This is a genomic window from Methylomarinovum tepidoasis (genome assembly GCF_030294985.1).
Classification (GTDB): domain Bacteria; phylum Pseudomonadota; class Gammaproteobacteria; order Methylococcales; family Methylothermaceae; genus Methylohalobius; species Methylohalobius tepidoasis.
Window position 1 is genome coordinate 1057094 of the sequence record NZ_AP024718.1, and the last position, 222433, is coordinate 1279526.

225 protein-coding genes, 6 tRNA genes and 1 riboswitch (2 of these 232 cut by a window edge) are annotated in these 222433 nt (G+C 64.3%); of the genes, 127 read left to right on the forward strand and 104 right to left on the reverse strand.

Annotated features, from left to right (window positions below; translation table 11 throughout):
• Positions 1 to 292, forward strand: partial view of a helicase HerA-like domain-containing protein gene (locus MIN45_RS05355; protein ID WP_286293872.1) — the final stretch only. Its footprint begins 1277 nt before the window's first position; only the last 292 of its 1569 coding nucleotides appear in the window; its start codon lies off the left edge, out of view; it ends in the stop codon at positions 290 to 292.
• Here the strand turns inward: MIN45_RS05355 and MIN45_RS05360 are convergent.
• The 3 genes from MIN45_RS05360 to MIN45_RS05370 form a co-directional block, all read right to left on the reverse strand.
• Positions 286 to 1176, reverse strand: a complete 891-nt coding sequence (locus tag MIN45_RS05360; RefSeq protein WP_286293873.1) for a hydroxylamine oxidation protein HaoB — start codon at positions 1174 to 1176, stop codon at positions 286 to 288. The genes MIN45_RS05355 and MIN45_RS05360 overlap by 7 nt on opposite strands.
• Positions 1173 to 2744 (reverse strand): multiheme c-type cytochrome, encoded by a 1572-nt coding sequence (locus MIN45_RS05365; protein ID WP_286293874.1) that lies wholly within the window; start codon positions 2742 to 2744, stop codon positions 1173 to 1175. Before MIN45_RS05365 ends, MIN45_RS05360 begins: the two co-directional genes overlap by 4 nt.
• A gap of 80 nt (positions 2745 to 2824) precedes the next feature.
• Positions 2825 to 4462 carry an alpha-D-glucose phosphate-specific phosphoglucomutase gene (locus MIN45_RS05370; protein ID WP_286293875.1) on the reverse strand — a complete coding sequence of 546 codons (1638 nt, stop codon included), beginning with the start codon at positions 4460 to 4462 and terminating at the stop codon, positions 2825 to 2827.
• Positions 4463 to 4532: 70 nt separating this feature from the next.
• Here MIN45_RS05370 and MIN45_RS05375 point away from each other — a divergent pair, with 70 nt between their 5' ends.
• Together MIN45_RS05375 and MIN45_RS05380 are read left to right on the forward strand one after the other, a co-directional pair.
• Complete coding sequence (locus tag MIN45_RS05375; RefSeq protein ID WP_286293876.1) at positions 4533 to 5084, forward strand: L,D-transpeptidase family protein; 552 nt, start codon at positions 4533 to 4535, stop codon at positions 5082 to 5084.
• A gap of 76 nt (positions 5085 to 5160) precedes the next feature.
• On the forward strand, positions 5161 to 5448 hold the full coding sequence (locus MIN45_RS05380) for an Lpp/OprI family alanine-zipper lipoprotein (RefSeq protein ID WP_286293877.1): 288 nt from the start codon (positions 5161 to 5163) through the stop codon (positions 5446 to 5448).
• A gap of 48 nt (positions 5449 to 5496) precedes the next feature.
• Here MIN45_RS05380 and MIN45_RS05385 read toward each other — a convergent pair whose 3' ends face one another.
• Complete coding sequence (locus MIN45_RS05385; RefSeq protein ID WP_286293878.1) at positions 5497 to 6444, reverse strand: L,D-transpeptidase family protein; 948 nt, start codon at positions 6442 to 6444, stop codon at positions 5497 to 5499.
• Between the two features lie 66 nt (positions 6445 to 6510).
• Here MIN45_RS05385 and MIN45_RS05390 point away from each other — a divergent pair, with 66 nt between their 5' ends.
• Positions 6511 to 7227 (forward strand): BON domain-containing protein, encoded by a 717-nt coding sequence (locus MIN45_RS05390; RefSeq protein WP_286293879.1) that lies wholly within the window; start codon positions 6511 to 6513, stop codon positions 7225 to 7227.
• The gene (gene sfsA, locus MIN45_RS05395) at positions 7227 to 7934 is read left to right on the forward strand and encodes a DNA/RNA nuclease SfsA (RefSeq protein ID WP_286293880.1); all 708 of its coding nucleotides are present in this window, start codon (positions 7227 to 7229) and stop codon (positions 7932 to 7934) included. The genes MIN45_RS05390 and sfsA overlap by 1 nt, the downstream gene beginning before the upstream one ends.
• 14 nt (positions 7935 to 7948) lie before the next feature.
• Here sfsA and MIN45_RS05400 read toward each other — a convergent pair whose 3' ends face one another.
• The 3 genes from MIN45_RS05400 to MIN45_RS05410 all read right to left on the reverse strand — a co-directional run bounded on the left by MIN45_RS05400 (position 7949) and on the right by MIN45_RS05410 (position 9631).
• Positions 7949 to 8302, reverse strand: a complete 354-nt coding sequence (locus MIN45_RS05400) for a HopJ type III effector protein (protein ID WP_286293881.1) — start codon at positions 8300 to 8302, stop codon at positions 7949 to 7951.
• A gap of 2 nt (positions 8303 to 8304) precedes the next feature.
• On the reverse strand, positions 8305 to 8868 hold the full coding sequence (locus MIN45_RS05405) for an isochorismatase family protein (protein WP_286293882.1): 564 nt from the start codon (positions 8866 to 8868) through the stop codon (positions 8305 to 8307).
• 163 nt (positions 8869 to 9031) lie between these two features.
• Entirely contained in the window at positions 9032 to 9631 is a 600-nt protein-coding gene (locus tag MIN45_RS05410; RefSeq protein ID WP_286293884.1) for an arylesterase, read from the reverse strand.
• Here MIN45_RS05410 and MIN45_RS05415 point away from each other — a divergent pair.
• Positions 9630 to 10316, forward strand: a complete 687-nt coding sequence (locus MIN45_RS05415; protein WP_286293885.1) for an ABC transporter ATP-binding protein — start codon at positions 9630 to 9632, stop codon at positions 10314 to 10316. The genes MIN45_RS05410 and MIN45_RS05415 overlap by 2 nt on opposite strands.
• Positions 10313 to 12790, forward strand: coding sequence for an ABC transporter permease (locus MIN45_RS05420; RefSeq protein ID WP_286293888.1), 2478 nt, complete (start codon positions 10313 to 10315; stop codon positions 12788 to 12790). The genes MIN45_RS05415 and MIN45_RS05420 overlap by 4 nt, the downstream gene beginning before the upstream one ends.
• Positions 12791 to 12847: 57 nt before the next feature.
• Here the strand turns inward: MIN45_RS05420 and MIN45_RS05425 are convergent, their stop codons facing one another.
• The 3 genes from MIN45_RS05425 to MIN45_RS05435 form a co-directional block, all read right to left on the reverse strand.
• On the reverse strand, positions 12848 to 13387 hold the full coding sequence (locus MIN45_RS05425; protein ID WP_286293889.1) for a hypothetical protein: 540 nt from the start codon (positions 13385 to 13387) through the stop codon (positions 12848 to 12850).
• A gap of 71 nt (positions 13388 to 13458) precedes the next feature.
• Positions 13459 to 14364 (reverse strand): (2E,6E)-farnesyl diphosphate synthase, encoded by a 906-nt coding sequence (gene ispA / locus MIN45_RS05430; protein ID WP_286293890.1) that lies wholly within the window; start codon positions 14362 to 14364, stop codon positions 13459 to 13461.
• Positions 14354 to 14590: an exodeoxyribonuclease VII small subunit gene (locus MIN45_RS05435; RefSeq protein ID WP_286293891.1), complete on the reverse strand. Its 237-nt coding sequence runs from the start codon at positions 14588 to 14590 to the stop codon at positions 14354 to 14356. Before MIN45_RS05435 ends, ispA begins: the two co-directional genes overlap by 11 nt.
• Before the next feature lie 70 nt (positions 14591 to 14660).
• Here MIN45_RS05435 and MIN45_RS05440 point away from each other — a divergent pair, with 70 nt between their 5' ends.
• On the forward strand, positions 14661 to 14936 hold the full coding sequence (locus tag MIN45_RS05440) for a transcriptional regulator (protein WP_286293893.1): 276 nt from the start codon (positions 14661 to 14663) through the stop codon (positions 14934 to 14936).
• A complete protein-coding gene (locus MIN45_RS05445) occupies positions 14921 to 16246 on the forward strand; it encodes an MATE family efflux transporter (protein ID WP_286293894.1) in 1326 nt (441 codons plus the stop codon). Before MIN45_RS05440 ends, MIN45_RS05445 begins: the two co-directional genes overlap by 16 nt.
• A 135-nt stretch (positions 16247 to 16381) precedes the next feature.
• On the opposite strand, the gene MIN45_RS05450 is transcribed toward MIN45_RS05445, so the two are convergent.
• From MIN45_RS05450 to arsC, 5 genes are read right to left on the reverse strand one after another with little or no spacing between them, the layout of a single operon-like run.
• Positions 16382 to 16726, reverse strand: a complete 345-nt coding sequence (locus tag MIN45_RS05450; protein ID WP_286293895.1) for a hypothetical protein — start codon at positions 16724 to 16726, stop codon at positions 16382 to 16384.
• Complete coding sequence (locus MIN45_RS05455; RefSeq protein WP_286293897.1) at positions 16723 to 17649, reverse strand: ketopantoate reductase family protein; 927 nt, start codon at positions 17647 to 17649, stop codon at positions 16723 to 16725. The genes MIN45_RS05450 and MIN45_RS05455 overlap by 4 nt, the downstream gene beginning before the upstream one ends.
• Positions 17646 to 18338: a DnaA regulatory inactivator Hda gene (gene hda, locus MIN45_RS05460; protein WP_286293898.1), complete on the reverse strand. Its 693-nt coding sequence runs from the start codon at positions 18336 to 18338 to the stop codon at positions 17646 to 17648. Before hda ends, MIN45_RS05455 begins: the two co-directional genes overlap by 4 nt.
• Positions 18339 to 18340: 2 nt before the next feature.
• Positions 18341 to 18940: an NAD(P)H:quinone oxidoreductase gene (gene wrbA / locus MIN45_RS05465; RefSeq protein ID WP_286293899.1), complete on the reverse strand. Its 600-nt coding sequence runs from the start codon at positions 18938 to 18940 to the stop codon at positions 18341 to 18343.
• Positions 18937 to 19293, reverse strand: a complete 357-nt coding sequence (gene arsC, locus MIN45_RS05470) for an arsenate reductase (glutaredoxin) (protein WP_286293902.1) — start codon at positions 19291 to 19293, stop codon at positions 18937 to 18939. The genes wrbA and arsC overlap by 4 nt, the downstream gene beginning before the upstream one ends.
• Before the next feature lie 108 nt (positions 19294 to 19401).
• Here arsC and dnaB point away from each other — a divergent pair, with 108 nt between their 5' ends.
• Genes dnaB through radA form a run of 3 tightly spaced genes read left to right on the forward strand, consistent with a single transcriptional unit; the run spans position 19402 to position 25944 of the window.
• A complete protein-coding gene (dnaB, locus tag MIN45_RS05475) occupies positions 19402 to 23529 on the forward strand; it encodes a replicative DNA helicase (protein WP_337250359.1) in 4128 nt (1375 codons plus the stop codon).
• On the forward strand, positions 23526 to 24608 hold the full coding sequence (gene alr, locus MIN45_RS05480; RefSeq protein ID WP_286293904.1) for an alanine racemase: 1083 nt from the start codon (positions 23526 to 23528) through the stop codon (positions 24606 to 24608). The genes dnaB and alr overlap by 4 nt, the downstream gene beginning before the upstream one ends.
• Positions 24583 to 25944, forward strand: coding sequence for a DNA repair protein RadA (radA, locus tag MIN45_RS05485; RefSeq protein WP_286293905.1), 1362 nt, complete (start codon positions 24583 to 24585; stop codon positions 25942 to 25944). Before alr ends, radA begins: the two co-directional genes overlap by 26 nt.
• Positions 25945 to 25955: 11 nt before the next feature.
• Here radA and MIN45_RS05490 read toward each other — a convergent pair whose 3' ends face one another.
• The 4 genes from MIN45_RS05490 to MIN45_RS12430 are packed head-to-tail and all read right to left on the reverse strand — an operon-like array spanning position 25956 to position 28489.
• Complete coding sequence (locus MIN45_RS05490) at positions 25956 to 26450, reverse strand: Uma2 family endonuclease (protein ID WP_286293906.1); 495 nt, start codon at positions 26448 to 26450, stop codon at positions 25956 to 25958.
• Complete coding sequence (locus MIN45_RS05495) at positions 26447 to 27031, reverse strand: DJ-1/PfpI family protein (RefSeq protein WP_286293907.1); 585 nt, start codon at positions 27029 to 27031, stop codon at positions 26447 to 26449. Before MIN45_RS05495 ends, MIN45_RS05490 begins: the two co-directional genes overlap by 4 nt.
• Before the next feature lie 54 nt (positions 27032 to 27085).
• The gene (locus MIN45_RS05500; RefSeq protein ID WP_286293908.1) at positions 27086 to 28333 is read right to left on the reverse strand and encodes an RNA-guided endonuclease InsQ/TnpB family protein; all 1248 of its coding nucleotides are present in this window, start codon (positions 28331 to 28333) and stop codon (positions 27086 to 27088) included.
• Positions 28334 to 28369: 36 nt separating this feature from the next.
• Complete coding sequence (locus MIN45_RS12430) at positions 28370 to 28489, reverse strand: MerR family transcriptional regulator (RefSeq protein ID WP_422732685.1); 120 nt, start codon at positions 28487 to 28489, stop codon at positions 28370 to 28372.
• Positions 28490 to 28612: 123 nt separating this feature from the next.
• Between MIN45_RS12430 and MIN45_RS05505 the strand changes: the two genes are divergently transcribed.
• Together MIN45_RS05505 and MIN45_RS05510 are read left to right on the forward strand one after the other, a co-directional pair.
• Positions 28613 to 29041, forward strand: a complete 429-nt coding sequence (locus MIN45_RS05505; protein WP_286293909.1) for a DUF2267 domain-containing protein — start codon at positions 28613 to 28615, stop codon at positions 29039 to 29041.
• Positions 29042 to 29149: 108 nt separating this feature from the next.
• On the forward strand, positions 29150 to 30202 hold the full coding sequence (locus MIN45_RS05510) for an AI-2E family transporter (RefSeq protein WP_286293910.1): 1053 nt from the start codon (positions 29150 to 29152) through the stop codon (positions 30200 to 30202).
• Between the two features lie 9 nt (positions 30203 to 30211).
• On the opposite strand, the gene MIN45_RS05515 is transcribed toward MIN45_RS05510, so the two are convergent.
• The 4 genes from MIN45_RS05515 to MIN45_RS05530 all read right to left on the reverse strand — a co-directional run bounded on the left by MIN45_RS05515 (position 30212) and on the right by MIN45_RS05530 (position 35991).
• Positions 30212 to 31039 (reverse strand): hypothetical protein, encoded by an 828-nt coding sequence (locus tag MIN45_RS05515; RefSeq protein WP_286293911.1) that lies wholly within the window; start codon positions 31037 to 31039, stop codon positions 30212 to 30214.
• Positions 31040 to 31160: 121 nt separating this feature from the next.
• Positions 31161 to 32654, reverse strand: a complete 1494-nt coding sequence (locus MIN45_RS05520; protein WP_286293912.1) for a SpoVR family protein — start codon at positions 32652 to 32654, stop codon at positions 31161 to 31163.
• A 141-nt stretch (positions 32655 to 32795) separates the two neighbouring features.
• Positions 32796 to 34058 carry a YeaH/YhbH family protein gene (locus MIN45_RS05525; protein WP_286293914.1) on the reverse strand — a complete coding sequence of 421 codons (1263 nt, stop codon included), beginning with the start codon at positions 34056 to 34058 and terminating at the stop codon, positions 32796 to 32798.
• A gap of 10 nt (positions 34059 to 34068) precedes the next feature.
• Positions 34069 to 35991 (reverse strand): PrkA family serine protein kinase, encoded by a 1923-nt coding sequence (locus MIN45_RS05530; RefSeq protein WP_286293916.1) that lies wholly within the window; start codon positions 35989 to 35991, stop codon positions 34069 to 34071.
• A 142-nt stretch (positions 35992 to 36133) separates the two neighbouring features.
• Here MIN45_RS05530 and MIN45_RS05535 point away from each other — a divergent pair, with 142 nt between their 5' ends.
• Both MIN45_RS05535 and MIN45_RS05540 read left to right on the forward strand, forming a co-directional pair.
• On the forward strand, positions 36134 to 36943 hold the full coding sequence (locus MIN45_RS05535) for a DUF72 domain-containing protein (RefSeq protein WP_286293917.1): 810 nt from the start codon (positions 36134 to 36136) through the stop codon (positions 36941 to 36943).
• A gap of 14 nt (positions 36944 to 36957) precedes the next feature.
• A complete protein-coding gene (locus tag MIN45_RS05540) occupies positions 36958 to 37974 on the forward strand; it encodes a choice-of-anchor A family protein (protein ID WP_286293919.1) in 1017 nt (338 codons plus the stop codon).
• On the opposite strand, the gene MIN45_RS05545 is transcribed toward MIN45_RS05540, so the two are convergent.
• The 4 genes from MIN45_RS05545 to bcsA are packed head-to-tail and all read right to left on the reverse strand — an operon-like array spanning position 37931 to position 45696.
• Positions 37931 to 40279, reverse strand: coding sequence for a cellulose synthase subunit BcsC-related outer membrane protein (locus MIN45_RS05545; protein ID WP_286293920.1), 2349 nt, complete (start codon positions 40277 to 40279; stop codon positions 37931 to 37933). The two genes, MIN45_RS05540 and MIN45_RS05545, sit on opposite strands and share 44 nt — an antisense overlap.
• An 8-nt stretch (positions 40280 to 40287) precedes the next feature.
• Complete coding sequence (locus MIN45_RS05550) at positions 40288 to 41313, reverse strand: family 8 glycosyl hydrolase (RefSeq protein WP_286293921.1); 1026 nt, start codon at positions 41311 to 41313, stop codon at positions 40288 to 40290.
• Positions 41291 to 43504 (reverse strand): cellulose biosynthesis cyclic di-GMP-binding regulatory protein BcsB, encoded by a 2214-nt coding sequence (locus tag MIN45_RS05555; RefSeq protein ID WP_286293923.1) that lies wholly within the window; start codon positions 43502 to 43504, stop codon positions 41291 to 41293. The genes MIN45_RS05550 and MIN45_RS05555 overlap by 23 nt, the downstream gene beginning before the upstream one ends.
• A complete protein-coding gene (gene bcsA / locus MIN45_RS05560; RefSeq protein ID WP_286293927.1) occupies positions 43501 to 45696 on the reverse strand; it encodes a UDP-forming cellulose synthase catalytic subunit in 2196 nt (731 codons plus the stop codon). The genes MIN45_RS05555 and bcsA overlap by 4 nt, the downstream gene beginning before the upstream one ends.
• A gap of 129 nt (positions 45697 to 45825) precedes the next feature.
• Here bcsA and MIN45_RS05565 point away from each other — a divergent pair, with 129 nt between their 5' ends.
• The 5 genes from MIN45_RS05565 to ltrA all read left to right on the forward strand — a co-directional run bounded on the left by MIN45_RS05565 (position 45826) and on the right by ltrA (position 52366).
• On the forward strand, positions 45826 to 46263 hold the full coding sequence (locus tag MIN45_RS05565; RefSeq protein ID WP_286293928.1) for a hypothetical protein: 438 nt from the start codon (positions 45826 to 45828) through the stop codon (positions 46261 to 46263).
• Entirely contained in the window at positions 46260 to 48593 is a 2334-nt protein-coding gene (locus tag MIN45_RS05570; protein WP_286293934.1) for an efflux RND transporter permease subunit, read from the forward strand. Before MIN45_RS05565 ends, MIN45_RS05570 begins: the two co-directional genes overlap by 4 nt.
• Positions 48594 to 48615: 22 nt before the next feature.
• The gene (locus MIN45_RS05575; protein ID WP_286293935.1) at positions 48616 to 49404 is read left to right on the forward strand and encodes an outer membrane lipoprotein-sorting protein; all 789 of its coding nucleotides are present in this window, start codon (positions 48616 to 48618) and stop codon (positions 49402 to 49404) included.
• Positions 49405 to 49600: 196 nt separating this feature from the next.
• Complete coding sequence (locus tag MIN45_RS05580) at positions 49601 to 50560, forward strand: PEP-CTERM sorting domain-containing protein (protein ID WP_286293937.1); 960 nt, start codon at positions 49601 to 49603, stop codon at positions 50558 to 50560.
• 618 nt (positions 50561 to 51178) lie between these two features.
• Positions 51179 to 52366 (forward strand): group II intron reverse transcriptase/maturase, encoded by a 1188-nt coding sequence (ltrA, locus tag MIN45_RS05585; protein WP_286293938.1) that lies wholly within the window; start codon positions 51179 to 51181, stop codon positions 52364 to 52366.
• 107 nt (positions 52367 to 52473) lie between these two features.
• On the opposite strand, the gene MIN45_RS05590 is transcribed toward ltrA, so the two are convergent.
• From MIN45_RS05590 to prsT, 5 genes are all read right to left on the reverse strand, one after another.
• The gene (locus MIN45_RS05590; RefSeq protein WP_286293940.1) at positions 52474 to 53499 is read right to left on the reverse strand and encodes a methyltransferase; all 1026 of its coding nucleotides are present in this window, start codon (positions 53497 to 53499) and stop codon (positions 52474 to 52476) included.
• Between the two features lie 2 nt (positions 53500 to 53501).
• Positions 53502 to 54398, reverse strand: coding sequence for a ThiF family adenylyltransferase (locus MIN45_RS05595; protein ID WP_286293942.1), 897 nt, complete (start codon positions 54396 to 54398; stop codon positions 53502 to 53504).
• A 72-nt stretch (positions 54399 to 54470) separates the two neighbouring features.
• Entirely contained in the window at positions 54471 to 55514 is a 1044-nt protein-coding gene (locus MIN45_RS05600; RefSeq protein ID WP_286293944.1) for a nitroreductase family protein, read from the reverse strand.
• Entirely contained in the window at positions 55511 to 56182 is a 672-nt protein-coding gene (locus MIN45_RS05605; RefSeq protein ID WP_286293945.1) for a coiled-coil domain-containing protein, read from the reverse strand. Before MIN45_RS05605 ends, MIN45_RS05600 begins: the two co-directional genes overlap by 4 nt.
• Positions 56179 to 58974, reverse strand: a complete 2796-nt coding sequence (gene prsT, locus MIN45_RS05610; RefSeq protein ID WP_286293947.1) for an XrtA/PEP-CTERM system TPR-repeat protein PrsT — start codon at positions 58972 to 58974, stop codon at positions 56179 to 56181. Before prsT ends, MIN45_RS05605 begins: the two co-directional genes overlap by 4 nt.
• A 254-nt stretch (positions 58975 to 59228) precedes the next feature.
• Here prsT and MIN45_RS05615 point away from each other — a divergent pair, with 254 nt between their 5' ends.
• A complete protein-coding gene (locus MIN45_RS05615; protein ID WP_286293949.1) occupies positions 59229 to 60017 on the forward strand; it encodes a PEP-CTERM/exosortase system-associated acyltransferase in 789 nt (262 codons plus the stop codon).
• Here the strand turns inward: MIN45_RS05615 and MIN45_RS05620 are convergent.
• Positions 60014 to 60322 carry a hypothetical protein gene (locus MIN45_RS05620; RefSeq protein WP_286293951.1) on the reverse strand — a complete coding sequence of 103 codons (309 nt, stop codon included), beginning with the start codon at positions 60320 to 60322 and terminating at the stop codon, positions 60014 to 60016. The genes MIN45_RS05615 and MIN45_RS05620 overlap by 4 nt on opposite strands.
• Before the next feature lie 91 nt (positions 60323 to 60413).
• Here MIN45_RS05620 and hemC point away from each other — a divergent pair, with 91 nt between their 5' ends.
• From hemC to MIN45_RS05640, 4 genes are read left to right on the forward strand one after another with little or no spacing between them, the layout of a single operon-like run.
• Entirely contained in the window at positions 60414 to 61337 is a 924-nt protein-coding gene (gene hemC / locus MIN45_RS05625) for a hydroxymethylbilane synthase (protein WP_286293953.1), read from the forward strand.
• Positions 61330 to 62064 carry a uroporphyrinogen-III synthase gene (locus tag MIN45_RS05630; RefSeq protein WP_286293954.1) on the forward strand — a complete coding sequence of 245 codons (735 nt, stop codon included), beginning with the start codon at positions 61330 to 61332 and terminating at the stop codon, positions 62062 to 62064. The genes hemC and MIN45_RS05630 overlap by 8 nt, the downstream gene beginning before the upstream one ends.
• An 11-nt stretch (positions 62065 to 62075) precedes the next feature.
• The gene (locus tag MIN45_RS05635; RefSeq protein WP_286293955.1) at positions 62076 to 63215 is read left to right on the forward strand and encodes a uroporphyrinogen-III C-methyltransferase; all 1140 of its coding nucleotides are present in this window, start codon (positions 62076 to 62078) and stop codon (positions 63213 to 63215) included.
• Positions 63216 to 63230: 15 nt separating this feature from the next.
• The gene (locus tag MIN45_RS05640; protein WP_286293956.1) at positions 63231 to 64478 is read left to right on the forward strand and encodes a heme biosynthesis HemY N-terminal domain-containing protein; all 1248 of its coding nucleotides are present in this window, start codon (positions 63231 to 63233) and stop codon (positions 64476 to 64478) included.
• Here the strand turns inward: MIN45_RS05640 and ubiD are convergent, their stop codons facing one another.
• Genes ubiD through MIN45_RS05670 form a run of 6 tightly spaced genes read right to left on the reverse strand, consistent with a single transcriptional unit; the run spans position 64479 to position 72562 of the window.
• On the reverse strand, positions 64479 to 65945 hold the full coding sequence (ubiD, locus tag MIN45_RS05645; RefSeq protein ID WP_286293958.1) for a 4-hydroxy-3-polyprenylbenzoate decarboxylase: 1467 nt from the start codon (positions 65943 to 65945) through the stop codon (positions 64479 to 64481). It abuts the gene before it with no gap.
• Positions 65942 to 66706 (reverse strand): endonuclease/exonuclease/phosphatase family protein, encoded by a 765-nt coding sequence (locus MIN45_RS05650; protein WP_286293960.1) that lies wholly within the window; start codon positions 66704 to 66706, stop codon positions 65942 to 65944. Before MIN45_RS05650 ends, ubiD begins: the two co-directional genes overlap by 4 nt.
• Positions 66703 to 68358: an alkaline phosphatase family protein gene (locus MIN45_RS05655; RefSeq protein ID WP_286293961.1), complete on the reverse strand. Its 1656-nt coding sequence runs from the start codon at positions 68356 to 68358 to the stop codon at positions 66703 to 66705. The genes MIN45_RS05650 and MIN45_RS05655 overlap by 4 nt, the downstream gene beginning before the upstream one ends.
• Positions 68339 to 69631, reverse strand: a complete 1293-nt coding sequence (locus MIN45_RS05660) for a glycosyltransferase (protein WP_286293962.1) — start codon at positions 69629 to 69631, stop codon at positions 68339 to 68341. The genes MIN45_RS05655 and MIN45_RS05660 overlap by 20 nt, the downstream gene beginning before the upstream one ends.
• Positions 69628 to 71838: a glycoside hydrolase family 15 protein gene (locus MIN45_RS05665; RefSeq protein ID WP_286293963.1), complete on the reverse strand. Its 2211-nt coding sequence runs from the start codon at positions 71836 to 71838 to the stop codon at positions 69628 to 69630. Before MIN45_RS05665 ends, MIN45_RS05660 begins: the two co-directional genes overlap by 4 nt.
• 1 nt (position 71839) lies before the next feature.
• Positions 71840 to 72562: a TVP38/TMEM64 family protein gene (locus MIN45_RS05670; RefSeq protein WP_286293964.1), complete on the reverse strand. Its 723-nt coding sequence runs from the start codon at positions 72560 to 72562 to the stop codon at positions 71840 to 71842.
• Between the two features lie 18 nt (positions 72563 to 72580).
• Here MIN45_RS05670 and MIN45_RS05675 point away from each other — a divergent pair, with 18 nt between their 5' ends.
• A complete protein-coding gene (locus tag MIN45_RS05675) occupies positions 72581 to 73009 on the forward strand; it encodes a hypothetical protein (protein WP_286293965.1) in 429 nt (142 codons plus the stop codon).
• Here the strand turns inward: MIN45_RS05675 and MIN45_RS05680 are convergent.
• The 8 genes from MIN45_RS05680 to MIN45_RS05715 all read right to left on the reverse strand — a co-directional run bounded on the left by MIN45_RS05680 (position 72975) and on the right by MIN45_RS05715 (position 82484).
• Entirely contained in the window at positions 72975 to 74894 is a 1920-nt protein-coding gene (locus MIN45_RS05680; protein WP_286293967.1) for a DCC1-like thiol-disulfide oxidoreductase family protein, read from the reverse strand. The genes MIN45_RS05675 and MIN45_RS05680 overlap by 35 nt on opposite strands.
• Positions 74895 to 74997: 103 nt before the next feature.
• Positions 74998 to 75456 carry an Hsp20/alpha crystallin family protein gene (locus MIN45_RS05685; protein WP_286293968.1) on the reverse strand — a complete coding sequence of 153 codons (459 nt, stop codon included), beginning with the start codon at positions 75454 to 75456 and terminating at the stop codon, positions 74998 to 75000.
• Between the two features lie 365 nt (positions 75457 to 75821).
• A complete protein-coding gene (gene gloA / locus MIN45_RS05690) occupies positions 75822 to 76214 on the reverse strand; it encodes a lactoylglutathione lyase (RefSeq protein WP_286293969.1) in 393 nt (130 codons plus the stop codon).
• 10 nt (positions 76215 to 76224) lie between these two features.
• Positions 76225 to 76635 (reverse strand): hypothetical protein, encoded by a 411-nt coding sequence (locus tag MIN45_RS05695; protein ID WP_286293970.1) that lies wholly within the window; start codon positions 76633 to 76635, stop codon positions 76225 to 76227.
• Between the two features lie 34 nt (positions 76636 to 76669).
• Positions 76670 to 77473 (reverse strand): 16S rRNA (adenine(1518)-N(6)/adenine(1519)-N(6))-dimethyltransferase RsmA, encoded by an 804-nt coding sequence (gene rsmA / locus MIN45_RS05700; protein ID WP_286293971.1) that lies wholly within the window; start codon positions 77471 to 77473, stop codon positions 76670 to 76672.
• Positions 77457 to 78464, reverse strand: coding sequence for a 4-hydroxythreonine-4-phosphate dehydrogenase PdxA (gene pdxA / locus MIN45_RS05705; protein WP_422732686.1), 1008 nt, complete (start codon positions 78462 to 78464; stop codon positions 77457 to 77459). The genes rsmA and pdxA overlap by 17 nt, the downstream gene beginning before the upstream one ends.
• A gap of 206 nt (positions 78465 to 78670) precedes the next feature.
• A complete protein-coding gene (locus tag MIN45_RS05710; RefSeq protein ID WP_286293973.1) occupies positions 78671 to 79939 on the reverse strand; it encodes a peptidylprolyl isomerase in 1269 nt (422 codons plus the stop codon).
• A gap of 7 nt (positions 79940 to 79946) precedes the next feature.
• Entirely contained in the window at positions 79947 to 82484 is a 2538-nt protein-coding gene (locus MIN45_RS05715) for an LPS-assembly protein LptD (protein WP_286293974.1), read from the reverse strand.
• A 100-nt stretch (positions 82485 to 82584) separates the two neighbouring features.
• On the opposite strand from MIN45_RS05715, the gene MIN45_RS05720 reads away from it, so the two are divergent.
• The 4 genes from MIN45_RS05720 (at position 82585) to MIN45_RS05735 (ending at position 85199) form a co-directional block, all read left to right on the forward strand.
• On the forward strand, positions 82585 to 83604 hold the full coding sequence (locus tag MIN45_RS05720; protein ID WP_286293975.1) for an aminoglycoside phosphotransferase family protein: 1020 nt from the start codon (positions 82585 to 82587) through the stop codon (positions 83602 to 83604).
• On the forward strand, positions 83601 to 84284 hold the full coding sequence (gene murU / locus MIN45_RS05725) for an N-acetylmuramate alpha-1-phosphate uridylyltransferase MurU (protein WP_286293976.1): 684 nt from the start codon (positions 83601 to 83603) through the stop codon (positions 84282 to 84284). Before MIN45_RS05720 ends, murU begins: the two co-directional genes overlap by 4 nt.
• Positions 84281 to 84631: a DUF4870 family protein gene (locus MIN45_RS05730; protein WP_286293977.1), complete on the forward strand. Its 351-nt coding sequence runs from the start codon at positions 84281 to 84283 to the stop codon at positions 84629 to 84631. The genes murU and MIN45_RS05730 overlap by 4 nt, the downstream gene beginning before the upstream one ends.
• Before the next feature lie 223 nt (positions 84632 to 84854).
• Positions 84855 to 85199: a PilZ domain-containing protein gene (locus MIN45_RS05735; protein WP_286293979.1), complete on the forward strand. Its 345-nt coding sequence runs from the start codon at positions 84855 to 84857 to the stop codon at positions 85197 to 85199.
• Here MIN45_RS05735 and MIN45_RS05740 read toward each other — a convergent pair.
• From MIN45_RS05740 to MIN45_RS05750, 3 genes are all read right to left on the reverse strand, one after another.
• Positions 85196 to 87475 carry a DUF1631 domain-containing protein gene (locus MIN45_RS05740; RefSeq protein ID WP_286293980.1) on the reverse strand — a complete coding sequence of 760 codons (2280 nt, stop codon included), beginning with the start codon at positions 87473 to 87475 and terminating at the stop codon, positions 85196 to 85198. The genes MIN45_RS05735 and MIN45_RS05740 overlap by 4 nt on opposite strands.
• 97 nt (positions 87476 to 87572) lie before the next feature.
• Positions 87573 to 88211, reverse strand: a complete 639-nt coding sequence (gene can, locus MIN45_RS05745; protein WP_286293981.1) for a carbonate dehydratase — start codon at positions 88209 to 88211, stop codon at positions 87573 to 87575.
• A 10-nt stretch (positions 88212 to 88221) separates the two neighbouring features.
• Positions 88222 to 89802 carry a SulP family inorganic anion transporter gene (locus MIN45_RS05750; RefSeq protein ID WP_286293983.1) on the reverse strand — a complete coding sequence of 527 codons (1581 nt, stop codon included), beginning with the start codon at positions 89800 to 89802 and terminating at the stop codon, positions 88222 to 88224.
• A 100-nt stretch (positions 89803 to 89902) separates the two neighbouring features.
• Here MIN45_RS05750 and nhaR point away from each other — a divergent pair, with 100 nt between their 5' ends.
• Entirely contained in the window at positions 89903 to 90805 is a 903-nt protein-coding gene (gene nhaR, locus MIN45_RS05755) for a transcriptional activator NhaR (RefSeq protein WP_286293985.1), read from the forward strand.
• Positions 90806 to 90810: 5 nt separating this feature from the next.
• On the opposite strand, the gene oadA is transcribed toward nhaR, so the two are convergent.
• Together oadA and MIN45_RS05765 are read right to left on the reverse strand one after the other, a co-directional pair.
• On the reverse strand, positions 90811 to 92628 hold the full coding sequence (oadA, locus tag MIN45_RS05760; RefSeq protein ID WP_286293986.1) for a sodium-extruding oxaloacetate decarboxylase subunit alpha: 1818 nt from the start codon (positions 92626 to 92628) through the stop codon (positions 90811 to 90813).
• Between the two features lie 13 nt (positions 92629 to 92641).
• Positions 92642 to 94060, reverse strand: coding sequence for an acetyl-CoA carboxylase biotin carboxylase subunit (locus tag MIN45_RS05765; RefSeq protein WP_286293987.1), 1419 nt, complete (start codon positions 94058 to 94060; stop codon positions 92642 to 92644).
• A 170-nt stretch (positions 94061 to 94230) separates the two neighbouring features.
• Here MIN45_RS05765 and MIN45_RS05770 point away from each other — a divergent pair, with 170 nt between their 5' ends.
• Positions 94231 to 95049, forward strand: a complete 819-nt coding sequence (locus MIN45_RS05770; RefSeq protein WP_286293988.1) for an outer membrane protein assembly factor BamD — start codon at positions 94231 to 94233, stop codon at positions 95047 to 95049.
• A 10-nt stretch (positions 95050 to 95059) separates the two neighbouring features.
• The gene (locus MIN45_RS05775) at positions 95060 to 95947 is read left to right on the forward strand and encodes a carbohydrate kinase family protein (protein ID WP_286294131.1); all 888 of its coding nucleotides are present in this window, start codon (positions 95060 to 95062) and stop codon (positions 95945 to 95947) included.
• On the opposite strand, the gene MIN45_RS05780 is transcribed toward MIN45_RS05775, so the two are convergent.
• Positions 95939 to 98125 (reverse strand): primosomal protein N', encoded by a 2187-nt coding sequence (locus MIN45_RS05780; protein WP_286293989.1) that lies wholly within the window; start codon positions 98123 to 98125, stop codon positions 95939 to 95941. The genes MIN45_RS05775 and MIN45_RS05780 overlap by 9 nt on opposite strands.
• A 342-nt stretch (positions 98126 to 98467) precedes the next feature.
• Here MIN45_RS05780 and MIN45_RS05785 point away from each other — a divergent pair, with 342 nt between their 5' ends.
• Positions 98468 to 99061: an HNH endonuclease gene (locus tag MIN45_RS05785; RefSeq protein WP_286293991.1), complete on the forward strand. Its 594-nt coding sequence runs from the start codon at positions 98468 to 98470 to the stop codon at positions 99059 to 99061.
• Here MIN45_RS05785 and MIN45_RS05790 read toward each other — a convergent pair.
• The 4 genes from MIN45_RS05790 to MIN45_RS05805 are packed head-to-tail and all read right to left on the reverse strand — an operon-like array spanning position 99049 to position 101758.
• Positions 99049 to 99531: a disulfide bond formation protein B gene (locus MIN45_RS05790; protein WP_422732673.1), complete on the reverse strand. Its 483-nt coding sequence runs from the start codon at positions 99529 to 99531 to the stop codon at positions 99049 to 99051. The genes MIN45_RS05785 and MIN45_RS05790 overlap by 13 nt on opposite strands.
• A 9-nt stretch (positions 99532 to 99540) precedes the next feature.
• Positions 99541 to 99963, reverse strand: a complete 423-nt coding sequence (gene hemJ / locus MIN45_RS05795; RefSeq protein ID WP_286293992.1) for a protoporphyrinogen oxidase HemJ — start codon at positions 99961 to 99963, stop codon at positions 99541 to 99543.
• A 9-nt stretch (positions 99964 to 99972) separates the two neighbouring features.
• Positions 99973 to 100470: a TlpA family protein disulfide reductase gene (locus tag MIN45_RS05800; RefSeq protein ID WP_286293993.1), complete on the reverse strand. Its 498-nt coding sequence runs from the start codon at positions 100468 to 100470 to the stop codon at positions 99973 to 99975.
• The gene (locus tag MIN45_RS05805; protein ID WP_286293994.1) at positions 100442 to 101758 is read right to left on the reverse strand and encodes a chloride channel protein; all 1317 of its coding nucleotides are present in this window, start codon (positions 101756 to 101758) and stop codon (positions 100442 to 100444) included. The genes MIN45_RS05800 and MIN45_RS05805 overlap by 29 nt, the downstream gene beginning before the upstream one ends.
• A gap of 65 nt (positions 101759 to 101823) precedes the next feature.
• Here MIN45_RS05805 and argC point away from each other — a divergent pair, with 65 nt between their 5' ends.
• Entirely contained in the window at positions 101824 to 102852 is a 1029-nt protein-coding gene (argC, locus tag MIN45_RS05810) for an N-acetyl-gamma-glutamyl-phosphate reductase (RefSeq protein ID WP_286293997.1), read from the forward strand.
• A 119-nt stretch (positions 102853 to 102971) separates the two neighbouring features.
• Positions 102972 to 103313, forward strand: coding sequence for an iron-sulfur cluster insertion protein ErpA (gene erpA, locus MIN45_RS05815; protein WP_286294000.1), 342 nt, complete (start codon positions 102972 to 102974; stop codon positions 103311 to 103313).
• Here the strand turns inward: erpA and MIN45_RS05820 are convergent.
• From MIN45_RS05820 to MIN45_RS05830, 3 genes are read right to left on the reverse strand one after another with little or no spacing between them, the layout of a single operon-like run.
• Complete coding sequence (locus tag MIN45_RS05820) at positions 103310 to 104419, reverse strand: anhydro-N-acetylmuramic acid kinase (protein ID WP_286294001.1); 1110 nt, start codon at positions 104417 to 104419, stop codon at positions 103310 to 103312. The two genes, erpA and MIN45_RS05820, sit on opposite strands and share 4 nt — an antisense overlap.
• Positions 104416 to 105717, reverse strand: coding sequence for a peptidoglycan DD-metalloendopeptidase family protein (locus MIN45_RS05825; protein ID WP_286294002.1), 1302 nt, complete (start codon positions 105715 to 105717; stop codon positions 104416 to 104418). The genes MIN45_RS05820 and MIN45_RS05825 overlap by 4 nt, the downstream gene beginning before the upstream one ends.
• A gap of 21 nt (positions 105718 to 105738) precedes the next feature.
• Positions 105739 to 107184: a zinc ribbon domain-containing protein gene (locus tag MIN45_RS05830; protein WP_286294003.1), complete on the reverse strand. Its 1446-nt coding sequence runs from the start codon at positions 107182 to 107184 to the stop codon at positions 105739 to 105741.
• A 310-nt stretch (positions 107185 to 107494) separates the two neighbouring features.
• Here MIN45_RS05830 and tyrS point away from each other — a divergent pair, with 310 nt between their 5' ends.
• Together tyrS and MIN45_RS05840 are read left to right on the forward strand one after the other, a co-directional pair.
• Positions 107495 to 108691 carry a tyrosine--tRNA ligase gene (gene tyrS, locus MIN45_RS05835; RefSeq protein WP_422732687.1) on the forward strand — a complete coding sequence of 399 codons (1197 nt, stop codon included), beginning with the start codon at positions 107495 to 107497 and terminating at the stop codon, positions 108689 to 108691.
• Positions 108688 to 110394: a phosphohexomutase domain-containing protein gene (locus MIN45_RS05840; protein WP_286294005.1), complete on the forward strand. Its 1707-nt coding sequence runs from the start codon at positions 108688 to 108690 to the stop codon at positions 110392 to 110394. The genes tyrS and MIN45_RS05840 overlap by 4 nt, the downstream gene beginning before the upstream one ends.
• Here MIN45_RS05840 and MIN45_RS05845 read toward each other — a convergent pair.
• Positions 110391 to 111254 carry a hypothetical protein gene (locus MIN45_RS05845; RefSeq protein WP_286294006.1) on the reverse strand — a complete coding sequence of 288 codons (864 nt, stop codon included), beginning with the start codon at positions 111252 to 111254 and terminating at the stop codon, positions 110391 to 110393. The genes MIN45_RS05840 and MIN45_RS05845 overlap by 4 nt on opposite strands.
• A gap of 151 nt (positions 111255 to 111405) precedes the next feature.
• Here MIN45_RS05845 and MIN45_RS05850 point away from each other — a divergent pair, with 151 nt between their 5' ends.
• Both MIN45_RS05850 and metA read left to right on the forward strand, forming a co-directional pair.
• Positions 111406 to 112281: an ATPase gene (locus tag MIN45_RS05850; protein ID WP_286294007.1), complete on the forward strand. Its 876-nt coding sequence runs from the start codon at positions 111406 to 111408 to the stop codon at positions 112279 to 112281.
• Positions 112281 to 113351, forward strand: coding sequence for a homoserine O-succinyltransferase MetA (metA, locus tag MIN45_RS05855; protein WP_286294009.1), 1071 nt, complete (start codon positions 112281 to 112283; stop codon positions 113349 to 113351). Before MIN45_RS05850 ends, metA begins: the two co-directional genes overlap by 1 nt.
• 32 nt (positions 113352 to 113383) lie before the next feature.
• Here the strand turns inward: metA and MIN45_RS05860 are convergent, their stop codons facing one another.
• On the reverse strand, positions 113384 to 113767 hold the full coding sequence (locus tag MIN45_RS05860) for a CBS domain-containing protein (protein WP_286294010.1): 384 nt from the start codon (positions 113765 to 113767) through the stop codon (positions 113384 to 113386).
• 120 nt (positions 113768 to 113887) lie between these two features.
• Here MIN45_RS05860 and MIN45_RS05865 point away from each other — a divergent pair, with 120 nt between their 5' ends.
• Positions 113888 to 114724, forward strand: coding sequence for a quinoprotein dehydrogenase-associated putative ABC transporter substrate-binding protein (locus tag MIN45_RS05865; protein ID WP_286294012.1), 837 nt, complete (start codon positions 113888 to 113890; stop codon positions 114722 to 114724).
• A gap of 86 nt (positions 114725 to 114810) precedes the next feature.
• Here MIN45_RS05865 and dtd read toward each other — a convergent pair whose 3' ends face one another.
• From dtd to MIN45_RS05880, 3 genes are read right to left on the reverse strand one after another with little or no spacing between them, the layout of a single operon-like run.
• A complete protein-coding gene (dtd, locus tag MIN45_RS05870; RefSeq protein ID WP_286294013.1) occupies positions 114811 to 115254 on the reverse strand; it encodes a D-aminoacyl-tRNA deacylase in 444 nt (147 codons plus the stop codon).
• The gene (locus tag MIN45_RS05875; RefSeq protein ID WP_286294014.1) at positions 115226 to 115999 is read right to left on the reverse strand and encodes a slipin family protein; all 774 of its coding nucleotides are present in this window, start codon (positions 115997 to 115999) and stop codon (positions 115226 to 115228) included. The genes dtd and MIN45_RS05875 overlap by 29 nt, the downstream gene beginning before the upstream one ends.
• Positions 115996 to 117318 carry an NfeD family protein gene (locus tag MIN45_RS05880; protein WP_286294015.1) on the reverse strand — a complete coding sequence of 441 codons (1323 nt, stop codon included), beginning with the start codon at positions 117316 to 117318 and terminating at the stop codon, positions 115996 to 115998. Before MIN45_RS05880 ends, MIN45_RS05875 begins: the two co-directional genes overlap by 4 nt.
• Before the next feature lie 164 nt (positions 117319 to 117482).
• Here MIN45_RS05880 and MIN45_RS05885 point away from each other — a divergent pair, with 164 nt between their 5' ends.
• The 3 genes from MIN45_RS05885 to MIN45_RS05895 all read left to right on the forward strand — a co-directional run bounded on the left by MIN45_RS05885 (position 117483) and on the right by MIN45_RS05895 (position 120095).
• Positions 117483 to 117851 (forward strand): group I truncated hemoglobin, encoded by a 369-nt coding sequence (locus MIN45_RS05885; RefSeq protein ID WP_286294016.1) that lies wholly within the window; start codon positions 117483 to 117485, stop codon positions 117849 to 117851.
• A 1-nt stretch (position 117852) separates the two neighbouring features.
• Entirely contained in the window at positions 117853 to 118836 is a 984-nt protein-coding gene (locus tag MIN45_RS05890; protein ID WP_286294017.1) for an FAD-binding oxidoreductase, read from the forward strand.
• Between the two features lie 107 nt (positions 118837 to 118943).
• The gene (locus MIN45_RS05895; protein WP_286294018.1) at positions 118944 to 120095 is read left to right on the forward strand and encodes a hypothetical protein; all 1152 of its coding nucleotides are present in this window, start codon (positions 118944 to 118946) and stop codon (positions 120093 to 120095) included.
• Here MIN45_RS05895 and MIN45_RS05900 read toward each other — a convergent pair.
• Complete coding sequence (locus MIN45_RS05900; RefSeq protein ID WP_286294019.1) at positions 120089 to 120868, reverse strand: phosphocholine cytidylyltransferase family protein; 780 nt, start codon at positions 120866 to 120868, stop codon at positions 120089 to 120091. The two genes, MIN45_RS05895 and MIN45_RS05900, sit on opposite strands and share 7 nt — an antisense overlap.
• Positions 120869 to 121037: 169 nt before the next feature.
• On the opposite strand from MIN45_RS05900, the gene MIN45_RS05905 reads away from it, so the two are divergent.
• Positions 121038 to 122225 (forward strand): CDP-alcohol phosphatidyltransferase family protein, encoded by a 1188-nt coding sequence (locus MIN45_RS05905; protein ID WP_286294020.1) that lies wholly within the window; start codon positions 121038 to 121040, stop codon positions 122223 to 122225.
• Here MIN45_RS05905 and MIN45_RS05910 read toward each other — a convergent pair.
• The 8 genes from MIN45_RS05910 to MIN45_RS05940 all read right to left on the reverse strand — a co-directional run bounded on the left by MIN45_RS05910 (position 122185) and on the right by MIN45_RS05940 (position 128215).
• Positions 122185 to 123345 (reverse strand): glycosyltransferase, encoded by a 1161-nt coding sequence (locus tag MIN45_RS05910; protein WP_286294022.1) that lies wholly within the window; start codon positions 123343 to 123345, stop codon positions 122185 to 122187. The two genes, MIN45_RS05905 and MIN45_RS05910, sit on opposite strands and share 41 nt — an antisense overlap.
• A gap of 2 nt (positions 123346 to 123347) precedes the next feature.
• Complete coding sequence (locus tag MIN45_RS05915; RefSeq protein ID WP_286294023.1) at positions 123348 to 123617, reverse strand: hypothetical protein; 270 nt, start codon at positions 123615 to 123617, stop codon at positions 123348 to 123350.
• The gene (locus tag MIN45_RS05920) at positions 123614 to 125146 is read right to left on the reverse strand and encodes an alpha-isopropylmalate synthase regulatory domain-containing protein (RefSeq protein ID WP_286294025.1); all 1533 of its coding nucleotides are present in this window, start codon (positions 125144 to 125146) and stop codon (positions 123614 to 123616) included. The genes MIN45_RS05915 and MIN45_RS05920 overlap by 4 nt, the downstream gene beginning before the upstream one ends.
• Before the next feature lie 100 nt (positions 125147 to 125246).
• Positions 125247 to 126083 carry an SDR family oxidoreductase gene (locus MIN45_RS05925; RefSeq protein ID WP_286294027.1) on the reverse strand — a complete coding sequence of 279 codons (837 nt, stop codon included), beginning with the start codon at positions 126081 to 126083 and terminating at the stop codon, positions 125247 to 125249.
• 19 nt (positions 126084 to 126102) lie between these two features.
• Positions 126103 to 126669, reverse strand: coding sequence for a dCTP deaminase (gene dcd, locus MIN45_RS05930; protein WP_286294028.1), 567 nt, complete (start codon positions 126667 to 126669; stop codon positions 126103 to 126105).
• On the reverse strand, positions 126666 to 127760 hold the full coding sequence (gene apbC / locus MIN45_RS05935) for an iron-sulfur cluster carrier protein ApbC (protein ID WP_286294029.1): 1095 nt from the start codon (positions 127758 to 127760) through the stop codon (positions 126666 to 126668). Before apbC ends, dcd begins: the two co-directional genes overlap by 4 nt.
• 22 nt (positions 127761 to 127782) lie before the next feature.
• Entirely contained in the window at positions 127783 to 128013 is a 231-nt protein-coding gene (locus MIN45_RS12435; protein ID WP_422732675.1) for a type II toxin-antitoxin system HicA family toxin, read from the reverse strand.
• A complete protein-coding gene (locus MIN45_RS05940; RefSeq protein WP_286294030.1) occupies positions 127994 to 128215 on the reverse strand; it encodes a type II toxin-antitoxin system HicB family antitoxin in 222 nt (73 codons plus the stop codon). Before MIN45_RS05940 ends, MIN45_RS12435 begins: the two co-directional genes overlap by 20 nt.
• A gap of 76 nt (positions 128216 to 128291) precedes the next feature.
• Between MIN45_RS05940 and MIN45_RS05945 the strand changes: the two genes are divergently transcribed.
• Complete coding sequence (locus tag MIN45_RS05945; RefSeq protein WP_286294031.1) at positions 128292 to 129266, forward strand: ion transporter; 975 nt, start codon at positions 128292 to 128294, stop codon at positions 129264 to 129266.
• On the opposite strand, the gene MIN45_RS12440 is transcribed toward MIN45_RS05945, so the two are convergent.
• A complete protein-coding gene (locus tag MIN45_RS12440; RefSeq protein WP_422732688.1) occupies positions 129233 to 129805 on the reverse strand; it encodes an integrase core domain-containing protein in 573 nt (190 codons plus the stop codon). The genes MIN45_RS05945 and MIN45_RS12440 overlap by 34 nt on opposite strands.
• Positions 129806 to 130092: 287 nt before the next feature.
• Here MIN45_RS12440 and MIN45_RS05950 point away from each other — a divergent pair, with 287 nt between their 5' ends.
• The 6 genes from MIN45_RS05950 to MIN45_RS05975 all read left to right on the forward strand — a co-directional run bounded on the left by MIN45_RS05950 (position 130093) and on the right by MIN45_RS05975 (position 134787).
• Positions 130093 to 130926 (forward strand): class I SAM-dependent methyltransferase, encoded by an 834-nt coding sequence (locus MIN45_RS05950; RefSeq protein WP_286294032.1) that lies wholly within the window; start codon positions 130093 to 130095, stop codon positions 130924 to 130926.
• Positions 130927 to 130994: 68 nt separating this feature from the next.
• Positions 130995 to 131414 (forward strand): secondary thiamine-phosphate synthase enzyme YjbQ, encoded by a 420-nt coding sequence (locus MIN45_RS05955; protein WP_286294033.1) that lies wholly within the window; start codon positions 130995 to 130997, stop codon positions 131412 to 131414.
• The gene (gene glk, locus MIN45_RS05960) at positions 131411 to 132448 is read left to right on the forward strand and encodes a glucokinase (protein ID WP_286294034.1); all 1038 of its coding nucleotides are present in this window, start codon (positions 131411 to 131413) and stop codon (positions 132446 to 132448) included. Before MIN45_RS05955 ends, glk begins: the two co-directional genes overlap by 4 nt.
• A 22-nt stretch (positions 132449 to 132470) precedes the next feature.
• On the forward strand, positions 132471 to 132908 hold the full coding sequence (locus MIN45_RS05965) for a host attachment protein (RefSeq protein ID WP_286294037.1): 438 nt from the start codon (positions 132471 to 132473) through the stop codon (positions 132906 to 132908).
• A complete protein-coding gene (ald, locus tag MIN45_RS05970; RefSeq protein WP_286294039.1) occupies positions 132908 to 134029 on the forward strand; it encodes an alanine dehydrogenase in 1122 nt (373 codons plus the stop codon). Before MIN45_RS05965 ends, ald begins: the two co-directional genes overlap by 1 nt.
• Positions 134026 to 134787, forward strand: coding sequence for a ferredoxin--NADP reductase (locus MIN45_RS05975; RefSeq protein WP_286294042.1), 762 nt, complete (start codon positions 134026 to 134028; stop codon positions 134785 to 134787). The genes ald and MIN45_RS05975 overlap by 4 nt, the downstream gene beginning before the upstream one ends.
• Here the strand turns inward: MIN45_RS05975 and rtcA are convergent.
• From rtcA to hemA, 5 genes are read right to left on the reverse strand one after another with little or no spacing between them, the layout of a single operon-like run.
• Positions 134778 to 135800, reverse strand: coding sequence for an RNA 3'-terminal phosphate cyclase (rtcA, locus tag MIN45_RS05980; protein ID WP_286294043.1), 1023 nt, complete (start codon positions 135798 to 135800; stop codon positions 134778 to 134780). The two genes, MIN45_RS05975 and rtcA, sit on opposite strands and share 10 nt — an antisense overlap.
• Complete coding sequence (locus MIN45_RS05985) at positions 135797 to 136213, reverse strand: M67 family metallopeptidase (protein WP_286294045.1); 417 nt, start codon at positions 136211 to 136213, stop codon at positions 135797 to 135799. The genes rtcA and MIN45_RS05985 overlap by 4 nt, the downstream gene beginning before the upstream one ends.
• Positions 136214 to 137050, reverse strand: coding sequence for a peptide chain release factor N(5)-glutamine methyltransferase (gene prmC, locus MIN45_RS05990; protein ID WP_286294046.1), 837 nt, complete (start codon positions 137048 to 137050; stop codon positions 136214 to 136216).
• On the reverse strand, positions 137050 to 138132 hold the full coding sequence (prfA, locus tag MIN45_RS05995) for a peptide chain release factor 1 (RefSeq protein WP_286294048.1): 1083 nt from the start codon (positions 138130 to 138132) through the stop codon (positions 137050 to 137052). Before prfA ends, prmC begins: the two co-directional genes overlap by 1 nt.
• Complete coding sequence (gene hemA, locus MIN45_RS06000; protein ID WP_286294050.1) at positions 138132 to 139382, reverse strand: glutamyl-tRNA reductase; 1251 nt, start codon at positions 139380 to 139382, stop codon at positions 138132 to 138134. Before hemA ends, prfA begins: the two co-directional genes overlap by 1 nt.
• A gap of 118 nt (positions 139383 to 139500) precedes the next feature.
• Here hemA and MIN45_RS06005 point away from each other — a divergent pair, with 118 nt between their 5' ends.
• The 52 genes from MIN45_RS06005 to rplQ all read left to right on the forward strand — a co-directional run bounded on the left by MIN45_RS06005 (position 139501) and on the right by rplQ (position 176370).
• The gene (locus MIN45_RS06005) at positions 139501 to 141231 is read left to right on the forward strand and encodes a tetratricopeptide repeat protein (protein ID WP_286294051.1); all 1731 of its coding nucleotides are present in this window, start codon (positions 139501 to 139503) and stop codon (positions 141229 to 141231) included.
• Entirely contained in the window at positions 141228 to 141827 is a 600-nt protein-coding gene (gene lolB / locus MIN45_RS06010) for a lipoprotein insertase outer membrane protein LolB (protein WP_286294052.1), read from the forward strand. The genes MIN45_RS06005 and lolB overlap by 4 nt, the downstream gene beginning before the upstream one ends.
• Positions 141814 to 142662: a 4-(cytidine 5'-diphospho)-2-C-methyl-D-erythritol kinase gene (gene ispE / locus MIN45_RS06015; protein WP_286294054.1), complete on the forward strand. Its 849-nt coding sequence runs from the start codon at positions 141814 to 141816 to the stop codon at positions 142660 to 142662. The genes lolB and ispE overlap by 14 nt, the downstream gene beginning before the upstream one ends.
• Positions 142663 to 142671: 9 nt before the next feature.
• Positions 142672 to 142746, forward strand: a tRNA-Gln gene (locus MIN45_RS06020).
• A gap of 44 nt (positions 142747 to 142790) precedes the next feature.
• On the forward strand, positions 142791 to 143741 hold the full coding sequence (locus MIN45_RS06025; protein WP_286294056.1) for a ribose-phosphate diphosphokinase: 951 nt from the start codon (positions 142791 to 142793) through the stop codon (positions 143739 to 143741).
• A 19-nt stretch (positions 143742 to 143760) separates the two neighbouring features.
• The gene (locus MIN45_RS06030; RefSeq protein WP_286294059.1) at positions 143761 to 144390 is read left to right on the forward strand and encodes a 50S ribosomal protein L25/general stress protein Ctc; all 630 of its coding nucleotides are present in this window, start codon (positions 143761 to 143763) and stop codon (positions 144388 to 144390) included.
• A 2-nt stretch (positions 144391 to 144392) separates the two neighbouring features.
• Entirely contained in the window at positions 144393 to 144971 is a 579-nt protein-coding gene (gene pth, locus MIN45_RS06035; RefSeq protein WP_286294061.1) for an aminoacyl-tRNA hydrolase, read from the forward strand.
• A gap of 64 nt (positions 144972 to 145035) precedes the next feature.
• A tRNA-Tyr gene (locus MIN45_RS06040) sits at positions 145036 to 145120 on the forward strand.
• A 17-nt stretch (positions 145121 to 145137) separates the two neighbouring features.
• Positions 145138 to 145211 (forward strand) — tRNA-Gly (locus tag MIN45_RS06045).
• Positions 145212 to 145234: 23 nt separating this feature from the next.
• Positions 145235 to 145310, forward strand: a tRNA-Thr gene (locus tag MIN45_RS06050).
• Positions 145311 to 145358: 48 nt separating this feature from the next.
• On the forward strand, positions 145359 to 146552 hold the full coding sequence (tuf, locus tag MIN45_RS06055) for an elongation factor Tu (protein ID WP_286290982.1): 1194 nt from the start codon (positions 145359 to 145361) through the stop codon (positions 146550 to 146552).
• 57 nt (positions 146553 to 146609) lie between these two features.
• Positions 146610 to 146685, forward strand: a tRNA-Trp gene (locus tag MIN45_RS06060).
• A gap of 45 nt (positions 146686 to 146730) precedes the next feature.
• On the forward strand, positions 146731 to 147117 hold the full coding sequence (secE, locus tag MIN45_RS06065; protein WP_286294063.1) for a preprotein translocase subunit SecE: 387 nt from the start codon (positions 146731 to 146733) through the stop codon (positions 147115 to 147117).
• A 4-nt stretch (positions 147118 to 147121) separates the two neighbouring features.
• On the forward strand, positions 147122 to 147655 hold the full coding sequence (gene nusG, locus MIN45_RS06070; RefSeq protein ID WP_422732676.1) for a transcription termination/antitermination protein NusG: 534 nt from the start codon (positions 147122 to 147124) through the stop codon (positions 147653 to 147655).
• A 53-nt stretch (positions 147656 to 147708) separates the two neighbouring features.
• Positions 147709 to 148140, forward strand: coding sequence for a 50S ribosomal protein L11 (gene rplK / locus MIN45_RS06075; RefSeq protein WP_286294069.1), 432 nt, complete (start codon positions 147709 to 147711; stop codon positions 148138 to 148140).
• Between the two features lies 1 nt (position 148141).
• Positions 148142 to 148837, forward strand: a complete 696-nt coding sequence (gene rplA / locus MIN45_RS06080; RefSeq protein ID WP_286294071.1) for a 50S ribosomal protein L1 — start codon at positions 148142 to 148144, stop codon at positions 148835 to 148837.
• A 183-nt stretch (positions 148838 to 149020) separates the two neighbouring features.
• Positions 149021 to 149548 (forward strand): 50S ribosomal protein L10, encoded by a 528-nt coding sequence (rplJ, locus tag MIN45_RS06085; RefSeq protein WP_286294072.1) that lies wholly within the window; start codon positions 149021 to 149023, stop codon positions 149546 to 149548.
• 53 nt (positions 149549 to 149601) lie between these two features.
• The gene (rplL, locus tag MIN45_RS06090) at positions 149602 to 149982 is read left to right on the forward strand and encodes a 50S ribosomal protein L7/L12 (protein WP_286294075.1); all 381 of its coding nucleotides are present in this window, start codon (positions 149602 to 149604) and stop codon (positions 149980 to 149982) included.
• Between the two features lie 212 nt (positions 149983 to 150194).
• A complete protein-coding gene (rpoB, locus tag MIN45_RS06095; protein ID WP_286294077.1) occupies positions 150195 to 154274 on the forward strand; it encodes a DNA-directed RNA polymerase subunit beta in 4080 nt (1359 codons plus the stop codon).
• A 61-nt stretch (positions 154275 to 154335) separates the two neighbouring features.
• Positions 154336 to 158529 carry a DNA-directed RNA polymerase subunit beta' gene (rpoC, locus tag MIN45_RS06100; protein ID WP_286294135.1) on the forward strand — a complete coding sequence of 1398 codons (4194 nt, stop codon included), beginning with the start codon at positions 154336 to 154338 and terminating at the stop codon, positions 158527 to 158529.
• A 213-nt stretch (positions 158530 to 158742) separates the two neighbouring features.
• Positions 158743 to 159117 carry a 30S ribosomal protein S12 gene (rpsL, locus tag MIN45_RS06105; protein WP_286290979.1) on the forward strand — a complete coding sequence of 125 codons (375 nt, stop codon included), beginning with the start codon at positions 158743 to 158745 and terminating at the stop codon, positions 159115 to 159117.
• Between the two features lie 20 nt (positions 159118 to 159137).
• Positions 159138 to 159605 (forward strand): 30S ribosomal protein S7, encoded by a 468-nt coding sequence (rpsG, locus tag MIN45_RS06110; RefSeq protein WP_286290980.1) that lies wholly within the window; start codon positions 159138 to 159140, stop codon positions 159603 to 159605.
• Positions 159606 to 159635: 30 nt separating this feature from the next.
• Positions 159636 to 161732, forward strand: coding sequence for an elongation factor G (fusA, locus tag MIN45_RS06115; RefSeq protein WP_286290981.1), 2097 nt, complete (start codon positions 159636 to 159638; stop codon positions 161730 to 161732).
• A gap of 47 nt (positions 161733 to 161779) precedes the next feature.
• Positions 161780 to 162973, forward strand: coding sequence for an elongation factor Tu (gene tuf, locus MIN45_RS06120; protein WP_286290982.1), 1194 nt, complete (start codon positions 161780 to 161782; stop codon positions 162971 to 162973).
• A gap of 7 nt (positions 162974 to 162980) precedes the next feature.
• A complete protein-coding gene (gene rpsJ, locus MIN45_RS06125; RefSeq protein WP_286290983.1) occupies positions 162981 to 163295 on the forward strand; it encodes a 30S ribosomal protein S10 in 315 nt (104 codons plus the stop codon).
• Positions 163296 to 163306: 11 nt separating this feature from the next.
• Positions 163307 to 163954 (forward strand): 50S ribosomal protein L3, encoded by a 648-nt coding sequence (rplC, locus tag MIN45_RS06130; RefSeq protein ID WP_286290984.1) that lies wholly within the window; start codon positions 163307 to 163309, stop codon positions 163952 to 163954.
• Positions 163955 to 163960: 6 nt separating this feature from the next.
• The gene (gene rplD / locus MIN45_RS06135; RefSeq protein WP_286290985.1) at positions 163961 to 164584 is read left to right on the forward strand and encodes a 50S ribosomal protein L4; all 624 of its coding nucleotides are present in this window, start codon (positions 163961 to 163963) and stop codon (positions 164582 to 164584) included.
• Complete coding sequence (gene rplW / locus MIN45_RS06140; protein WP_286290986.1) at positions 164581 to 164874, forward strand: 50S ribosomal protein L23; 294 nt, start codon at positions 164581 to 164583, stop codon at positions 164872 to 164874. Before rplD ends, rplW begins: the two co-directional genes overlap by 4 nt.
• A 38-nt stretch (positions 164875 to 164912) precedes the next feature.
• Complete coding sequence (gene rplB / locus MIN45_RS06145) at positions 164913 to 165737, forward strand: 50S ribosomal protein L2 (protein ID WP_286290989.1); 825 nt, start codon at positions 164913 to 164915, stop codon at positions 165735 to 165737.
• 22 nt (positions 165738 to 165759) lie between these two features.
• Positions 165760 to 166032 carry a 30S ribosomal protein S19 gene (gene rpsS / locus MIN45_RS06150; RefSeq protein WP_286290990.1) on the forward strand — a complete coding sequence of 91 codons (273 nt, stop codon included), beginning with the start codon at positions 165760 to 165762 and terminating at the stop codon, positions 166030 to 166032.
• Positions 166033 to 166044: 12 nt separating this feature from the next.
• A complete protein-coding gene (gene rplV, locus MIN45_RS06155) occupies positions 166045 to 166380 on the forward strand; it encodes a 50S ribosomal protein L22 (protein ID WP_286290991.1) in 336 nt (111 codons plus the stop codon).
• Positions 166381 to 166382: 2 nt separating this feature from the next.
• Positions 166383 to 167036, forward strand: a complete 654-nt coding sequence (gene rpsC / locus MIN45_RS06160; protein ID WP_286290993.1) for a 30S ribosomal protein S3 — start codon at positions 166383 to 166385, stop codon at positions 167034 to 167036.
• An 18-nt stretch (positions 167037 to 167054) separates the two neighbouring features.
• Entirely contained in the window at positions 167055 to 167468 is a 414-nt protein-coding gene (rplP, locus tag MIN45_RS06165; protein ID WP_286290995.1) for a 50S ribosomal protein L16, read from the forward strand.
• Positions 167468 to 167665, forward strand: coding sequence for a 50S ribosomal protein L29 (gene rpmC / locus MIN45_RS06170; RefSeq protein WP_286290996.1), 198 nt, complete (start codon positions 167468 to 167470; stop codon positions 167663 to 167665). Before rplP ends, rpmC begins: the two co-directional genes overlap by 1 nt.
• Entirely contained in the window at positions 167662 to 167916 is a 255-nt protein-coding gene (gene rpsQ / locus MIN45_RS06175; protein WP_286290998.1) for a 30S ribosomal protein S17, read from the forward strand. The genes rpmC and rpsQ overlap by 4 nt, the downstream gene beginning before the upstream one ends.
• A gap of 12 nt (positions 167917 to 167928) precedes the next feature.
• A complete protein-coding gene (gene rplN, locus MIN45_RS06180; protein ID WP_286291000.1) occupies positions 167929 to 168297 on the forward strand; it encodes a 50S ribosomal protein L14 in 369 nt (122 codons plus the stop codon).
• A gap of 19 nt (positions 168298 to 168316) precedes the next feature.
• A complete protein-coding gene (gene rplX, locus MIN45_RS06185; RefSeq protein WP_286291002.1) occupies positions 168317 to 168634 on the forward strand; it encodes a 50S ribosomal protein L24 in 318 nt (105 codons plus the stop codon).
• 12 nt (positions 168635 to 168646) lie between these two features.
• Positions 168647 to 169192, forward strand: coding sequence for a 50S ribosomal protein L5 (gene rplE / locus MIN45_RS06190; protein ID WP_286291003.1), 546 nt, complete (start codon positions 168647 to 168649; stop codon positions 169190 to 169192).
• A gap of 8 nt (positions 169193 to 169200) precedes the next feature.
• Positions 169201 to 169506: a 30S ribosomal protein S14 gene (gene rpsN, locus MIN45_RS06195; protein ID WP_286291004.1), complete on the forward strand. Its 306-nt coding sequence runs from the start codon at positions 169201 to 169203 to the stop codon at positions 169504 to 169506.
• A gap of 11 nt (positions 169507 to 169517) precedes the next feature.
• Positions 169518 to 169913: a 30S ribosomal protein S8 gene (gene rpsH, locus MIN45_RS06200; RefSeq protein WP_286291006.1), complete on the forward strand. Its 396-nt coding sequence runs from the start codon at positions 169518 to 169520 to the stop codon at positions 169911 to 169913.
• Positions 169914 to 169931: 18 nt separating this feature from the next.
• Positions 169932 to 170465: a 50S ribosomal protein L6 gene (gene rplF, locus MIN45_RS06205; RefSeq protein WP_286291008.1), complete on the forward strand. Its 534-nt coding sequence runs from the start codon at positions 169932 to 169934 to the stop codon at positions 170463 to 170465.
• Between the two features lie 11 nt (positions 170466 to 170476).
• On the forward strand, positions 170477 to 170830 hold the full coding sequence (gene rplR, locus MIN45_RS06210) for a 50S ribosomal protein L18 (protein ID WP_286291010.1): 354 nt from the start codon (positions 170477 to 170479) through the stop codon (positions 170828 to 170830).
• A gap of 10 nt (positions 170831 to 170840) precedes the next feature.
• A complete protein-coding gene (gene rpsE, locus MIN45_RS06215) occupies positions 170841 to 171344 on the forward strand; it encodes a 30S ribosomal protein S5 (protein WP_286291011.1) in 504 nt (167 codons plus the stop codon).
• Positions 171345 to 171348: 4 nt separating this feature from the next.
• The gene (rpmD, locus tag MIN45_RS06220; protein ID WP_286291012.1) at positions 171349 to 171537 is read left to right on the forward strand and encodes a 50S ribosomal protein L30; all 189 of its coding nucleotides are present in this window, start codon (positions 171349 to 171351) and stop codon (positions 171535 to 171537) included.
• Entirely contained in the window at positions 171537 to 171974 is a 438-nt protein-coding gene (rplO, locus tag MIN45_RS06225) for a 50S ribosomal protein L15 (protein WP_286291013.1), read from the forward strand. Before rpmD ends, rplO begins: the two co-directional genes overlap by 1 nt.
• A gap of 17 nt (positions 171975 to 171991) precedes the next feature.
• A complete protein-coding gene (secY, locus tag MIN45_RS06230) occupies positions 171992 to 173329 on the forward strand; it encodes a preprotein translocase subunit SecY (RefSeq protein ID WP_286294137.1) in 1338 nt (445 codons plus the stop codon).
• A 20-nt stretch (positions 173330 to 173349) separates the two neighbouring features.
• A complete protein-coding gene (gene rpmJ / locus MIN45_RS06235; protein ID WP_286291016.1) occupies positions 173350 to 173463 on the forward strand; it encodes a 50S ribosomal protein L36 in 114 nt (37 codons plus the stop codon).
• A gap of 32 nt (positions 173464 to 173495) precedes the next feature.
• Positions 173496 to 173852 (forward strand): 30S ribosomal protein S13, encoded by a 357-nt coding sequence (rpsM, locus tag MIN45_RS06240; RefSeq protein ID WP_286291017.1) that lies wholly within the window; start codon positions 173496 to 173498, stop codon positions 173850 to 173852.
• 31 nt (positions 173853 to 173883) lie between these two features.
• A complete protein-coding gene (rpsK, locus tag MIN45_RS06245; RefSeq protein ID WP_286291018.1) occupies positions 173884 to 174270 on the forward strand; it encodes a 30S ribosomal protein S11 in 387 nt (128 codons plus the stop codon).
• 14 nt (positions 174271 to 174284) lie between these two features.
• Entirely contained in the window at positions 174285 to 174908 is a 624-nt protein-coding gene (gene rpsD / locus MIN45_RS06250; RefSeq protein ID WP_286291019.1) for a 30S ribosomal protein S4, read from the forward strand.
• Positions 174909 to 174932: 24 nt separating this feature from the next.
• Positions 174933 to 175955, forward strand: a complete 1023-nt coding sequence (locus MIN45_RS06255) for a DNA-directed RNA polymerase subunit alpha (RefSeq protein ID WP_286291020.1) — start codon at positions 174933 to 174935, stop codon at positions 175953 to 175955.
• 34 nt (positions 175956 to 175989) lie between these two features.
• Entirely contained in the window at positions 175990 to 176370 is a 381-nt protein-coding gene (rplQ, locus tag MIN45_RS06260) for a 50S ribosomal protein L17 (protein ID WP_286291021.1), read from the forward strand.
• Positions 176371 to 176427: 57 nt separating this feature from the next.
• Here the strand turns inward: rplQ and fdxA are convergent, their stop codons facing one another.
• Both fdxA and MIN45_RS06270 read right to left on the reverse strand, forming a co-directional pair.
• The gene (gene fdxA / locus MIN45_RS06265; RefSeq protein ID WP_286291022.1) at positions 176428 to 176757 is read right to left on the reverse strand and encodes a ferredoxin FdxA; all 330 of its coding nucleotides are present in this window, start codon (positions 176755 to 176757) and stop codon (positions 176428 to 176430) included.
• Positions 176758 to 176792: 35 nt separating this feature from the next.
• Positions 176793 to 177596, reverse strand: a complete 804-nt coding sequence (locus MIN45_RS06270) for a sulfite exporter TauE/SafE family protein (RefSeq protein WP_286291024.1) — start codon at positions 177594 to 177596, stop codon at positions 176793 to 176795.
• A 95-nt stretch (positions 177597 to 177691) separates the two neighbouring features.
• Between MIN45_RS06270 and cysB the strand changes: the two genes are divergently transcribed.
• On the forward strand, positions 177692 to 178666 hold the full coding sequence (cysB, locus tag MIN45_RS06275) for an HTH-type transcriptional regulator CysB (protein ID WP_286291025.1): 975 nt from the start codon (positions 177692 to 177694) through the stop codon (positions 178664 to 178666).
• On the opposite strand, the gene MIN45_RS06280 is transcribed toward cysB, so the two are convergent.
• The 4 genes from MIN45_RS06280 to epmB form a co-directional block, all read right to left on the reverse strand.
• Positions 178660 to 179382 (reverse strand): phosphoadenylyl-sulfate reductase, encoded by a 723-nt coding sequence (locus tag MIN45_RS06280; protein WP_286291026.1) that lies wholly within the window; start codon positions 179380 to 179382, stop codon positions 178660 to 178662. The two genes, cysB and MIN45_RS06280, sit on opposite strands and share 7 nt — an antisense overlap.
• A 41-nt stretch (positions 179383 to 179423) precedes the next feature.
• Positions 179424 to 181013, reverse strand: a complete 1590-nt coding sequence (gshA, locus tag MIN45_RS06285; protein WP_286291027.1) for a glutamate--cysteine ligase — start codon at positions 181011 to 181013, stop codon at positions 179424 to 179426.
• Between the two features lie 144 nt (positions 181014 to 181157).
• Positions 181158 to 181289 carry a hypothetical protein gene (locus MIN45_RS06290; protein ID WP_286291028.1) on the reverse strand — a complete coding sequence of 44 codons (132 nt, stop codon included), beginning with the start codon at positions 181287 to 181289 and terminating at the stop codon, positions 181158 to 181160.
• Positions 181290 to 181423: 134 nt separating this feature from the next.
• On the reverse strand, positions 181424 to 182422 hold the full coding sequence (epmB, locus tag MIN45_RS06295) for an EF-P beta-lysylation protein EpmB (RefSeq protein ID WP_286291029.1): 999 nt from the start codon (positions 182420 to 182422) through the stop codon (positions 181424 to 181426).
• Positions 182423 to 182450: 28 nt separating this feature from the next.
• Here epmB and efp point away from each other — a divergent pair, with 28 nt between their 5' ends.
• From efp to MIN45_RS06320, 5 genes are all read left to right on the forward strand, one after another.
• Positions 182451 to 183020 (forward strand): elongation factor P, encoded by a 570-nt coding sequence (gene efp, locus MIN45_RS06300; RefSeq protein WP_286291030.1) that lies wholly within the window; start codon positions 182451 to 182453, stop codon positions 183018 to 183020.
• The gene (epmA, locus tag MIN45_RS06305; RefSeq protein WP_286291032.1) at positions 182992 to 183966 is read left to right on the forward strand and encodes an EF-P lysine aminoacylase EpmA; all 975 of its coding nucleotides are present in this window, start codon (positions 182992 to 182994) and stop codon (positions 183964 to 183966) included. The genes efp and epmA overlap by 29 nt, the downstream gene beginning before the upstream one ends.
• Positions 183963 to 185405 carry a sensor histidine kinase gene (locus tag MIN45_RS06310; RefSeq protein WP_286291033.1) on the forward strand — a complete coding sequence of 481 codons (1443 nt, stop codon included), beginning with the start codon at positions 183963 to 183965 and terminating at the stop codon, positions 185403 to 185405. Before epmA ends, MIN45_RS06310 begins: the two co-directional genes overlap by 4 nt.
• 221 nt (positions 185406 to 185626) lie before the next feature.
• On the forward strand, positions 185627 to 185953 hold the full coding sequence (locus MIN45_RS06315; RefSeq protein ID WP_286291035.1) for a hypothetical protein: 327 nt from the start codon (positions 185627 to 185629) through the stop codon (positions 185951 to 185953).
• Complete coding sequence (locus MIN45_RS06320) at positions 185954 to 187315, forward strand: sigma 54-interacting transcriptional regulator (protein ID WP_286291036.1); 1362 nt, start codon at positions 185954 to 185956, stop codon at positions 187313 to 187315.
• On the opposite strand, the gene MIN45_RS06325 is transcribed toward MIN45_RS06320, so the two are convergent.
• Both MIN45_RS06325 and rnd read right to left on the reverse strand, forming a co-directional pair.
• Entirely contained in the window at positions 187285 to 188841 is a 1557-nt protein-coding gene (locus MIN45_RS06325; RefSeq protein WP_286291038.1) for a bifunctional aminoglycoside phosphotransferase/ATP-binding protein, read from the reverse strand. The genes MIN45_RS06320 and MIN45_RS06325 overlap by 31 nt on opposite strands.
• Complete coding sequence (gene rnd, locus MIN45_RS06330; protein WP_286291040.1) at positions 188838 to 190004, reverse strand: ribonuclease D; 1167 nt, start codon at positions 190002 to 190004, stop codon at positions 188838 to 188840. The genes MIN45_RS06325 and rnd overlap by 4 nt, the downstream gene beginning before the upstream one ends.
• Before the next feature lie 108 nt (positions 190005 to 190112).
• Here rnd and MIN45_RS06335 point away from each other — a divergent pair, with 108 nt between their 5' ends.
• Both MIN45_RS06335 and polA read left to right on the forward strand, forming a co-directional pair.
• Positions 190113 to 190673 (forward strand): rhodanese-like domain-containing protein, encoded by a 561-nt coding sequence (locus MIN45_RS06335; protein ID WP_286291041.1) that lies wholly within the window; start codon positions 190113 to 190115, stop codon positions 190671 to 190673.
• 39 nt (positions 190674 to 190712) lie between these two features.
• Entirely contained in the window at positions 190713 to 193412 is a 2700-nt protein-coding gene (polA, locus tag MIN45_RS06340; RefSeq protein ID WP_286291042.1) for a DNA polymerase I, read from the forward strand.
• A gap of 195 nt (positions 193413 to 193607) precedes the next feature.
• On the opposite strand, the gene yihA is transcribed toward polA, so the two are convergent.
• Complete coding sequence (gene yihA / locus MIN45_RS06345; RefSeq protein ID WP_286291044.1) at positions 193608 to 194309, reverse strand: ribosome biogenesis GTP-binding protein YihA/YsxC; 702 nt, start codon at positions 194307 to 194309, stop codon at positions 193608 to 193610.
• Positions 194310 to 194441: 132 nt separating this feature from the next.
• Between yihA and MIN45_RS06350 the strand changes: the two genes are divergently transcribed.
• From MIN45_RS06350 to MIN45_RS06365, 4 genes are read left to right on the forward strand one after another with little or no spacing between them, the layout of a single operon-like run.
• Positions 194442 to 194969 carry a c-type cytochrome gene (locus MIN45_RS06350; RefSeq protein WP_286291045.1) on the forward strand — a complete coding sequence of 176 codons (528 nt, stop codon included), beginning with the start codon at positions 194442 to 194444 and terminating at the stop codon, positions 194967 to 194969.
• A 10-nt stretch (positions 194970 to 194979) separates the two neighbouring features.
• Positions 194980 to 195606, forward strand: coding sequence for a thiol:disulfide interchange protein DsbA/DsbL (locus tag MIN45_RS06355; RefSeq protein ID WP_286291046.1), 627 nt, complete (start codon positions 194980 to 194982; stop codon positions 195604 to 195606).
• Positions 195606 to 196361, forward strand: a complete 756-nt coding sequence (locus tag MIN45_RS06360) for an endonuclease/exonuclease/phosphatase family protein (RefSeq protein ID WP_286291047.1) — start codon at positions 195606 to 195608, stop codon at positions 196359 to 196361. Before MIN45_RS06355 ends, MIN45_RS06360 begins: the two co-directional genes overlap by 1 nt.
• On the forward strand, positions 196358 to 197872 hold the full coding sequence (locus MIN45_RS06365) for a GGDEF domain-containing protein (RefSeq protein ID WP_286291048.1): 1515 nt from the start codon (positions 196358 to 196360) through the stop codon (positions 197870 to 197872). The genes MIN45_RS06360 and MIN45_RS06365 overlap by 4 nt, the downstream gene beginning before the upstream one ends.
• Here the strand turns inward: MIN45_RS06365 and MIN45_RS06370 are convergent.
• From MIN45_RS06370 to MIN45_RS06390, 5 genes are all read right to left on the reverse strand, one after another.
• Positions 197869 to 198507, reverse strand: coding sequence for a DUF4126 domain-containing protein (locus tag MIN45_RS06370; protein WP_286291049.1), 639 nt, complete (start codon positions 198505 to 198507; stop codon positions 197869 to 197871). The genes MIN45_RS06365 and MIN45_RS06370 overlap by 4 nt on opposite strands.
• A 103-nt stretch (positions 198508 to 198610) precedes the next feature.
• Positions 198611 to 199465 carry a PstS family phosphate ABC transporter substrate-binding protein gene (locus MIN45_RS06375; RefSeq protein WP_286291050.1) on the reverse strand — a complete coding sequence of 285 codons (855 nt, stop codon included), beginning with the start codon at positions 199463 to 199465 and terminating at the stop codon, positions 198611 to 198613.
• Positions 199462 to 200748, reverse strand: coding sequence for a phosphate regulon sensor histidine kinase PhoR (gene phoR / locus MIN45_RS06380; RefSeq protein WP_286291051.1), 1287 nt, complete (start codon positions 200746 to 200748; stop codon positions 199462 to 199464). The genes MIN45_RS06375 and phoR overlap by 4 nt, the downstream gene beginning before the upstream one ends.
• Positions 200749 to 200754: 6 nt before the next feature.
• Complete coding sequence (gene phoB, locus MIN45_RS06385; RefSeq protein WP_286291052.1) at positions 200755 to 201444, reverse strand: phosphate regulon transcriptional regulator PhoB; 690 nt, start codon at positions 201442 to 201444, stop codon at positions 200755 to 200757.
• 79 nt (positions 201445 to 201523) lie between these two features.
• Positions 201524 to 202180, reverse strand: coding sequence for a YiaD family glycine zipper/OmpA-like lipoprotein (locus tag MIN45_RS06390; protein WP_286291053.1), 657 nt, complete (start codon positions 202178 to 202180; stop codon positions 201524 to 201526).
• A gap of 204 nt (positions 202181 to 202384) precedes the next feature.
• Here MIN45_RS06390 and metK point away from each other — a divergent pair, with 204 nt between their 5' ends.
• The 5 genes from metK (at position 202385) to MIN45_RS06415 (ending at position 207849) form a co-directional block, all read left to right on the forward strand.
• Entirely contained in the window at positions 202385 to 203557 is a 1173-nt protein-coding gene (metK, locus tag MIN45_RS06395; RefSeq protein WP_286291055.1) for a methionine adenosyltransferase, read from the forward strand.
• Positions 203558 to 203580: 23 nt separating this feature from the next.
• Positions 203581 to 204891: an adenosylhomocysteinase gene (ahcY, locus tag MIN45_RS06400; RefSeq protein WP_286291056.1), complete on the forward strand. Its 1311-nt coding sequence runs from the start codon at positions 203581 to 203583 to the stop codon at positions 204889 to 204891.
• Between the two features lie 24 nt (positions 204892 to 204915).
• Complete coding sequence (metF, locus tag MIN45_RS06405) at positions 204916 to 205755, forward strand: methylenetetrahydrofolate reductase [NAD(P)H] (RefSeq protein WP_286291057.1); 840 nt, start codon at positions 204916 to 204918, stop codon at positions 205753 to 205755.
• Between the two features lie 4 nt (positions 205756 to 205759).
• Positions 205760 to 206476, forward strand: a complete 717-nt coding sequence (locus MIN45_RS06410) for a 16S rRNA (uracil(1498)-N(3))-methyltransferase (protein ID WP_286291059.1) — start codon at positions 205760 to 205762, stop codon at positions 206474 to 206476.
• 131 nt (positions 206477 to 206607) lie between these two features.
• Complete coding sequence (locus MIN45_RS06415) at positions 206608 to 207849, forward strand: cytochrome-c peroxidase (RefSeq protein WP_286291061.1); 1242 nt, start codon at positions 206608 to 206610, stop codon at positions 207847 to 207849.
• 67 nt (positions 207850 to 207916) lie between these two features.
• Here the strand turns inward: MIN45_RS06415 and thiC are convergent, their stop codons facing one another.
• From thiC to MIN45_RS06430, 3 genes are all read right to left on the reverse strand, one after another.
• On the reverse strand, positions 207917 to 209770 hold the full coding sequence (gene thiC / locus MIN45_RS06420; RefSeq protein WP_286291063.1) for a phosphomethylpyrimidine synthase ThiC: 1854 nt from the start codon (positions 209768 to 209770) through the stop codon (positions 207917 to 207919).
• 24 nt (positions 209771 to 209794) lie between these two features.
• Positions 209795 to 209900, reverse strand: a riboswitch (TPP riboswitch).
• Positions 209901 to 209951: 51 nt separating this feature from the next.
• The gene (locus MIN45_RS06425) at positions 209952 to 211091 is read right to left on the reverse strand and encodes an aminotransferase class V-fold PLP-dependent enzyme (RefSeq protein ID WP_286291064.1); all 1140 of its coding nucleotides are present in this window, start codon (positions 211089 to 211091) and stop codon (positions 209952 to 209954) included.
• A complete protein-coding gene (locus MIN45_RS06430; RefSeq protein ID WP_286291066.1) occupies positions 211088 to 212587 on the reverse strand; it encodes a sodium-dependent transporter in 1500 nt (499 codons plus the stop codon). The genes MIN45_RS06425 and MIN45_RS06430 overlap by 4 nt, the downstream gene beginning before the upstream one ends.
• A gap of 122 nt (positions 212588 to 212709) precedes the next feature.
• On the opposite strand from MIN45_RS06430, the gene MIN45_RS06435 reads away from it, so the two are divergent.
• The 5 genes from MIN45_RS06435 (at position 212710) to MIN45_RS06455 (ending at position 216234) form a co-directional block, all read left to right on the forward strand.
• The gene (locus tag MIN45_RS06435; RefSeq protein ID WP_286291067.1) at positions 212710 to 212937 is read left to right on the forward strand and encodes a hypothetical protein; all 228 of its coding nucleotides are present in this window, start codon (positions 212710 to 212712) and stop codon (positions 212935 to 212937) included.
• 83 nt (positions 212938 to 213020) lie between these two features.
• The gene (gene htpG, locus MIN45_RS06440) at positions 213021 to 214910 is read left to right on the forward strand and encodes a molecular chaperone HtpG (RefSeq protein WP_286291068.1); all 1890 of its coding nucleotides are present in this window, start codon (positions 213021 to 213023) and stop codon (positions 214908 to 214910) included.
• Positions 214911 to 214932: 22 nt separating this feature from the next.
• Positions 214933 to 215151 carry a YgaP family membrane protein gene (locus tag MIN45_RS06445; protein ID WP_286291069.1) on the forward strand — a complete coding sequence of 73 codons (219 nt, stop codon included), beginning with the start codon at positions 214933 to 214935 and terminating at the stop codon, positions 215149 to 215151.
• Positions 215152 to 215234: 83 nt separating this feature from the next.
• Positions 215235 to 215309 (forward strand) — tRNA-Val (locus MIN45_RS06450).
• Between the two features lie 40 nt (positions 215310 to 215349).
• A complete protein-coding gene (locus MIN45_RS06455) occupies positions 215350 to 216234 on the forward strand; it encodes a DUF3014 domain-containing protein (RefSeq protein ID WP_286291071.1) in 885 nt (294 codons plus the stop codon).
• Between the two features lie 54 nt (positions 216235 to 216288).
• Here MIN45_RS06455 and lon read toward each other — a convergent pair whose 3' ends face one another.
• The 7 genes from lon to ccmI all read right to left on the reverse strand — a co-directional run.
• Positions 216289 to 218664, reverse strand: coding sequence for an endopeptidase La (gene lon, locus MIN45_RS06460; protein ID WP_286291072.1), 2376 nt, complete (start codon positions 218662 to 218664; stop codon positions 216289 to 216291).
• 11 nt (positions 218665 to 218675) lie between these two features.
• Positions 218676 to 219083 carry an Hsp20/alpha crystallin family protein gene (locus tag MIN45_RS06465; RefSeq protein ID WP_286291073.1) on the reverse strand — a complete coding sequence of 136 codons (408 nt, stop codon included), beginning with the start codon at positions 219081 to 219083 and terminating at the stop codon, positions 218676 to 218678.
• A 93-nt stretch (positions 219084 to 219176) separates the two neighbouring features.
• Positions 219177 to 219752 (reverse strand): IMPACT family protein, encoded by a 576-nt coding sequence (locus MIN45_RS06470; RefSeq protein WP_286291074.1) that lies wholly within the window; start codon positions 219750 to 219752, stop codon positions 219177 to 219179.
• Positions 219749 to 221080 carry a nicotinate phosphoribosyltransferase gene (locus MIN45_RS06475; RefSeq protein WP_286291075.1) on the reverse strand — a complete coding sequence of 444 codons (1332 nt, stop codon included), beginning with the start codon at positions 221078 to 221080 and terminating at the stop codon, positions 219749 to 219751. Before MIN45_RS06475 ends, MIN45_RS06470 begins: the two co-directional genes overlap by 4 nt.
• Complete coding sequence (locus MIN45_RS06480) at positions 221077 to 221655, reverse strand: nicotinamidase (RefSeq protein WP_286291076.1); 579 nt, start codon at positions 221653 to 221655, stop codon at positions 221077 to 221079. Before MIN45_RS06480 ends, MIN45_RS06475 begins: the two co-directional genes overlap by 4 nt.
• A gap of 3 nt (positions 221656 to 221658) precedes the next feature.
• Positions 221659 to 222231 carry a Uma2 family endonuclease gene (locus tag MIN45_RS06485; protein ID WP_286291077.1) on the reverse strand — a complete coding sequence of 191 codons (573 nt, stop codon included), beginning with the start codon at positions 222229 to 222231 and terminating at the stop codon, positions 221659 to 221661.
• Between the two features lie 59 nt (positions 222232 to 222290).
• Positions 222291 to 222433, reverse strand: the 3' end of a protein-coding gene (gene ccmI / locus MIN45_RS06490; RefSeq protein ID WP_286291079.1) for a c-type cytochrome biogenesis protein CcmI. It continues 1066 nt past the right edge of the window; the window shows 143 of its 1209 coding nt (coding positions 1067-1209); the start codon falls outside the window, past its right edge; it ends in the stop codon at positions 222291 to 222293.

The following is a 222433-nucleotide window of genomic DNA, read 5'->3' on the forward strand; positions in this document are numbered from 1 at the left end:
GTGCAGCACCTTCATCTGCCTGCGCCTGACCAATCCGGACGACCAGGCCTATGTGCGCGACCTGGTGCCCGACGCCGAAAGCGATCTGGTGGACGTGCTCTCCACCCTCGGCCGTGGTGAGGCGATGGTGATGGGGGAGGCGGTGCCGCTGCCCACCCGGATCTGCATCCACCGTCCCGATCCTGCGCCCCACAGCCAGGACGTCAATTACCACGCCGCCTGGCGCGAGGGGCCGGAGGATCTCAATGTGGAAGCCATCGCCGAGCGCTGGCAGCGGCAGGGGCGTTACTGAAGCCGGAACAGCTGCAGCTGCCGCCCCGGCGTCTGGAAGACCGGCGTCAGTCCCGCAGGGGGTGGCGGGTTGGCGGTGAAGGGAAGCAGGTGCAGCAGCAGGACGTCGGCGGGGGCTGCCAGGCGCCAGGCGGCGATGCCGGCGGGAATCTTCCGGGGCAGGTAGCCGAGACCGGTTTCCCCGGCCCAGCGCTGGACCGCGGCGATCTGGGCATGGAGGCCGTCGCCCGGCGGGAAGATCCTCACTTCCAGAGGCAGTTTCACCCCCGCCAGCCGTTCGACTTCGTCCGCCCGGGTCAGCAGATCGGCGTTCACCAGCAGATAGCGGGGCCGCGGCGGCGTGTCGCGGTGCAGCGCGGCCAGCCCTTCCCCGGCCGGGGCGGTCAGCCAGCGGGCCAGTCGCCGCAGCCGGCCTTCATCGTCACTGAAACCGCCGCTGAGCCGGCGCCACAACGCCCGGTCCCTGGCGGCGAAGGCGTCCGCCGGCGGCTGTCTCACCCAGACCTTCCGCCCGCTGAGAAGATCGACCCGCTGGGCGTCGTCCCACCAGGCCAGGACCAGGGCGTCCGGTTCCAGTCGGTTCAGGGCTTCCCCGAGGGCCTGCCAGTGTTCCCAGGTGGGCGTGTCCGGCGCGGGCACGAGGGCCTGGCGGGATTGGTCGTCATCGTCCCGATAGCGGGCCACGTACAGGGTCAGGCGGCGCCCGTCGGGATGCTGCAGCCGCCAGCGGGTGAGTGCGTCGATGGGATGGCGGCCGTGGTAATCGGCCGGCACCGGGACCGGCTCGGTGGTCACCTGCCACGGTGACGGGCGGGGCCAGAAGAAGCTGGCGATGAGGGCGGCGCCCGCCAACAGCAGGGCGCCGCCCAGCCAGAGACGTCTCACTTGCGCCGGCCCAGCACCACCAGACCGCCCACCAGCAGCGCCGCGCCCAGAGGCAGGCGCAGGTCGGTGTCCGCCAGCCGCAGGGAGTCGGGCAGGAAGGCGAGCCGGGTCTTGGCCTCAGCCCGCAGGCGGGTGTTCTCATCCATGATCTCGGTATAGTCGCGCAGCAGCGGCGACCAGCCCTCGCTGTAGGTGTAACCGCCGGGGTTGGCGTGCACCAGCCCCTTGTAGAGCTTGATCAGGTCGTGCTCCCACATCTCGGCATAGACCCGCTCCACCCGCGAGGGGTTGTTGCCCTTGGCCCAGAACAGCTGGAAGAAGCCGCCCGGGGCGTCCTGCGCCGGGGCCGGCGGGGCCGGGCGGTTGGTCTTCTGTCCCGGCAGCAGGCCGTCGTCGTAGAGCTTCTGCACCACCTGTTTGGCTTCCTGCTCCACCTTCAGCCCGGCGAGGATGCCCTTGTCGGCGGTCTCCAGCCAGGTGCGGCCGAAGCGGGGCGAGTGGCACTGGCTGCAGGTGCCGACCCAGGCGTCCAGGCGCTTTTGGAACCAGGGATGGTCCAGGTTTTCCGCGATCGCCGGGGTGGGGTTGAAGCCCCAGCGCACCTTGCGCACCAGGTTGTGGCTGAACTGCCCCTGGTATTCGAAGTGGCACAGCTGGCAGGTGGGCGCGGTGTAGCCGCCCCGGGCGATGGCGTCCTTGAGGGGCGCCTCGAAGTTCCACTGCTGTTTGTGAGTCTGATAGACGGTGCCGTGTTTGGACAGCAGATAGTTCTCGAACTCGTTGTGGTCGACGCCGTTGTGGCAGGTGGCGCAGGCCTCCGGCTGCCTGGCCTCGGCAGCGGAGAAGCTGTGGCGGGTGTGGCAGCCGTCGCATTTGTTCTGCTGGTAGTGGCACTGGTCACAGCCCTGGGCGATCTCCCGCTCGGCCATGGCGGCCCAGACGGCGGTCTCCACGTTGGCCTTCCAGTCCACCGCGTGGGAGGGATGGCCCTTGGGCCACTGCCCCTGGGGCCAGGTCTGTTCCTTCTCGGATTCGGCCTCGGCGAACTGCTGCACGTGACAGGTGCCGCACACCGCCCGGTCCGGCAGACGCAGGTCCTTGTCGTGGCGGATCTTGTCCTTGCCGACGCCGCCGTGGCAGTCGATGCAGCCCACCTGCTGCAGGTGCTCGCCCTGCTTCAGCAGCCCCTGTTCGACCAGGTTGGCCTCTACTTCGGCCAGCAGCTTCTTCTTGTAGGCGCGCACGTCGGAATCGGGCAGGGTGCGAATGCGCCCGAGATGGGCGTGGGTGCTGTCCTGCCAGGCCTTGACGAAGCCCGGGGTGACCCCCTGATGGCAGGCGACGCACTGGTCGCGCCCGACTTTCCCCTGGACGGTCTTGGGAGGCTCGTAGAAATCCACCGGATTCCAGTAGCGCTGGATGGGAATGGGCTGCCAGTGGCCGGCGAACTTGCCCTTGCCGGGATGATCGCGGTGGTACTGTTCGATCAGGGCCTTGGGGTCGGTGGCGGCGACGACCGGCAGGGCGAGCGCCAGCAGCAGTGCCAGGCGCAGGAACGTGGCGAACATGGCTTCCTCCTCAGTGGCGTTATGGTTTTTTGTCGCTATCTTACCGCAGGACTTTGGTATGTCCCAGCGGGCCGCTCCGGTCAGGTGATGACCGTGGGTCCGTCGCGGCCGGTGCGCTGTTTCACCTGGCTCAGGGTTTCCGCCAGTTCGATCAACTCCGTCAGGGTTTCCTGGGTGTCGAGATCGAGGCGGGTTGGATCGGGCTCGTAGCGTTCCATGTAGATGCGCAGGGTCGCGCCCTCGGTGCCGGTGCCGGAGAGCCGGAAGATCAGTCGTGCCTCCGGTTCCAGCAAGATGCGGATGCCCTGGCCAGTGGTAACGCTGCCGTTCACCGGGTCGGTGTAGCTGAAGTCGTCGGCGGCCTCGACGGTGAAGCTGCCAAAATGCTGTCCGGGCAACTCGGGCAGCTTGCGGCGCAAGTCGTCCATAATGGCGTGGCCGGTCTCGGCAGCGATGGCTTCGTAGTCGTGACGGGTGTAGTAGTTGCGGCCGAAACGGCGCCAGTGGTCCCGGACCAGGGTTGCCACCTCCTGGCCGGAGGCGACCACGATGTTGAGCCAGAACAGCACCGCCCACAGGCCGTCCTTCTCGCGCACATGGTCGGAGCCGGTGCCGAAGCTTTCCTCGCCGCAGAGGGTGATCTTGCCGGCGTCGAGCAGATTGCCGAAGAACTTCCAGCCGGTGGGGGTTTCGTAGCAGGGAATGCCGAGGGCGTCGGCGACCCGGTCCACCGCCCGGCTGGTGGGCATGGAGCGGGCTACGCCGCGCAGGCCGTCGCGGTAACCGGGAGCGCGGTGGGCGTTGGCGGCCAGCAGCGCCAGGCTGTCGCTGGGGGTGACGAAGAAACCGCGGCCCAGGATCATGTTGCGGTCGCCGTCGCCGTCGGAGGCGGCGCCCAGGGTGGGGGCGTCGGGGCCGTACATCCTCTCCACCAGTTCCCGGGCGTAGGTGAGGTTGGGGTCGGGATGGCCACCGCCGAAGTCTTCCAGCGGCACGGCGTTGATGACCGAGCCTTCCGGGGCGCCGAGCTGGTCTTCGAGGATGCGTTTGGCGTAGGGGCCGGTGACCGCGTGCATGGCGTCGAAACAGATGGACACTTTGCCGCTGCCGAGCGCCTGGCGCATGCGGTCGAAGTCGAACAACTGCGCCATCAGTTCGGCGTAGTCGGTCACCGGATCGATGATGCGGAGGATGGCGCCGTCGATCTGGTGTTCGCCCTGGGTGTCGAGGTCGATGTCGTCCATGACCGCGATGCGGTATTCGTCGATTTCCCGGCTGCGGCGGTAGAACGCCTCGGTGTATTTCTCCGGCGCCGGGCCGCCGTTGTCGATGTTGTACTTGATGCCGAAGTCGCCGTCGGGGCCGCCGGGGTTGTGGCTGGCCGACAGGATGATGCCGCCGAGGGCGTGGTACTTGCGGATCAGGTGGGAGGCCGCCGGGGTCGAAAGCAGCCCGCCCTGGCCCACCAGCAGGGTGCCGAAGCCGTTGGCCAGCGCCATCTTGACGATGGTCTGCAGCGCCTTACGGTTGTGATACCGGCCGTCGCCGCCGAGAACTAGGGTCTTGCCCGCTTTGTCGGGCAGGCAGTCGAAGATGGATTGGACGAAGTTTTCCAGGTAGTTGGGATTTTCCAGAAATACCCGGGTCTTCTTGCGCAGGCCGGAAGTGCCGGGTTTCTGATCCGGATAGGGCCGGGTTTGGCGGACTTCGATTCGCATGGCGGTCTTCCCCCTGTTTGCCTATAGTATTTCGTGACCACGAGTTTACCACCGGGATGAGGGAGGAACCATGCGCAGTCAGTGGCTCTGGGGTATCGTGCTGCTGGGGCTCTCATGTCTGGCCTGGGGACAGGCGCAGGAACGTCCCTGGGTGCTGGTGGACACCCGGGCCCACCGCCTCAAGGTGATGCAGGGCGAGCGGGCGGTGGCGGTGTTCGACCACATCGCCATCGGCCGCGCCGGGGTGACGCTGGACAAGCACGCCGGAGACAACAAGACCCCGCTGGGGGTGTTCCACATCGGCTGGATCAACCGCAAGAGCAAGTATCATCTGTTCTTCGGTCTCGACTATCCCTCGCTGCCCCACGCCCGGCGCGGCTGGCGCGCCGGGCTGATCGACGATCACACCTTCCGCGACATGATTCTGGCCAGTTTCGAGAACACCGTCCCGCCCCAGGACACCCCGCTGGGCGGCTACATCGGCATCCACGGCTTGGGCCGGGCCGATCCCCGCATCCACCGTCGCTTCGACTGGACCCGCGGCTGCATCGCCCTGACTAACGAAGAGATCGAGCGGCTGGCCCGCTGGGTCGGCGTGGGCACGACGGTGGTGATCCGCTGAACTTTTGACTTTGGAGGGTTGACTGTGTGATGATCTCCATTGTATGGACTATCGATAACAAAGGGGGATGTTCATCATGAAAACGTTTGCCAGATTTTTTGTCGTTGCGGGTGCCGTCGTCCTGATGAGCGGTTGTGCGTCTCAAGTGTCCCGTGAGGAAATGGATCATATGCACCATAGCATCCATGAACTTGAAGCCAAACTCGCCCAGACCGATGCTCTTGCTCACAAGGCTCTGAGCGAAGCTACCACCGCTCACGAGCATGCCTCCGAAGCCGAAGAGTTGGCCAAGGAGTGCAAGCAGATGTGCGCCGCCCACGGGGCCCACATGGAAAAGATGTTCCAGAAATCGATGATGAAATAACGGCCATCTGCAGCCGATATCCGACCGGGCCCCGCCGTTTGGCGGGGCTCAGTTTTTTGTGGCGGTCAGCAACGGCAGGGATGGCCCATCACGGGAGATTCTGACCGGAATCCCCCTGCGCTCCTCCAGGGCGGTCCGCAGCGCCGAACCGTCGATCTGAACCTTCAAGCCCAGGGTTTTCCTGGCGATCAGCGCCAGCGCCTGTTCCAGCAGCGTGTCGTAGCCGTCATCGGTTTCCTCCAGCGGTGGATGCACCTCGATGTACAGCGCCCCGGCCAGCCAGCCCACCTTGACCGGCTGGTCGACCATAGTCACCGGCGTGCCCACCGGCACCTCCGGAAACAGCATTTCGATGTCTTCCGGGTACATGCGCACGCAGCCGTGGGTGACGCGCATGCCGATCCCCAGCGGCTTGTTGGTGCTGTGGATCAGGTAGCCGGGGATTCCGAGCCGCATCGCGTACCGCCCCAGGGGATTGTCCGGTCCTGCGGGAACCACGTCGGGCAGCGGGTCGCCCTTCTCGGCGTGTTCCTTCTTGATTGATGCCGGCGGGCGCCAGACCGGGTCCTTGACCTTGGCCACCACGCGGGTGGTGCCGAGGGGGGTGGACCAGTCCATGCGGCCGATGCTGACCGGATGGGTGACGACTTTCGGGGGGGCTCCGGGGCGGGGTCTGGGAAAATAGTACAGCCGCATTTCCGGGACGTTGAGCACGATGCCGCGCCGGGGGGCGTCGGGGAGAATGAAGCGTTTGGGGATGACCACCTCCGCCCCAGGCGGCGGCGCCCAGCGGCTCAGGCCCGGATTGGCGAGGCGGATCTCGTTCTGCCCCAGATCGAAGCGGCGGGCGATGTCGAGCAGGGTGTCGCCCTCTTCGACCTCGGTGACGGTGACCCGGCCCACCAAGTCCTCGTCGGGCGGTGGCAGGACGAACGTGTCGGCCCGGACGGCCAGTGACAGAAGCAGTCCTGCCAGAAGCGGTAATTTTTTCAGCATGGTGGCGTAAACCGGTGACATTACGATTAGAATAACACCGAAATCCATTCAACAACCGGAGGTACGATGAACAACGAACTGGCCAAGGCGGTTTATGCGGCATTCGAAGTGGATCCCTGGGTCAACCCGCACCGCGATCAGATCGCCATCGACTGTCAGGGCGGCGTCGTCACTTTGACCGGGGAAGTGGCGGAAATCTCCGCCAAGCGCCGCGCGCCCCTGGTGGCGAAGGAAGTGCCGGGGGTGACCGCCGTGGACGACCGGCTCACGGTCAAGCCGGCGGAAGCGATGGGCGACGACGAAATCCTCGTCCATCTGCGCAAGATGATTCTCGACGATTTGGCCTTGGCCCATTACGATCTCGTCACCCTCAATCGCAAGGGCGAGAAAGAACTCTGGCGGGAGAATCCCGAGCATCCGGGGCGGATCGTCCTGCACGTGGAGGACGGAACCGTCTATCTCGAGGGCCGGGCCCGTTCCCTCTGTGACCGCCGCCTGATCGAGGTGATGGCCTGGTGGGTGCCGGGCAGCCGCAACGTGGTCAACGACCTCGAAGTGGTGCCGCCGGAGGAGGACAACGACGACCAGCTCAAGGAAGCCATCGTTCTGGCGCTCGACATCGATCCCTTCGTGGACCACGAGGAAATCCTCTTCACCTGTAGGAACGGTGATGTGACCCTGAAAGGCCGGGTGCCGGTGCCGGAGCAGATCAAGCTGGCCGAGCACGACTGCTGGTACATCGACGGCGTCAGGAAGGTGGAGAACCAGCTCGAGCTGCCCTGATGCGGCTCGAGGGGCCCTGGCTGGAAGGGCGGTTGCTGCGGCGCTACAAGCGCTTTCTCGCCGACGTGGAACTGAGCGACGGCCGCCGTATCACTGCCCACACCCCCAACACCGGCTCCCTCAAGGGCTGCGCCGAGCCCGGCATGCGGGTGTGGCTGCGCGACACCGGCGATCCGAAGCGCAAATACCGCCATTCCTGGGAGCTGGTCGAGGTACGGCCGGACGTTCTCGTAGGGATTCACACCGGCCTGAGCAACCGGCTGGTGCGCGAAGCCATCGCCGCCGGTCGTGTCGCTTCCCTGCAGGGTTATGACAGCATCCGCGGCGAAGTCCGCTACGGGCGCGAGCGCAGCCGGATCGATCTGCTGCTGGAGGCCGAAGGGCGCCCGCCCTGCTACGTGGAGGTGAAGAACGTCACCCTGGTCGAGAACGGTATCGCCGCCTTTCCCGATGCGGTCAGCGCCCGAGGGCAGAAGCACCTGCGCGAGCTGGCGGAGATGGCGCGCCAGGGCCGGCGGGCGGTGATCTTCTTCTGCATCCAGCGCAGCGATGCCCGGGAAATGCGCCCGGCCGACGCCATCGACCCGGTCTATGGCCGGACGCTGCGGGAGGCGCTGGCCGCCGGGGTCGAGGCGGTGGCGATGACGGCGGCGGTTTCGCCAAAGTGCATCGAACTGCAGACCGAGGTGCCGGTCGTCTGTCCTTGAGCGTTCAGGCCGCGTCAGCGCCGCGGTCTGAACGCCTCGCCGAAGAATTCGATTCCCTTCCAGCCGTCCGCCATGAAAGTGCGGATGTTGCGGTGATCCGTGCCTGTCGGGGTGTCGAGGACGTGGCGGTAATGCTCGCCGAACAGCCGCAGGGTTTCCGCTTCCTCCAGGCCGTGCAGCCGGGCGAAGGCGAACACCTTGCAGGAACCTTCGTTCTCGCCGGCGGCGTTGACGAAGCGTCTCGCGCCGAGGCCGTTGGCGAAGGCGGTGGGGGTGTAATGGTAATGGGCGGCGATGGCTTCGAGCACGTCGGCGAAGGCCACCTCGTCACCCTGGCGGATGCGGTCGATGAGTCGTCGTGGCGTCATGGTCATCGGATCAGACGGGCCAGTTCCTTGAAGCGGGGATGCTTGGCGTCGCGCAGCCATTCGAACAGCACCGATTCCCCCGACACGACCACCACGCCGGCCTGGCGCATGCGTTCGAGGGCGTAGATTTTGTGTTCCGGGCGGCGCGAGCAGACCGCATCCTCCACCACAAACACCTGATACGGGCCCTGGAGGGCGAAGGCGGTCTGAAGCACGCACACGTGGGCTTCCTGGCCCGTGAGGATGATCTGGGAGCGGCTGTCGGCCGCCAGCGCCTGGCGGAACGGCGCGGCGCAGGTGCAGGAAAAGCCGGTCTTGGGGAAGGGAGTGACGGTCGGAGGGAGCACCGCGGCGATTTCCTCACAGGTGGCGCCCAGCCCTTCGGGGTACTGCTCGGTGACCTGCACCGGCACGTTCAAAGCCGCGGCGGCCTGGATCAGCATCGCCGTGGTGGCCAGCATCCGTTCCCGTTCGGCCTCCGGCATGGCTTCGAGCAGGCGCGGCTGGATGTCCACCACCACTAGCTGGCTTTGGTCGGCATCGCACAACATCGGCGACAAGAGCATGTGAAAGAATCCTCGCTGACGAACGGTCGATCAGTGGAAGGCTGCCGGCCGTCAATCCGGAGGGCGTACTCGGTCTGGATGGCCGAGTATCGAGCATCCAGGGATGGATTCATCGCGTCCCGGAGGATTGAGGCCGGCAGCCTTCGCTTTTGCTTTTAGCTTTTCAGTTTAACATGGCCGCGAGCGCCGGCCAGACCCGCGCCAGCATCTCGTCCTGGGCTTCGGCGTTGGGATGGATGCCGTCGGCCTGCATCAGCCCCGGGCGCAGGGCCACGTCCTGGAGGAAGAAGGGCACGAAGGCAACCTGCTTGTTCCTGGCCAGGCGCTGGAAAACCGCCTCGAACTGCCGCCGGTAGCGGGGGCCGTAGTTGGCCGGGATCTTCATCCCCAGCAGCAGCACCCTGGCGCCGGCCTGACGGGCCTGGTCGATCATCGCCGCCAGATTGGCCGCCATCCGCTGCGGCGGGATGCCGCGCAGGCCGTCGTTGCCGCCCAGTTCCAGGATGACGATGTCCGGCCGGTGACGGGCCAGCAGGGCGGGCAGGCGCCGGCGGCCGCCGGCGGTGGTCTCGCCACTGATGCTGGCGTTGACAACGCGCGCGCCTTTGTGTTCTTTTTGCAGGCGCTTTTCCAGCAGCGCAACCCAGCCCCGTTCCACGTCGATGCCGTAGCCGGCGCTGAGACTGTCGCCCAGCACCAGCACGGTGACCGCCCAGCCGGCCGGCGACAGCAGCCACAACAGCAGGATACCCGCGATACGCATGACCATTCCCTCTCCGATTCTCGTCGCTGAACGCGTGTGCAAATCCGTCCCTTACGGGGACGGTCGTCTCGACATTCTCTCCGACATCGATCTGACCGTCGAGGCCGGCGAAAGTGTCGCCATCGTCGGTGTCTCCGGTTCCGGCAAATCGACCCTGCTGGGGCTTCTGGCCGGGCTCGATCTGCCCACGGCCGGCCGTATCCACCTGGCCGGCGCCTGCCTCAACGACCTGGACGAGGACGGTCGGGCGGCGCTGCGGGGCGAGTGGGTGGGCTTCGTGTTCCAGAATTTCCAGCTGCTGCCCAGCCTGACCGCCCTGGAGAACGTGATGTTGCCGCTGGAGCTCAAGGGCGGCCGCCGACCGCGGCAGCGGGCCCAGGTGCTGCTGGAGCGGGTAGGGCTGGGCCACCGCCTCCATCACCTGCCGCGCCACCTCTCCGGCGGCGAGCAGCAGCGCGTCGCCCTGGCGCGGGCCTTCGTCACCGAGCCGGCACTGCTGTTCGCCGACGAACCCACCGGCAACCTGGACCGCCGCACCGGCGCCCAGGTGATCGAGCGGTTGTTCGAGCTCAACCGGGCCCACGGCACCACCCTGGTGCTGGTGACCCACGACGAGGCCCTGGCCGGCCGCTGCCGGCGCACCCTGGTGCTCGATGGCGGCCGTATCGTAGGGGGGACGCCATGAACGATCTGCGTCTGGCCTGGCGCCTGCTCAAACGCGACTGGCGCGGCGGCGAACTGGGGATACTGCTGCTGGCGTTGCTGATCGCGGTCACCGCCACCACCGCCATCGTGCTGGCCGGCGGCCGCCTGAGCCGGACCATGACCCTGCAGGCGGCCGATTTCCTCGCCGCCGATCTGGTGGTTTCCGGCCATCGCCCCCTGCCGCGGGCGTGGCTGGAACAGGGCCGGGCGTTGGGGCTGGAAACCGCCGAGACGGTGGCGTTCGCCACCATGCTGGTGGAGGGCGAGCGGTTGCTGCTGGCCGGGGTCAAAGCGGTCAGCGCCGGTTACCCCCTGCGCGGCTGGCTCAAGGTCCGCCGCGGCGGGATTGAGGCCGAGGTCCGACATCCGCCGCCGCCGGGCCGCGTCTGGGTGGCGCGCCGCATTCCCGGGGAACTGGGGCTCGAGGTGGGCGATGTCCTCCACGTGGGGGAGGCCGGATTGGCCATCGACGGCGTCTTGACCTTCGAGCCGGACGTGCGCGGCGGTTTCTCCCGTTTCGCGCCGCGGGTGCTGATGCGCCTGAAGGATCTTCCCGCCACCGGGGTGCTCGGCCCCGGAAGCCGGGCCCATTACGCCTATCTTTTCGCCGGTGACGAGGCCCGGATCCGCCGCTTGCGCGTCTGGCTCGAAAAGCACCTGCAGCCGGGGCAGCGCCTGCTCGACATCTATCAGGAGCGCCCCGACATCGGCCGCGCATTGCGCCGTGCCGAACGTTTCCTGGGGCTGGCGAGCGTGGTGGTGGTGGTGATCGCCGGAGTGGCGGTGGCGATGGCGGCCCGGCGCTACAGCGAGCGCCATTTCGACGCCGTGGCGGTGCTCAAGTGTCTGGGGGCGGATTCGATGCGGGTGTTGCGGCTCCATCTGTATCAGTTTCTGTTGTTGGGACTCGGCGCAGGTCTTGTGGGCAGCGGAACGGGTTGGGCGCTGCAGGAAGGATTGGTCCGGTTGCTGCGGGCGCTGCTGCCTCCCCATCTGGTCGCGCCCCGCTGGCAGGATTTCGGCTTTGGCCCCCTGGTGGCCGCAGTGCTGCTGCTGGGATTCGCCCTGCCGCCGCTGCTGCGGCTGCGCCGGGTGGCGCCGCTGCGGGTGCTGCGGCGCGACCTGCTGCCGATCCCGGTCGGTGCCTGGCTGGTCTATGGCGCGGCGCTGTTGGCGGTGGGCAGCCTACTGTGGCGTTTCAGCGGCGAGCCCCGCCTGATCGCCTGGATTCTGGGAGGCGGTTCGGCCGCGCTGCTGGTGCTGGCGCTCCTGACCATGGCGCTGTTGTGGGGACTGCGCCTTTGGGCCGATCGCTGGCCCCTCGCCGGCCGCCTGGCGCTGTTGGGGCTGACCCGCCATCCCGGCGCCGCCCTGGGGCAGATCCTCGCCTTCGCCGTCACCCTGGCGGCCATGGCGCTGGGGACGCGGGTACAGGGGGATCTGCTGGAAACCTGGCGGGCGCAGCTGCCGGCCGACGCCCCCAACTATTTCGTCATCAACCTGTTTCCCGGCGAGGTGGCGGATTTCGAGCGAAGCCTGCGGCAGATCGGCGCCAAGCCCAGCGCCTTCTATCCCGTGGTTCGCGGCCGCCTGCTGGCCATCGATGGTGAGGACGTCAAACGACGCGCCCGGCCCGACAGCGTCGGCGAGGCTGCGGTCAACCGGGAACTGAACCTGACCTGGGCCGTCCGCCTGCCCCGGGGCAACCGATTGTTGGCGGGGCGCTGGTGGCCCAGGCAGGCGGGCCCGCAGGTGTCGGTCGAGCGCGACCTGGCCCAAAGCCTGGGGATCGAACTGGGCAGCCGGCTGGCATTCCTCATCGAAGGGCGCCGTCTGGAGGCGGTGGTGACCAGCATCCGCCAGGTGCGGTGGGATTCCATGACCCCCAACTTTTACGTCATCTTCGCGCCCGGCGACCTCGACGGCTTCGCCGCCACCTACATGAGCAGCTTCTATCTGCCTCCCGACCGTCAGCCGCAGCTGGCCACGCTGCTGCGGGCCTTCCCCAACGCCACCCTGATCGACGTGGACATGATCCTGAAACACCTGCGCCGGATTTTGCGCCAGGTCAGTTTCGCGGTCCAGGCCATGCTTGGTTTCGCCCTCCTGGCCGGGGTGGTGGTGCTGGCGGCGGCGGTGCGCAGCGCCCTCGACGCCCGGATTCGGCAAGGGGCGCTGCTGAGGACCCTGGGAGCACGGCAGCGCTTGTTGCGCCGCAGCCAGGGGTTGGAATTTGCGCTGTTGGGAGGTATCGCCGGGGTGTTGGCGGTGGCGGTCAGCGAGGCGCTGGCCTGGGGCTTGTATACATGGGTGTTTCACCTGGATTTCCGCCCCCGGGCGGCGGTCTGGTGGGGGTTGCCCCTGATCGGGGCGGTCTTGACCTCGGTGGCGGGGATGTGGAGCTGCCGCGGGGTGTTGCGCGCCAGTCCCCTGACGTTGCTGCGGGATCTGTAAAAGCGAAAGGCGCAGCCTAAGCTGCGCCTTTCAGCAGATGAGGGCCGGGGTGGAACGTTACTGCTTCAGATTGATCACCGGCGTCCAGCCCTGTTTGCCGGCGCAGTCGCCTGCCTGAGGTTCGACCTTGGCGTACTTCACGTAGTTGACCACGGTCTGATCCACCAGTTTGGCCGGGGTGCCGGATTTGACCACGCAGACCTGTTCTTTGGCACGTAACTCGGGATCGGTGGCGCCCATGCGGCCGGGGGCCTGGAGCAGCAGCACGTCGCCGCCGCCGGTGACGTTGGGGTTGACCAGTTTGTAGGTCTGGCCGACCTGAAGCGCCGGCACCTGAACCTGCTGCACGCCACTGCCGCCGCCCAGCAGCAGCAACAGTAGGATGACGACGACCACGGCGCCGATGCCGCCATAGAAGATCAGCGGTTTCTCGGTGCGCAGCCTGGTCAGGGTTTCCACCAGCTTGCCGGCCTGCTCCTCGGCTTCCTCTTTGATTTCCTCGACTTTCTCTTCGACCTCTTCCTTGATTTCCTCGACCTTTTCCTTCAGGCCTTCCTCCTCGTTCGGTGGCGTGGTGTTTTCGTTTTCGTTGCTCATTCTGTTACCTCCTCGTTGTCGTCGGCCCGGGGTCGTTGCGATCCGAAATCTCATGCCCCCGGGCGATTATACTAATTGCGCCTCTGAATGATAAACAGCGACAGGGCCCGCAGCAAATCGGCCCGTTCCCCCAGCGGCTCCAGGGCGGCGACGGCCTGTTCGTGCATTTCCCGCGCCTTCTGCTTGGCGCCGGCCAGCCCCAGCAGGGCCGGGTAGGTGGGTTTGTTCTGGGCCCGGTCCTTGCCCTGGGTCTTGCCCAGGGTGGCGGTGTCGCTTTCCTCGTCGAGGATGTCGTCCTGAATCTGGAACGCCAGGCCGATGCACTTGGCGTAGTGGTCCAGGCGTTCGCCGATTTCAGGGTCGAGGCCGGCCCTGGCCAGCGCCGCCAGGCGCACGCTGGCGCGGATCAGCGCGCCGGTCTTGTGGATGTGCATCAGCTCCAGGGCCGGCAGGTCCAGCTGCAGCCCCACCGAGGCCAGATCGATGGCCTGTCCGCCCACCATGCCCCCGGCGCCGGCGGCCTTGGCCAGACAGTCGATCATCGCCACCCGCCGGGCCGGGGGGACATCCAGCTGGGGGTCGCTCGCCAGCACCTCGAAGGCCAGGGCCTGCAGGGCGTCGCCGGCGAGGATGGCGGTGGCCTCGTCGAACTGGACGTGACAAGTGGGTTTGCCGCGGCGCAGGTCGTCGTCGTCCATGGCTGGCAGGTCGTCGTGAATCAGGGAATAGACGTGGATGAACTCCACCGCACAGGCCGGGGCGTCGAGGGTGTCGAGGGATACGTCCAGCGCCTGGCCGGTGGCGTAGGTGAGCAGGGGGCGCAGACGTTTGCCGCCTTCCAGGGTGGCGTAGCGCATCGCCTGGTGCAGCCGGGCCGGCAGTTTGCCGGCCGGCGGCAGGCGGCGGTCGAGGGCCTGCTCCACCCGCGCCTGGCAGGCGGTCATGAAGTCCTTGAGTCGGTTCAGTTCAGTCGTCATCGGTTTGGAAGGGTTGCAGTTGAAAGTCGTCGTCATCGCCCCGGGTGAGGATCTGGACCTTCTGTTCGGCCTCCTGCAGCGCCTTCTGGCACTGGCGCGTCAGTTTGACGCCCCGTTCGAACAGTTTGAGGGACTCCTCGAGACTCACGTCACCCTGTTCCAGCTGGGCGACGATTTCCTCGAGCTGTTTGAGCTGGTCTTCGAAAGACGGTTTGCGTCGGGCCATCGCGGTCGGGCGGCAAAAGCCGTTACCATAAGGCGTTTGTTCCTGCCTGTCAAAACCGCCGGAGGTTCCCGTGTTCAGAAAGGAATTGGCCCGGTGGCTGCGCCAGCGGCCCTACACCCTGAGCGAGCTGGCGCAGCTGTGTGAATGCAAGCCCCGCGACGTGGAGGACGATCTGCGCCATCTGGAACGCAGCCTGGCCCGCGAGGGCCTGAAGCTGCGGGTCGAGCCGGCGCGCTGCCGCCACTGCGGTTTCGTTTTTTCCCGGGACAAGCTGCGCAAGCCGGGAAAGTGCCCCAAGTGCCGCCATACCTGGATCGAGGAACCGCGGGTGTGGATCGGGGATTGAACCACGCGCCGGTCACCGTCGGCCAGGTGTTCGCCCTGGCCTGGCCGGCGGCGGTGTCGGTGCTGCTCAACAACGCCTTCAAGGTCATCGACCAGTACGCGGTCCAGTGGCTCGGGGTGGCGGCCCAGGCGGCGGTGGGAGCCTGCACCTTCGTCCTCATCGCCCTCTATGCCCTCTACAGTCTCGTCGCCGCCGGCGCCGGCCCCCTGGCGGCGCGCGCCACCGGCGCCCGGGACGACCGCTGGCGCCGCCGGGTGGTGGGTAACGGCCTGACCGGTTCTCTGCTGATCGGCGCCCTGACGCTGGCGGGGCTGGGTTTGGGGAGCGAACGGATCGCCGCTCTGCTGGGGTTGGCCCCGGCGGTGCGGGCGCAAGCGGCCGAATACCTGTTCTGGCTCGCCTGCGCCGGGCTTCCCCTGACGCTGGCGCCCCTGATCGATTCGGTATTCATCGCCATGGGGCGGACGCGGCTGGTGATGGGGCTTCAGGCGATCGCCACCGTCCTCAATGCCGTTCTCAATCCGCTGTTCATCTATCGCCTCGATCTGGGCATCGGCGGGGCGGCTCTGGCCACCGGCCTGAGCCGGGGGGTGGCGGTGGCGCTGGGGCTGGCCTGGCTGGTGCGCCTGACCGGATTGCGTGGGGGCGATCTGATTCCCGACAACGTATTGCGCTGGATTCTGTCCATCGGCGCGCCGGTGGCCTGGGGCACCGCGCTGTATGCCCTGGCCTACTGGGGTCTTCTGGCGTGGGTGATTTCTCCCCTGGGGCCGGCGGTCAACGCCGCCCTCGGCATCGGCTATTCCGCTTTGGAGGGTTTTACCTGGCCGCTGTTCTGGGGGCTGGCGGCGGCCGCCGCCAGCCTCACCGGCCGCCACCTGGGGTCCGCCGACCTGGCTCGGGTGCGCCAGACCATTCGCAGCGCCGCGTGGCTGGCCTTGGGATTCGGCACCCTCGCCAGCCTGGTGTTCTGGTTCGGCGCGGAACGGTTCACCGCCTTTTTCAGCGACGATCCCGAAGTCCACCGCGAGGCAGTGCTTTACGCCCGCCTGCTGGCCTTCTCCCAATGGTGCGTGGCCTTCGAAGCGCTGGCCGGCGGGGTGCTGGAGGGGGGTGGGGCGACCCGTGCGGCCTTCTGGTGGAGCGCCCCCTTCAACCTGCTGCGGATTCCCTTGGCGGGGTATCTCACTTTCCGCCTCGGCTGGGACAGCGCCGGGGTGTGGTGGGCGATCAATCTCACCACCTATGCCAAGGCCGCCGGTCTCTGGTGGCAGTTGTGGCGGGTGCGCTGGCCCAGGTTGCGTTTTTGACGAGAGTTAAAAAAAGGATGGGGCGCGGTGCCGCCTGCGTTCGAAGGGCGTACTCGGCCTGGATGGCCGAGTTTCGAGCCTCCAGGGATGGATTCACGGCGTCCCTGAGAACGCGGGCGGCACCGCGCCCCCGCCTCATTTCGTTTTTACCAGCCCCAACCACCGCCCCCGAACCAGGCCGTAAAGCCCCAGGCCGGCGGCGTCCGCAGCCAGGTCGGCCAGGGAGGCGTCGCGGTAGCCGGTGGGGTACTGGACCGCCTCGATCAGCAGGCCGAGGGTGAACAGGGCCAGCAGGTTGGCCCAGTCGTAGCGCCGCCCCGGCAGGGCCAGGTCGGCCAGCAGGGCGAGGCCGAAGAAGGCGCCGGCGTGCAGCAGCTTGTCGTTGACACGGAAGCTGCCACTTGATCCCGCCGGCAGCAGGGCGCCGACAGGAAGCAGCAGCAGATAGGCCGTCAGCGCCAGCCGCCAGAGCCAGATCATGGGCGGCCGTACCTTTCCAGCTGCAGTTCCCGCAGTTTCATCAGCGCATAGACCGACTCCAGATGCGGCGCCGCCACTCCCTCGCGGCGGGCGGCGCGCACGGCGTTGCCGAGGATGGCCTCGGTTTCCATGGGGCGGCCGGCCTCGAAGTCCAGCAGCATGCTGGTCTTGTAGGGAGGCATCTTGTAGGTGTCGTCGATGTTACGGTCGATGACGTCGTCCGGCAGTGGGTGGCCGCAGGCGGCGGCGATGGCGCAGATCTCGGCCATCAGGGTGCGGACGAAGCCTTCCTGGGATTCGAGGATGTCGGCGGTGTAGAGACCGCCGGAGAGCACCGATAGGGGGTTGAACGGCGCGTTCCAGACGCACTTGCGCCAGCGTGCGGCGACCACGTCGGCCACCACCTTGGCGCGGATGCCGCTGCGGTTGAAGGCATCCGCCAGGGTCTCGACCCGGGGGCTGACGCCGCTGGGAAAATCTCCCAGCATCAGATTGCCGTAGGCCTGATGCCACACCTGGCCCGGCCCGGTGCGGCTGACGCAGACGAAGGCCAGGCCCGAGATCAGTTCGTTGTCGGGAAACGCGTTTGCCACCTCGGCCTCGATCTCCACGCCGTTCTGGATCAGGACGATGGCGGTGTCGGGGCCGACGGCGCCGCCGATCAATGCCGGGCGGTCGATGTCCGGCAGAACCTTGGTGCAGAGAATCACGTAATCGGGCGGGGTTTCGACCTCGTCGGCCCTGCGGTGCACCGCCGCCGGCCGGAAGGTCCATTCCCCCAGGGTGCTGCGGATGTGGATGCCGTTTGCGGCCACGGTGTCGTGATCGGAGCGGCTCACCACCGCCACCTCCCAGCCGGCCCTGGCCAGGAGGGCGCCGTAGAAGCCGCCGACGGCGCCGGTGCCGACGATCAGGGCTTTCATGACTGTTCCTCCAGAAATTGCTTCAGAAACGGGATGGTCAGTTTACGCTTGGCCGCCAGGGTGGCGTGGTCGAGCCGTTCCAGCAGCCGCCACAGGGAAGGCAGGTCGCGGGGGAAGCGGGTCAGCAGGAAGCGGCCCACCTGGGGAGTCAGCTCCAATCCCAGCTGACGGGCGCGCAGCTGCAGGGCGGTGAGCTTGTCGGCATCGCTGAGGGGCTTGAGCTGCAGGGTCAGTCCCCAGGCCAGGCGGGTCTGCAGATCGGGCAGGCGGATCGGCAGCCGGGCCGGCGGGCAGGCGGCGGTCACCAGCAGTTGCCGGTCCTGTTCGTGCAGGCGGTTGAAACAGTGAAACAGCGCCGTCTCCCAGTCCGGGTCGCCGCCGATGGCGTCGATGTCGTCGAGGCAGACCAGATCCACCCGCTCCAGGCCCTCGAGCAAAGCCGGGGAGCGGTCACGCAGTTGCCCCAGGGGCAGGTAGGCCACCCGCCTGCCGCCTTCGTGCGCCTCGCGGCAGGTGGCCTGGAGCAGATGGGTCTTGCCGCTGGCGGCCTCGCCCCAGAGATAAAGATACGCCTCCCCTTCGCCGCGGGCGAAGGCGCGCAGCGCGGCCACCGCCTCCCGGTTGGCGCCGTCGTGGTACTGGACGAAACTGCGTTGCTCGGGGAAACCGAGGGGCAACGGCAGTTGCACGCTCAGATCTGCGCCTCCTTCAGAGCGGCGGCGGCTTTGGCGAGACGGCGTCCCAGGCACAGGCACAGGCGTTTCTCCTCCTCGCTGAGGGTGGGATTGTCCTCGCCGGACAGGTGGCTGGGACCGTAGGGGGTGCCGCCGGTTCGGGTTTCCAGCAGGGCAGTTTCCTGGGAGGGGATGCCGACGATCACCATGCCATGGTGCAGCAACGGCATCATCATCGAGATCAGGGTGGTCTCGTGGCCGCCGTGCATGCTGGAGGTGGTGGTGAACACACCCGCCGGTTTGCCCGCCAGTCCGCCGGAGAACCAGATCGAACTGGTCTGGTCGATGAAGTGCTTGAGCGGGGCGGCCATGTTGCCGAAGTGGGTGGGGCTGCCCAGGGCGAGGCCGTCGCATTGGGCCAGGTCCTCCACGGTGGCGTAGGGCGGGCCGTTTTCGGGGATGACGTCTTCCACCGCCTCGCACACCGGCGATACCTCCGGCACCGTGCGCACCTTGGCGACCGCGCCCTCGACGCTTTCCACCCCGCGGGCGATCATGTCGGCCATGCGGGCGGTGGCCCCGTAGCGGCTGTAGTAGAGCACCAGGATTTCGGTCATGACGGCAGGATCTCCAGGACGTTTTCCGGCGGCCGGCCGATGGCGGCCTTCCGGCCCGCCACGACGATGGGGCGTTCGATCAGGATCGGATTGGCCAGCATGGCTTCGATCAGACGGTCGCGGTCCGCATCCGGCGCGTCCAGCCCCAATTCTTTGTAGACCTTTTCCTTGGTGCGCATCAGCCGGCGCGGGTCGTCAAAGCCGAGTTTGCCCAGGATGGCTTCCAGTTCCCCGCGCGACGGGGGCTGTTTCAGGTATTCGACGATGCGCGGCTCGATGCCGTGTTCGCGCAGCAGCGCCAGGGTGGCCCTGGATTTGCTGCAGCGGGGATTGTGATAGATGACGACGTCCATAAGGGTTTTCCCGGTCGCTGAAAAAGGGGATTATGGTAAACTGTTTTTCCCCGTTTGGACACCCGTCCATCACCTAATTCCTTGATTTTTCTGGGTTAAAGCCATCCCATGAGCCGGCCTGCCGAAGCTGTCCTGCCGCCCAAGGCGCCTCCCCATTCCCTCCAGGCCGAGCAGTCGGTCCTCGGCGGCCTGATGCTCGACGCCGACGCCTGGGAGAAGGTGGCCGACCGCCTCAATGAGGCCGATTTCTACCGCAAGGAGCACCGCCTCATCTTCCGCGCCATCCGCGACCTGGCCGAAGACGACAAACCCTGCGACGTGGTCACGGTGTCGGAGCTGCTGGAGCAGCGCGGCGAACTGCAGGACGCGGGAGGGCTGGCCTACCTCACCGCCCTGGCGGAGGCCACCCCCAGCGCCGCCAACATCACCGCCTACGCCGACATCGTCCGCGAACGCGCCATCCTGCGCCAGCTGGCCCACGTGGGCACCGAGATCGCCGACTCCGCCTTCAATCCCGAAGGCCGCAAGGTGGACGAACTGCTCGAGGTGGCCGAGCAGAAGGTGTTCCAGATCTCCGACCAGCGCCAGCGCGGCGACGGCGGCTTCAAGCCGATCAAGGGGGTGCTGGCCATGGCGGTGGACCGGATCCAGGAGCTGTACGAAAAGGGCGGCAGCGTCACCGGCGTCAGCACCGGTTTCACCGACCTGGATCAGATGACCGCAGGTTTGCAGCCGGCCGACCTCATCATTATCGCCGGGCGGCCGTCGATGGGCAAATGTGTGGTGGCCGGCACCCGCATTCCCGATCCGCGCACGGGCCGTCTGCGTCCCATCGAGGAAATGGTGCGCCATCGGGACGGTTCGCTGTTGGCCCTGGACGAAGCCTTGAGGATACGGAAGTCCCGTGCGGCGGAATTCGTCGATGACGGCCTGAAGCCGGTGTTCCGGGTCCGCACCCGCCTGGGGCGGACGGTGGTGACCACGGCCTCCCACCCGTTTCTGACGCCGACCGGTTGGCAGCCGCTGGCGGATCTGCAAGTCGGCGACGCCATCGGGGTGCCGCGTCGGCTGCCCCTGGAAGGAAACCGTCCTCTGCCGGTGCATCAGATCAAGTTGCTGGCCTATTGCTTAGGGGATGGTGGCACCACTGGCAGCTGCGTTCACTTCACCAACGGCGACCCCCGTCTGCGGGCCGATTTCCAGGCGGCCGTGGAAGCCTTTCCCGGCATGACCTGCCGCACGGTTTTCAGCAAACACAGGACGCCGGCGTTGCGGGTGGTGCAGGAAAAAACGTTTCGGGTCGTCTGGCGCCGTCGTTTCGCCGCCTGGCTGGAGACGCGCCTGCAGGCGTTACAGGTATCGGCCCGCTGGCTGGCGCGGCAACTGGCCTGCAGCCCGGCGACGGTACATTATTGGCGTCAGGGCAGGGCGTTGCCGAACGCCGTCACGCTGACCGCTCTGGAAGGGGTGCTGGGAGAATTGGATCCGGGGCTGAAGCCGTTGTTTTCCGGTGATGCCCATTACCATGCCGCCAATCCGGTGACGCGTTTTCTGGAGGAGATGGGGCTGCGTAACTGCCTGGCGCCGGAAAAACGGGTGCCGGAGGCGGTATTCACGTTGCCCAACCGGCAATTGGCTCTGTTCCTCAACCGCCTGTTCGCCTGCGACGGCAGTGCCTGGATACAGAACGGCCGCCAGCCGGTCGTCGCCTATGCGACCGCCAGTGAGGGGTTGGCCCAGGATCTGGTTCACTTGCTACTGCGCCTGGGAATCGTCGCCAAGCTGAGACGGCGCCGAATACGGTACCGGCATGGCCTGCGGCCGTTCTACGAACTGCGTATCACCCACCGCGCCAGTTTGCGGGCCTTCATCGACCAGATCGGCATCTTCGGCAAGGAGGAACGGTTGGCGGAGCTCGATGCCCTGCTGCAAACCGGAATCCCGGAGCGATGCAACGTGGACGGCGTACCGGCCGCCGTCTGGGATTTGGTGGATTCTGCCAAGGGCGAAAGAACCTGGCGGGAAATTTATGTGGCCGCCGGTCGCCGGCCACCGAGCAATTTCCATCGCCGGCGGGCCACTGTCGGACGGGAGCGGCTGCGGGAACTGGCCCGATTGCTGCGATCTGAGGCGCTGGCGGTTCAGGCTGACAACGATGTGCTCTGGGATCCCATCGAAACCATCGAACCGTTGGGCCGGCGGCAGGTTTACGATCTGTGCGTGCCGGACTATGCCAACTTCGTCGCCGACGACGTTTTCGTCCACAACACCAGTTTTGCGATGAATATCGCCGAGAACGTCGCCATCAAGGAGAAGAAGCCGGTGGCGGTGTTCAGCATGGAAATGCCGGCCGACCATCTGGCGATGCGGATGATGTCGTCCCTGGGACGCATCGACCAGCATCGCCTGCGCATCGGTCAACTGGAGGACGACGAGTGGCCGCGGATGACCTCGGCCATCAACATCCTGGCCGGCACCCAGCTGTTCATCGACGACACCCCGGCCCTGTCCCCCACCGAACTGAGGGCCCGCTGCCGCCGTCTGGTGCGCGAACACGGCGAACTGGGGCTGGTGGTGATCGACTATCTCCAGCTGATGCAGTGCCCCGGGGCGGGGGAGAACCGCACCGCCGAGATCTCGGAAATCTCCCGCGGCCTGAAAGCCCTGGCCAAGGAGCTCAACGTGCCGGTCATCGCCCTGTCCCAGCTCAACCGCAACCTGGAACAGCGCCCCAACAAGCGGCCGGTGATGTCGGATCTGCGCGAGTGCGTCACGGGGGACACCCGGGTGCTGCTGGCGGATGGCAGCTGTGTGCCGATACAGGACCTGGTGGGGAAGACGCCGGAAGTCATGACGGTTTCTCCCGCCGGCAGGCTCACGACCGCCCGTGCGAGCCAGGTCTGGCCTGTCGGGCGCAGGGAAACGGTGCGGGTTCACTTGGCCAGTGGACGGCTCATCCACTGTACCCGTGAACACCGCTTGAAGACCTTGTGGGATTGGAAGCCCGCCGGTGAGTTGGCCGCGGGCGAGCGGGTCGCGCTGGCGCGCCGGCTGCCGGAACCCGCGTTCCCCCGCTGCTGGGAGAATCACGAAGTCATCTTGTTGGCGCATTTGCTCGGAGACGGCAGCTATGTCCGCGGCCAGCCGCTGCGCTATACCACCTCAAGCGAAGCCAACAGCCGGATCGTGACCGCGGCGGCGAAGAAGTTCGGCGTGCGGGTGACCCGCTATCCGGGCAGGGGGAAATGGCATCAGCTGCTCCTCAGCGGCAATGGCAACCGCTGGCATCCCAAGGGAGTTGGCAAATGGCTGAAGGAATTGGGGATTTTCGGGCAGCGTTCCCATGAAAAGCGGTTGCCGGATGAGGTTTTTCAATTGCCAAACGCGCAATTGAAATTGTTTCTACGCCATCTGTGGGCGACGGACGGTTGTATTCATCCGGGTGGAAAGAACGGCATCCCGCGGGTTTATTTCACCAGCGCCAGCCGGGGGCTGGTAGACGATGTGGCGGTCCTGTTGCTGCGTTTCGGTATCGTGGCCAGAATCCGCAAGGTGACGACTGCGGACAGTCCGGGGGGATGGTTCACGCTGGATGTTTCCGGCACGGATCAGCAGCGCAGCTTCCTGCAGATCGTCGGTGCCTTTGGGCCCCGCCGTGAAGCGGCCCACCGCCTGCTGCAGCGCCTGGAGAAGAGAGCCGGCAATCCCAACGTAGACACGCTGCCCCGCGAGGTGTTCGATTATGTCCGGGCGCAAATGCGCCTGGCCGGTATTTCACAGCGGCACATGGCCCAGCTGCGGGGAACGGCTTATGGCGGCAGTTCCCATTTTCGTTTCGCCCCTTCGCGCCAGACCCTGCGGGATTATGCGGAAATCCTCGATGACGAGCGTCTGCGGGCTTTGGCCACGGCGGATCTGTTCTGGGACCGGGTGGTGGCGGTGGAATCCGGCGGCGAGCAGGCGGTGTTCGATCTGACGGTTCCTGAATCCGCCTGCTGGCTGGCGGACGGCATCGTCAGTCACAACTCCGGGTCCATCGAACAGGATGCAGACGTCATCGTCTTCATCTACCGCGACGAGGTGTACAACGAGGACAGTCCCGACAAGGGCACCGCCGAGATCATCATCGCCAAGCAGCGCAACGGCCCCATCGGCACCGTGCGCCTGACCTTCCTCGGGCAGTACACCCGCTTCGAGAATTTCGCCCCCGATCCTTACGCCGAGGACGATTATTGAGCGCCAATCCCCGTATTCTCCTCGATGCCGACGCCCTGCGGGCCAACCTGGCCCGGGTGTGGGCCTTGGCGCCGCAAGCCAAAGTACTGGCGGTGGTCAAGGCCGACGCTTACGGTCATGGACTTGTGCCGGTGGCGCGGGCGCTGGCGGGGGCCGACGGTTTCGCGGTGGCGCGGGTGGGGGAGGGAATCGAACTGCGCCGGGCCGGCATCGGCCACCCTGTCGTGGTGCTGGGCGGTTTCCTCGACCGCGGGGAGGCCGAGGCCTGTGGCCGTCACCGCCTGGATCCGGTGATCCACGATCCTGCCCAGTCGTCCTGGCTGCCGGAAGACGTCCGTCCCTGGATCAAGTTCGACAGCGGCATGCACCGCCTGGGACTGGACGAGGCGGCCTTCCGCCGAATCGTCTCCCGTCTGGCGCCGCGCCGTCCGGTGCTGATGACCCATCTGGCCTGTGCCGACGAGACCGACAATCCGGCCACGGCGGAACAACTGCGCCGTTTCGGCCGTCTCTGCGAGGGGACGGCCTTCGAGCAGAGCTGCGCCAATTCCGCCGCCATTCTTGCCTGGCCCCAGAGCCACGGGGACTGGGTGCGGCCGGGGCTGATGCTCTACGGCATTTCCCCGTTCCCCGGCCGCAGTGGTGCCGAGCTGGGGCTGCGGCCGGCGATGGCCTTCCGTGCCCGCCTGATCGGCGTGCGCGAGCTGCCGGCCGGCGAGGCGGTGGGCTACGGCGGCGCCTGGGTGGCCCGGCGGCCCACCCGCCTGGGGGTGGTGGCCGCCGGTTACGGGGACGGCTATCCGCGCGAGGTGAAGCCCGGAACCCCGGTGTGGATCGGCGGGCGGCGGGTGCCGGTCGTCGGCCGGGTGTCGATGGATCTGCTCACCGTGGACCTGACCGACCATCCTGGCATCGCCCCGGGGGCGGAGGTGGAATTGTGGGGGCCGAACTTGCCGGTCGAGGAGATCGCCGCCTGTGCCGGCACCATTCCCTACACCCTGGTCTGCGGCATTACCGCTAGGGTGGCGCGGATCGAAACCGAACGGAGCGAGGATGGCGCGCGCCAAGGTTGTCTATAGCTGCAGCGAATGCGGCCACACCCAGCCCAAGTGGGCCGGGCGCTGTCCCGCCTGCGGGGCCTGGAGCACGCTGATGGAGACGGTGGCCGAAGCCAAACCGGCCGCCGGCCGTTTCGCCGGCTATGCCGGTGCCGCCGGCGAGGGCCGCATCGTTCCCCTGGGTGAGGTGGAGGCCGCCGAGGTGGCGCGGATCGCCACCGGCCTCGGCGAGCTCGACCGGGTGCTGGGGGGCGGGTTGGTGAAAGGCTCGGCGGTGCTGATCGGCGGCGATCCCGGCATTGGCAAGTCCACCCTGTTGCTGCAGGCGGCGGCGGCGCTGAGCCGCAGTGTCAGGATTCTTTACACCACCGGCGAGGAGTCGGTGCAGCAGGTGGGACTGCGGGCCGAGCGCCTGGTCGCCGACTGCCGCCGGGTGCCGGTGCTGGCGGAGACCGCTTTGGAGCGGATCTCGGCCATCGCCGAACGCGAGCGGCCGGAAGTGCTGGTGATCGACTCGATCCAGACGGTCTACAGCGAACAGCTCAGCTCCGCCCCCGGCTCGGTGGCCCAGGTGCGTGAATGCGCCGCCCAGCTGGTGCGCCAGGCCAAGGCCCGGCAGATGGCCCTGTTTCTGGTGGGCCACGTCACCAAGGAGGGGGCGCTCGCCGGCCCGCGGGTGCTGGAACACATGGTGGACACGGTGCTGTATTTCGAGGGCGAGGCCGGCAGCCGCTTCCGGGTGCTGCGGGCGGTCAAGAACCGCTTCGGCGCCACCGGCGAACTGGGGGTGTTCGCCATGACCGAGGGTGGGCTGAAGGAGGTCAGGAACCCCTCGGCCATCTTCCTGTCGCGCCAGAGCGACGACGCCCCCGGCAGCGCCGTGTGCGTCATCCGCGAAGGCAGCCGGCCGCTGCTGATCGAGGTCCAGGCCCTGGTGGACGACAGCCCCCTGGGCAATCCCCGCCGCATCACCGTGGGGATGGAGCACAACCGTCTGGCGATGCTGCTGGCGGTGCTGCACCGCCATGGCGGCGTCCCCCTGGCGGGGCAGGACGTGTTCGTCAACGTGGTCGGCGGGGTGCGCCTGGCGGAGACCGCCGGCGACCTGGCGGTGGTGGCGGCGGTGCTGTCGAGCCTCAAGGACCGCCCCCTGCCGCGGGACTGGGTGATCTTCGGCGAGATCGGCCTCACCGGCGAGGTCCGTCCCGTGCCCCACGGCGAGGAACGCCTGCGCGAGGCCGCCAAGCACGGCTTCAAGCGCGCCATCGTCCCCAGGGCCAACGTGCCCAAGAAGGGCGTCGAAGGGATGGAGATCGCGGCGGTGCGGACTTTGCAGGAGGCGTTGGAAGCGCTGTGAACGTCGGCCGCTCACGCGGTCACCCGACAGCCGCATTCCAGGGTGATGTCCACCGGCGAGATCAAGCGTCGGGTTTTTTCCCGGCGCACGTGCAGCACCACCAGGGTGGTGGGATCGAACACCACCACGTCCTTGACCCCCTGGGACAGATAGAACGGCGGGCCAAGCTCCAGATCCTTGGCCTCGAAACCGCGGCTGACCACCTCGACCACCGCTTCGGGAACGACCGTCAGGGCGCGGTCCTGTTGTTCCTCCGGAGGCTCCTCGCAGAAGATGGCGATGTCCGGGCGCTTGAGGCCGTTGGGAAACTGGATGTACACGTCGAGGGCGTGGACGCAGCCGCACTTCCCGTCGCCCTTGCGGATGCTTTGGGCAATGCGCTCGACGTGCTTCTGATGCCGATAGACCGGTTGCGCCTCCCAGATGGGCAGGCCGGCGACGATCTCCAGGCGGATCCCAAGCTCGTCGGCGCGCAGCATCTGGGCCAGCTGTTCCTCGGGGGTCACGTCTCGATCCGCGTTCCCAAAAGCTCCAGAAAGGCGCGCATCCATGCCGGATGGGCCGGCCAGGCGGGGGCGGTGACGAAGTTGCGGTCCACGTGGGCGTTGCTGTAGTCGGCGTTGGGGCCGACGTATTGGGCGCCGGCCAGTTCCACCTCCGGGGCCACCGCCGGATAGCAGCTGATCTCACGGCCCTCGATCACCCGGGCGGCGCTGAGCAGCTGGGCGCCGTGGCAGATGGCGGCGATGGGCTTTTCGGCCTCGGCGAAGTGGCGCACCACCTCCAGCACCTTCGGCTCCAGGCGCAGGTATTCGGGGGCGCGGCCGCCGGGGATCACCAGGCCGTCGTAACCGGCCGGGTCGACGGCGTCGAAGTCGGCGTTGAGGGCGAAGCGGTGGCCGGGTTTTTCGGTGTAGGTCTGATCGCCCTCGAAATCGTGGACCGCGGTCTTGACCGTATCCCCCGCCTTCCTGCCGGGGCAGACCGCATCCACCCGGTGGCCGGCCATCGCCAGCATCTGGAACGGCGCCATGACCTCGTAGTCCTCCACGAAGTCGCCTGCCAATAACAGGATATTTTTCGACATGTCGTCCTCCTCGTCTGTTGACATCGTTGCGGGCATGTTACCGCTCCACGGAACTTACTCGAACCTGTTTGGAGTGATCCGAACCTGTTCGATGTCCGCTTCCTGCTTCACAGGGTGAGCCTCACTCGGAGGCGCTTCCGCGTCCGAGCCAGCGCTCATCCCTCCACAGGCGTTTACCCTGTCGGTGAAGCTCACCGCCAGCTTCTCAAGATTGATCGCTGCATTCAGGTCGCGATCAATCTCAAACTGACACGTGTCGCAGCGGAAAATCCGCTCCGACAACTTCAATTCCGCTTTGACCGCACCGCAATTCGAGCAGGTCTTGCTGGATGGGTAGAATCTGTCAGCAAGAACGATTTCACAGCCGTACAGCTTCGCCTTGTATTCAAGCTGTCTGCGCAGCTCGTAAAAGGACGCATCGGCAATGTGCCGGGACAAATGGCGGTTCTGCATCATGCCCGACACATTCAAATCCTCGATGACGATGATGTCGTGGTTGAGAACGAGCTGCGTGGTCAGCTTGTGCAGCGCATCCTTGCGGATGTTGCCGATTCTGCGGTGCAGTCGGGCCAGTGCCATCTGCGCCTTGCGCCGGTTGTGGGAACCTGTTTGCTTTCGGGAAAGTTGCTTGTTTAACCGGCGCAGTTTGCGCAAAAGACGATTAAGCGCCTTTGGCCCTTCAACGACTTCTCCCGTGGACAGGGTCGCAAGGGCTTTCACGCCCAAGTCCACGCCAACCGCTCCGCCGTGGTTCTTGCGCGGTTGGTTGGGGTGGTGTGGCGTATCCACCAGTATGGACACATACCAGCGATCCGCCTGGCGTGAGATGATCGCCTGCTTGCTCTGTCCACGAAAGCGAACCGGCTCCCGCATACGCACCCACCCCAGCTTGGGGATGCGTATCGCTGAGCCCTTCACCTTCACGGCATCAGCGCCCGGTCTGGCAGGCCCGTTGTCAATGCGGAAGCTGTCGTTGACGCCGCGCTTTTTGAAGCGCGGAAAACCGGGCTTTTCACCGTTTTTCACCCTACGGAAGAAGTGATCGAATGCCGAACCCAAATCCTTCACAGCCTGTTGGACAGCGGATTTGGGAACTTCCAGCATCCAGGGAAACTGCTCCCGCTTGATGGCGTTGAGTTCCTTGCGCAACAGTGCTTCATCGACTTTCTTTCCGTCCTTGTACCGCTGCTGCCACCGCTCCAACGCCCAGTTGTAGGCGAACCGGGCAACGCCACACCCTTTGGCGAAGAAGGTGGCTTGCCGATGGTTGGGTTTCAGCTCAATCCTGTGCGCCAGCAGCATTTTTCTGATAGTCGAGGCCAGAGCCCAAGTCTTCGATCACTTCATAGTGCCATCCGTTGGATGGGCAGTAAAGCGCAAGCAGCGCCCGCTACGCGCCCACCTGCGCAGCGTGCCGGTTGCCACCCCCAGCCGCTCCGCTGCTTGCCCCATAGCCATTACGAGCAATTATTCAAGAGCTGCTGTTAGCCCAGCCGGCGGCGGTTTGCAAACCCAGCTTGAAATCGGCGCGGCTGCTCCCCATAACTTTCACGATGGCAATCAAGTCAAGGGGGATGAATCATGACTGCAGGCACAGGTTTCGATCCCATCGACCGGACCGTTCAGAAGACTTTCGAATGGCTCAAGGAGATTGAACGGGAACTGGGCAGCGATGACCGTTACCGGGCCTATCACGCCCTGCGTTCGGTGCTCCATCATCTGCGCGACCGTCTGGCCGTGAACGAGGCGGCCGATCTGGCGGCGGAGCTGCCGCTGCTGATCCGCGGCATTTTCTACGAGGGCTGGAATCCGGCCAAGGTGCCGGTGAAGGTCCGCCATCGGGACGAGTTCCTGGGGTTGATCGCCAGGGATTTTCCCGAAGAGCCGGAGGAGAATGCGGAAAAGATCGCCCGCGCCGTGTTCAATGTGTTGCGCCGCCACGTGGCGGCGGGCGAGATCGAGGACGTGCTGAACGCTCTGCCGAAGGAACTTCGGGAACTGTTCGCCTAGACGCTTCCTGCCCCAGGTGAAACGCCCCGGCGGGACTTTCCACCGGGGCGTTTTGGTTGCGCCCCTGTCGCCGTGCCGTTACATTGACCGGAAAAACGGCGCCGATCCATGCAGAATACGTCATTTTCCTGTTGGTGGTTGGTGATACCGGCCGCAGTGGCCGGGCTGATCTATCTGCTCGCGCCGGTACTCATGCCCTTCGTCATCGGCGCGCTGCTGGCCTATCTGGCCGACCCGCTGGCCGACCGCCTGGAGGCGTGGAAACTGGGGCGCACCACCGCGGTGGTGATCGTGTTCGGCCTGCTGCTGTTGCTCCTGATCGTGGTTCTGCTGATTCTGATTCCCGCTCTGGAGCGCCAGGTTTCCCGGTTTCTCACCGATCTTCCCCGCTACCTGGGTTGGATTCGGGACACCCTGATTCCCTGGCTCGAGGCGCGGTTGGGGATCGATCTGGCCGAATACGATCCGCGGGCGGTGGTGGAGCTGCTGCAGCAGGACTGGCGGCGGGCCGGCGGTATCGCCGCCGCGGTCGCCGGCTCTCTCACCCGTTCGGGGGCGGTGATTCTCGGTTGGTTGATGAACGCGCTACTGATTCCGGTGGTGACCTTTTACCTGCTGCGGGACTGGGACCGGCTGGTGGCCGGGGTCGCCAATCTACTGCCCCGGCGCACGCTGCCGACGGCGGCCCGGCTGGCGCGGGAGGCCGACGAGGTGCTGGGGGCGTTTCTGCGCGGCCAGCTGTCGGTGATGGTGGCCCTGGGGGTGATCTACAGCACGGGGCTGGCGCTGGTGGGCCTGAACACGGCGATGGTGATCGGCATGATCGCCGGGATCATCAGTTTCATCCCCTATCTGGGGAGCTTCGTCGGCGTGGTGCTGGGGGTGCTGGCGGCTCTGGTGCAGTTCCACGACCTGTGGCACGTGGGGCTGGTGCTGGCGGTGTTCGGGGTGGGGCAGATGCTGGAGGGCATGATCCTGACGCCCCTGCTGGTGGGCGACCGCATCGGCCTGCATCCGGTGACGGTGATCTTCGCGGTGATGGCCGGCGGCCAGCTGTTCGGGTTCCTCGGGGTATTGCTGGCCCTGCCTACGGCCTCGGTGATCATGGTGCTGCTGCGCCACGTTCACGAGCTTTACAGGGCCAGCGCTTGGTATGCCTGAGGGGGCGGATCAGCGCCCGGTTTTCCGGTGGGATCTCCGCAGTCCTGGCAGCATCAAGGCGAAGCCGAGCAGGGCCGCCGGCGCAGGTTCTGGAATGCTGGACGCAAGCGGTGAGGGGGAGACCACGCCGACCAGATTGAATTCTCCATCCCACTTGTTAGGCCCGTTCATGGTCAGGCGCACGGCGCCGATGTCGTGCAAATCGAGCGATGGGTTGTCGGAGAGGAAGTCGCTGAATTGGAACACGTGGTCCGCCGCAGAGGTAAAGGTGTGGCTGGCACCGGCCCGCTCGCCGGTCGTGTCCCAAAGGTCCAGGGTCGCGATGACGTTCAGATCAATGCTCATAACCTCCAGCAGGATGCCATAGTTGCTGCTCGAGGAGAGAAAATCGATGCCCCCGAGGCCGTCGGTGTCGATATTGGCGTCAATGCCGGGATCGGCGGTGATCTGATGGGCGCCGTCCCATACCAAGGTGACTTCCCCCTGGACGGAGCTATCGTTGCTGATGGACATATAGTTACTACCAAGATTTCCTGGGCCGATGACCAGGGAACTTCTAAGGAGTGGGCTTGAAGTTCCGCTTTTTTCGATGTAAACGTCCCGATAGCCGCCCAGGATCCCGGTGCCGGAAACCTGGGTGCCAGGAGCTGTTACAACAGCGCATCCCGGGTTGGCCGCGTCGAAGGTGGTACAGCCGTTGTCCCCGGCGACTTCCTGATACTGATCGACGGAGAAGTCGTCGATCAGTATCGAGACGATTGGAGTCGCCTGACACAGGCTAACGCCAGAGCTAAGCAGCGCGACTCCCAAAAAAGACTGTAAACGTGTGGGTTTCATAGTGGACTCCTGTTTGTTGTTTTTGTCGTGATGAAAATCAACGTGTTACTGGCACAATACTGACAAGGATATCAGCGTAAGCCATAGTCTATCAAAAAATGACAAAAAACCAACAAATTTGTCAGCCGCACTCGTAGCACCGCTTGACCCGCCCGCGCTCGCCCACCGTCTCCAGGCGCACGGTGAAGCCCCACAGGCGGTGGACGTGCTTGAGCACTTCCTCGGCGCTGTCGGCCAGGGGGCGGCGGTTGTGCTGGAAGTGGCGCAGGGTGAGGGAGCGGTCGCCGCGGGTGTCCACCGACCAGACCTGGATGTCCGGCTCCAGGCTGCCCAGATTGTACTGTTCAGCCAGTTTCTCGCGGATGGCGCGATAACCTGCCTCGTCGTGGATGGCGCTGATCTCCAGTTCCTCCTCCTGGTCGTCGTCGAGAACGGCGAACAGATGGAAGTCGCGGATCACCCGGGGGGAGAGGTACTGGGCGATGAAGCTTTCGTCCTTGAAATTGCGCATGGCGAAGTCCAGGGTTTCCAGCCAGTCGCTGCCGGCGATCTCCGGGAACCAGCACCGGTCTTCTTCGCTGGGGTGCTCGCAGATGCGCCTGAGGTCGCGGAACATGGCGAACCCGAGGGCGTAGGGATTGATGCCGTTGTAGAAGTCGTGGTCGAAGGGGGGCTGGGCGATGACGGCGGTGTGGGTTTCGAGGAATTCGAGCATGAAGCCGTCGCTCACCAGCCCCTCGTCGTAAAGCCGGTTCAACAGGGTGTAGTGCCAGAAGGTGGCCCAGCCTTCGTTCATCACCTTGGTGTGGCGTTGGGGATAGAGGTACTGGGCGATCTTGCGGACGATGCGGACGATCTCCCGCTGCCAGGGTTCCAGCAGGGGGGCGTTCTTCTCGATGAAGTAGAGCAGGTTTTCCTCCGGCTCCGGCGGGAAGCGTTCCTCGCGGAACTCCCGCCGCCGCGGGCTTTCGGGGACGGTGAAGCGCCACAGGTCGTTGACCTGGCTCTGGAGGTAGGCCTCCCGTTCCTTCTGGCGCTGCTGTTCCTCCCGCAGCGACAGGGGCGGGGGCTTGCGGTAGCGGTCCACGCCGTAGTTCATCAGGGCGTGGCAGGCGTCGAGGATCTCCTCCACCGTCTCCTCGCCGTAGCGTTCCTCACACTCGGTGATGTAGTTCTTGGCGAACACCAGATAATCGACGATGGCGTCGGCGGCGGTGAAGGTGCGGAACAGGTAGTTGTTCTTGAAGAAGGAATTGTGGCCGTAGCAGGCGTGGGCGATCACCAGCGCCTGCATCGTCACGGTGTTCTCCTCCATGAGATAGGCGATGCAGGGATTGGAGTTGATCACCAGCTCGTAGGCCAGCCCCATCTGCCCGCGTTTGTAGTGCTTTTCGATGGAGAGAAACTGCTTGCCGAAGGACCAGTGGTGGTAATAGACCGGCAGGCCGCAGCTGGCGTAGGCGTCCATCATCTGTTCCGAGGAGATGACCTCGATCTGGTTGGGATAGGTGTCGAGGCCGAATTCCGCCGCCAGGCGGGCGATCTCGGCGTCGTATCTTTCCAGCAGTTCGAAGGTCCATTCGGAGCCGGTGGAGAGGGGGGTTCGCTCACTCATGCCAACTTCCAAAGGTCAGTGTGGGGAGGGTGGAGCCGGGTCCACAGGGCGTACCCGGCCTGGATGGCCGGGTCCGAGCCTCCAGGGAGGGATTCACGGCGTCCCTGTGGACCCGGCTCCACCCTCCCCGGCCGCCTACAGTCATCGATCAATCCCCTTCTTGCGGAACAGCTCCCGGAACACCGGGTAGATGTCCGCCGGCGAGTCGATGGCCTGCATGGCGAAGTTGGGCCAGCGCTGCGCCACCTTTTCGTACTCCTGCCACAGCCCCAGCGGGTAGTCGTTGTCGATCTCCACGTAGGCGTAATATTGCAGCCAGGGCATGATTTCCTCGTCCAGCAGGCGGCGGCAGTTGCCCGAATCCTCCGGCCAGTTGTCGCCGTCGGATGCTTGGGCGGCGTAGATGTTCCAGTCCTGGGTGGGGTAACGGGCGCGGATGATGTCGCGCATCAGCACCAGGGCGCTGGAGACCACGGTGCCGCCGGTCTCGCGCGAGTAGAAGAATTCCTCCTCGTCTACTTCCTTGGCGATGGTGTGGTGGCGGATGAAGACCACGTCGGTGCGCTCGTAGTTGCGCGACAGGAACAGGTACAGCAGCAGGAAGAAACGCTTGGCCAGATTCTTCTTGTACTGGTCCATGGAGCCGGAGACGTCCATGAGGCAGAACATCACCGCCTGGGTGGTGGGCTTGGGGATCTGGATGCGGTTGCGGTAGCGCAGATCGAGCGTGTCGATGAAGGGGACGGCGGCGATGCGCCGTTTGAGCAGGTCGATTTCCTGCGCCAGCGCTTCGATGTCCCTTTCCGGAGCGTCTTCGGCTTTGAGGGCGGCCAGTTCGGCCTCCAGTTCCCTAAGGCGGCGGCGCTTTCCCGCGGTCAACGCGATACGGCGGGCGTGGGCCTCGCGCAGGGATCTTATCACGTGCAGATTGGGGGGAATGCCGTCCTTGCTGAAGCCGGCCGGGACGGATTGGTGGGCCACCTCCTGGGCCAGCCTGGTCTTGACCAGATCCGGCAGTTCCAGATCCTCGAAGAAGAATTCCAGGAACTCGTCCCGCGACAGTTCGAAGACGAAATCGTCCATGCCCTCGCCCTGGTTACTGGCCCGGTTGCCGCGGCCGGCGCCGCCCTCGGGGCGGGGGATGCGGTCGCCGGTGACGAAATCCCGGTTGCCGGGGTGGACGATCTCGCGCCGCCCGCCGGGGCCGTGCTGGAACACCGGTTCGGACAGATCCTTGGCCGGGATGGTGACCCGTTCGCCGCTGTCGGTGTCGGTGACCGAGCGCCCATCCACCGCGTCGGAAACCGCCTTTCTGATCTGCCTGCGGAAGCGCTTGAGAAAGCGCTGGCGGTTGACGGCGCTCTTGTGCTTGGGATTGAGGCGGCGGTCGATGATCTGGGACATGGCCGCCTCCTCAAGTGGATTTTCTTACCCGTAGATACCATTCGCACAGCAGGCGCATCTGTTTGGGAGTGTAGCCCTTTTCCACCATGCGGTTGACGAAGTCCTCGTGCTTCTTTTTGTCCTCCGCCGAGGCCTTGGCGTTGAAAGAGATCACCGGCAGCAGTTCCTCGGTATTGGCGAACATCTTTTTCTCGATCACCCGCCGCAGCTTCTCGTAGCTGGTCCAGGAGGGGTTCTGGCCGCCGTTCTTGGCCCGGGCCCGCAGCACGAAGTTGACCACCTCGTTGCGGAAGTCCTTGGGGTTGGAGATGCCGGCGGGTTTCTCGATCTTCTCCAGCTCCTCGTTGAGGGCGCGGCGGTCGAAGATCTCGCCGGTGTCCGGATCGCGGTACTCCTGATCCTGGATCCAGTAGTCGGCGTAGGTGACGTAGCGGTCGAAGATGTTCTGGCCGTACTCGGCGTAGGATTCCAGATAGGCGGTCTGGATCTCCTTGCCGATGAAGTCGATGTAGCGCGGGATCAGATATTCCTTGATGTAGCGCAGGTATTTTTCCTCGGTCTCCGGCGGGAACTGTTCCTGGACGATCTGCTGTTCGAGGACGTAGAGCAGATGCACCGGGTTGGCGGCCACCTCGCTGTGGTCGAAGTTGAACACCTTGGAGAGGATCTTGAAGGCGAAGCGGGTGGAAAGTCCCTCCATGCCCTCGTCGACGCCGGCGAAATCCTTGTATTCCTGGTAGGACTTGGCGCGGGGATCGGTGTCCTTGAGGTTCTCGCCGTCGTAGACCCGCATCTTGGAGTAGATGCTGGAGTTCTCCGGCTCCTTCAGGCGCGAGAGGACGGCGAACTGGGCCAGCATCTCCAGGGTGTGGGGGGCGCAGGGGGCGTCCTTCAGGGAGCTGTGGCGCAGCAGCTTGTCGTAGATCTTGACCTCCTCGGACACCCGCAGGCAGTAGGGCACCTTGACCACGTAGATGCGGTCGAGGAAGGCTTCGTTGTTCTTGTTGTTCTTGAACTGCTGCCATTCGGATTCGTTGGAATGGGCCAGGATGATGCCCTCGAAGGGGATCGCCGGCAGACCCTCGGTGCCCTTGTAGTTGCCCTCCTGGGTGGCGGTCAGCAGGGGGTGGAGCACCTTGATCGGAGCTTTGAACATCTCCACGAATTCCATGATCCCGCGGTTGCCGCGGCACAGGCCGCCGGAGTAGCTGTAGGCATCCGGGTCGTCCTGGGCGTAGTGCTCCAGCTTGCGGATGTCCACCTTGCCCACCAGGGAGGAGATGTCCTGGTTGTTCTCGTCCCCCGGTTCGGTCTTGGCGATGGCGCGCTGGTCGAGGATGGAGGGATAAAGCTTGACGACCTTGAACCGGGTGATGTCGCCGCCGAACTCGTGCAGGCGCTTGCCGGCCCAAGGTGACAGGATGGGCTTGAGATAGCGGCGCGGGATCCCATATTCGTCTTCGAGGATGGGACCGTCCTCTTCGGGGTCGAACAGGCCGAGGGGGTTTTCGTGGATCGGCGAACCCTTGATGGCGTAGAAAGGCACTTTTTCCATCAGGGACTTGAGCTTTTCCGCCAGGGACGACTTGCCCCCGCCCACCGGTCCCAGCAGGTAGAGGATCTGCTTGGCCTCCTCCAGCCCCTGGGCGGCGTGGCGGAAGTAGGCGACGATCTGCTCGATGGTCTCCTCCATGCCGTAAAATTCGTCGAAAGCGGGGTAGCGTTTGATGACCTTGTTGGCGAAAATCCGTGACAGGCGCGGGTCGAGGCGGGTATCGATCAGCTCCGGCTCGCCGATGGCCTGCAGCATGCGCTCGGCGGGGGTGGCGTAGGCGGTCGGGTCGTCGCGGCAGATCTCCAGGTACTCCTGGAGGGTGTATTCTTCCTCCTGTGTGGCTTCGTAACGGTTGCGGTAATGGTCGAAGATCCCCATGAAATCCTCCTCAAGGCAAACGACAGGCAGACGTGACGCACGCGTTCCAGTTTTTCGGGATGCAGATTCCGTACCAGGGAAAGAGCGGGCAAAGATCCGGCGGGCACGAAGACATTCGTGTTCTACTGTGACGCGGAGAAAAGTGCGGAGGTTCCTCGAAATCGGCAAAAAAACCGACGGCGATCCGGCGCCCGAAGCCCCGGAGCACCGCAATGCCTTGAGAATCGGCACTTCCGGCTGGCATTATCCCCACTGGTGCGGGCGTTATTATCCGCAGGATCTGCCGGCTGCCAAATGGCTGGCCTGGTACGCCCGCGACTTCGACTGCGTCGAGGTCAACAACAGTTTCTACCGTCTGCCCTCACCGGAGACGGTACGGCGGTGGTGCGCCCAGGTGCCGGAGAACTTCCGGTTCGCCGTCAAGGCCAGCCGTCTCATCACCCACCTCAAAAAGCTGAAGCAGTGCGAGGCGGCGCTACAGGCCTTTCTGGACATGGCCGACGCCTTCGGTCCCAGGCTGGGCCCGATCCTGTTCCAGCTGCCGCCGCGCTGGCGTGTCAATCCCCGCCGTTTGGCCGAATTCCTCGCCCTGCTGCCGCCCTGGTACGAATACGCCTTCGAATTCCGCGATCCCAGCTGGCACTGTCAGGAAATTTATCAGCTGCTGGAAAGGTATCAGGCCGCCTTCTGCCTCTTCGACCTCGCCGGGCGTCAGTCCCCGGTGGTGGTCACCGCGCGGCTGATCTACGTCCGCCTGCACGGCCCGGCGCGGCAGGCCTATCACGGCTGCTATACCGAGGCGCACTTGGATGTGTGGGCGGGGCAGGTTCGTCGCTGGGTTCATGGAAAAAGGCATGAAGTTTGCCTGTTTTTTGACAACGACGCATGTTCCTGTGCGGTGGAAAATGCCCTGGCACTGAAACGCAAACTCGGGCTCAATTCGAACGTATAGAGGGTGATTGTGTTATGAATCGCATCGTCTGCCTGCTTTGGTTGTTCTTGCTGCCGTGGACGGTCCAGGCTATTTCCCTGGGTCTTGCCGGCCGTTACAACCTGGTGGTGCTCGGAGATATGACCGGGGAGTATTCCGATGTGGAGGGACGGTTGGCGGTCGGTGGCGATGCCACCTTGAGTCATTACGCCGTCGGACAATTGTTGTCCGATTCTGACGATTTTTCCGATACCCTGGTGGTCGGTGGCGATCTTACCTTCTACGACGGCCGCGTCTATCACGGCAACGCCTACTATGGCGGCTCCGCTGACATTCAGCGGGTCGGATTCTACGCCGATGATCCTGCCGTTCCCACCGGGCGGCCGCTGGCGGGTGTGCCGTTGAATTTTACCGCGTTGACCCAGGACCTATACGACCGTTCCAGCGCCTGGGCCGCGATGGCGGCCAACGGCACCGCCTGGCGGGATGGTTCCGGAACCGGTTGGGCGCTCCATCTTGCCGGTAGCGATCCCTGGCTCAACGTGTTCGATGTCGATGCCTCCTGGTTGGGGGGGGCCTATGGCCTGTGGCTGGATGTACCCCTGGCCTCCACGGTGTTGATCAATGTGGATGGGATCATGGCGGAACTGGACAATTTCGGCTTTTTCCGCAAAGTGGACGGTGGCTGGTTGCGGGTCCCCGACGATCCGGCCAGCCGACACGACGGCAGTCTTACCCGCAGGGTGTTGTTCAATTTCTTCGAGGCCCAGGACCTGAGCATCCACAATATCGGCGTCAAGGGGAGCATTCTGGCGCCGTGGGCGGATCTGTCCTTTTACGATGCCCACGTCGATGGCAATCTGATTGTCGGTTCGCTGCAAGCGCCGCCGAGTGGCGCCTGTGGCAACACCCAGGTGCCGCGATGCACCGGACAGGTCAACAACTATCTGTTCATTTCCGAGCCGGCGGTTTTGTGGCTGTTGGGGGCCGGTCTGATCGGGCTGGGTGTCATTCGATGGCGGCGAACAGGAACCTCGGCAGATCGCTGCTGAAGACGGCTTTGCGGGGTTCCAGGAACAGGCGCAGGAACAGGCCGGCACCGATTTCCCGGTAGTCTCCGGTCATGCGGGCGTAAAACCCGGCACCCAGTTGCAGATGGGGGTGGATCTGCCCCATGGCGCGAAGTTGCAGGTCCGGTGCGAAGTTGGTGTCGGTGTTGCCGGAATAGCGGCCATCCTCGCAACGGGAATGGGGGCAGCCGATGGGGAACCAGGGGGCGGAATCCTCGTGGAAATGCTGGAACCCCAATGCCAGCCGGCCCTCCATCAGAAAGGACCTTTCCTCGGCGGTGCGCAGATTGAGCTGCCAGCCGGCGGCGTAGTAGCGCTGGGGACTGAAATAGCCCCCGTGTCCCAGACGGAAGTGGTTCTGATTGTTGCCGTAGTGCTGGAAATCGAAGTAGGGGCCCGTGCTGAAATAGTCGAATCCCGGCAGCGGCAGGCTGTAGCTGGGGGCGATGGAATAGTGGATCTGCCAGTTGTCCTTGGTCCGGCGCCCGTCCAGAAAACCGATCTGCAACTGTTGGTACAGATAACCGCGTCCGGCGATATGGGTGAGCGCCCGGCCCTGAACGCCGCTGTGCAGTACCCGTCCCCAGCGCTTTCCCAGCACTTTCCAGCCGGTGTAGGACAACAATGTCTGCCGCACCGGAAGGGAGTAAACCTGCCAGGACCAGTCCGTCCCCTGCCAGTGCCGGGAAAGCTGGAGCCGGAAGGTGGGGCGCGGGCCGATCAGATCGTTGATCGGTGTCGTCCCGATCTCGAACCAGGGATTCCAGCCGCCTTCGCGTTGATAGGAAGCGTTGATCACGGCGGCCTCGAGCGCGTGCATCGGGCGGTCGAGGCGTAGCCGCTCCTGATAGACGGGGATGCCGGTCAGGCGGGAGACGTTATCGGTTTTGATCTGACCGCTCGTCAGCTGAAGATAGCCCAGGCTGAGACGAAGGCGCTGGGTTCCCCAGCTATGGCTTACAGTCAGAAGAGGAAGCAGTCTGCTTTCCAGCCGGTCCAGTCCTCGGGTGCCGGATTTGAAGCGGTAGAAACCGGCTGCCGTTGCGAAATCGCTGTCTATGTTGGCCAGTCCGGGAAAGCCGTCGGCATCGAGCCGGTAGGCGGTGAGAAACTGCTTGCGGACATAGGCTTTCCGGGCGTGGTAGCGGCGGGAGAGCCGGGCGAATGCCGCAGAGGATATCGGTACGGGAGGTGTTTCTCCGCTGCGAAGGTAGGTCGTGAGGAGTCCTTCGGCATAGCGGGTGTCTTCAGGGTGACGCCGGGTGAGCTGCTGGAAGCGTTTTCGGGCGCGGGCGGAACGACCGCTTTCCAGATCGATCCAGGCGAGCAGATAGTGGACTTCGTCCGGGTTTTCGGTCCAGACCAGGGCGCGTTGGGCCAGATGGCGGGCCCGGGAGAACTCCTTGCGGCGGTAGTGGAACCAGGCCCGGCTTGACAGGTAAGCGGCGGCGATCCTGCGTACCCTTTCGGAGCGGTCGGCGAAACGGGTGGCGATGCGCAGCAGGGTCTGTTCATCGTCCATGTCCTGGGCGGTAAGCAGCAGCCCGAAGGCCAGATTCTCGTCGTCCGGGGCCAGGGCCAGTCCCATCTCGAACCATTCCCTGGCGGTGGTCGGGTCGTTGCCGTCACGGGCCTGCCAGGCCAGCAGCCGGATCAGGTCGAGATCCCGATGCGCCAGGATTTCTGCATGCCGCTTCTGGGTCTGCTCCAGAAGCTCGGTGAAACGTTTCAGCCGGTACAATTGCAGCCATTGCCGCCGCCGGGCTTGATAGGCCAGATGTTCCCTGGTGGCATCCGGTACTATGCCTTGCAGTTGGTGCAACAGGGTGAGAAAGTCCGCAGAGTCGAGTTCCCACAGGGCGGATTCCAGGACCGTTCGCGGCTGGATGCCGTGGCAGTGCAGGAGGCGGCGATAGTGGCGGGCGGCCTCGGACAGACGCCCCGTCTTGGCATACGCCAGGGCCAGGGTCTGCAACAGCCCGGGATGCCGGCAGTTGAATCGGGCCGGGTGTTTGCGGGCGAGCCGGATCAATGTATGCCAGTCCTTTTGCCGCACGGCCTGGTTCCATTGTCGCCAAAAGCGTCTTTCGGATCGGCTGCGTTGCAGGCGCTGCATTTCACGTTGCAGGTCCGGAGGCGGTTCCCAGCCGGGATAGCGTTGCCGGTAGTCCTGGATCGCCTGCTGCAGCAGGGAGATCTGACGCGCGTGGAGCAGTTGCCACAAGACCCGCAGGTCCGGTTCTCCCGTCCATGCAGCCAATGGCAGCCATGTCAGGATAACGAGCACCGCGCGTTTCATCGCTCGTGAGCCAGGGCCAGATGTGCGAGCAGCGTCAGGCTGGCGGAATAGTAATCGTCATCGGCAGCGAGGGGAGACAACGCCGGCCATCGGTTCCGGCCGGCCGCATACAGGGTCAGGGACCGAACGTTGCGGATGCCGCGGGGAGCCTGGTAAGCCGCCAGACAGTCAGCTTCCAGATCCACCCAGGGAGGCAGGAACTTGTCGAACTGGTTCCAGAACCTGATGAAGGGGGTCAGGATTTCTGGATTGTCGTGGTTTCCCCAGATTAGATAGAGCGGAATCCGCACCGCATCGTAGCCGAAACGGGGCGGGTGATCCGGGTCCGGAGCGAGCGATTCGCCGGCGGCGATCCAGTCGCTGGGAAGCTGCCACGAACCGAAACGAGCGGCCTGCAACAGGTTGAGGCCGGAGTCGCTCAGGGCCGGCCACAGGGGATCGCCATCCTCCCTGTAGAAATCCCGCAGGGCGGGGAAAACCCAGTAGGAGAGGTTCAAGGTCAAATGATCCGGGTGCACGAAGCCTGCAGCGCCGGGAAGCATGACGGGGCGGTTTCGCCACTCGCGGATGCCTGTCTTTTTGAGATCCTGCAGGATGGCGAGGGCGTCGGTCCTCCAGGTGGGCCGATTCCACCGTTGTGCTGCCCTCAACAGAGCCCAGGCGATAAGCAGGTCGCCATCGGTCGCGTTGTTGTGATCCTCCTTCTCGACCGGCACCCCGGGGCGGCGGCGCCAGATGAAGAGATGATCGCCGCGTCGCTGGAGTTGATTCCGGGTCCAGGACCACAATCGTTCGAAGGTGCGGCGATCGTCCGCCGCCACCGCCAGCAGCATGGCGTAACCCTGGCCTTCCGAGTGGGAGATGCCGCCGTTGCCGGTATCCACTACCCGGCCGTCCTGGATGAAACGCTGCTTATAGGTCCGCCACTGACGGTCCAGGGCGGTGGACGGCGTGCAGGCTCCCAACGCAAATCCCAGCATCAGCAGGCAAAGCCAGATCTCAAGGGGCGATTTCTTCGGCATCGGGATGGTGCTTTTTCTTGAACCGGCTCAGGCGGCGGTGGGTCAGCCAGGTGAATAGTATCACCAGGGCGGCGATGGCGCCCAGCCAGCGCCAGGGATGGCGCTCGAAGTGGAAGGTCAGCCAAAGCCGGGGAGAAAATCCCGGGCCGACCTGTGTCTTCTCCCCCAACTGCTGCCAGTGCAGGCGCTTGGCGCCGGTCTTCCACAGCGCTGTATCCCCTTGCAGCTGGGACCACAGGCCGGGTTCGGTCAGCGAGCGCACGGCAGGGTAGAGACCCTGTTCCGCCGTCAGCACGGTCGTGAGGCGGCGGTCGGGGCGCGTGAATGACAGGGCCAGGGCTTCCTCCCCCAGCCCACCGCTTTGACGTACCCGGGCGTAGCGGGTTTGCGCCCTGGCAGGCGGCGTGTCAAGACCTTCCAGCCAGCGTTCCAAGCGTTTTCTCCAGCCGTTTTCCTGCAGGAAATGCCAGCCGCTTTGATAGGCCCAGTCCTTCCAGGTGGCCGTAGGATCGACCGGCGCCCCCTGCAGCCAGGCAGGTTTCAAGTGCGACAGCCGGGAGATGATCAGTTGGTGGCGCCGGGGGTCGGGCGTGAAGCCGATGCTGGCGGCGAAAAGCGGCAACCGATTGATCCGCGCCAGTTTTCCCAGCAGTTGCCAGGCAGCCAGGATTTCGTCCCTGTCGGAAGTGGCGACGACCACTTGGGTGTGGGCGCCGTTTTGCATCAGATAGGGATAGCCGGTCCGGGCCAGCAACGCCAGATCGGGCAGCTCGGTTTGGCGCCCGACGGCGGGGAAATGGATGCGGGAATCGTCATACAGGGTGATTTTCAGCTGATCGTAAGGGAAGAAACCGCACTGACCGGTGATCGCCGGCGCCGGATAGGCATGGAAGCTGATGCGGTTGTGTCCCGGTTGCAGGCTGCGCAGGGGAAAGCTCAGACGATAGTCGCGGTATTGCGCTCCGCTTTCCTCCGGCAGCTGGATCGCGCGTTCCAGCACGCCGTTGATCCGCATTTCCAGAAAGGAATCCCGGCGCAGGCCGGCGCTGTAGGCCAGATGGAGCCCCAGGGTGACCTGTGCCGATTCCGGCGCGAACCAGTCGCCCGGGACGAACAGGTCGACCGCTGCCGGTTCAGGACGTATTCCCTGGAAGGTATGGGTTTCGAAGCCGAAATGGCTGAACCGGAACGTGGTGTCGGGAAGCGTGGCGGGAATGGCCTGGTAATCCAGAAGCGTATCCAGTTCGACATCCTCGACCAGGGTTTCGGCGCTGTCCGGCAGGGGGAAGTTCAGCAAGGCGAAGGCGCGGCCGGCGCGTTCGACTTCCTCCGGTGTAGTGCCGGAGACGACCAGGACGAAATGTTCCGGGTGTTGCGGCAGGGGAAACAGGCCCAGATACGCATTGCGGATGCGGGCGTGAACCGTTTCGCCGAGCAGGGAACGCAGTTGTTCGCGGGTGCCGATGAGAATCGTGTCCTCGTTGCCCCGCAGTCTGACCGCCGTATCGGCTGGGAGATCCGTGGCGGGGACAGGGGAGGCGAGGGCCAGCCGGAAGGGGGCATAGTCACGCCGCAAAGCGATGCCCTCGGTCACCAGGGCGCCCCATGACAACTGCCGTTCCGACAGATCAGTGCCGGGCATGAGGAGGCGGATGGCATAGTCCTCTCCGACCGTGGGTGCGATCAGCGTGGGCAATTCCGCCAATGAGGGCCGAATGGATGCAGGTTCCTGTTCGAGCGTCAGATGGGATTTGACCGGATTGATCTCCAACCACAATTCGGGGCTGCTCGGATCTTCGCAATGGACGTCGGTGTAATGCAGCGCGGCCGCGAGGCGGATTTCGTTGTAGCCGGGAACCAGCAGTGTCGTCGGCAGGGAAAGCTCCACGATTCTGTGTGTCTCCTGAGGCTGAAGACGCCACTGTCCGACGGTCACGCCATTGATCTGGACCCGCAGCTGGGAACGCGAACCAACCAGAACGTTGGAGTGGGTGAAATCCAGGTGAAGGCGGGCCGCAAGCAGATGTCGTCTCGATGAAACTGGAAAATGCAACACGTAGTCGTCCGTCACCTGGCGCAGAACGATCGCCTCGGAACGGGTCATCATCGAAGCCAGCGGCAGTACGAGTGGCTTTGCGGTGGCAGTTTGGAGGAGGCAAAGAAGAAACATCAGCCGGATGAACGCTTTCATGCAACTTTCCTGATGTGGGGGGACGTTTCCTTGCGAGGCGTTGTCAAGGATGGGAAATGTTTGGATGGCGGGTGTGTTTCGAAGCGGCGCCGCAATGCGGCGGCGAAATGCTCACGTGCCTGCCTGAAACCGTTGCCGCTAAGGATGTAAACCGCTTTCAGAATGCCGATGTCCCGGTCCCGGCGGCGCAGAATTCTTTCCCAGCGCTCGCTGTCTCCATGTACCAGCAATACGATATCGCGGTATTCCGCCAATGACTGGATGGAGAATCGGATCCCCATGACGAATTGGGAGCTGCTTGAATGGCGGTTGACGATCTGCACCGGGATGGCGAGGCGTTTGTCGAGAACGGGGTGGCGCAGCGTCAGCACGGCGGAATCGCCGTCGGGAAAGGAGCTTGCTGCCTTGAGCGCCGCTCCGCCGACGGAAAAATCATGAATGCGGACCGGGATGTCCATGCCGCCCATGTGCAGGGTCGCGGGCAGGTCGTCGGCGGGCAGGCGGGGGTTGTGGCGTCGCTGGCGTCGTTCGTAGAGAGCGCCAAGAGCGGCGATCAGGATGACCAGGTTGAAGGCTACCCAGAACAGCGTGACCAGGGTCAGATCCCGCTTGTCGGGAAACATCTGCCAGCGCACGGCGCCGGCGACCGCGCCCAGCAGCATCAGGCCGAGCAATACGTAAAAGGGACGGGCCAGGGGGGAGATGAAATCCTGTTCCAGCCGCTCTCCCTTGGGGGTGACGTCGAATTTGGGGGCCCGTGGGTTGCGCAGGACCGCCAGTATGGCCTGAAGCGTGAACAGGGACTGCATGCTTTCGTAAATTTCGGAAATCATGAACCAGCGTACCCGCCCGAAAAGGTAGTTGGCCGTCAGGGTCAGGGCGATCAGGTAAGGGAGTGTGTAACTGGCGATTTCCCTGAGATTGGCATCGTAGATGCGCAGGCCGAAGAGCAGGTAGGCCAGGGGAGCCGTCAGAAAGACGACCCGGGCGAAAGGGAAAAACCAGAACAGCATGCAGTTGAGGTATCCCAGCCGCTGCCAGGGCTGCAGTCGTTTCCAGGGACGTTTCAGTAGCAGGATCTGCACCATTCCCTGGGCCCAGCGCATCCGCTGGCGGACGAAGCTGGTGAAGGTTTCCGGTTGCAGGCCGGAGATCATGGGTCTGAGCAGATACCGGGATCGCCACCGCCGGGCGTGGAGAGAGATGGCGGTTTCCGCATCCTCGGTGATGGTCATGCCGGAAAAACCGCCGACTTCCTCCAATGCCCTGCGCCGCAGTACCGCCGCCGAACCGCAGAAGAAGGAAGACTCCCAGAAGTCCAGGCCGGGTTGAATAGCCTCGTAGAACATGTCGTTCTCCGACGGCATGCGGTTGAAGAGATCCAGGTTCTTCTCGATGGGATCGGGAGAGACGAAGAAATGCGGGGTCTGTACCAGAAACAACCGGGGCTCGACGACGAAATGTCCGACGGTGGACCGAAGAAAATCCCGGGTGGGAATGTGGTCGCAATCGAGCACGGCGATCAGTTCTCCATCGCTACGTTTCAAGGCGGCGTTCAGGTTGCCGGCCTTGGCGTGGGCGTTGTTGCGCCGGGTCAGATACCGGGCGCCGGTTTGCCGGCAAAGGTGTTGCAGTGCCTGCCGGCGCCGTCGGGCACACCTGGCTTTGGCTAGGTCCGCCGCATGGCACTTTTCCCAGGTGCCGCCATCGTCGAGCAGATAGACCTGGAACCTTCCCTCATACGCCATGGCCGTGGCGGCCACCAGTGTGGCCTTCACCACCTCCACCGGTTCGTCGTAGGTGGGAATGAAAACATCTACGCTTGGCCAGATTCCATCCTTTGGCACCGGAACGTGGCGCCGGATCGGCCGGCTGTTGACGAACAGGCTGAATCCGAACATGACGATGCCGTAAACTTCCGCGCCGTACAGCAGCAGCGAAGCCGCGAAGCTGGCGGGATCGTCGTATCCCAGCGTGTTGAAAGTCCGCCAGAACAGATAGCGGGCCACCAGGAAAGCCGACGTGGCGAGAAAGAGAAGCCGCGCCAGCCCCAGACGGGGAAACCGGCGCAATCCCAGCAGCGTCGCCAGGGCGATCCCGGCGGCGGCGATCTGCAATTCCCCGGAAACGGGCAGGGCCGCCAACCCTAGGATGCCGGCGCCACCGAGCCACCAAAGTACAGTATTTGTCATCGATATCGTGTTTTTCCGTTTCCGGAACCGGCCCGATATGAATTCTGGGATGTGGAACCCCAGGTCCCAATCCGTGACCAAGTTTGCTACAGTTGAATCAATCTTCGCTGAACTTAAAGCATAGTCGATATGGCCCTGGCCCACGAAGACATCGAGGAAATCCGCCGCCTGATCCGCGAGGAGCTGGCGCAGCGCCAGCCGGAGGCGCTGGTGCGCTACGATCTGGAACTGCGTGAACGCCTGGTGCGGGTCGAGGAGGAGCTCAAGCATCAGCGGGAGCTGATGGAGCAGGGCTTCCAGCTCATGGAGAAGCGCTTTGAGCAGGTCGACAAGCGCCTGGAGTTGATGGAGAAGCGCTTCGAGCAGGTCGACAGGCATTTCGAAGCCATGCGCGAGGATATGAACCAGCGCTTCGAACAGGTCGACAAGCGCTTCGGGCATCTCGAAGCCGCCATGGACGCCCGCTTCTATGAACTCACCCGCCGTATCGACCGTTTCATGGTCTGGTCCTTCGCCACCACGCTCACGGTCGGCGGGCTGGTGGTGGCGGCGATCAAGTTGTTGTGAGCCGGGTGTTGCCGCGTTATTTCGAGTTTCTGTTCCGCTGGCGCTGGTGGATCGTCGCCCTTACGGTGATTCTGGTGACGGCGCTGGGCAGCGGGATGGTGCGTCTGCAGTTCACCACCGACTACCGGGTATTTTTCGCTGCCGGCGATCCCTTCCTCGAGCGCCTCAACCGCCTCCACAACACCTACACCAAGGACGACAACGTGCTGTTCGTCCTCACGCCCAGGGACGGCAAGGTCTTCACCCCCGCCACCCTGGCCAGCGTCGCCTGGCTGACGCGGCAGGCCTGGCGGATTCCCTACGCACAGCGGGTCGATTCGCTGCAGAACTTCCAGTACACCTACGCCCGCGGCGACGAGCTGGTGGTCCGCGACCTTTACGATCCGGAGAAACTGGACGGGACGGATCTGGAGCGGCTGCGGGAGATCGCCCTCGCCGAGCCGCTGTTGCGCAATCGGCTGATTTCCCCGGCGGCCGACGTCACCGGCGTCAACGTCAACGTGACCCTGCCGGGGGTGGACCAGGGGCGCGAGATTCCCGAGGTGGTGGCCCACGTGCGCCGGCTGGCCCGGGAGCTGGCGCGGCGCGATCCCAATCTGGAAGTGCGCCTTACCGGCGGGGTGATGATGAGCAACGCCTTCCCGGAGGCCTCCAACCATGACCTCGTCACCCTGATTCCGCTCATGTTCGCGCTGGTGTTCGCGGTGCTCTACCTGCTGCTGCGCTCCCTGGCCGCCACCTTCTGGGCGTTCCTGACCATCCTGTTCTCCATCGTCTCCGCCATGGGGCTGGCCGGCTGGCTGGGATTCACCCTGTCCCCGCCGTCGGCGGCCGCCCCCAACATCATCCTCACCGTGGCGGTGGCCGACTGCGTCCACGTGCTCACCGCCTTTCTCCTGGCGCTCCAGGCCGGCTGGCTCAGCCCCGCCGGGTGGGGGCACAACCGCCGTCAGGCGATGGGCCATGCCCTGACCCTCAACTGGGTGCCGGTGTTCCTCACCAGCCTCACCACCGCCCTGGGGTTCCTGACCCTCAATTTCAGCGAATCGCCGCCGTTCCGGGATCTGGGCAACCTCACGGCGATGGGCGTCGGTTTCGCCTTTCTCTACACCCTGACCTTCCTGCCGGCGCTGATGCTGACCCTGCCCCTGTCCGTCTCGCCCGTCGGCAGCCGGGGGCAGCGGGGCATGCGCGCTTTTGCCCGTTTTGTCATCGCCGGGAAGCGTCCCCTGCTGGCGGGCGGCGCTGTGGTGGTCGCGGGGCTGGCGGCCATGGCGCCGCAAAACGAACTCAACGACGATCTGATCAAATACTTTTCTGCCGACACCCCGTTCCGCCAGGACACCGAATACGCCACCCGCCGCCTGACCGGCATCTACGTGCTGGAATATTCCCTCCGCGCCGGGGCGGCGGGTGGGATCGCGGATCCGGCCTATCTGCGGCTGCTGGACGACTTTGCCGCCTGGTACCGCCGCCAGCCGGAGGTGATCCACGTCTACAGCGTCGCCGACATCTTCAAACGCCTCAACCGCAATCTCCACGGCGACGATCCGGCCTGGTACCGGATTCCGGAAAGCCGTGAGCTGGCGGCCCAGTATCTGCTGCTCTACGAGATGTCCCTGCCGGAGGGCCTGGAGCTCAACGACCGGATCAACGTGGACAAGTCCGCCTCGCGCTTCACCGTCACCCTGAAGAATCTGTCGAGCAACGAGACCCTGGCCCTGGAGGCCCGGGCCCACCGCTGGCTGCGGCAGCATGCCCCGCCGGCGATACGCGCCGAGGCCACCGGCCCCAGCCTCATCTTCGCCCACATCGGCCGCAGCAACATCCACGGCATGCTGCTGGGTACCGCGGTGGCCTTCGCGGTGATCGCCCTGGTGCTGGTGGCGGCGCTGCGTTCTCCAGGGCTGGGGCTGCTGAGCCTGATCCCCAATCTGATTCCCGCCCTCATGGCCTTCGGGATCTGGGCTTTGCTCAACGGCCAGGTGAACATGGGGCTGTCGGTGGTGGCGGCCATGACGATGGGCATCGTGGTGGACGACACCGTCCACTTCCTCAGCAAGTGGCTCCACGCCCGCCGCCGGCTGCGCCTGGATGCGGAAGCGGGCGTCGAGTACGCCTTCGCCGGAGTGGGGGTGGCGATGTGGATCACCTCCCTGGTGCTGGCGGCCGGTTTCGCCGTCCTGATCTTGTCGGACTTCGAGGTCAACGCCCAGATGGGCCTGATGACGGCGATCACCATCCTGTTCGCGCTGGCCGCCGACTTCCTGCTGCTGCCGCCGCTGCTGCTGGGTTGGCGGGAAAAGTGTCAGAAAATTTTACAAACCTGAGAGGTGGGTTTTGGAAATGAGGATGCCGATCGCAACCGTCTGTCTGCTCTGCTTGCTCCTCCTGGTCTGGTCCGCCCCGGCGCCGGCGCAGACCCCCGAGGAACGGGGCCTGGAGATCGCCCGCGAGGCCGACCGCCGCGACCAGGGGTGGCAGACCTTCAGTGCCGATCTGACCATGGTGCTCAGGAACCGGGAGGGGGAAACCAGCCAGCGCCGCATCAAGGCTTACAACCTGGAGGTGCCGGGGGACGGCGACCGGAGCCTTTTGGTCTTCCGCAGCCCCGCCGACGTGTCCGGCACCCGCTTCCTGACCTTCTCCCACAAGCGCGGCGACGACGACCAGTGGCTGTATCTGCCCGCCCTCAAGCGGGTCAAGCGCATCTCGGCGGCCAACAAGGGCGGTTCCTTCATGGGCAGCGAGTTCTCCTACGAGGACATGAGCGCCCCGGAGCTGGAAAAATTCAGCTACAGATACCTGCGCGACGACGACTACAAGGGGCGCAAGGTGTTCGTCATCGAGCGGGTGCCGGTGGACGCCCACTCCCTCTACAGCCGCCAGGTGGTGTGGATCGACAAGGAATTCTACATCCCCTGGAAGATCGCCTACTACAACCGCCGCGGCGACCACCTCAAGACCCTCACCTACCACAAGTACAAGCGCTATCTGGGGAAATACTGGCGCCCCGGCCGGATGGTGATGGTCAACCACAGAAACGGCAAGGCCACTGCGCTGGTGCGGAAGAATTACCGCTTCCGCGATCCGCAGGTACAGCCGGGGCTGTTCAGCCCGCAGGGGTTGGGTGGTGGCTGAGAGGATATGACCTGTACCGGCCAGGAGTGTCAGGTTTTTTTACAGTTGGGGGTTGGAGTTGAGAGTATCATGATACTCTCACTTTTCTGTCACAAAAAATGCCATTTAAATCAAGCGCAAACCCTATGTTTATGAAATTTGGCTCAGAAGATGCATAATTCAAGGCGCATGATTACTTTAGCTAAGGAGCCAAAAAATGAAGATGAAGCATATTTCATTGGCCATCGGTCTTGGACTGGCTGTATCCATGAGTGCGCAGGCTGGCTTGTTGTCCTTCCAGGATGACGCTCTCGACTATTTCCTTCGTAAGGATCCCAGCACAGGTCAGTACAATGCGGTGACATCCGGGGCTATCCAAAAGGGGGATATCGCCCTGGCGGTGTTCGAATTTCCGACGGTGACCGTTGATGGGGTCAACATTATCGGGTCGAACGAAGAATTTACCGGTGTTGCGGCCGTGCAGTTGACGGATATAGTGAATCCGGATGGTACTCATCCAAGCGATGGTAGCGGTGCAACCATCGGTTCCATCTATACTTTCGGGCTGTGGAATGATTTCAATTCTTTCCTAGTGAGTCAGGGAGGTGGTGATCTGGGACCATACGCCACGAATGCGGCCATTGCCGTGTGGCGCAACCCGACGACCGACTTCGATCTAGATTTGGATCGCGCTCACAATGGTGGGAACCCTAACTGTACCAGTCTGAGTGACTGCATCAGTCAGGCGGCGACCGGAACCCTGTTCCAAGTGGACGGTTTTTTAGGTGATGGTGATGAGTTGTGGACGGCAACGCAGCTTGTGTCAGGAGGCGGGGATCTGGCAACAGTGAAAACCCTTAATAATACAATTACTGTCGCTTCGGTAAATTTCTTTCTTTCAAACATTTACCAAGATCAGTATGGGGATGTAACCGGCATTAACGTCGGGACCGGAATGAATGATTGTACTTTCGTCGTGAACGGAACTCCTGATGGTTGTGCCCAGGTGACTGGAAACGTCAATCTGACCGGTGGTCAGGGGATCGCTGCTACAAATGAGGCGGTCGCCCACGGCACCACCATCAACGCCCAGAAGTACGTCCCCGAGCCGGCTACCCTGGCCCTGTTCGGCATCGGTCTGCTGGGTTTCGGGGCCCGCTCCCGCCGCAGCTGCTGAAACTGAAACAGCGCCTTCCCCATACGAAAAGCCCCGGTTTCCCGGGGCTTTTCTTTGTGCGCCCAGCATGGGCGCACCCCCGCGGGTGAGAGTCCCGCCACGAGCTGGTCACGGCGAGTGAAGCAAAGCGCAACTGCGGAAGGGTGACCGACCGTGGGGAGGAAGCGTGGAGCGTAAACCGCGAGCCGACGAACAGGAACCGGATACAAGGCACTGCCGAGCAGGGCGATCGGGCATGGAACCGCGAAGCTCTCGTGACCAAGGTGAGTCGGTGTAGATCCGGCGGTTGTGCGGTGAAGGGGTGCGCGCCTTACCTGGGGAGATCTCGCCTTGTGCCTGAAAGGGTGACGCTGCAAAGCGGCGCGAGAAGTCAGCCGAGGCCGTAGTAGTGAGGAAGCCTGGGAAACCGGGTGGAGCGAAGGGCCGAACGGGAAGGAAGGTTTGACGACTGCGACATTCGACGCGGCAAGGCATCAGAAGTCTGGGCGACCGGGGCGAACCGAACCGAAGGCAGGTGAAGCCTGCCCGAGGGCGGGGCGTGATGAAGCTGTGTCGGCATGTCATGGAGAGGCAGACCTGGGGCAAGGCCTGCTCGAGCAGGCGCTTGCGAGAGAGAACTTGGTTCTGGGCTGGAAACGGGTCAAGGCCAACAAGGGCAGTTGCGGGGTGGATGGACTGTCGATCGAACAGACCGCCGAATACCTGCGCACGGCCTGGCCCCGGATACGGGAAGAACTGCTATTGGGCCGCTACCGGCCCATGCCGGTGCGGCGGGTGCAGATTCCCAAGCCCGGCGGTGGGGTGCGTGAGCTGGGTATCCCGACGGTGACCGATCGACTGATCCAGCAAGCCCTACTGCAAGTACTGCAACCGCGGATCGACCCGAGCTTCTCTGACCACAGTTACGGGTTTCGCCCGGGTCGCCGGGCCCATGACGCCGTGCGGGAAGCGCGGCGGCATGTACAGGCAGGCTACCGGGTAGTCGTTGATGTGGATCTGGAAAAGTTCTTCGATCGGGTCAACCACGACGTGCTTATGGATCGTCTGTCTCGGCGAGTGGCGGACAAGGCCGTCCTGCGGCTGATCCGCCGCTACCTGCAGGCGGGCATCCTGAGCCAGGGCGTCAAGGTAGAGCGGTACCAGGGCATGCCGCAAGGCGGTCCCCTGTCACCGCTTTTGGCCAACGTGCTGCTGGACGAGGTGGACCGGGAGCTGGAGCGGCGCGGTCATCGCTTCGTGCGCTACGCCGACGACTGCAACGTCTATGTGCGCAGTCACAAGGCCGGCGAACGGGTCATGACCAGCCTACGCCGGTTGTATGAACGGTTGCACCTGAAGGTGAACGAGGAAAAGAGCGCGGTACGCAGCGCCTTTGGCAGCCGCTTTCTGGGATTCGCATTCTGGATCGCCAGGGGCGGCAAGGTCAAATGCGCGGTATCCCGAAAAGCCCTCGACACCTACCAGCGGCGCATCCGCCAGCTTACCCGCTGCAGCCGGGGGCAAAGCTTGGAACAGGCGGCCAAGCGTCTCCGGCAATACGTGAACGGCTGGAAGGGCTACTTCCGGCTGGTACAGACCCCAAAGGTGTTCCGCCGTCTGGATGAATGGCTGCGGGCCTTGCAGTTCAAGCACTGGAAACGGGGCAAGACCATGTACCGGGAACTGAAAGCGCTGGGTGCTACCGACGAGGTGGTCCGACGGATCGCGGCCAACAGCCGGCAATGGTGGCGCAACAGCCGCTATCTGCTGAACGCCGTGATGCCGATCGCCTTCTTTGACCGGCCGGGGGTGCCTCGACTCTCATGACCTCAACTTCCCGAACCGCCCGGTGCGGACCCGCATGCTGGGTGGTGTGGGAGGGGCTCGGTCAGGGCATCCCGACCGCCCCTATCCCGATCTCTACCGAAAAACCGTCAGGCCCGGATGCCGGTGATGATGCCGTGATCCAGCGGCAGCGCTTGGCGCTGAACTTCCTCAAAGCCCGCCTGCCGCATCCAGTCTTCGTATTCCTTCCAGGTGTAGAGCATCCCCTCGCCGGTGGCGATGGCAAGGAAATAAGGAGAACCGATAGCGGCGCTCAGGGGCCCGTCCTCGCTGTCGTTCTGCATCATGTTGAACAGGATGACCCGGCCTCCCGGCGGCAGGGCGTCGTGGCATTTCTGCAGAATGGCGCGGTCCTTCTCCGCGCTCCAGATGGTGAAGAAATGGCAGAACATGTAGGCATCCGCCGGGGGGAACGGATCGCTGAAGCAGTTACCGGGCACGGCGTCGATACGGTCGGACAGGCCGTGGGCGGCGATGTTGGCCCGGGCGATCTCGCACACCGTGGGCGAATCGAACACGGTCCCCCGCAGTTCGGGGAAGCGCTTGGCGAGGGTGATCAGATTGGTGCCGTCGCCACCGCCCACGTCCACCAGGTGGCGCACTCCCTGCAAATCCAGATTCTCCACCAGTCCCTGATTGGCCTGTACCGAGAGTTCCTGCATGGCCTCCTGAAAAATGCGCTCCAGCTCCGGATCGTGGGACAGACGCTGATACAGGGTCGGTTCGTCTCCGGGAAACTCCTTGAGCCCGACGTTGCGGTATTCGCGCACCGATTCCAGCAACCAATAAAGTCCCTTGTACATGACCCGGTGCTGCAGTTCCACGTATGCGGTGATCTTTTTGGGGCTGGTCGAGGTCAGGTATTGGCTGGCACCTTCGGAGTTGGCATAGAGGTCCCCCTCCTTGCGGAGGATGCCGGTGGAAACCAGCCCCAGGAGGACGATGCGCAGGGGCTGTTCGGCCAGTCCCAGACGTTCGGCCATGTCCCTGCGGGTGAGCGGGCCCTCCTGTGCCAGCAGGTCGAAGATACCGAGGCGCACGGCGGTGCGCAGGGTCTGGAAAAAGATGTGGCCGCCGAAGACCAGTTCTAGGGTCTGGAGAGAATCGTTGTTCATGGTCAAGACTCCTCGTTCAGATTGCGTTTCAGGAAATTGGTGAGCCAGCGGCGCTTGAGACGCTGGAGCGGATGGCGGTTGCCGAAAAGCAGTCTCCGGCGCATGTATCTGTCCACATAGGGATCGAACTGGTGATAGTGGGGCGCGGCATAGATCCGTCCCCTCCCCAGCAGGATTTTGGTGACCTCGGCCCCGACGACGCCGGCAGCCAGCTGGCAGGCGCAGGCCAGGGACGGGCCTCGGTGGCGCCGTGCATCCACGTGGGACAGATCCAGGTAACGTCGCTGCAGCCCTTTCGGTGCCATGCCGATGACATAGGCGGCGAACTGCTCCACCGGGTCCATGTCGTCGTGAAGGTCGAAGTAGTCGTCGAAGCGGATTCCGTCCGGGGAAAAAACGATCCACACGGTGCTGAAACCGACCGGTCCTGCCCCCAGGGCGTAAATTCCCGCCTCCCTGGCTTTGCGGTACACCATCCGGCGGACGTCGATCACAAAGGCATCGATTCCGTCTACGAGCACATCCGCATCCTTCAGAAAGGCATCCACGTTGTCCGGGCCGATCGGTTCCCGGAACACGCGCACATCGGCCTCCGGGTTGATGTCGAGCACGATCTCGGCCATAACCTCTGCCTTCGGCCGTTCCAGAGTGCTGAGGAACGCTCCGTATTGACGATTGAAATTAGCCAGCTCGAAAGTGTCGGGGTCGGCGATGGAAAAACGGCCGATACCCATGCGGGCCAGAGTGACCAGATCGACCCCGCCGACACCGCCAAGGCCGAGTACGGCCACCCGGCTTTTCCGCAGCCGTTCCTGTTCTTCGGAATCGACCAATCCCAGATTGCGCGAGAAAGCGACGGTATAGTCGAAATCCGGAGGGATCGTAGTGTTTGCGGTCATGGAGCGATCTTGGCAAAGTCAGAATAGATATCCCAAAGTATAGACCACTGGCCCAAAGGTAGGCCCGGAGGGTCACTTTCGCAGCAGTAGCGTTTCTGGCGGCAGCCGCCGGGAACGGGGGGCAGGCTTGGCCCCTGTCCCCACCCGCAGCAGCATCAAGGGCATGGAGCCGGCGAAGACTTCGGCGCTTTCTTCGGCCAGGCGCTCGGCCTCGACGGTCAGGCCGGCTGGAATCGTGCCGCTTTTGAGGCGGTAAAGCTGGTCGGGGAGGACGAAATAGGGCTGGACGGCGACTCCTGCCTCGGTCAGCGTCAGCCACACCCGTTCCAGGAGCCGGCCGGCATCGAGCCAGTGGCGGGGGGAGAGGCCACCGCCGACGATGGCGACCACCGCCCCGGCGTGGCTGAACTGGGCCGCCTCGATCCGGGCCAGGAGCCGGTAGACGCCGAAGCGGTTGAGGAAGGCCATCCGCCGCCAGTCCGCCAGAAAGCGGGAGAGCATTTCGCCGCCCGGCGGCAGGGCCAGGGTCGCCACGTCCAGGCCGTCGCCGCGGGCGACCTCCTCCGGGGTGAAGCGCAGCGAGCCGGCCAGCCAGCGGTGGATCTCCTCGGTGCGGAAACGCAGTTGCGAAGCCAGGCGCACCAGTCTCGCCAGGCGGGAGACGGCCTTCGGTTCGGCAAAGACCTCGATCTGTGCCTCTCCTTCCCGGAATGCCTGGAGTTCTTGGACCACTCCCGGCGGCAGAGGGTCTTTGGAAAAAGGGGCGCGGTTGGTGTGGCGTTCCCGGATGGCTTTAGGGATTTCCGTGTCGCCGGGATTCCGGGCGGGTTCGGGAATCCTGACCAGGCAGCCGGTTTTGGCGAAGTCCGGCAGTTCCCAGCGGTCGGTGGCGATGCCGGCATGATGCGCCGCCTGCACCAGGTTCTCCAGTAGCGCCCCGAAGGCCAGCAGGACCGCCGGATGGCCGCGCCCCAGCCCGGCGCCGCGAGTCTCGTCGAACTCCACCGAGAGCTGGCGGCCGTCGAAGACGAAACGCCAGGGTTGGGAGTTGTCCGCAGACGGAGTCAGGCGTCCGGCTTCGGCCAGGTAGCGAATCCAGGCAGGCAGATCGTTCATAGCAGTTTCACCAGGGTGGCCATCGCGCCCACCGCCACGACCATCAGGCTTCCCAGCTTGATCACCATCCGGTATTCCAGATCTTTCATGTCCCGTTGGAACGCTGTGCGCAGGTTTTCCAGGCCGCGTTTGGATTCGACCCGGACCTCTTTGATGTTGCGATCCAGCTCGGCGATGTCGTGTTTGAGCTCGGTACGGATCTCTTCGATCTTGCGGTCCAGTCCGGCAATGTCCTGTTTGAGCTCGGTGCGGACGTCTTCGATCTTGCGATCCAATTCGGCGATGTCTTGTTTGAGCTCGGTGCGGACGTCTTCGATCTTGCGATCCAATTCGGCGATGTCGTGTTTGAGCTCGGTACGGATCTCTTCGATCTTGCGGTCCAGTCCGGCAATGTCCTGTTTGAGCTCGGTGCGGACGTCTTCGATCTTGCGATCCAGTTCGGCGATGTCCTGTTTGAGCTCGGTGCGGACATCTCCGATCTTGCGGTCCAGTTGGATCCGGATCTCTTCGATCTTGTGCTCCAGCACAGCGATGTCTTCTTTGGTAACCAATCGGGCCTCGAACAGCTCGGCCTCGGCCTCCGCCAGGGTTTCCGCTTGCTGTTCGGAGAAGCCGGCTTCCTTGAGACGTTTGGCGAATTTCAGCGTATCGAGGGCGACTGCGCTCATTGGGTTGCACTCGTCAGGGTTTCAAGCAATGCTTCCGCCTTACGGCGTCCGGGAAAACGGCCTTCGGTCTTGAGCGCCTGTTTCAGGGTGGCGGTTGCCTCGGCCGTCAGCCCGTTTTCCTTCTGGGCGATGGCCAGATGATAGCGGATTTCCGGGTTGGCCGGGGCCAGTCCGGCGGCGTCCTCCAGGACCCGAAGGGCACGGTTCTTTTGGCCGTTTTCGAGCAACACCATTCCTAGGGTGTCTACGATCTGGGCGCTTTTGGGAGCTACGGCATAGGCCCGTTCAGCGTATTCCAGCGCCTGTTTGGGATTCTCCTTGCGTAGCAGCCAAGCCAGGTCGTTTAGAACCAGTGGATTTTTGGGAGCGATCTCCAGGATCCTGGCCAGCGCTTTGCGGGCATCCTGTTCCTGTCCCAGGGCCTGGTAGAAGCCTGAAAGGAAATAGATCACCAGGGTGTCGTTCGGATATCGCTGATTCCAGTCCTCCAGGGTTTTGACCGTCTCCTCGCGCTTGCCTGCGCGCCACAGTGCCTTGGCCAGATTGATCGTCAAGGCGCTGGAAGGCTGCCGGGCGAGGGCTTTGCGATAATATTCCGCGGCTTTCTCCGGCTGGTGCTGGCGCCCCGCCCACCAGCCTTTCAGGGCCAGCACCTCGGGATTGTCAGGGAAGTCCTGGGCCAGGGACGCCAATGCCCGCTGCGCTTCGGCGGTTCTCCCTTCCAGGGCCAGGAGTTTGGTGTAGGCTAGCCGTGCCGGCAAGAACGCCGGGTTGGCCTTGAGGGCGCTTTCCAGCTCGGTACGCATGTTTTTCAGATCACCGAGCCGAGCGTAAACCTGGGCGAGCAGGTGGTGAGGCAGGGGCGATCCCGGGGCGACTTTGGCCAGTATCTTGGCGGATTCCAGGGCGCGTCTGGGCTGTTTGGCCTCGAGTCGGGCCTTGGTCAGCACCGCCAGCAGTTCAGGATGTTTGGGATGGCGGCTCTGCACCTCCTCCAGCAGGGTCAGGCTGCGTTGGGGCTGGCCGAAGGTGAGGTAATACTTGGCCAGTTCCAGCCGCGGTTGCAGCAGCTCGGGACGCTGCTGGACCAGATCGTTCAGGCGCTGTTCCATCTGTTTGAGATTGCCTTCGCGGAAGTCCATTTCCGCCAGCCTGAGCTGTGCCCGTGCATTATCGGGATGGGCCTCGAGAACCGCCTCGTAGATGCGCCGCACTTGGTCGAACTGTTTGTTTTTGTAAGCCAGGCGGGCCAGGTTCTCCCCGGTGACGGGATTGCCGGGATCGAGTTTCCACGCCTGCTCCAGCGCTGCCTTGGCGGCGGCCTCGTCTCCCTGGGCTATGTGCCACATGGCTTCCAGATTCCAGGGCAGAGGATGGTCGGGCATCTTGGTCTTGAGGCGGTCGATGGCTTCCCTGGCCTTGGTGAACTGTTTGTCCCGGATATAGATTTTGGCCAGCAGGACGTCAGGTTGGACCAAGTTCGGTTCTTCGGCCAGCGCCTTTTCCAGGAGCCCCACGCCTTCCTGTTTGAGCCCCGCAGCCAGCATGCCGGTGGCCAGGCGCGCCTTCACGGCCGCCGATCCCGGCTCCAGCTCCGCCATTTTTTCCAGATATTTCATCCCCTCTTGGGGGTGGCCGCTGGCCAGTTCGATATTGGCCATCAGGTTGAGGGCGAACAGATTGTCCGGTTGGCTCAGAAGCACCGGCATCAGCAGAGAACGGGCGGCCGCGTAGTCCTTCTGGCGGTACTTGACCAAGGCCAGGGCCTCATGCGTCTGAACGGAGCCTGGAAGCGCGGCTTTGAACCGGCTCAGGCGAGCATCCGCCTGTTCCAGTTCACCCAGGTTCAGGTGGAGCAGTCCGAGATAGAAATAAGTGAAGGGGTAACGGTCGTTGAGGGCCAGGGCCTGTTCCAGGGATTCCTTGGCTTCCTCGGTCTTTCCCTGGGTGAACTTGAGATAACCGTCAGCGAAATGGGTGAGGAAAAACTTGGGGGCCTCCCTGTGGAGCATTTCGATGTCCTTGGCGGCCGCGGCGAATTTTTTCAGGTCGGTCCGCACCAGGGCCCGATTGGCGCGATCCGCGGCATTGTCGGGGCGGTATTTGATGGCCTTGGTGTAGGCTTCCTCGGCTTGTTTCAATTCACCGTGGCGGCGGTGGAGTTCGGCTTCGAACCGCCACAGGAGCCCGTCCTCAGGGGCCACCTGCAGGGCTTCTTCCACAAGGCCGAGCGCTTTGTCGGTGTCGCCCTTGGCCGCCGCCAGCCGGGCCAGTCCCAGTTTTCCCCGTGGGTTTTTGGGATCCAGTTCCAGGGCACGGTCGTATTCGGCTTTGGCCTTGTCTGCTTTTCCTAGAGCCAGCCAGGCGTTACCGCGATAGGCGGCGAGGGTCGCCTGTACGTGGGGAGGAAGGTTGGGGGGAATGTCGATCTCGTCGAGTATCTGCTGGTTTTTTCCCTGCAGCAGCAGAGCCTGGGCCAATGGCAGCAACACGGCTTCCTTCGCCAGTCCCAGTTCGACGGCGCGCCGCAGTTCCTTCTCCGCTGCAGCGCCGTTGCCCGTCTTGAGATAGGCTTCGCTCAGCAGGCGCCGGGCCTCGATGTTGTCCGGATTCTGTTGCAAGGCGCTTTTGAGCTCGATGGTCGCGGCGCGCAGGTCGCCTTTTTCCTGAAATTCCTTGGCGCGGGCCAAATGCTCGGCATCGCTGAGGGGCTTGGAGCACCCGCCGGCGAACAGGGCCAGCCAGACAGGTAAGAAGGAAAGCAGTTTGAGAATGCGGGCTTGCAAATGCATGGAGAGGTTCCTCAGGGTCGATAGTCGTCGGAATTTTTACGGCCATGAACTGCCTCGGTGCGATGGCCGCTTGCCACTTTGGGAGCAGTCTGCCCCGGATAGCTCTGAACCGCAACCCCGTCTGGCTCAGGTGCTTGATGGGTGGTTTCCTCAATCTGCAAGAATAGTCCGAAACGCGACCGGCTGCAGCGCCGGCGATTGCGGAGATTGTGGACTAGACTTGGGAATAGGGTAATTGTTCAGGCTGAAAATCCATGACGAACGGCAAGGATGGTGCACTGGCGGCCGCCGATCCACGGCAGGTAGATCTGCATCGGGTCTTCTACCGGTATTTCGACATCCTCCCGGCCGACAGCGAGGCGCTGCGGCGCGAGGTTTACAAGCTGCGGTTCCAGGTCTATTGCGTGGAGACGGGGTTCGAGCGCGCCGAGGACTGTCCGGAGGTGATCGAAAATGGCCGGCCGGTGAATCTGGAGACGGACGAATATGACGCCCGTTCGGCCCATTATCTGGTGCGCCACCGCCGCACCGGGCTGTATGCCGCCACCGTGCGTCTGGTGTTGCCCGATCCGGCGGACATCATGGCGTCGTATCCCATCGAGAAGCACTGCCCGTTGGATGAGCCGGTCACCGATCCTGCGGTGCGCCGCCATCTGGCGGAGATCTCCCGTTTCGCCGTCTCCAAGGAGTTCAAGCGCCGCCGCGGTGAGCAGAAGACCCTGGCGGGCATCGGCCCCGAGCCGGAAGTCTATTTCGCGCCGGACGAGCGCCGCCTGCTGCCCCACATGACCGTGGGGCTGTTCGCCGGCATCGTGCGCATGACCCGAGCCCATGACATCACCCACTGGTATGCAGTGATGGAACCTGCGCTGCTGCGGCTGCTACGCCTGTTCGGCATCCGCTTTTTGCCCATCGGCCCGGACGTGGATTACCACGGCCTGCGCCGCCCCTGTCTGGCCGAGGTGGACAAGGTGCTGCCGATGATCCGGAAGGTCAACCGGCCGGTGTGGGAGCTGATCACCGACCGGGGCAGATACGCCTAGATGAAGAACGCCTTCAGTACCAGGGAGATGACGCCGGCCAGCAGCAGGGATAGCATCCAGTGATGCAGCCGTAACTGGGATTCGATCTGGCCGGAGCGTTTCTCGAAACGCTTTTCCAGATCCGTCAGCCGGGTATCGATGCGGCTCTCCAGCTCGACGAATTGCTGTTCGTACTTGGCGTCGAATTCCACCAACCGCTGTCCGAACTTGCGTTCCATCTGCTCGAAGCGCAGGTTCATTTCCTGCTCCAGCCGCTCGAGATCGCGGATGGTGGCCACATCGGAGGTGGTCAGGGCCGATGCCATGGCCGCAGTATAGCGCAGCGCCGCTGCCCCATCCAACCGCCCGCCGAAGTTCTGCTACAATGCCGGGCTGGCAAACCCCAGAGCAGTTTCCGTGACCGACATCGTTCGCATCGCCACCCGCAGAAGTCCCCTGGCCCTGTGGCAGGCCGAGCACGTGGCCGGCCTGTTGCGCCGCCACCATCCCGGCCTGGAAGTGGAACTGGTGAAGATGGTGACCCAGGGGGACCGGATTCTCGACGCCCCACTGGCCAAGGTCGGCGGCAAGGGGCTGTTCGTCAAGGAGCTGGAACAGGGGCTGCTGGACGGCCGCGCCGATCTCGCCGTCCATTCCATGAAGGACGTACCGGTGGAGTTGCCGCCGGGGCTGCACATCGGCGCCGTCCTGGCACGGGAGGATCCCCGCGACGCCCTGGTCAGCCTGAATTTCCCCGATCTCGAAGCGTTGCCGCCGGACGCCCGCGTTGGCACCTCCAGCCTGCGGCGCCAATGCCAGCTGCGCCAGCGTTTTCCCGGCTGGCGCATCGCCTCGCTGCGCGGCAACGTCGGCACCCGCCTGGACAAGCTGGCGGCAGGCGGGTTCGACGCCATCGTTCTCGCCGCCGCAGGGCTGGTGCGTCTGGGCGAGGAAGGCCGCATCACCCAGTGGCTCGATCCCGACCTGTGCCTGCCGGCTATCGGCCAGGGCGCCATCGGTATCGAGTGCCGCCGGGACGATGCCCGCATCCACGAGCTGATCGCCCCGCTGCACCATGCCGATACCGCCGTCTGCGTCGCCGCCGAACGGGCCCTCAACGCGCGCCTGCAGGGAGGCTGCCAGGTGCCGATCGCCGGTTTCGCGGTGCTGGAAGGAGGGCGGTTGTGGCTGCGCGGCCGGGTCGGGCGTCCGGACGGCACCCTGCTGCTGAAAGCGGAGACGGAAGGAGCACCGTCTGCGGCCGAGGCGCTGGGAACGGGGTTGGCGGAGACGCTCCTGGCTCGGGGCGCCGATGCCATCCTGCGGGCGGTCTATGGCTGAGCCGCTGGCCGGCAGGCGGGTGCTGGTGACCCGCCCTGAACACCAGGCGGAAAACCTCTGCCGCCTGCTGCGCGCCCGCGGCGCCGAGCCCTGGCCGTGTCCGATGCTGAGACTGGCGCCGCTGCCGCCGCCGTCCCCGGCGTGGTGGCAGGGTTACGACTGGCTGATCTTCGTCAGCGCCAACGCGGTGCGTTTCGCACGCGATGCAGGGCTGCCGGCGCGGATTGCGGCCAAGGTGGCGGCCATCGGCCGGGCCACCGCGGCCGCCCTGGAAAAGTCCAGGTTGACGGTAGCCTGTCAGGCGCCGCCGCCGTATACTTCTGAAAGTTTGCTGACGCTGCCCGTGTGGGATGAAATCGGCGGCCGGCGGGTGCTCATCGTCCGTGGCCGGGGCGGGCGCCCCGAATTGGGGCAAGCTCTGGCCCGGCGTGGGGCCGAGGTGGCCTGTGCGGAACTGTACCGCCGCCTGCCGCCGGCGCCGGAGAGCGTGACCCGGCTGCACGAGGGCCTTGCGGCCGGTCTCGATGCCGTCCTGGTCAGCAGCGGCGAGGTGCTGGCCAATCTGATCGCGGCGGCGGGGGCACGGCTTCGGGAGCTTCCGCTGGTGGCGCCCAGCGAGCGGGTGGCGGCGCAGGCCCGGCAGGCGGGTTTCGAAGATGTGACCGTCGCCGCCTCGGCCTTGGACGAGGTCATGGTGGCGGCGTTGCAACGGCGATTGACTGAGTAGGTGGAAGCGATATGGCGGATATGGTTCCGGAAGACGAGTTCGAAGACGAGGGCCTGGGAAAACTGGGTCTGTGGATCACCATCGTCGTGGTCCTGCTGATTCTGGCGCTCGGCGGCGGCGGTTACTATCTGTTTCAGAAACTGCGCAGCGAGCAGGCGGGCCTGGGTGGGGCGGTCGGCAAGGAATCCCAGCGGGTGCTGGAGCTGACCCATCAGGTGACCACCCTGCAGAGGGAGATCGCCCTGATCCACCGTCAGATCACCGACCTCGACGCCAGGCAGGCCGCCCAGCAGCAGCGCTGGCGCCAGATGCTCGACGAGCAGGCCAAGGTGTTCGACGCCAAGCTAGAGGCCCTGGAGAAGAAGCTGGAAAACAGCCACGCCAAGCTCGCTACCCAGATCCAGGCCCTGGGGCGGCAGATCAGCCGCACCCGTACCGACGTGATGCTGGCCGATGCCGAATACCTCCTCAGCGTCGCCAACCAGAAGCTGCGCCTGACCGGCGACGTGCAGGCGGCCCTACGGGCGATGGAGGCGGCCGACGAACTGTTGCGCCAGAGCGGCGATCCGGCGGCGTTCAAGGTGCGCGAGGCCCTGGTGAAGGAGATCGCCGCGCTCCGCAAGGTGAAACAGCCCGACGTGGTCGGGGTGTCGGCCCAGCTCCTGGCCCTGGAGGAACAGGTCAGTCAGCTTCCCCTCTACCTGCCGCACATGGGCAAGGTGGCCGAAGGCCAGCAGAAAGCCCATCCCAGCGATCAGGACATCATCGAACAGTGGAAGGAGGTGCTCACCATCCGCCGCCGTAAGACCGAGCGCCCGGTGGAGGCGATCCTGACTCCGGAAGAGGTGGAAGCCATCCGTCATGCCCTGATCCTCAAGCTGGAGACCGCCCGTTTCGCCGCGGTCCGTGGCGCGCCCGATCTCTATCGCAGCAGCCTGGAAGCGGCCAGGCAGTGGGTCCAACAGCATTTCGACACCAAGGCCAGGCAGGTGCAGGATTTCCTCGCCGCGCTCGACCGATTGGCGCAGCAGCCGGTGGCGGTGCAGCTGCCGGAGATCGGCCAGTCGCTCAAGCTGCTGCGCCATCTGCCGCAACTGCGGCTGGATCTTGAGCGTCTCGATGGTGCGGTGCCTGTCGCACCGGTCCAGTAACCCACGGAGGCGAGGATGGAAGCGCTGAAGAAACAGCTCATCATCTGGTCGGCGGTGCTCCTGGCCGCCGTGGCGGCCGCCTTCCTGCTGCCGCGGCTGAAGCTGCTCCAAGACGCCGGTTACGTGCTCATCGGCTGGGGGCGGTGGGAAATCGAGCTGACCGCCGTCACCCTGATCCTGATCTTCATCATTGGCTTCGTCCTGTTCTATGCCGCCATCCGTCTCACCGCCCTGCTGATCCGCCTGCCGGCCCTGCTGCGCCAGCGCAGGGAGCAGGCCCAGGCCGACGCCGCTTTCCAGAAGCTGCTTCACGGCCTCAAGGAAGCGGCCGAGGGCAACTGGGAACAGGCCGAGAAGGTCCTGATCGAGGGGGCGGCGCTGAGCGGTCAGGCGCTGGTTCATTACCTCACCGCCGCCCGCGCCGCCCACCAGCGTGGGGCCCTGAGGCAGCGCGACGAATACCTGAAGAAGGCGCGCGAGGTCGAGCCCGACGCCGAGGTGGCGGTCAAGCTTACCGAAGCCGAGCTACATGTGGCCAACGAAGATTTCGACAAGGCGCTCAAATCGCTGCAACGGCTGGAGAAAATCGCGCCTGCCAACGCCCAGGCGCTGCGGCTGATGCACCAGGTCTATACCCGCCTGGGGAAATGGGACGCCCTGACCAAGTTGCTGCCGCGCCTGCGCAAGAATCAGGCGCTCTTGGAAGCCGAGGTCCGCCTGATGGAGCTGGAGGCCTACAGCGCCCTGCTGCGTGAGGCGGCCAAAACCCACGATCCCAAGGCCCTGGAGGAAGCTTGGCAGAAGATCCCCGATCCCCTGCGCAAGGAGGCCGATCTGCAGGCCATCTACTTCGCCGCCATGATAGAAGCCGGGGCCGGGGAGGCCGTCGAGTCGGAATTGCGCCGTACCCTGACCCGCCACTGGAACGAAACCCTGCTGGTACTCTACGGCGCCCTGGAGCTGCCGGACGCCGCCGCCCAGCTGGCCCACGCCGAGACCTGGCTCAAACGCCACGGCGACGATCCCATTCTGCTGCGGGTACTGGGCAAGCTTGCCCTGCGCGCCGGCGAACCGGACAAGGCCGAGGATTATCTCACCCGCAGCCTGGAGAAGCAGCCGACGGCCGAAACCTACCGGCTGCTGGGTGACCTGTTCCTGCAGCGGGGCGAGAGCGACAAGGCCGCCGAATGCTACCGCCGTGGCCTAATGCTGGCTTCCAAGGCGGTGATCGAGGAGGTCGAGGCCCATCCGGAGGGTGGGTGATCACTCGATCCCCAACGCCTCCCAGATCTCGTCCACCCGCCGTTTCACTTCCGGGTCCATGACGATGGGACGGCCCCACTCGCGGGTCGTCTCTCCTGGCCATTTGTTGGTGGCGTCGAAACCGATCTTCGAGCCCAATCCCGCCACCGGCGAGGCGAAGTCGAGATAGTCGATGGGGGTGTGCTCGATGACGGTGATGTCGCGGGCCGGGTCCATGCGGGTGGTCATGGCCCAGATCACGTCCTTCCAGTCGCGGATGTCGATGTCGTCGTCGGTGACGATGACGAACTTGGTGTACATGAACTGGCGCAGGAACGACCACAGCCCCAGCATCACCCGCTTGGCATGGCCGGGATACTGCTTCTTCATGCTGATGACGGCCAGGCGGTAGGAGCAGCCCTCCGGCGGCAGGTAGAAATCGGTGATCTCCGGAAACTGCTTCTGCAGCAGGGGCACGAACACCTCGTTGAGGGCCACGCCGAGCACCGCCGGTTCGTCCGGGGGGCGGCCGGTGTAGGTGCTGTGGTAGATGGGATTGCGGCGCTGGGTGATGCACTCGATGGTGAACACCGGGAAGGTTTCTACCTCGTTGTAATAGCCGGTGTGGTCGCCGAAGGGGCCCTCCGGGGCGGTCTCCCCCGGATGGATGAACCCCTCCAGGACGATTTCGGCGCTGGCCGGCACCTGCAGGTCTGACAGCCTCGCTTTCGCCACCTCGGTCTTGCCGCCCCGCAACAGACCGGCGAAGGCGTATTCCGACAGGGTGTCGGGCACCGGGGTCACCGCCCCCAGGATGGTGGCGGGATCGGCCCCCAGGGCCACGGCCACGGGAAACGGCTCGCCGGGATGCGCCTTCTGCCAGTCGGCGAAATCCAGCGCTCCGCCGCGGTGGGCCAGCCAGCGCATGATGACCTTGTTGCGCCCCAGGACCTGCATGCGGTAAATGCCCAGATTCTGGCGCTCCTTGAACGGTCCCCGGGTGATGACCAGGGGCCAGGTGATGAGGGGGCCGGCGTCCTGGGGCCAGCAAGTCTGGATCGGATAGCGCCCAAGGTCCACCTCGGCGCCTTCGAAGATTTCCTCGTGGCAGGGGGCGTGGCGCACCACCTTCGGCGTCATGTTGAGCACCTGCCTGAAGATCGGCAGCTTGTCGAAGGCGTCCTTCATGCCCTTGGGCGGATCCGGTTCCTTGAGGAAGGCCAGCAGTTTGCCCACCTCCCGCAGGGCCGCCACCGATTCCTCCCCCATCCCCAGGGCCACCCGCTCCGGGGTGCCGAACAGATTGCCCAGCAGGGGGATATTAGAGCCCTTGGGGTTCTCGAACAGCAGCGCCGGCCCCCCGCGTTTCAGGGTGCGGTCGCAGATCTCGGTGATTTCCAGGAACGGGTCCACCTCGAGGGCGATGCGTTTAAGCTGGCCCCGCTGTTCCAGCAGGCGGAGGAAGTCGCGCAGGTCACGGTATTTCATGCCGGATGGTCGTCGGTTCGGGAAGGGGAAAGGATACCCGATTCGCCGCCTTCCAGCTCGACCACCAGAGGCAGGTGGTCGGAGGCGACGCGGCTCAAGGGCGTGTCGTGAACCTCCGCCCGCCGCACCGCCACGTTGGGACTGACGAAGATGTGGTCCAGACGCACCAGTGGCAGGCGGCTGGGGAAGGTGGCGTGTACGTGGCGCTGGCGGGCCTGGCGGCTGGCATCGCGCAGGTGGCGGCGCAGGCGGCGGCACAGGCCGGAGTGGGGATGGGTGTTGAAGTCGCCGCAAAGGACGCTGCGGCAGCGGCAGACTGGTTTGGCGAGCCACTGGGTCAGCAGGGCGCGCAGCTGGCGCTGGCGTTCCGCCGGGGTCAGGCCCAGATGGGTGTTGAGCACCTGCCACGGCTCTCCCCGCCAGGTCACCTGCACCCACAGCACACCGCGGGGCTCCAGGCGGCTGGGGAGCGGGCCGGCGGCCACCGGCTCCATCGGCAGACGGCTGAGGATGGCGATGCCGTAGCGTTCCTCCTCCACCTGGACGGTGGTGTGGAAGTGGTGGCCCATCTGCAGGTGGTGGGCGATGTGGTGCGCCTGATCCAGCCGCTGGCTGCGGCGCCGGTTGACGTCCACTTCCTGCAGCGCCACCACGTCGGCGCGGCAGGCGGCGATGACGTGAGCGATACGCTCCGGCAGGTATTGGCCGTCGCTGCCGCGGCAGCTGTGGATGTTGTAGGTCATCACCCGCAGGCCGGTCATGGACGCCGCAAGACCTCCTCCACGGCGCGGCGCAGCGCCTCTGCCGTCATCGGTTCTTCCGGCAGGGGCGCATCGGCGGGCAGACAGGCAAAGGCGGTGGTTTCGTCCGGCCCGGCGCCGGCGTGGGCGCCGTTCTCGACGGCGAAGGTCAGCGCCTCGCAGCCGGCACGCCAGCCCACCAGTACCAGATCGCCGGCAGCGGGGTGGCGACACAGGGCCGCCCAGTCTTCCCCCAGGCGGTCGCGCCAGGGATGATCGGCGCCGAACAGCGCCGCGGCCTGCGCCGGCAGCCGGAATTCGCCCTCGGCCGTCCAGGCGCGGACGCCGTCGCCGTCACAGGCCAGCACCAGAGGGATGCCGAGCCGCCCGGTCAGTTCCCGGGCCAGACGGCGACGGGTCGCCGGATCCGGCGGTTGCCCCAGATACAGGTGACCGACCGGTCCCAGGGCCGCCAGGGCGTTTTCCCCGGTTTGCGGTTTCGCCTCGTTGACCGGGAACAAGCGCTGTACCTGCCGGCCGCCGAGCCAGCGCACCCGCAGGGTCTGGATGCCCCGGCCCACGTCCGCCTGCAGGGGCGCAGGCGATCCCAGGTCGGCCAGCAGTGCGGAGACGGCCTCGTCCAGATGGCGGCCGTGGCGTTTGACATAGGGGGTGACGCGCTCCTGGCCGTGGTCGGAATAGACCCACACCTGATAGCGCCGCCGTCGGCTGCGGCGGGCGCTGCGGTGGAGGCGGGCGATGGCGGCGTCGATGCCCTTGAGGGTCCAGTGGGCGAAGCGGGAGTCGGGGCCGCGGCGGTGGGCCTGTTCGTCGTAGCCGAGCAGGTTCAGATGGATCACCGGCAGGCCGCGGGCGGCGTCGATGCGGGCGCCGATGACCGCCAGTTCCCGGAGCAGGATGACGATGCCGACCCGGGTGGGGATGAATTTCAGTTCCTTGAAAAAGTCTTCACCGGCGACGATGCCACGCAGACAATCGGTCACCGCCAGGCCCAGCTCGACGGCCAGCAGGGTGGCGATCCGCGCCAGGCTGGGAAGATGCAGCCCGGTGAACAGCGCCAGCTTCCAGCGCGAGATCCCCTTGAGCGGCGGTCCCCAGCCGAGGGCGGCGGGGCAGAAGTGCGCCTCGGCGGCGCCGCCGGTGAAAGTGTCCACGTAAGCGCTGCCGCCGGACAGCAGCGGTGTCCCCCGTTCCCGCAGCTGTGCCTCCACCGCGGCCGCCGGCCCCGGTTCGTACATCCGCACCACCTCGCCACTGGGCGGGTCGCGGAAGCTGAACGCCGGCACGCAGCGGGGCACGCCGTAAAAGAGCAGTCCCTGGCAGGCCGGGGTGGTGGCGGGTAGGCCGGCGTACTGGCGGTGGAGGCGGTAGCCGCCTCGGGTCAGTAGCCGCTGCAGGAACGGCATCCGCCCTTGCTCCAGGGCGCGTTGGAGCTGGCGGTGGGCGAGGCCGTCGATCTGGATCAGAATCAGGCCGGGGGCGTCGGCCGGGCCTTCGAAACAGGGCAGCTTCAGCAGGCGGATGAACCATTCGCTGCGGTCGAGATAGTGCCGCAGCCAGCCGAAGACCGCCGGCCACTTGAAGCGGAGGCTCCGTGGCCCGTTCCCCCCGGCCACGGCGTGCGCGGAGGTTTCAGCCTGCCGTTTCGTCACGCAGAGGGGCTCCCGAGGCGATGGCCTTGCCTGCCGCCTCCATCATCTCCCGCACGATGTCCCACTCGGTCCTGAGGCGGCGCAGGGCCTGTTCCCATTCTTCGATCTCCGCCGCCGGGTGGGGGCGGCGTTTGCCCGCCAGCAGGCGTTCATAGCAGCTCAGGGCCTTGTCGGCGGTGCGTTCCAGGGAAAAGCATGCGGCGGTGCGGCGGGCGGCCTCTTCCAACTGGCGGCGGCGTTCCGGCGGCAGGGCGAAGAGCCAGTAGAGGGCGGCGGCGAATTCGGTGACGTCCTCCTTCATCACCAGACGGCCGTTGACCCGGTCTTCCACCACCTCGCGCGCCCCCGGGGCGTCCAGGGCCACCACCGGGGTGCCGGCGGCCATGGCTTCGGTCAGCACCAGGCCCTGGGTTTCGCTCTTGGAACTGAAGGCGAACACGTCCATGGCGTGATAGGCGTCCGCCAGCTGCTGTCCCACCAGTACCCCGACCCGGTGCAGGCGGTCGGCGACGCCGCGGCGCTCGCAGGCCCGGCGGATGTCCGCCTCGCTCGGCCCGCGCCCGGCCACCAGGAAGCGGACGTTGGGATGGTGTGCGAGGAACAGGGCCACCGCTTCGGCGAGGAAGCCGAGATTCTTTTCCGGCGCCAGCCGGCCCACGTGACCCACGACGAAGGCCTCCTCCGGAATGCCGTGGGTGCGGCGGAACCCGGCACCGTCGCCGCGGGCGAACCGCTCGATGCGGATGCCCGTGGGGACCACCTCCACGGGCGTGGTCACGCCCCGTTCCCGGAGCAGGCGGGCGATGCTTTCGCTGGGGGCGAACACCAAGTCGCACAGGTTGGCGTAACGGGTCGCCAGCTCCACCACGAAGCGCTTGAGCACCGGCGAATCGAGCACGTAGTGGGTGTAGTACTCGTAACGGGTGTGATGGGTGAACACCAGCGGCAGGTCGCGGGCGCGGGCTTCGCGCACGGCGGTCATACCCAGAAGATAGGGGTGATGGGCGTGGATCAGCTGGGGGGCGAAGGCGTCCAGGGCCTCGTCCAGGTCGGCGAACAGGGGCAGGGCGACGGCGAAGTCGCTGCCGTTGAAGTTCTGGATCGCCGGCACCCGCACCACGTCCACTTCGTTTTCCGGTGTGCCGGGGAACTCCGGCGCCACCACCAACACCCGGTGGCCCCGGCGGCGGTATTCCTCGGTGAAGGAGGAAACCGAGCGGGCGACCCCACCCACGTGGGGCAGATAGGTGTTGGTCATCATGACGATGTTCACAGGCGAATCCTCCCGCTGCGGGCATCGACCGCGACCGGATCGCAGCCGGGCAGATGGATGGTCAGGGGCGGGGAGCGGTGACGCCAGTCGGCCTCCCAGGCAATCTCGGTGCCCCCCTGGGCATCGGTTTCCAGCGTCAGGGAAATCGAGCCGAAAGCCGTGGGGGCGGGGCCGAAGCGGAGCCGGTCGCCGGGCCGGCGCCAGGCGGCGGGGATGCCGCCGGCCAGAATCAATCCTTCGCTCTCCTCGCGCACGAAGGCGTTGCGCAGCATCAGCAGCCATTCCGCCGCCGCCCACACGTGCTGGCCGTCCCCCATGCAGCCGCCGAGGGTGCGGGGATGTATAGCCTCGGGCCACTGGCCGGTGGGGGAGGCCAGATCGGCCACTGCGCGCATCAGTTCGAAGGCGCGGGGGTCGCCGGCCCGCAGCAGCACCTGGGCCACGTGCAGGGTCAGGTAGGCGTTGATGCCGGAATGGATCATATCCTGGAAGAAGCCGCCCTGGACGAAGCAGCGTTCCAACAGGAAGGCGGCGGTGTCGAGCAGGCGGGGGTCGTCGGCGGGGAACAGTTGCAGCGGATACCCGGCCGCCAGGGAGCCGATGGCGCCGGCATCCAGACGCCGGGTCGGGGCGGCGGGCATGGCGGGCCGCCCCAAGTGCCGGGCCGCCCGGGCCAGGCTGCGCTCGACCGCGGCACGCAGGTCGGCGGCCTCGCGGCGGAAGGTCTGGGCCAGGGCCGGGTCGCCGGCATCGAGCAGGCGCGCGGCCGCCTCCAGGCCGGCGATGCTCCAGAAGTCGTCCCAGTAGTAATAGTCGTTGGGCCCCAGGTGCTCGGCGCTGAAGCCGGCCGGCAACAGCCCGCCGTGGGGGGAACCGTCGTCGGGCAGGCGTTTGGCGGCGATCCAGCGGGCGCCCTTGACGACCGCCTCGCGCCACCGGGGTTTGAGGGGGCGGCCGCTGAGACGGCAGAAGCGCTCCATGATCCACAGGGCCTCGCCGTTGGCGTCCCATTCCCCTTCCTGGGAGTGGAAGTAACCGCGCAGGTCCTGGCGTTCGGGGAAGCGATCCAAGATCGCCTCGGCGCGCTCGAACAGGCCGGCGCTCAGGAGCCCGTGGACGATGAAGGCGGCGTCGCGGAACCAGAAGCGCCGGTAGGTGTAGGGGCCGGGGAAGGCATCGCCGGGACAATGCAGGATGACGGTCGTCAAGGCCGCATCGTAAAGGAAACCGATGCGCGCGTCCGGCACCTCCAGGCGGCAGCGATGCGCGCGTTCCTCGTGCCAGGCCCCGGCTTTGAGCGCTCTGGGCGTCTCGGGCCGGAGGGGGATGCGCAGGCCGATCCGCCGTTCGCCTTCCAGGCGGTAGCGGGCCGCTGCCGTGGCCATGCCGACTTCGCAGCACACCTGCGTCCGTTCGCGGGCGTCAGGCAGATGGAGGGCGACGTCCCCGGCGTGATAGTCGTTGACTAGGTGACTTTCCGGGTGGGTTTCGAAATGGACTTCGGTTTCGTCGATGCGCCAGCGGCGTTTGTCAAGGCGGATGTCGTGGATGAAGCTGATGCCTTCCGGGTTGCAGGGACGGGCGCTGATTACCAGCCAGGCGGGCCGCTCGCTGTGGCCCTGGACTTCGAGGCGACAGACGGGACGCCCGTCTTCCAGTTCGACCCAGGCGCAGGTGGTCAGGGCCAGACCGCCCCGGGTGGTCGTGGTGGTCACGGCCGGTTGCGGTTCCAACGCCAGGTGTTGCTCGGCCTCACGGCAGTGGGAGGGCAGCAGGCGCTCGCCATCGTCGGTGACGATCCAGCAGTCCAGCGACCAGCCGTCGTACAGCGGGGTCAGCAGCCCCCGGGGATCGACGATGGGGTACTGGTCCAGATCCGGCCAGCCCACCGCGGTCCAGTTGCGGTGGGTGAGGTTGACGTGGGTGATGGAAAAGGCACGCGGGATGAAGGACTCATCGTGGGGATCGAACTGGCGCACGATCCAGTAGGGCCAGACCCAATCGAGATTGTGCTGGATCACCCGGCTGTTGATGAGGCCGCGGGCGTGGAACACCATCCCGGCGCGCAGCAGTTCGATGGGCTCGCCCACTTCCGAAGGCTGGGCGAAACCGCGCAGGCGCGCCAGCAGCGCCACCGGATCGATGAAGCCTTGGGCGCGGGCCAGACGGCGGACGACGAAGCGCCAGGGGAACCATTTGAGCCACATGTCAGCGCGAAGCCTCCTGCCGGTATTTTTCCAGGGCGTCGCGGGCGATGCGCTGGAGATGGAAGATCAAGGCCACGGTGGCGCCGAACCCGAGCAGGTACAGCCCCCACTGCAGCGGGCTGGTAACGCCCTTGAGGCCCAGGGCCGCCATCGCCCCCAGCCAGACGTTGTGGAGGCTGAAGGGCACGATGCCGATCAGGGTGCCGAGGACGAAGTCCTTGAAGCGCACGCCGGTAAGGCCGAAGAAGTAATTGGCCAGCTTGCTGGGAAAGAAAGGCACCAGCCGGCTGAGCAGGACGATCTGGAAACCGCGCTCGATCATCTCCTCGGCCATCAGCTTGAGGTGGAGACGCTGCGCCAGCCAACGGGCGGCCCGTTCGCCGAAGAAGCGATGGGCGATGGCGTAGGCGATCGCCGCGCCCAGCGTGGTGCCGAGGACCACATACACGGTGCCCTTGACCACCCCGAACACGAAGCCGGCGCCGATGGTGAAGAACACCCCCGGCAGCAGCAGGACCACCACCAGGGCCATCAACACGATGAACAGCAGCGGTGTCCACACGCCCTGCCGGTCGATCCATTGCAGCCAGCGGATCACTTCGTCATGCCAGTCGAAGGCCACCAGCAGGGCCACGATCAGTCCCACCGCCAAGGCGCTGCCGGCCAGCCCCAGCAGCAGGGGGTTCTGTCGCCGTAGCCAGGTTTTGAGCGGGTCCAGATCCATGGCGGTTCCCGTGTCGTCGTGTCTTGGGTAAGAATGCGGGTCGGCGGCGCCGGAATCAAGGGGGAATTTCATCGGCGGGCGCCGGTCGAAGCGATCATGGACGATTGTTGCAATTCCCTGTCGATTTCGCCATCATCGCCCGGCACGGCGGTGGGAATGGCGATGAAGGAACGGTTGCGACGCTACTGGCGGGCGCTGCGCAAGCGTCTGTCCCTGAAAGTGCTGATCGGCGGTCCGGCGGGGATCTTCGCCTGGAGCCTGTCCGGTGCCGGCGCCCTGGCGGTCGTGATCTGGGGGCTCAAGACCATCGCCCTGCCGCTTTTGATGATCAAGACCGCCTCCTGGGGAATCTGGGGTGCCGGCGTCCTGCACCAGTCCCAGCGGCGCAAGAAACGCCTGGAGGAAGCCGGGGCTAAGGATTCCGGGGCGGCGAATAAGCGATCCTGACCTGAAGCGGTTCCCACAGTTCCAGCCGGCCGCGGCCGTGCTCCCACACCAGCTCACCGGCATCGTGCCACGGCTGGCGCAGATTCCACTCCCTGAGCCCTTTCTCCCACTGGGCCGGCATGCGAATGGACTTGGCCTTGAGGCGGAAACGGGTGCGTTCCAGATCCAGCCCCAGCCGGGTACCGTAGAAGGCGATCACCTTGGTGGCGAATTTCTCCAGCCGGTAAGCCGACAGGCGCGGAGTCACGGCCACGTTGGCCCACATGGAATGCACCCGGCCCCAGTTGGGGGTGACGATGCGGCCTTCCCGATTGACGAAGGGCAGCCAGTGCTCCTTCCCCTGGGCATCGAGCCAGGTGAGGGCGAAAATCGTCTCGTAGCCCTTGAAGTGGTCGGCCAGATACAGGGCGTGGGGAGTGATGCCGAAGAAAGCGTGACTGAACGACAGCAGCAGGTTGCTCACCGGCGCCGCCGGCCCCAGGATGCCCTCCCAGCCCAGGCGGTGGAGCAGGCCGTAGTGCACCGTGCTGTTGAGCTGCAGCAGGCCGAGGAACACCAGCGCTTTGGCCAGGCGGGCCGCCTTCTTGCGGGGCGAGCCCAGGAAGTCCCGCCAGGCCTGGGCGAGCGGTCCCGGTTCCAGGTCGGGTGGGGCGAGACAGGCGGCATCGCAGCGGCGCCGGCTGTCGGCGATATGGCGGTAGAGGCGCCGGGCCAGCGGGTAGATCCCCGGCAGCCGCAGCAGCCATCCCAGGGGGCGGGTGTAACCCAGCGCCTCCAGAATCTGGATGTAGGTATCCACGCCCTGGTAACGCCGTCCCTGCGCATCCACCGCGTACAGGTCGGTGAGCAGCTGGTCTTCGTTCACGCCTGCCAGCGCCGGTTCGGCGGCCGCATGGGTCTGGAGGTCGAGAAAGCGTACCGCCCGGCGGATATCGAAGTGTTCCACCACGATCACCGTGCGCAGACACAGGGGGCAAAGGCCGTCGTAATAGACCTTCAGCCGCGGCTTTGGCAGCCGGATCCATTCCCCCAGCCTGCGCCACCACGAGAACGGCACCATGAGGAAATAGTGCACCAGCATCCCCAGACCGAAGGGATAGATGTTGAAGGAGATCGTGATGCCGCCGTGGAACAGCACGCCCAGCACCAGCAGCGGCACCCGGAAACGGGGGTGCCAGAACAGGAACGGGAACACGAACTGGAAGCCGATGACGGTGTAGCCGATGGCCTTTTGCAGCCATTCGATGTTCAGCAGCCAGCTCAGGTCCAGGGGCGAGATGTAGTAGGGATGCGACGACGGCAGCCAGGGACCGAGGCCGTTGCGCCAGTGCTCGGAGAACAGCTTGTGGATGGCGGAATCGAAATACAGCGGCGCCAGGGTGATGAGCAGGGGGGCGTAGTAGGCCCATACCGGCACCGTGCGCGGCAGCTCGTAGCGATGGCCGGGGACGGAATAGCGGAGCGCCAGCCGCAGCCGGTCCAGGGACAGGGCGCGCTCCGAGGGCAGAAAGATCAGCAGCAGCCCGGAGGAAATCATCATCTGGTCGAAGCCGCCGTCGAAGTCCCGCCACAGGGGGGTGAAAGCAGTGAAAAGGACCCAGAAGACGTAATTGACCGCCGCGCACAGCCGGGTGTGCCAGCCCAGGATCAGCCCCAGGGCGGCCAGGGCCCACAGGGGCAGGAAGAAGGCGATCATCGGCGGTCCCTGATCCAGGTAGGGAATCTCGTCGAAGATCAGCGGGCGGAAATGGGTCAGGAACAGGATTTCCTGCAGCGCCACCAGCCCGTAGCCGATGCGAAACGCCCCCAGCCCGGTGGCGGGGACCTGACGTTCGAGCACGGACCGGAGCAGATCGGTAAGACGGGAAAGCGGTGAAACTGCCACGAAAGTCACGCTTTTCGGTAGAAAAAACGGGGAAATTATAACGAAAAAAGACCGGCACCGCTTGGCAGTGCCGGTCTTTGTCTTTAAGCGAAAGGCGCTTAGATCAGCCGCCGACTTTCACCTCGATCTTCTTCGGCGCTTCTTCCGCTTTCTTCGGAATCACCAGGGTGAGGACGCCGTTGTCGTATTTGGCTTCGATCTTTTCCTCATCCACGGTTTCCGGTAGCACGAAGCGGCGGAAGAAGCTGCCGTAGATGCGTTCGACCCGGCGGTAATTTTCCTTCTCTTCCTTGGCTTCGGTCATACGCTGACCCTTGATGGTCAGGACGCCGTTTTCCAGGGTGACCTCGATGTCCTCCGGCTTGACGCCCGGCAGGTCGGCCTGGACGATGTAGCGGTCCTGTTCCTCTTTGATGTCGACGGCGGGGACCCATTCCACCTCGGCGGGAACCTCGCCTTCCGGCCGGGTCACGCCGCCCGGAAGCGTACCGAAGGTGCGCTCCAGTTCACGCTGGAGCTGGTTCAGCAGTTGAAACGGTTCGTAACGGGGTACCAATGCCATGGTTTGCCTCCTTGAGTTTCAGGTTGTTCGTGGTTCGTGAACCTATATGGAGGCAGGCGGGATTTTTTCAAGGGGGCGGAAGGACGATCTTGCCGCCTAACGATTGCTTTTCCGGGGGCTGGGAAGGGTCTGCCGGACCGAAATTCGTCCATGAATTTAGGCCCGGAGCGGCCCTCCCTGGCCGCTGCCAGACCCTTCCCAGCCCCCTCCCGCAGAAGTGACAGCGGATGATTGCGGCGCTTGTTAGGGTGGGCGGACGTGCTGCCAGCGGGTGTACTCGGCCTGGATGGCCGAGTATCGAGCGTTCACGGACGAATTCACAGCGTCCTGCTGGCAGCACGTCCGCTTACCTCGAGGATGCAGGATCAGTCCTGCCGTTGGGGGCTGAGCAACTCGATCTTGTAGCCGTCCGGGTCCTCGATGAAGGCCAGAATGGTATTGCCGTGTTTCATCGGGCCTGGCTCGCGTACGATTCTGCCGCCCTTGGCGCGGATTTCCTCCACCGCCTGATACACGTCGTCCACCTCGATGGCGATGTGGCCGAAGCCGTTGCCCAGGTCGTATTCGTGGGTGTCCCAGTTGTAGGTCAGTTCCAGCACCGTGTCGTGGGCCTCGTCGCCGTAGCCGACGAAGGCGAGGGTGAAGCGGCCTTCCGGATAATCCTTCCGGCGCAGCAGCTTCATCTTGAGCACTTCGGTATAGAACCGCAGCGACCGCTCCAGGTCGCCGACCCGGATCATGGCATGCAGGATACGCATGGTCCCCTCCTTACGACTTGGGTTCTTCCGCCGGGTGGGCGGTCTCGATCAGCTTGCCCATGCAGAACATGATGTATTGGGTGATCTCCATGGCTGCGGCGCTGGCCTTCTGCTCCGAACCGAAGACATCGGCGTACTTTTTGACGGCCGCCAGGGCTTCGTCGCTGGTGCGGGCGCTCTCGAAGGCGGCATAGGCCTCCCAGTAGGGTTTGCGCGCCGCCGTGCCGCGGAAGCCCGGCAGGGTCTTGGCGATCTCGCTGGTGACGCATTCGGCCACCTCGTTGGGATCGAGGTTGTAGTCCTTGAGATCGGGATCGGTCGCCAAACGCGCGGCCAGTTGCTGCTCGAAGCGGTTGCGCTCCTCGCTGGCGCAGCCGACCAGGAGCAGGGCGGTGAGAAGCGGGATCAGCAGCTTTTTCATCGTTGGAGCCTGAATCTGAATGATCGGATCTTCATTATCCCCCACCCGGATGGCGGCTGTACAGGGTGCGACTGAGGGCGGCGAAGGACTCCAGGGGCAGGGTTTCGGCCCGGGCCGTCGGATCGACGCCGCAGGCGGCGATGGCGTCCGCCTCGAGCAGCCCTCGCAGGGCGTTGCGCAGGGTCTTGCGGCGCTGGCCGAAGGCTTTGGCGACGACGGTTTCGAAGAGGCCGTAAGCGCCCACCTCGACCGGTGGCCGGGGATGGGGCGTCAGCCGCACCACGGCCGACATCACCTTGGGCGGTGGCTGGAAGCAAGCCGGTTTGACGTTGAAGCACTTTTCGATGCGGCAGTGGTACTGGGCCATGACGCTGAGGCGACCATAGGTCTTGCTGCCTGGGGTGGCGGCCAGGCGTTCGACCACTTCCTTCTGCAGCATGAACAACATCTGCGCGATCACCGCCTGCTGACCGAAGAGGTGAAACAGCAGTGGGGTGGAGATGTTATAAGGCAGATTGCCGACCACCTTGAGCTTTTCCCCTGGGGCGGTCAGGGCGTCGAAGTCGAAGGCGAGGGCGTCGGCCTCGTGAACGATCAGGTTGGCGGCAGTGGCGAATCTCTCCCGCAGCAGCACCGTCAAGTCGCGGTCGATCTCCACCACGTCGAGACGGCGGCAGCGGTCCAGCAGGTGGCGGGTGAGAGCGCCGCGGCCGGGGCCGATCTCCACCACGTGGTCGCCGGGACGGGGGGCGAGGGCGGTGACGATGCGCTGAATGACCCGGCCGTCCTGAAGGAAATTCTGGCCGAAGCGTTTGCGGGGCTTAGGCGGGGTGCGCATGGCGGGCCAGGTCGATGGCGCTGAGGACGGCCTGTTCCAGGCTGCCGCAGTCGATGTCGCTGCTGCCGGCCTTCTCCAGGGCGGTGCCGTGATCCACCGAGGTGCGAATGACCGGCAACCCCAGGGTGATGTTGACGGCCCGGCCGAAGCCGGCGAACTTGAGCACCGGCAGCCCCTGGTCGTGGTACATGGCCAGAAAGGCGTCGCTGCGCGCCAGCCGTTCGGGGAGGAAGGCGGTATCGGCCGGGAGGGGACCGGTCAGGCTCAGACCCTGGCCGCGCAGCTCGGCAAGCAGCGGTCCGATGATCTCGGTTTCTTCCCTTCCCAGGTGTCCCCCTTCCCCGGCGTGCGGATTGAGGCCGAGGACGGTGATTTGCGGGGATTGGATGCCGAAGCGGGACCGCAGATCGTGGTGGAGCACGGTCAGCACCCGGCGCAGCCGTTCCGATGTGATCGCCTGAGGCACGTCCCGCAGCGGCAGATGGGTGGTGGCCAGAGCGACCCGCAGGGGACGGCCCGAATCCTTCAGGGTCGTGGCCAGCAACATCACCGGGTGGCCGCCGGTGAGGGCGGCGATGAATTCGGTGTGACCGCTGAAGGGGATGCCGGCCTCGTTGATGACGCCCTTGTGGACCGGGGCGGTGACCAGGGCGTCGAAGCGGCCTTCCAGGCAGCCGCGGACGGCGGTTTCGATCAGGTCGAGGACGTGGCGGGCGTTGGCCGGATTCAGCCGTCCCGGCATCACCGGTGCGGCCGCGGCCCGCGGCAGCACCTGCAGCCGGCCGGGGTGGTGACCGCCGCCGGCTTCCCCTTCGTGGATCGCGAGCTTAAGCCCCCGTTGCCGGGCGCGCCGGCGCAGCACTTCGGGGTCGCCCAGCACCGTCAGGCGGCAGGGCAGCGGCTGGCGGGCGAGCAGCAGGCACAGATCCGGGCCGATGCCCGCCGGCTCGCCATAGGTCAGGGCCAGATGGGGTTCACTGGGCATCGGCATACCGTTCCGGGACTGCGTCATTCACCCCCGTAGGAGATTGATCGAAGATATGGGTGGTCTGATTCGAAAGCCTCGCCGGCAGGGAAGCCGGCGTGGAGCCTACAGGGATGTATTCACGGCGCCTTTCGAAGCAGACTACCCGCCTCGGCTCGAATGGATGACGGAAGCCTGTATGCTGGCCCCTCCCTAGAGTTGGACAAATGTCTTCAATCAAGGTGGATCTCCACATAGGACTCGTCACGCAGCTTGCGCAGCCACAGTTCGGTCTCCTCCTCGATCTTGCGCCGGGTGAGGATCTCGCGGGCGCGCTTTTTGCGGTATTCCGGCGTGTCGTCGCGCTGTTTGCGCTCGAGCACCTGGATGATGTGCCAGCCGAAAGGCGTCTGTACCGGTTCGGAGATCTCTCCCTTCTTGAGCCGGTTCATGGCTTCGGCGAAGGGCGGGACAACGGCGTCGGCGGTGATCCAGCCCAGGTCGCCGCCCTTGACGGCCGAGGCGGTGTCGTCGGAATAGGCCTGGGCCAGGGCGGCGAAATCCTCCCCGGCTTCGATGCGCTGGCGGATCAGGTTCAGGCGGCGTCTGGCCTCGGCGTCGTCGACGATTTCGTTGGGCTTGATGAGAATGTGGCGCACGTGGCTCTCGATGATAAGATGCTTCTCGCCCCCTTTCAGATCCAGCAGCTTGATGACGTGAAAGCCGCTGGGGCTGCGGATCGGGCCGGCGATCTCACCCTTCTGCATTTTGGGCACCAGGTCGGCGAACAGAGTGGGGATCTGGTCCAGCTTGCGCCAGCCCAGGTCGCCGCCCTTGAGCGCCTGGGCGCCGTCGGACAAGGTGATGGCGGCTTGGTGGAAATCCAGGCCCTGGCGCAGTTCCGCCACCAGGCGCTCGGCTTTTTCCCGTGCTTTCTGGATCACCTCCGGCGAGGTGGCCTCGGGGGTGGCGATGAGGATGTGGCCGAGGCGGTATTCGGTGGCCTGCAACGGGTCGCTTTGGGCTTCGGTTTCCAGGAAGTGGGTGATTTCCCGCTCGCTCACCTGAACGTTGGCATCGACCTGGCTGGCCCGCAGGCGCTTGAGCACCAGCTCCTCGCGCAGATGATCGACGAAGGCGGCATAGTCCATGCCTTCGCTCTCCACCGCCTGGCGAAAGGCGTCCAGATTCATGCCGTTGCGGTGGGCCAGATCCAGCAGGGCCTGACGCAGGGTTTCATCGTCCACCTCGATGCCGGCTTTCCTGGCCAGCTGCAACTGCAGGCTGCGGAGGATCATGCGTTCGAGCACCTGGCGCCGCAGGATCGAAGGCGGCGGCAATGGCGCCCCCTGGGTGCGCAGCTGGCGGGCGATGGCGCCGGTCTGGCGCTCCAGTTCGCTCTCGAGGATCACGTCGTCCTCGGCGACGGCGACGATGCGGTCGAGAGGCTCGGCGTGGACGGCGGTCCACAACAGGAGGAGGAAAAGCGGTAGATAGCGCATCGAGATTTCAGTCTTCGAAGCCGTAGCCCCGGATGTTGCGTTGCAGGAAACGGTCGACGTGCTTGCCCAGGCTGATGAGCCCTTTCAGCTCCAGTTGGGCGAAGACCGCGGTTTCGGTCGTACGATTGACATCACGCACGAAGCGGCGGCCGATCACCCGCACCCGCCAGCAGCACGATTCGGCCTCCACGCCCAGGAAGCTTTCCAGGGTAATGGCGTCGCGCAGGGAGTACTGCCAGCGTCCGACCGCGTGCAGCCCCTGGAACAGCAGCCAGCGGAACGAGCCGTCGACGATCTTGAGCCGGTCGCGGCGAAAGCGGTAGCTCAGGTTGGCGATGTAGTCGTCGCTGTCCTTGTACTGGAGCATGGCCTCACCACGGTCCATCTGGTTGTCGTAAGGGTCCCACTGGATGCCGGATCGTAGCGAGAACAGGCGGTTGGGAAACAGATCCAGTTCACCGATGATGTTGGAAGTGTTGCGGGTTTCCACCGCCTCTCCCGGCAGGGTCACCCTGCGGTCGCGGAAGTAATAGATCTGACCGGCGCTGAGGCGCAAACGTTCCGCGCCTTCGTCGGCGGTGAGGAAACGGGAGGTGAGGGCGTAGGAAATCTGGTTGGCATCGCCCAGGCGGTCGGCGCCGCTGAAGCGGTTCTCCCGGAACAGCTGGCTGAAGTTGAAATCGTAGCGGCTGGTGTCGAAGACAGGGATGTCGTCCTGGTCGTCGAAGGGAATGTAGAGATAGAACAGCCGCGGTTCCAGGGTTTGTATCAGATTCCGGCCCCAGTTCTTCTCCAGGAACAGACCGGTATTCAGGGAAGCGACCGGCAGGGCGCGGGAAAGGGACCGGCCCTTTCCGGGCAGCCAGTAGCGGGTGTAGTCGAAGGCCAGGGAGGGGATCGCGAAGGCGGCGGCATGACGCCACGGCAGCTGTACCCGGGGGCGGAGATGGAGGCGGTGGCCGTTGCTGCGGTCGTCGTGCTGGAAGAAGACGAATTCGCTCTGCCAGCCGGAACGCAGCCAAGGGGCAAACGCATGGTCGTAATTGAAGACCATTTGCGGCAATCGCCGGTAGGGTTTGTCACGGGAGGAGAGGTTGGGATCGACGGTCTGCCAGTTGTCGGCCCGGGTCATGAAATACCAGTCCCCCTGGCGGTATTCGGTCTTGATCTGGCTGTGGAGCTGGCGGCTGGAGGCGATGGAGAGATTGTCGCCCAGTTCGTTGATGTAGTGCTTGTCGGAGACATAGCGCAGATCAGCCAGGGCGGTCCAGTGGGGAGTGAACCGGGTTTGATTGTAAAAAGCGACTTCGCCGCGGATTTTCTTGCGCACCGAATCGTAAGGCAGAATCTCGCCGGCCAGGCGCCCCCGGCTGTGGCGCAGCAGGTAACGGAATTCCAGCCCGCCCAGAAAACCGCGCTTGGACATGACCCGGGGGATCAGGGTCAGGTCGTAGTTGGGAGCGAGATTGAAGTAGTAGGGCAGAGCGGCGTCGAAACCGCGGGCGTTGGAAATGCCGATGCGCGGCGTCAAAAAGCCGCTGATGCGGCGGTCGTCGATGGTATAGGAAAAATAGGGCGAGTACAGGAACGGCACCCGCATGAATTCGAGCCAGACGTGGTGGCCGCTCGCTTTGCCGGTTTCGCGATTGATCTTCAGGTCGCGGGCGTGTACGACCCAGTCGTCGTTGCCGATGGGGCAGGTGGTGTAGGCCACCTGGTGGTGGCGCGACAGGGTTTCGCTCTCGAAGCGGCTGCGGGCGGTGGTGCCGCGGGCGGGGACCGGGCCGAGGATGAAGTGGGTATGATTCATGCGGGCCCGGCCCCGTTCCAGATCCAGCCAGGCGTTGTCGCTGGCGAAGATGTAACCGTTTTCCTCGTAGATCACGTTGCCCCAGGCATTGACGATGCCGGTCTCGCCGTCGTAGAGCAGCGCGTCGGTCCACAAATGCTGGCCGCCGCGCCTTACCTTGACGTTGCCGGAGAAATAGACCAGGTCTTCCGTCAGGGAGCGGCTGTAGTCGGCTTCCAGGTCCAGTGGTTGCCCCTCGGGGCGGATCGGCGGACGGTCGCCCAGGGCCGCCCTGCCGGTGGCGCAGTAGCGTTGCCAGGGATCTTCCGGCAGCAGGCGCACCAGGGTTTTGAAGACATGGTCGTCGTAGGCGGAGAAAGTCGGGTGCAGCCAGGGCAGGGAGGGCTCCTGCTGGATTTTCGCCAGATGAGGCTTGCCGCCCGGTTCGACGCCGACCAGCTTGCAGCGCCAGCCGCCGCGGTCGTCAGCCTCGCAGGTCCAACCTTCGGGAATCTGTTGTGGCTCGATCTTCGGTGCAGGCGGCACTCCTCCTACCTTGCCGACCTGCAGGGGCGGTAATTTGCGGGGGGATGCGGGAGGCGCGCCGGCGCCGGCCGTCGTATCCGCCGGCACCGGCGGTTTCGCCGGATCGGGCGGTGAGGATGCCTGGGTCTGGCCGTTGCAGACCCATTCGCCGTTGACGCTGCGGCAGTTCCACTCCGCCGCGCTTTCCTCCGCTGCGACAGCCGATGCCAACAGTCCCAATGCCAGCGATGTGAATGAGAAGACGGGCTTTCCCTTGCGTTGACGTGGCATCTTGTTATGGTGTGGCGGAAGCGAGTGGGACAAGCACGTGATGCAGGCATTGAAAATGGCTCGTATTCTAGCACGGTCACCGACGCAGACGGCCGATGCGCGTCTCGAGGCGCTGCTGACCTGGGCGCCGGTGGCGTTCACGCACTGGACGCCGGTGGCGGGGGACGCCAGCCGGCGGCGCTATTTCCGCCTCCATGGCGACGGACAGCGCTGGATCGTCATGGACGCGCCGCCGCCCGAGTCGCCGCAGCGTTTCGCTGCGGTCGCCGGGCTGCTGGGCCGGGCCGGGGTGCTGGTGCCGCAGATCCTGGCGCAGGATTTCGAGCGCGGCTTCCTGCTGCTGGAGGACTTCGGCGACCGCACCTGCCTGCAGGCCCTCGACGCCGAATCGGCAGACGGACTGTACGGCGCCGCCCTCGCCACCCTGCTGCGGCTGCAGACCCGCCTCGATCCAAAGACGGCCGCTCTGCCCGCTTACGACCGGGATCTGCTGCGGCGGGAACTGGAAATCTTTCCCGACTGGCTGCTCAAGCGCTGGCTCGATCTCCCCCTGGATACGGCGCTGTGGGAGCGGACCTGCGAGGCGTTGGTCGAAAGCGCCCTGCAGCAGCCCCGGGTCGTCGTGCATCGGGACTATCACAGCCGCAATCTGATGGTGCTGGACGAAGGCGGCCTTGGGGTGCTGGACTTTCAGGACGCGGTCGTCGGTCCGGTGACCTACGATGCGGTGTCGCTGCTGCGGGACTGCTACGTCGCTTGGCCGCCCGAGCGGGTCGCCCTGTGGGCCGAGGATTACCGCCGCCGCCTGGGGCGTGCCGGGCTGGTGGTGGATGCCCCCACCTGGCAGAGCTGGTTCGACCGCATGGGAATCCAACGTCACCTCAAGGCGGCCGGCATCTTCGCCCGCCTTTGGCTGCGCGACGGCAAGCCCGGTTATCTCAAGGACATTCCCCGCACGTTGCGCTATGTGGCGGCCGCCTGCCAGGGCGATGCGGCTCTGGCCCCCCTGGGCGATTTCGTCTCCGCCACCGTGCTGCCGCAGGTGGAGGCCCGGCTGTGAAGGCGATGATTCTCGCTGCCGGCCGAGGAGAAAGACTACGGCCGTTGACCGACCGCCTCCCCAAGCCGCTGGTCGAGGTGGCGGGAAAACCGTTGATCGTCCACCTCATCGAAGCGCTGGCCCAGGCCGGTTTCCGGGAGCTGGTGGTCAACCTGGGATATCGCGGCGTCCAGATCCGCGAGGCGCTGGGGGACGGGGGCACCTTCGGGGTGGACATCGCCTATTCCCCCGAGCCTGAAGTCGTGCTGGAAACCGGTGGCGGCATTTTCCAGGCGCTGCCGCAACTGTCGGATCCGTTTCTGGTGGTCAATGGCGATGTGGGTACCGACTATCCCTTCGCCTGCCTGAGTGCCCTTCCCTCCGGGGACGATCTGGCCCACCTGGTGCTGGTGCCCAATCCCCCCCACCACCCGGCGGGGGATTTCGCCCTCGAGGCCGGGCGGGTCTTGCCGGCAGGGACGCGCCGTTATACCTTCAGCGGGATCGGGGTTTACCGTCAGGCTTTGTTTGCAGGCTGCCGCCCCGGTCGTTTCCCCCTCGCCCCGCTGCTGCGCCGCGCGGCAGCGGCAGGGCGGGCGAGCGGGGAAGCGTATCAGGGCGCCTGGTCCGACATCGGCACCCCCGAGCGCCTTTCCGCCTGGCGCCGCCAACTACGAAAAAGAGGAGGAGAACCGTCATGAACCGACCTTTGGACACCCTCGATCCCAAGACCGCCGAGGCCCGCAAATGGGCCGCCATCGTCTATGCCCTGCAGGCCCTGGGCTTTCTCGTCGGCATCAGTTATATCGCGGCGGTGATCGTCGCCTACCTGAAACGCAGTGAGGCCGAAGGCACCTGGGTGGCCGACCATTTCCGCTGGCAGATCGCTACCTTCTGGTACAGCCTGCTTTGGGGTCTGCTGGGGGTGGCGGCGCTGGTGTGGATGGTGGGCTACATGATCCTCATCGCCGATCTTTTGTGGATGACCTATCGCATCGTCGTCGGCTGGGTGCGGCTGAGCGAGAATCGCTCGCCTTATTCCGCCTGACAGGGGATCGTTTTTTCCTTGAGGAATCCGATCCGGGCCTCGGCGACTCCGGCACCAGCCCCCGCGCCATGGCGTAGATCGCCGTCACCAGCGAGGCGTCGGTGGGATTCTCGGTGCAGTCGCAGACGATAAAGCGGGAATACGCACGCATATCGGCCCGCTCGTCGGGGATCCCGTAGATTTGTCTATACTTTAGAGCGTCTTTGACTGGAGGGACGCTGCCATGCAGGATCGTCGCAAGGAGCCGCGCATCGCCGTTTCCGTTCCGTTGCAGGTCCACGACCTGGCCCGGGAATGTTATCTGGGCAATCTTGCCAACATTTCCCACGGTGGGTTGATGCTGTTCTCGCCCACGGCGATCGCCTGTAACCGGATCTTTCAAATAAGAATCACCTTGCCGGAATCGCTTCTCACCCAGGAAAGAAACCGCCTGGATCTGGGCGTGGAGAGTTTGTGGCAGGAATCCTGTGACGAAGGTGAGAGATTCTGGGTCGGCTTTCAGATTATCGATCTGCAACCGCAGGACAAGGCGCTGCTGGGGCGGTTGATCGAGGCTTTGAGCCACTAGCTGTCCAATATGCGGTAGATCCGCTGCAGTGCCCTTTCCACGAACGGCTTTTTCTCCAGCTCCAGGATTCGCGCCTGCCCTGCCAGCATTTCCCTGGCCAGTTTTTTCAGCGGTTTGACCGCCACCTGGATGCCGGCCTGATCGACGAAGATGTAGTAGCCAGTCTTCAGGCTGAACCACGACAGTTTTGCGCGCAAGGGAGGTTTGCCCGCGTGGTTGAATTCGAACCACGTTCCCAGCTTGATGCGCCGCAGGCGGGTGATGGTCTGTTCGAGTTCCGGGGAAGGTGGTTTCCGAGTGCTGCTCAGCTTGCCGGGATCCAATTCCTGCAACAGCGGATATTCCTCCGGGTCCGGTAGGGCGCTCACTTCAGGCAAGCGCTCCATTTCGTGACCGGCCAGGGCCACTTCGTGACAACCCTGTAGGGTGCTGAGGAATTTTTCCGCATTGCTTTCCGGATCACCCAGCAAGGCCAAGCCTTCCTGGATGTCCTTTTGGATCTGGGGCAGTTTTCGTTGCAGTTCGTTGCGCTCCTGGATGCTTTGCTTCGGCTGGACGCTCCAGACGATTTCCCTGGCGACGCCGAGATAATGGTGCCATTGCTCGCTTTCGGCGCCCTGACGCAGGAACAACAGGACGAGCAGGTTCGACCACGGGCCGAAGAGTAGTTTTTCTGCCCCCTTGGGCAAGGATTTTCCCTGGACGATTTCCACCAGCTCCTTGGCGACCCGTTGCCGGGCTTCCCGGAGCTTTTCCTGTCCCTTGGCCTTTTCTATCGCCCGTTTTTCCAATTGCCGGGCTTTTTGCTGGAATTTGTGCAGGAAACGCTCGAACTCTTCGTAGAGCGTGTCGAACAGTTCTATATTGTCGTCGAACTCCATCAAAACCCGGTTGACCGTCTGCCGCATGGTCTCGAAGACCACCTTGTCGTTACGTGCCGTGGCGTTGCAGAGCGCACCGGCCTGAGTCAGAAGATTCAGCAGCCGGCGGGCGGGGTGGCGGCGCTTGAAGAAGAATTTGTGATCCAGCAGGGCGACTTTCAAATAAGGGGTATGCAGATGGCTGAGAAGCGCCTTGACCGAATCGGGAAGATTGGGGTCGTTCAACACCAGCTCGAACAGCATGCCGACCATCTCGATGACATCGGCGTCGGTATGGTCGACATGCTGGGTTTTGATCAATTCGGCCAGTTGCTGCAGCTGGGTGGAAAATTCCTGACGGAGCCGGGTCAGCGACGTCTCGGCGATGTTTTCTGGAACCGTCGTCGCATGTTCGCCTTGGGCGAGGGTGGCGACCAGTTCTTCTGTGGCCATCGCAGAAGCGGCCTGCCGGGAAGGATCGGGGCGGCGCTGTTGCTGACGCCGGCGTTCCAGCAGTTGAGAGATCGTCTGGAATAATTCCTGTTCGAGGATTTCTTCCCGCGGGGCATGTGGAGGCGGGGGGGAGGCGGTAGCGTCCGATTCGGGGCGCTGGGTTTGCGGCGGCGGTTCATTCGCCGTCGAAGAATCCCCCTCCGCTTCTATATCATCGGTTTCCGGCTTGGGCGGTTCGGAAGGCGGGGGTTCCGGTGCCTGTTCCGGGATGTAAACGGGAGCGTCTTCCAGATTCGGCAGAATGCCGGCATCGATCAAAAGGCGGTTATAGTCCTGATAGATGCTGCCGGCCCGGTGCAGTACCTGTTGATCGAAAGCTTCGATGATGCTGACCTTGACTGCTGTTTCGATGGAAATCTGGACCGCACTCAGGGCCTGACGGAAGGCATTACAGACGTGGTGGGGGCTGCCGGGAAGGTTGGCGCTGCGCTCACCCGGTTTGATGCCGCCGTTGATGACCGCCAAGCGGTGGTTGAGCGGTGTCAGGCTATCGCTGTAGTTGACCCAGGCGCTGTTGGCGATGGTGTCGAAGGCCAGCTCGACTTCAAAGGTTTCCTTTTCCACCAGGGAAAGCCGCCGCCGGCCGCCTGGTTGATCCCGGAAGGGGGTATCGGTTTGCCCCAGAATGAAGCGCTCGAAGCCCTGCATCAGTTCCGTGTAGAACCTTTCCGTCATCGCCTCCCGGTTGTTGCCTATTTCCTGGTGTACATCCATGCAGTGGGTCTGGAAGACGTCGCTTTCCGCCTGTTCCGCTTGTTGGAGCAGAAAGTCGGGCAGCTGCTGCTGGAACTCGCGGAACAACGCCACAAAGTTCTCTGTGACCTGTTTCCGGCACTGGTGGGCCAGATCGACATAGCGGGGTAGAACGCCCGGAGGCCGGGTGGAGACTTCTGAGACAGACATATATAACTGATGTTTAATGCGAATTAAGGACGAGGGTTGCATGCCTGCCCACCCTCTCTTTCACATCTTCCCTCCAAGCATAGCCCATCCCCTCCCCTCAGTCGATCCTGGCGCCCAGCTGGTAGATGTGCGGCAGCTGTTCCGGGCTGCTGATGCAGACGTTCAGATCCCGCAGCAGGCCGTCCTTGAGGTTGTAGATCCAGCCGTGGATGGATAGCTGCTGGCCGCGGCGCCAGGCATCCTGGACGATGCTGGTGTAGCAGACGTTGGCGGCCTGCTGGATGACGTTGAATTCGCACAGGCGGTCGGCCCGCTCCGCTTCCGGCAGGGCGTCGAGCAGGTCGGCGTTGTGCTGATAGATGTCCTTGATGTAGCGCAGCCAGTTGTCGATCAAGCCCAGTGGTTCGCCCTGCATCGCCGCCAGCACGCCGCCGCAGCCGTAGTGGCCGCAGACGATCACGTGCTTGATTTTGAGGGCGTCCACGGCGTACTGCAGCACCGACAGCAGGTTGATGTCGGAATGCACCACCAGGTTGGCGACGTTGCGGTGGACGAACAATTCCCCCGGCAGCAGCCCCACCACTTCGTTGGCGGGAATCCGGCTGTCGGAGCAGCCGATCCACAGATATTCCGGGGCCTGCCCCTTGGCCAGGCGTTCGAAGAAGCCGGGATTGGCCTGCTCGACTTCCTGGACCCAGCGGCGATTGTTGTCAAACAGATGCTTCAGCAGTTTCATGGCGTTCCTCCTAAGATTGCGTTTCGTCGCCTGCGACAGACAGGCCGATGAGGGTCAGCTTGATGTGTTTGGCGGCCGCTTCGGCGCTGAAGTTTTCGATGATCTCCAGGGCGTCGTGATCGATGTAGCGGGTGGCCGAGGCGTCGATGATCACCTCGGAATAGGGCGGGATCCGGTCCAGGGTGCGCAGCAGGTTGGCCTTGTTGAGGAAGGTGACCTGCTCCGACAGTTTCAGGACGATGCGGTCGTCTTCGTGGGTCTCGTGCAGATAGACGCCGCACTTGTAGTGTTCCAGCAGGATGAAGAACAGCGCCGTGACCATGCCGATGCCGACGCCGGTGAGCAGATCGGTGAACACCAGCCCGACCACGGTGACCACGAAGGGCGCGAACTGGTACCATCCCCGGCGGTAGAACTGCAGAAACAATTCCGGCTTGGCCAGCTTGTAACCCACCACCAGCAGGATCGCCGCCAGTGTCGCCAGGGGGATCTGGTTGAGCCAGTGGGGCAGCAGCAGCGCCGCCACCGCCAGACAGAGGCCGTGGACGAAGGCGGAGGCCCGGGTCCTGGCGCCGGCGATGATGTTGGTGGAACTGCGCACGATCACCTGGGTGATGGGCAGGCCGCCCACCAGGCCGGAGGCCATGTTGCCGACGCCCTGGGCGATCAGCTCCCGGTTGGTGGGGGTGACGCGTTTGAAGGGATCGAGCTTGTCGGTGGCTTCGACGCACAGCAGGGTTTCGATGCTGGCCACCACGGCGATGACGGCGGCGGTGGTGTAGATGGCCTTTTGATCGTAGGCACCGAAATCCGGAAAGGTGAAAAATTCCTTCAGGCCCTCCAGACCGTTGGCCAGCGGTAGCTGCACCAGATGTCTGGGATCCAGGGCCAGATCCGGTGCCCAGTGGCGGAAGGCGAGGTTGAGCAGGGCGCCGATGATCACCGCCACCAGGGGCCCTTGAATGAGCTGGAAGAGACGCCTGCGTTTCATGAATCCCTGCTCCCACAGAATCAAAACGCTTAAGGAAACCAGGGCGATGACGGTGGCGCCCAGGTGGAAGGCGCCGAACATGTCCACCAGAGCGTGCAGGGTGGTTTCACCGCCGGGCTCGTGATAGGCGATGTCCCCTTCCCAGTCGGCATCGTAACCGACGGCATGGGGGATCTGCTTGAGGATGATGATGAGGCCGATCCCCGCCAGCATCCCCGAGATCACCGCCGAGGGAAAGTAATAACCGATGATTCCTGCCCGCAGCAATCCCAATCCGATCTGCAGCGCGCCTGCCAGGATCACCGCCAGCAGGAAAGGCTGGAAGCCCAGGTTCTGGATCGCCTCGTACACGATCACGGTAAGACCCGCCGCCGGTCCCGACACGCCCAGGGCCGAGCGGCTGATGAGCGGCACCACCAGGCCGCCGGCGATGCCGGCGATGATGCCGGAGGACAGGGGCGCGCCGGAGGCCATGGCGATCCCCAGGCAAAGCGGCACCGCCACCAGGAAGACGACGATGCCGGCGGGAATGTCGTGTTTCAGATTGCGCCAGATGCTGAAGTCGTCTTCGTTGTCAGAGGTCCAGGGAGCGGGTTTCATTTCTTCCTCCTCTATGGAATCGTCCCATATTCAAGGCTAACAATAATGTTTCTCGGTTAAAATTCGAATTTACCTACCTGTATTTTCGGGGAAATTTAAAGTGCAACTGAATTACAAGCACTTGCATTATTTCTGGGTCACCGCCCAGGAGTCCAGCCTGACCCGGGCCGCCGAGCGCCTTCACGTCACCCCGCAGACCATCTGCAGCCAAATCCAGGCGCTGGAGGAACGCCTCGGCGTCAAGCTACTGCAGCGCGAGGGCCGGGGATTGACCGTGACCGACACGGGGCGCACGGTGTTTCGTTATGCGGACCGGATTTTCTCGCTCGGGGAGGAGATGGCCGAGGTGGTGCGGCGTCAGGTGACGGTCGAGCCCCGGCATTTTCACGTCGGCGTCACCGATTTCCTGCCCAAACTGATGGCCTACCGCCTGCTGCGTCCGCTCCTGACACTGGAGGATCCATTCCGCATCCACTGCCATGAAGGGGGGATGGCGCAGCTGGCGGCGGCCTTGGCCGCCCGTCGCCTCGATCTGGTGCTCAGCGACCGGCCACTGAGCTCGGAATCACCGGTACGCGCCGAAAGCCGCCGGCTGGGGAGTTGTGGTGTCAGCTTTCTCGCCTGCAGTGACCTGGCCAGCCGCCATCGCCGCGGTTTTCCCCAGTCCCTGGATGGTGCGCCGATGCTGATGGCGACCACCGATGCGGTGATCCGCGGACGCCTGTTGGGCTGGTTCGAGACGCTGGGAATCCATCCCCAGGTGGTGGCCGAATTCGACGACAGCGCGCTGATGAAGGTGTTCGGTCAGGCGGGCGTGGGGATCTTCTGTGCGCCGACCCTCATCGAGGCGGAGATCTGCCGCCAGTACCAGGTGGCGGTGGTCGGGCGTACCCGTGACGTGGAGGAGTGCTTTTACGCCATTTCCCTGGCGCGGCGTTCGCGCCACCCGGCGATCCAGGTCATTTCCCAGGCGGTTCTGGAAACCGGTGCGCCGACCGAATGACCGGATCAGGGTTCGATGTGGAGCAGGGTTTCCTTGGGCGTCACCGCATCGCCTTTCTGCACGTACACGGCGGCGACCGTGCCGCCGATAGGGGCCTGCACCTCGGTTTCCATTTTCATGGTTTCGACGATCAAGACCGGATCGCCGGCTTGCACGGCGTCACCTTCCTTGACCAGGACCTCGACGATGTTTCCCGGCATCGACAGGGTCACGTCGCCCTCGCCGGCGGCTTTGGGGCGCTTGCTGCTCAGGCGTCGCGGCACCGCGCCCTCGGTGCCGCCTCCGAGGACCACCTCGTCAAGGGTTTCGATCACCGCTTCTTCCGGCACCCCGTCCACCACCAGATAGAAGTGACGTTCCGCCTGCTGGCGGGGACCGGTGCCGGTGACGCGCACATGGTAGGTCTCGCCGTGGAGGTGGACGTTGAATTCGGTCGGGGCGGTCCGGGCGGCGGTTTCAGCGGGCGGTTCGATGGGTTCCGGCTCCAGGGCGCCTTCGGCGCGTTGGGTCAGGAACTGGCGTCCCACGTCCGGGAACAGGGCGTAGGTCAGCACGTCTTCCTCGCTGCGGGCCAGTTCGCCGATCTCCCGCCGCAGGGTTTCCAGTTCCGGGGGGATCAGATCCGCCGGTCGGCATTCGATGATTTCCTCGTTGCCCACGGCCCGGCGGCGCAGCTCCTCGTTCACCGGCCCCGGCGGTTTGCCGTAGCCGCCCTGCAGATAGCGTCGGACTTCGTTGGTGATGGTCTGGTAGCGTTCGCCCGCCAGGACGTTGATGACCGCCTGGGCGCCGACGATCTGGGAGGTGGGAGTGACCAGGGGCGGATAGCCCAGATCCTTGCGCACCCGCGGGATTTCCGCGAGCACATCCTTGAGGCGGTCGAGCGATCCCTGCTCCTTCAGCTGGTTGTAGAGGTTGGAGATCATGCCGCCGGGCACCTGATGGATGTGAACCCGGGGGTCGGGGCCGACGTATTCCGGCTCGAAACGGCGGTATTTCCGGCGTACGGTCCAGAAGTAGGCGGCGATTTCCTCCAGCAGCTCGAGGTCGTAGCCGGGGTCCCTGTCCAGGTCGCGCAGGGCGACGGCCAGGCTTTCGGTGGGCGGATGACTGGGGCCGCCGGCCAGGGAGGAAATGGCGGTGTCGATGTGGTCGATGCCGCTTTCGATGGCTTTGAGATGGCACATCTCCGCCAGGCCGGAGGTGGCGTGGGAGTGGAGGTGCAAGGGCAGGTTCACCGCGGCCTTGATGTCTTTGACCAGGTGGGCCGTGACCGCCGGGGTCAGCAATCCCGCCATGTCCTTGATGGCGATGCTGTCACAGCCCATGCGCGCCAGTTCTCGGGCCTGGGTCACGAAGCCTTCCACGCTGTGCACCGGACTGACGGTGTAGCACAGCGCCCCCTGGGCGTGTTTGCCGGCTCGCTTGACCGCGGCGACGGCGGTTTTCAGATTGCGCAGGTCGTTGAGGGCGTCGAACAGACGGAAGACATCCATGCCGTTCGCTGCCGCCCGCTCAACGAAGGCTTCCACCACGTCGTCGGCGTAATGGCGGTAGCCGAGCAGATTCTGGCCCCTTAGCAGCATCTGCAAGCGGGTGTTGGGCAGAGCTTGGCGCAACTGCCGCAATCGCTCCCAGGGATCCTCCTTGAGGTAGCGCAGGCAGGCGTCGAAGGTCGCCCCGCCCCAGCACTCCAGGGACCAGAAACCGACCCGGTCCAGCTGGGGACAGATGGGCAGCATGTCTTCTGTGCGGATTCGGGTGGCGAGCAGGCATTGGTGCGCGTCGCGCAGGGCCAGTTCGGTGATCTGAACGCGGTTCATGGGCGTTGCTCCTTCATAGTCCGGCATGGGCGGCGATGGCCGCAGCGATGGCGGTAGCCACGTGGGCCTTGTCGCGTTTTTCCGAATAACGCAGCAGTTCCGGGTGGCGTTCGACGAAACCGGTGTCGAAGCGGCCCTGCTGGAACGCTTCGCTGCGCAGAATCTGCTGGTAATAGGTGCGGGTGGTCTTGATGCCGCTGATTTCCATGTCGTCCAGGGCGCGGCGGCCGCGGGCGATGGCGTCATCCCAGCTCATGGCCCAGACGATGAGCTTGGCGATCAAGGAGTCGTAGTAGGGCGGGACGTCGTAGCCGGTGTAGATGGCGGTGTCGGTGCGGACCCCGGGGCCGCCGGGGGCGTAATAGCGGGTGATGCGGCCGAAGCTGGGCAGGAAATCGTTGCGCGGGTCTTCCGCATTGATGCGGAACTGCATGGCATAGCCGCGGCGCTGGATCTCCTCTTGGCGGTAGCGCAGGGGCAGGCCGGAGGCGATGCGGATCTGCTCCTCGACGATGTCGACCCCGGTGATGGTCTCGGTGATGGTGTGCTCCACCTGCACCCGGGTGTTCATCTCCATGAAATAGCAGCGGCCGTCCCGGTCGAAGAGGAATTCTACCGTCCCCGCGTTTTCGTAACCCACCGCGCGCGCCGCTTCGACGGCCAGCTCGCAGACGGTGCGGCGCTGATCGTCGTCGAGCTGGGGGGATGGAGCGATCTCGATGAGCTTCTGGTTGCGGCGCTGGATGGAACAGTCGCGTTCGAACAGGTGGATCACGTTGCCGTGGCGGTCGGCCAGGATCTGCACTTCGATGTGGCGGGGATCGACGATGCATTTTTCCAGAAACACCTCGGCCCGTCCGAAGGCCTTGGTGGCCTCGGACACCACCCGTTGGTAATTCTGGCGTAGCGCCTGGGCATCGTCGCAGCGGCGGATGCCCCGGCCGCCCCCGCCGGAGGTGGCCTTGAGCATCACTGGATAGCCGATCGTCTCGGCCAGGCGCAGGGCCTCGTCAAGACCGGCGAGGTTGCCTTCGCTGCCGGGAACCACGGGAATCCCGGCCCGCTGCATGGTGCGGCGGGCTTCCGTCTTGTCGCCCATGCGCCGGATCACCGCCGCCGGCGGGCCGATGAAGCGGATGCCGCGGCGGCTGCAGATTTCGGCGAATTCGGCATTCTCCGACAGGAAGCCGTAGCCGGGATGAATGGCGTCGCAGCCAGTTTCCAGGGCCAGGTTGACCAGCCGGTGGGGGTTGAGATAGCCGGCCAGAGGATCGCTGCCGACGCTGTGGGCCTCGTCCGCCTTCTTGACGTGCAGGGCGTGGCGGTCGGCGTCCGTATGGACGGCCACCGACAGGATGCCCATTTCGGCGCAGGCGCGGATGATGCGGACGGCGATTTCACCGCGGTTGGCGATGAGGACTTTCTGTAACATAAGGCGTTCGAAGGAAGGCGATTCGGTGGGATTCTATCCCAAACCGACATTCATGATCGTTCGATTTATTCGCCGCAGGATTCGAAAAAACGGAATCTTTTGCTGAGCGCAGGGCGCGCAACCCGGCGGTTTTCCCCTATACTTGCCGCTTTTGCGGCAAAGGAGTGAGCATGCGTACGATAGCCGTGCTTCTGTCGCTGTCCCTACTTCTGGGCGGTTGCAGTACGGTGGACAACTGGTTCAAATCCGGGCCCAAGCCGGTGGAGGTGATGCCGGAGGAGGACCTTTACAAAAAGGCCAAGGAGAAGCTGGACCGGGGAGCCTACACCCGCGCCATCGAGCTGTATCAGGCTCTGGAGACCCGTTTCCCCTTCGGGCGCTACGGCCCCCAGGTGCTGCTCGATCTGGCCTGGGCCTACTACAAGCAGGGCGACGCCGAGGCCGGTCTGGCGGTGCTGGAGCGTTTCTTCAAACGCTATCCCACCCACGCACGTCTCGATTACGCCTGGTATTTGCGCGGGTTGATCCATATGAGCCAGGGGTTGGGCTTCGTCGAACGCTACTTCCCCATCGATCTGACCAAGCGCGACGTGTCCCCGCTCGCGGAGGCCTATCAGGATTTTGTCACCGTGGTCGAGCGTTTCCCCGACAGTGACTATGCCGGCAAGGCCCGGCAGCGCCTCACGGGCATTCTGACCATGATCGCTATGCACGAGTACCATGTGGCCGACTATTATTTTCGCCGCGGCGCCTATCTGGCGGCCGCCAACCGCGCCGCCCACGTGGTGCGCAACTACCCCCGCACCCGGGTGGCGCCCTATGCCCTGCGGCTGATGGCCGCGGCCTATCACCAGCTGGAGCTGGAAGATCTGGCGGCCCAGGCGGAAGAGACCTACGCGCTCAATTACGGCCAGAGCGAGCCGCCGCCGCTGCGCCACGGCCCCAAGACCCTGCTGGGGTGGATGTTCTGGCTGTTTCGTTGGGATTGAGGGCGTGAAGATGGACGTGCTCTGCATCGGTCACGCTTCTTACGATCTGGTGTTCTCGGTGCCCCATCATCCGGGGGAGGACGAGAAATGCGTCGCCACCGACTTCGTCGGTTGCGGCGGGGGGCCTGCGGCCAACGCCGCGGTGACCGTCACCCGCCTGGGACGGCGGGGGGCGTTCGCCGGCTATCTCGGCCGCGATCTCCATGGCCAGGCCCATTGGCAGGAGCTCCGGGATGACGGGGTCGCCACCGACTGGATCGTGCGCGGGGATTCCCCCACGCCGCTGTCGACGGTGCTGGTCAAGCCGGACGGCAGGCGGGCCCTGGTCAACTACCGCGGTGACACCCGCCCCTTGTCTCCCGGGGCGCTGGACCTGTCCCGGACTGCGCCGGCCTGCGTGCTCTACGACGGTCACGAGCCGGAGCTGTCGCTTCACTGGCATCCCCGTTTCAGGCAGCAGGGGATCGCCACGGTGCTCGATGCCGGCTCCCTGCACCGCGGCACCGAGGCGTTGATGTTCGCCGTCGACTACCTGCTCGCTTCCCGCAAGTTCGCCGCCCAGTGGCTGGGTCGGGACGACCCGGAAGCGGCGCTTTCGGCCCTGGCGCAGCGCTCACCTGCGGTGGTCATCACCCTGGGGGAGGCTGGGTTGATCTGGCAGCGGGGAAGCCGGCGCGGCCGGCTGCCGGCCTTCCCGGTCCGGGCAGTGGACACCACCGGCGCCGGCGACACCTTCCACGGGGCCTTCTGCGTCGCTCTGGTGGAGGGGCGGGACTGGGAGACGGCGCTGCGTTTCGCCAGCGCCGCCGCCGCCCTGTGCTGCACCCGGATGGGCGCCAGGCCGGGGATTCCCCGCCGCCGGGCCGTGGAGGCGCTGCTGGCCGGCGGCTCAGTATAGGTCCAGTGGATCCACTTCCAAATGCCAGCGCAGCCGGCGTTGCTGCGGCCATTGCCGCAGCCGCGGCAGCATCTCGTCGAGCAGCCGGTGCAGCGCCCCCCGGCTGCGGCTTTGCAACAACAGCTGGGCGCGGTGATGGCCGGCCCGCCGGGCCATGGGGGCCGGGACCGGTCCCAGCACCAGCACCTCCTCAAGACCCGTTTCCGCCAGCCGGGCGGCCTCTTCCAGAAACTGCAGCGGCAACGCCGGCTGGCGCGCCTCGGCCCGCAGCAGGGCCTGGTGGCTGAAGGGCGGCAGCCCGGCCTGGCGACGTTCTTCCAGGGCTTCGGCGGCGAAGGCGGGATAGCCCCCCGCTAGCAGCGTTTCCAGCAGGGGGTGCTGGGGGTGGCGGGTCTGGATCAGCACCTCACCGGCCTTGTCGGCGCGCCCGGCCCGGCCGGCGACCTGGACGATCAGCTGGGCCAGGCGCTCGGGGGCGCGGAAGTCGGTGCTGTAGAGCCCGGCGTCGGCGTCGAGGATCACCGCCAGGGTGACATTGGGGAAGTGGTGGCCCTTGGCCAGCATCTGGGTGCCGAGCAGGATGTCGATCTCGCCGCGGCGGACTTGCTGCAGCAGGGTTTCCAGGCTGCCCTTGCGGCGGGTGGCGTCGCGGTCGATGCGAGCGATGCGGGCCTTTGGAAACCGTTGTCCCAGTTCCTCCTCCAGCCTTTCGGTGCCGTGCCCCAGCGGGCGCAGGTCGGTAGCCGTGCAGGCCGGGCAGGTGTCGGGCGGCGGTTTTTCGTGGCCGCAGTGATGACAGCGCAGGCGCCGGTCGCGGCGGTGCAGGACCAATCGGGCGTCGCAACGGGGGCATTCGGCGATCCAGCCGCAGGCATGACAGGTCAGGGTCGGGGCGTAGCCGCGGCGGTTGAGGAAGATCAGCACCTGCTCCCCGCGCGCCAGCACCTTCTCGATCCGCCGGCAGGCGGCCGGCGCCAGCCCCGCCTGCAGGCGCTGGTTGCGGATGTCGAGCAGCCGGAGGTTGGGCGGGGTGGCCTGTCCCGCCCGGTGCGGCAGCGTCAGGTGGCGGTAGCGTCCCTGCTTGGTGTTGTACACCGATTCCAGCGCGGGCGTGGCCGAGCCGAGGACGATGGGGATCCCCGTTTGGCGCGCGCGCACCACGGCCACGTCGCGGGCGGAGAAGCGGAAGCCGTCCTGCTGCTTGAAGGAAGGGTCGTGTTCTTCGTCGATCACGATCAGGCCCGGCCGCGCCATGGGGATGAACACCGCCGAGCGGGTGCCGAGCAGCAGGGGCACCTCCCCCGACTGCAGGCCGAGCCAGGCGTCGAGGCGTTCGCCGGCGCTGAGGCCGGAATGGTACAGCACCACCCGGCGTCCCAGCCGGGCCTGGAAGCGGGCCTGCAGCTGGGGCGTGAGGGCGATCTCCGGCAGCAGCACCAGCGCCTGGTGGTCCTGGGCCAGCACGGCCTCGATCGCTTGCAGATAGACCTCGGTCTTGCCGCTGCCGGTCACCCCTTCCAGCAGAAAGGCGGTAAAGCCTCCCAGCGCGGCGGTGATGGCGCTGACTGCCGCGCGCTGGGCGGGATTGGCCTCGAAATCCGGACGGCAAACGGTTTCCTGTGGCGGCGGGGCGGTGGTGAATTCCACCCAGCCCCGGGCGGCGAGGGCTCTGGCCACCGGCCGCCAGGGCCAGTCGATGGCCTGGAGCCGGGTGGGTGTCATCACCCCGTCATGTTGCCGCAATAGCTTCAACAGAGCCCGTTGGCGGGCGGCGTTGGACCCGGGCTCGGCTTCCCGACCGGCGCTGGTCAGACACAGCCATTGCGGGCATCGGCGTCGGGCCGGGCCTCCCTGGCGCAGGAGGGCGGGCAGGGCGGCAGCGACGACTTCGCCGATGGGATGGTGATAGTAGCGTGCCGCCCACTGCAACAGTTGCAGGTCCGTCTCCCGCAGCAGGGGCTGGGGGTCGAGGATTTCCAGGGCGGGCTTGAGACGCTCACCTTGGACCTGGCTGTGCGCTGCCAGTCCCATAAGGACGCCGGTGCGGGTGCCGCGTCCGAACGGCACCCGCAGACGGACGCCCGGGCGCAGCTGCGCCGGTGTGGCGCCGGGAGGCGGTAGATAGTCGAACGTTCCGGGGAGAGGGGCAGGAACGGCGACCTTGAGGATCGGGGGCATTCGGGCTTCCAAAGCGTTGCGGATGTGAAGTATTATCGGTTACAGGAGACAGTCTTTATCTGTGCAGGAAACAATCCGCGCCCGGATTTTTATTCACAGAAACTGTGGATAAGTTTGTGGAAAAGGTGCTGAAAGCGGGCCGTAAAGCGCATGGATTCTGGCCTGTCTTCAAATTGTAAAAAAACTGGTCAGTGGCGCGATTCTTGTTTTATATCAATCCGTTATGCGATTTTGACCGGTGAGGGGAGACGGGCTTGACAGCTCGGTTTCAAAACGAAGACGGAATGTGCATAAATCTTGACATGACGTGAAATTTTTCAATGCAACCGGGGTGGAGGCCACATGAACGCGCTGTCTTTGCAGGTGCTCAGGACCGATGCGGCGGGCATGCCGCTGGAATGGATCGATTATCAGGCGGCGGTCAAGCTGTATTATCTTGACCAGGTGGCCTACACCTGTGGGACGCCATTGTACCGGGTCCACGGCGGGGTGTGCGCCCGCACCGGGCGGCGCAGCGTCATCGAAGTACATTCCATCATCGCCACCTACGGTCACAGCGGCAAGACCCTGGGACCGGACTATATTCCGCCGCTCAACAATCGCACCCTGTTCCGGCGCGACGATCACCTGTGCCTGTACTGCGGTCAGCGCTTCCTGCACCGGGATCTGTCGCGCGACCACGTGACCCCCCTGAGCCAGGGCGGGCAGGACACCTGGACCAACGTGGTGACCGCCTGCAAGCGTTGCAACAACCACAAGGCGGGGCGGACTCCGGAGCAGGCCGGCATGGAGCTACTGGCGATCCCTTTCGTGCCGACCCACGCCGAGTACATTTATCTGCAGGGACGGCGGATACTCAGCGACCAGATGGAATTCCTACGCGCCCATTTCCCGCGCAAGAGTCCGCTGCACGCCCGCTTGCGTCAGCCCGCCTGAGGCCGCCATCCCAGCCACAGCGCCCAGCTGGCCAGTCCCAGGAAGGCCAGCAGGGTCCAGGCGGGAATGCTCAGCCCCAGGAAAGTCCACAGAACTTCGCTGCATTCACCGGTTCCGCTCAGCAGCAGGCGTAGGGTTTCGGTCAGGGGAAAATGCTCGAACACGTAACCCAGGCCGGGGCCGCAGGCCGGCACTTCGTCTTCCGGTAGATTCTGCAGCCAGACGTGGCGGGCCGAGATCGCCGCGCCCCCCAAGGCCAGCACCCCGGCCAGGGTGCCGTAAAGCCGGGGCGCGCGGTTGTGAAGTGCTGCGGCGAGGAAGACCAGTCCCACCAACAGCACCATGACCCGCTGGCTGATACACAGCGGGCACGGCTGCAGTCCCTCGACGAACTGAAACCAGGCCGCCACCGCCAGCAGTGCGGCGCAAAACGAAAAGCCGATCAGTGCACCTAATCTGAACGTCATCATTGGCTTCCCTTAGAACGGTTTGATCGTCGCCAGAATGACGATGGCGAACAGAAACACCACCGGCACCTCGTTGATCCAGCGATAGAATGCGTGACTGTGGCGGTTGCGGTCGTGTTTGAAGTCCAGTAGCCACTTGCCGCAGGCCAGATGGTAGGTCACCAGCCCCGCCAGCAGCGCCAGCTTGACATGGAGCCAGCCCTGCCGGCCGTAGAGGGCCCAGGCGTAGTCGGCCAGCATCCAGATGCCGAACGCGAAGGTCAGGATCATGCCCGGCGTCATGATACCGAAGTAGAGCTTGCGTTCCATGATCTTGAAGCGCTCGCGGCCGATCTCGTCCTCGGCCATGGCGTGATACACGAACAGGCGCGGTAGGTAGAACAGGCCGGCGAACCAGGTGACCATGAAAATGATGTGAAAGGCTTTGAGCCACATGCGCAGTCCTCACGATGAAAGACGGGTTTCGATCAGGCGGGCCAATTCGGCCTCGTCCACGTAGCCGGTGTGGCGCCAGACGATCCTGCCGCGGGGTGCGACGAGTATCCAGGCAGGCGTGAAACGGACACCGAAAGCGTCCGCGGCGGCCCCGGCGGGATCGAGGGCGACGGTGTAGGGCAGGGGATAGTCGCGGGCGAAACGCACCACCCGGTCGGGGCGGTCGTAGGGCATCGCCACCCCCACGATCTTAAGCCCTTTGGCGCCGAAGCGCCGGTGCAGGCGGACGAGCACGGGGATTTCCCGGAGGCAGGCCGGACAGGTGGTGGCCCAGAAGTTCACCAGCATCAGCCCCTGCCGGGGTGGGATGGAAACCGGGCGGCCGGAAAGATCGGTCAGCATCAAATGGGGCGGTTGCGCCAGCCGCCAGCCGAGCCAGGCGAGCAGGAGCGCCAGACCCAGTAGAATGCCCAGCCCTTTAAGCCTGCTGCGGAAGGTCGCGGACATAGTTCTCGGTCAGGATCTCGCACAGGGGGCGAGGGTTGAGCAGACGCGCCGTGCCGGTGGCGACGAAGGCGGTCGCCATCAACGGCAGCAGCAGTTCGTGGGTGTCGGTCATCTCCATCACCAGCACGAAGGCGGTCATCGGGTTCTGTAGCATGCCGGAGAAATAGGCGCACATGCTCAGCAGCACCATCGTCTGCAGCGGCGCCAGCGGCAGCCAGTGGTGCAGGTCGGCCCCGAGTCCGGCGCCCACCGCCAACGAGGGGACGAACAGCCCCGCGGGCACGCCGCTCAGGGCGGTGATCAGCGTCGCGAGCCCCTTCTCCAGGGGAAACCACAGGGAGGCGGCCTGGCTGGCGTTGACGATTTGTTTCAGCATCGGATAGCCGGTCCCTAGGGTCTGGCCTTCGCTCACCGTCGCCAGGGCCGCCAGCAGCAGGCCGGACAGGACGATCAGCGCCCAGCGGCTGCGCCGGCCCGCCTGGGACAGGCGTCGTCCGAGCCGCACCAGGAGGAAGGCGAAAATGCCTCCGGCCAGTCCGCCGGCGATCCCGCAGTACCCGATGCTGAGCCAGGCGCGGCCGTGGGGCTGCGCCACCTCGGTGGTTTCGAGGAAAATGTAGTGATTCAGGATCACGTAAGCGGTCATGCCGGCGAAGATGATGGCGGTCAGCACCAGACTGCTGATCTTTTCCTCCATCTCCCGCCCCAATTCCTCGATGGCGAAGATGATGCCCGCCAGCGGGGCGCTGAACAGGGCGGCGAAACCGGCGGCGCTGCCGGCCAGAATGAAACCTCGTTCCAGATAGTGGGGCGGAAAGCGGGCCGCTCTGCCCAGGGTGGTCATGATCGAAGCGCCGATCTGGATCGCCGGCCCCCCCAGTCCTGCGGACGCTCCCGCCAGTAGTCCCAGATTGGTGAGCGCCACCTTGCCGACGGCGATGGGAAAGGACACGAAGCGTTGGCGCAGCGTCAGATCCCCGTGTATCGCCAGTGCCGCCTTGACCTGGGGAACCCCGCTGCGTTCGGCTCCCGGGAACCAGCGTTCGGTCAGCCATACGGTCAGCGTCAGTCCCAGAGGACCGATGAGCCAGATACTCATCGGCGCCCGGTCGAAAAATGCACGCAGATGGACCACCGCCTGCTCGCTCAGCAGCGTCAGGGCGCTGACGAACAGCCCCACCAGAATGGCGCCGCTCCAGAACACCAGCCGCTGTTTCCAGCCGGCGGCGGTGAGCAGGGAGGCAGTGGCGTCGGTCTGGGCGTCCATCGGTGCGTGAAAAGCTTGCAAGGCTTCGAGTATAACAAATATACCTTGTTATAATGCTCGGTCTGTTTCGAGCCGGAGGTGAAGGAATGATCAAAGCGGCAGTGGTCGGCGGCACCGGTTACACCGGTGTCGAGCTGATGCGGATTCTGGCCCGCCATCCCCAGGCGGAGCTGGCGCTGGTGACCTCCCGCGGGGATGCGGGCAAGGCGGTGGCCGAGGTCTATCCCAACCTGCGCGGCGTGGTGGATTTGGCCTTCCAGCCGCCGGAACCGGAGCTTCTGGCCCAGGCCGACGTGATTTTCTTCGCCACCCCCAACGGCACCGCCATGCAGTACGCCCCGGCACTGCTGGACCGCGGCCGGGTGGTGATCGACCTGGCGGCCGACTTCCGCCTGAAGGACCCGCAGGTCTGGGAACAGTGGTACGGTCAGCCCCACGCCTGTCCCGAGCTGCTGGCGTCTGCGGTGTACGGCCTGCCGGAGGTCAACCGCAGCCAGATCAAGAAGGCCCGCCTGATCGCCTGTCCCGGCTGCTATCCCACCGCGGTGCAGCTGGGCTTTCTGCCGCTGCTGCACCACCAGCTGATCGAGCGCCAGGGGTTGGTCGCCGACTGCAAATCCGGGGTTTCCGGCGCCGGCCGCCAGGCCCAGGTGGCGACCCTGATGGCGGAAACCGGGGAAGGCTTCAAGGCGTATGCCGTGCCGGGCCACCGCCACCTGCCGGAGATCCGTCAGGGGCTGCAGGCCCTGGCCGGCAAGCCGGTGGCGCTGACCTTCGTTCCCCACCTGGCGCCGATGATCCGCGGCATCCACGCCACTCTCTACGCCCGCCTGCGTGAGGAGGCCGATCTCCAGGCCCTCTACGAGCGCCACTATGCCCGCGAGCCGTTCGTGGAAGTGTTGCCCGCAGGCAGCCATCCCGACACCGTCGACGTGCGCGGCGCCAACCGTTGCCAGATCGCCGTCCACCGTCCCGGCGGCGGCGACGTGGTGGTGGTGCTGGCGGTGATCGACAACCTGGTCAAGGGCGCGGCGGGCCAGGCGGTGCAGAACATGAACCTGGTGTTCGGCCTGCCGGAAACGGCGGGACTGGAGATGGCGGGGCTGTATCCTTAGCGGTTCCCAGGCCCCGGAGGACGGAAAAAATGGATCGGCGCCGGGCTTCCCCGGGCACTATTGTTGACTAAAATGGTCGGGTAAAAGGATAATCGTCCGCAGTCACAGCGAGGGAAACCATGTCAACCACCGAAACACCGATCGTGTTCACCGACAGCGCCGCCGCCAAGGTGGCGGAACTTCTGGCCGAGGAGGAAAATCCGGACCTGAAGCTGCGGGTTTACATCACCGGTGGCGGTTGTTCCGGGTTCCAGTATGGTTTCACCTTCGACGCCGACCAGGCCGAGGATGACACCGTGATCGAAAAGAACGGCGTCCAGGTGCTGATCGATTCCATGAGCATCCAGTATCTCAAGGGCGCCGAGATCGACTACAAGGACGATCTCTCCGGGGCCCGCTTCGTCATCCGCAATCCCAACGCCAGGACCACCTGCGGCTGCGGTTCGTCGTTCTCGGTCTAGGCCGGATAGACCGCCCCCAGAATCACTTCCTCACGGGCGCCGGTCACCGACGGCAGGTTGCCCGGCTTTCCCGCCAGGGTCCGCCAGGCCAGCCAGGCGAAGGCCAGCGCTTCCACCTGGTCCGGGTCGATGCCGCAGGCGACGGTGGTCGTGACCGGGCAGGGGCTGTGCCAGGCCAGGGCCGCCATCAGGACGGGATTGTGCACCCCGCCGCCGCACACCAGCAGCCGGGATGCCTCCGGCAGGGTCCGGCGCAGGGCGTCGATGGCGCTGACGGCGGTCAGCTCGATCAGGCTGGCCTGCACGTCCTCGGGAGGCAGGTCAGGAAAGTCGCGCAGATGCCCCGCCAGCCATTCCAGGGAGAAACGTTCCGGGCCGGTGCTTTTCGGCGGCCGGCGCTGGAAGTAGGGGTCGGTTAGCAGACGCCGCAACAGGGCCGGGTTGCAGGTTCCCAGTGCCGCCCAGCGGCCGGCCTCGTCCCACTGGCCCTGTGGATGATGGCGGCGGAACCAGGCATCGAGCAGGGTGTTGCCGGGGCCGGTGTCGAAGCCGGTGACCGGCCGTCCGTCTCCCGGCAGCAGGGTGAGGTTGGCGATGCCCCCCAGGTTGAGGACCGCGCGGTCCTCGCCCGGTTGAGAGAAAACGGCGCGATGGAACGCCGGCACCAGCGGGGCGCCCTGGCCGCCGACGGCGATGTCGCGGCGGCGGAAGTCGGCCACGGTGGTGATGCCGGTGAGCGCGGCGATGCGGTTGGGGTCGCCGATCTGCAGCGTGTAGGGGTGGCGGGCGTCAGGGCCGTGATGCAGGGTCTGGCCGTGGCTGCCGATGGCGCGGATTTTGTGAGGAGGAATGCCGGCCTCGCGCAGCAGGGCCAGCGCCGCCCGGGCGAAGGTCTCCCCCAGCCAGGCATCGAGCTCCCCCAGCAGGGGAAGGGGGATTTGGTCGCCGAAGCAATGGCGCTGCAGCGTGGCGCGCAGTTCCGCCCCGAAGGGATGGTAATGCCAGGCGAGGGTGCGGATGTCGCGGTCGCCGCGGATCTCGGCCAGCACCGCATCGACGCCGTCGAGGCTGGTGCCGGCCATCAGCCCGATGTAGCGGTCGCTCACCGTTTGGTTTCGGTCCGGGCCAGGGACTGGGGGGGCGGTTTTTCCAGTTCCGCCAGCAGGGGGGCGGCCTGCTGCTCGAAAGCCGTCCGCAGGCCGGCGGGCAGCGGACGGCTGTCGGGCAGGGGGACGGTCAGGGGATCGCGGTGGACGCCCCTGATGCGGAATTCGTAGTGTAGGTGCGGCCCTGTGGCCAGCCCCGACTTGCCGATGTAACCGATGACGTCCCCCTGGCGGACCCGGCTGCCCTGCTTGAACTTGCCGAAGCGGTGCAGGTGGGCGTAAAGGGTGGTGTAACCGCGGCCGTGGTCGAGAATGACGACCCGCCCGTAACCGCCCTTCCAGCCGCGGAAGACGACCCTACCGTCGCCGGTGGCGTGCACCGGGGTGCCGATGGGGGCGGCGTAGTCCACGCCTTTGTGGGCGCGGATGCGGTGCAGCACCGGATGGCGGCGGTGGAGGTTGAAGCGGGAACTGATGCGGGCTGACTTGACGGGGGTGCGCAGGAACGCCTTGCGCAGAGGGCGGCCTTCCGGGGTGTAGTAATCGACGTGGCCGTCGGGGTGGACGAAGCGGACGGCGCGGTAAATCTTGCCCTGGTTGACGAACTCGGCGGCGATGATGGGGCCGTCGCCGATGACCTCCCCGTCCAGGCGGAGCTTCTCGTAGAGGATCTGGAAACGGTCGCCCGGACGGATGCTGCGGGCGAAGTCGATGTCCCAGCCGAAGATTCCGGTCAGCGCCATGATGAGCTTGTCGCTCAGACCGGCCTGGTGACCCGCTTCGTACAGGGTCGAGTCGATGGTGCCGCGGGCGTGGCGCAGCTCCCTTAAGGGGTGTTCGAGGATCTTTTCTATGGCGAAGCCGGTCGCCGTCGGCGTGGCCTCCAGCCGCTCCATGCGGCTGCGTTCATAGACCAGCTTCTCCAGGGTGCCGTCGGCCGTCACCAGGAATTTCAGCGTCCGCCCTGGATAGAGCTGAGTCAGGGTTTTGGCCAGGGGATCGTCGGCGGTCAGCAACCGCCGGAGGTGGCGCGCGTCGATGCCGTGACGGGCGAAGATGGCCGCCAGGGTGTCCCCCCGGGCGATACGGTGTTCCACCCAGCTCGCCTGTGGCTTCTCGATGGGTGTGGTCGGCGCCGGAGGGAGCAGGAGATCGGCCGCTGCCTGGCTGTCTTCCTTTGCCGCCGGAACCGTTGGCGTTCGCAGGGTTTGCATCTCCCAGAAATCCAGGCCGGCGGCGGCGATCATGAGGGCGCCGAGCATGGCGAGCAGGTATTTGGGATTGAGAATCGTGGCCATCGGCACTGAACCTCCCCATGCCTAAAGGCAGGGGGTTCTGGCGGGAACCACCGCCGCCTCTCTTCCATCCCTTCCGGGAATGGAAGCCTCGACTTTGGCTGTCCCACCTTCTTCGGACGACCCGCTCTGCCTCCGAAAAGCCCCGAAGGTGGCAGGAACCTTGCCCTTGCCATCGCAGGTTGCTCGCCTCCACGCCGCCCGAAGGAGCGGTTCCGCACCCGGCCAGCGCTCGCGCGCCAGCCCCACGTGGAGGGCCTCTCCTTCAACGCAGCGGGCCAGAAACGCGCTGTAGAGGTCGCGTTGCATGACAACACCACACCCGCAGGCGTGGATGCGTTGGGAGAGGGGCTTTTTCTCGACCGACCCGCAGTGGTGGCACACCTGGCTCAACCGGGTGGTGCGGGTCGGAAAGGTTTCCAGCCTCCCGCCGGCGCTTTCAGCCTTGCGGTTCAGCCGGTTCAGAAACAGGGACGGCGCCCGGTCGCGGATACTGCGCCCGAAGCGCTTTTGCCAGGCCCGGATGGAGACGGCTTCGGTCTTGAAGACCCGTCCCATAGCCATGAGCCTATTGGCCAGCCGGCCGTGTTCGGTCTTGCGGGCTTCTGCCATACGGCGCTGCAATTCCCGAAGCTCGGCCTGGAGCCTCAGATAGCCGTGGGAATGGACCCAGCGCTGGGGGCCTTTCTTGACCGTCCCATCCGGGTGGTAGTTGTCGGGGTTGGTGGCCCGCCGGGAGCGGTCCATGGCCCGTTGAATCCGCCGGATCTTCCTGCCCAGATATTCGACCGAGGGGCAGAAGGGTTCCAGCAGGGCTTCTTCTTCCCCCACCGCGGCGATGGTGGAGGGGCCGATGTCCAGGCCCACGTCGCCTTCGCCGATGGGGTGCTTGTCCTTCCACTTGGGCCGGCCTTCCAGCACCAGCTGGACGTACCAGCGCCGCCGCCCCCGAAGCTGGCGCCACACCAGCCGGACGTACTTGACCCGGCATTGCAGGGCGAAGGTTTGCACACCATGCTTGTCCTTACGGTCGAACAGGGGGCGCAGCACCACTCCCTTCCATTCCACCCGGTCGCCGCGCCAGCGGATGCCTGCCGCGTTGCTCTTGCCTTCGACCGATTGCAGCGCCTTGATCCGGCCCTTGAACCGGGGCCGGCCCCGCTTGCCTAAGCGGTACTGCTCCACCGCGTTGAAGGCCCGGAGGGCTGTCTTCTGGGTGACGTGAGCGTCGAGATGATCGCCAATCCAGCAGGCATTCTTGCAGGCCGTGCCATACGCCTCGATGGCATGGGCGCTGAAACCGAAACGCTGTTGCAGCCCGTCGAACGCCGCCCGCCTTGCCTGCTTCTGCTCCCTGGGTATCTGCTGGGCCGCCTGCCAATCCCTGGAGGACCGCATCCGGTCCAACCGCCGCAGGGCCTCCCCCAGGCAGGCGTTGTACAGCTGCCTTGCCGCCTCGAAGCGGGCCATCAAAACACGCTCTGCCGCCCTATCGACCCGAAGGGGCAGTTCCAGAACGAACGAGGGCGATGGGCTGCGCTTGGACATGGCGATGGGCTGCGCTTGGACATGGCGATGGGCTGCGCTTGGACATGGCGATGGGCTGCGCTTGGACATGGCGATAGTATACAACCAGCTACAGGGCGCCGCTTATCCCTAGCCTTCCGGCAGGGGCTTGCGCGGCGCTATTCGGTCAAGCAGTACGACACGAGCGCCCTAGTCTATATAATGTCGGGCAAGCTTGCCAATTCTGAACACTCAAGGAGATTCCATGACGGATGTGGAACAGGCGCTGGCGCTGATCAAGCGTGGAACCGAGGAAATCCTGCCGCAGCAGGAGCTGGTCGAGCGGCTTCGCAGCGGCCGGCCGCTCAGGGTCAAGGCCGGCTTCGACCCCACCGCCCCGGATCTGCATCTGGGCCACACGGTGCTGCTCAACAAGCTCAAGCAGTTCCAGGATCTGGGCCACGAAACCATCTTCCTCATCGGCGACTTCACCGCCATGATCGGCGATCCCACCGGCAAGAGCCAGACCCGCCCGCCCCTGACCCGCGACGAGGTGATCGAGAACGCCCGCACCTACGAAGAACAGATCTTCAAGATCCTCGACCCGGAGAAAACCCTGGTGATGTTCAACTCCAGCTGGATGAACGCCATGAGCGCTGCCGACCTGATCCAGCTGGCGGGCAAATACACCGTGGCGCGGATGCTCGAGCGCGACGATTTCAGCAAGCGTTACCAAAGCGGCCAGGCCATCGCCATCCACGAATTCCTCTACCCCCTGATCCAGGGCTACGATTCGGTCGCCCTCAGGGCCGACGTGGAGCTGGGCGGCACCGATCAGAAGTTCAACCTGCTGGTGGGCCGCCACCTGCAGGAGAGCTACGGCCAAAAGCCCCAGGTGGTCATCACCCTGCCGCTCCTGGAGGGGCTCGACGGGGTGCAGAAGATGTCCAAGTCCCTGGGCAACTACGTCGGCATCACCGAACCGCCGGAAGAACAGTTCGGCAAGCTGATGTCGATTTCCGACGAACTGATGTGGCGCTACTTCGAGCTCCTCAGCTTCCGTCCCATGGAAGAAATCGAAGACTGGAAGCGGGCCTGCGCCGAGGGGGCCAACCCCCGCGACTTCAAGGTCAGGCTGGCGCTGGAGATCGTCGCCCGTTTCCACGGTGAGGAAGCCGCACGCAAGGCGCTGGAGCAGTTCGAGGCCCGCTTCAAGCGCGGCGCGCTGCCGGAGGATCTGGAAACCGTGACCGTGACGGCTCCGGAACCGGAAGGCATCGGCATCGCCCACCTGCTGCGGGAGGTCGGACTGGTGAAAAGCACCTCCGAGGCGCTGCGGATGATCCGGCAGGGGGCGGTCAAGATCGACGGCGAGCGGGTGGAGGATCCCAAAAGGGTGATTCCGCCGGGCCGGATCCATATCTTTCAGGTGGGTAAACGGCGTTTTGCCAAAGTGGAGGTGGTGCGATGAGCCAGGAACCGACGTTACGGGACATTCTCGATCATGCGCCCAAGCGGCTGCGTTTCGGCACCAGCGGGGTGCGCGGCAAGGTGGAGGAACTGACGGATGTGGAGGTCTATTGCCTCACCCGCGGCATCCTGGAGTATTTCCAGACCCGTGGCCGGCTGACCTGTCCCGGTCACGAAGGCGAGGTGGCGATCCCTCTGGCCGGGGACCTGCGTCCTTCCACCGAGCGGATCCTACAGGCGGTGGCCAAGGGCATCGCCGACGCCGGCCTGGCGGTGGACCATTGCGGCCGCATCCCCACGCCCGCCCTGACCTATTACGCCCTGCAGCGCCGCGAGGCCAGCTTCGTGGTCACCGGCAGCCACATCCCCGCCGACCGCAACGGCATCAAGCCCAACCGCTGTGACGGCGAGGTGCTCAAAAGCGACGAGCCGGGCATCGTCGAGGCGGTACAGCGCTTCCGGGAACAGGAATACGGCCGCCCCGCCGCCGAATCCCCCTTCGGCCCCGACGGTATGCTCAAGCCCGAAACACGCCCGCAGCTGCCGCCGGTCGATGAGGCGGCCGCCGAGGTTTACCGTCGGCGCTACCGCGAGGTCTTCGCTGTCGATGCCCTTTCCGGCTGGCGGGCGCTGTTCTTCGAATACAGTGCCGTGGGCCGAGACCTGATCCCCCAGATCCTGCGCGCTGCCGGCGCCGAAGTCGTCTGCGCCGGGCGCAGCGACCACTTCGTCCCCCTCGACACCGAGGCCATCTCCGACGCCCATTTGCAGATGCTCGGTGACCTGGCCGGACGGCAGGATCGCCACATCGACGTAATCCTCTCCACCGACGGCGACAGCGACCGGCCCCTGGTGGTGGCGGTGGACGGGGACGAACTTCATTTCATCCCCGGCGACCTGCTGGGCGCCATCGTCGCCGAATTTCTCGGGGCCGACGCGGTGGCGGTGCCCATCAGCGCCAATCCGGTGCTGGAGGAATGGCTCGGCGCCCACGGCATCCGTGTGCGACGCACCCGCATCGGCTCCCCCTATGTGATCGAAGCCATGCAGGAACTGCTGGCCGACGGCTGCCGCCGGGTCATGGCCTGGGAGGCCAACGGCGGTTTCCTGCTGGGGTGCGACGTCGAATTCGGCGGCGGAGTGCTCAAGGCCCTGCCGACCCGGGACGCGACCCTGCCGCTGCTGTGCGTGCTGGCCGCCGCCAAACGGCACGAAGGGGGGCTGCTGGGTCTGCTGGAAGCCTTTCCGCCCTGCTACGGCAAGTCGGATCTGATCGACGATTTCCCCCAGGCCGAAAGCCGGCGCATCGTCGAATACTTCACCCCGGAGGACGCGCGGATCAAGGAACTGCGTTTCGAGGAGAACGGCATCGCGCTGTTCGACGCCGAGGGCAACCGCATCGGCTTCTGGCCCCAGGGCAGCCCCGAGGCCCGGTCCTGGGCGGCGAAGAAACGGCTGCTGGAAAGCGTGTTCCGCCCTGAAGACGGCTTTGCGCCAGTGGTGAAGCTCAACGTCCTCGACGGGGTGCGCTGCTATTTCGCCAACGGCGAGATCGCCCACGTGCGCCCCTCCGGCAACGCCCCGCAGCTGCGCATCTACGCCTTTGCCGATATGCGCGACCGGGCACGGGAGATCGCCGCCCTGGCGGTTGCCGAGCCGGACGGACTGCTGCGGCGGCTGGCACGCCGGGTGGCGGCCGCCTAGCGGGTCCGGACCCGGGTCAGGCGCAAGCGGGCCTGGGGCAGGGCTTCCACATAACCGTGGAGCTGCAGCGGCAGGTGGGTGGCCGGATCGCGCAGCACCTCGATGACGCCTTCCATCCCTAGGAACTCGAAGGCTTCGGGGTTGCGCTCCGGTTCCAGGGGGGTCGGCAGGATGCGCCAGCGCTCGGCTTCGATTCTGCCCTGGATGCGCTCGCCGTCACGCTGGAAGTCCGCAGCGAAGCTTTGCACCCCCTCCCGCTGCAGGCGGATCTCATAGACGCTGTGTTTGTTGAACAGGCACAGCGGTGTGCCGGGGATCTGCTTCCGGCTCAGCTGGATCAGCAGCGCGTAAGGATCGCTGATCATCCCGCAGCGCCGGACGACTTTGGGGGAATAGGGGTGGAACTGTTCGCTTGTGAGCGGCCATTGGGACGGCGGGGCGTCTGTCCCGTCCCGGGGGCGGTAGCGCAGGCGGTAAACGCCGTGTTCGGCGTAGCGGTAGATTTTCAGGTTGCGCGAACGGCCGGATTTCAGGCGGTTGCGTTGCAGGGCGCGCCAGTCCGGTTGCAGCCACAGGTCCCCCAGCCAGGTTTTGGTGCTCAGAAACCATTGCAGCCGGGTGGCGACCTTGAGATGGATCAGGCGGGGCATCCGCGGCGCCAGCGCCCGCGGGCGTTGGATCAGGGGGGCGGCACCGGCGTCGATGTCCTCGATCTCCGCGGTGACCGTGAACGCGGGCGGCAGTTCGAAAGTGAGACTGCGCCACGTCGGCCTGAGCGGATTTTCGGCCGCCGGGACGATGGCCGGGAACCACAGCAGCACCGCGGGCAGCAGCAGGAATGACACGACTGTCGCTTTCATGCAAACGATTGTCGCATAATTCTGACATTTTGTCGTCGATACCGCGGCGGTTGAACCGGCTGTCGGCATTTCAGTCCAAGACTGCGGTTGCCGCACCGGCCGGCAGGCCGCTACCATAACCGTTTTTTTTCGAATCTCGGAGTCCGAATCGATGCGATTGACGCCGCGGGAATTTCTCGCCTGGGATGCCAAACGGATCACCCTTCTGGGGATGTCCGGGGTTGGCAAGACCACCCTCGCCAACAAGCTGCCCAAGGAGCAGTGGTTCCACTATTCCGGTGATTACCGCATCGGCACCAAGTACCTGAACGAGCCGATTCTCGACAACATCAAGCGCCAGGCGATGCAAGTGCCGTTTCTGCGCGACCTGCTGCGTTCCGACTCCATCTACATCTGCAACAACATCACCGTGGACAATCTGACGCCGATTTCCACCTTTCTCGGCAAGGTCGGCGATCCGGCCCGGGGCGGCCTGCCCCTGGCGGAGTTCAAGCGCCGCCAGACCCTGCACCGGGAGGCGGAGATCGCCGCCATGCTCGATGTGCCCGCCTTCATCGACAAGGCACGCGACATCTACGATTACCGCCATTTCATCAACGACGCCGGCGGCAGCGTGTGCGAGCTGGACGCGCCGGAAGTGCTGGAAACCCTGGCCCGGCATACGGTGATGGTTTACATCCGCACCACGCCGGATCTGGAGCAGACCCTGATCGAGCGTGCCCGCCGCGCTCCCAAGCCGCTGTACTACCGCGAGGATTTCCTGGACCGGCAGCTGCACGAATTCATGCGGGAGAAGGGTTACCGGGCGGTGGAGGAAATGCCGCCGGACGAGTTCGTGATCTGGGTGTTTCCGCGTCTGTTGAAATCTCGTTTGCCGCGCTATCAGCAGATCGCCGACCGCTATGGCTATGTCATCGACGCCGGCGAGGCGGCGAAGGTCCGGGACGAGCAGGATTTCCTCCAGCTGGTGGCCGACGCCATCGCCGCCCGCGAAGGCCGGAAGCAATGCCAGGGAGGGGCGGGCTGATGCCGCTGGTCGCCCATACATCGCTGCCCACCTTCGCGCGCCTGCGGGCCGAGGGCCAGAAGGTGCTGACCCCGGAATACGCCCGCCATCAGGACATCCGCGAACTCCACATCGGCCTCCTCAACATGATGCCGGACAAGGCCCTGGAGGCCACCGAGCGCCAGTTCTTCCGGTTGCTGGGCGCCTGCAACCAGATCGTCCAGTTCTACGTCCATCCCTTCACCATCGACGGCCTGCCGCGGGGACCGGAGGCCCAGGCCCACATCGACCGCTATTACGAGCCCTTCGAGCGGATCAGGGCGGAGGGGCTCGACGCCCTCATCGTCAGCGGCGCCAACGTTACCCATCCGGACCTGCCCCAGGAAGCCTTCTGGGAACCGCTGACGGCCGTGTTCGACTGGGCCAAGCGCAACGTCACCTCGATCCTGTGTTCCTGTCTGGCGACCCACGCCCTGGTGCAGTACTGCTACGGCATCCGCCGCACCCGCCTGCCGGCCAAGCGCTGGGGGGTGTATTCCCACCGGGTGGTGGAGCCGCGCCATCCGCTGGTGGCCGACATCAACACCCGCTTCGATGTTCCCCATTCCCGCTTCAACGAACTGCTCCGTGCCGACCTGGAACGGGTCGGGGTGCGGGTGCTGGTGGAGAGCGCCGAGGCGGGCGTCCACCTGGCCACCAGCCCCGACGGGTTCCGGGTAGTGTTCTTCCAGGGCCATCCCGAGTACGACACCATCAGTCTGCTGAAGGAATACAAGCGGGAGGTGATGCGTTACTGGGCCGGCGAGCGCGACGACTATCCGCCGTATCCGGAGAATTATCTGCCGACGGCGGCCATCGCCCGCCTCGACGCCTATCGCGAGGATGTGGATGCGGCCCGACGCCGGGGGCTCTCGCTGCCGGAATTCCCCGAGGCCGAGTTGGTCCCAGCGCTCGACAACACCTGGCGTGACACCGCCAAAGCGGTGTTCAACAACTGGCTGGGATTGGTGTACCAGGTCACCGATCAGGACCGGCGGGTGCCGTTCATGCCCGGCGTCGATCCGGACAATCCGCTGGGATTGGATTTCTGAAATCTGAAACGCTGAAGAATGTCGGTGATTCGCTACCGGACCAGACGCAGCAGGTCGAAGGCGGTGATGATGCCGCGCACGTGCTGGCGGTCGCCCACCAGGACCCGGTGGATTCCTTGGTCGATCATCAGCTCCGCCACTTCCGGGGGCGAAAGGTCGGGGGGGACGAACACCACGTTGTCGGTCATGATGTCGGCCACGGTGACCTTCTCCGGGGAGATGCCGCGGGACTGAAAGCGCAGGGCGCGGATGACGTCGGTCTTGGAGGCGATGCCGACGATTTCGCCGGTGGCGTTCTGGACCGGCGCCCCGTCGATATTCTGGACGGTGAGGAATTCCTCGAACTGTTCCAGGGTCATTTCCGGCGGGACGGAAACCACCCGCGGTTCCATGATGTCTTTGGCTTGCAGGGTCATGATGATTCCTGGCTGAAAGGATTTTTCCAAATTACCCCAAAACGCCTGGGTGAACAAGGACCGGCCCGACTTTTCGGTATACTTTCCCGTTAGCCATTTTTTACGATGGAGCTTTGCATAATGAAACGTTATCCCAAATTGGTTCTGCTGGCGGCGCTGTTGGGATTGGGCGTGTCGGCCCCCCGGGCACAGGAGGAAGCCTTCCGTGTCTGTGCCGATCCGGCCAACCCGCCCTTGTCCACCCGCAACCAGGACGGTTTCGAGAACCGGATCGCCGCGCTGCTGGCCCAGGAACTGGGGCAGCGGGTGGAATATACCTGGTTTCCCCAGCGCATCGGGTTTCTGCGCAACACCCTGAAGAAGAAGGATCCCGACACCGGCCGCTACCGCTGCGACGTGGTCATGGGCGTGCCGGCCGGCTACGAGCTGGCGGCGACCACCAAGCCCTACTACCGTTCCACCTACGTGCTGGCGGTGGCCAGGGGCAAGGGCTTCGACGACATCCAACGGCCCGAACAGCTCTTCGAACTGCCGACGGAACGCAAGCGCCAGCTCAAGATCGCCATGTTCGACCGCACCCCCGGGGTGACCTGGCTGCTGCGCCACGGCTTGCTCAAGCAGGGGCGGACCTATCAGTCCATGACCGGCGATCCCGAAGTCAACACCGCCATGCGTCTGGAGCGTGAATTCGACGCCGGCAACGTCAACATGGCCATCGTCTGGGGCCCCATCGGCGCCTATCTGGCCTGGAGGCACCCGGACGACTACACCCTGATTCCGCTCAAATCCGAGAAAGGGGCGCGTTTCCACTACGCCATCTCCATGGCGGTGCGCCGCGGGGACAAGGCGCGCCGCGACCAGCTGCAGCGGCTGCTCGACGCCAAGCGCGACGATATCCTCGCTATCCTCAAGGAATATCACGTGCCTTTGGTGGACAAGGAGGGCAATCCGCTCTGAAGACTGACCTCGGCGGCTTGGGGATACTGGCCCGGCGGGATTGCCCGTCGGGCTGGTTTCGTTTGCGAAGGGCTGCGCCGGAGTGATTACGGACGGGCTTTGAGGATGAAGGTTACCGGCCCATCGTTGACCAGGGCCACCTGCATGTCGGCTCCGAAACGGCCGGTCGCCACCGGGCGGTGACGCCGGCGGCAGGTCTGGACCAGACGCTCGAACAGCCGCCGCCCGGTTTGCGGGTCGGCCGCGGGGGTGAAGCTGGGGCGAGTGCCCTTGCGGGTGTCGGCGGCGAGGGTGAACTGGGGCACCAGCAACAGGCCGCCGCCGGTGTCGGTGAGGCTGAGGTTCATCTTGCCCTCGGCGTCGGCGAACACCCGGTAGCCGAGCAGGCGTTCGGCCATCCGCTCGGCCTGGGCTTCGGCGTCGCCTTTCTCCACCGCCACCAGCACCAGCAGGCCGGGGCCGATCTTTCCCACGGTTTCGCCGGCGACGGTGACGCGGGCTTCAGTGACCCGCTGCAGTACCGCGATCATCTTTGTCGCCAGTCCCTTTGACCAGGTTGAGGAATTCCAGCGGCAGCGGGAAGACGATGGTGTTGGACTTGTCGCCGGCGATCTCGATCAGGGTCTGCAGATAGCGCAGCAGGATGGCCTGGCGCTCCTTGGACAGGGTGCGGGCGGCCTCCAGCAGCTTTTCCGCCGCCTGCATCTCCCCCTCGGCATGGATGATCTTGGCGCGCCGTTCGCGCTCGGCCTCGGCCTGGCGGGCGATGGCGCGCACCATGCTTTCGTCGAGATCGACGCGCTTGATCTCCACGTTGATGACCTTGATACCCCAGGCGTCGGTCTGGACGTCGAGGATGGCCTGGATGTCGGTGTTGAGTTTCTCCCGCTCGGCGAGCATTTCGTCCAGATCGTGCTGCCCCAGGACCGAGCGCAGCGTGGTCTGGGCCAGCTGGCTGGTGGCCTCGTAGTAGTTTTCCACCTGGATGATGGCCTTGGCCGGGTCCACCACGCGGAAATAGACCACCGCGTCCACCCGTACCGAGACGTTGTCGCGGGAGATGACGTCCTGGCGCGGCACGTCCATCACCACGGTGCGCATGTCCACCCGCACCATGCGCTGGATGAAGGGGATGACCAGGATCAGCCCCGGTCCCTTGACCTTGTAGAAACGCCCCAGCAGGAAGATGACCCCGCGTTCATATTCCCACAGGATGCGGATGGCGCTGAGCAGAAAGATCAGCAGCAGGACGATGACGACGATCAAGGCGTTCATGGGCGTTCCTCCCCGATGGGTGTGACGTGTAGCGTGAGACCTTCGACGGCGACGACCTTGAGGCGCTGGCCCTTGCGCACCGGCCGGTCGCTGACCGCGCGCCAGCGTTCCCCCAGCACCAGGACCCAGCCTTCCCGCTCGAAGTCCTCCAGGGCGACGGCCGGATGCTGCAGCACCTCCTCGGCGCCGGTCAGGGCGGGGCGCCTGCGTGCCTTCAGGATCAGCCCCAGACCGAAGATCAGCAGCAGTCCCGAGGCGATGGCGAAACCGAGGATCAGCTCCCGCTGGATCTCGAAGCCCGGCACGCCGGTGTCCAGCAGCAGGATCGAGCCCAGGGTGAAGGCGACGATGCCGCCGATGCCGAGGATGCCGAAGCTGGGCACGAAGGCCTCGGCCACCATCAGCGCCAGTCCCAGCAGAATCAGCCCCAGGCCGGCGTAATTGACCGGCAGCACCTGGAAGGCGAACAGGGCCAGCAGCAGGCAGATGCCCCCCAGCACCCCCGGCACCACGGCGCCGGGATTGGAGAATTCGAACAGCAGGCCGTAGATGCCGATAAGCATCAGGATGTAGGCGACGTTGGGGTCGGTGAGCACCGCCAGCAGGCGGGTGCGCCAGTCCGGCCGCCAGCGTTCCAGCGTCAGGCCGTCGGTGTCCAGGGTGAGCGTGCGTCCCAGCACCTGGACCCTGCGGCCGTCGAGCTGGCGCAGCAGGTCGCCGATGTCAGTGGCGATCAGATCGATGACCTTTTGCCGCAGCGCCTCCTCGGCGGTGAGGGTGGCCGCCTCCCGCACCGCCTTCTCGGCCCACTCGGCGTTGCGGCCACGCATCTGCGCCAGTCCCTTGATGAAGGCCACCGCGTCGTTGACCAGCTTGCGTTCCATGGCCGATGCGGGCGGTTTTTCCTTTTTCTCGTCTCCCCTGCGGGGCGGGGAAAGGCCGCCCAGTTGCACCGGGGTGGCGGCGCCGATGCTGGTGGCCGGGGCCATGGCGGCGACGTGGGCGGCATAGACGATGTAGGTGCCGGCGCTGGCGGCCCGCGCCCCGCTGGGGGCGACGTAGGCGACCACCGGGACCGGGGAGGCGATGATCTGTTTGATGATGGCGCGCATGGAAGCGTCGAGGCCGCCGGGCGTGTCAAGGCGCAGGACGACCAGCACCGCGCCTTCCTCGGCGGCGTGGGTCAGGCCGCTTTCGACGTAGTCGGCCGCCGCCGGGCCGATGGGCCCTTCCAAATCCAGTTGCAGCGCCACCCCGCCGGCGCGCACCAGCAGAGGCAGACATGCCAGAAACAGCAGGAGCCACCGGCGTATGGCCATTTGCTTCTCCCTTGCCGTCGATAGCGCCAGCCTACCCTGCCTGCCGCCTGCAGGCAAGCGACTCAGGCGGCGGTATTTTGCTTTTCAATTCACTTGCCTCTAAAATTCCAAGCTTGAATGCTGTATCAGAGCAAGGCTATACCTGAAGCGAAGGAGTACCTTAGATGAGCGAAAGTTTGTATGAAAAGCTGGGTGGCGAGGCGGCTGTCAACACTGCGGTGGACATCTTTTACCGCAAAGTGTTGGCGGACGAGCGGATTGCCCATTTTTTCGATGGGGTAGACATGGAAAAGCAGGCCGCCAAGCAGAAGGCCTTTCTCACCATGGTCTTTGGCGGCCCTGCCAATTATACCGGCAAAGACATGCGTGAGGGTCACAAGCACTTGGTCGAGCGAGGGCTGAACGATTCCCATGTCGATGCGGTGCTGGAAAACCTGCGGGAAACGTTGGAAGAGTTGAATGTAGCGCCCGACCTCATCCAACAAGTGATCGACATCGCCGAGTCCACCCGCGACGACGTGCTCAATCGCTGATATGGCGCGCCTGATCCTGGGAGACCGTGTTTATCATCTTGATCCGGGGGAGACAGTGCTCGACTGTCTCCTTCGCCATCAGGAAGAAGTCGATTACGGTTGCCGGGCCGGTGTATGCCAGAGCTGTTTGCTGCAGGCCGAAGAACCTGTGCCGGCGTCGGCCCAAACAGGATTGAAAGATACGCTCAAGCGCCAGCGTTATTTTCTCGCTTGCAGTTATCGCCCGGAAACGGACCTGCACATTCGGATACCGGCGCGGGAGCGGTTCTCCACAGAGGTCATCGCGCATCACCGGTTGACGCCGGAAATCGTTCGCCTGAGATTGGCTGTGCCGGCGGCGTTTTCCTATCGGCCGGGGCAATATGTCAACCTGTTTCACCAGGGGCAGGTGCGCAGTTACTCGCTGGCGAGCTTGCCGGGCGAGCCGTTTCTGGAATTTCACATCCGCCGGGTTCCCGGCGGCCTGTTCAGTACCTGGATTTTTGAGGCATTGCATCCTGGAGATACGGTGCAGATCGGGCCGGCTTTGGGGGAATGTTTCTATACCCCGGAAGCGGCAGAGCAACCCCTGCTGCTTATAGGTACCGGCAGCGGTCTGGCGCCGCTCTACGGCATTCTGCGCGATGCCTTGGAACAAGGTCACCGGGAAGCCATTTATCTGTATCATGGCAGCTCGACGCTGTCCGGCCTGTATTTGCAGGAAGCACTCCAGGCGCTGGCCTGCGATTATTCCCAGTTCCATTATGTTCCCTGCCTGTCACGGACACCGGTTCCGGACGGTATACGCCATGGTCGGGCTTCGGCGCTGGCGTTGGCCGATCATCCGCAATTGGAAAATTGGCGCATTTATTTGTGCGGCAATCCGGAGATGGTTCGATCCGCCCAGCGTCGTTGTTTCCTGGCGGGCGCGTCGATGCAGGCAATTCACGCTGACCCCTTCCTGTCTGCCAACGATTCCCAGGCACCCGGTCCCAGTTCACGGTAAAAACCGGACCTGTTTTGCGCCGGTTGCAACCGGTCCGGATTTCCCTTCCATTCGATCGCATCGCCCAGAGTACCGGGAGGCGCGACCTCATTTGTATTTCAGTCGTGATGAAAGTCGGTTTTCTCTTCAATCATTATGCGCCCCACCAGGTGCCCCATGCGGCGCCGTACGCCTTTGAACTTTCGCGGCGGCATCCCGCATTCGAGGTCATCATCGCCTATTCCGCCCCGCACGAAAAACGGATGCTCGATGCCATCGCCGCCTTGTATCCCGGGCATCGTTGCCAGTTCCGCCATCTGCGCCCATCGTGGCATTACGCGTTGATCGATCCCATCGTTTCCCTAAAAAAGCTGCGGCGCAAGCGTGAAGTTTTGCGGAACAATCTGGATTTTTTCCGTTCTCTCGACGTACTGGTGGCGCCGGAACGCAATTGCCTGCAGCTCCGCACCCGTTACGGTTTCACCGATCTCATCATGATTCATGCCCGTCACGGGGCTGGGGACCGGGAAGGCGGATTCGACGAGAAATCCGGCGCCTTCGATTTCACCCTGCTGCCAGGGCGCAAATACGTGGACCGCCTGACCGAGCTGGGCCGGTTACGTCCGGGGAGCTATGCGGTGGTGGGATGGCCCAAATTCGAGGTGGTGCGCGGCCTGGGAAAAGGCCGGCAACGGTTCTTCGCCAACGACAATCCGGTGGTGGTGTACAATCCGCATTTCGATCAGGCGGTATCCTCCTGGCGTCCCATGGGGCTGGAGGTCCTGGAATTCTTCGCTCAGAACCGTGATTTCAATCTGATCTTCGCTCCCCACGTGGTGCTGTTCAAACGCCGCCTGCGTCACGGTGCCCATTTGCCGCGTCGGTACCGCAAGCTTCCCAACATCCATATCGATACCGGCAGCATGGCCTCGACCGACATGACCTACATGCTGGCAGCGGACATTTATCTGGGGGATGTCAGCAGTCAGGTATACGAATTTCTGCTGGAACCGCGGCCCTGTGTCTTCCTGAACGGACACCGGGTCGACTGGCGGGGGAACCCGTTCTACTACCACTGGAATCTGGGGCAGGTGGTCGATGATGTCGCCACCCAGTTGCGTCCGGCGCTGGAGCGGGCCGAGGCGTTGCAGGAAACCTATCTGCCCCGGCAGCGGGAGGCGTTCGCCTACACTTTCCTGAGCTGCGACGACAGCACCGCCGCCGAACGGGGCGCCGATGCCATTGCGGAATTCCTGCAGCGGAAGCGGGACGGTCAGTAGGTGGTGGAAAGGTGGATTTCCGGGGCCTCCTCGGCGGAGGCGGCGCTCCAGTCCCATTGCCGGACCATGGCCTCGGCATGTTTGAAATCGAGCGGATAGTCGATCTCCATCCAGTCGAGCCCGTGGATGTTGTGGGTCCAGACCGGCTGGCCCGACTGGGAGATTTCGTCGATGACCGACAGATACCAGCGCTGCAGCGCGGCCGGTTCCCGCATGCACTCCTCGATGGTCTGGCGGAACAGGTCCGCACCTTCGGGATGGAACCGGATCATGCCGATAGATTCGCCGTTGACCCGTTCCAGGGGCAGCTTCTTGCCGATGGAGAGAAGCCGGTCGCCCTGGAGGATCAGCTTCATGTCGTCATCGTCGTAATGGGGCTTCTCGTCCCGGGCCAGGGTGATCGGCGGCTTCTGGGCGATCATCCGGCTCGCCAGAACCGGTTCGAACAGGGTGTCGCCGTTGATGAGAAGAAAGTCGCCGGTCATTTCCCCGCGCACCATCCAGCAGCTGGCCAGGTTGTCGGCCACTTCATAGAAGGGGTTGAAGACGATTTTGACCGCTCCCCTGCCATAGCGCCGGTCAAGGAGGCGCTGGACCTTTTCCATTTTGTATCCGGCGACCACGACGATATCATGCACGCCGGCCGCTATCAGGGCGTCGATCTGCCATTCGATGATCGCCCTGCCTTCCAGTTTCAGGGTGCATTTGGGTTTGTCTGAAGTCAGGGGGAGCAAGCGGGTTCCCTGGCCGGCGCTGAGAATGATGGCTTTCATGCGTAAAATTCTTCCTGATCGAAAGCGGCTTGTAGCGAAGCGGCAACAAGCTGAAAAAATCAAAATGATCGTAGTATTTTCGGCCTCAGAGTATCCAAAACACCTGATTAACTCAAGCTGAATTTCTTTTGTTGCGCTTTGCCAAAAGACAATCGTATAGGAGCATTCGATGACCGTTTATTATCATCTGGCAGGCCAGTCCGCGCCTGAACTGTGGGGATTGTCCGCGGACGAACGCATCGCCCGTGTCCTGCGGCAGAAGTGCCGGGAGGATAGCGTGGCGCTCTGGCCGGAGTCTTCGGGGAAAGACGATGCAGCAGGCCGGGTACTGGTGCTGCGGCGGGATTTTCTCTACGATGAGCGTCTGATCGCGGCATTGCTTCGGCGTGAGGAGGATCTGGCCCTGGAGCGGGCGGGGCAGGTCGTCGCGGTCTGGACCGATGCCGGGCGGTTCCCGGCGGCACTCGCGCTGTTGCGGGGAGAAGGCGACCGTAGCCGATTCATACGGGTGACGCCGGACCAGTTGGCCTCCGGCGTGACCCAGAAGCTGCGCAAGGTTTCTCCTCCCTTCGTGTTGCCGGTGACGGCGGAGAATGCATCCCGACTGGAACGCCACCTGTTTGACGAGTCTTACAAGGGCGTGACCGATCTGGTGACCAAATGGGTCTGGCCGCGGCTGGCGGAGCGGACGGTACGTTTCTGCGTGCGCTGCGGGATCCGTCCCAATCACGTCACCGCTGCCAGTTGGGTGCTGGCGATCCTGGTCGGGATTCTGTTCCTGCAAGGGTATCTGGGGCTGGGACTGGTGCTGGGATGGCTCATGACCTTCCTCGACACCGTTGACGGCAAGCTGGCGCGGGTGACGGTGGATTCCAGCCGCTTCGGGCATTTCTTCGACCATGTCCTCGACGTGGTCCATCCACCTTTGTGGTATCTGGCATGGGGGTTGGGGCTGGAGAATTACCAGCCGCTGCTGGTGAAGCTGCCCCTGATGGAAACCTTCTGGCTGCTGCTGGCCGGCTACGTGGGGGGGCGTTTTGCCGAGGCGCTGTTCAAACGCTTCATCGGCTTCAGTATCTTTACCTGGGAGGTGACCGATTCGGTCAACCGGCTGCTCACCGCCCGGCGCAATCCGTGCCTGATCCTGCTGAGCGCCGGTTATTTGCTGGGTCGTCCGGATCTGGGTTTCGAGGCGGTGACGCTCTGGACGCTGGCGTCCACGCTGTTCCTGTGGGGGCGGTTGGGGTTGGCCCTGTGGCGCAAGCGTCGGGGCGAGCGGCTGGCTTCCTGGCTCGATCAGGTCGATCCGGACGCCGTTACGGGAGCGGCGGCCTGGTTCGTTCAGCGCGGCCACTGACCGTCCGCAGAATCTGCAAATATTCCGTCACGGCCCGTGCTGGCGTGTAGCGCCAAGCTTTTTGGCGCAGCGCGGCGATGTCTGCGGGTGTCTGCAGCGCCTGTTGCATCGCCCCAGCCAGGGCCTGATCGTCTCCGACCGGCACCAGGGGGGCGAGGCGGCCGTTCTCGAGAAGCTCCCGCGGCCCGCTGGGGCAGTCGGTGCTGACCACCGGACAGCCGCAGGCCATGGCCTCCACCAGGACGCCGGGGAAACCTTCCCAGCGGGAGGAGAGGACGAACAGATCGGCCCGGGCCATCCAGGCATAGGGATTGGAAGTAAAACCCGGCAGGGCCACCCGGTCCGTCAGGGCCAACGTCCGGATGAGCCGTTCCAGCTGCGGGCGTTGTCTGCCTTCGCCGAGAACGACCAGACGGGCAGGTTGCCGCAAGCGCGCCAGGGCCCGTATCAGGGTGGGAAAATCCTTCTGGGGCGACAGCCGGCCGGCAGCGACGATCAACGGGCGGCTTTCGTCGTCGGCCCAGGGGTGGTCGACAGGTTGGTGGGCGAGGGTTTCGATTTCCGGCGTCAGGGTGGGATTGGTGGCCACGAACACCCGCTCCCGGAGGGCGGGGACGTGGCGGCGCAGATCGGCCGCGATGTCGTGACAGACGGCAATGGCCGCGTCCGCCTCGCCATACAGGGCCCGCGCCGTTTGCAGGCGTGCCAGTTGCCCCGTCTGTTGGTGGGAGGCAGTGAGGTGGTTGCTGACCCGCAGGACCAGGGGAATCCCGGTGGCGCTCAGGCGGCGGCCCCGTACAGCGCTCATATGCGCATGGTTGGCGGCGGACAGCAGCAGGTCGGGGCGGTGGCGACGCAGGTACTCGGCCAGTGCCGGGGCGGCCGCCTCCATGAGTCGGCGGCGTCGGGGGCGAAGGCGGCGCCGGAATCGCAGCGCCCAGGAATCCAGGGCGATCAGGTTGAGCGCGGGGGGGAGTCGTTCGGCCAGGGGGCCTGTGGGATCGATCACGACCAGATCGGTGCGAAGGCCGTGATCGCTGAATCCTTCGGCCAGGGCCAGGGTGCGCCGGGTGGCCCCGCCTCCGGTCAGACCGTAGAGGAACAGGGCGACGTGGCGCACGCTCAGGCCTTGAGCCAGCGCCGTTTCACCAGCCAGGCGGCCAGAACCCCCAGGGCGACGCCCAGGTAGTGCATGAAGGCGCCGATGGCGACGCTGCGGTGGTGGAAATCGGCCAGGAATCCCAGGTCGCTGACCACCGACCACAGGGCGACGGTCAGGTAATAGACCACCACGCCGACGGCGCCCCATTGGATCGGATCTCTGCCGGGAAGCTTCTGGGCGTTGGTGAAGAACCAGACAGCGATGGCGATGGCGACCAGACCTCCGATCATGATGTTCTCCGTCTTTCCTCGAGCAACAGGTTGATGAGCTTCAGGGTCGCTTCCACCGAGGCGAACACCTGATTGACGTGAACCCCGCGGGTGACCCGGGTGCGGCCGTCGTCCTCCCAGGTGATGATGCACTCGGTTAGCGCCGAGGTGTGGCCGCCCTTGGGGATGCGCACTTCGTAATCGGCCAGCCGGGGCAGGGCCACGTCGTAGCGGGCCAGGACCTGGTCGATGGCGTCGATGAAAGCGTCGAAGCCGCCGTTGCCGGCCCCGGAAGCGGTGTGGATCTCCCCGTCCACCTCGACCCGGATGCTGGCGGTGGAAGGCAGTTCCAGGCCGCTGGTGACGGCGCAGCCCAGCAGGCGGATGTGCTGATAGCTTTCCGCCTCCAGCACGTCGGCGATGATGAAGGGCAGGTCGTCGGTGGTGATGAGCTGTTTGGCGTCCCCCAGCTCGACGATCCGCGCCAGCACCTTGCGTTGCTGGTCCTCGTCCAGTTCGATGCCGAGGCGCTCCAGGTTCTTGCGCAGGGAGGCCTTGCCGCTCATCTTGCCGAGGGCGTAGCTGTGGCTGCGGCCGAAGCGCTCCGGCCGCAGCGGGCTTTGGTACAGGCCGCCCTTCTGATCGCCGTCGGCGTGGATGCCGGCGGTCTGGGTGAAGACGTCGCTGCCGACGATGGGGGCGTTGGCCGCCACCCGCTTGCCGGAGAAGCGTTCCACCATGTCGCTGATGCGCACCAGCTGGGATTCGTCGATGCGCAGCTCGATCCCCAGCTTGTCGCGCAGCACTACCGCCACTTCCGCCAGGGAGGCGTTGCCGGCTCGTTCTCCGAGGCAGTTGACGGTGCAGTGGACCCCTCTGGCGCCGCCGCGGACCGCATAGAGGCAGTTGGCGGTGCCGAGGCCGTAGTCGTTGTGAGGATGGAAATCGAAGTGCAGCCCCGGATAGCGGCGGCACATGTCGCCCACCGCCGCTTCCACCTCGTCCGGCGCCATCACGCCCAGGGTGTCGGGGAGCATGAAGCGGGCTACTCCTAAGTCCTTGAGGCGATCCATCAGGGCGAAGACGTAGTCGGGGCTGTCGCGGTAGCCGTTGGACCAGTCCTCCAGATAGACGTTGACCGTCAGCCCCCGCTCCTTGGCGTAGTCCACCGTGCGGCAGATGCCGGCCAGATGTTCCTCCAGGGTTTTTCTGAGCTGCAGGCGACAGTGCTTTTCGCTGCCCTTGGTGAGCAGATTGACGACGCGGCCGCCGGTGTCGCAGATCCAGTCCACGCTCAGGGTGTGATCGACGAAACCCAGCACCTCGACCCGCTCGGCCAGGCCGTTTTCCGCAGCCCACTGATTGATCCGGGTGACCGCTTCCTTCTCCTTGGCCGAAACCCGGGCCGAGGCCACCTCGATGCGGTCCACCCGGACCCGCTCCAGCAGCGCCTTGGCCAGGTTGATCTTCTCGTCCGGTGAAAACGACACGCCCTGGGTCTGCTCCCCGTCCCGCAGGGTGGTGTCCATGATTTCCACGTGTCTGATCATGGGGTGATGTCCTGAAAATCGTTCACGGGAGGCGTCGGGATGGGTTCACCGCGTCCCCGCTGCGCCCATCCCGACGCCGGATCAGAGGATGAAGGTGCCATCATACCTTGCGCTCGATCCAGTCCAGCAGCCGGAAAGGCAGCACCCGCCGCAGGAAGGCGAACAGATAGGTGGGGAAGGTGACGTAGTAGCGGATCTTGGGCCGCGGCGCTTCCAGGGCGTGGATCACTTTCTGGGCCACCGCCTCCGGCGGCAGGGTGAAGGGGGCCACCGGGCCTTTCTTTTGCAGTTTGGCTTCCATGCGTTCATAGACGGCCCGATGGGGACTGTGTTCGACGTCGATGTTCTCCTTGAACTTGCGGTAGGCGTTGTCGCGGAATTTGGTCAGAATCGGCCCCGGTTCCACCAACACCACGTGGATCCCGGTGCCGTACAGTTCCAGGCGCAGGCAGTCGGCCAGCCCTTCCAGAGCGAACTTGCTGGCCACGTAGGCGCCGCGGTAGGGCAGGGCGATGAAGCCCAGCACCGAGCTGTTGTAGATGATCCGGCCGCGCCCCTGCCGCCGCATCACCGGCAGAATCCGGTTGGTCAGTTCCTGGGTGCCGAACAGATTGGTCTCGAACTGGGCCCGGAGCACGTCGCGGCTGAGATCCTCCACCGCTCCCACCTGCCCCCAGGCGCCGTTGTTGAACAGAGCGTCCAGGGTGCCGCCGCTCCATGCCAGCACCTGTTCGACGGCGGCCTGAATGCTGGCCGGATCGTCCAGGTCCAGCCGCACCGCCTCGAAGCCCTCGTCCTGCAGCCGTTCGACATCCTCCGGTTTGCGCGCCGAGGCGAACACCCGGTAGCCGCGTTCCTTCAGGGCCTTGGCGGTGACGTAACCGATGCCGCTGGAGCAGCCGGTGATGAGAACGGTATCGACAGGTCGTTTGCTCACGGAGGTTTCCTCGTAGTGTTCAGGCTTTGGGCAGGGTGACCCCGGTCTGGCCCTGATACTTGCCGCCGCGGTCGGCATAGGAGGTTTCGCATTCCTCGTCGGACTCCAGAAAGATCATCTGGGCCACCCCCTCATGGGCGTAGATCTTGGCCGGCAGCGGGGTGGTGTTGGAAAATTCCAGGGTGACGTGACCTTCCCATTCCGGTTCCAGAGGCGTGATATTTACGATCACGCCGCATCTGGCGTAAGTGGACTTTCCCATACAAATTGTAAGTATATTGCGCGGAATTCGAAAATACTCCACCGTCCGCGCCAGGGCGAAGGAGTTGGGCGGGATGATGCAGACGTCGGATTTGACGTCCACGAAACTGGCCGGGTCAAAGTCCTTGGGATCGACGATGGTGGAGTTGATGTTGGTGAACACCTTGAATTCGTCGGCGCAGCGCACGTCGTAGCCGTAGCTGGAGGTGCCGAAGGAGATGACCCGCCGGCCTTCGAGCGCAGAAATCAGGTTGGGCTCGAAAGGCTCGATCATGCCGTGTTCCTCGGCCATGCGGCGGATCCAGCGGTCGGATTTGATCGTCATCGGGCCGCCTCCACCACGATGTCGCCGAACTTGCCGGCCATGTCTTTGGGGCGCAGGGACAGCTGCGCCGCAGCCCGGCGGGCGATCTCCCGGTAACGGGCGGCGAGGGGGCCGCCGGCGTCCGCCACCACCGTGGGCCGGCCGCTGTCGGTCTGCTCGCGGATGCCGGCGTCCAGCGGCAGCTGCCCCAGTAGCGGCACGCCGTATTTCCGCGCCATCTTCTCGCCGCCGCCCTCGCCGAAAACCGGCTCCGTGTGGCCGCACTGACTGCACACGTGCAGGCTCATGTTCTCGACGATGCCCAGCACCGGCACCTTGACCTTTTCGAACATCTTCAGCCCCTTCATGGCGTCGAGCAGGGCGATGTCCTGGGGGGTGGTGACGATGACCGCGCCGGCGACCGGGATCTGCTGGGTGAGGGTCAGATGAATGTCGCCGGTGCCGGGGGGCAGATCGACGATCAGATAATCCAGTTCGCCCCAGTGGGTCTGCCCCAAAAGCTGCTGCAGGGCGCCGGTGGCCATGGGGCCGCGCCAGATCATCGGCGTGTCCTCCTCCACCAGCAGGCCGATGGACATGACCTTGAGCCCGTAGGTTTCCTTGGGCTCGATGGTCTTGCCGTCTTTGGTTTCCGGCTGACCGGCCACGCCCAGCATCCGCGGTACGCTGGGGCCGTAGATGTCGGCATCCAGGATGCCCACCGCCGCGCCTTCCTGAGCCAGCGCCAGGGCCAGATTTACCGCCACGGTGGATTTGCCCACCCCCCCCTTGCCGGAGGCGACGGCGATGACGTTCTTCACCCCGGCCAGGGGCTTCTTGCCCGCCTGCACCCGGTGGGGGACGATCTTCCAGTCCACCTGCACGTCGATGGCCTGCACGCCTTCCAGGGCGCGCAGGACCTCGGACAGCGCTAGGGTTAGCTGGGGCGCATAGGATTTGGCCGGAAAGCCCAGCTCGATACGGGCCGCCACCCGGCCGCCGTCGATCTCGATGGATTTGACCGCGCCGGCGCTGACCAGATCGGTTTGCAGATGCGGGTCGGTGTAGGTTTTGAGGGCGGCTTCGATGCGGTTGTGGGACGGTTCGGTCATAACGGGGCCAAATGATAGTGGATTACTCGAATGCGGATCGTGCTACGCCTGACTGGCGAATGATGGACATCAGTGTACCGGTACGCAGCGTTCTGTGATTTGGAACTGGTACGGTGATCGTCGTATCCCCCGTAGTTTTCTGCATAACGATGTGGTTGCCACGACGGCGGACTTCGGCGAAACCATGCTCGGCTAGGATGCGGCAGACATCGGCTCCGGATAGAACACGCAACTTAGCCAACGGCCACCTCAATGTCGGTCACGTAGACCTCATTGTGTAACCGATGCTCGATTTCACGCGCTGATGCCGTCTCGAAGAAGAGCTCTAGCGCCTCTTTGAGGTTGGCGCGGGCCTCGTCCACTGTTTCTCCCTGGCTTGCTACGTCCACTTCCGGACAAAGCGCCACATAGCCGTCCCCCTCGCGCTCGATGATTGCCGTCAGTCGTCTGGTCATGATTTTCCGGAAAGCGCTTGACAGGACTATTATTCTACACGAGCCCCCCTTTCGACTCATACCAGGACCCTGCATCATGACCCTCCGTCACCGTCTCTATCAGTGGCTCGACCACCGCCATCCCAGCCTGGCCAGCCGGCTGGTGGACCTGAGCATCATGGCGCTCATCGGTCTCAATGTGATCGAGGTGATTCTCGAGTCGGTGCCCGAATACGAGCAGGCTTACCGGTTCTGGTTCGCTTCCTTCGAGTTCGTTTCAGTGTTTCTGTTCGCGCTCGAATACTGCCTGCGGGTGTGGTGTTGTGTCGAGAACCCGGCGTTCTCCCATCCCCTGTGGGGACGCCTGCGCTATATGCGGACGCCGATGGCGCTGGTGGACCTGTTGGCTTTCCTGCCCTCGATGCTGGTCTGGTTCGGTTTGAGTCTCGACACCCGCTTCCTGCGGGTGCTGCGGTTGATCCGCATTTTCAAGCTGACCCGCTATTCCGATGCTCTCGATCTGCTGCTGACGGTGATTCGCCGCGAGGCCTCGGCGTTCATCTCTGCGGTGTTCATCATGCTGATCATCATCATTTTCGCCGCCAGCGGTATCTATCTGGTGGAGCACGACGCCCAGCCCGAGGCCTTTGGCAGCATCCCCAAGGCGATTTGGTGGGCCACGGTGACCCTGACCACCGTCGGCTACGGCGACGTGGTGCCGGTGACGGTGTGGGGCAAGGCCTTCGGGGTGCTCATCACCATCGCCGGGGTGGGCATGGCGGCGATGCCGGCCGGGATTCTTGCCTCCGGGTTTTCCACCGAGCTACAGAATCGGCGGGAAAAATACCGCCTGAAGCTGCGGCAAGCCCTGGCCGACGGGGTCATCTCCCGGGCCGAATACGAGGCGCTGAAGGCGGCCCGGGAGGAGCTGGGCCTGGAGGAAGAGGATGCCGAGCTGCTGCTGGACGAGGAAAAAAGCTTGGTACAGCGGGGGAAGGTGCTTACCTGTCCTCACTGCGGCCAGCCACTTTCCCCTTCTCAGTTACAGGATGCCCCTTCCGGCCTGGAGTAGCTGGTCAAGACCCGCGAGATTATTACTTTTTTGAAAAGTTCCGGCCGCTTTTTCTGCCAGTCTTTGAGGTCCTGCGCCGGTGAGATGTGTCCCAGGGCCTCCTGGGGGATCTGATGGTTGTAGACGTTAGCATACTGCATCGAGGTCCGTTCCAGATCCTGGTTGCTTTGGAAGCGGGTGGTTTTGAGGAGCCCGGCGATCCGACCGTCGAAGCGGCAGGCCTGTCTGTTGGTCTGCGGGCGTTTGGGTGGGATGGGGCGGTGTTCGATGCCATGGCGTTGGCAGGTCTGGTCGAAAAGGCACCGGCCGGTCGGTTCGCACTCCCCGGTGGCGCAGAAGCGGTCGGTGAATTGCTCACCCCATCTCTGGGGTTCACCCCTTCGGGGCCTGGTGCACGCTCCAAATCCGCTCCCGGCGGATTTGTCCTTGCCGCTGTCGGGAGCTTGGTGATTTTGAAGGGAGCTTTGTCGATCAGGCGGTCGAGGAAGTCGGCGGCGACCCTGGTTTCCTTGGCGGGATGGATTTCCAGGTAGACCCAGCGGGCGGCCCGGTCGATGGCGACGAAGAGATAACGGCCCCGAGCCTCATCGGGCATCTTGGGCAGGTATTTGATGTCGATGTGGACAAACCCGGGCTCGTAGTCCTTAGAAGTCCTTCTTTTTGGCCTTGGAGGGGGTATTTTCTCCCTCCTTTGGCAGCGCAACAGCAGATCCAGGCCCGAGCGGGACATCTTAGGATGGATGAAGCGGTGAATGACCGCTACGCCCAGGGCAGGGGTGGGCGTATACTGCGGCCTGGAAGATCAACGATTCCAGACCTTGCTGACATGATCAAACTCCCTTACTTCGATGCCCTGCTAGCGTCGCTGGAGCGTGGCGATCCGGTCGTGGCACGCGCCTTCGGCCGCCATGTCCACTGGGGCTACTGGCCCGATCCGGGAAGTGCCGAACTGACGCCGCAGGACTTCGCCGCGGCGGCTGAAGCCCTGACGCGGGAGGTCTGCCAGGCGGCGGCGGTCACAGACGGGCAGCGGGTGCTCGATGCCGGCTGCGGCTTCGGCGGCACCGTGGCTAGCATCAATGAAAATCACACCGAGATGGAGGTCTATGGGCTCAACATCGATCAGCGCCAATTAGCGCGCGCCCGAAAGCAGGTGACATCGCAACCTGGTAACCGCATCTGCTTTGTGGCCGGGGACGCCTGCGCCCTGCCGTTCGCGGACGCCAGCTTCGACGCGGTGGTCGCGGTCGAGTGCATCTTCCACTTCCCCGACCGGCGCTGCTTCTTCGCGGAGGCCCGGCGGGTCCTGAAACCCGGCGGGCGGCTGGCGCTGTCGGATTTCGTTGCCACCGCACCGCTGCTGCCCGTCACCCTGTGGTCCCGGCTGGGGATCGGCGGCGGTTTCTACGGCCGCTGCGATCTCAGCTACACCCGCGGCGGCTACTGGAGGCTGGCGGAGGCGACCGGGTTCGCCGTCGAGACGGAACGCGACATCACCGCAAACACCCTGCCCACCTATTCGTTCCTGCGCCGTTTCGGCGGCGCGCTGCAGGTGGGGGCGGCGGCGGTCGCCGAAACCGGTTTCGCCGAGATCGTCAGTCGCTTGCGGCTGCTGCGCTACATGATCTACGGCTTTCGGGCGCCGGACGCAAACGGCTGAGGGCGTGGCCCCGGCTGCGGGGATCCATGTTATCCTTCCGCTCGGTTCTTCCACCGGATGCAGACGTCATGTGGGTGCAGAAACGACTCGTTCTTTCCCCCAGGCCGCGTGGGTTCCATCTGGTCACCCGCGAACTGCTGGAACAGCTGCCGGAGATCCGGGATTTCCGGGTCGGGCTGGCCCATTTCTTCATCCAGCACACCTCCGCCTCCCTGACCATCAACGAGAATGCCGATCCCACCGTGCGGGCCGACATGGAGGCGCATTTTCGCCATGTCGTCCCTGAGGATGCCCCCTACTACCGCCATACCCTGGAGGGTCCGGACGACATGCCGGCCCACATCAAGGCATCGCTGCTGGGATCGTCGGTGACCGTCCCCATCGGCGGGGGGCGGTTGCTGCTGGGCACCTGGCAGGGCATCTATCTGGGCGAACACCGCAACCACGGCGGGCGGCGCACCGTGATCGCCACCCTGCAGGGCGAATGATGCGGCTGCTGGCGGGGGACATCGGCGGTACCAAGACCTGGCTGTGTCTGGCCGAGGTGGCTGGCGGCCGGGTACGGGTGATCGCCCGTGAGCGTTTTCCCAGCGGGGATTTCGAGCGTTTCGAGGCGGTGCTGGCGCGCTTCCGTGCCCGCTGGCCGGTGCCTGTGGATGCCGCCTGTTTCGGAGTCGCCGGGCCGGTGAAGGATGGCGTCTGCCGCACCACCAATCTGCCTTGGGTGCTGGATGCCGCCGTCCTGTCGCGGCAGTTGGACGGCGCTCTGGTGGCGCTGCTCAACGATCTGGAGGCGGCCGCCCATGGCATCCTGGAGTTGCCGCCGGCTCAGTTTACGGCCTTGAATCCCCGGGCCCGGGAACGGGCCGATGCCCACCGGGCGGTGATCGCCGCCGGCACCGGTTTGGGGGAGGCGCTGCTGATCCGCAGCGGCGACGGCGTCACCGTGGTGGCGACCGAAGGCGGCCACTGCGATTTCGCCCCCCGCGATGCGCGCGAGGATGCCCTGCTGGCTTGGCTGCGGCGCAGCTATCCGGACCACGTCAGTTACGAGCGGGTGGTGTCTGGGCCGGGGTTGGCGGCGTTGTACCGCTTCCTGCGTGAGCAGGAACCGGCGCGGGAGAGCGCGCAGGTGGCGGCGGCGATGACGACGGCCGATCCGGCTGCCGTGGTCAGCCGCGGGGCGCTGGAATGGGGCGATCCCCTGTGCCTCGAGGCGTTGCGCTGGTTCGCCACGCTTTACGGTGCCGAGGCGGGCAATCTGGCCTTGAAAAGCCTGGCCTTCGGCGGCATTTATATCGCAGGCGGGATCGCGCCGAAGATCCTGCCGGTATTGCGACAGGGGCATTTTGTCGCCGGCTTCACCGCCAAGGGGCGCTACCGGGAACTGTTGGCGGAGGTGCCGCTGCAGGTGGTGCTGTTCGCCGAGGTGGTGCTGCTCGGTGCGCTGGCTTGGGGTTGCCACCGTCTTCTCGGTGTGGGGAAGGTGGCGGTGTACAATGCTCTGCGGGAATCTGAATAACCGACACAAGGAGAAGCCGATCATGAAGAAAACGTGGGTCGTCGTCGCTGAAAGCAGCCGGGCGCGGATTTTCGAGGCCAACAGCCGCCTCAAGCCGATGACGGAACTGGAAGATCTGTCCCATCCCCAATCTCGCGCCAAGGTGCTCGACATCAACGCCGACAATGCCGGCAAAGTGTACGATCGCATGGGCCAGGGCATCCATCACATGGAAAGCGAGGTCGATCCCAAGACCCACGAGGCTGACGTATTCGCCAAGGAAGTCGCCGAACACATCGAAAAGGCCCGGGCCACCAATCGGTTCGAGGAGCTGGTGCTGGTCGGCGAGCCCAAGTTCATCGGCCTGGTGCGCAAGCACCTGCACGCGCCGACCCTGAAGACGCTGGTCAAGACCGTGAGCAAGAACCTGATCCGGGCGGACGAGGAAACCATCCGCGAAGCGGCCGTCGGGCTGGAGTGATGCGGGTCGGGGTTCCGAAAGAAATTAAGACCGAGGAGTACCGGGTCGGCCTCACGCCTGCCGGTGTGCGCGCCTTGGTCCAGGCCGGTCATGCGGTCACGGTGGAGCGCGGAGCCGGCGAGGGTTCCGGCTTCGAGGACGCCGCCTACCGGTACGCCGGCGCCGAGCTGGGCGATGCCGCCGCGGCCTGGAGCACCGATCTGGTGGTCAAGGTCAAGGAACCGCAACCCGACGAATACGCCTATTTGCGCGGCCAGATCGTGTTCACCTATTTTCATCTGGCCGCCGCCCCGTGCGAATTGCTCGACGCCCTGCTCGAGAGCGGCACCACCGCCGTCGCCTACGAAACCCTGGAGGACGAACAGGGGCATCTGCCCCTGCTGGCGCCCATGAGCGGCGTGGCGGGCAACATGGCGACTCTGATGGGCGCCTACTATCTGGCCCGTTTCAACGGTGGCCGCGGCACCCTGCCGGCCAACGTGCTCGGCGTCGGTTACGGCCGGGTGCTCATCATCGGCGACGGCGTGGTGGCCCGTCATGCCGCCCAGCGCGCCTGCGCCATGGGCACCGAGGTGGTGATGGCCGGGCTCGATCCGTCCCGGGCGGCGGATCTGCAGGCGCAGTACCCCGATTGCTTCCGTTTCGTCCATTCCAGCCCGCAGACCATCGCCGCGGAGATCACCGCAGCCGATCTGGTCGTCGGGGCCGTGCTGATCCGTGGCGCCCGGGCACCCCATGTGGTCACCGAAGACATGGTCAGGCGCATGGCGGCCGGTGCCGTGATCGTCGATGTCAGCATCGATCAGGGTGGCTGCGTCGCCACCTCCCGTCCCACCACCCACGCCGATCCTGTCTACACCGTCCACGGCGTCATCCATTACTGCGTCACTAACATGCCCGGCGCCTATCCGCGCACCTCCACCCTGGCGCTGACGCGGGCCACCCTGCCTTACGTGCTGCGCCTGGCGGACCGTGGCATCGAGGCGGTGCGGGGCGATCCGGGTTTCGCCAAGGCGGTCAATACCTACCGGGGCTGGATCACCTGCCGCCCGGTGGCCGAATCCTGGGGGCTGCCGGAACGCTACCGGCCCCTGGAGGCACTGTTGGAGGAAAGTTCATGACTGTGACCATCGATTCCCGCAAGTGGTGTCAGGGCCGGGTGGTGGAGCTTTACCGCTGGGCCGAGCGCCTCTATTCCTTGCGGGTGGAGGCCGACATCGAGCCGTTCGTCGCCGGCCAGTTCGGCCGTCTGGGGCTGGAAATCGAGGGGGAATTCGTCTCGCGGCCTTATTCCTTCGTCAACGCCCCTGACGAGCGTCCCCTGGACTTCTACTTCATCGTCATTCCCGAGGGCAGGCTGACGCCGAAGCTGGCCACCCTGCAGCCGGGGGATTCGGTCTGGGTGGCGCGCAAGGCCGCCGGCTTCTTCACCCTGAACCAAGTGCCCGAAGGCCGACACCTTTGGATGCTGGCCACCGGCACCGCCTTGGGTCCCTTCCTTTCCATCCTCAAGACCGGGGAACCCTGGCGGCGCTTCGAACGGATCGTCCTGGTCCATGGGGTGCGCACCGGTGCCGAACTGGCCTACCAGGACACCATCGAGGGCTTCCGCCAGACCCATCCGGAGCAGTTCCGGTTTTTCGCCAGCGTCACCCGCGAAGCCGTGCCGGGGGCGCTGCCGATGCGGATCACCCAGGCCATCGAATCCGGCGAGCTGGAAGAACGCGCCGGCCTGAAGATCGACCCGGCCGACAGCCAGGTGATGATCTGCGGCAATCCGGCGATGGTGAAGGATACCGTCGAATTGCTCAAGCGCCGGGGCCTGAAGGAGAACCTGCGCAAGGAGCCGGGGCAGATCACCACCGAGCGTTACTGGTGAGTCAGGCGGATCCGGCAGCGTCCGTCTTCGCCCTCCATCTGGAAACGCAGCGGCAGAAACCTTTCGATCACCGCGATATTGGTAGTGGTGTGGCGCGTGGGGGGCAGAGTCAGAAATTCCCCGCCGCCGGCCAGGGCCAGCGGCACCAGTAGCTGGTCGGCCAGATACGGGCCCACCGGCACGTCGGCCGCCAGATAGCCTTCCACCTCGTCCGCCAGCCGGCTGGCGACGGTTTCCGCAGGAACGCCCTTCTCGCCGAAGCCGGTGAACAGCTCGGTGATGTGGTCGCTTTGGATTCTCACGGTGACCACGTTACCGATGCCGCAGCCGCGCAGTTCCTCGATGGTCAGGGCCGGGTTGGCCAGTTCCAGGCGCTGGGCCAGCACGCCCAGTTCACGGGCGGCGATGTGGCGGGGCAGACCGGCGACTACCGCCCTGGCGGCGATTTCCAGCACTTCTCCCCGCCGGGAAATGGTGATAGGGGCGAGTCGTTCCACCGGCTCGATATGGGCTTCCAGGACACCGCCGCCGCGGGGGTAGAAGCCGGGGCGGTGCAGCTGCAGCGCGACCTTCGCCCCCATCCGGTGCAGCTGTGGCAGCAGAACCTGATCGAGAAAGTCGAAAGGCGGGGCGTGGGGGTTGTGGGTGCCGCCCTTGAGCGTCAGTCGGCTGGGACCGTCGGCGAGCAGCAGCGGAGGCAGGATGGCCTGAAGCAGTAGGGTGGTGCTGCCGGCGGTGCCGATGTCGAAGGTGTAGTCCCCGGGCCGCAACGGCCCCGGCCGGAAGCGGATCGCCCGTGACCCCACCTCGGCGCCTTCCACCTGGCCGCCGCTGATTGCGGCGGCAGCCAGGACGCAGGCTAGATGCTGGCGCCGCAGTCCCGGCGGGCGCCGTCTGGCGCGGATGTTGACCAGGCGCACCGGCTGTCGCAGATGCACCGCAAGCGCCAGGGTCGTACGCAGGATCTGACCGCCGCCCTCGCCGAAGCTGCCGTCGATTTCCAGCTCGTTCACGCCTCTTCCATCACCAGTTCCACTTCCTCCGGCCGCCGGCCCTCGAGGCGGAAGCCGCGGATTTCCAGCACCCCTTTGGTGTTCAGGGAGATGATCAGGCTCAGGGCTTCGGGATAGCTGACTGACTGGATGTCCTCGCGGGAGGGGAAGGGTGGGGCGTGGGGGTGGGAGTGGTAGATGGCGAACAGGGTCTCGCCCCGCTGGCGCATGGTTTTCATCGCCTGGATCTGGCCGGCGGGGTCCATTTCGAAGTGGCGCTCGGGATCGGTGGCGACATTGGCTACCGGATAGACGCTCACCGGTTTGCCGTCGCGGGCGCCGATGAGGCCGCAGACCTCGTAATCGGGGCGGCTCTGGGCCTGATGCAGCAGGCGGGTGACCAGGGAACGGGGGAGAACGATGGTGTCGGGCATTCAGGGGCTCCTTTGTGCCTCGGTGACTCGGATGTGGCCTTGCAGGTCGGGGTGTCCGCTGATGTTACGGAAACCGGCCTGTTTCAGCAATTCCGCCACCGGCTCGTGCTGGTCGTGGCCGTGTTCCAGCAGCAGCCAGCCGCTGGCGCGCAACACCCGCCGGGCCTGGGGGATCAGGGTGCGGTAGGCGGCGAGGCCGTCGATCCCGGCGACCAGGGCCTGGCGGGGCTCGAAGCGGATTTCCCCCCGCAGATGGGGATCGCCGGCGGGAATGTAGGGCGGATTGCTGACGATCAGGTCCAGGCTGGCGGTGGCGACCGGAGCGAGCCAGTCGGCCTGGATCAGGGCGATCCGGGCGCCGAGGCGGCGGGCGTTGCGCCGCGCCAGCTGCAGGGCGGTGAAGGAGCGGTCGGTGGCGAGGACGAAGCAGCGGGGGCGTTCCCGCTGCAAAGTGACCGCCAGGGCGCCCGACCCGGTGCCGGCATCGGCCAGCCGCCACTCGGCCTCCGGATGGATGCGATGCAGGGCCCGTTCCACCAGCGACTCGGTTTCCGGACGCGGGATCAGCACCCCGGGACCGACCTCGAAGGTATGGGACCAGAATTCCCGCTGGCCGGTGAGATAGGCTACCGGTTCCCGGTGACGGCGGCGTTCCAGCAGTTCCAGGTAGCGTCGGATCTGTGCTGGTTCCGGTTCCTGTTCGGGCCAGGCCCGCAGATGGCTGCGCGGCTTCCCCAGGACGTGGGCCAGCAGCACCTCGGCGTCCAGTTCCGGGGTGGGCGAGGCACCCTGCAGGCGCTGGCGGCCCTGGCGTAGCAGTTCGGCGATGGTGGGCATCAGGCAAAGGTTTCCGCCAGCAGTTCGGCCTGGTGGTGCTGAAGCAAGGGTTCGATCAGTTCGTCGAGGTTGCCTTCGAGAATCTCGTCGAGCTTGTACAGCGTCAGGTTGATGCGGTGATCGGTGACCCGGCCCTGGGGGAAATTGTAGGTGCGGATGCGTTCGGAACGGTCGCCTGAGCCTACCTGGAGCCGGCGAGAGCGGGCCTGTTCGGCCTGCTGCCTAGCCTGTTCCGCCGCCAGCAGGCGGGCCTGGAGCAAAGCCATGGCCTTGGCCTTGTTCTTGTGCTGGGAGCGCTCGTCCTGACATTCGACCACGATGCCGGTGGGCAGATGGGTGATGCGCACCGCCGAGTCGGTGGTGTTGACGTGCTGGCCGCCGGCGCCGGAGGAACGGAAGGTGTCGATGCGCAGCTCTGCCGGGTTGATTTCCACTTCGTCCACCGCCTCCACTTCCGGCAGCACGGCCACGGTGCAGGCGGAGGTGTGGATGCGTCCCTGGGATTCGGTTTCCGGGACCCGCTGGACCCGGTGGGTCCCGGCCTCGAACTTGAGGCGGCCGTAGACGTCCGGTCCGGAAATTTTGAGGATGACTTCCTTGTAGCCCCCCAGTTCCCCGGGGCTTTCGCCGATGATTTCCACCTTCCAGCCGCGCTTTTCCGCGTAGCGGCTGTACATACGCAGAAGATCGCCGGCGAACAGGGCCGCCTCGGCGCCGCCGGTGCCGGCGCGGATCTCCAGAAACACGCTGCGCCGGTCGTGGGGATCCTTGGGCAGCAGCAGAATCCGCAGTTCCTGCTCCAGGGTGGCCAGGCGGGCTTTGGCGGTGGCGATTTCCTCCCGCGCCAGTTCCTTCAGTTCCGCATCACCTTCCATCAGCAGGGCTTCGGCCTCGGCCAGGGCGGCGGCGGTCTGCTGGTAATCGCGATAGGTGGCGATCAGGGGTTCGAGCTGGGCGTATTCCTGGCTCAGTTCACGGAAGCGCCGGGTGTCGGCCTGCACTTCCGGCAGGCTGAGGAGGGTGGTGATCTCCTCGAAGCGGTCGCTGAGCTGGTCGAGGCGGGTGCGGATGGAATCTTGCATCAGGTGAGCTTGAACAGTTCACGGGCCGCGGCGATGAGATCGTGACGTTCGTGACTGCCGGCCTGCTTGAGTTGGACGCTGGGGGTGTGGAGGAGTTTCTGGGTCAGGGTGTGGGCCAGCAGTTCCAGGGCTTCCTCGGGAGAGGCGCCCTGCTGCAAGGCCCGGCGGGCCCGCTCCAGGGCCGCCTGTTTGTGCCCCTCGGCCTGGCGGCGCAGGGCGCGGATGGTGTCGCCGGCGCCCTGGGCCCGGAGCCAGGCGAGAAAGTGCTCCACCTCCATGTCGATGATTTCCTCGGCCTGCAGGGCGGCCTCGCGGCGGGCCTGGCGGTTCTCCTCGACGATGTCTTTGAGATCGTCCACGGTATAGAGATAGACGTCGTCGAGGATCTCCACTTCGGGCTCGATGTCGCGGGGCACCGCCAGATCGACCATGAAGATGGGTTTGTGGCGGCGTCTTTTGACCGCCCGCTCGATCGCTCCCTTGCCGAGGATCGGCAGCTGGCTGGCGGTGGAGGAAACCACGATGTCTCCTTCGTGCAGATGGGCCGGCAGCTCCCGCAGGGCGATGGCGTAACCGCCGAACTGGGCGGCCAGCGCATGGGCCTTGTCGAAGGTGCGGTTGGCGACGATGATGCGGCCGATACCCTGCTGGTGCAGGTGGCGGGCGGTCAGTTCGATGGTTTCCCCGGCGCCGATCAGCAGGGCGGTCTGCTCCCCCAGATCGTCGAAGATCTGCCGGGCCAGCCGCACCGCGGCGAAGGCAACGGAGATGGGGCTGGCGCCGATGGCGGTGTCGGTGCGCACCTTTTTGGCGGCGCTGAAGGTGTGCTGGAACAGCCGGCTGAGGATCTTGCCCAGGGCACCGGCCTGACGGGCGGCCTGATAGGCGTCCTTCATCTGTCCCAGGATCTGCGGTTCGCCCAGGACCATCGAGTCGAGTCCGCAGGCGACCCGGAACAGGTGGCGGATGGTGGCGGCGTCGGTGTGGACGTACAGATAAGGCTCGAAGGCCTCGGGTTCGATCTGCTGGGTTTCGGCGAGCCAGTTCACCAGGAGTTTGGGATCGGGGCGATCGGTGCGGCAATAGACTTCGGTGCGGTTACAGGTGGAAAGCAACGCCGCCTCCTGAACGCCCGGCAGCCTCAGCAGGGCAGGCAGCAGTTCGGTGGCGCGCTCGCCGGGAAAGGCGAGGCGTTCGCGCACCGCCACCGGCGCCGTGGTATGGTTGAGTCCTAGGGCAAGCAGCGTCATGGGATGAAACGATCCAGGATAAGATTATTCTGCATTGTAAAAACAAAATATAATTAAACCAACCGTTCGCCCCGTTCCTGCGGGCGGACCCGCCCGCATCAGGATAAGGAAGCTGTCCGTGATCATACGCCTCGTTTCCCTTTTTGTTGTCGTTCTCATGTTTTCCGGCTGTCAGGCGCTCAAACGCGAAACCTCACCGCCGGTCTTCGCCGAGCCGATTCTGGAGATCAAGCACGTCGATAAGGCTTCCGCCATCAAAGGCGACATTCTCTACGCCCTGTTGGCGGCGGAACTGGCGGGCCGGCGGGGCGATTATCCGCTGGCCCTGAAGCTTTACCTGCAGGTGCTGGACAAAGTTCCCGATCCCCGGGTCGCCGAACGCGCCACCCGCATCGCCCTGTATCTGAAGCAATACGACAAGGCGGCCGAAGCGGTCAAGCGCTGGCTGCAACAGGCGCCCGATTCCCCGGACGCCCATGAGATGGCGTTGCTATTGGCGCTGCGTCAGGGGGAGACCGATGCGGCCGCAGCCCATTTCATCCGCCTCCTGACCCTGACCCCGCCGTCCCGGCGCACCGAGGTCCTGATGGAAATCCTCCGTTTCATGGACCGCAACGTGGACAAAGAGGTGGCGGCGGCGGTGATGGCCCAGGTGAGCCGGCATTTCGCCGACTCTCCGGAAGTCCTGTACGCCCATGCGATGCTGGCGCTGCGCCAGGGGGACGTCCGCGAGGCTCTGGCGCAGGTGAGCCGGGCGGTGAAACTGCAACCGGAGTCGGCCCGCCTGAGGCTGTTGCAAAGCCAGCTCCTGACCCGGCTCGGGGAATCCGACAAGGCCCGGCGGATATTGCAAGACTTGGTGCGCGAGCATCCCGACGACCTGCAATTGCGCCTGCTTTATGCCCAATTGCTGTTGAAACTCAAGGATTTCGAGGCGGCCGAGACGGAACTGAAACGGATCCTCAAACGTGATCCGGACTATCCCGACGCCCTCTACGCCTATGCCCTGGTGAATCTGCAGCAGGGCAGGGACAAGGTCGCGGAGAAGACGCTGCGGCGCCTGCTCAAGCAGCCCAAGTGGCGCGCCGAAGCCTATTACTATCTGGGGCGGATCGCCTTGCGGCACCACCGCTACCAGGAGGCGCTGGCCTGGTTCGACAAGGTCGAGAACGGCAAGCTCGGCTTCGATGCCCGCATCAACGCCGTGATGGCCCTGGCCAGGTTGAAGCGAATCGACGAGGCCTTGCGACGTATCGAAACCCTGTACGACCGCTATCCCAATTTCCGCCTGCAGCTGCATCTGCTCAAGGCGGAAATTCTGACTCAGGCCCGGGGGCTGCAGGCCGCCTTCGACGCCCTCACCCAGGCTTTGGCGGATTTCCCTGCCCACCCCGATCTGCTCTACGCCCGTGCCCTGGTGGCCGAACAGATGGGAAAACCCCACCAGGTCATCGCCGACCTGCAGGCAGCGCTGGAGAAGAAGCCTGACGACCCCAACTTGCTCAACGCCCTGGGCTACACCCTGCTGGAATATCAGGGACCGCTCGACGAGGCCAGAACCTATCTGGAGAAGGCCATCCGCCTCAAACCCGACGATCCCGCCGTCCTCGACAGCTATGGCTGGTTGCAGTACAAGCTGGGTCATTATTCCCAGGCGCTGGAATACCTGCAGCGCGCCTATGCCGCCAATCCGGACCCGGAGATCGCCTATCATCTGGGTGAGGTCTACTGGGCCTTGGGACAACATGACCAGGCCCGGAAGGTATGGCGGAAAGCGCTCGCTGACGCAGGCGACGATCCGCGGGTGGCCAGGTTCCGCAAACGGGTGGCGGACCGCTTGGCGCCGTGAGCCGCATTCCGCTGTTGTTGCTGCTGTTGGCGCTGGCGGGTTGCGCCGCTTGGCGCAAACCCCCTTTGCCCGCTGCAGGCGAGGCCGAGCGCCGCTGGCGTTCCGGGCTGATCGAGCGCCCCTGGCAGCTGCAGGGGCGCATCGGCGTCAGCGGTGGCCGGGACAGCTGGCACGGCCACCTGCGCTGGGAACACGGGCAGGGGTTGGACCGTCTGGTTCTGAGTGGTCCCTTCGGCCAGGGTGGGGTGGTGGTCGAGGTGGGTTCCGGCTGGATCCGGCTGCGCTATCCTGATGGCCGGATACTGGAATCGGCCGAACCCGACCGCTTGCTGCGCCAGGTGCTGGGCGTCGTCGTGCCGCTGGCGGCGTTGCGCTACTGGGTCCTGGGGTTGACGGCGCCCGGCCCGGCAGCTGTCGAGCACGATCTGGCCGGGCGGCTGCAACGGCTGCGGCAGCAGGGTTGGGAGGTCGGCTATTTGGCCTACGGGGCCGTCGCCGCAGGAGCGTTGCCGACGAAACTGCAATTGCTGGGGCCTGACGGGGTGCGTGTGAAATTGTTGATCGATCGCTGGGAAATCGACCGTGACCGAACTTGAAAACTGGCCGGCTCCTGCCAAGTTGAACCTGATGCTGCGGATCGTCGGCCGCCGGCCCGACGGTTACCACCTGCTGCAGACGGTGTTCCAGTTCGTCGATTGGGCCGACACCCTGCACTTTCGCTGGCGTGACGACGATCAGGTGGTGCTGGCGACACCGTTGCCGGGGGTGTCCCCGGATCGTGATCTGACCGTGCGCGCCGCCCGGGCGCTGCAGCGCCTGACCGGCGTGCGGCGCGGGGTGGAGATACGCTTGGACAAGCGTCTGCCCATGGGCGGCGGGCTGGGGGGCGGCAGCTCCGATGCGGCCACGGTGCTGGTGGCGCTCAACGCCCTGTGGGGGCTGGGGCTGAGTGAGACGGCGTTGCTGGAAGTGGGGGTCAGGCTCGGTGCCGACGTGCCGGTTTTCATCAAAGGGGTGGCGGCCTGGGCCGAAGGGGTCGGCGAGCGGCTGACGCCGGTGGAACCTCCCCAACCCTGGTACGTGATCCTCGTCCCTCCCTGCGAGGTGGCGACAGCGGCGGTGTTCGGGGCGGAGGATTTGACAAGAAACAGCCCGCCTGCCACAATATCCGACTTTCTCGCCGGGCTGTGTGGCAACGACTGCCTGCCGGTCGTGCGGCGGCTGTATCCCCAGGTGGATGCGGCGCTGGCCGACTTGGCGCGCCATGGCAGGCCCCGTCTGACGGGTACCGGCGCCTGTGTGTACGCGGCGTTTCCGGACCGTGACCGGGCGGAAGCGGCGGCTGCAGCGCTGGCGCGGCGTTGGCGGGTCCAGGTCGCCCGTGGCTTGAATCGCTCGCCGTTGCTCGACAAACTGGCACAGTTGCAATGAAAGATCCAATGGGGCGTCGCCAAGCGGTAAGGCACGGGGTTTTGATCCCCGCATTCCCAGGTTCGAATCCTGGCGCCCCAGCCAATCCTGTCCATTCATCCCGCAATGCATCCGGCAGAGGTGGCGCTATGGGCGATGCCAGTTTCATGGTTTTTTCCGGCAACGCCAACCGGCCTCTGGCGCAGAACATCGTCGACCGGCTCGGTATGCGGTTGGGGCTGGCGTCGGTGGGGCGTTTCAGTGACGGCGAGATCGCGGTCGAGATCGAGGAGCACGTCCGCGGGCGGGAGATCTTCGTCATCCAGTCCACCCACATGCCCCATGACAACCTCATGGAGCTGTTGATCATCGTCGACGCCCTGCGGCGGGCCTCGGCAGGGACGATTACGGCGGTGATCCCCTATCTAGGCTATGCCCGCCAGGACCGGCGACCGCGTTCGGCGCGGGTGCCGATCACCGCCAAGCTGGTGGCGAAGATGATTTCCGCCGCCGGGGTGGATCGGCTGTTGACCGTGGATCTGCATGCCGACCAGGTGCAGGGTTTCTTCGATATTCCGGTGGACAACGTTTACGCCTCGCCTCTGCTTCTGGGCGACATCTGGCGGCAGAAGTACGACAACCAGATCGTGGTGTCGCCGGACGTGGGCGGTGTGGTCCGAGCCCGGGCGCTGGCCAAGCGTCTGGGAGACGCGGAGCTGGCCATCATCGACAAGCGCCGTCCCAAGGCCAACGAGGCCCAGGTGATGAACATCATCGGCGAGGTCGAAGGGCGGACCTGCATTCTGGTGGACGATCTGGTGGATACCGCCGGCACCTTGTGCCAGGCGGCGGCCGCGCTCAAGGCCCAAGGGGCCGTGCGGGTGGTTGCCTATTGCACCCATCCGGTGCTGTCGGGGCCGGCGGTGGACAACATCGGCGCTTCGCAGCTTGACGAGCTGGTGGTTACCGATACCATTCCGTTGCGCCGCGAGGCGGCGGCGTGCCCCAAGATCCGGCAACTGAGCGTGGCGGACATGTTGGCCGAAACCGTCCGGCGCATTGCGGTTGGCGAGTCGGTCAGTTCTTTGTATGTAGATTAAGTTTTTGGGAGCGACAAAGATGGAAGCGAGTTTCGAGTTCGAGGCGGAAGTCAGGTCAGAGACCGGTACCCGGGTGGCCCGCCGGTTGCGGCGTGAGCTGAAGATTCCCGCAGTGTTGTATGGCGGCGAGGAGCAGCCGCTGCCGCTGGTGTTGTCCAAACCGCAGGTGGACAAGAACCTGGAACAGGAAGCGGTGTATTCCCACATCCTGACCCTGAAAATTCCAGGCCAGGCGCCGGTGCAGGCGATTTTGAAGGAAGTTCAGCGGCATCCGAGCAAGGAAGCGGTGCTGCATCTGGACTTCCAGCGCGTCTATGCAGACGAGGAGATTCGGGTTCACGTGCCGCTGCATTTCGTCAACGAAGACACCTCCGTCGGTGTGAAGAAGGGCGGCATCGTCAATCACCATATGGTGGAAGTGGAAATCGCCTGTCTGCCCGGTCAGCTGCCTGAGTTCATCGAAGTGGATTTGGCGAATCTGGATGTCGGCGAATCCATCCACTTGTCCGAATTGAAACTGCCGGAAGGGGCCAAAGTGGTCGAGCTGCTGCACGGTGCCGACGCGCCGGTCGTCACCATTTTGCCGCCGCGGGTCGAAACCGAAACCGGGGAGAGCGGCGAAGGCGAAGAAGCCGCGGGTGAAGCCTGAGCTTGACCGAAGTCACCCTGATTGCGGGGTTGGGAAACCCCGGCAGGCAATACGAAAGAACCCGGCACAATGCCGGGTTCTGGTTTGTGGACGAGGTGGCGCGGCGCGAAGGGGCGGTTCTGCGCTGGGAGGCGCGCTTCGGCGGTTGGCTGGGGCAATTCTTTCACCGCGGCGAGGCGGTGCGTCTGTTCAAGCCGGGCCAATTCATGAACCGCAGCGGTGGACCGGTCGCGGCGGTGTGCCGCTATTTCGGTATCGAGGCACCGCAGCTGCTGGTCGCCCATGATGAGCTGGATTTCCCCGCCGGCGAGGTGCGCCTCAAGGTAGACGGCGGTCACGGCGGGCATAACGGTCTCCGCAGCATCGTGCAGCATCTGGGGCGGCGTGACTTCGTGCGGCTGCGAATCGGCATCGGCCGGCCCCGGCACGGCTCGGTCACCGACTACGTGCTAGGGAGGCCCGCCGCTGAAGAGCTGGCGGCGATCACGGCGGCCATTTCACGGGCGGCGGACTGTCTGCCGCTGCTGCTCGATGAAGGGGTCGAGAAGGCCATGAACCGTCTTCATGCGCAAACGGCGTAGAAATTCGGCCCCAAAGGGTTGACAGCTGCGGGAGGATCGGAAACAATAATGCGCTCTTTAGTCGGGAGGGGTTCCCGAGCGGTCAAAGGGACCAGACTGTAAATCTGGCGGCTTCGCCTTCGGAGGTTCGAATCCTCCCCCCTCCACCAGATTTGGGAAGGTTTGTGCGGGTGTAGTTCAATGGTAGAACCTCAGCCTTCCAAGCTGATGACGTGGGTTCGATTCCCATCACCCGCTCCAAAATGCGGGATTTGAGTTTCACAGCCCATATAGCTCAGTCGGTAGAGCACTTCCTTGGTAAGGAAGAGGTCACCGGTTCAAGTCCGGTTATGGGCTCCATTTTTTTATCGATGCCATCGTAAAGAATCTAAAGAGGATCGAGTTCTCATGGCCAAGCAGAAGTTTGAGCGGACCAAGCCGCACGTGAATGTGGGGACGATTGGGCACGTGGACCATGGCAAGACGACGCTGACGGCGGCGCTGACCAAGGTGTCTGCGGAGCATTTTCAGGGTGCGGAGTTCAAGGATTACAGTCAGATCGACAATGCCCCGGAAGAGCGCGAGCGCGGGATCACCATCGCCACCGCCCACGTGGAATACGAGACCGCCAAGCGTCACTACGCTCACGTGGACTGCCCGGGTCATGCCGACTACGTCAAGAACATGATCACCGGCGCGGCGCAGATGGACGGCGCCATTTTGGTGGTGTCGGCGGCGGACGGTCCCATGCCCCAGACCCGCGAGCACATTCTGCTGGCCCGCCAGGTGGGGGTGCCCTACATCGTCGTCTACCTGAACAAAGCCGACATGGTGGACGACGAAGAACTGCTCGAACTGGTCGAGATGGAAGTGCGCGAGCTGCTCAGCAGCTACGACTTTCCTGGAGACGACGTGCCGGTGGTGATCGGCAGCGCCCTCAAGGCCCTGGAAGGGGATCAGAGCGACATTGGCGTGCCCTCGATCCTCAAGCTGATGGAAGCGATGGACGAATACATTCCCGAACCGGAACGTCCCATCGACCAGCCCTTCCTGATGCCGATCGAAGACGTGTTCTCCATTTCCGGCCGCGGCACCGTGGTGACTGGCCGAATCGAACGCGGCAAGGTCAAGGTGGGCGACGAAGTCGAGATTGTCGGTCTGCGCCCCACCACCAAGACCACCGTCACCGGAGTGGAAATGTTCCGCAAGCTGCTGGACGAAGGGGTGGCTGGCGACAACGTTGGCGTGCTGCTGCGCGGCACCAAGCGCGACGAAGTCGAACGTGGCCAGGTGCTGGCCGAGCCCGGCAGCATTACCCCGCACACCCACTTCGAAGCCGAAGTGTACGTACTGTCGAAGGAAGAAGGCGGACGTCACACCCCGTTCTTCAACGGTTACCGGCCGCAGTTCTACTTCCGGACCACCGACGTGACCGGCGCGGTGGAGCTGCCGGAAGGGGTGGACATGGTGATGCCTGGCGACAACGTCAAGATCACGGTGAAGCTGATTGCGCCGATTGCGATGGAAGAGGGCCTGCGGTTTGCGATTCGCGAAGGCGGCCGTACCGTCGGCGCCGGCGTGGTTTCCAAGATCATCGAATAATTGTTAGCACACAGGCGCCGCCGTTTCCCTGGCGGCGCCGACAGGTTGAAGCGATACAGGTCAGTAGCTCAATTGGTAGAGCAGCGGTCTCCAAAACCGCAGGTTGGGGGTTCGAGTCCCTCCTGGCCTGCCATTTTTTATTGGGTATCGGTTCTCCTCCCACCACACGGTTGATTCCATGACAACACAGGCCCAGTCTCAAGATTTGTCGCTTTCCCCTTTCGACCTCGTCAAGGTGATCCTGTCCGTCCTGTTGCTGACGGCGGGCGTGGTGGGCTTTTACTGGTATCCGGAATATTCCGTTCTCTATCGCACCCTGGCGCTGATCGGCATGGTGCTGGTGGCGGCGGGGTTGTTCTTCGCCACCGCGCCCGGGCGGATGTTGTGGGCCTTCATTCAGGAGGCGCGCGCGGAGCTGCGCAAGGTGACCTGGCCGACCCGCCAGGAAACCATCCACACCACCTTGATGGTGGTGGTGATGGTGGTGATCGTGGGCCTGATCCTGTGGCTCTTCGATTCCCTGTTCCTGTGGCTGGTGAAACTGCTGACCGGTCAAGGAGTGTAAACCTGTGGCGATGCGTTGGTACGTCGTACATACCTATTCGAACTACGAGAATCAGGTCAAGCGCTCCCTGGAGGAGCGCATCAAACAGGCGGGCCTGGAAAAGTATTTCGGCAAAATTCTGGTGCCGACCGAGGAAGTCATCGAGATGCGCATGGGCCAGCGGCGCAAGACCGATCGCAAGTTCTTCCCCGGTTACGTGTTGGTGCAGATGGAGATGAACGATGAGACTTGGCACCTGGTGCGCAGCATTCCCAACGTGCTGGGGTTCATCGGCGGCACGCCGGAGAAGCCGGCGCCCATTTCCGACGAGGAAGCCGAAGCGATCCTGGCCCGGGTGGAGGAAGGTCTGAGCAAGCCCAAACCCAAGGTGCTGTTCGAGCCCGGCGAGGTGGTGCGCATCATCGAAGGCCCGTTCAAGGATTTCACCTGCGTGGTCGAGGAAGTCGACTACGAAAAGAACAAGCTCAAGGCTTCGGTCGTCATCTTCGGGCGGCAGACGCCGGTCGAGTTCGATTTCAGTCAGGTCGAAAAGGTCTGACTGCCATTCGGGGAGCCGCAAGGCGTTGGTACCCATCCTAGGAGAGTCGCAACATGGCAAAGAAAGTAGAGGCTTACATCAAGCTGCAGGTCAAGGCCGGGGAAGCCAATCCCAGTCCGCCGGTCGGCCCGGCGCTGGGTCAGCACGGCGTCAACATCATGGAGTTCTGCAAGGCGTTCAACGCCCAGACCCAGAGCATGGAGAAGGGTTTGCCCCTGCCGGTGATCATCACGGTCTACAACGACCGCAGCTTCACCTTCGTCATCAAGACCCCGCCGGCATCGTATCTGCTGAAAAAAGCCGTGGGTGCGGAAAAGGGAAGCTCGGTGCCCAACCTGGAGAAGATCGGCACCGTGACCCGCGAGCAGTTGGAAGAGATCGCCAAGATCAAGGAACCGGATCTGACGGCCGCCGACATGGACGCCGCGGTCCGGACCATCGCCGGGACCGCCCGCAGCATGGGCATCGACGTGGAGGGGGTGTGACATGGCCAAGCTGTCCAAACGCATGAAGATGATCCGCGAGAAAGTGGATCCCACCCAGGTCTATCCCGTCGGGGAAGCCGTGCGGCTGCTGAAGGAACTGTCCTCGGTCAAGTTCACCGAATCTGTGGATGTGGCGGTCAACCTCGGGGTCGATCCGCGCAAGTCCGATCAGGTGGTCCGGGGGTCCACCGTGCTGCCCCACGGAACCGGCAAGAGCGTGCGGGTGGCGGTGTTCGCCCAGGGTGCCAATGCCGAGGCGGCCAAGGAGGCCGGCGCCGACATCGTCGGCATGGAAGATCTGGCCGAGGAGATCAAGAAAGGCAATCTGGATTTCGACGTGGTGATCGCCAGTCCCGACGCGATGCGGATCGTCGGTCAGCTGGGGCCGATCCTGGGGCCACGCGGCCTGATGCCGAATCCCAAGGTGGGCACGGTGACGCCGGATGTCGCCACCGCGGTGAAAAACGCCAAGGCCGGCCAGGTGCGTTACCGCACCGACAAGGCGGGCATCATCCACTGCACCATCGGCAAGGTGGATTTCGATGCCGATGCCCTGAAGGAGAATCTCGAGGCCCTGCTCGCCGACCTGAAGAAGGCCAAGCCGGCCAGCAGCAAGGGGACCTATCTGAAGAAAGTCTCCCTCTCGACCACCATGGGGCCGGGGTTGACCATCGATCAGTCCACCCTGGATATCTGATTCTGACGACTTTGGATTACCGGATGACCGGTGATCGTCAAAGACCGCAGGAGCGTGTGAGCGCTTAATCGCCTGCGCAGACGGTGAACCGGACCAGAAGGACGGGGAGCCGTAACGGGAGCGCCCTTCGGGGTGCGTGAGTGATCCCCCGGCGCTGCCGGGGGAGGTAAACGGAGGTATCACGTGGCACTGAGACTGGAACAGAAAAAGGCCATCGTGGCAGAGGTCTCCGAAGTCGCCGCCAAGGCCCATTCCGCCATCGTCGCGGAATACCGGGGCCTGACGGTGCCGGAAATGACCGAGCTGCGGAAGAAGGCCCGGGAGTCCCAGGTGTACCTTCGCGTGGTGAAAAACACGCTGGCGCGTCGCGCGCTGGAGGGGACCGACTACGCCTGTATGAACGACAAGCTGGTCGGTCCTCTGTTGTATGCGTTTTCACTGGAGGAACCGGGTTCGGCTGCCCGTGTCATCAAGGAATTCCGCAAAGAACACGAGCATCTGCAACCCAAACTGGTCGCCGTGGGCGGCAAGGTTTACGGTCCGGAAGAACTGGAGCGTCTGGCCAGCCTGCCCACCAAGGAACAGGCCATCAGCATGCTGATGGGCGTGATGAAGGCGCCGGTGGAGAAACTGGTGAGAACGCTGGCCGAGCCCCACGCGAAACTGGTACGGACCCTCGCTGCCGTGCGCGATCAAAAGCAGGCGGCGTGATCCGGGCATTGGGTTGTCACTAAAACTGTTGCAAATTTTGGAGTGTAAAAACAATGGCTCTGTCTAAAGAAGAAATCCTGGATGCGATCGCGAACATGACCGTCATGGAAGTGGTGGATCTGATCGAGGCCATGGAAGAGAAGTTCGGTGTTTCCGCAGCCGCGCCTGTGGCGGCGGTCGCCGTTGCCGGTGGTGGTGAAGCCGGCGGTGCGGCCGAGGAAAAGACCGAGTTCGATGTCGTTCTGACCGGCTTCGGTTCCAACAAGGTGGCGGTCATCAAAGCGGTCCGCGGCATCACCGGCCTGGGCCTGAAAGAAGCCAAGGCGCTGGTCGAAGGTGCTCCGGCGCCGGTCAAGGAAGGCGTCAGCAAGGAAGAGGCCGAAGAAATCAAGAAGCAACTGGAAGAGGCGGGCGCTTCTGTCGAAATCAAATAAGCGCATTTCCGCTCGTTGCTTTTGGGAATGGCTGGCAGTTTCGACTGCCGGCCTTTTCCCGCTTGAAGGACAGAAACAACATGGAGGCAGCATGCAGTATTCGTTAGGTTGAGCGAGCGTTTGTGGTCAAAGACGATCTCACTTTATTCCATACCGGCGGACTGACCATCCCCAGGCAACCCAACTCTTCGCAGGATCTTCAAGGAACCGCTATGGCCTATTCGTTCACCGAGAAAAAGCGACTTCGCAAGAGCTTTGCCAAACGTCCCGAAGTTCTCGACGTTCCCTATCTGCTCCAAATCCAGCTTGAATCATACCGGCAGTTCCTTCAGGCGGACAAGCGTCCCGACCGGCGCGCCGACAAGGGGCTGCACGCAGCTTTCAAGTCGGTGTTTCCGATCGAGAGCCACAACGGCTACGCCGCGCTCGAATACGTGAGCTACCGCTTGGGCGAGCCCACCTTCGACGTCAAGGAATGTCAGCTCCGCGGGGCGACCTATGCGGCACCGCTGCGAGTCAAGGTGCGCCTGGTGCTGTACGACAAGGATTCGCCGGCGAGCAGCAAGGTGGTCAAGGACATCAAGGAACAGGAAGTCTACATGGGCGAACTGCCGCTGATGACCGAGAACGGTACCTTCGTCATCAATGGCACCGAGCGGGTGGTGGTGTCCCAGCTGCACCGTTCGCCGGGGGTGTTCTTCGACCACGACCGGGGAAAGACCCATTCCTCCGGAAAGCTGCTGTTCAACGCCCGGGTTATTCCCTATCGTGGTTCCTGGCTCGATTTCGAATTCGACCACAAGGACATCGTCTACGTGCGTATCGACCGCCGCCGCAAGCTGCCGGCGACGATTCTATTGCGGGCGCTCGGTTTCGACAACGAGCAGATGATCCGCATGTTCTTCGAGACCGACACGTTCCACCTGAGCAAGGACCGGCTCGTTCTCGACCTGATTCCTGAGCGTCTGCGCGGGGAGATCGCGCCTTTCGACATCAAGCTCGACGACGGCACCGTGCTTGTCGAGGAAGGGCGGCGCATCACCCCCAAGCACATCCGCCAGATGAAGAAGGCCGGGCTCACGCAGTTGGTGGTGCCGCCGGAATACTTGTACGGCAAGATCCTGGCCCACAACGTCGTCGACCAGGAAACCGGGGAGCTGATCGCCGCGGTCAACACCGAGATCACCCCGGAATTGCTGGAGACCTTGATCGAAAAGGGGATCGACAGGATCGAAACCCTCTACGTCAACGAGCTCGACCGCGGGCCGTACATTTCCAATACCCTGAAGATCGACCACACCACCACCCGGCTGGAGGCGCTGGTCGAGATCTACCGCATGATGCGTCCGGGTGAGCCGCCCACCCAGGAGGCAGCCGAAGCGCTGTTCGAGAACCTGTTCTTCTCCCCGGAGCGCTACGACCTTTCCGAAGTGGGGCGGATGAAGCTCAACCTGCGCCTGGGACGCAAGGAAACCGAAGGTCCCCGGGTCTTGACCCAGGAGGATATCATCGATGTCCTCAAGGAACTCATCAACATCCGCAACGGCAAGGGGCAGGTGGACGACATCGACCATCTGGGCAACCGCCGGGTGCGCAGCGTCGGTGAGATGGTGGAAAACCAGTTCCGCATCGGCCTGGTACGGGTCGAACGGGCGGTGAAGGAACGTCTGACTCTGGCCGCCAGCGAAGATTTCACGCCCCAGGAGGTGATCAATACCAAACCGGTGGTGGCGGCGATCAAGGAATTCTTCGGTTCCAGCCAGCTGTCCCAGTTCATGGACCAGAACAATCCGCTGTCGGAAGTGACCCACAAGCGCCGGGTCTCGGCCCTGGGCCCGGGGGGGCTGTCACGTGAGCGTGCTGGTTTCGAGGTCCGCGACGTGCATCCGACTCACTACGGTCGCCTGTGTCCGATCGAAACTCCGGAAGGCCCCAACATCGGCCTGATCAACTCCCTGGCGGTCTACGCCCGGGCCAATGAGTACGGTTTCCTGGAAACCCCGTACCGCAAGGTGGTGGACGGAAAGGTGACCGACGAGATCCATTACCTTTCGGCCATCGAGGAAAGCGAATACCTCATCGCCCAGGCCGGTGCCACAGTGGACGAGGAGGGGCGGCTCGTGGACGAGATGGTGTCCTGCCGCCACAAGAACGAATTTACCCTGGCCTCGCCGGAGATGATCCAGTACATGGACGTCTCCCCCAAGCAGATCGTTTCGGTGGCGGCCTCCCTGATCCCGTTCCTGGAGCACGACGACGCCAACCGCGCGCTCATGGGTTCCAACATGCAGCGTCAGGCGGTGCCGATGCTGCGCTCCCAGAAGCCGCTGGTGGGGACTGGGATGGAGCGCATCGTCGCCCGGGATTCCGGCGCCACGGTGGTGGCCCGCCGCGGAGGCGAGGTGGTGTCGGTGGATGCGGCCCGCATCGTGGTGCGGGTCAACGACGACGAAACCGAGCCGGGCGAACCGGGGGTCGATATCTACAATCTGACCAAGTACACCCGCTCCAACCAGAACACCTGCATCAACCAGAAGCCGCTGGTGAAGCCGGGCGACCGCATCGCCCGGGGCGACATCCTCGCCGACGGCGCCTCCACCGACATGGGGGAACTGGCCCTGGGGCAGAACCTGCTGGTGGCCTTCATGCCCTGGCACGGTTACAACTTCGAGGATTCGATCCTGATCTCCGAGCGGGTGGTGGAGGAAGACCGTTACACTACCATCCACATCGAAGAGAAGACTTGCGTCGCCCGTGACACCAAGCTGGGGCCCGAGGAAATCACCGCCGACATTCCCAACGTCAGCGAGGCGGCCCTGGCCAAGCTGGACGAGTCCGGCATCGTCTATATCGGCGCCGAGGTCAAGGAGGGCGACATTCTGGTGGGCAAGGTGACCCCGAAAGGGGAAACCCAGCTGACGCCGGAGGAGAAGCTGTTGCGGGCCATCTTCGGCGAGAAGGCGTCCGATGTGAAGGATACCTCCCTGCGGGTGCCTTCCGGGATGGCGGGGACGGTGATCGACGTCCAGGTGTTCACCCGCGACGGGGTGGAAAAGGACGCCCGCGCCAAGGCCATCGAGCAGGCGCAGCTGGAGAAGGTGCGCAAGGACCTCGACGACCAGCTCAAGATCGTCGAGCAGGATACCTTCGAACGGGTGCGCCAGATGCTGCTGGGCAAGGTGGCCGAGCAGGGGCCTAAGGGGCTGGCGCCGGGAACCGAGATCACCCAAGACTATCTCGACGGCCTCAAACCGGAGGAATGGCTGCGGATCCGCCTTCAGGACGAAGACATCAACGTTCAGCTCGAGGCGGTGGCCGAGCAGCTGGAAAAACTGCGCAAGGAGATGGACCAGCGCTTCGAGGAGAAGAAGGGCAAGATCACCATGGGCGACGATTTGCCGCCCGGGGTGCTGAAGATGGTCAAGGTCTATCTCGCGGTCAAACGCCGCATCCAGCCCGGCGACAAGATGGCCGGCCGCCACGGGAACAAGGGGGTGATCTCCCAGATCGTGCCGGTGGAGGACATGCCCTACCTGGAGGACGGCACCCCGGTGGACATCGTTCTCAACCCCCTGGGGGTGCCTTCGCGCATGAACGTGGGGCAGGTGCTCGAAACCCACCTGGGCTGGGCCGCCCGCGGTCTGGGGCTGAAGATCGGCCGCATGCTCGAGGCCAAGGCCAAGGTGCAGGAACTGCGCGAATTCCTGGAGCAGGTCTACAACCGGGCCGGCCGCAGGGAGGATCTCGACAGCCTCAGCGACGAGGAGATCGTGGAACTGGCCCACAACCTCAAGGAGGGGGTGCCGATGGCGACGCCGGTGTTCGACGGCGCCACCGAGGAAGAGATCAAGTCCATGCTGCGTCTGGCCGATCTTCCCGACAGCGGCCAGACCCGGTTGTTCGACGGCCGTACCGGCGATGCCTTCGACCGCGACGTCACCGTGGGCTACATGTACATGCTCAAGCTGAACCACCTGGTGGACGACAAGATGCACGCCCGTTCCACCGGGCCTTACAGCTTGGTGACCCAGCAGCCGTTGGGAGGCAAGGCCCAATTCGGCGGCCAGCGTTTCGGGGAGATGGAGGTCTGGGCCCTGGAAGCCTACGGGGCGGCCTACACCCTGCAGGAGATGCTCACGGTCAAGTCGGACGACGTCACCGGTCGCACCAAGATGTACAAAAACATCGTCGATGGCGACTATCGCATGGAAGCCGGTATGCCGGAGTCCTTCAAGGTGCTGATCAAGGAGATCCGTGCCCTGGCCATCAATATCGAACTGGAGCAGGACTGAAGGTCCGTGATCGAGTTCCGAGTTCACCAATCTAGCGGGAGCTGAAGCTTTGAAAGATCTGATCAAAATCCTGAAGAAGCAGAGTCAGGTGGAAGAGTTCGATGCCATCCGCATCGGACTGGCTTCTCCGGACATGATCCGTTCATGGTCTTACGGTGAGGTCAAGAAGCCGGAGACCATCAACTACCGCACCTTCAAACCGGAGCGGGACGGCCTGTTCTGCGCCAAGATCTTCGGCCCGATCAACGACTACGAATGTCTGTGCGGCAAATACAAACGCCTCAAGCACCGCGGCGTCATCTGCGAGAAGTGCGGGGTCGAGGTGACTTTGGCCAAGGTCCGGCGCGAGCGCATGGGGCATATCGAGCTGGCCAGCCCGGTGGCGCACATCTGGTTCCTCAAGTCGTTGCCGTCGCGCATCGCCCTGATGCTCGACATGACCATGTTGCAGGTGGAGCGGATCCTCTATTTCGAATGCTTCGTGGTTACCGATCCGGGTCTGACCCCGCTGGAACGGGGCCAGCTTCTCACCGATGAGGAATACCTGGAGGCGGTGGAGCAGTACGGCGACGATTTCAAGGCCGGCATGGGCGCCGAGGCGGTCCAGGAACTGCTGCGCACCATGGACCTGAAGGCCGAAGCGGCCCGCATCCGAGAGGAGATCGAGGCCACCGGCTCGGAGACCAAGATCCGCAAGCTGTCTAAGCGTCTCAAGCTGATCGAAGCCTTCATCAACTCCAACAACCGGCCGGAGTGGATGATCCTGACAGTGCTGCCGGTGCTGCCGCCGGACCTGCGTCCCTTGGTGCCCCTGGACGGCGGTCGTTTCGCCACCTCCGATCTCAACGATCTGTATCGCCGGGTGATCAACCGCAACAACCGCCTGCGTCGGTTGCTGGAGCTCAACGCCCCGGACATCATCGTCCGCAACGAACGCCGCATGCTCCAGGAGGCGGTGGACGCCTTGCTCGACAACGGCCGCCGCGGCCGCGCCATCACCGGCACCAACAAGCGCCCGCTCAAATCCCTGGCCGACATGATCAAGGGCAAGCAGGGCCGGTTCCGCCAGAACCTGCTGGGCAAGCGTGTCGATTACTCCGGCCGTTCCGTGATCGTGGTGGGGCCGACCCTGCGCCTGCACCAGTGCGGCCTGCCCAAGAAGATGGCCTTGGAACTGTTCAAGCCGTTCATTTTCGGCAAGCTCCAGGCCCGTGGTATCGCCACCACCATCAAAGCCGCCAAGCGTATGGTCGAGCGTGAGGAGCCGGAGGTGTGGGACGTCCTCGACGACGTCATCCGCGAGCACCCGGTGCTCCTCAATCGCGCCCCGACCCTGCACCGCCTCGGCATCCAGGCGTTCGAGCCGGTGTTGATCGAGGGCAAGGCGATCCAGCTCCATCCGCTGGTGTGTACCGCTTTCAACGCCGACTTCGACGGCGACCAGATGGCGGTCCACGTGCCGCTGTCGCTGGAGGCGCAGCTCGAGGCCCGGGCGCTGATGATGTCTTCCAACAACATCCTCTCGCCCGCCAACGGCGAGCCCATCATCCACCCGACCCAGGACATCGTCCTCGGGCTCTATTACATGAGCCGCGAGCGCGTCAACGCCAGGGGCGAGGGGATGGTGTTCGCCAACGTGGATGAGGTGCGCCGCGCCCTCGACCACAAGGCGGTGGACCTGCACGCCAGGATCAAGCTGCGGATCGACGAGAAGGTCAAGGAAGAAGACGGCAGCATGACCGAGTGCCGCCGCCTCGTTGATACCACCGCGGGCAGGGCGCTGATCTGGGACATCGTCCCCGAGGGGTTGCCCTACGAGCTGATCAACCAGGACATGACCAAGAAGGCGATCTCCAACGTCATCAACGTTTGCTACCGCAACCTGGGCCTCAAGGCCACGGTGGTGTTCGCCGACCAGCTCATGTACCTGGGCTTCCTGCAGTCCACCCGCGCGGGGGTGTCTTTCGGCATCAACGACATGGTGATCCCGCAGGAAAAGGACCAGATCATCCGCGAGGCGGAAAAGGAGGTCATGGAGATCCAGCGCCAGTACGAACAGGGGCTGGTGACCGACGGGGAGCGCTACAACAAAGTGGTGGACATCTGGTCGCGGGCCAACGAGGAAGTGGCCAGGGCGATGATGAAGGCCCTGGGCGAGGAAGAAGTGACCGACGCCGAGGGCAACACGGTACGGCAGAAGTCGTTCAACTCCATCTTCATGATGGCCGACTCGGGCGCCCGGGGTTCGGCCGCCCAGATCCGCCAGCTGGCGGGAATGCGCGGTCTGATGGCCAAGCCCGACGGTTCCATCATCGAGACCCCGATCACCGCCAACTTCCGCGAGGGACTGAACGTCCTCCAGTACTTCATTTCCACCCACGGCGCCCGCAAGGGCCTGGCGGACACCGCTCTCAAGACCGCCAACTCCGGCTATCTGACCCGGCGGCTGGTGGACGTGGGTCAGGATCTGGTGGTGACCGAGGAAGATTGCGGCACCACCCAGGGAATCACCATGCAGCCGATCATCGAGGGGGGAGACGTGGTCGAACCCCTGTCCGAGCGGGTGCTGGGCCGGGTGGTGGCCGAGGACGTACGCGATCCCAAGACTCACGAGGTGATCGTCCCGGCAGGTACCCTGCTGGACGAGCGCTGGGTCAGGGTGTTGGAGTCCCACAGCGTCGAACAGGTGCTGGTGCGTTCGGTCATCACCTGCGAAACCCGCTACGGGGTCTGTTCCATGTGTTACGGTCGCGATCTGGGCCGCGGGCATCTGGTCAGCGTGGGTGAGGCCATCGGGGTCATCGCCGCGCAGTCCATCGGCGAGCCGGGGACCCAGCTGACCATGCGCACCTTCCACATCGGCGGGGCGGCGTCCAGGGCGGCGGCGGTTTCCAGCATCGAGGTCAAATCCTCCGGCACGATCCGCCTGACAAACCTCAAGACCGTGCGCAACCGCGAGGGCAAGCTGGTGGCGGTGTCCCGCTCCGGCGAGATCAGCGTCATCGACGAGCAGGGCCGCGAGCGTGAGCGTTACAAGGTGCCTTACGGGGCCATTCTCAACGTCGAGGACGGTTCCCAGGTCAAGCCAGGTGACGTGGTGGCGGCATGGGATCCCCACACCCACCCGGTGATCACCGAGGTGAGCGGAATCGCCCGGCTGGAGAACTTCATCGAAGGGGTCACGGTACGCGAGCAGGTGGACGAGGTCACCGGTCTGAGTTCGATGGTGGTGCTCGATCCCAAGGTGCGTCCGGCGGCCGGGCGCGATCTGCGGCCCATGATCAAGCTGGTGGACGAGGAAGGCCGCGACCTCTACATCCCTGGCACCGAGATCCCGGCGCAGTATTTCCTGCCGGGAGGAGCCATCGTCAACATCCGTGATGGCGACCAGGTGGAGGTAGGGGACATCCTCGCCCGCATCCCACAGGAGTCGAGCAAAACCCGTGACATCACCGGCGGTCTGCCGCGGGTGGCGGACCTGTTCGAAGCCCGCAAGACCAAGGATCCGGCCATCCTGGCCGAGGCCACCGGGACGGTCAGTTTCGGCAAGGAAACCAAGGGCAAGCGGCGCCTGATCATCACCGATGCCGAGGGCAATCAGCACGAGATCCTGATTCCCAAGTGGCGTCACATCACGGTGTTCGAGGGCGAGTTCGTGGAACAAGGGGAGACTCTCGTCGAAGGCGAACTCACCCCGCACGACATTCTGCGCCTGCGTGGCGTCGAGGCCTTGACGGCCTATCTGGTGAAGGAAATTCAGGACGTCTATCGCCTCCAGGGGGTGAAGATCAACGACAAGCACATCGAGGTCATCATCCGTCAGATGCTGCGCAAGGTCGAGATCACCGATCCCGGCGACACCCCGTATCTGGCCGGTGAGCAGGTGGAGCGCTCGCGGATCCTGGAAGAGAACGAAAGGCTGGAAAAGGAAGGCAAGCGTCCGGCGAAGTTCGAACCAGTTCTGCTGGGGATCACCAAGGCCTCGCTGGCGACCGAGTCCTTCATCTCCGCCGCCTCCTTCCAGGAAACCACCCGCGTGCTCACCGACGCGGCGGTTCGCGGTCTGCGCGACGATCTCCACGGCCTCAAGGAGAACGTCATCGTCGGCCGCCTGATCCCGGCGGGTACGGGACTGGCCTATCACCGCGAGCGCCGGCGCAAGCGGGCCATGGCGGTGCCGACGGTGCCCGAGACCGAGACGCTCGATGTGGAGAAGGTCGAGGAGGCGCTGAAGAAAGCCCTCAACCCCGACTGATCCCCTATCGGGGCACCGGTGCGATGCGAGCGCCCGCTGTTGACAGCGGGCGCTTTTCTTTCTAAAATACCCGGCTTTCAGCTAGGAGCCGCTTACACCCCTAAGCGCTTGATCTGACGGAAAGGAAAGCAGGAGGGGGGTTAAGCGCTTTTTACGCTTAAAGAATTTATCCGTTTCAGTGCCGTTCGAAGGTTGTAGGGAGTTTTTACAGGTATGGCCACAATCAACCAGTTGGTTAGAAAACCTCGGGTCCGCAAGAAGGAAAAGAGCAACGTTCCTGCGTTGGACGCTTGTCCCCAGAAGCGTGGCGTCTGTACCCGAGTCTATACCACCACGCCGAAAAAGCCGAACTCCGCCCTGCGCAAGGTGGCGCGTGTGCGGCTCACGAACGGTGCTGAAGTGACCAGTTACATCGGTGGCGAGGGGCACAATCTGCAGGAGCACTCCGTGGTGCTGATCCGCGGTGGCCGTGTCAAGGACCTGCCGGGTGTGCGCTACCATGTCATCCGCGGCGCCCTGGACTGTGCCGGGGTCGATGGCCGGCGCCAGGGGCGTTCCAAATACGGCGCCAAGAAACCCAAAAGTTAATCCATTTCGAGTAGGCAGCGATGAGAAGAAGGGCAGCAGAGAAGCGGCAGATCCTGCCGGATCCGCGTTTCGGTGACGAAACTGTGGCGAAATTCATCAACATGGTCATGGTCAGCGGAAAGAAATCGCTGGCCGAGCGCATCGTCTACGGCGCGCTCGACATCATCGAAAGCAAGGGGCACGAGGACTCCCTGGGCGTGTTGGTCAAGGCGCTGGAAAACGTACAGCCGGTGGTGGAGGTCAAATCCCGCCGTGTGGGTGGGGCGACCTACCAGGTGCCGGTGGAGGTGCGTCCCGACCGCCGCCGCTCTCTCGGTATGCGCTGGATCATCGACGCCGCCCGCAAGCGCAGCGAGAAGACCATGCCTCAACGTCTGGCCGGTGAGCTGCTGGACGCCGTGGAGAACCGCGGCGCCGCCGTCAAGAAGCGCGAAGACACGCACCGGATGGCGGAAGCCAACAAGGCTTTCTCTCATTATCGCTGGTAATTTGTTTCAAGTTTTTAAGGTTTAGCAGCAGTGGCACGCACAACTCCCATCGAAAGATATCGCAACATCGGCATCATGGCGCACATCGATGCCGGTAAGACGACCACGACCGAACGCATTCTGTTCTACACCGGGGTTTCCCATAAAATCGGCGAGGTTCACGATGGTGCGGCCGTCATGGACTGGATGGAACAGGAGCAGGAACGCGGCATCACCATCACTTCGGCTGCGACCACCTGCTTCTGGAGCGGCATGGAGCGTCAGTTCCCAGAGCACCGCATCAACATCATCGACACCCCGGGGCACGTGGACTTCACCATCGAGGTGGAGCGTTCGCTGCGTGTACTCGATGGGGCCTGTGCCGTGTTCTGTGCGGTGGGCGGGGTCGAACCCCAGTCGGAAACCGTCTGGCGCCAGGCCAACAAATACGGCGTGCCGCGGCTGGCCTTCGTCAACAAGATGGACCGCCAGGGTGCCGACTTTCTGCGCGTGGTCGGTCAGATCAAAGACCGTCTCGGGGCCAATCCGGTGCCGATTCAGCTGCCCATCGGCGCCGAAGAGAACTTCGAGGGCGTCGTCGACCTCATCAAGATGAAGGCCATTTACTGGGACGAGGAAACCAAGGGCAACCGTTTCGAGGAGCGCGACATCCCGGAAGACATGGTTTCCGCGTGCGAGGAGTGGCGCGAAAAGATGATCGAAGCCGCCGCCGAAGCCGATGACGAGCTGATGGACAAATACCTCGAGGAAGGTGAGCTGACCATCGAGGAAATCAAGCGCGGCCTGCGCGCCCGCACCCTCGCCGGTGAGATCGTCCCGGCCCTGTGCGGCAGCGCCTTCAAGAACAAGGGCGTGCAGGCGCTTCTGGATGCGGTCATCGAATATCTGCCGTCGCCGGTGGACATTCCTGCGGTGAAGGGTACCGACGAAAACGGCAACGAAGTGGAGCGCCAGGCCAGCGACGACGAGCCTTTCGCCGCTCTGGCGTTCAAGATCGCCACCGATCCCTTCGTCGGCGCCCTGACTTTCTTCCGCGTTTATTCCGGTGTGGTCAATTCCGGCGACACCGTCTACAACTCCCTCAAGCACAAGCGGGAGCGCATCGGCCGTATCGTGCAGATGCACGCCAATCACCGCGAAGAGATCAAGGAAGTGCGCGCCGGCGACATCGCCGCCGCCATCGGTCTCAAGGACGTTGCCACCGGCGACACCCTGTGCGACCCCAAGGCCGTCATCACCCTGGAGAAGATGGAGTTCCCCGAACCGGTGATCTCGGTGGCGGTGGAGCCCAAGACTAAGGCCGACCAGGAAAAGATGGGCGTGGCGCTACAGAAACTGGCCCAGGAAGACCCGTCCTTCCGTGTCCACACCGACGAGGAATCCGGTCAGACCATCATCTCCGGCATGGGCGAGCTGCACCTGGAGATCATCGTCGACCGCATGAAGCGTGAATTCAACGTCGAGGCGGCCGTCGGGGCGCCCCAGGTGGCCTATCGGGAAACCATCCGCAAGTCGGTGGAACAGGAAGGCAAGTTCGTGCGCCAGACCGGCGGCCGCGGACAGTACGGTCACGTCTGGCTGCGTATCGAACCCCAGGAGCGCGGCAAGGGCTACGAATTCGTCAACGCCATCGTCGGCGGCGTGGTGCCCAAGGATTACATTCCGGCCGTGGACAAGGGGGTGCAGGAGGCGATGGAAAGCGGCGTGATCGCCGGTTATCCGGTGGTCGACGTCAAGGTCACCCTGTTCGACGGTTCGTACCACGAAGTGGATTCCAGCGAAATGGCCTTCAAGATCGCCGGTTCCATGGCCTTCAAGGATGGGGCCAAGAAGGCTGATCCGGTCTTGCTGGAGCCGATCATGCGGGTCGAGGTGGTGACCCCGGAAGAATACATGGGCGACGTGGTGGGCGATATCAACCGCCGCCGCGGCATGGTGCAGGGGATGGAGGACGTTCCGACCGGCAAGGTCATCCGCTGCGAGGTGCCGTTGGCCGAGATGTTCGGTTACGCTACCGATCTGCGTTCCCTGACCCAGGGGCGGGCGAGCTACACCATGCAGTTCGAGAAATACGCCGAAGCGCCGGCCAGCGTGACCGAGCAAATCGTCAAGAAGGCGTCTTCCTGAGACAGTTTTTGCAATTAATGGATCTTTGAGTCAAGAGAGGTAGAGCAGTGGCCAAGCAGAAGTTTGAGCGGACCAAGCCGCACGTGAATGTGGGGACGATTGGGCACGTGGACCATGGCAAGACGACGCTGACGGCGGCGCTGACCAAGGTGTCTGCGGAGCATTTTCAGGGTGCGGAGTTCAAGGACTACAGTCAGATCGACAACGCCCCGGAAGAGCGCGAGCGCGGGATCACCATCGCCACCGCCCACGTGGAATACGAGACCGCCAAGCGTCACTACGCTCACGTGGACTGCCCGGGTCATGCCGACTACGTCAAGAACATGATCACCGGCGCGGCGCAGATGGACGGCGCCATTTTGGTGGTGTCGGCGGCGGACGGTCCCATGCCCCAGACCCGCGAGCACATTCTGCTGGCCCGCCAGGTGGGGGTGCCCTACATCGTCGTCTACCTGAACAAAGCCGACATGGTGGACGACGAAGAACTGCTCGAACTGGTCGAGATGGAAGTGCGCGAGCTGCTCAGCAGCTACGACTTTCCTGGAGACGACGTGCCGGTGGTGATCGGCAGCGCCCTCAAGGCCCTGGAAGGGGATCAGAGCGACATTGGCGTGCCCTCGATCCTCAAGCTGATGGAAGCGATGGACGAATACATTCCCGAACCGGAACGTCCCATCGACCAGCCCTTCCTGATGCCGATCGAAGACGTGTTCTCCATTTCTGGCCGCGGCACCGTGGTGACTGGCCGAATCGAACGCGGCAAGGTCAAGGTGGGCGACGAAGTTGAGATTGTCGGTCTGCGCCCCACCACCAAGACCACCGTCACCGGAGTGGAAATGTTCCGCAAGCTGCTGGACGAAGGGGTGGCTGGCGACAACGTTGGCGTGCTGCTGCGCGGCACCAAGCGCGACGAAGTCGAACGTGGCCAGGTGCTGGCCGAGCCCGGCAGCATTACCCCGCACACCCACTTCGAAGCCGAAGTGTACGTACTGTCGAAGGAAGAAGGCGGACGTCACACCCCGTTCTTCAACGGTTACCGGCCGCAGTTCTACTTCCGGACCACGGACGTGACCGGTGCGGTGGAGCTGCCGGAAGGGGTGGACATGGTGATGCCTGGCGACAACGTCAAGATCACGGTGAAGCTGATTGCGCCGATTGCGATGGAAGAAGGCCTGCGGTTTGCGATTCGCGAGGGTGGCCGTACCGTCGGCGCCGGCGTGGTTTCCAAGATCATCGAGTGACCTATCCATGGATAAACGCCAACGCATTCGTATTCGGTTGAAAGGTTTCGACCATCGTCTGGTCGAGCAATCCACCCAGGAGATCGTCGAAACCGCGAAGCGGACCGGGGCCCAGGTGCTGGGCCCCATCCCGCTGCCGACCCGGAAGGAGCGCTACACGGTCCTGATCTCGCCGCACGTCAACAAGGACGCGCGTGACCAGTACGAGATCCGGACCCACAAGCGTCTGATCGACATCGTCGAGCCTACCGATAAGACCGTGGACGCGCTGATGAAGCTCGATCTGGCGGCGGGCGTCGATGTGCAAATCAAGCTGAATTGAGGATGGATGCCATGACGATTGGAGTAGTCGGGCGTAAACGGGGCATGACCCGGATCTTCACCGAGGATGGTCAGTCCGTGCCGGTCACCGTGATCGAGGTCGACCTCAATCGCGTCACCCAGCTGCGCACCGAGGAAAAGGACGGCTATCGCGCGGTCCAGGTGACTGCAGGCTGCAAGAAACCGTCGCGGCTGACCAAGCCGGAAGCCGGGCATTTCGCCAAGAACGGCGTCGAGCCGGGGCGCGGCCTGTGGGAATTCCGTCTCGAGGCGGGCGAGGGTGAGGACCTGGAGGTCGGCGCCACCATCGGCGTTGACATCTTCAGCGAAGGTCAGCTCGTCGATGTCACGGGCACCACGATCGGGAAGGGTTTTGCCGGCACGATCAAGCGCCACAATTTCAACAGTCAGGATGCCAGCCACGGCAACTCCCTGTCCCACCGGGTTCCCGGCTCCATCGGCCAGTGTCAGACGCCGGGCCGGGTGTTCAAGGGCAAGCGCATGGCCGGGCATCTGGGCAACGTCCGCCGTACGGTGCAGAATCTGAAGGTCGTGGCTGTCGATAAGGATCGCAATCTGCTTTTGGTCAAAGGTGCCGTGCCGGGTCACAAGGGGACCGATGTGCTCGTGCGGCCGGCGGTCAAAGCGAAGAAGGGATAATCAGCCATGAGTGTAGAAATTCCAGTTATCCACGCAAAGGATTCCGCCCAGCCGGTCAGCGTTTCCGAGGCCGTGTTCGCCCGGGAATTCAACGAGCCGCTGGTTCACCAGCTGGTGACGACCTATCTGACCAATGGCCGCGCCGGCACCAAGGCCCAGAAGAACCGCTCCGCCGTCAGTGGCGGCGGCAAGAAGCCCTGGCGCCAGAAAGGTACCGGCCGGGCCCGGGCCGGCAGCATCCGCAGCCCGATCTGGCGTGGCGGTGGTGTGACCTTCGCGGCTTCCCCGCGCAAGTTTCACCAGAAGCTGAACAAAAAGATGTACCGGGCCGGCATGCGGGCCATTCTGTCCGAGCTGCTGCGTCAGCAGCGGCTGGGCGTCAGCGCCGACCTGATTCCCAGCGAGCCCAAGACCAAGGTGATTGCCGGAAAGTTACGGGAATATGAATTGGGCCGCCGGGTGCTGATCCTGGTCGAGGCGGAAAACCCGGTGCTGGAGCGGGCGGTGCGCAACGTGCCCAACGTGCAGGTCAGCGAGGCCGCCCGCGTCGATCCGGTTTCCCTGGTTGCGGCGGACAAAGTGGTGATGACCGCGGCGGCGGCCAAGATTCTAGAGGAGCGTTTGGCATGAGTCAGCTAGAACTGATGAAGGTGCTGGTGGCGCCGGTTATCTCGGAAAAGAGCACCCGTCTGGCGGACAGCGAAAACTGCTTTGTCTTCAAGGTCCGCAGGGACGCCACCAAGTTCCAGGTGAAGAAGGCGGTGGAACAGCTGTTCGACGTCGAGGTCGATGAAGTGCGTCTGCTCAACATGAAAGGCAAGACCAAGCGCTTCGGCCGCACGATGGGTAAGCGTCCCGACTGGAAGAAGGCCTATGTGCGCCTGAAGCCGGGACATGAAATCGATTTGTCCGCAGCCTGATGCGGCGGATCCCAAGGTAACGAGGCGAGAGACCGATCATGGCAATTGTCAAATGTAAGCCGACTTCTCCCGGGCGCCGTTTCGTGGTGTACGTCAAGACCGAGGGGTTGTGGAAGGGAGAGCCCTACGAACCCTTGGTGGAGAAACTGACCAAGAGCGGCGGGCGCAACAACGCCGGCCGGATTTCCACCCGCCATCGCGGCGGCGGCCACAAGCGGCGCTATCGGATCATCGATTTCAAGCGCGACAAGACCGGCATCCCCGGCAAGGTGGAGCGGATCGAATACGATCCCAACCGCAGCGCCCACATCGCTCTGATCCTGTATCGGGACGGCGAGCGCCGTTACATCATCGCCCCCAAGGGGCTTCAGGTGGGGCAGGAAATCCTGTCCGACCGCGAGGTGCCGGTGAAGGTGGGCAACTGCATGCCCCTGCGCAACATGCCGGTGGGTACCCAGGTGCACTGCATCGAGCTCAAGCCCGGCAAGGGCGCCCAGCTGGCCCGCAGTGCCGGGGCGTCGGCACAGCTGCTCGCCAAAGAGGGCATCTATGCCACGTTACGGCTGCGCTCCGGCGAGATGCGCAAGGTCCACATCGACTGCAAGGCCACCATCGGCGAGGTGGGCAATTCCGAGCACAACCTGATTTCCCTGGGAAAGGCGGGGGCCAGCCGCTGGCGCGGCCGCCGGCCCACGGTGCGCGGGGTGGCCATGAACCCGGTCGACCATCCGCACGGCGGGGGTGAGGGCCGCAACAAGGGCAAGCACCCGACTTCGCCCTGGGGCCAGCCGACCAAAGGTTACAAGACCCGCCGCAACAAGCGTACCGACAAGATGATTGTGCGGCGACGCAAGGCGAAGTAATTCAAGTTGAGAGGAAAAGGCAGTGCCACGTTCGGTTAAAAAAGGTCCGTTTGTCGATCATCATCTGATGAAGAAGGTCGAGCAAGCGCTCGCAACCAACAGTAAAAAGCCGATCAAGACTTGGTCGCGGCGGTCCATGATCGTGCCCGAAATGATCGGCCTGACCATCGCAGTGCATAACGGCCGCCAGCATGTGCCGGTGTTGATCACCGAAAACATGGTGGGGATGAAGCTGGGCGAGTTCGCCCCGACCCGCACTTTCCGCGGCCACGCGGCGGACAAGAAATCCAGGTAAGGAGGAAGACCGATGGAAGTCGCAGCCAAACTGCGTTATGCCCGGATCTCGGCGCAGAAATGCCGTCTCGTCGCCGATCAGATTCGTGGCCTGCCGGTGGACAAGGCGCTGGACATCCTGCGCTTCAGCAACAAGAAGGCCGCGGGGCTGGTCCGCAAGGTGCTGGAGTCGGCGATCGCCAATGCCGAGCACAACGAAGGTCTGGACATCGACGAGCTCAAGGTTTCGACCGTATGCGTCGACGAAGGACCGACGATGAAGCGTTTCAAGGCCCGGGCCAAGGGACGTGCCAGCCAGATCCTGAAGCGCACTTGCCACATCACCGTCAAAGTAGCTGAGAGCGAATAATCATGGGACAGAAAGTACATCCGATCGGTATCCGGTTGGGCTATATCAAAGACTGGAATTCGCGCTGGTATGCCGGTAACAAGGATTATTCCCGCCTGCTGCTTCAGGATGTGGAAGTGCGCGATTTCATCAAGAAGAAACTGGCGCACGCCTCGGTCAGTCGGATTCACATCAGCCGTGCGGCCAACAACACCCAGATCACCATCCACACCGCCCGTCCCGGCCTGGTGATCGGCAAGAAGGGCGAGGACATCGACCGTCTGCGCCGCGAGGTGGGCGCCAAACTGCAGACTCCGCTGCAGATCAACGTCGAAGAAATCCGCAAGCCCGAGCTCGACGCCCAGCTGGTGGCCGAAAGCGTCGCTCAGCAGCTGGAGAAGCGCATCATGTTCCGCCGGGCGATGAAGCGGGCGGTGCAGAATACCATGCGCCGCGGCGCCGAAGGGATCAAGATCAACGTCGCCGGCCGCCTGAACGGCGCCGAAATCGCCCGCAGCGAATGGTACCGGGAAGGGCGGGTGCCGCTGCACACCCTGCGTGCCGACATCGACTACGGTTTCGCCGAAGCGCGCACCACTTACGGCGTGCTCGGGGTGAAAGTCTGGATCTTCAAGGGCGAAGTGTTCGAAGACACCGGCCGGTCCGAAGGAAAATAAGGAGTACAGGAGAGCGGCATGCTTCAGCCTAAACGAACCAAATATCGCAAACAACAGAAAGGCCGCAACACCGGTCTGGCGCTGCGCGGCAACAAGGTCAGCTTCGGCGAGTTCGGCCTCAAGGCGGTGGGCCGGGGCCGGATCACCGCCCGCCAGATCGAGGCGGCCCGCCGGGCGATCACCCGTCACGTGCGCCGTGGCGGCAAGCTGTGGATTCGCATTTTCCCGGACAAGCCCATCACCAAGAAACCGCTCGAAGTGCGTATGGGTAAGGGCAAGGGCAGTGTCGAGTACTGGGTGGCCGAGGTCAAGCCGGGAACGGTGCTGTACGAGATCGAGGGGATTCCCGAGGATGTGGCCCGGGAAGCGTTCCGTCTGGCGGCCGCCAAGCTGCCGGTGAAAACCACGTTTACGGTACGGACGGTGATGTGATGAAGGTGAGCGAACTGCGGCAGAAGACGAAGGAAGAACTCGAAAATCTGCTGGTCGAGCTGCACAAGGAGCAGTTCAACCTGCGGATGCAGAAAGGTACGGGGGCTTTGACCAAGCCCGACCTGTTGCGCAAGGTCCGCCGCGACATCGCGCGGGTGAAGACGATATTGGGCGAAATGGCGAGAGCGGAAGCATGAGCGAGAAAAAGATTCGGACGCTGACCGGCACCGTGGTCAGCAACAAGATGGACAAGACCATCACGGTGCGGGTGGATCGCTTGGTCAAGCATCCTTTGTACGGCAAGTACATCAAGCGTTCGACCAAGCTGCTCGCCCATGACGAGGCCAACGAGTGCCGGGAAGGCGATGTGGTCGCCATCACTTCATCCCGTCCCCTGTCCAAGCGCAAGGCATGGACGCTGGTGAAGATTCTGGAACGAGCCAAATAAAGGAGAACCGTCATGATCCAGATGCAGACGAAGCTCGAGGTGGCGGACAACAGCGGTGCCAAGAAAGTCCAGTGCATCAAGGTGCTGGGCGGATCGCACCGGCGCTACGCCAACATCGGCGACATCATCAAGGTCAGCGTCAAGGACGCGATTCCGCGGGGCCGGGTCAAGAAAGGAGATGTCTATAACGCCGTGGTGGTGCGGACCAAGAAAGGCGTACGCCGTCCGGACGGTTCCGTCATCCGCTTCGACACCAATGCGGCCGTGCTGTTGAACAACCAGATGCAGCCCATCGGAACCCGCATCTTCGGCCCGGTGACCCGCGAATTGCGTAGCGAGCGCTTCATGAAGATCATCTCGCTGGCGCCGGAAGTGCTTTAAAGCAGGTAGGTTAAGGGAAATGCGCAAGATCAAGAAAGGCGATGAAGTGATTGTCCTGGCCGGCAAGGACCGGGGCAAACGCGGTACGGTCAAACAGGTGCTGGCCGACGATCGGGTAATCGTCGAAGGCATCAATGTCGCCAAGAAACACCAGAAGCCGAATCCGGCACGAGGGATTCCCGGTGGCATCATCGAGAAGGAGATGCCACTCCACGTTTCCAATGTGGCGATCTACAATCCGCAGACCGAAAAGGCCGACCGGGTCGGATTCCGGATTCTGGAAGACGGCCGCAAGGTGCGGTATTTCAAATCCACGAACGAAGTGATTGACGTTTAAGCGGGCGGTGGTATGGCTAAACCAAGATTGGAAACCGAATACAAAGAGCGGATCGTGCCGGAACTGATGAAACGCTTCAATTACAAGTCCGTCATGCAGGTGCCCAAGATCACCAAGATCACCATCAACATGGGGCTGGGCGAAGCGGTGGCGGACAAGAAGGTCCTGGAGCACGCCATGGAAGACCTGGCGCTGATCGCCGGTCAGAAAGGGGTGGTGACCCGGGCGCGCAAGTCCATCGCCGGTTTCAAGATTCGCGAAGGCATGCCCATCGGCTGCAAGGTGACGCTGCGGCGCGAACGCATGTACGAATTCCTCGATCGTCTGATCAATGTGGCGATTCCGCGTATCCGCGACTTCCGCGGCCTGACTCCCAAAGCCTTCGACGGCCGCGGCAACTACACGATGGGGGTGAAGGAACAGATCATCTTCCCCGAAATTGATTACGAGAAGATCGATGCCATCCGGGGAATGGATATCACCATTACCACCAGCGCACGTGATGACGAAGAGGGGCGGGCTCTGTTAGAATCATTCAATTTCCCATTCAGGAGCTAGGTTAGGATATGGCGAAGAAGTCGATGATCGCACGCGAAGTGCGGCGCCAGAAACTGGTGGCCAAGTATGCCGCCAAGCGGGCTGCGCTGCGGGCGATTCTGAAAGATCCCGATGCCTCCTTCGAGGCCAAAATGGAAGCCCAGCGCAAGCTGCAGGAACTGCCACGCGATTCCTGTCCGGTTCGGGTCCAGAACCGCTGTCAGCTGACCGGGCGGCCCCATGCGGTCTACCGCAAGTTCGGTCTGGGGCGCAACAAGCTGCGCGAGCTGGCCATGCGCGGTGACGTGCCGGGTATCACCAAGGCGAGCTGGTAAGGGGTGGCGCTATGAGTATGAGTGATCCTATCGCCGATATGCTGACCCGCATCCGCAACGCCCAGCAGGCGGGGATGGAAACCGTCTCCATGCCTTCCTCCAAGCAGAAGGAAGCCATCTGCCGGGTGCTGCAGGACGAAGGTTACATCGAAGGCTTCGACGTCGAGCGGGAAGGCAACAAGGCCTTTCTCACCATCCGCCTCAAGTATTTCGAAGGCCGTCCCGTCATCGAGCACATCCAGCGGGTGAGCAAGCCCAGCCGGCGGATCTATCGCGGCAAAGAAGCGTTGCCGAAGGTCCAGGGCGGTTTGGGAATCGCCATCGTTTCCACCTCGAAGGGAGTGATGACCGATAAAGCCGCGCGCAAGCAGGGATTCGGTGGCGAAGTCATCTGTGTCGTCGCCTGATGTGAGGGTTAGGAAGCAATGTCGAGAATAGCGAACAAGCCGATCCCCGTTCCCCAGGGGGTGGAAATCAAGCTTCAGGGGCAGGACATCGCCGTCAAGGGCCCCAAGGGCAATCTGTCCTGGCAGGTCCACGACACCGTGGAGGTGATCATGGAGGACGGCGTGGTCCGGGTCCGTCCCCGGATCGAGGCCAAGCAGGCGGTCGCCATGGCGGGGACCATGCGGGCCCTGATCAACAACATGGTGACCGGCGTCAGCCAGGGCTTCGAAAAGAAACTGACGCTCCAGGGTGTGGGTTATCGCGCCCAGGTTCAGGGCAAGAAGTTGAACCTGACCTTGGGTTTCTCCCATCCGGTGGTTTACGAAATGCCCGAAGGCATCACCATCGAAACCCCCAGTCAGACGGAAATCGTGGTCAAGGGTGCCGACAAGCAGAAGGTCGGTCAGGTGGCCGCGGAAATTCGCGCTTTCCGGCCCCCCGAGCCCTACAAGGGCAAGGGCATCCGTTATGCGGATGAGCACGTGGTTCGTAAAGAAGCGAAGAAGAAATAACCGAGGTAGACATGGACAAGAAAGCATCGCGTATGCGCCGTGCGGCCAAGGCACGCGCGCGGATCCGGCGGTTGGGCATCCACCGTCTGACGGTGCACCGTACACCGAAGCACATCTACGCCCAGATCACCACGGCGGATGGCTCGAAAGTCTTGGCGGCGGCGGCGACGGTCCAGGCCGATATTCGCAGCCAGGTGAAAAGCACCGGCAACATCGAGGCGGCCAAGCTGGTGGGGGCGGCGATCGCCGCCAAGGCCAAGGAGGCAGGTATCGAGGAAGTGGCTTTCGACCGTTCCGGTTTCAAGTATCACGGCCGGGTGAAGGCGTTGGCGGATGCAGCCCGCGAAGGCGGATTACGATTCTAGGAGCGAGAAGATGGCAAACGGAACGATGGAAACGGGCGGCGAACTGCAGGAGAAACTGGTTGCGATCCGCCGGGTCGCCAAGGTGGTCAAGGGCGGTCGCCAATTCGGTTTCACCGCGTTGACCGTCGTCGGCGACGGCAACGGCCGGGTCGGTTTCGGTCTCAGCAAGGCCCGCGAGGTGCCGGTGGCGATCCAGAAGTCACTGGAACAGGCACGCAAGAACATGGTGCACGTCAAATTGCGGGGCGACACCCTGCAGTACCCCATCACGGTGACCGAAGGCGCCGCCAAGGTCTACATGCAGCCAGCCGCCGAAGGGACCGGCATCATCGCCGGTGGCGCCATGCGTGCGGTGTTCGAGGCTGTCGGCGTCCACAACGTCCTGGCCAAATGCATCGGCACCACCAATCCGATCAACGTGGTGCGGGCGACGATCAAGGGCTTGGCGGAAATGCACGATCCCAAATACGTGGCGGCCAAGCGTGGCAAACCGGTGAAAGAGATTCTGGGCTGAAGCGATGGCGGAAAAAACACTTAAAGTTACCCTGGTGCGCAGTACAATAGGCCGGATCAAGTCCCACCGCGATACCGTGCGGGGGCTGGGATTGCGGCGGATGCACCAGACCGTGGAGCTTCAGGACACCCCGGAGATCCGCGGTATGATCAAAAAAATCGCCTACCTGTTGAACGTCGAGGAAGTAGGATAATGCGACTGAATTCGTTGAAACCGGCACCGGGCAGCAAGCATGCGCCCAAGCGTGTCGGTCGGGGAATCGGCAGCACGCTGGGCAAGACCTGCGGCCGGGGGCACAAGGGTCAGAAGGCCCGCTCCGGCGGTTATCACAAGGTCGGCTTCGAAGGTGGCCAGATGCCGCTGCACCGGCGGCTGCCGAAAGTTGGGTTCCGCTCCCGCACCAAGCGGTTCGTGGATGAAATCCGCCTTCACGAACTGAATCAGGTGCCGGGGGACGTGATCGACCTGAAGGCCCTGCGTCAGGCCGGTCTGATCACTTCCATCGTCAAACGCGTGAAAATCATCGCTTCCGGCCAGTTGGAGCGTGCCGTGACGGTCAGGGGGCTGGCCGTGACCAGGGGGGCGCGCCAGGCCATCGAAGCGGCAGGTGGAAAGGTAGAGGATTCGTGAGCACTCCGAGCGCGGCGATGCTGGGGCGGTTCGGCAATCTGACCGAACTGCGCCAGCGCTTGCTTTTTCTACTGGGGGCCCTGGTGGTGTTCCGCCTGGGCGCGCACATTCCCGTGCCTGGGATCGATCCCCAAGCGCTGGCGTTGATGTTCCAGCAGCAGGGCGGATCGATTCTCGACATGTTCAACATGTTCTCCGGCGGTGCGCTCAAGCGCTTGAGCATCTTCGCCCTGGGGATCATGCCGTACATTTCGGCCTCCATCATCATCCAGTTGCTGACCGTGGTGGTGCCGAAGCTGGAGCAACTGAAGAAGGAAGGCGAGTCGGGACGGCGTAAGATCACCCAGTACACCCGCTATACCACCTTGGTGCTGGCAACCTTCCAGTCCATCGGGGTGGCGATCGCGTTGCAGAATCAAACTGCGGGCGGACTGCCGGTGGTCATCAATCCAGGGCCGCAGTTCGTCTTCCTCACCACGGTGACGCTGGTGACCGGCACCATGTTCCTGATGTGGCTCGGCGAGCAGGTGACCGAACGCGGCATCGGCAACGGTATTTCGATGATCATCTTCGCCGGGATCGTCGCCGGCCTGCCGTCCGCGGTGGCGGCGACCCTGGAGCTGGCCCGCACCGGGGAGATGAGCCCCCTGACCGTGGTGATCCTGTTCATCCTGGCGATCGCCGTGACCGCGTTCGTAGTCTATATGGAACGGGCCCAGCGGCGGATTCCGATCCATTACGCCAAGCGCCAGGTGGGGCGTCAGGTTTATGGCGGACAGCGCAGTTTCCTGCCTCTGAAACTGAACATGGCAGGCGTGATTCCGCCGATTTTCGCTTCCAGCATCATTCTGTTCCCGGCCACGGTGGCCAGCTGGTTCTCCAACGCCGAGGGCATGGAATGGCTCCAGGACGTCGCCGACGCGCTGTCTCCCGGGCAGCCGCTTTACATCATCTTTTATTCGGCGGCGATCATCTTCTTCTGTTTCTTCTATACCGCGGTCGTCTTCAACGCCAAGGAAACCGCGGAAAACCTGAAGAAGTCGGGTGCCTTCATCCCCGGTATCCGTCCCGGCCTGCAGACGGCTCACTACATCGACCGGGTGCTCACCCGCCTGACCCTGATCGGGGCGCTGTACATCACCGCGGTTTGCCTGTTGCCAAATTTCTTGATCATGTACTGGAACGTACCGTTCTATTTTGGTGGGACCTCGTTGCTGATCATCGTCGTAGTAGTGATGGACTTCATGGCCCAGTTACAGACCCATCTGATGTCGCAGCAGTACGAAGGGCTGATGCGCAAGGCGAACCTGAAGAAAGGGCGTGGGGGTTCGCCGACGACCGGATTTACCCGTTGAGGAATTTTTAGGAGTGAGCAGTGAAAGTACAGGCATCGGTTAAGCGGATTTGCCGCAACTGTAAAGTGATTCGCCGCAAAGGCGTTGTTCGGATCATTTGCAAAGAGCCCCGGCACAAGCAGCGCCAGGGCTGAAATCATCGAACGGAATTTAGGAGAATAGGTGCATGGCGCGTATCGCGGGAGTTAACATTCCGGTCCACAAGCATGTCGTGATCGCATTGACGGCGATCTACGGCATCGGCCGGTCACGGGCTAAAGAGATTTGCGAGGCGACCCAAATCGATCCGACCACCAAGGTCAGGGATCTGACCGACGAGCAGGTCGACAAGATTCGCAACGAGGTGGGGAAATACACGGTCGAGGGCGATCTTCGCCGTGAAGTCTCCATGAACATCAAGCGTTTGATGGATCTTGGTTGCTATCGTGGCCTGCGGCATCGCCGCGGCCTGCCTGTGCGCGGCCAGCGCACCCGTACCAACGCCAGAACCCGCAAGGGTCCACGGCGTCCAATTCGCAAGTAATCATCTGGTTTGAGAGCAAAGAGGTATCTGCATGGCGACCCCGAGTCGTAGTCGCAAGCGCATCAAGAGAGAAATCTCCGACGGGATTGCGCATATTCACGCATCCTTCAACAATACGATCATCACCATCACCGATCGCAAGGGAAACACCCTGGCCTGGGCCTCCGCCGGTGGCAGCGGTTTCCGCGGTTCCCGCAAGAGTACCCCGTTCGCAGCCCAGGTGGCGGCGGAGAAGGCTGGTAACGTGGTCAAGGAATACGGAATGCGCAATCTTGACGTTCAGGTCAAGGGCCCCGGTCCAGGCCGCGAATCGGCCGTGCGCGCCCTGCACAATCTGGGTTTTCGCATCGTGCAGATCGCCGATGTGACCCCTATTCCTCACAACGGCTGTCGTCCGCCGAAGAAACGCCGCGTCTAAGGAGGAAAAACACGATGGCAAGATATCTGGGACCGCGCTGCAAACTGATGCGCCGGGAAGGGACCGACTTGTTTCTGAAGGCCCGTGGAACTTCGCTGGACAAGAAGTGCAAGCTCGACCAGCCCCCGGGCCAGCATGGCCAGCGGCGGCGGGCGCGTCTGTCCAACTATGCGATGCAGCTGCGTGAGAAGCAGAAAATCAAACGCATCTATCAAGTGCTGGAGCGTCAGTTCCGCAACTATTACAAGAAAGCGGCACGCCAGAAAGGCTCCACCGGCGAGAACCTGCTGTTCCTGTTGGAAAGCCGCCTGGACAACGTGGTCTACCGGATGGGCTTCGCCTCCACCCGGATCGAGGCGCGTCAGCTGGTCGGCCACAAGGCCATCACCGTTAACGGCAAGGTGGTCAACATTCCTTCTTATCAGGTCAGGCCCGGCGATGTGATCGCAGTGCGGGAGAAGGCCAAGAACCAGCAGCGGATCCAGGACGCCCTGACGGTGGCGGAACAGTATGGTTTTCCCACCTGGGTGGAGATGGACGTGAAGAACCTGTCCGGTGTCTTCAAATCGCTGCCTGACCGCGCTGACCTGGGTTCCGACATCCAGGAACAGCTGGTGGTCGAGCTGTACTCCAAATAATCACCTCAAGTGGTCGAAACATCTATGGTCGATTTTTTGTTGGATACCCACAAGCCCCGCATCGTCAGTATCGACACCGACACCGAGCAGCATCGTTCGCGTATCGCGATCGAACCGCTGGAGCGGGGTTACGGTCATACCCTGGGTAATGCGTTGCGCCGGGTGTTGTTGTCCTCCATTCCCGGCAGTGCGGTGACCGAGGTCAGGATCGAGGGCGTGTTGCACGAATACATGCCGATCGAAGGGGTGCAGGAGGATGTCATCGACATTCTGCTGAACCTCAAGCAGCTGGCGGTCATTCTGCATCAGGGGGAATCGGCCGAGCTGACCCTGAGCAAGAAAGGCCCGGGGCCGGTGACTGCGGGTGACATTCAAATCACGCATGACGTGGAGATCATCAATCCGGAGATGGTGATCGCCCATCTGACCGACGTGGGTGAACTGAACATGACCCTGCGGGTGGAAAAGGGACGTGGTTATCAGCCGGCCTCGAGGGATCAGTCGGCGGAAGAGGAACGGCCTATCGGTACCCTGCGCCTGGATGCTTCTTTCAGCCCCATCCGCAAGGTGGCCTACCGGGTCGAGAGCACCCGCGTGGATCAGCGCACCGACCTGGACCGTCTCATCCTCGAACTGGAAACCAATGGGACGGTGGATCCGGAAAGCTGCGTCAAGCTGGCGGCCAGGATCCTCAATGAGCATTTGGCGGTGCTGGTGGATCTCAAGGAGGAAGCCCGCGAGGAACCCCAGGAAAAGCAGCCGAAGTTCGCCCCGATCCTGTTGCGCCCGGTGGACGACCTGGAACTGACGGTCCGTTCGGCCAACTGCCTTAAAGCAGAAAACATCTTTTACATCGGTGACTTGGTGCAGCGCACCGAGGTAGAACTGCTCAAGACGCCCAACTTGGGTAAAAAATCCCTGACTGAAATCAAGGATGTACTGGCATCCAAAGGCCTGTCCCTGGGAATGAAACTGGAAGGTTGGCCGCCGGAGGATCTCAAGCGCCCTGAAGAGGCGAAGAAGGGCGAGAAGGCCAAAGCCTCTTAAGATACGGATCGAAATAAACGGAAGGTAAAGGAAAGTGCGTCATCACAAAGCCGGAAAACATCTCAACCGAACCAGCAGCCACCGGCAGCTGATGTTCCGCAACATGGCGGCGTCGCTGTTCCGGCACGAGCTGATCAAGACGACCCTGCCCAAGGCCAAGGAGCTGCGGCGCATCGCCGAGCCCCTGATCACCCTGGCCAAGGAAGACAATACGGCCCGCCGGCGTTTGGCGTTCGCCCGTCTCCGCGACAAGGAAATGGTGACCAAGTTGTTTGAGGAACTGGGTCCCCGCTACCGGGAGCGTCCGGGCGGGTATGTCCGGATTCTGAAATGCGGTTACCGGGCCGGTGACGCTGCGCCGATGGCCTATGTGGAGCTGGTCGACCGCCCCCAAGCGGAGGAAGTGGCCGAATAACGGTCTGAGATTCGGATGTGAAAAAGCCGGGAGAATTCCCGGCTTTTTCGTGTACGGTTACCAATCCTTCTTGAGGAGCTGCAGCTTCCCCGGTTTGCCATTCCACTCGTCGGCATCGGGCGGGGGCTCTTTGACCTCGGTGATGACCGGCCACTTCTTGGCAAGCTCGGCGTTCAGTTCGATGAAGACCCGCTGGTCCTCAGGGACCTCGTCTTCCGAGAAGATGGCGTTGGCAGGACATTCCGGCTCGCACAGGGTGCAGTCGATGCACTCGTCCGGATCGATGACCAGCATGTTGGGCCCTTCGTGGAAACAGTCGACCGGGCACACGTCCACACAATCGGTGTATTTGCAGTTGATGCAGTTTTCTGTGATGACAAACGCCATGGAACCGTCCTGAAATGCTGTTCGTGAATCGGGAATTATACCAGAGCCCCCTGCAAACTGAAGCGGACTCCCAGCACCAGCAGAATCAACGCCACCAGGGGACGTAGCCAGCGGTCCGGCAGGAACTTGCCCACCAGACTGCCGAGATAGATAGCGGGCAGGCCGCCGCCGAGCAGTCCCAGCAGCAGGGACCCGTCGACGCTGCCCAGCTGCCAGTGGCCAAGACCGGCGACGGCGGTGAGCGGAACCGCATGGGCGAGGTCGGTGCCGACGATGGTCACCGTGCGGCGATTGGGATAAAGCAGGAACAGCAGTGCGGTGCCGATGGCGCCTGCTCCCACCGAAGACAGGGTCACCAGGATGCCGAGCAGGAAACCCATGAGGGTGGTGATGCCGCCCCGATGGCGTTTCAGGCGGCCGATGAAAGAATTCTGTCTCTCCAGGTTCCGATACAGGAAGGCGAGGATTTGGCGCCGGGCGAAGACCACCAGGGAGGTCAGGATCAGCATGACGCCCAGGGTCACAGTCATGAGGGGCTCGTAGTCGAAGCCCTGGCGCTGCAGCCAGCGAATGGCGAGGATGGTCACGGCGACGCCGGGCAGGCTGCCCAGGGCCATGCGCGCGGCGATACCCCATTCGATGGAGCCCTGGCGATGGTGGAAATAGACCCCGTTGGCCTTGGTGAGAGCCGCATAGAGCAGATCGGTCCCGACCGCTGTGGCCGGGTTGATGTGAAAGCCAAGGATCAGGATGGGGGTCATCAAAGAACCGCCGCCGACCCCGGTCAGGCCGATGACGAAGCCGACGACCGCACCAGCGATGATGAAGCCGATTTCCATGTAAATAACCTTTTGCTTTATCCTTATTGAATTATCAAGCAAGGTTCTTATAATTAAAAGAATTAAAAGATTATTTTTTAATTCCTTCAAGAAATATGAAGTTACAGCAGTTGCGTTATATCTGGGAAGTCGCCCATCACGACCTCAACGTTTCGGCCACGGCGGAGAGCCTGTATACCTCCCAGCCGGGAATCAGCAAGCAGATTCGCCTGCTGGAAGACGAGCTGGGGGTGCAGATATTCGCCCGCAACGGCAAGCAGTTCACCGAAATCACCCCGGCCGGCAAACTGATCATCCAGCTTGCGGGGGAGATCCTTTCCAAGGTGGACGACATTCGTCACGTCGCCGACGAGTTCCGGGACGAGCGCAGCGGAACGCTGGCCATCGCCACCACTCATACCCAGGCCCGTTACGCGCTTCCTGGAGTGGTGCGGGCGTTCATGCGGCGTTATCCCCAGGTCAGCCTGACCATGCATCAGGGAACGCCGATGCAGATCGCCGACATGGTCTCCAAAGGGGAGGCGGATCTGGCGATCGCGACGGAAGCGATGGAGCTGTTCGACAACCTGGTGATGCTGCCCTGTTACCGCTGGAACCGCTGTATTCTGGTGCCGCGGGGGCATCCGCTGGCCGAGAAGGAGGCACTGTCACTCCAGGACATCGCCCAGTACCCCCTCATCACCTACGTGTTCGGTTTTACCGGCCGCTCCAAACTCGACGAGGCCTTTTCTCGGGAGAACCTGCAGCCCAAGGTGGCTTTGACCGCGGTCGATGCCGATGTCATCAAGACCTATGTCCGTCTCGGTCTGGGGGTGGGAATCGTGGCCCATATGGCCTACGATCCGAAAGCCGATGCGGATCTGGTCGCCCTGGACGCCAGCCATCTGTTCCGCGACAGCGTCACTCGTATCGGGCTGCGGCGCGACAGCTTCGTGCGGGGATACATCTTCGACTTCATCCACGAGTTCGCCCCCCACCTGAGCCGGGAGGTGGTGGAACGGACGCTGAAACTGCGCGACAAACAGGAGATCGACGCCCTGTTCGCCGGGGTGTCCCTGCCGCGTTACTGAGGTTTGCGGTGGAGGCCGCATTCCTTCTTGGCGCTGTCTTCCCACCACCAGCGTCCTTCCCGTTCCGGCTGGTGCGGCAGGGTGGGGCGGGTGCAGGGTTCGCAGCCGATGCTGCGGAAGCCGTGGCGGTGCAGCGCGTTGTAGGGGACCTCGAAGGCTTCGATATGATCCCAGACCTGCTGTGAAGTCCAGTTGCACAGGGGATTGAATTTGATCAGGCGGCCGTGACGCCCTGCGAAGGCGGTATCCGCCTCCACCTCCACCAGGGTGGCGCGGGTGTCGGGATTCTGGTCGCGGCGCTGGCCGGTGATCCAGGCGTCCAGCGTCGCCAGCTTGCGTTTCAGGGGGCCCACTTTGCGGATGGCGCAGCATTCTTGATGGCCGTCGCGGTAGAAGCTGAACAGGCCCTTGTGGCTCACCAGCTCACGAATGGCCTCGGCATCGGGATAGAGGACATCCAGCTCTATCGGGTAACGCTCGCGCACCTGTTCGATGAAACGGTAGGTTTCCGGATGCAGACGGCCGGTATCCAGGGTGAAAACCTTGACCCGGTCATGGAGGCGGCAGGCCAGATCGATGAGTACCACATCCTCGGCACCGCTGAAGGCGATGGCGATGTTTTCGAAGTGTTCGAAAGCGGTCCTCAAGATGGCGTTGGGTTTTTTGCCCGCCAGCACCGTCTGCCAGTGTTCCAGATCGAATTCCACCTGGGTCATGGGAGTTCGTTTCCGTTTGCTTGCTCAGTGAGGCGATTATACTAGGCTGCCTGGCAGGTTTCGCTGAAATAACGCCGCAGGAATTCCTCGAAGCTGAGCCGGTCCTCCTGTTCAAGGCGGTGCTGGTCGGCCCACGAGCGCCGCGCCTGTTGCTCGAACCAGCGGTATCGCTCCTCCGGCAGTGGACGCTGGCGGAAATGGTCGGCATGGGCCTGGGACAGGCGCAGGGCGAAGGCGGTGAATGGTTCGTGCCGGGAAGTCATTTCAGCGATCATGCGCGCCGAGGGGGTGTGTGCGGCGTCGGCCACCTTGCATTGCTGGTCAGCCAGCGCTTGCCCGTAGGCACCATCGCCGCCCTGTTCGTCGAACAGGCGGCTCAAGGGTTCCAGGCAGGCCAGGATGCGTTCGGCCCAGTGCCGCAGCGGGATCTCCTGGCCGTCGTCCTGGAGGCGCAACTGCGGATCCCGCCCGCGCTGGGCGGTCAGCAGCAGATTTTGCTGGCAGCGTTGATATTCCTCGCGCTCCAGCGGTGGGCTGTCCTGGAGCAGGCAGAACCACAGGAACAACTCGAGGAAACGCATCTGCCCGGCTCCGATCCCCAACGGCTCGAACGGGTCGAGATCCAGCGCGCGCAGCTCCACGTAGCGGACCCCGCGGCGTTTGAGCGCCAGGGTGGGTTTTTCGTACGGTCGGGCGACCTGTTTGGGACGGATGGGGCTGTAGTATTCGTTTTCGATCTGGAGGATGTTGGCGTTGAGCTGCCGGTAATGATCGCCGGCCTTGACCCCGATCGCCTGATAAGGCGGGTGGGGGGTCTCAATGGCGTGGCACAGGCTGCGGACGTATTCGTCCAGGGTGTTGGTGGAGATGAAGAGGGCCGCCTGGGTCTTGTTCTTGTAGCCGATGTCGCTCATCCTCAGGGATGTGGCGAAGGGTGGCGCGAACGTGTCGGGCGTCAATTCCTCGAAGCCTTGGGGAATGCCGCCGCGGCAGGTGAGAAAGTGACGGTCCACCGCTGGGGAGGCGCCGAACAGATAGAGTAACAGCCAGCCGTAGCGCTGCACGTTGCGGATGAGGGCGAAATAGGCCGCCGCCTGACTGGCCTGGGAGGCCGGTCCCAATTCCAGCAGCGGGCTGAGTTCCGGCCACAGCGCGGTCGGCAGCGAGTAGTTGAAATGGATACCGGCGATGGCCTGCATCGCCCGGCCGTAGCGGTGGGCCAGCCCGACCCGGTAGATGTGTTTCATTCGGCCGATGTTGGAGTTCCCGTAACGGGCGATGGGAATGTCCTCGTCCCGGTCGAAGCCGATGGGCATGCTGGTGCACAGCAGCAGTTCGTCCTGCGGCAGGACGGCGTAGACGAAGCGGTGAATCTCGTCGAGAAAGCCCAGGCCGGTCTCGGGAAGTTCGGCCGGGGGGGTGATGAACTCCAACAGCGCTTCCGAATAATCGGTGGTGATATGCGGGTGCGTCAGAGCCGATCCCAGGGCCTGCGGATGCGGCGTCCGGGCGATGCGGCCGTCGCAGGTGATGCGCAGGCTTTCCTTTTCCAGCCCCTTCAGGCCCAGGACAGGAGACAGCGGCAACGCGGCCAAGCTTGACAGACGCTGCTGGAAGCGGTGGATGTTCAACGCTTGGATTCTCCCGGAGGAATACGCGACAGGCGGCCATTATAGCGTGACCGGAAAGCGGGCAATAAAAAACCCGGAGAGCGTTCCCCGGGTCGAATCGCATCTTGTCGTTATTGTTATCGGATCGGGCGTTGGGATTCTGAATCAGGCAGCGGTGCTGTGCTCGACGTCAGCGCTGGAAATGCGCTGCTTGTTGGTGGGTTCACCGGCCGGATCGCAACCCATCAGGCTGATGGAAATCATCGCCAGGGCCAGGATGCCAAGAATTTTCTTCATGTTTTCCTCCTCGTCATGTGTCGTGAACGATTTGTTATGAGTGCTCAATGCACGGATGTGGTTATAGCGAAGTTGAGAAATTAATTCAATACCTGTTGTGGCTCAATATTATATCGCTACGATATGTTTTTGATCTAAAACCAGATTTTGTAGGGGGCGCCGGGGCTTTCGCGCGCCAGGCGGGGCGTGAGATAGCCGGGAAGGCGGCGGCGGAGTGCCTCGTAGAGCGCCCTGGCCCGCAGTTCCTCCACCTCGAAATGGGCGGTTCCCCGCGCCCGGTCCAACAGGTGCAGGTAATAGGGCAGGATACCGGCGGCAAAGCACTGCTCCTGCAGCGCGACGAGCGCTTCCAGGGTGTCGTTGACGCCGGCCAGCAGGGTGCCCTGGTTGAGGACGGTGACGCCCGCCTGGCGCAGCCGGGTCACCGCGGTTGCGACATCGGCGTCGATCTCGTTGGGGTGATTGGCGTGCACCACGATCACGCATTGCAGGCGGGACGCGGCCAGCTGTTCGGTCAGCGTCTCGGTGATCCGGCTGGGGAGCACCACCGGCAGGCGGGTGTGCAGGCGCAGGCGGTACAGCTGGGGAATGTCCTCCAGGGCTCGGATCAGCTCGCTCAGTCGGGCATCGGTGAGCATCAGCGGGTCGCCGCCGCTGAGGATGATCTCGCTGATCTCCTCATGGCGTCGCAGGTAGTCGAGCGCTGGCCGCAGGCGCGCGGGGGTCAGCTGCGCCTGGGAATAGGGAAAATGACGCCGGAAGCAGTAACGGCAGTGGATCGCGCAGGCCCCGGTGGTGACCAACAGGGCGCGGCCGTGGTATTTGTGCAGCAGTCCTGGGGCGGCCCGGGTGCGGCCATCCCCCACCGGGTCGTTGACGAATCCCGGGGCGACCGCGTTCTCCGCCCCCAGTGGCAGCACCTGGCGCAGCAGCGGATCCTCAGGATCGCCGCGGCGCATCCGCCGGGCGAAGGCCCGGGGGACGCGCAGGGGAAAATCCTGCTGGGCGGCCGCATCCCAGCCGCTGGCGGGAAGTCCCAGGAAGGTGAGCAATTCCTCCGGGTCTTTGAAACCCTGCGCCAGTTCCCGGCGCCACGCCGGCAAGGGGGAGGGCTGGGTTATAATGGAGACCATTTTCGATCAACCAAAGGAACCTGATTTCATGGCGAGCTATAGTACCAACGAATTCAAGCCGGGGCTGAAAGTGTTGCTGGATGGCGATCCCTGCGTCATTCTCGAGAACGAATTCGTCAAGCCCGGCAAGGGGCAGGCCTTCAACCGGGTCAAGTTCCGCAACCTCAAGACCGGTCGGGTGCTCGAACGCACCTTCAAGTCGGGGGAAAGCATCGAGGCCGCCGACGTCCTGGAGGTGGAGATGCAGTACCTCTACAGCGACGGCGAATTCTGGTATTTCATGGACCCCAACACTTTCGAGCAGGTGGGCGCAGACGCCAAGGCGGTCGGGGATGCGGCCAAGTGGCTCAAGGAGCAGACCACCTGCATCGTTACCCTGTGGAACGGCCAGCCCATCGCCGTGACCCCACCCAATTTCGTCGAACTGCAGGTGGTGGAAACCGACCCCGGCGTGCGCGGGGACACCTCCAGCGGCGGCGCCAAACCCGCCAAGCTGGAAACCGGCGCCGTGGTGCGGGTGCCGTTGTTCGTGCAGGAGGGTGAGGTCATCAAGGTGGACACCCGCAGCGGTGAATACGTCTCCCGCGTCAACAAATAGCTGGCGGCCCGGCTGCGATCTCGAAGCGCTGCGGGCCCGCGCCGGGCTTCTGGCCCGTGTCCGCCGCTTCTTTGCCGAACGGGGGGTGATGGAAGTGGAAACCCCGCTGCTGGCGCCGACGGTCAGCACCGACCCGCAGCTGGATTTCTTCGCCGTTCCCGATGCCGGCCGGCCCCGTTATCTGCAGACCTCGCCGGAGCTGCTGATGAAGCGCCTGTTGGCCGCCGGCACCGGCCCCATCTACCAGATCTGCAAGGCCTTCCGCCGCGGGGAGGCCGGGCGCTGGCACAATCCCGAATTCACCCTGCTGGAGTGGTATCGTCCGGGTTTCGAGCTTACGGACCTGATGGACGAGGTCGCCGACCTGTTGCGGACCTTGTTGCCCGCCCTGCAGGACAGCTGCCGGCTGTCCTATACGGAAGTGTTCGAACGCTGGGTCGGGGTTTCCTGGCAGGCGCCGCTGCCGGAGCTGGCAGAGTGCGCCCGGCGCCTGGGACTGCCGGAGGCCGCCGCCCTGTGCGGCGAGGACCGCAGCCTGTGGCTGGATCTGTTGTTCTCCCATCGGGTGCAGCCCAATCTCCCCCGCCGCCGCCCCGTCTTCGTCTGCGACTATCCCGCCCCGCTGGCGGCGTTGGCGCGCCTGAACGAGGACGGCCGGACCGCCCGGCGCTTCGAGGTTTTCTGTGACGGCGTCGAACTGGGCAACGGCTACGATGAATTGACCGATCCTGAGGAACAGCGCCGCCGTCTCGAGGCCGACCGGAACGCCAGACGCTGGCAGGGGCTGCCGGTGCCACCGGAGGACGAAGCTTTCGTCGCCGCCCTCCGTGCCGGTCTGCCCCGTTGCAGCGGCGTCGCCGTCGGTCTCGACCGCCTGCTCATGCTGCAGCTGCAGCGCAGCGACATCGACACGGTCGTCAGTTTTTCCTGGCAGCGACTCCATTGAAGCGCCTGTGTTTTCCCTCCCTCTCCATATTGTTGCTGGTCAGCTTCATTCTGGTGCTGGCGCCTTTGATCCTGGCCCTGGGTTCGGCGCTCTACTCCCTGGAACAGCTGACCGGCGAGAGTCAGAGGATGGTCTATCAGGCAGTCAGCCTGACTCAGGCGAGCCGCATGTTGCTGGAACACCTGACTGCCATGGAGCGCAGCGCCAAGCAGGCGTTGATCCTGGAGGATGTGGCTCTGTTCGAGCGCTACCGGAACCTGCGCCAGACTTTCGTCAGCGAACTGCAAAGCCTGGCGAAGATGGCCACGGGGGAGCCGGAACTGCGCCGCCTGCTGCACCGTCTGGAAGGTGACGAATTCGACCTGTACGCCCAGCTGAGCGACCCCGAACTCGACCACCGGACCAAGCTGGCGGTCGCCGATCAGTTTGGGCAACTGCGCCGGCTGGCCGAGCGCATCTGGGAACTCAGCATTCAGCTGGTGGGGCATTGTCTCCAGAGATTGGAGGAGCGCTCACGCCAGGCGCGCCGGCAGACCATGCGCCATCTCGTCATCCTGTTGCCAGTCGTCCTGGGACTGGTCGCTGTGTTCATCTATCTCATCACCCGGCCGATGAGGCAGCTGGATGCGGCCATCCGCAAACTGGGGGACCGTGACTTCGATCAGCCGATCGTGGTGCAGGGTTCCCGGGACCTGGAGTCCCTCGGTCAGCGCCTGGACTGGCTGCGCCTCCGCCTGCGCATGCTGGAGGCGGAGAAACGCCGCTTCATGCGCAACGTTTCCCACGAATTGAAGACCCCGCTGGCCAATGTTCATGAAGGGGCGGAATTGTTGGCCGACCGGGTGGTCGGAGACTTGAACACCGAACAGGAAGAGATCGTTCGCATCATCGGTGTCAATGCCGGCCGTCTGTATCGGATGATCGAGGATCTGATCCGTTACGGCCAGTTGCAGAATACCGAAATCGTGCAGAAACCGCAGCAGGTGGATCTGCGTCGTCTGGTCGAGGACGTGCTCGAGGATTACCAGGTCCGTCTCAAGGGCAACGAGATTCAGGTGCGCAAGCAACTTCAGGCCTGTCAGCTGTTCGGGTTCGCGGAGCAGCTGCGCTTGATGATCGACAATCTGTTGTCCAACGCGGTCAAATATTCTCCCCGGGGTGGGCAGATCGAGCTGATGCTGCAGCGGTGCAAGGAAAACGTGATCTTCGAAATCCGCGACCAGGGGCCTGGGATTCCGCCCGAGGAACGCGAACGGGTCTTCGATGCCCTGTACCAGGGCCGTTTGGGGAAGCGGATGGGGATCGAAGGGACAGGACTGGGTCTGTCGATCGTCAACGAATGTGCGATGATTCACCGTGGCAGGGTTGAAATCGTCGATGTGAAAGGGTGGGGTGCCTGTTTGCGGGTGACGCTGCCGGTGGATGGAGTTCGCATTTGAAACATTGGTTCGGCATCGGGTTGCTCTGTCTGATCCTGGCCGGCTGCGGAGGCAGCCGGACCGCAGTTCCAGGAGCCCGATTACGAGGCCGTCACGCTGACCGAGCTGAGCGGCTATCTGGGTTATCTGGCGGAGCTGCTGCCGCTGCAACGGCGGGATAAGTGCCGCTGGCTGTACGATTTCGTCGCCTAGGCACCAAGTCTGGGGGGCGGTTGTACCTGGTGCTGGCGTTGTTGGTCACGCCGGACTGCCTGGCGGAACGGGACGAGCTGCGCGTTGCCCTCGAATTGCTGGATGAGGCGGGAAAACAGGTGCGCCCGGCCGATCTGCGGGCGTTTCTGGCCTATCAGCGTCTGATCGCCCAACGCCTGTTCAGCAGTCGCCGTCACGAACGGGAATGGGGCCGCAAGCTGGCCCGGCTGCGCCGGCGTTCCCGGCGACAGGCGCACCGGCTACGGCGCTGTCAGACCATGCTCGGTCAGTGCCAGACCAAGCTGGAGGCGCTCACCGCCCTGGAAAAGAGTCTCAATCATCACGGGGTCCCCTGAATGGATCAGGACATTCGCAAACGCATCCTGGTGGTCGACGACGATGAGAGCTTCCTACGGCTGCTGACCATGCGCCTGAGCGCGGCGGGTTTTACCGTCAAGTCAGTCGGCAGCGGGGAGCAGGCCCTTGACGAGCTGCTGCGGTTCCGGCCCCATGTTGTGGTCACGGACCTGATGATGGATGGGATGGACGGGATGGCGCTGTTCGACGAGATCCACCACCGTTGTCCCACCCTGCCCATCATCATCCTCACCGCCCATGGCACGATCAACGACGCCGTGGACGCCACCAAGAAAGGCGTGTTCGGTTTCTTGACCAAGCCGGTGGACAACAAGGCGCTGGTATGCCAGGTCACCCAGGCGTTGGAAATCTGCCAGGGCGTCGAGCCGGAACCGGAGGATGAAGCCGAGGACTGGCGCCGCCGCATCGTCACCCAGAGTCCGGTCATGGAAGACCTCCTCAACCAGGTGGCCAAGGTCGCCCGCAGCCGCGCCAGCGTCTACATCCATGGAGAAAGCGGAACCGGCAAGGAGCTGCTGGCCCGGGCCATCCACCAGGCCAGCCCTCGGCGTGAGGGCCCTTTCATCGCGGTCAACTGCAGCGCCATTCCCGAACATCTGTTCGAATCGGAACTCTTCGGCCACAAGCGGGGGGCGTTCACCGGCGCGACCCAGGACCATCCCGGCCTGTTTCAGGCCGCCGACGGCGGAACCCTGTTCCTCGACGAAATCGGCGACATGCCGAAGATGTTCCAGGTGAAACTGCTGCGGGCGCTGCAGGAAATGGCCGTCCGCCCGGTGGGCAGCATTCGGACCGTAGCTGTGGATGTGCGTGTCGTTTCCGCCAGCCACGTGGATTTGACGGCGGCGGTCGAGGCAGGCGACTTCCGCGAAGACCTCTATTACCGCCTCAACGTCGTCACCCTCAAGGTGCCGCCCCTGCGCGAGCGTCCCGAGGACATCCCTCTGCTGCTCGACCATTTCCTCAAGCAGGTGGCCGAGGCCTATGGCAGCAAGGTCAAGGGCTTTTCCCCGGAAGCGCTGGAATACCTGGTACGTTACGAATGGCCCGGCAACGTGCGCCAGCTTCACAACCTGGTGGAGCAGTGCGTGGCTCTGACCAACACGCCGCTGATTCCCCTGAGCCTGGTACAGCGGGCGCTCAGCGGGGAGGCGGGCGAGACGACGCTGCCTCCCCTCAAGGAAGCCAAGCGCCGTTTCGAGCGCGAGTATCTGGTCCGTCTGCTACAGATCACCCGCGGCAACGTCACCCATGCGGCCCAGCTGGCCAAGCGCAACCGCACCGAGTTCTACCGCCTGCTCAACCGCCATCAGCTCGACCCGCGGGAATTCAAGTACTGAAGCACGGCTTCCACGTCGAAGCCTCGGTTGGTGTCGATGGGGACGGCCCTGGCGCGCTCTTCCGCGTTCAGGGGCTGGTGGTGCTGCTGCTGGTAGGCCAGCACCTGAAGGTCGGCCTCCGAGGGATCGCGGCGCTGCCGCAGCCGCTGTTCGATCCGGGCCCGCAGCACGGTTTCGTCGGCCTGGAAGTCGAGCAGGCGCCAGGGAACGTGCAGGCGTTCGGCCAGCGCCTGAAACCACCGGCGGTATTCCCGCCTCAGGAACGTGGCATCCACGATCACCGGCCAGCCGGCCGCCAGAATCGTCTCCGCGTCGCGCAACAGCTTGGCATACGTGCGGCGGGTGAAATCGGCCTCGTAAATGCCGCGCTCCAGCCCGGCATCGGTACGGGCCCCGGCTGGGAGTCCCGCCAGGCGCTTGCGTTCCACGTCCGAGCGCAGGTGGATCGCCCCCAGACGGGTTGCTAGCCGTCGGCTGGCGTAGGACTTGCCGCTGCCGGAAAAACCGTGGGTGACGAGCAGCAGCGGGCGCCGGGACTGGCGGAAGTCCTCGGCCAGATCCAGGTAACGGGCGCATTCGTCCAGGGACCGTCGGTCCTTGGGGTGCTGGCGTGCGCTCAGCCAGGCGATCTTGGCCCGCACCATAGCCCGGTAGATCAGGTAGTAGCGCAGCAGGCGCACTCCGTCGTAGTCCCCGGTAAGGCTGAGCCAGTCGTTGAGGAACAGGAAGCCCAGGGGGCGGCGGCCGCGGGCGGCCAGGTCCATCACCGTGAAGGCGATCTCGCTGATGACGTCGATCCAGCGCAGCTGGGGATTGAATTCGATGCAGTCGAACGGCAGCGGCTCTCCCTGCCAGAGGACGATGTTTCCCAGGTGGAGATCGCCGTGGCATTCGCGCACCCAGCCGTCGCGCTTGCGCCGGGCCATGCAGGAGGCCAGCCGTTCGAACGCGGCTTCGGTCCAGCGGCGCAGCGCGTCCAGCCGGGTGGCGCGGGCGGGATCCAGGGCCCTGGCGTCGATGCTCTGGAAGTTTTGCAGGGCGGCGCTTTGGATCGTCTGCGGTTCGCCGTAGGGGTCGCCGGCGCTCGCCCGGGCGACGCTTTCGTGAAAGCGGGCGATGCGTGCGGCCAGGGTTTCGAGATGGCTTTCCCGCAGCCGGCCTTCTTCGGCCATGCGGCTGAGCAGATCGCGGTCGGCGAACTGGCGCATCTTCACCGCGTATTCCAGGGGCTCACCGTCCCCGTCCAGACGGGGGGCTTGCGGAGTGCCGGTGACCGTCACCACGGCCAGATACAACTGCGGCGCCAGGCGGCGGTTGAGACGCAGTTCCTCGTGGCAGTAGAAGCGGCGCTTCTCCAGGGTGGAAAAGTCGAGAAAGCCAAAGTCCACCGGCTTTTTGAGTTTGTAGGCGTAGGGGCCGGTGAGGATGACCCAGGAGATGTGGGTTTCCCGGTAACGGAGATTCTCCGTCGGATGGGGATAGACCGCCGGATTCAGCAGCGCCCGGATCAGCGGCGGCAGCGTCATGCGGCGGCCTCGTCCAGCACCGGCTCGCCGCCGACCACCCGCAGATGCCGCCGGCCCTCCAGAAACGCGACCAGATCGTCGCCGATCAGCCGCCGGCGCCAGCCCTGGCACAGACGCGAGCCGGCCGGGTCGGCGAGGAATTTCTCCAGGTCCTTGCGGCTGGCCAGAGCGTTGGGATGGAGATTCTGGGCTTCGGCCCGAAGCCGCACCACGGCACTGAGCAGGTCGAGCAGAGCTTCCTGCCGGGGGGTGCGGGCGGGCGGCCGGGGCGGGGCCTTTTCCGGTGCATCGTTGCGGGCGGCGGCGACCTGGGCGCAGATGGCCTGCCCGTAGCGGGTGATGGCCTTGTCGCTGAGGCCGCGCAGCTGCTTTAGCTGCTGGGGATTTTGCGGCTGCAGGCGGGCGATGTGGCACAAAAGGTCGTCCTTGACCACCCAGCCGCGGGGGAGGTTCTCCCGCCGGGCGGTTTCCTCGCGCCAGGCCGCCAGGCGTTTGAGGGCCGCCAGTTGCCGTCCCTTGAGGCGGCGGGCACCCTTGATGCGGCGCCAGGCATCCTGCGGCGGGTTGCGGTAGGTTTCCGGCCGGGTCAGGCGCTCGAAATCCTCGCTCAGCCAGTCGAGCCGGCCGCTTTCCTCCAGGCGGCGGCGCAGTTCCAGATACAGGGGGACCAGATAGCGGACGTCGTCGGCGGCGTAGTCGATCTGCTGCGGACTCAAAGGGCGGCGCCGCCAGTCGGTGCGGCTGTGGCCTTTCCCCAGGGTCACCCCCAGCAACTCCTCCACCAGTTGGGCGTAGCCGATCTGGTCGCCGTAGCCCAGCAACGGGGCGGCCAGCTGGGTGTCGAAGACGGGTGCGGGCAGGCGGCCGTGCAGGTGATGGAAGATTTCCAGGTCCTGGAAGCCGGCGTGGAAGACCTTGGTGGCATCCGATTCGTACAGCAGTTGCCAGAGCGGGTCGAGATCGGGCAGGCGGATGGGGTCGATGCAAGCCACCTGTTCGGCGGCGGCGATCTGCAGCAGGCAGAATTGCGGGTGATAGGTGGATTCGCGCAGGAACTCGGTGTCGAGGGCGAAAAAAGGGCTGTCTTCGAGTTGCTCGCAGAGCTGGCGCAGTTGCACGGGGGTGTCGACGTAGCGTACCGGGGCTTTGGATAGGGTGGTCATGGGGTTCCTGGGTGGGTTTCGATAAAGCACAGGCTGCGGCAAATATACCAAAAGACCGGGAAGGCGGTATCCTGTTGCCTTCGTTTCATAGACATGGGAGAAAAACCGATGTTCAAACGCTTGCTTTTTCTGTTGTTTCTGCTTTCCGGCCTGGCCCAGGCGGCCGGGGACGCGCGCCTAGCGCAAAACATCACCGCCCTCGAGGCTTACGACAGGCTGATGAGCGGGGCCGGTTCGGTCTATCTTCTCGATGTGCGCAGTCCGGAGGAGTACCAGTTGGTGGGCCATCCGCCCATGGCCTACAACATCCCCTTCGTCTTCCTGCGCGGAGGGCCCCATCGTAACTCCCATTTCGTCGAGGACGTGGCCGCTCGCTTCAAAAAAACCGACACCCTGCTCGTGATTTGCCGCAGTGGCGGACGCAGCGCCCCGGCGGCCGATGCCTTGGTGCGGGCCGGTTTCAAACACGTCTACAACGTCCGCGACGGTTTCGAGGGCGCTGCCTTTACCGGCCGCACCCCGAAGGAGAAAACTTTGCTGCGGAAATACAGTCCCTTCTATGGCCGTCGGGGACGGGTGGAAGGCTGGCAGTACGATGGCCTTCCGTACACCTACGAATTGAAGGATGAACTGCTTTACCGCCCTTACGACGCCGCCAAACACCGCTGATCTTCAATATCGAAGACGCCGGCCCCATCCGGAAACGCCATGAGCCAAGACTGCAAACGCCTCGTCCTGGTGGACGGGTCCTCCTTCCTGTACCGGGCCTTCCACGCCCTGCCGCCCCTGAGCAACGCCCGCGGCGAGCCCACCGGCGCCATCTACGGGGTTGCCAACATGCTGCGCAAGCTGCTGCAGACCTACGACACCCCCTGGTTCGCGGTGGTGTTCGACGCTCCCGGCAAGACCTTCCGTAACGATCTGTTCGCTGCCTACAAGGCCCACCGTCCGCCGATGCCGGATGAACTCAAGGCCCAGCTGGAGCCCCTGAAGGAACTGATTCGGGTCCTGGGGATTCCGGTGGTGGAGATCGAGGGCGTCGAGGCCGATGACGTCATCGCCACCCTGGCGCGCCGGGCCGAGCGGGAGGGATTCGACGTGGTGGTGGCCACCAGCGACAAGGATCTGGCCCAGCTGGTGGACGACCACATCCTGCTCGACAACACGATGTCGGAAACTCGCCTCGACACGGTCGGGGTGATGGAAAAATTCGGCGTCCGCCCCGACCAGATCGCCGATTACCTGGCACTGGTGGGGGACGCTTCCGACAACGTCCCCGGGGTTCCCGGCATCGGCCCCAAGACCGCGGCCAAGCTGCTGAGGCAGTATGGCTCCTTGGACGAGATCATCCCCCATGCCGACGAGATCAGGGGCAAGGTGGGGGAAAACCTGCGGGCCAACCTGGAGCAGCTGCGGCTGTCGCGGGATCTGGTCCGGGTTCACGACGACCTGCCCCTGGATCTGAACCCGGAAGATTTGAAACGGCGTCCAGCGGATACCGCCCGACTGATCGAGCTGCTCAAGCGCTTCGAATTCACCACCTGGCTGCGCCAGCTCGATCTGCCCACGACCCAGGGGGAATCGGCCCAGGATGGCGATCCTGCCGATTATCGGGCGGTGCTGGCCGAGGATCAGCTGCAGACCTGGCTCGAGCGCCTGGAGACCAGTCCGCTGTTCGCCTTCGACACCGAGACCACCGATCTCGCCTATCTCGACGCCCGGCTGGTGGGTCTGTCGTTCGCGGTGGAGGTGGGCGAGGCCGCCTACGTGCCGGTGGCCCACGACTATCCCGACGCCCCGGCGCAGCTGGAGCGTGAGGCCGTTCTGGAGAGACTGCGGCCGCTGCTGGAGTCGGAGGATCATCCCAAGGTGGGCCAGCATCTCAAGTACGACGCCCACGTGCTCGCCAATCACGGGATCGAACTGCGCGGCATCGCCCACGACACCATGCTTCAGTCCTATGTCCTCAATCCTACCGCCACCCGGCACGACCTCGATTCTCTGGCCCTGACCTATCTGGGAATCAAGACCGTCAGTTACGAGGCGGTGGCCGGCAAGGGCGCGAAGCAGGTGAGCTTCTCCCGGGTCGCCCTGGCGCAGGCGGCGCCCTATGCGGCCGAGGACGCCGACATCGCCCTGCGCCTGCACCAGGTGCTTTGGTCCAAACTGGAAGCCGAGCCCAAGCTCAAGCGCCTGTACCAGGAGATCGAGATGCCGTTGGTGCCGGTGCTGCTGCGCATGGAGCGCTGTGGGGTGCTGGTGGACCGGGACGAGCTGGCCCGTCTCAGCGCGGAGCTGGCCGAGCGCATGGCAAAAGTGGAGGAACAGGTCCATTGCCTTGCCGGGGAGGCGTTCAACCTGGACTCCCCCAAGCAGATCCAGCACATCCTCTACGACAAACTGGGCCTGCCGGTCCTGAAGAAGACGCCCAAGGGTCAGCCTTCCACCGCCGAGGAAGTGCTGCAGAAGCTGGCGGAAGATTTCGAGCTGCCGCGGCTGATCCTGGAATACCGCTCCCTGAGCAAGCTCAAAAGCACCTACACCGACAAGCTTCCCCGGCAGATCCATCCCCGCACCGGTCGGGTCCACACCTCCTATCACCAGGCGGTCACCGCCACCGGGCGGCTGTCTTCCTCGGATCCCAACCTGCAGAACATTCCCATTCGCACCGAGGCGGGGCGGCGTATCCGCCGTACCTTCATCGCGCCGCCGGGCTGCAAGCTGGTAGCGGCGGACTATTCCCAGATCGAGCTCAGGATCATGGCCCACCTGTCCGAAGACCCCAATCTCCTGGCGGCGTTCTCCGCCGGCGCCGACGTCCATCGGGTCACCGCCGCCGAAGTGTTCGGAGTGGCGCCGGAGGCAGTCACGGACGAACAACGCCGCCGCGCCAAGGCCATTAACTTCGGTCTGATCTACGGCATGTCCGCCTTCGGTTTGGCCAAACAGCTGGGGATCGCGCGTGAAGAGGCGCAAAGCTACATCGACCGCTATTTCGAGCGTTATCCCGGCGTGCGCGATTACATGGAGCGCACCCGCTGTCAGGCCTACGAGCAGGGCTACGTGGAAACCCTGTTCGGTCGCCGCCTGTATCTGCCGGAGCTGCGGTCACGCAATCCCCAGCGCCGCCAGTACGCCGAGCGCACCGCCATCAACGCGCCGATGCAGGGCACCGCCGCCGACATCATCAAGCGGGCGATGATCGCCGTGGACGTTTGGATCCGTGGCAGCGGGGCGCCGGTGAAGATGATCATGCAGGTGCATGACGAGCTGGTGTTCGAGGTTGCCGAGGAGTGGATCGAGGAAGCCTGCCGGGCGATCCGTGAGCGGATGGCGTCGGCGGCGGACCTGCAAGTGCCGTTGGTGGTGGATGTGGGCATCGGGGCTAACTGGGACGAGGCCCATTGAGGGGGGGTGTGGGAAAGCGGCGGGTGACGGACTGAGGGGCGTACCCGGCCCGGATGGCCGGGTACCGAGCGCCCAGGGATGGGTTCACAGCGTCCCCGAAGGCCGTCACCCGCCGCTTTTCTGGGGTGAATTGGTCCGTGGAACTTTCGCCTTCGGGGTCAGTCTTAGGAATACGTGTCGGGAACGACGCCCAACCTACTCATTTCCTCCCTTATGAGTAGCGAGCCGCTCCGGTTCCCCCAAGCCGGAGCCTGACTGACCCCGAAGCCTCTCCCCCTTGGCTTCGGGGTTTTTTTTGTCTTCGGTTTCCAGCCAGCGGTCCAGCACCGCATGGGCCTCGTCCACCCCTAAGCGCTTGGGCGCGGAGAACAGTTGCACGCTCGGCTGGATCGGTGATTCGGCCAAGGCCTTTTCCACCTGCAGCAACGTGCTTTTGGCCCTGCCGTACTTGAGTTTGTCCGCCTTGGTGAGCAGGATGTGCAGCGGCAGGTCGTAGTAGCCGCACCACGCGATCATGCGCCGATCGAACTCGGTGAGGGGATGGCGGATGTCCATCATCAGGAACACCCCCTTGAGGCACCGGCGCGAGCGTAGATAGTCCTCCAGCGCTTGGCGCCAGCGTTGCTGCGTCTTGCCCGACACCTTGGCGTAGCCGTAGCCGGGAAGGTCCACCAGCCGCCGCTTTTCGTCGATCTCGAAGAACACTAGTTGCTGGGTCCGGCCCGGTGTCTTGCTGGTGCGGGCCAGGGACTTTTGGTGGGTGATGACGTTGAGGGCGCTGGACTTGCCCGCATTGGAACGGCCGGCGAAGGCGACTTCGAAGCCCGCATCGGGGACGTCGCGGGCGAAATCCAGGGTGCCGAGGAGAAAGCGGGCGCGGTGGTAAAGCGGATTCATCAGATTTCAAGGACAAAATGGGTACAATAACCTGACAATACGAATCGGGAGGGAACGATGCAATTTAGAACTATACTAACATTGATCGGAATCGTTGGTCTGACCGGCGCGGCGCTTCCAGGTGCCGCCCAGGTGTCGGCGGCCGCGAAGGAAAAAGCGGCCCAGTGCGCCGGTTGCCACGGCGAGGCCGGAAAGGGGGCGATGCCGGTATTTCCCAAGTTGGCAGGACAGAATTTCAAATATCTGAGCAACCAGTTGCGTCAGTTCAAGGACGGCACCCGGCAGGTGGCGGCGATGAACGCCATCGCCGCCGCTTTGAGCGATGACGACATCGCCGAACTGAGCGCCTATTTCGCGGCGCAAAAACCCGAGCCGGAAGCAGGGGAGCCCGATCCGCAAGGGGAGCGGATCTACCGTTTCGGGATCGCGGAGAAAAAGGTTCCCGCCTGCAGCGCCTGCCACGGCCCGGAGGGACAGGGCAACGCGCCCGCCGGTTTCCCGCTGCTGAAGGGACAATTTGCCGCCTACACGGTCAAAGCATTGACCGATTACGCCAAGGGCGCACGTAGTGGCGAGAAAGCACCGATGCGCCAGATCGCCGCCCGCCTGACCGAGGATGAAATGAAAGCGGTGGCGGCCTACATCGCCACCTTGAAGTGAAGGAGACGGAATGAAAGCGATGCTTCGAATCTTGTTCGCCGGCTGGCTGTTGCTGGTGGCGTTGCCGGCCTTCGCCAAGCCGTATCTCGAGCTCGATCCCCCCAAGGCCACCGAGGACCCGGGCAGGGTGGAGGTGATCGAATTTTTCTGGTACGGCTGTCCTCACTGTTACCGCTTTGACCCTTATCTCGAAGCCTGGCGCAAGAAACAGCCTGCCGACGTGGTGTTCAAGCGCCAGCCAGCGATCTTCGGTCCCCACTGGGCGCCGCAGGCCAGGGCCTATTTCACCGCCGAGGTCCTGGGGGTGGTGGACAAGATCCACAAGGATTTCTTCGACGCCATGCACAGGCAGAAAAAGCGCATGGCCGAGGAGGAAGAACTGGCGGAATTCTTCGCCGCCCACGGCGTGGACAAGGACACTTTCAAAAACACCTTCCATTCCTTCATGGTGGACATGAAAATGCGCCAGGCCGAGGCCATGGCGCCCGAATACGGCATCACCGGAGTGCCGGCGCTGGTGGTCAACGGCAAATACCTGATCACCGGCCGTACCGCCGGCGGCTTCGAGGACATGATCAAAGTGCTCGATCAGCTGGTGGCCCAGGAACGCCAGAAGCTGGCCACCGCCAAGCCCTGATGCCGACCCTGCGGCTGGCCAGCTTCAACGTCCAGACCGGCATCCACACCCGCCGGTTCGAGGACTATCTGCTCAAAAGCTGGCAGCACCTGTGGCCCTGCGAACACCGTTTCGCCAATCTGGCGCGTATCGCCGACTTCCTGCGGCCTTTCGACATCGTCGGGCTGCAGGAGGTCGACGGCGGTGGTGCCCGCAGCCAGTACGTGGTCCAGGCCGAATACCTGGCCCGCCAGGCGGAGTTTCCTTTCTGGTACAACCAGGTCAACCGCCGCTTCGGTCGTTTGGCTCTGCACAGCAACGGGCTGCTCAGCCGGATTCCCCCCGGTTCTGTCTATACCACCTCGCTGCCGGGGCTTCCGGGGCGGGGGGCGTTGCTGGCGCGTTTCGGGGAAGGGGAGAGCGCCCTGCATGTGGCGGTGGTACATTTGGCGCTGGGCGCCAGAACCCGGTCACGCCAGCTCGATTTCATCGCCGAGCGGCTCCAGGGTCTGCGGCACGTGGTCGTCATGGGCGATCTCAATTGCGACCCCCGTTCCCGCAGCCTGCGGCGTTTTCTGGGCCGCACCGGGCTGCGGTCCCCGGAATCGGCGCCGACTTTCCCTAGCTGGCGCCCGCAACGTCAGATCGATCACATTCTCGTCAGTCCCACCTTGGAGGTGAACTGGATGCAGGCGTTCGATTTCGTCTGCTCCGATCATCTGCCGGTGGGGGCCGAGATCTTTATCCCGGAAACCGTTTCGGCGCTGGCGGCATGACGGAAACCAACCCCTGGAAGCAGAAGGCCGTCGATCTGGCCCGGGAGCTCGATGAACAGCAGGCCCTGCAGGCGCGTAACGAAAAGCGCCTGGCCAGGGCCCTGATCCGGCTGACGCTGGCCTACGAGGGCTGCCGGCCGGCGGCCGATCCCGGATTGGCGCAATTGCGGGAGATTCTGCGCAAAGGGATTTTGAATCAGCACCGTCTGAAACAGGTCGATGCCCTGACCGAGCAGATCCTGCGTCATGGACAAGAGGAAACGGATGGAGCCCCTCCTTCCTGGCAGCAGGAAGTGATCGCTTTCCTGTACGAGTGCGCCCCTGACGAGCGCGAACGCCAGCGCCTCGAGGCGTTGGCCGGCAAGGCATTTCCCGATGGCGCTGCATTGCGCGATGCCCTGCGTGACCTGTTCGCCGCCCCGCCCAGATCCCCCTGGCAGCGGCTGGGGGAATGGTTCGGGGGCCGCAGACGCCGGGAAAGCGACGGTATCGCTTCGTTGCAGCGCCAGCTGCTGGGATTGCTTGCGGAGATCGAGATTCCCCCCGATCTGGCCGAGGCGGGAGAACGCCTGACCGGGGTGTTGACGCAAGAGGGAGCGGTCGCCGAAGCCTTGGAGGGAACCGCCGAACTGCTCAACGCCATCAACGCACGGCTGCAGCAGGAACAGGCGGCGATCGAGAGCTTCCTCGAACAGCTGAGCGGCAAGCTGCAAACCCTCGAATCCCAAACCCTGGACGTGAGCGAGCTGCTGCTGGGGGAAGGGGGGGACTGGAACGAGAAACTGTCCATTCATGTGGACCACCTGCGGCTGCACACCCTGCGGGAAACCGACCTGGAATCTCTCAAGCAGGCGGTGGCCGAACGTCTCGACATCCTGAGCGCACAGCTGCAGGCGTTTCGCGAGGCGGAGCAAAGCCGCAACCAGACGGCCGAGCGTCAGATCGCCGAGTTGACCCGGCGCCTGCGGGAACTGGAACAGGAAGCGGAAGATCTGCGTCAGCGCCTGCGCCTGGCTCATCATCAGGCACTGCATGATCCGCTCACCGGCCTGCCGAACCGTCAGGCGGTCGATGAGCGCCTGGTGCAGGAATTTGCCCGCTGGCGCCGCTTCGGAGAGCCTTTCAGCCTGCTGCTCTGGGATGTGGACCATTTCAAGCGCATCAATGACCGTTTCGGCCATCAGGCCGGCGACAAGGCGCTGCGGGTGGTGGCCCAGGTGTTGCGGAAGGGAATCCGCGAGGTGGACTTCGTCGGCCGCTACGGCGGCGAGGAATTCCTCATGTTGTTGCCGGAAACCGGGCGCGAGGGTGCGCTCAAGCTGGCCGAGAAACTGCGTCGGGCCGTGAAGGAATGCGGCTTCAACAGCCGCGGCAAGCCGGTGCCGATCACCATCTCCTGCGGCCTGACCCAGGTGCAGGAGAACGATACCCCCGAAAGCCTGATCGAGCGTGCCGATCAGGCGCTCTACGAGGCCAAGGAACGCGGCCGCGACCGTTGCATCGCCCGTTAGCCGGTATCGTCCCGGGGCGGCGCCGCCGGCGTGCCCCCGAACTTCCGCCCCAGCCAGGCGAGCACGGCCCGGATCGCCGCCCACAACCTGGGCAGCAGCCAGATCATCAGCAGGATGAAGGCCAGCAGCAGCCCCAGAAACAGCCAGGGGTGGCGCAGCGAGGCCCAGATTCCGGCAAAGACCGCTATGTCTTCGGCCACCGAGGCGGTCCAGTTGCTGAAAGGCTCGGGGGAGGTGTTGATGAGCATTCGGGTGCTCATCTTGGTGGCGTGGGTGCCGGCGGCGATTCCCCCGCCGACGATCGCCGCCGCCAGTTCCACCGCGGGGTTGAGGTCGCCGATGGCGCCGGCCGCGAGCATGGCGCCGGCGGGAATGCGGATGAAGGTGTGCAGGCTGTCCCAGCCGGTGTCGACGCCGGGGGTTTTGTCGGCGACGAATTCCACCAGGTACATGAACCCGGCGGCGCCGATGACCAGCGGATTGGCGAGGATCTGCAGATCCGGCGGCAGCTGCAGGTTGCCGGTCTGGGCCAGGATGCCGAGCGCCAGCAGAGTGGCGTACAGATTGAGGCCGCTGGCCCAGGCGGCGCCCATGGACAGGGCCAGGGTCTGGGTGATCTGGTCTAGGGTTTCCATCGGAGGCTCCGGACGGATGGACAGAATCCAAGGATAACCCAGCGGCGCTGAATCGTCATTGAACTGTTGCGGTAGGCCGCTTCCCGGCCCTCGAAAGCGCAAATCAATGGGTGCCGGGCGCGGTCAGTCTCTGCAACGCCTTGATCCTGAGCGGATTGGGCAGGGCTGTGAAGCGGCGCGCCAGCACGTGCTGGCCGGGCGGTGACAGGGCGTGCCTGGCCAGTTCGACGGCTTCCTGCCGATCCGCATAAAAGTGAAGATAGAGGTAGTGGGTCAGCGGATAGCGCCCCTGCCCCAGGGTGATGCGGTTCGGCGGGACCGGCCGCCCGTCGGGACGGCGTGCCAGCGCCAGGGCCCGGACGCCCTTCGCCGGTGCCAGGCTGGCGCTGGCGAAACCGATGGCCCCGGGGGTGGCCGCCACGGCATCGATCACGTCCCTGTCTCCTGGCAGCTGTGCGACAGCGCCGGCAAGCGGCCTGCCACAGCCGACCTGCGCGCTGAATTGAAAGTGCCGGGCGGTCGCCGCCGCCAGTCCGAAACGTCGGGCCAGGGAGACAGGCGGCGCGGTAGGATGGCAACGGTTGGTGGCGAAGAACAGGCGTTCCAGCACCCCCAGGCTCAGGGATTGCAGGGGAGCGTCGCGGCGTACGTAGAGGGCGATGCCGTCGAGACCGACGGGCAGCGACAGCACCGGCCTGGGCAGCAGCCGCCGCTCCGCCGGCGTCAGCGGCCGGGCGATGGCGACGGCATCGGCACGTCCCTGGATCAGGGTCTGGACGGCCGTCAGGGCGTTGGCGGTCTGGCGGCTGGCGTCGGGTCGGGGTTCGATCCAGGCGGCAGCGACGGGCGCCAGCAGCGGTTCCGTCACTAGCCGCAGGGGTCGGGCGCTTGCCGCCGGCTCCAGGATTATCCAGCCGAGCAGAATGGTCAGGACGAAACAGCGTCCGCAGTGCCTCATCGCTGCACCCGGGCGGAGGGAAAGCGGCAACGGAACACGCTGCCCCGCCCGACTTCACTTTCGATTTCCAAATGGCTGCCGTGGCGGTTGAGCACGTGCTTGACGATCGCCAGACCCAGGCCGGTTCCGGTCGGATTGCGGGCATCGGCCTCCGGGACCCGGTAGAAACGCTCGGTCAGCCGCGGCAGATGTTCGGCCGGGATGCCGGGGCCGGTATCGGTGACTTCCAGGCAGGCCTGATCACCGTCGTCGTACCAGCGGACCGTGATTTTCCCTTCCGGCTGGGTGTAGTGGACCGCGTTGACCACCAGGTTGGAAAAGGCGCTGCGCAGCTCCTGCCCGTTGCCGAGGAGACGGGCGGAAGATTCGATCTCAAGACGGATGGGGGCGGTTTCGGTCCGGAGGTGGGCGGCGTCGTGGCAAATGTCTTCGAGTATCGCCGCCACTTCGACGGAGCGATCGTGGCTGACCTGGCAGCGATCGGTTTCCAGTCGGCTCAAGTAGAGGAGGTCGTCGATCAGATGCTGAAGCCGGCGGATTTGTTCGTCCATGCGCGGCAGCACCGGGCGCAGGGATTCGGTTACCGCCCCGCTGTCCATGAGGGTTTCCAGATAGCCTTTGAGCACTGTGATCGGCGTGCGCAGTTCGTGGGAGGCGTGGGCGACGAAATCCCGTCGCTGCCGCTCCAGGAGCCGGATCTGGGTGACGTCCTGGGCGATGAGCAGATAGTGATCGGCGGTATAGGGAACGATGCGGATCTCCAGTTGCAGGCGTTCGTCGCCGGGTGCAGGCAGGGTGACCGGCCGGTCGAAACGGCGGGCCTCAAGGTGGTCGATGAACCGCGGTGAACGCAGCAGCGCGTCGATTCGGATGCCGATGTCCCGGCGCCTCAGATCCAACAATTGGGCGGCGACGGGGTTGAACCATTCGATGATGAAGTCTTCGTCCAGCACCACGGTGGCGTCCGGTAACGCCTCGGTGGCTTGGCGAAAGCGTTTGAGCATTTTCCCCAGGCGGCGCTTGCGTCGCTGGTGGCGGCGTTGCAGCAACCGTTGCCGGTGGAAGATTTCGCTCCAGACGCCGTTGCCGTCGGGAAGTTCGGTCTTGCGGTCGTTCAGCCAGGCCAGCAGCTGGGCGGCATAGTACAGATGACGGCCCAGGTAGAGAAGCAAGAAGACCGCCAGGGTGAGGAAGAGACGCTGCTCGAGCCAGCCGACCAGCAGCGCCGCCAGCAATCCCCAGAAAACGATCGGGCCTTCCGTGCGCCAGAGCAGGGCGTTCAAGTGAGCTTAAGGCTGTGCCGTGAAGCGGTAGCCGAAACCGCGGACCGTCTGGATCATAGCATCGCGGCCGAATTCCGCCAAGATCTTGCGCAAGCGGCGGATATGGACGTCCACGGTGCGTTCCTCGATATAGGCCTCCCGTCCCCAGACCCGGTCGAGCAGCTGAGGACGGCTGTAGACCTTGTCGGGATGGGTGAGGAAGAATTCCAGCAGGCGGTATTCGGTGGGGCTGAGATCGACCGGGCGGCGGTCGATCTCCACCTGGTGTTCTTCAGGGTTGAGGGTGATGCCACCGACATGGAGGATGCCGGGTTTCTCCCCCTTGCCGAAGCGGCGCAGCACGGCGTTGATGCGGGCGATCAGTTCCCGCGGGGAGAAGGGTTTGGTGACGTAGTCGTCGGCGCAGTCGAGGCCGGCGATCTTGTCCTCCTCCTCGCCGCGGGCGGTCAGCAGGATGATGGGCAGGTCGCTGAAATCGGCGTCACGGCGCAGCCGCCGGGCCCAGTCGATACCGCTCTGGCCGGGAAGCATCCAGTCGAGCAGAATCAGATCCGGACGTTTCCGGGACAATTGACGGTTCGCTTGGCGGGTGTCGGGGGCTTCCTGGACCTCGAAGCCGGCCTGTCTGAGGACCATCCGCAGCATTTCGCGGATGGGCGTTTCGTCCTCGACGATCAGAATAGCGACGTTTGCCATGATGGTTCGAAAGCAATCGGCTTGACAATCAGTTCATCCCCGGCAGATGACAATCGTGTGAGCTGCCGGGTGCCTGTCTTCAGCGCTGCATCGGCCGGATGCGGATCTCCACCCGCCGGTTCATGGCCCGCCCCTGGGGGGTCGAATTGTCGGCGATGGGCATGCTTTCCCCCATGCCGCGGGCGATGATGCGGTTGGGGGCGATCCCCTGGGCGATGAGGTACTGGGCCACCGCCTGGGCCCGGCGTTGGGACAGTTGCAGGTTGTATTCCTCGCTGCCGGTGGAATCGGTATGACCGGTGATTTCAATCAGGGTTTCCGGATATTCCTTCAGTACCAGGGCGATGGCGTTGAGGGTGGAATAGAACTGCGGGGCGATTTCGGAAGAATTGGTGGCGAAGGTGATGTTGCCTGGCATGATCAGACGCAGGTTGTTGCCTTCGCGCACCAGCCGTACCCCGGTGCCGGCCAGTTTTTGGCGCAGGATGGCTTCCTGGCGGTCCATGTAGGCGCCGACGCCCATCCCTGCAAGGGCGCCGACCCCGGCGCCGATGGCGGCGCCTTTTCCAGGGTTGCCGGCGATGGCGCCGCCGGCCGCCCCTAGGGCCGCGCCGGCTGCCGCGCCTCCCAGGGTGCCGATGACGGTCTTGCTGACCTGGGGTTCGCCGGTGTAAGGATTGGTGGTGCAGCCGGCCAGCAGCATCAGGCCGGGAATGAGTACGAGTTTTTTGTTCATGGCGTTCTCCTTGGCGATGTCGTTGGAATGGGTCGAATCATGGCAGCATCGGGATGAATCCGTCATGAATCCCGTTCAGCCGACGATGAGGAATTCTCACCCCGGATTTCCCGATTGCTGCTACATTTCAGTTAGAATAACGCGATTTGGCGCGGATTGCGCATTTCGCCGATTTCCAAGCTCAATGACAAGAGGTTTTTCAGGGTGAGCCAAGACTTCATTTTTACCTCCGAATCGGTTTCCGAAGGGCATCCGGACAAGATCGCCGATCAGATCTCCGATGCCATGCTCGACGCCATCCTGGCTCAGGATCCCAAGGGGCGGGTGGCCTGCGAGACCCTGGTCAAGACCGGCATGGTGCTGCTGGCCGGGGAGATCACCACCAGCGCCTGGGTCGATGCCGAGCAGCTGGTGCGCGAGGTGGTGCGCGACATCGGCTACGACGATCCGGCCATCGGCTTCGACTGGCAGTCGTGCGCGGTGCTCCAGGCCATCGGCAAGCAGTCGCCCGACATCGCCATGGGGGTGGACGAGGCCGAAAACAAGGATCTGGGCGCCGGCGACCAGGGGCTGATGTTCGGCTACGCCTGCGACGAAACCGAAGTCCTGATGCCCGCCCCGATCTATTACGCTCACCGACTGGTGCAGCGTCAGGCGGAGCTGCGCAAGGCCAAGGTACTGCCGTGGCTGCGTCCCGACGCCAAGAGCCAGGTCACCCTGCGCTACGAGGACAACCGCCCGGTGGCTGCCGACGCCATCGTGCTGTCCACCCAGCACGCGCCCGACATCCCTCAGAGTGCCATCCGCGAGGCGGTGATCGACGAAATCATCCTCAAGGTCCTCCCGCGGGAATGGATCCACAAGGACACCCGGTTCTACGTCAACCCCACCGGCCAGTTCGTCATCGGCGGACCCGTGGGGGACTGCGGCCTCACGGGACGCAAGATCATCGTCGACACCTACGGCGGCATGGCCCGCCACGGCGGCGGCTGCTTCAGCGGCAAGGACCCCACCAAGGTGGACCGCTCCGCCGCCTACATGGGCCGCTACGTGGCCAAGAACATCGTCGCCGCCGGACTTGCCGAGCGCTGCGAGATCCAGGTTTCCTACGCCATCGGCGTGGCCGAGCCGACCTCGATCACCATCGAAACCTTCGGTACCGGCAAGATCGCTGAATCCCGCATGGTGGAGATCGTGCGCGAACACTTCGATCTGCGCCCGCGCGGCCTGATCGAGGAGCTTGATCTGCTCAGGCCGATCTACCGCAAGACCGCCGCCTACGGCCACTTCGGTCGCAGCGAGTCCGAATTCACCTGGGAGCGCACCGACAAGGCCGAGGCTTTGCGCGACGCCGCCGGTCTGCCGCCCCGTTCCTGAACCTGCTTCTTGAGGAAATCACCATGAACCAGCCCGCTGCCAACCTGCAACCGGATTACAAAGTCGCCGACATCTCCCTGGCCGACTGGGGCCGCAAGGAGATCCGCATCGCCGAGACCGAAATGCCCGGTCTGATGGCTCTGCGCGAGGAGTACCGCGACCAGAAGCCCCTGAAAGGCGCCCGCATCGCCGGCTGCCTGCACATGACCATCCAGACCGCGGTGCTGATCGAGACGCTCGTGGAACTAGGCGCCGAGGTGCGCTGGTCCTCCTGCAACATCTTCTCCACCCAGGATCACGCCGCCGCCGCCATCGCCGCCGCCGGCATCCCGGTGTTCGCCTGGAAGGGGGAAACCGAGGAGGAATACTGGTGGTGCATCGACCAGACCCTGTTCGGGCCGGGCGGCTGGCGCCCCAACATGCTGCTCGACGACGGTGGCGACCTGACCCAGGTGGTGCACGAGAAATACCCCGAGCTTTTGGAGGACATCCGCGGCGTTTCCGAGGAGACGACCACCGGCGTCCACCGTCTGTACGAAATGATGAAGGAAGGCACGCTCAAGTGCCCGGCCTTCAACGTCAACGACTCGGTGACCAAGTCCAAGTTCGACAACCTCTATGGCTGCCGCGAGTCCCTGCTCGACGGCATCAAGCGCGCCACCGACGTGATGATCGCCGGCAAGATCGCCGTGGTTCTCGGTTACGGCGACGTGGGCAAGGGCTGCGCCCAGTCTCTGCGCGGTCAGGGGGCCACCGTCTGGGTCACCGAAATCGACCCCATCTGCGCCCTGCAGGCGGCGATGGAGGGTTACCGGGTGGTCACCATGGAGGACGCCGCGCCAGTGGCCGACATCTTCGTCACCGCAACCGGCAACTACCACGTCATCACCCATGCGCACATGCAGGCGATGAAGAACAACGCCATCGTCTGCAACATCGGCCACTTCGACAACGAGATCGACGTCGCCAGCCTAAGGCAGTATGAATGGGAGAACATCAAGCCCCAGGTGGACCACGTCATCTTCCCCGACGGCAAGCGCATCATCCTGCTCGCCGAGGGACGGTTGGTGAATCTGGGATGCGCCACCGGCCACCCCAGCTTCGTGATGTCCAACTCCTTCTGCAATCAGGTGTTGGCCCAGATCGAACTGTGGAACAATCCGGGCAAGTACGAGAACAAAGTCTATGTGTTGCCCAAGATCCTCGACGAGAAAGTAGCGCGCCTGCACCTGCCCAAACTGGGCGCCAAACTGACCCGGCTGACGGAGGCCCAGGCCGCCTACATCGGCGTGCCGGTGGACGGGCCGTACAAGCCGGATCATTATCGGTATTGACGTCGTAAACGATCAGGAAGTTGCGTGAGCCGTTCCATCGCCCTGAGTTTCGAATTCTTTCCGCCCCGTTCAGCGGAGATGGCCGCCCAGCTGCGTGACGCCTACCGACAACTGGCCGCTCTCGGTCCGGCCTATTTCTCGGTTACCTACGGCGCCGGGGGCAGCACCCGCGACAAGACCTTCGAAACCGTGCTAGAGATCCAGCGCGAAACCGGGGTCGAGGCAGCGCCCCACCTGTCGTGCATCGGCTCGACCAAAGCCGAGATCCGCGCCCTGTTGGACCACTACCGCGACCGGGGCATCCGCCGCCTCGTCGCCCTGCGCGGCGATCTACCCTCGGGGATGCACGCCGATGGCGATTTCCGCTACGCCAGCGATCTGGTGACCTTCATCCGTGCCGAAACCGGCGACCATTTCCACCTGGAGGTGGCCGCCTATCCGGAAACCCATCCCCAGGCGCCCAGCTACCCGGACGACCTGCAGCACTTCGTCACCAAGGTCGAGGCCGGGGCCGACGGGGCCATCACCCAGTACTTCTACAACGCCGACGCCTACTTCCATTTCGTCGCCGACTGCCGCGACCTGGGGGTGGCCATTCCCATCGTCCCCGGCATCATGCCGGTGACCAATTACGCCCAGCTGGCGCGCTTTTCCGATCTGTGCGGTGCCGAGATCCCGCGTTGGATGCGCAAACGTCTGGAGGCCTTCGACGGTAATCTGGCGGCAATCCGCGCCTTCGGCATCGAAGTGGTGACCGAACTGTGCCAGCGCCTCATCGAAGGGGGCGTGCCCGGCCTGCACTTCTACACCATGAACCGGGCCGAACCAACCCTGACCATCTGCCGTAATCTGGGTCTGGCCTGATTGAGTGCGCCGTCCCCGTCTCTATCTTCCCCGCCCGCTTCGGTCTGACAGCGAGATCGCCGTCACGGACGATCGGGCCCGCTACCTGCGTACCGTGCTGCGCCTGCGCCCCGGGGCCGCCCTCGTGGTCTTCAACGGCGAGGGCGGCGAATTCGAGGCCGAAGTTCTCGCCCTCGACCGCAAGGCGGTACGCCTTCGCATCGGTCCCTGGCACGAGCGGGAGGCCGAATCTCCCCTGAAGATCCATCTGGGGCTTGCCATCGCCAAGGGCGAGCGCATGGACTGGGCGGTGCAGAAGGCGGTGGAGCTGGGGGTGGCGGCCATCACCCCGCTGCTGACCGCGCGCTGTAACGTCCGTCTCGAAGGCGACAGGTCCGAACACAAGCGCCGCCACTGGCAGGCCATCGCCGTCGCCGCCTGCGAGCAGTGCGGTCGCAATCGCGTTCCGGAGACGCTGACGCCTCAGGCCCTGGCCGACTGGCTGCCGGGCCGCCGGGGGCTGGTGCTCGACCCGGACGGTCGTCCCCTTGCCGCCTTGCCTGCCCCGGACGCGGAATTGAGCCTGCTGATCGGTCCGGAAGGCGGGCTGACATCCGAGGAACTGGATCGCGCCAGGGCGGCCGGTTTCGCCCCGGCAGCCCTGGGACCGCGGATTCTGCGGGTGGAGACTGCCGCCGTGGCGGCGCTGACGGCGGTACAGTTGTGCTGGGGGGATTTCTGAGTCTCTTAAGGGGTGGCCATTGCCAGGGAAGGCTTGGTTTTCATCCGTATTCCTCTCGACTATTGCAACTGCGCAGCAGAGATATATAATGATAATCATTATTATTAACAATCAACAATAGAGAGGTCGATATGTCTCGCCTGCCCTTGCCTGTCTCAGTCGTTCGCACGCTCGTTGCCGCCTCCTTCTGCACCTTACCGATCTGGGGCATCCCAACCCAGACTCTGGCGTCCAAGTTGGATCATACGCATCGTTCCATGTACAAAGAGCGTTTGGAAGCCCATCTGGGCAGAGCGCTTTTTTTCGATACCCGCCTGTCGGAACCTGCGGGACAGTCTTGCGCCAGCTGCCATGATCCTGACCATGCCTTCACGGATCCGGACAAGGGCGTTCCCACCTCCGAGGGGGTGCTTCCGGACCGCTTTGGCCTGCGCAACACCCCGCAGGCGGCCTATGCCGCCTTCAGTCCGGCGTTCCATTTCGATCCCGAGGAAGGGCTGTGGTTCGGCGGTCAGTTCCTCGATGGCAGAGCTGCGACGCTGGAAGAACAGGCCAAGCAGCCCTTCCTGAATCCGTTGGAAATGAACAACCCGGATGTCGCCACGTTGGTCGAGAAGGTGCGTCGGGCGCCCTATGCGCTGCTGTTCGAAATAGTCTATGGGCCTGGGGCGCTGGATGACGATGCCCAGTTGTTCGAGTACGTGGCAAGCGCGATCGCCCGCTTCGAGCGCACCCGCTTCTTTTCCCCTTTCACTTCGAAGTACGATGCCTGGCTGCATGGAGAAGCCGAGTTGAGCGAACAGGAGCTGCGTGGCCTGGCGCTCTTCAACGATCCCAAGAAAGGCAATTGCGCCGCCTGCCATCCGAGTGCGCCGGACGAGGATGGCAACCCGCCGCTCTTTACCGATTTCAGCTATGACAATCTCGGTGTACCGCGCAATCCGGGCAATCCTTTCTACGAGAACGACCCGACGATCGTGGGTGATGCGGTACACCAAGTGGATCTGGGCCTGGGTGATACCCTGCGTGCCTGGATGGAGCGTCACGGGTCTCTGCCGGAAGGGGCGTCCGATCCTGCAGAGGAGGATGGCAAGTTCAAGGTTCCCTCACTGCGCAACGTGGCCATTACCGGACCCTACATGCACAACGGTATCTTCACCACGCTGCGTCAGGTCGTCCAGTTCTACAATACGCGCGATCTGCATCCGGACCGCTGGGGACCACCGGAAGTCCCGGAAACCATGAACAGGGAGGAATTAGGCAACCTGGGGCTCACCGATCAGGAGATCGACGATATCGTCGCCTTTCTCAAGACCCTGACCGACGGCTATCTTCCCCGGCGCTGGGGTGACGGTCCTATGGGGTGGGACTGAAGGTCTTACGTGCCGTATGTGAGCCGAACAGGGAGGTTCGGTTCCCCCAGATTGCCTGAAAGCCGCATTACAATTTGCGGTAAATCTCCGCTCCCTGCTGCAGAAATTCCTTGGATTTCTCCTTCATCCCGATTTCGATCTCCTGTTCGGCGTAGTCGCGCACTTCCTGGCTGATTTTCATGGAGCAGAAGTGCGGCCCGCACATGGAGCAGAAGTGGGCCACCTTGGCCGACTGTTGGGGCAGGGTTTCGTCGTGGAATTCCTGGGCCTTTTCCGGGTCGAGGCTGAGGTTGAACTGGTCCAGCCAGCGGAACTCGAAGCGGGCCTTGGACAGGGCGTTGTCGCGGTACTGGGCCGCAGGATGCCCCTTGGCCAGATCGGCGGCGTGGGCGGCGATCTTGTAGGTGACGATGCCTTCGCGCACGTCCTCCTTGTCCGGCAGCCCCAGGTGCTCCTTGGGGGTGACGTAGCAGAGCATGGCGGTGCCGTACCAGCCGATGTTGGTGGCACCGATGGCGGAGGTGATGTGGTCGTAGCCGGGAGCGATGTCGGTCACCAGCGGCCCCAGGGTGTAGAAGGGGGCCTCGTAACATTCGGCCAGTTCCTTGTCCACGTTCTCTTTCACCAGGTGCAGGGGCACGTGGCCGGGCCCCTCTATCATCACCTGGACGTCGTGCTTCCAGGCGATCCGGGTCAGTTCCCCCAGGGTTTTGAGCTCGGCGAACTGGGCCTCGTCGTTGGCGTCGGCGATGGAGCCGGGGCGCAGGCCGTCACCGAGGGAGAAGGCCACATCGTACGCCTTCATGATCTCGCAGATTTCCTCGAAGTGGGTGTAGAGGAAGCTTTCCTTGTGGTGGGCCAGGCACCACTTGGCCATGATCGAGCCGCCGCGGGAAACGATGCCGGTGACCCGATTGGCGGTCAGCGGAATGTAGGCCAGGCGCACGCCGGCGTGGATGGTGAAGTAGTCCACCCCCTGTTCGGCCTGTTCGATCAGGGTGTCGCGGAAGATTTCCCAGGTCAGCTCTTCGGCCTTGCCGTCCACCTTCTCCAGGGCCTGGTAAATGGGGACGGTGCCGACGGGAACCGGCGAGTTGCGGAGGATCCACTCACGGGTTTCGTGGATGTGCTTGCCGGTGGACAGGTCCATCACCGTGTCGGCGCCCCAGCGGATCGCCCACAGCATTTTCTCCACTTCCTCCTCGATGTCGGACACCACCGGCGAGTTGCCCAGGTTGGCGTTGACCTTGACCAGGAAGTTGCGGCCGATGATCATCGGCTCCGATTCGGGGTGGTTGACGTTGGCGGGGATGATGGCGCGCCCTGCGGCCACTTCCTGGCGCACGAATTCCGGGGTGATTTCCTCCGGCAGGTGGGCGCCCAAGGGCTGGCCCGGGTGGATGCGCTGGCCGTAGGCTTCCTTCATGGCCTGGAGGTTCTGGTTCTCGCGCAGGGCGATGAATTCCATCTCCGGGGTGATGATGCCGCGGCGGGCGTAATGCAGTTGGGTGACGTTGGCCCCGCGTTTGGCGCGGCGCGGGCGGCGCGGATCGGGAAAGCGCAGGTGGGCGGTGGCCGGATCGTCGAGGCGCTTGCGGCCGTATTCCGAGGTGAGTTTCGGCAGCGCTTCGGTGTCGCCGCGTTCCTCGATCCAGCGGGCCCGAAGCGGCGGCAGTCCTTTGGTCAGATCGACCTCGACTTCAGGATCGGTGTAGGGGCCGGAGGTGTCGTAGACGTACACTGGCGGATTCGCCACCGGCCCCTGACTGGTCTGGGTCGGGGACTGATCGATGCGGCGCAGCGGTACCCGGATATCCGGACGGCTGCCCTCGAGGTAGATCTTGGTGGAGGCGGGGAAGGGCTTGATGGCGGCCTTCTTGGCCTGGACGTTCTGCAGGAACTGTTCGGGAATCGCGTTCATGGGTCTCTCCACAGCGGGAGGCGCAGGGACAGACCCGGGCTTCCCTACGCCGGTATTAACCGGAATCAGGTTCGAAGGGTCTCTCTCAGCACCGCTCCCGGGCCCGAGCGGTGCACCCCTAGCCCATGATGCAAAACTATCCCATCGCCAGGGGTAATGCAAGCTTGGCAGGTGGGTCAGCTCACCCGCTGACACCATTGCCTTGCAACCCACGCCTGACCTGTATTAGCGCCTGGTCCAGCTGGGCCGTGTCGTTGTGAAAATGCGGCGAGAAACGGATGCCCCCGCCCCGCAGGGCGCAGATCACCTTCTGGCGGCGCAACTGTTCGAAAAGCTGCGCCGGATCGTCCCGCCGGGGGCAGAAGGTGACGATGCCGGCGTGGCGGTCCGGCGGGGTGAGCAGTTCCAGATCCGGGTCGGCCTGGATGCGTTCGATCAGCCAGGCGGCGTTGGCCAGCACCTGGCGTTCCACCGTTTCCATGCCGGTTTCCTGCAGCAGCGCCAGGCTGGCCTCCAGGCCGAAGATACCGAGCATGTTGGGGCTGCCGCATTCGAAACGGCGGGCGCTTGTGGCCGGCTGCCAGTCGCGGCGGTCGTAGTCGCCGGCGTGTTCCACCATGTGCCAGCCGTATTCCAGCAGTTGCAGGCGGTCACGGGCTTTGGGCGTGGTATAGAACAGCCCCAGCCCTTCCGGAGCCAGCAGCCATTTGTGGCCGTCGGCCATGACGAAATCGGCCTGCCAGGCCTGGACGTCCGCCCGCAGGGCGCCCAGGCTCTGGATGGCGTCGACGCAGAACAGGAGGCCGCGCCGGCGGCAGAATTCGCCGATGCGTTCCAGATCCATGCGCCGCCCCGTGGCGTACTGCACCGAGCTGACGGTGATCAGGCGGGTGCGGCGGTCCACCAAGTCGAACAGGGCGTCCTCCGCAGGTTTGCCGGCGGCAAGATCGGCCTGGCGCAGTTCCACCCCCCGATCCCGCAGCGCCTCCCAGGGGATGCGGTTGGAGGGAAATTCCTCGTTGCTGGTGACCACGTTGTCGCCGTCATGCCAGTCCAGTCCCATGGCGACGAAGGAAATGGCCTCGGAGGTGTTTTTCACCAGGGCGATGTCGTCGCTGGAGGGGGCGTTGAGAAGCGCCCGGATCCGTTTCCTGAGGCGCTTTTCCACCGCCAGCCAGCGGGGATAGTCCACCGCTCCCCAACGAGCATTTTCGGCCGCGAAGGTGCTGACGGCTTGTTTCGTAGCGCGCGGCCAAGGTCCCACGCCGGCGTGGTTGAGGTAGATCAGGTCCGGTTCAAGTTCGAAGGCCGGGTGGCTCATGCCAGCCTCCGGCCGGGGCGGCGGTGATTTTCGGTGCGCCAGGGACGGTTGGCGAGGACGAAGGCCAGGGCCAGGTTCGCCAGCAGCCAGTCGCGGCCGATGAGGATCAGCGCCACCCAGGAATAGCCGCCGTAAGGTTCGGTGATGTCCTGATACAGATCGCCGGCGAGAATCACCAGCAGCACCAGGGGGACGAAGAACTTGATCAGCCCGTCCCAGTAAGCCCCGAGGTGGACCGAGGAGATCCGGTTGACGTGCTCGCGCAGCAGCGGCAGCCGGAAGCACCAGCCGATGACGAGGCACTCCAGCACCCCTACCAGTACCAGACCGTAGTGGGTCAGGAAATGATCGACGATGTCGAGCCACAGCAGGCCGGCGCGGGTGGCAAAGACGATGGAGCCGAGGAAGCCGAGGATACAGACGACGGTCACCAGTGGCCCCCGCGGGGCGCCGAACTTGTCCGCCACCGCGGAAATGAAGGCCTCGATGATCGACACCGCCGACGACAGCCCCGCCACCACCAGACACAGGAAGAACACCGCCCCGAACAGGTTGCCGCCGGGCATCAGCGACATCGCCTTGGGATAGGCGACGAAGGCCAGGCCGATGCTCTTGGTCACCACCTCGGCGAGTGGTTTGCCCTCGGCGCTGGCCATGAAGCCGAGCACGGCGAACACGGCGATGCCGGCGAACAGGGAGTAGCCGCAGTTGATGAAGGCGGTCAGCAGGGCGTTGCCGGTGATCTCGGCCTTGTCGGGCAGGTAGCTGGCATAGGCGATCATGATGCCGAAGCCCAGGCTCAGGGTGAAGAAGATCTGGCTGTAGGCGTCGATCCACACCTTGGGGTTGGCGAGCTTGGAAAAGTCGGGGGTGACGTAGGCTTTCAGGCCGGTCAGGGCCCCGTCCAGGGTCAGGGACCAGAACACCAGGACGGCGGTCAGCCCCAGCAGGGTGGGCATGAGGATCTTGCTGGCCAGTTCGATGCCCCGTTGCACGCCCCGATAGACGATCCACCAGCTTGAGAACCAGACGGCGATCAGGCCGTAGAGGATGGGGGTGCGGATCTCGCCCAGGTCCGCAGGAGAGTCGGACACCTGTAGGAAGCGTTTGAAGAAAAAGGCGTTGGGATTGTCCCCCCAGGCGAGACGGAAACTGTAGAAGAAATAATCCAGACACCAGGCGATCACCACGCTATAGTACAGCATGATGCCGAACAGGGTCAGGCATACCGCCCACCAACCGAGCCATTCCCAGCGCCGGCCGATCTTGGCGTAGGCCAGGGGAGCCGAGCCGATGCGCTCGTGGCCGATGGCGTATTCCAGGATCAGCAGTGGGATGCCGGCGGTCAGCAGCGCGGTGAGGTAGGGAATCAGGAAGGCGCCGCCGCCGTGCTCGTAAGCCAGATAGCTGAAGCGCCAGATGTTGCCCAGGCCGATGGCCGATCCTACCGCCGCCATCAGAAAGCCCCATTCGCTCTTCCACTGTTCCCGCGCCATGACCTTTCCTTATCGTTCAAAATTTGAAACTTTACGGGAAAAGCTGTTGTCCGATCAAGCAGTTGACTTGGAAAAACCGCAGGCGTACAGTGCCGGTGTTGACCTTTCCAGAGGTAAGACCGATGTACGAGTTCTTCGAGGCTTTCAACACCTATGCCGCCACCCATCCGGAAGTCCTCAAGGTCATGCACGTGCTGTTCTGGCTGCGCTGGTGGCTGTTCGTCGCCCTGATCGGCGCCTTCATCTATCTGATGTGGGCCGACCGCCGCCGCTATCTGGCCGAGCAGCGCCGCAAGGAGGTGCTGCTTGGACGGGAGCCGGCATCCGGGCGTAGTCGTTTCATCGCTTGAAATCTCCCAAAACGTCCCCATAGGAAAGCGACGGCCCGCATGCGGGCCGTTGTCGTTCGACTGTGGAGGAAACGGACAGAATCATGAGCGAAACCCTGCAGAATCCGGAAACCATTGGCTTTCAGGCCGAAGCCCGTCAGGTTCTGGACCTGATGATCCATTCCCTGTACAGCAATAAGGAAGTCTTTCTGCGCGAGCTGATTTCCAACGCCGCCGATGCGGCCGAAAAGCTGCGCTTCCTGGCTTTGGGCGACGAAGGGCTGTACGAGGGCGACAGCGACCTGAAGATCTGGATCGACGTCGACAAGAACGCCCGCACCCTGACGGTGCGCGACAATGGCATCGGCATGACCCGTCAGGAGGTCATCGACCACATCGGCACCATTGCCCGTTCCGGCACCCGCAAGTTCCTGGAGTCGCTCACCGGCGACCAGGCCAAGGACAGCCAGCTCATCGGCCAGTTCGGGGTCGGGTTCTACTCCGCCTTCATCGTCGCCGACCGGGTGACCCTGGAGACCCGCAAGGCCGGGGTGCCGGCGGAGGAGGGGGTGCGCTGGGAATCCGACGGCCAGGGGGAATACCGGATCGCCACCGTCACCCGGCCGCGGAGGGGAACGGCGGTGACCCTGCACCTGCGCGAGGGGGAGGACGAGTTTCTCGATCCGGTGCGCCTGCGCCAGCTGATCCGCAAGTTCTCCGACCACATCCCCATCCCCATCGTCATGAAGAAGGAAAACGGCGATGGCGAGGAGGTGGTCAACAAGGCCTCGGCGCTGTGGACTCGCCCCCGCGACGAGATCCGCCCGGACGAGTACGAGGAATTCTACAAGCACGTGGCCCACGATTTCGAAGGGCCGTTGGCCTGGCTCCACAGCCGGGTGGAAGGCGCCAGCGACGAATACACCCTGCTGCTTTACCTTCCCAGGCGCGCCCCTTTCGACCTGTGGGACCGCGAGCCCGCCCACGGGGTGAAGCTGTACGTGCGCCGGGTTTTCATCATGGAAGATCCCAAGCTGATGCCGCGCTACCTGCGTTTCGTCCGCGGCATCATCGATTCCGACAGCCTGCCCCTCAACGTTTCCCGCGAGATCCTGCAGGAGAACCGGGCCCTGGAGCGGATCCGCGCCGGGGCGGTGAAGAAGGTCCTGGGGCTTTTGGAGGATCTGGCCAAGAACGAGCCGGACAAGTACCGTACCTTCTGGGAGCAGTTCGGCACCGTGCTGAAAGAGGGGGTCATCGAGGACCCGAAGCACCGCGACCGCATCGCCAGGCTGCTGCGCTTCGCCTCCACCCGGGACGAGGGCGGAGAAATTTCCCTGGCCGACTACGTGGCGCGGATGAAGGAGGGCCAGGAAAAGATCTACTACTTGGTGGCGGAGAACGAGCAGGCGGCCAGAAACAGCCCCCATCTGGAAGTGTTCCGCCACAAGGGCATCGAGGTACTGCTGCTGTGGGAGCCGGTGGACGAGTGGCTGGTGGCCCATCTGACCGAGTTCGAGGGCAAACCGCTGCAGTCGGTGGCCAAGGGCGAGCTGGATCTGGGGCGGCTGGCCGACGACAACGAGAAAAAGGCTCAGGAAATGGTGGCCCAGGCGTTTCAGGACGCCCTGGACAAAATCCGCAAGGCCCTGGCCGGGCGGGTGGCCGACGTCAAGCTCAGCCGGCGCCTGACCGACTCGCCCGCCTGTCTGGTGTTGGATGCCTACGGGCTGAGCCGGCGGATGGAAAGCATCCTGAAGGCTTCGGGGCAGTTGGTGCCCGGGAGCTCCAAGCCGATTCTGGAGATCAATCCCAAACACCCACTGGTCGAACGCCTGCGGGATGAGCGCGACTCAAAACGTTTCGACGATCTGAGCCATTTGCTGTACGATCAGGCGGTGCTGGCCGAAGGCGGCCAGCTCGAAGATCCCGCGGCCTTCGTGCGGCGCTTCAACGCCCTGTTGCAGGAGGCCCTGGGACAAAAACAAGCATAGACGACGGAAGAGGAGGTGAACCATGTTGAAACTGCAACCCAATGTCGGCCGCAAGGACCGGCTGATCCGCATCATCGCCGGCGTGGCCATCGCCGGTGCCGGTCTGTATTTCAAGCAGTGGTGGGGGATACTCGGCCTGATCCCCATCGCCACTGCGGTGCTGCGTTGGTGCCCGGCCTACGTGCCCTTGAACATGGACACCCGCGAACCGGACGAGAAGCAGGAGGAAGGCGCCGGCTGAGGGGCGGCGGTGGCCAGGGAAGGCCGCCGTTTTGAAATAGCGCTTGCATAGGACGAAAAAATCCATAAAATAACCTGCACCTCAGGCGCGTAGCTCAGTGGGAGAGCACTGCCTTCACACGGCAGGGGTCGGCAGTTCAATCCTGCCCGCGCCTACCATTTCCCTCCTGTTTTCTCCCATTCCTTCCCAGGATTCGCCATGACCGATCCATCCAAGATCGACCTGACACCCTCCCCCCTGCGCCGCATCCTCTGGTCCCTGGTCATGATCGCCTTGATCGCCGGCACGGGTTACGTGCTGTGGCGGGCCTATCAGCTCAAACAGGCGGCGGTGCTGGAAGAGGAAGAAGGAGCGGCGATCAAGCAATATCCTGCGGCGCCCGGAGCGGAGTCCCCGGATCAGACGCCGCAGGAAGAAGCCAGCGGGGATGAGGGCGCCGACGAGTTCGTCGCCCGCGCCGACACCACGGTGGAATTCTCCCCGCCGCCGACGGCGATCGAGGCCAGCGACGCCTGGCTCAGAACCGAACTTCCCAAGGTCAACCGCAATCCCCGGTTCCATCAGTGGCTGGCGGAAACCAACGACCTGCTGCGCAAGGCGGTGCTGCTGGTCAGCGAAGTCTCCCAAGGCAAGGTGCCGCGCAAGGCTTTCGCCTTCTGGGCGCCCGAAGAACCTTTCCGCGCCCGGGAAACGGGTGACGGGCAATATGTGATCGATCCGGCCGGCTATCACCGTTACGATTTGCTGGCGGCCGCCGTGGAAGCTTTCGACATGGATCTGCTGTGGCGCCTGTACCAGCTCGCCAAGCCGCTGGTGGACCGGGTCTATGCCGAATTCGCGCCTCCGGGCAGCCGTTTCGAAGATACCCTGCTGAAGGCCGCCGAGCATCTGCTGCAGACGCCTCAGCCACGCGGCGAGATCCGGCTGGTCAAGCCTTCGGTGATGTACAAGTTCGCTGACCCAAAGCTGGAAGGCTTAAGTCCGGCGCAGAAGCAACTGCTGCGGATGGGGCCGGTGAATGCCGCCATCGTCAAGCATCAGCTGGGTCTGCTGCGGGGATTGCTCTTGGCGGGCAGGACATAAACGCTATGCACCGAGGATGGGCCAAACGCCTCATCCTCGGCGCAATTTCAATCGCTACGGCTTCAGCACCTCGGGCCCGATGGCCTCGGCGATGGCCTGATCGACGTTCTCCAGCCAGACGAAGCGCAGTTTCTCCTGTGCTTCCTCGGGGATGTCCTCCCACTCTTTCTTGTTGCGGGCCGGCAGCATCACGGTTTCGATGCCGGCCTGCAGCGCCGCCAGCACCTTCTCCTTGATGCCGCCCACCGGCAGCACCAGTCCGCGCAGGCTGATTTCGCCGGTCATGGCCACGTCCGGACGCACCGGCTTGTCGGTGAACAGCGAAACCAGGGCGACGAAGATCGCCACCCCCGCGCTGGGGCCGTCCTTGGGCGTGGCGCCGGCGGGAACGTGGACGTGGACGTCGCATTCACCGAACACCTTGGGGTCGATCCCCAGCCTGTCGCTGCGGGCCTTGACCAGGGTCAGGGCGGCCTGGGCGCTTTCCTTCATCACGTCGCCCAGGTGGCCGGTGAGGATCAGCTTGCCGTTGCCCGGGGTTTTGGTGGCTTCGATGAAGAGGATGTCACCGCCGACCGGAGTCCAGGCCAGGCCGGTGGCCACCCCCGGCACGCTGGTGCGCATCGCCACCTCGTTCTCGTAACGGGGCGGTCCGAGGATCTTCTGGATGTCGTCGGCATCGATGCGGATGTGGTCCGCCTTGCCCTCGGCGATCTGCACCGCGGCCCAGCGGAACACCGCGCCGATCTCCCGCTCCAGATTGCGCACCCCGGCCTCGCGGGTGTAATGGCGGATGATGGCGCGGATGGCCTCGGCGGTGATTTCCACTTGCTCCGGCTTCAGCCCGCAGGCCTCCAGCTGGCGTCTGACCAGGTAGCGGCGGGCGATGTGGAGCTTGTCGGTTTCGGTGTAGCCCGGAATCTCGATGAGCTCCATGCGGTCGAGCAGCGGCCGCGGGATGGTGTCGAGCACGTTGGCGGTGCAGATGAACATCACCTTGCTGAGGTCGAAGGGCACGCCCAGGTAGTTGTCCACGAAGCTGGCGTTCTGCTCGGGATCGAGCACCTCGAGCAGGGCGGCGGCCGGATCGCCGTGGAAGGCTCCCATGCCGAGCTTGTCGATCTCGTCGAGCATCATCACGCAGTTCCTGGCGCCGGCCTTGCGGATCGCCTGGATGATCTTGCCGGGCATGGCGCCGATGTAGGTGCGGCGGTGGCCGCGGATTTCGGCCTCGTCGTGGACGCCCCCCAGGGCGACGCGCACGAACTTGCGCCCGGTGGCCTTGGCGATGGACTGGCCCAGGGAAGTCTTGCCGACGCCCGGAGGGCCCACGAAGCACAGGATCGGCCCCTTGCCCTGGGGATTGAGCTTGCGCACCGCCAGATATTCGAGGATGCGGCGTTTGACCTTCTCCAGGTCGTGATGGTCCTCGTCGAGGATGCGCCGGGCTTCCTCGATGTCGAGCTTCTCCTCGGTCTCCTTCGACCATGGCAGCTCGATGAGCCACTCCAGATAGGTGCGCAGCATGCCGTATTCGGCCTGGGATTCGTGCATCCGCTCCAGGCGCTTGAGCTCCTTGAGGGCGTGTTCCTTGACCTCTTCGGGCATGCCGGCCTCTTCGATGGCTTGGCGCAATTCCTCGATGTCGGCGCCTTCCTCCTCCTCGCCCAGTTCCTTCTGGATGGTCTTGAGCTGTTCGCGCAGCAGATATTCGCGCTGGCGCTCGTCCATGGTCTTTTTGGTGCGCTCGGAAATCTCCTTCGACAGCTTCAACACCTCCAGACGGTGCGCGACGTGGTCGAGGAGCTTGTCGAGGCGCTCGGCGACGTCGAGGGTCTCCAGCAGCTTTTGCTTTTCTTCGGCTTCGATGTCGATGAAGGCGGCGATCATGTCCGCCAGCATCGCCGGGTCGGTGATCTGCTGGACCGCGTTGACCAGCTCCGAGGGCGCCTGGGGCATCAGTTCCAGCAGTTCGCCGATCAGCTCCTTGAGGCGCACCATGCGCGCCTCCACCTCCGGCCGCTGGCTTTCCTCCGCCTCCGTGGACGCGATCGGTTCGATTTCTGCCACCAGGAAGGGGTAGCCCTCCTTGAATTCCTTGACCCGGAAGCGTTCCTCCCCCTGCACCACGATGTGGTGGGTGCCGTCGGGGCCGGTGACGTAACGCAGGATGGTGGCGGTGGTGCCGACGGGATACAGGTCGCTGGGCATCGGGTTGTCGATGCCGGGGTCCTTCTGCAGCAGCAGCCCCACCGGCTGTTCCGCCTTGAGCGCCTGCTGGGCCGCGGCGATGGATCGGTCGCGGCCGATGCTCAACGGGATGATGACCCCGGGAAACAGCACCACGTTGCGCACCGGAATGATGGGAACGGTACCCTCGGGCAGTTGGAGCGGGGCTTTTTCGGTGTTCTGGTTCTGCGTTTCGCTCATAAGCGTATTCCTTACGTCAGTTTACGGAATCCGAGCCTCAGGCAGCCGTGGCGAAAGCTGGATTCGGCCAGCTCGTAGCGCCCGGGCGGCAGATGAATGCGGCGTTCGAAGCGGCCGTAGGGAATCTCCAGCCGGTGAATTTGCAGGGTGTCGGGGGTCACCGGTGGTGGCCGGTGGCCGCTGATCCGTACCATGCCGCCTTCCAGCAGCACTTCCACCTCCTCGGCAGGGACGCCGGGGAGCACCACGTTGATGTGGAGCACATCGAAGGTTTCGACGATGTCCACCGGGGGCTCCCAGGCCGGCAACCGGGCTCCGGAGCGCTGGACCTGAAACAACAGCCGGTTGAAGCGCTCGGCCTTTTCCAGCATTTCGATGGCTTGCAGCCACATCCATTCGAGCGGGTCGGATCGTTGCATCGAAATCCCTCTTGGTTGGTCGTCGTGTGGGCGGTGGGCCACCCTGGTAAAAATGGGGTCTTTGAAGGGAAAAACCAACAGGCGTTGTCGCGTTCAATGAGACGCCAACAGGCGCTCGAGTTCCCCGAGATTGTCTTCCGGCACTTCGAGGATGACCTTGACCCGGGGCCCGTAGTCCGCATCGAGAATCCGGGCGCCGAGCGGTGCCAGCTGGCGCTCCAGATTCTGGAAACGGGCGTAATCGACTTCCGCCTCCACCCGCCGGTAGATGACGTGAGGGACGATGCGGGCCTGTTCCAATACCTGCTTGGCCGCGTGGCCGTAAGCCCGGGCCAGGCCCCCGGCGCCGAGCTTGATGCCGCCGAAATAACGGATCACCGCCAGGCAGACGTTGACCAGCTGCCTGCCTTGCAGATGAGTGAGGATGGGGCGACCGGCAGTGCCGGAGGGTTCGCCGGCGTCGAAGGCACGTTCGCGCAGTCCCTGGGGCGTTTCGATGCGCCAGGCGTAGGTTAGATGGCTGGCCTGGGGATGGCGCCGGGCCAGGCCGGTCAGGAAGGCTTCCAGCTCGGTGCCGTCGGCCGTAGGGGCGATGACGGCGATGAAGCGCGAGCGTTTGATTTCGTATTCCGCCTCGGCCGGCTCGCGGACGGTGAAGACCTGGCTCATGCCAGCCCCAGACAGCGGTCGGTTTCCTCGGTGAGTCGCCGCAGGGCCGGGGAGATTTCCACCGGGTAAGTAGCGCTGCTGTCGATGTTTTTAAGTGCTTCCGGCAGGCGTTCCAGCTGGGCGACGATCCGGTCACGGATGCCGGTCAGCGATTCCGGCGGCTGTAGGCGTTTTCCCTGCCGCATCACCGGTTGCAGCAGCGCCTGCCCTTCGAGGTGGTCGTCGGCAGTGGTGAGGACGTCGTGGTCGAAGCGCCCGGCAGGGTCGTAGTGGCGATAGACCTGCTTGGCGCCGGGCCAGGTTTGCTTGCCCTTCGAGACCTTGCGCCGGGGGATGCCGGCGTATTCCTGCAGCTTGTAGGCGCAGTTGAGATAAGGTGCGTCGCTGGATGTGGTCAGCCTGGTGCCGATGCCGAAGCCATCGATGGGGGCGGCGCGCAGTTCGGCGAGGCGGTACTCGTCCAGATCACCGCTGGCGAAGATGCCGATCTCGGACCAGCCGGCGGCGTCCAGCCTGGCGCGCACCTGGCGGGCCAGTTCTCCTAAATCGCCGCTGTCGATCCGCACCGCCTTGATCCGGATGTCGTCTTCAGCCAGCTCCCGGGCCAGGGCGACGATCTTGTCCACGGCCTTGAGGGTGTCGTAGGTGTCGATGAGGAGGACGACGTTGTGGGGCTGCGAGCGGGCGAAGCCGCGGAAAGCGGTCAGTTCGTCGTCGTGGGCCATGATATAGGAATGGGCCATGGTGCCGAAGATGGGGATGTCGAAGCGCTGGCCGGCGAGGACGTTGGAAGTGCCGATGAAACCGGCCAGATAGGCGGCCCGGGCCGCCAACAGGCCGGCCTCGCTGCCGTGGGCCCGGCGCAGGCCGAAGTCCACCAGGCGTTTGCCGGGAGCGGCGAGGACGCAACGGACGGCCTTGGAGGCGATCAGGGTCTGGAACTGGAGCAGATTGATGAGACGGGTTTCCACCAGTTGGGCCTGGGGCAGGGGGGCGGTGACCCGCAGGATCGGCTCGTCGGGGAAGAAGACCGTGCCTTCCGGCATCGCGTCCACGTCGCCTTCGAAGCGGAAGTTTTCCAGGGTGGCGAGGAAGCCGTCGTCGAAGAAGCCGGTCCGCTGCAGGTAGTCGAGTTCGGCGGCGGTGAAACGCAGGTTCTCCAGGTAGTCGAGGGCCTGTTCCAGACCGGCGGCGACGAGGAAATTCCGCCGGGGCGGCAATTTGCGCACGAACAGCTCGAACACCGCGGTTTCGGCCATGCGCTCGTGCCAGTAACCTTGGAGCATGGTGAGCTGGTAGAGATCGGTGAGCAGGACCGATGCGTTCACGACAAATCCTCGAGGGTGACGAAGCGGGCGCCGAAACGGCGCATTTCTTCCAGGGCCTTGCGCTCGTCCTCCGGGTGGACGTTGACGGCACGGATGGCGTCGGTGAGCAGGAAGACCTCGAAGCCGTGACGGATGGCGTCGCGCACGGTGTTGAGGACGCAGTAGTCGGTGGCCAGGCCCCCGACGAACAGGCGGCGGATACCGCGGTCTTTCAGCCTCGCGGCCAGATCGGTGCCTTCGAATCCGGAATAGGCTTCCCGCTCCGGCGCGGTGGCCTTGGAAACGATGATCGTGTCCTTCGGCAGCCGGAGACCGTCGGCAAATTCCGCCCCTTCCGTGCCGGCGACGCAGTGGGGTGGCCAAGGGCCTCCCTGATCGCGGAAGGAACAGTGGTTCGGTGGGTGCCAGTCGCGGGTGGCGAAGACGGGAAGTCCCCGCCGGGTGAAGCGCTCGATGTAGCGGTTGAGCACCGGTACCACTTCGTCCCCCTTCGGCACCGGCAGGGCGCCGCCGGGAAGGAAGTCCCGTTGCACATCGACGATCAGCAGGGCGTCGTGAGCCTGGAGTGCGATCATGCTTCAGCGCTCCGTGAACACGGTGGCCAGTTCGACCTGGAAACCTTCCAACAGACAGGACTGGACGGCGCCCGTCCCGCTGGCGAAGCTGACAGGTGTGTATTGGCTGTCTTTCAGCCCCAGCAAGGTGAGACTGCGGTTGGCAGGATCGGCAAGCCAGAATTCGGGAATCGCAAAGCGCCGGTACAGCGTCTGTTTGGTCACATAGTCGTAGCGGACCGAGGTGGGAGAGACGATTTCCACCACCAGGTCGGGAGCGCCGAAGATGCCCCGATCCTGGATTCGGTCTTCGTGTTCCTTGGCCACCAGGACGATGTCAGGTTGCACCACGTTGTCCTCGCTGAGGATGACATCGATGGGGGCGTCATAGACGAACCCCCATTGCCGCTGGCGCACGTATTCCAGAAACAGGAATTCCAGATTGCGCGAGCAACTTTGATGAGACACGGATGGGGCCGGTGTCATGTCACGCAATTCTCCTTCGATGATCTCGTAACGCCTGCCGTCGTCCAGGGCCAGATAATCGCGGTAGGTCCAGTGACGGGGTGTTGGGGTGTCATGGAGATTGGCGACCATGGGATCGTCCTCCGACGTGGGGATGCGGCTTTCTAGTATGCCGCAAACGCGGCCTCCGGTCAGCTGCGGACCTGGTCGATCACCAGTTCGATGCGGGGATGGCCGGAAACCGCCACGGGATCGCTTTGCCCCTCCAGGTCGCCGGGAGCCCCCTGGGCGTTGCCGGATTTGGCCACCCGGGCGCCGACGATCACCTTCGGGA

Bases quoted from the DNA above. Each gene is read 5' to 3' on its own strand.
- bcsA (WP_286293927.1), bottom strand. From the start codon at position 45,696: ATGACAAATACTGTACTTTGGTGGCTCGGTGGCGCCGGCATCCTAGGG.
- lon (WP_286291072.1), bottom strand. From the start codon at position 218,664: ATGAGCGAAACGCAGAACCAGAACACCGAAAAAGCCCCGCTCCAACTG.
- rpsE (WP_286291011.1), top strand. From the start codon at position 170,841: ATGGCAAACGGAACGATGGAAACGGGCGGCGAACTGCAGGAGAAACTG.
- MIN45_RS06325 (WP_286291038.1), bottom strand. From the start codon at position 188,841: ATGACGCTGCCGCCGCTGATCCGGGCGCTGCTGAATCCGGCGGTCTAT.
- MIN45_RS05975 (WP_286294042.1), top strand. From the start codon at position 134,026: ATGACTGTGACCATCGATTCCCGCAAGTGGTGTCAGGGCCGGGTGGTG.
- MIN45_RS05370 (WP_286293875.1), bottom strand. From the start codon at position 4,462: ATGCGAATCGAAGTCCGCCAAACCCGGCCCTATCCGGATCAGAAACCC.
- rpsQ (WP_286290998.1), top strand. From the start codon at position 167,662: ATGAGCGAGAAAAAGATTCGGACGCTGACCGGCACCGTGGTCAGCAAC.
- rplN (WP_286291000.1), top strand. From the start codon at position 167,929: ATGATCCAGATGCAGACGAAGCTCGAGGTGGCGGACAACAGCGGTGCC.
- radA (WP_286293905.1), top strand. From the start codon at position 24,583: ATGGCGCGCGCCAAGGTTGTCTATAGCTGCAGCGAATGCGGCCACACC.
- tuf (WP_286290982.1), top strand. From the start codon at position 145,359: ATGGCCAAGCAGAAGTTTGAGCGGACCAAGCCGCACGTGAATGTGGGG.
- MIN45_RS05840 (WP_286294005.1), top strand. From the start codon at position 108,688: ATGAGCCAGGAACCGACGTTACGGGACATTCTCGATCATGCGCCCAAG.
- rplW (WP_286290986.1), top strand. From the start codon at position 164,581: ATGAGTCAGCTAGAACTGATGAAGGTGCTGGTGGCGCCGGTTATCTCG.
- MIN45_RS05880 (WP_286294015.1), bottom strand. From the start codon at position 117,318: ATGGCCATACGCCGGTGGCTCCTGCTGTTTCTGGCATGTCTGCCTCTG.
- ubiD (WP_286293958.1), bottom strand. From the start codon at position 65,945: ATGAAATACCGTGACCTGCGCGACTTCCTCCGCCTGCTGGAACAGCGG.
- rplD (WP_286290985.1), top strand. From the start codon at position 163,961: ATGAGTGTAGAAATTCCAGTTATCCACGCAAAGGATTCCGCCCAGCCG.
- MIN45_RS05600 (WP_286293944.1), bottom strand. From the start codon at position 55,514: ATGAACGATCTGCCTGCCTGGATTCGCTACCTGGCCGAAGCCGGACGC.
- wrbA (WP_286293899.1), bottom strand. From the start codon at position 18,940: ATGACCGAAATCCTGGTGCTCTACTACAGCCGCTACGGGGCCACCGCC.
- MIN45_RS05895 (WP_286294018.1), top strand. From the start codon at position 118,944: ATGAAAGTCGGTTTTCTCTTCAATCATTATGCGCCCCACCAGGTGCCC.
- rplL (WP_286294075.1), top strand. From the start codon at position 149,602: ATGGCTCTGTCTAAAGAAGAAATCCTGGATGCGATCGCGAACATGACC.
- cysB (WP_286291025.1), top strand. From the start codon at position 177,692: ATGAAGTTACAGCAGTTGCGTTATATCTGGGAAGTCGCCCATCACGAC.
- rsmA (WP_286293971.1), bottom strand. From the start codon at position 77,473: ATGCGCACCCCGCCTAAGCCCCGCAAACGCTTCGGCCAGAATTTCCTT.
- rpsN (WP_286291004.1), top strand. From the start codon at position 169,201: ATGGCGAAGAAGTCGATGATCGCACGCGAAGTGCGGCGCCAGAAACTG.
- MIN45_RS06335 (WP_286291041.1), top strand. From the start codon at position 190,113: ATGTTCAAACGCTTGCTTTTTCTGTTGTTTCTGCTTTCCGGCCTGGCC.
- MIN45_RS06375 (WP_286291050.1), bottom strand. From the start codon at position 199,465: ATGAGGCACTGCGGACGCTGTTTCGTCCTGACCATTCTGCTCGGCTGG.
- argC (WP_286293997.1), top strand. From the start codon at position 101,824: ATGATCAAAGCGGCAGTGGTCGGCGGCACCGGTTACACCGGTGTCGAG.
- MIN45_RS06465 (WP_286291073.1), bottom strand. From the start codon at position 219,083: ATGCAACGATCCGACCCGCTCGAATGGATGTGGCTGCAAGCCATCGAA.
- MIN45_RS05525 (WP_286293914.1), bottom strand. From the start codon at position 34,058: ATGTCCCAGATCATCGACCGCCGCCTCAATCCCAAGCACAAGAGCGCC.
- rplE (WP_286291003.1), top strand. From the start codon at position 168,647: ATGGCTAAACCAAGATTGGAAACCGAATACAAAGAGCGGATCGTGCCG.
- MIN45_RS05865 (WP_286294012.1), top strand. From the start codon at position 113,888: ATGAAACGTTATCCCAAATTGGTTCTGCTGGCGGCGCTGTTGGGATTG.
- MIN45_RS06390 (WP_286291053.1), bottom strand. From the start codon at position 202,180: ATGAACAAAAAACTCGTACTCATTCCCGGCCTGATGCTGCTGGCCGGC.
- MIN45_RS05915 (WP_286294023.1), bottom strand. From the start codon at position 123,617: ATGATCGGAGGTCTGGTCGCCATCGCCATCGCTGTCTGGTTCTTCACC.
- MIN45_RS05410 (WP_286293884.1), bottom strand. From the start codon at position 9,631: ATGCGTATCGCGGGTATCCTGCTGTTGTGGCTGCTGTCGCCGGCCGGC.
- MIN45_RS05435 (WP_286293891.1), bottom strand. From the start codon at position 14,590: ATGGCCCGACGCAAACCGTCTTTCGAAGACCAGCTCAAACAGCTCGAG.
- MIN45_RS05540 (WP_286293919.1), top strand. From the start codon at position 36,958: ATGAATCGCATCGTCTGCCTGCTTTGGTTGTTCTTGCTGCCGTGGACG.
- phoB (WP_286291052.1), bottom strand. From the start codon at position 201,444: ATGGCAAACGTCGCTATTCTGATCGTCGAGGACGAAACGCCCATCCGC.
- MIN45_RS05425 (WP_286293889.1), bottom strand. From the start codon at position 13,387: ATGAGCAACGAAAACGAAAACACCACGCCACCGAACGAGGAGGAAGGC.
- MIN45_RS05550 (WP_286293921.1), bottom strand. From the start codon at position 41,313: ATGCCGAAGAAATCGCCCCTTGAGATCTGGCTTTGCCTGCTGATGCTG.
- thiC (WP_286291063.1), bottom strand. From the start codon at position 209,770: ATGAACGCGATTCCCGAACAGTTCCTGCAGAACGTCCAGGCCAAGAAG.
- MIN45_RS05450 (WP_286293895.1), bottom strand. From the start codon at position 16,726: ATGATCTGGCTCTGGCGGCTGGCGCTGACGGCCTATCTGCTGCTGCTT.
- rpsG (WP_286290980.1), top strand. From the start codon at position 159,138: ATGAGAAGAAGGGCAGCAGAGAAGCGGCAGATCCTGCCGGATCCGCGT.
- hemJ (WP_286293992.1), bottom strand. From the start codon at position 99,963: ATGTGGCTCAAAGCCTTTCACATCATTTTCATGGTCACCTGGTTCGCC.
- MIN45_RS05415 (WP_286293885.1), top strand. From the start codon at position 9,630: ATGACCATTCCCTCTCCGATTCTCGTCGCTGAACGCGTGTGCAAATCC.
- MIN45_RS05765 (WP_286293987.1), bottom strand. From the start codon at position 94,060: ATGTTACAGAAAGTCCTCATCGCCAACCGCGGTGAAATCGCCGTCCGC.
- MIN45_RS06025 (WP_286294056.1), top strand. From the start codon at position 142,791: ATGGGCGATGCCAGTTTCATGGTTTTTTCCGGCAACGCCAACCGGCCT.
- MIN45_RS05500 (WP_286293908.1), bottom strand. From the start codon at position 28,333: ATGCTGCTGGCGCACAGGATTGAGCTGAAACCCAACCATCGGCAAGCC.
- MIN45_RS05565 (WP_286293928.1), top strand. From the start codon at position 45,826: ATGGCCCTGGCCCACGAAGACATCGAGGAAATCCGCCGCCTGATCCGC.
- htpG (WP_286291068.1), top strand. From the start codon at position 213,021: ATGAGCGAAACCCTGCAGAATCCGGAAACCATTGGCTTTCAGGCCGAA.
- MIN45_RS05775 (WP_286294131.1), top strand. From the start codon at position 95,060: ATGGACGTGCTCTGCATCGGTCACGCTTCTTACGATCTGGTGTTCTCG.
- MIN45_RS05605 (WP_286293945.1), bottom strand. From the start codon at position 56,182: ATGAGCGCAGTCGCCCTCGATACGCTGAAATTCGCCAAACGTCTCAAG.
- MIN45_RS05420 (WP_286293888.1), top strand. From the start codon at position 10,313: ATGAACGATCTGCGTCTGGCCTGGCGCCTGCTCAAACGCGACTGGCGC.
- MIN45_RS05920 (WP_286294025.1), bottom strand. From the start codon at position 125,146: ATGATCAGACACGTGGAAATCATGGACACCACCCTGCGGGACGGGGAG.
- rplK (WP_286294069.1), top strand. From the start codon at position 147,709: ATGGCAAAGAAAGTAGAGGCTTACATCAAGCTGCAGGTCAAGGCCGGG.
- MIN45_RS06435 (WP_286291067.1), top strand. From the start codon at position 212,710: ATGTACGAGTTCTTCGAGGCTTTCAACACCTATGCCGCCACCCATCCG.
- prsT (WP_286293947.1), bottom strand. From the start codon at position 58,974: ATGCATTTGCAAGCCCGCATTCTCAAACTGCTTTCCTTCTTACCTGTC.
- secY (WP_286294137.1), top strand. From the start codon at position 171,992: ATGCTGGGGCGGTTCGGCAATCTGACCGAACTGCGCCAGCGCTTGCTT.
- rplR (WP_286291010.1), top strand. From the start codon at position 170,477: ATGGACAAGAAAGCATCGCGTATGCGCCGTGCGGCCAAGGCACGCGCG.
- rpsC (WP_286290993.1), top strand. From the start codon at position 166,383: ATGGGACAGAAAGTACATCCGATCGGTATCCGGTTGGGCTATATCAAA.
- MIN45_RS05825 (WP_286294002.1), bottom strand. From the start codon at position 105,717: ATGGCCACGATTCTCAATCCCAAATACCTGCTCGCCATGCTCGGCGCC.
- MIN45_RS05575 (WP_286293935.1), top strand. From the start codon at position 48,616: ATGCCGATCGCAACCGTCTGTCTGCTCTGCTTGCTCCTCCTGGTCTGG.
- rplB (WP_286290989.1), top strand. From the start codon at position 164,913: ATGGCAATTGTCAAATGTAAGCCGACTTCTCCCGGGCGCCGTTTCGTG.
- MIN45_RS05590 (WP_286293940.1), bottom strand. From the start codon at position 53,499: ATGAACAACGATTCTCTCCAGACCCTAGAACTGGTCTTCGGCGGCCAC.
- ahcY (WP_286291056.1), top strand. From the start codon at position 203,581: ATGAACCAGCCCGCTGCCAACCTGCAACCGGATTACAAAGTCGCCGAC.
- MIN45_RS05740 (WP_286293980.1), bottom strand. From the start codon at position 87,475: ATGTCTGTCTCAGAAGTCTCCACCCGGCCTCCGGGCGTTCTACCCCGC.
- rpsD (WP_286291019.1), top strand. From the start codon at position 174,285: ATGGCAAGATATCTGGGACCGCGCTGCAAACTGATGCGCCGGGAAGGG.
- pdxA (WP_422732686.1), bottom strand. From the start codon at position 78,464: ATGCCGATGCCCAGTGAACCCCATCTGGCCCTGACCTATGGCGAGCCG.
- rplA (WP_286294071.1), top strand. From the start codon at position 148,142: ATGGCCAAGCTGTCCAAACGCATGAAGATGATCCGCGAGAAAGTGGAT.
- rplF (WP_286291008.1), top strand. From the start codon at position 169,932: ATGTCGAGAATAGCGAACAAGCCGATCCCCGTTCCCCAGGGGGTGGAA.
- MIN45_RS05685 (WP_286293968.1), bottom strand. From the start codon at position 75,456: ATGGCATTGGTACCCCGTTACGAACCGTTTCAACTGCTGAACCAGCTC.
- polA (WP_286291042.1), top strand. From the start codon at position 190,713: ATGAGCCAAGACTGCAAACGCCTCGTCCTGGTGGACGGGTCCTCCTTC.
- rpsH (WP_286291006.1), top strand. From the start codon at position 169,518: ATGAGTATGAGTGATCCTATCGCCGATATGCTGACCCGCATCCGCAAC.
- MIN45_RS05375 (WP_286293876.1), top strand. From the start codon at position 4,533: ATGCGCAGTCAGTGGCTCTGGGGTATCGTGCTGCTGGGGCTCTCATGT.
- MIN45_RS05555 (WP_286293923.1), bottom strand. From the start codon at position 43,504: ATGAAAGCGTTCATCCGGCTGATGTTTCTTCTTTGCCTCCTCCAAACT.
- MIN45_RS05390 (WP_286293879.1), top strand. From the start codon at position 6,511: ATGAACAACGAACTGGCCAAGGCGGTTTATGCGGCATTCGAAGTGGAT.
- MIN45_RS06470 (WP_286291074.1), bottom strand. From the start codon at position 219,752: ATGAGCCAGGTCTTCACCGTCCGCGAGCCGGCCGAGGCGGAATACGAA.
- prmC (WP_286294046.1), bottom strand. From the start codon at position 137,050: ATGCCCACCATCGCCGAACTGCTACGCCAGGGCCGCCAGCGCCTGCAG.
- MIN45_RS05780 (WP_286293989.1), bottom strand. From the start codon at position 98,125: ATGCCCCCGATCCTCAAGGTCGCCGTTCCTGCCCCTCTCCCCGGAACG.
- MIN45_RS05890 (WP_286294017.1), top strand. From the start codon at position 117,853: ATGGCGCGCCTGATCCTGGGAGACCGTGTTTATCATCTTGATCCGGGG.
- secE (WP_286294063.1), top strand. From the start codon at position 146,731: ATGACAACACAGGCCCAGTCTCAAGATTTGTCGCTTTCCCCTTTCGAC.
- MIN45_RS05665 (WP_286293963.1), bottom strand. From the start codon at position 71,838: ATGTGGCTCAAATGGTTCCCCTGGCGCTTCGTCGTCCGCCGTCTGGCC.
- MIN45_RS05860 (WP_286294010.1), bottom strand. From the start codon at position 113,767: ATGACCCTGCAAGCCAAAGACATCATGGAACCGCGGGTGGTTTCCGTC.
- MIN45_RS06485 (WP_286291077.1), bottom strand. From the start codon at position 222,231: ATGGTCGCCAATCTCCATGACACCCCAACACCCCGTCACTGGACCTAC.
- MIN45_RS06480 (WP_286291076.1), bottom strand. From the start codon at position 221,655: ATGATCGCACTCCAGGCTCACGACGCCCTGCTGATCGTCGATGTGCAA.
- MIN45_RS05615 (WP_286293949.1), top strand. From the start codon at position 59,229: ATGACGAACGGCAAGGATGGTGCACTGGCGGCCGCCGATCCACGGCAG.
- MIN45_RS05595 (WP_286293942.1), bottom strand. From the start codon at position 54,398: ATGACCGCAAACACTACGATCCCTCCGGATTTCGACTATACCGTCGCT.
- MIN45_RS05875 (WP_286294014.1), bottom strand. From the start codon at position 115,999: ATGAACGCCTTGATCGTCGTCATCGTCCTGCTGCTGATCTTTCTGCTC.
- rplP (WP_286290995.1), top strand. From the start codon at position 167,055: ATGCTTCAGCCTAAACGAACCAAATATCGCAAACAACAGAAAGGCCGC.
- MIN45_RS06270 (WP_286291024.1), bottom strand. From the start codon at position 177,596: ATGGAAATCGGCTTCATCATCGCTGGTGCGGTCGTCGGCTTCGTCATC.
- epmB (WP_286291029.1), bottom strand. From the start codon at position 182,422: ATGGTCTCCATTATAACCCAGCCCTCCCCCTTGCCGGCGTGGCGCCGG.
- MIN45_RS05785 (WP_286293991.1), top strand. From the start codon at position 98,468: ATGAACGCGCTGTCTTTGCAGGTGCTCAGGACCGATGCGGCGGGCATG.
- MIN45_RS06280 (WP_286291026.1), bottom strand. From the start codon at position 179,382: ATGACCCAGGTGGAATTCGATCTGGAACACTGGCAGACGGTGCTGGCG.
- MIN45_RS05495 (WP_286293907.1), bottom strand. From the start codon at position 27,031: ATGTCGAAAAATATCCTGTTATTGGCAGGCGACTTCGTGGAGGACTAC.
- MIN45_RS06425 (WP_286291064.1), bottom strand. From the start codon at position 211,091: ATGAGCCACCCGGCCTTCGAACTTGAACCGGACCTGATCTACCTCAAC.
- rplX (WP_286291002.1), top strand. From the start codon at position 168,317: ATGCGCAAGATCAAGAAAGGCGATGAAGTGATTGTCCTGGCCGGCAAG.
- MIN45_RS05620 (WP_286293951.1), bottom strand. From the start codon at position 60,322: ATGGCATCGGCCCTGACCACCTCCGATGTGGCCACCATCCGCGATCTC.
- sfsA (WP_286293880.1), top strand. From the start codon at position 7,227: ATGCGGCTCGAGGGGCCCTGGCTGGAAGGGCGGTTGCTGCGGCGCTAC.
- yihA (WP_286291044.1), bottom strand. From the start codon at position 194,309: ATGAATCCGCTTTACCACCGCGCCCGCTTTCTCCTCGGCACCCTGGAT.
- MIN45_RS05950 (WP_286294032.1), top strand. From the start codon at position 130,093: ATGATCAAACTCCCTTACTTCGATGCCCTGCTAGCGTCGCTGGAGCGT.
- fdxA (WP_286291022.1), bottom strand. From the start codon at position 176,757: ATGGCGTTTGTCATCACAGAAAACTGCATCAACTGCAAATACACCGAT.
- MIN45_RS05945 (WP_286294031.1), top strand. From the start codon at position 128,292: ATGACCCTCCGTCACCGTCTCTATCAGTGGCTCGACCACCGCCATCCC.
- oadA (WP_286293986.1), bottom strand. From the start codon at position 92,628: ATGAACCGCGTTCAGATCACCGAACTGGCCCTGCGCGACGCGCACCAA.
- MIN45_RS06255 (WP_286291020.1), top strand. From the start codon at position 174,933: ATGGTCGATTTTTTGTTGGATACCCACAAGCCCCGCATCGTCAGTATC.
- rpsK (WP_286291018.1), top strand. From the start codon at position 173,884: ATGGCGACCCCGAGTCGTAGTCGCAAGCGCATCAAGAGAGAAATCTCC.
- erpA (WP_286294000.1), top strand. From the start codon at position 102,972: ATGTCAACCACCGAAACACCGATCGTGTTCACCGACAGCGCCGCCGCC.
- MIN45_RS05515 (WP_286293911.1), bottom strand. From the start codon at position 31,039: ATGAAACCCACACGTTTACAGTCTTTTTTGGGAGTCGCGCTGCTTAGC.
- rnd (WP_286291040.1), bottom strand. From the start codon at position 190,004: ATGACCACCCTATCCAAAGCCCCGGTACGCTACGTCGACACCCCCGTG.
- MIN45_RS05730 (WP_286293977.1), top strand. From the start codon at position 84,281: ATGAACCGACCTTTGGACACCCTCGATCCCAAGACCGCCGAGGCCCGC.
- rpmD (WP_286291012.1), top strand. From the start codon at position 171,349: ATGGCGGAAAAAACACTTAAAGTTACCCTGGTGCGCAGTACAATAGGC.
- MIN45_RS05900 (WP_286294019.1), bottom strand. From the start codon at position 120,868: ATGAAAGCCATCATTCTCAGCGCCGGCCAGGGAACCCGCTTGCTCCCC.
- MIN45_RS05750 (WP_286293983.1), bottom strand. From the start codon at position 89,802: ATGAAACCCGCTCCCTGGACCTCTGACAACGAAGACGACTTCAGCATC.
- MIN45_RS05955 (WP_286294033.1), top strand. From the start codon at position 130,995: ATGTGGGTGCAGAAACGACTCGTTCTTTCCCCCAGGCCGCGTGGGTTC.
- MIN45_RS05510 (WP_286293910.1), top strand. From the start codon at position 29,150: ATGCAGAATACGTCATTTTCCTGTTGGTGGTTGGTGATACCGGCCGCA.
- MIN45_RS05670 (WP_286293964.1), bottom strand. From the start codon at position 72,562: ATGGATCTGGACCCGCTCAAAACCTGGCTACGGCGACAGAACCCCCTG.
- rpsL (WP_286290979.1), top strand. From the start codon at position 158,743: ATGGCCACAATCAACCAGTTGGTTAGAAAACCTCGGGTCCGCAAGAAG.
- MIN45_RS06365 (WP_286291048.1), top strand. From the start codon at position 196,358: ATGACGGAAACCAACCCCTGGAAGCAGAAGGCCGTCGATCTGGCCCGG.
- MIN45_RS06320 (WP_286291036.1), top strand. From the start codon at position 185,954: ATGGATCAGGACATTCGCAAACGCATCCTGGTGGTCGACGACGATGAG.
- MIN45_RS06290 (WP_286291028.1), bottom strand. From the start codon at position 181,289: ATGAAGAAAATTCTTGGCATCCTGGCCCTGGCGATGATTTCCATCAGC.
- MIN45_RS05940 (WP_286294030.1), bottom strand. From the start codon at position 128,215: ATGACCAGACGACTGACGGCAATCATCGAGCGCGAGGGGGACGGCTAT.
- MIN45_RS05405 (WP_286293882.1), bottom strand. From the start codon at position 8,868: ATGCTCTTGTCGCCGATGTTGTGCGATGCCGACCAAAGCCAGCTAGTG.
- MIN45_RS05635 (WP_286293955.1), top strand. From the start codon at position 62,076: ATGGCGGATATGGTTCCGGAAGACGAGTTCGAAGACGAGGGCCTGGGA.
- MIN45_RS05830 (WP_286294003.1), bottom strand. From the start codon at position 107,184: ATGGCCCGCTTCGAGGCGGCAAGGCAGCTGTACAACGCCTGCCTGGGG.
- MIN45_RS06370 (WP_286291049.1), bottom strand. From the start codon at position 198,507: ATGGAAACCCTAGACCAGATCACCCAGACCCTGGCCCTGTCCATGGGC.
- MIN45_RS05965 (WP_286294037.1), top strand. From the start codon at position 132,471: ATGAAGAAAACGTGGGTCGTCGTCGCTGAAAGCAGCCGGGCGCGGATT.
- hemA (WP_286294050.1), bottom strand. From the start codon at position 139,382: ATGACGCTGCTTGCCCTAGGACTCAACCATACCACGGCGCCGGTGGCG.
- efp (WP_286291030.1), top strand. From the start codon at position 182,451: ATGGCGAGCTATAGTACCAACGAATTCAAGCCGGGGCTGAAAGTGTTG.
- rplC (WP_286290984.1), top strand. From the start codon at position 163,307: ATGACGATTGGAGTAGTCGGGCGTAAACGGGGCATGACCCGGATCTTC.
- MIN45_RS05455 (WP_286293897.1), bottom strand. From the start codon at position 17,649: ATGAAAGCCCTGATCGTCGGCACCGGCGCCGTCGGCGGCTTCTACGGC.
- rpsM (WP_286291017.1), top strand. From the start codon at position 173,496: ATGGCGCGTATCGCGGGAGTTAACATTCCGGTCCACAAGCATGTCGTG.
- apbC (WP_286294029.1), bottom strand. From the start codon at position 127,760: ATGACCGAACCGTCCCACAACCGCATCGAAGCCGCCCTCAAAACCTAC.
- MIN45_RS06355 (WP_286291046.1), top strand. From the start codon at position 194,980: ATGAAAGCGATGCTTCGAATCTTGTTCGCCGGCTGGCTGTTGCTGGTG.
- MIN45_RS06415 (WP_286291061.1), top strand. From the start codon at position 206,608: ATGTCTCGCCTGCCCTTGCCTGTCTCAGTCGTTCGCACGCTCGTTGCC.
- MIN45_RS05695 (WP_286293970.1), bottom strand. From the start codon at position 76,635: ATGAAAAAGCTGCTGATCCCGCTTCTCACCGCCCTGCTCCTGGTCGGC.
- MIN45_RS05710 (WP_286293973.1), bottom strand. From the start codon at position 79,939: ATGCGCTATCTACCGCTTTTCCTCCTCCTGTTGTGGACCGCCGTCCAC.
- glk (WP_286294034.1), top strand. From the start codon at position 131,411: ATGATGCGGCTGCTGGCGGGGGACATCGGCGGTACCAAGACCTGGCTG.
- MIN45_RS05530 (WP_286293916.1), bottom strand. From the start codon at position 35,991: ATGGGGATCTTCGACCATTACCGCAACCGTTACGAAGCCACACAGGAG.
- MIN45_RS05365 (WP_286293874.1), bottom strand. From the start codon at position 2,744: ATGTTCGCCACGTTCCTGCGCCTGGCACTGCTGCTGGCGCTCGCCCTG.
- MIN45_RS05770 (WP_286293988.1), top strand. From the start codon at position 94,231: ATGCGTACGATAGCCGTGCTTCTGTCGCTGTCCCTACTTCTGGGCGGT.
- MIN45_RS05905 (WP_286294020.1), top strand. From the start codon at position 121,038: ATGACCGTTTATTATCATCTGGCAGGCCAGTCCGCGCCTGAACTGTGG.
- MIN45_RS05985 (WP_286294045.1), bottom strand. From the start codon at position 136,213: ATGCCCGACACCATCGTTCTCCCCCGTTCCCTGGTCACCCGCCTGCTG.
- dcd (WP_286294028.1), bottom strand. From the start codon at position 126,669: ATGACGATCAAATCCGACCGCTGGATCCGCCGCATGGCCGAGGAACAC.
- MIN45_RS05520 (WP_286293912.1), bottom strand. From the start codon at position 32,654: ATGAGTGAGCGAACCCCCCTCTCCACCGGCTCCGAATGGACCTTCGAA.
- rplV (WP_286290991.1), top strand. From the start codon at position 166,045: ATGGAAGTCGCAGCCAAACTGCGTTATGCCCGGATCTCGGCGCAGAAA.
- MIN45_RS05380 (WP_286293877.1), top strand. From the start codon at position 5,161: ATGAAAACGTTTGCCAGATTTTTTGTCGTTGCGGGTGCCGTCGTCCTG.
- MIN45_RS05580 (WP_286293937.1), top strand. From the start codon at position 49,601: ATGAAGATGAAGCATATTTCATTGGCCATCGGTCTTGGACTGGCTGTA.
- MIN45_RS06360 (WP_286291047.1), top strand. From the start codon at position 195,606: ATGCCGACCCTGCGGCTGGCCAGCTTCAACGTCCAGACCGGCATCCAC.
- MIN45_RS06030 (WP_286294059.1), top strand. From the start codon at position 143,761: ATGGAAGCGAGTTTCGAGTTCGAGGCGGAAGTCAGGTCAGAGACCGGT.
- MIN45_RS05845 (WP_286294006.1), bottom strand. From the start codon at position 111,254: ATGAAAGCGACAGTCGTGTCATTCCTGCTGCTGCCCGCGGTGCTGCTG.
- metA (WP_286294009.1), top strand. From the start codon at position 112,281: ATGCCGCTGGTCGCCCATACATCGCTGCCCACCTTCGCGCGCCTGCGG.
- MIN45_RS12430 (WP_422732685.1), bottom strand. From the start codon at position 28,489: ATGGCTATGGGGCAAGCAGCGGAGCGGCTGGGGGTGGCAACCGGCACG.
- MIN45_RS05400 (WP_286293881.1), bottom strand. From the start codon at position 8,302: ATGACGCCACGACGACTCATCGACCGCATCCGCCAGGGTGACGAGGTG.
- MIN45_RS05505 (WP_286293909.1), top strand. From the start codon at position 28,613: ATGACTGCAGGCACAGGTTTCGATCCCATCGACCGGACCGTTCAGAAG.
- dnaB (WP_337250359.1), top strand. From the start codon at position 19,402: ATGAGCCGGCCTGCCGAAGCTGTCCTGCCGCCCAAGGCGCCTCCCCAT.
- MIN45_RS05735 (WP_286293979.1), top strand. From the start codon at position 84,855: ATGCAGGATCGTCGCAAGGAGCCGCGCATCGCCGTTTCCGTTCCGTTG.
- MIN45_RS05720 (WP_286293975.1), top strand. From the start codon at position 82,585: ATGCAGGCATTGAAAATGGCTCGTATTCTAGCACGGTCACCGACGCAG.
- dtd (WP_286294013.1), bottom strand. From the start codon at position 115,254: ATGATCGCGGTACTGCAGCGGGTCACTGAAGCCCGCGTCACCGTCGCC.
- MIN45_RS05800 (WP_286293993.1), bottom strand. From the start codon at position 100,470: ATGTCCGCGACCTTCCGCAGCAGGCTTAAAGGGCTGGGCATTCTACTG.
- MIN45_RS05640 (WP_286293956.1), top strand. From the start codon at position 63,231: ATGGAAGCGCTGAAGAAACAGCTCATCATCTGGTCGGCGGTGCTCCTG.
- MIN45_RS06430 (WP_286291066.1), bottom strand. From the start codon at position 212,587: ATGGCGCGGGAACAGTGGAAGAGCGAATGGGGCTTTCTGATGGCGGCG.
- MIN45_RS05790 (WP_422732673.1), bottom strand. From the start codon at position 99,531: ATGATGACGTTCAGATTAGGTGCACTGATCGGCTTTTCGTTTTGCGCC.
- gloA (WP_286293969.1), bottom strand. From the start codon at position 76,214: ATGCGTATCCTGCATGCCATGATCCGGGTCGGCGACCTGGAGCGGTCG.
- rpsJ (WP_286290983.1), top strand. From the start codon at position 162,981: ATGGATAAACGCCAACGCATTCGTATTCGGTTGAAAGGTTTCGACCAT.
- MIN45_RS06445 (WP_286291069.1), top strand. From the start codon at position 214,933: ATGTTGAAACTGCAACCCAATGTCGGCCGCAAGGACCGGCTGATCCGC.
- can (WP_286293981.1), bottom strand. From the start codon at position 88,211: ATGAAACTGCTGAAGCATCTGTTTGACAACAATCGCCGCTGGGTCCAG.
- rpoB (WP_286294077.1), top strand. From the start codon at position 150,195: ATGGCCTATTCGTTCACCGAGAAAAAGCGACTTCGCAAGAGCTTTGCC.
- MIN45_RS05650 (WP_286293960.1), bottom strand. From the start codon at position 66,706: ATGACCGGCCTGCGGGTGATGACCTACAACATCCACAGCTGCCGCGGC.
- rplO (WP_286291013.1), top strand. From the start codon at position 171,537: ATGCGACTGAATTCGTTGAAACCGGCACCGGGCAGCAAGCATGCGCCC.
- MIN45_RS05630 (WP_286293954.1), top strand. From the start codon at position 61,330: ATGGCTGAGCCGCTGGCCGGCAGGCGGGTGCTGGTGACCCGCCCTGAA.
- ald (WP_286294039.1), top strand. From the start codon at position 132,908: ATGCGGGTCGGGGTTCCGAAAGAAATTAAGACCGAGGAGTACCGGGTC.
- prfA (WP_286294048.1), bottom strand. From the start codon at position 138,132: ATGCAAGATTCCATCCGCACCCGCCTCGACCAGCTCAGCGACCGCTTC.
- MIN45_RS05885 (WP_286294016.1), top strand. From the start codon at position 117,483: ATGAGCGAAAGTTTGTATGAAAAGCTGGGTGGCGAGGCGGCTGTCAAC.
- MIN45_RS05385 (WP_286293878.1), bottom strand. From the start codon at position 6,444: ATGCTGAAAAAATTACCGCTTCTGGCAGGACTGCTTCTGTCACTGGCC.
- rpmC (WP_286290996.1), top strand. From the start codon at position 167,468: ATGAAGGTGAGCGAACTGCGGCAGAAGACGAAGGAAGAACTCGAAAAT.
- MIN45_RS06455 (WP_286291071.1), top strand. From the start codon at position 215,350: ATGACCGATCCATCCAAGATCGACCTGACACCCTCCCCCCTGCGCCGC.
- ispA (WP_286293890.1), bottom strand. From the start codon at position 14,364: ATGACGACTGAACTGAACCGACTCAAGGACTTCATGACCGCCTGCCAG.
- MIN45_RS05850 (WP_286294007.1), top strand. From the start codon at position 111,406: ATGCGATTGACGCCGCGGGAATTTCTCGCCTGGGATGCCAAACGGATC.
- arsC (WP_286293902.1), bottom strand. From the start codon at position 19,293: ATGGACGTCGTCATCTATCACAATCCCCGCTGCAGCAAATCCAGGGCC.